204 protein-coding genes, 3 tRNA genes and 1 pseudogene (2 of these 208 running past the window's edge) are annotated in these 227628 nt (G+C 62.7%); 96 read left to right on the top strand and 112 right to left on the bottom strand.

The window, feature by feature from the left end; translation table 11 throughout:
• The 18 genes from QRN70_RS20310 to hutC all read right to left on the bottom strand — a co-directional run.
• On the bottom strand, positions 1-540 hold the 5' portion of the coding sequence (locus QRN70_RS20310; protein ID WP_065260936.1) for a transporter substrate-binding domain-containing protein. It extends 258 nt beyond the left edge of the window; 540 of the gene's 798 nt are visible here — the first part of the coding sequence; it begins with the start codon at positions 538-540; its stop codon lies beyond the left edge, outside the window.
• A 247-nt stretch (positions 541-787) separates the two neighbouring features.
• Positions 788-3358 carry a glucans biosynthesis glucosyltransferase MdoH gene (gene mdoH, locus QRN70_RS20305; protein ID WP_285419688.1) on the bottom strand — a complete coding sequence of 857 codons (2571 nt, stop codon included), beginning with the start codon at positions 3356-3358 and terminating at the stop codon, positions 788-790.
• The gene (locus tag QRN70_RS20300) at positions 3351-5165 is read right to left on the bottom strand and encodes a glucan biosynthesis protein G (protein ID WP_285419687.1); all 1815 of its coding nucleotides are present in this window, start codon (positions 5163-5165) and stop codon (positions 3351-3353) included. Before QRN70_RS20300 ends, mdoH begins: the two co-directional genes overlap by 8 nt.
• Positions 5166-5441: 276 nt before the next feature.
• On the bottom strand, positions 5442-5879 hold the full coding sequence (gene dtd / locus QRN70_RS20295; RefSeq protein ID WP_285419686.1) for a D-aminoacyl-tRNA deacylase: 438 nt from the start codon (positions 5877-5879) through the stop codon (positions 5442-5444).
• Positions 5876-6847, bottom strand: a complete 972-nt coding sequence (gene pip, locus QRN70_RS20290; RefSeq protein ID WP_285419685.1) for a prolyl aminopeptidase — start codon at positions 6845-6847, stop codon at positions 5876-5878. The genes dtd and pip overlap by 4 nt, the downstream gene beginning before the upstream one ends.
• A gap of 104 nt (positions 6848-6951) precedes the next feature.
• Positions 6952-7869, bottom strand: coding sequence for an alpha/beta hydrolase (locus QRN70_RS20285; protein WP_285419684.1), 918 nt, complete (start codon positions 7867-7869; stop codon positions 6952-6954).
• On the bottom strand, positions 7869-8816 hold the full coding sequence (locus tag QRN70_RS20280; protein WP_285419683.1) for a choline ABC transporter substrate-binding protein: 948 nt from the start codon (positions 8814-8816) through the stop codon (positions 7869-7871). The genes QRN70_RS20285 and QRN70_RS20280 overlap by 1 nt, the downstream gene beginning before the upstream one ends.
• A 246-nt stretch (positions 8817-9062) precedes the next feature.
• Positions 9063-9863 (bottom strand): N-formylglutamate deformylase, encoded by an 801-nt coding sequence (gene hutG, locus QRN70_RS20275; protein WP_285419682.1) that lies wholly within the window; start codon positions 9861-9863, stop codon positions 9063-9065.
• A 9-nt stretch (positions 9864-9872) separates the two neighbouring features.
• Positions 9873-11078, bottom strand: coding sequence for an imidazolonepropionase (gene hutI, locus QRN70_RS20270; protein WP_285419681.1), 1206 nt, complete (start codon positions 11076-11078; stop codon positions 9873-9875).
• Between the two features lie 102 nt (positions 11079-11180).
• Complete coding sequence (hutH, locus tag QRN70_RS20265; RefSeq protein WP_285419680.1) at positions 11181-12713, bottom strand: histidine ammonia-lyase; 1533 nt, start codon at positions 12711-12713, stop codon at positions 11181-11183.
• Between the two features lie 117 nt (positions 12714-12830).
• Positions 12831-14354 carry an HAL/PAL/TAL family ammonia-lyase gene (locus tag QRN70_RS20260; RefSeq protein ID WP_285419679.1) on the bottom strand — a complete coding sequence of 508 codons (1524 nt, stop codon included), beginning with the start codon at positions 14352-14354 and terminating at the stop codon, positions 12831-12833.
• Positions 14355-14494: 140 nt separating this feature from the next.
• The gene (locus QRN70_RS20255; protein WP_285419678.1) at positions 14495-15325 is read right to left on the bottom strand and encodes a quaternary amine ABC transporter ATP-binding protein; all 831 of its coding nucleotides are present in this window, start codon (positions 15323-15325) and stop codon (positions 14495-14497) included.
• The gene (locus QRN70_RS20250) at positions 15322-16173 is read right to left on the bottom strand and encodes an ABC transporter permease (RefSeq protein ID WP_285419677.1); all 852 of its coding nucleotides are present in this window, start codon (positions 16171-16173) and stop codon (positions 15322-15324) included. Before QRN70_RS20250 ends, QRN70_RS20255 begins: the two co-directional genes overlap by 4 nt.
• Positions 16174-16257: 84 nt before the next feature.
• Entirely contained in the window at positions 16258-17226 is a 969-nt protein-coding gene (locus QRN70_RS20245; RefSeq protein ID WP_285419676.1) for an ABC transporter substrate-binding protein, read from the bottom strand.
• Positions 17227-17295: 69 nt separating this feature from the next.
• On the bottom strand, positions 17296-18768 hold the full coding sequence (locus QRN70_RS20240; RefSeq protein WP_285419675.1) for a purine-cytosine permease family protein: 1473 nt from the start codon (positions 18766-18768) through the stop codon (positions 17296-17298).
• A gap of 153 nt (positions 18769-18921) precedes the next feature.
• Entirely contained in the window at positions 18922-20607 is a 1686-nt protein-coding gene (gene hutU, locus QRN70_RS20235) for a urocanate hydratase (protein WP_285419674.1), read from the bottom strand.
• A gap of 521 nt (positions 20608-21128) precedes the next feature.
• Positions 21129-21698 (bottom strand): HutD/Ves family protein, encoded by a 570-nt coding sequence (locus QRN70_RS20230; RefSeq protein ID WP_285419673.1) that lies wholly within the window; start codon positions 21696-21698, stop codon positions 21129-21131.
• Positions 21695-22405 (bottom strand): histidine utilization transcriptional repressor HutC, encoded by a 711-nt coding sequence (gene hutC / locus QRN70_RS20225; RefSeq protein WP_162803449.1) that lies wholly within the window; start codon positions 22403-22405, stop codon positions 21695-21697. Before hutC ends, QRN70_RS20230 begins: the two co-directional genes overlap by 4 nt.
• A 146-nt stretch (positions 22406-22551) precedes the next feature.
• On the opposite strand from hutC, the gene QRN70_RS20220 reads away from it, so the two are divergent.
• The gene (locus tag QRN70_RS20220) at positions 22552-23916 is read left to right on the top strand and encodes a formimidoylglutamate deiminase (RefSeq protein WP_285419672.1); all 1365 of its coding nucleotides are present in this window, start codon (positions 22552-22554) and stop codon (positions 23914-23916) included.
• A 120-nt stretch (positions 23917-24036) separates the two neighbouring features.
• On the opposite strand, the gene QRN70_RS20215 is transcribed toward QRN70_RS20220, so the two are convergent.
• Positions 24037-24606, bottom strand: coding sequence for a lipocalin family protein (locus QRN70_RS20215; RefSeq protein ID WP_285419671.1), 570 nt, complete (start codon positions 24604-24606; stop codon positions 24037-24039).
• Positions 24607-24637: 31 nt separating this feature from the next.
• Positions 24638-24892, bottom strand: a complete 255-nt coding sequence (locus QRN70_RS20210; protein ID WP_042557222.1) for a lipoprotein — start codon at positions 24890-24892, stop codon at positions 24638-24640.
• 281 nt (positions 24893-25173) lie between these two features.
• Between QRN70_RS20210 and QRN70_RS27840 the strand changes: the two are divergent.
• Positions 25174-26208 (top strand): annotated as a pseudogene (locus QRN70_RS27840) (HAMP domain-containing protein); the annotation flags it as partial.
• Between the two features lie 93 nt (positions 26209-26301).
• The gene (locus tag QRN70_RS27835) at positions 26302-27066 is read left to right on the top strand and encodes a methyl-accepting chemotaxis protein (protein ID WP_502941650.1); all 765 of its coding nucleotides are present in this window, start codon (positions 26302-26304) and stop codon (positions 27064-27066) included.
• 134 nt (positions 27067-27200) lie between these two features.
• Here QRN70_RS27835 and QRN70_RS20200 read toward each other — a convergent pair whose 3' ends face one another.
• The 5 genes from QRN70_RS20200 to QRN70_RS20180 all read right to left on the bottom strand — a co-directional run bounded on the left by QRN70_RS20200 (position 27201) and on the right by QRN70_RS20180 (position 36813).
• Positions 27201-27803, bottom strand: coding sequence for a DUF924 family protein (locus QRN70_RS20200; RefSeq protein WP_285419669.1), 603 nt, complete (start codon positions 27801-27803; stop codon positions 27201-27203).
• A gap of 3 nt (positions 27804-27806) precedes the next feature.
• Entirely contained in the window at positions 27807-28817 is a 1011-nt protein-coding gene (locus tag QRN70_RS20195; protein WP_003220797.1) for a class 1 fructose-bisphosphatase, read from the bottom strand.
• A 327-nt stretch (positions 28818-29144) separates the two neighbouring features.
• Complete coding sequence (locus tag QRN70_RS20190; RefSeq protein WP_285419668.1) at positions 29145-30509, bottom strand: DUF3999 domain-containing protein; 1365 nt, start codon at positions 30507-30509, stop codon at positions 29145-29147.
• Positions 30506-34108: a DUF2339 domain-containing protein gene (locus QRN70_RS20185; RefSeq protein ID WP_285419667.1), complete on the bottom strand. Its 3603-nt coding sequence runs from the start codon at positions 34106-34108 to the stop codon at positions 30506-30508. The genes QRN70_RS20190 and QRN70_RS20185 overlap by 4 nt, the downstream gene beginning before the upstream one ends.
• Before the next feature lie 254 nt (positions 34109-34362).
• A complete protein-coding gene (locus tag QRN70_RS20180) occupies positions 34363-36813 on the bottom strand; it encodes a glycogen/starch/alpha-glucan phosphorylase (protein WP_285419666.1) in 2451 nt (816 codons plus the stop codon).
• 260 nt (positions 36814-37073) lie between these two features.
• On the opposite strand from QRN70_RS20180, the gene QRN70_RS20175 reads away from it, so the two are divergent.
• Positions 37074-37511 carry a YkgJ family cysteine cluster protein gene (locus tag QRN70_RS20175; RefSeq protein ID WP_285419665.1) on the top strand — a complete coding sequence of 146 codons (438 nt, stop codon included), beginning with the start codon at positions 37074-37076 and terminating at the stop codon, positions 37509-37511.
• 215 nt (positions 37512-37726) lie between these two features.
• On the opposite strand, the gene typA is transcribed toward QRN70_RS20175, so the two are convergent.
• Complete coding sequence (gene typA / locus QRN70_RS20170) at positions 37727-39547, bottom strand: translational GTPase TypA (RefSeq protein ID WP_007952502.1); 1821 nt, start codon at positions 39545-39547, stop codon at positions 37727-37729.
• 139 nt (positions 39548-39686) lie between these two features.
• Positions 39687-41141, bottom strand: a complete 1455-nt coding sequence (gene thiI, locus QRN70_RS20165) for a tRNA uracil 4-sulfurtransferase ThiI (RefSeq protein WP_285419664.1) — start codon at positions 41139-41141, stop codon at positions 39687-39689.
• 328 nt (positions 41142-41469) lie between these two features.
• On the opposite strand from thiI, the gene glnA reads away from it, so the two are divergent.
• The 6 genes from glnA (at position 41470) to ntrC (ending at position 48333) form a co-directional block, all read left to right on the top strand.
• A complete protein-coding gene (gene glnA / locus QRN70_RS20160; RefSeq protein ID WP_085712782.1) occupies positions 41470-42876 on the top strand; it encodes a glutamate--ammonia ligase in 1407 nt (468 codons plus the stop codon).
• 127 nt (positions 42877-43003) lie between these two features.
• Positions 43004-44347 (top strand): toxin-antitoxin system YwqK family antitoxin, encoded by a 1344-nt coding sequence (locus tag QRN70_RS20155; protein WP_285419663.1) that lies wholly within the window; start codon positions 43004-43006, stop codon positions 44345-44347.
• A 100-nt stretch (positions 44348-44447) separates the two neighbouring features.
• Positions 44448-44960, top strand: coding sequence for a DUF4124 domain-containing protein (locus QRN70_RS20150; protein WP_285419662.1), 513 nt, complete (start codon positions 44448-44450; stop codon positions 44958-44960).
• Positions 44957-45583: a DUF4124 domain-containing protein gene (locus QRN70_RS20145; protein ID WP_285419661.1), complete on the top strand. Its 627-nt coding sequence runs from the start codon at positions 44957-44959 to the stop codon at positions 45581-45583. Before QRN70_RS20150 ends, QRN70_RS20145 begins: the two co-directional genes overlap by 4 nt.
• Before the next feature lie 231 nt (positions 45584-45814).
• Positions 45815-46900: a nitrogen regulation protein NR(II) gene (gene glnL / locus QRN70_RS20140; RefSeq protein WP_285419660.1), complete on the top strand. Its 1086-nt coding sequence runs from the start codon at positions 45815-45817 to the stop codon at positions 46898-46900.
• On the top strand, positions 46897-48333 hold the full coding sequence (gene ntrC, locus QRN70_RS20135; RefSeq protein WP_090280245.1) for a nitrogen regulation protein NR(I): 1437 nt from the start codon (positions 46897-46899) through the stop codon (positions 48331-48333). The genes glnL and ntrC overlap by 4 nt, the downstream gene beginning before the upstream one ends.
• Before the next feature lie 656 nt (positions 48334-48989).
• Here ntrC and QRN70_RS20130 read toward each other — a convergent pair.
• Positions 48990-49430, bottom strand: coding sequence for a hypothetical protein (locus QRN70_RS20130; RefSeq protein ID WP_285419659.1), 441 nt, complete (start codon positions 49428-49430; stop codon positions 48990-48992).
• Here QRN70_RS20130 and QRN70_RS20125 point away from each other — a divergent pair.
• Positions 49429-49884: a tRNA (cytidine(34)-2'-O)-methyltransferase gene (locus QRN70_RS20125; protein WP_285419658.1), complete on the top strand. Its 456-nt coding sequence runs from the start codon at positions 49429-49431 to the stop codon at positions 49882-49884. The two genes, QRN70_RS20130 and QRN70_RS20125, sit on opposite strands and share 2 nt — an antisense overlap.
• A 194-nt stretch (positions 49885-50078) precedes the next feature.
• On the opposite strand, the gene secB is transcribed toward QRN70_RS20125, so the two are convergent.
• The 3 genes from secB to QRN70_RS20110 all read right to left on the bottom strand — a co-directional run bounded on the left by secB (position 50079) and on the right by QRN70_RS20110 (position 51296).
• Entirely contained in the window at positions 50079-50564 is a 486-nt protein-coding gene (gene secB / locus QRN70_RS20120) for a protein-export chaperone SecB (protein ID WP_285419657.1), read from the bottom strand.
• Positions 50565-50626: 62 nt separating this feature from the next.
• Complete coding sequence (grxC, locus tag QRN70_RS20115) at positions 50627-50881, bottom strand: glutaredoxin 3 (RefSeq protein ID WP_285419656.1); 255 nt, start codon at positions 50879-50881, stop codon at positions 50627-50629.
• 1 nt (position 50882) lies between these two features.
• Positions 50883-51296, bottom strand: coding sequence for a rhodanese-like domain-containing protein (locus QRN70_RS20110; protein ID WP_285419655.1), 414 nt, complete (start codon positions 51294-51296; stop codon positions 50883-50885).
• A gap of 153 nt (positions 51297-51449) precedes the next feature.
• Here QRN70_RS20110 and gpmI point away from each other — a divergent pair, with 153 nt between their 5' ends.
• The 5 genes from gpmI (at position 51450) to QRN70_RS20085 (ending at position 58090) form a co-directional block, all read left to right on the top strand.
• Entirely contained in the window at positions 51450-52979 is a 1530-nt protein-coding gene (gpmI, locus tag QRN70_RS20105; RefSeq protein WP_285419654.1) for a 2,3-bisphosphoglycerate-independent phosphoglycerate mutase, read from the top strand.
• Positions 52980-53230: 251 nt separating this feature from the next.
• A complete protein-coding gene (locus QRN70_RS20100) occupies positions 53231-54517 on the top strand; it encodes a murein hydrolase activator EnvC family protein (RefSeq protein WP_285419653.1) in 1287 nt (428 codons plus the stop codon).
• Between the two features lie 31 nt (positions 54518-54548).
• Positions 54549-55868 (top strand): S41 family peptidase, encoded by a 1320-nt coding sequence (locus QRN70_RS20095; protein WP_285419652.1) that lies wholly within the window; start codon positions 54549-54551, stop codon positions 55866-55868.
• Between the two features lie 2 nt (positions 55869-55870).
• Positions 55871-56647, top strand: coding sequence for a divergent polysaccharide deacetylase family protein (locus tag QRN70_RS20090; RefSeq protein ID WP_285419651.1), 777 nt, complete (start codon positions 55871-55873; stop codon positions 56645-56647).
• Positions 56648-56761: 114 nt separating this feature from the next.
• A complete protein-coding gene (locus QRN70_RS20085) occupies positions 56762-58090 on the top strand; it encodes a Vps62-related protein (protein ID WP_285419650.1) in 1329 nt (442 codons plus the stop codon).
• On the opposite strand, the gene QRN70_RS20080 is transcribed toward QRN70_RS20085, so the two are convergent.
• Complete coding sequence (locus QRN70_RS20080; RefSeq protein ID WP_285419649.1) at positions 58071-58826, bottom strand: substrate-binding periplasmic protein; 756 nt, start codon at positions 58824-58826, stop codon at positions 58071-58073. The two genes, QRN70_RS20085 and QRN70_RS20080, sit on opposite strands and share 20 nt — an antisense overlap.
• Before the next feature lie 194 nt (positions 58827-59020).
• On the opposite strand from QRN70_RS20080, the gene QRN70_RS20075 reads away from it, so the two are divergent.
• The gene (locus QRN70_RS20075) at positions 59021-60286 is read left to right on the top strand and encodes a trypsin-like serine peptidase (RefSeq protein ID WP_285419648.1); all 1266 of its coding nucleotides are present in this window, start codon (positions 59021-59023) and stop codon (positions 60284-60286) included.
• A gap of 60 nt (positions 60287-60346) precedes the next feature.
• Here the strand turns inward: QRN70_RS20075 and hisF are convergent, their stop codons facing one another.
• The 6 genes from hisF to QRN70_RS20045 all read right to left on the bottom strand — a co-directional run bounded on the left by hisF (position 60347) and on the right by QRN70_RS20045 (position 65523).
• The gene (gene hisF / locus QRN70_RS20070; RefSeq protein ID WP_217831847.1) at positions 60347-61117 is read right to left on the bottom strand and encodes an imidazole glycerol phosphate synthase subunit HisF; all 771 of its coding nucleotides are present in this window, start codon (positions 61115-61117) and stop codon (positions 60347-60349) included.
• Positions 61118-61230: 113 nt separating this feature from the next.
• Positions 61231-61971 (bottom strand): 1-(5-phosphoribosyl)-5-[(5-phosphoribosylamino)methylideneamino]imidazole-4-carboxamide isomerase, encoded by a 741-nt coding sequence (gene hisA, locus QRN70_RS20065; RefSeq protein WP_285419647.1) that lies wholly within the window; start codon positions 61969-61971, stop codon positions 61231-61233.
• Between the two features lie 102 nt (positions 61972-62073).
• Entirely contained in the window at positions 62074-62334 is a 261-nt protein-coding gene (locus QRN70_RS20060) for a DUF2164 domain-containing protein (protein ID WP_137218353.1), read from the bottom strand.
• The gene (gene hisH, locus QRN70_RS20055; RefSeq protein ID WP_027611254.1) at positions 62335-62973 is read right to left on the bottom strand and encodes an imidazole glycerol phosphate synthase subunit HisH; all 639 of its coding nucleotides are present in this window, start codon (positions 62971-62973) and stop codon (positions 62335-62337) included.
• Positions 62973-63566, bottom strand: coding sequence for an imidazoleglycerol-phosphate dehydratase HisB (hisB, locus tag QRN70_RS20050; protein ID WP_285419646.1), 594 nt, complete (start codon positions 63564-63566; stop codon positions 62973-62975). The genes hisH and hisB overlap by 1 nt, the downstream gene beginning before the upstream one ends.
• Positions 63567-63858: 292 nt before the next feature.
• On the bottom strand, positions 63859-65523 hold the full coding sequence (locus QRN70_RS20045) for an OFA family MFS transporter (RefSeq protein ID WP_285419645.1): 1665 nt from the start codon (positions 65521-65523) through the stop codon (positions 63859-63861).
• Between the two features lie 351 nt (positions 65524-65874).
• Here QRN70_RS20045 and QRN70_RS20040 point away from each other — a divergent pair, with 351 nt between their 5' ends.
• From QRN70_RS20040 to QRN70_RS20020, 5 genes are all read left to right on the top strand, one after another.
• Positions 65875-68103 carry an AsmA family protein gene (locus QRN70_RS20040; protein WP_285419644.1) on the top strand — a complete coding sequence of 743 codons (2229 nt, stop codon included), beginning with the start codon at positions 65875-65877 and terminating at the stop codon, positions 68101-68103.
• Complete coding sequence (gene mutY / locus QRN70_RS20035) at positions 68100-69167, top strand: A/G-specific adenine glycosylase (protein ID WP_285419643.1); 1068 nt, start codon at positions 68100-68102, stop codon at positions 69165-69167. Before QRN70_RS20040 ends, mutY begins: the two co-directional genes overlap by 4 nt.
• The gene (locus QRN70_RS20030; RefSeq protein ID WP_003220737.1) at positions 69164-69436 is read left to right on the top strand and encodes an oxidative damage protection protein; all 273 of its coding nucleotides are present in this window, start codon (positions 69164-69166) and stop codon (positions 69434-69436) included. Before mutY ends, QRN70_RS20030 begins: the two co-directional genes overlap by 4 nt.
• Before the next feature lie 91 nt (positions 69437-69527).
• Positions 69528-69603: transfer RNA gene (locus QRN70_RS20025), tRNA-Phe, on the top strand.
• Positions 69604-69723: 120 nt separating this feature from the next.
• On the top strand, positions 69724-70068 hold the full coding sequence (locus QRN70_RS20020) for a hypothetical protein (protein ID WP_285419642.1): 345 nt from the start codon (positions 69724-69726) through the stop codon (positions 70066-70068).
• Here the strand turns inward: QRN70_RS20020 and QRN70_RS20015 are convergent.
• Positions 70065-70514: a carboxypeptidase regulatory-like domain-containing protein gene (locus QRN70_RS20015; protein ID WP_285419641.1), complete on the bottom strand. Its 450-nt coding sequence runs from the start codon at positions 70512-70514 to the stop codon at positions 70065-70067. The genes QRN70_RS20020 and QRN70_RS20015 overlap by 4 nt on opposite strands.
• A gap of 226 nt (positions 70515-70740) precedes the next feature.
• On the opposite strand from QRN70_RS20015, the gene QRN70_RS20010 reads away from it, so the two are divergent.
• The 3 genes from QRN70_RS20010 to QRN70_RS20000 are packed head-to-tail and all read left to right on the top strand — an operon-like array spanning position 70741 to position 72620.
• A complete protein-coding gene (locus QRN70_RS20010) occupies positions 70741-71724 on the top strand; it encodes an alpha/beta hydrolase family protein (RefSeq protein ID WP_285419640.1) in 984 nt (327 codons plus the stop codon).
• A 20-nt stretch (positions 71725-71744) separates the two neighbouring features.
• The gene (locus QRN70_RS20005; RefSeq protein ID WP_285419639.1) at positions 71745-72161 is read left to right on the top strand and encodes a hypothetical protein; all 417 of its coding nucleotides are present in this window, start codon (positions 71745-71747) and stop codon (positions 72159-72161) included.
• A gap of 6 nt (positions 72162-72167) precedes the next feature.
• Complete coding sequence (locus tag QRN70_RS20000) at positions 72168-72620, top strand: hypothetical protein (protein ID WP_285419638.1); 453 nt, start codon at positions 72168-72170, stop codon at positions 72618-72620.
• Positions 72621-72704: 84 nt separating this feature from the next.
• Here QRN70_RS20000 and QRN70_RS19995 read toward each other — a convergent pair whose 3' ends face one another.
• Both QRN70_RS19995 and gabP read right to left on the bottom strand, forming a co-directional pair.
• Positions 72705-73031 (bottom strand): hypothetical protein, encoded by a 327-nt coding sequence (locus QRN70_RS19995; RefSeq protein ID WP_285419637.1) that lies wholly within the window; start codon positions 73029-73031, stop codon positions 72705-72707.
• 368 nt (positions 73032-73399) lie between these two features.
• Positions 73400-74791, bottom strand: a complete 1392-nt coding sequence (gene gabP / locus QRN70_RS19990) for a GABA permease (RefSeq protein ID WP_285419636.1) — start codon at positions 74789-74791, stop codon at positions 73400-73402.
• 552 nt (positions 74792-75343) lie between these two features.
• On the opposite strand from gabP, the gene QRN70_RS19985 reads away from it, so the two are divergent.
• The 8 genes from QRN70_RS19985 (at position 75344) to QRN70_RS19950 (ending at position 81624) form a co-directional block, all read left to right on the top strand.
• Positions 75344-76117, top strand: coding sequence for an ABC transporter ATP-binding protein (locus QRN70_RS19985; RefSeq protein WP_285419635.1), 774 nt, complete (start codon positions 75344-75346; stop codon positions 76115-76117).
• 13 nt (positions 76118-76130) lie between these two features.
• Positions 76131-76880 carry an ABC transporter substrate-binding protein gene (locus QRN70_RS19980; protein ID WP_285419634.1) on the top strand — a complete coding sequence of 250 codons (750 nt, stop codon included), beginning with the start codon at positions 76131-76133 and terminating at the stop codon, positions 76878-76880.
• Between the two features lie 77 nt (positions 76881-76957).
• Entirely contained in the window at positions 76958-77650 is a 693-nt protein-coding gene (locus tag QRN70_RS19975) for an ABC transporter permease (protein WP_285419633.1), read from the top strand.
• Positions 77650-78339: an ABC transporter permease gene (locus QRN70_RS19970; protein WP_285419632.1), complete on the top strand. Its 690-nt coding sequence runs from the start codon at positions 77650-77652 to the stop codon at positions 78337-78339. Before QRN70_RS19975 ends, QRN70_RS19970 begins: the two co-directional genes overlap by 1 nt.
• Positions 78320-79555, top strand: coding sequence for a methyltransferase (locus QRN70_RS19965; protein ID WP_285419631.1), 1236 nt, complete (start codon positions 78320-78322; stop codon positions 79553-79555). The genes QRN70_RS19970 and QRN70_RS19965 overlap by 20 nt, the downstream gene beginning before the upstream one ends.
• A 344-nt stretch (positions 79556-79899) precedes the next feature.
• A complete protein-coding gene (locus QRN70_RS19960; protein WP_285419630.1) occupies positions 79900-80736 on the top strand; it encodes an FkbM family methyltransferase in 837 nt (278 codons plus the stop codon).
• Between the two features lie 75 nt (positions 80737-80811).
• Positions 80812-80887 (top strand) — tRNA-Thr (locus QRN70_RS19955).
• Between the two features lie 476 nt (positions 80888-81363).
• Positions 81364-81624 (top strand): hypothetical protein, encoded by a 261-nt coding sequence (locus QRN70_RS19950; protein WP_285419629.1) that lies wholly within the window; start codon positions 81364-81366, stop codon positions 81622-81624.
• Between the two features lie 154 nt (positions 81625-81778).
• On the opposite strand, the gene QRN70_RS19945 is transcribed toward QRN70_RS19950, so the two are convergent.
• The 4 genes from QRN70_RS19945 to QRN70_RS19930 form a co-directional block, all read right to left on the bottom strand.
• Positions 81779-82489 (bottom strand): SDR family NAD(P)-dependent oxidoreductase, encoded by a 711-nt coding sequence (locus QRN70_RS19945; protein ID WP_285419628.1) that lies wholly within the window; start codon positions 82487-82489, stop codon positions 81779-81781.
• A 44-nt stretch (positions 82490-82533) separates the two neighbouring features.
• Positions 82534-83178, bottom strand: coding sequence for a DsbA family oxidoreductase (locus QRN70_RS19940; protein ID WP_285419627.1), 645 nt, complete (start codon positions 83176-83178; stop codon positions 82534-82536).
• A complete protein-coding gene (locus QRN70_RS19935) occupies positions 83175-83393 on the bottom strand; it encodes a tautomerase family protein (protein ID WP_285419626.1) in 219 nt (72 codons plus the stop codon). Before QRN70_RS19935 ends, QRN70_RS19940 begins: the two co-directional genes overlap by 4 nt.
• Positions 83394-83816: 423 nt before the next feature.
• Positions 83817-84188: a PBECR2 nuclease fold domain-containing protein gene (locus tag QRN70_RS19930; protein WP_285419625.1), complete on the bottom strand. Its 372-nt coding sequence runs from the start codon at positions 84186-84188 to the stop codon at positions 83817-83819.
• Positions 84189-84710: 522 nt separating this feature from the next.
• Between QRN70_RS19930 and QRN70_RS19925 the strand changes: the two genes are divergently transcribed.
• Positions 84711-85637, top strand: coding sequence for a LysR family transcriptional regulator (locus tag QRN70_RS19925; RefSeq protein WP_285419624.1), 927 nt, complete (start codon positions 84711-84713; stop codon positions 85635-85637).
• Here QRN70_RS19925 and QRN70_RS19920 read toward each other — a convergent pair.
• The 6 genes from QRN70_RS19920 to QRN70_RS19895 all read right to left on the bottom strand — a co-directional run bounded on the left by QRN70_RS19920 (position 85554) and on the right by QRN70_RS19895 (position 90250).
• Complete coding sequence (locus QRN70_RS19920) at positions 85554-85871, bottom strand: AzlD domain-containing protein (protein ID WP_285419623.1); 318 nt, start codon at positions 85869-85871, stop codon at positions 85554-85556. The two genes, QRN70_RS19925 and QRN70_RS19920, sit on opposite strands and share 84 nt — an antisense overlap.
• Positions 85850-86566: an AzlC family ABC transporter permease gene (locus QRN70_RS19915; protein ID WP_285419622.1), complete on the bottom strand. Its 717-nt coding sequence runs from the start codon at positions 86564-86566 to the stop codon at positions 85850-85852. Before QRN70_RS19915 ends, QRN70_RS19920 begins: the two co-directional genes overlap by 22 nt.
• Positions 86563-86940, bottom strand: coding sequence for a GNAT family N-acetyltransferase (locus QRN70_RS19910; RefSeq protein ID WP_130887682.1), 378 nt, complete (start codon positions 86938-86940; stop codon positions 86563-86565). The genes QRN70_RS19915 and QRN70_RS19910 overlap by 4 nt, the downstream gene beginning before the upstream one ends.
• Positions 86941-87019: 79 nt before the next feature.
• Positions 87020-87766, bottom strand: coding sequence for a 2OG-Fe dioxygenase family protein (locus tag QRN70_RS19905; protein ID WP_285419621.1), 747 nt, complete (start codon positions 87764-87766; stop codon positions 87020-87022).
• Between the two features lie 230 nt (positions 87767-87996).
• Positions 87997-89283, bottom strand: a complete 1287-nt coding sequence (locus QRN70_RS19900; RefSeq protein ID WP_285419620.1) for an OprD family porin — start codon at positions 89281-89283, stop codon at positions 87997-87999.
• Between the two features lie 298 nt (positions 89284-89581).
• A complete protein-coding gene (locus tag QRN70_RS19895; protein ID WP_285419619.1) occupies positions 89582-90250 on the bottom strand; it encodes a DsbA family protein in 669 nt (222 codons plus the stop codon).
• Between the two features lie 254 nt (positions 90251-90504).
• On the opposite strand from QRN70_RS19895, the gene QRN70_RS19890 reads away from it, so the two are divergent.
• Positions 90505-92592 (top strand): TonB-dependent receptor, encoded by a 2088-nt coding sequence (locus QRN70_RS19890; protein WP_285419618.1) that lies wholly within the window; start codon positions 90505-90507, stop codon positions 92590-92592.
• 132 nt (positions 92593-92724) lie between these two features.
• Here the strand turns inward: QRN70_RS19890 and QRN70_RS19885 are convergent, their stop codons facing one another.
• The 3 genes from QRN70_RS19885 to QRN70_RS19875 all read right to left on the bottom strand — a co-directional run bounded on the left by QRN70_RS19885 (position 92725) and on the right by QRN70_RS19875 (position 97436).
• On the bottom strand, positions 92725-92937 hold the full coding sequence (locus QRN70_RS19885; protein WP_285419617.1) for a hypothetical protein: 213 nt from the start codon (positions 92935-92937) through the stop codon (positions 92725-92727).
• 246 nt (positions 92938-93183) lie between these two features.
• Entirely contained in the window at positions 93184-94290 is a 1107-nt protein-coding gene (gene aguA, locus QRN70_RS19880) for an agmatine deiminase (protein WP_285419616.1), read from the bottom strand.
• Positions 94291-94523: 233 nt separating this feature from the next.
• Positions 94524-97436 carry an aminotransferase gene (locus tag QRN70_RS19875; protein WP_285419615.1) on the bottom strand — a complete coding sequence of 971 codons (2913 nt, stop codon included), beginning with the start codon at positions 97434-97436 and terminating at the stop codon, positions 94524-94526.
• Positions 97437-97663: 227 nt separating this feature from the next.
• Between QRN70_RS19875 and rfbB the strand changes: the two genes are divergently transcribed.
• From rfbB to QRN70_RS19840, 7 genes are read left to right on the top strand one after another with little or no spacing between them, the layout of a single operon-like run.
• Positions 97664-98746, top strand: a complete 1083-nt coding sequence (gene rfbB, locus QRN70_RS19870; RefSeq protein ID WP_285419614.1) for a dTDP-glucose 4,6-dehydratase — start codon at positions 97664-97666, stop codon at positions 98744-98746.
• Entirely contained in the window at positions 98743-99618 is an 876-nt protein-coding gene (rfbA, locus tag QRN70_RS19865) for a glucose-1-phosphate thymidylyltransferase RfbA (protein ID WP_285419613.1), read from the top strand. Before rfbB ends, rfbA begins: the two co-directional genes overlap by 4 nt.
• On the top strand, positions 99615-100160 hold the full coding sequence (rfbC, locus tag QRN70_RS19860; protein WP_285419612.1) for a dTDP-4-dehydrorhamnose 3,5-epimerase: 546 nt from the start codon (positions 99615-99617) through the stop codon (positions 100158-100160). Before rfbA ends, rfbC begins: the two co-directional genes overlap by 4 nt.
• The gene (gene rfbD / locus QRN70_RS19855; protein WP_285419611.1) at positions 100157-101026 is read left to right on the top strand and encodes a dTDP-4-dehydrorhamnose reductase; all 870 of its coding nucleotides are present in this window, start codon (positions 100157-100159) and stop codon (positions 101024-101026) included. Before rfbC ends, rfbD begins: the two co-directional genes overlap by 4 nt.
• Positions 101027-101059: 33 nt before the next feature.
• Positions 101060-102868, top strand: a complete 1809-nt coding sequence (locus QRN70_RS19850; RefSeq protein WP_285419610.1) for a sensor histidine kinase — start codon at positions 101060-101062, stop codon at positions 102866-102868.
• The gene (locus QRN70_RS19845; protein ID WP_285419609.1) at positions 102865-104253 is read left to right on the top strand and encodes a sigma-54-dependent transcriptional regulator; all 1389 of its coding nucleotides are present in this window, start codon (positions 102865-102867) and stop codon (positions 104251-104253) included. The genes QRN70_RS19850 and QRN70_RS19845 overlap by 4 nt, the downstream gene beginning before the upstream one ends.
• A gap of 28 nt (positions 104254-104281) precedes the next feature.
• A complete protein-coding gene (locus QRN70_RS19840; RefSeq protein ID WP_285419608.1) occupies positions 104282-104737 on the top strand; it encodes a thioesterase domain-containing protein in 456 nt (151 codons plus the stop codon).
• Positions 104738-104823: 86 nt separating this feature from the next.
• On the opposite strand, the gene cysQ is transcribed toward QRN70_RS19840, so the two are convergent.
• Both cysQ and nudE read right to left on the bottom strand, forming a co-directional pair.
• A complete protein-coding gene (cysQ, locus tag QRN70_RS19835; RefSeq protein ID WP_285419607.1) occupies positions 104824-105651 on the bottom strand; it encodes a 3'(2'),5'-bisphosphate nucleotidase CysQ in 828 nt (275 codons plus the stop codon).
• Positions 105652-105662: 11 nt separating this feature from the next.
• Positions 105663-106229: an ADP compounds hydrolase NudE gene (gene nudE / locus QRN70_RS19830; RefSeq protein WP_285419606.1), complete on the bottom strand. Its 567-nt coding sequence runs from the start codon at positions 106227-106229 to the stop codon at positions 105663-105665.
• Between the two features lie 88 nt (positions 106230-106317).
• Between nudE and yrfG the strand changes: the two genes are divergently transcribed.
• Positions 106318-106980 carry a GMP/IMP nucleotidase gene (yrfG, locus tag QRN70_RS19825; protein WP_285419605.1) on the top strand — a complete coding sequence of 221 codons (663 nt, stop codon included), beginning with the start codon at positions 106318-106320 and terminating at the stop codon, positions 106978-106980.
• 85 nt (positions 106981-107065) lie between these two features.
• Here the strand turns inward: yrfG and lysM are convergent, their stop codons facing one another.
• On the bottom strand, positions 107066-107506 hold the full coding sequence (gene lysM, locus QRN70_RS19820) for a peptidoglycan-binding protein LysM (protein WP_027611221.1): 441 nt from the start codon (positions 107504-107506) through the stop codon (positions 107066-107068).
• Positions 107507-107643: 137 nt separating this feature from the next.
• Between lysM and QRN70_RS19815 the strand changes: the two genes are divergently transcribed.
• From QRN70_RS19815 to QRN70_RS19800, 4 genes are all read left to right on the top strand, one after another.
• The gene (locus QRN70_RS19815) at positions 107644-108531 is read left to right on the top strand and encodes a LysR family transcriptional regulator (protein WP_285419604.1); all 888 of its coding nucleotides are present in this window, start codon (positions 107644-107646) and stop codon (positions 108529-108531) included.
• 92 nt (positions 108532-108623) lie between these two features.
• Positions 108624-109463, top strand: coding sequence for a formate dehydrogenase accessory sulfurtransferase FdhD (fdhD, locus tag QRN70_RS19810; RefSeq protein ID WP_285419603.1), 840 nt, complete (start codon positions 108624-108626; stop codon positions 109461-109463).
• The gene (locus QRN70_RS19805; protein WP_285419602.1) at positions 109460-111808 is read left to right on the top strand and encodes an FdhF/YdeP family oxidoreductase; all 2349 of its coding nucleotides are present in this window, start codon (positions 109460-109462) and stop codon (positions 111806-111808) included. The genes fdhD and QRN70_RS19805 overlap by 4 nt, the downstream gene beginning before the upstream one ends.
• Positions 111809-112054: 246 nt before the next feature.
• The gene (locus QRN70_RS19800; RefSeq protein WP_285419601.1) at positions 112055-112531 is read left to right on the top strand and encodes a glycine zipper domain-containing protein; all 477 of its coding nucleotides are present in this window, start codon (positions 112055-112057) and stop codon (positions 112529-112531) included.
• Positions 112532-112598: 67 nt separating this feature from the next.
• On the opposite strand, the gene QRN70_RS19795 is transcribed toward QRN70_RS19800, so the two are convergent.
• The 3 genes from QRN70_RS19795 to QRN70_RS19785 form a co-directional block, all read right to left on the bottom strand.
• Entirely contained in the window at positions 112599-113018 is a 420-nt protein-coding gene (locus QRN70_RS19795; protein WP_285419600.1) for an acyl-CoA thioesterase, read from the bottom strand.
• A 97-nt stretch (positions 113019-113115) separates the two neighbouring features.
• The gene (locus QRN70_RS19790; RefSeq protein WP_285419599.1) at positions 113116-114342 is read right to left on the bottom strand and encodes a 3-hydroxyacyl-CoA dehydrogenase; all 1227 of its coding nucleotides are present in this window, start codon (positions 114340-114342) and stop codon (positions 113116-113118) included.
• Between the two features lie 118 nt (positions 114343-114460).
• The gene (locus QRN70_RS19785) at positions 114461-116389 is read right to left on the bottom strand and encodes a RecQ family ATP-dependent DNA helicase (protein ID WP_285419598.1); all 1929 of its coding nucleotides are present in this window, start codon (positions 116387-116389) and stop codon (positions 114461-114463) included.
• A gap of 246 nt (positions 116390-116635) precedes the next feature.
• Here QRN70_RS19785 and QRN70_RS19780 point away from each other — a divergent pair, with 246 nt between their 5' ends.
• Positions 116636-116764: a hypothetical protein gene (locus QRN70_RS19780; protein WP_285419597.1), complete on the top strand. Its 129-nt coding sequence runs from the start codon at positions 116636-116638 to the stop codon at positions 116762-116764.
• Between the two features lie 8 nt (positions 116765-116772).
• On the opposite strand, the gene QRN70_RS19775 is transcribed toward QRN70_RS19780, so the two are convergent.
• The 3 genes from QRN70_RS19775 to hslO all read right to left on the bottom strand — a co-directional run bounded on the left by QRN70_RS19775 (position 116773) and on the right by hslO (position 120187).
• Positions 116773-117276, bottom strand: coding sequence for a polysaccharide deacetylase (locus QRN70_RS19775; RefSeq protein ID WP_285419596.1), 504 nt, complete (start codon positions 117274-117276; stop codon positions 116773-116775).
• 285 nt (positions 117277-117561) lie between these two features.
• Positions 117562-119103 carry a phosphoenolpyruvate carboxykinase gene (locus QRN70_RS19770; RefSeq protein WP_285419595.1) on the bottom strand — a complete coding sequence of 514 codons (1542 nt, stop codon included), beginning with the start codon at positions 119101-119103 and terminating at the stop codon, positions 117562-117564.
• Between the two features lie 181 nt (positions 119104-119284).
• Complete coding sequence (gene hslO / locus QRN70_RS19765) at positions 119285-120187, bottom strand: Hsp33 family molecular chaperone HslO (protein ID WP_285419594.1); 903 nt, start codon at positions 120185-120187, stop codon at positions 119285-119287.
• Between the two features lie 104 nt (positions 120188-120291).
• Between hslO and QRN70_RS19760 the strand changes: the two genes are divergently transcribed.
• The gene (locus tag QRN70_RS19760; protein WP_285419593.1) at positions 120292-121095 is read left to right on the top strand and encodes a phosphatase PAP2 family protein; all 804 of its coding nucleotides are present in this window, start codon (positions 120292-120294) and stop codon (positions 121093-121095) included.
• Between the two features lie 153 nt (positions 121096-121248).
• On the opposite strand, the gene QRN70_RS19755 is transcribed toward QRN70_RS19760, so the two are convergent.
• Entirely contained in the window at positions 121249-121656 is a 408-nt protein-coding gene (locus tag QRN70_RS19755) for an RNA-binding S4 domain-containing protein (protein WP_285419592.1), read from the bottom strand.
• Positions 121657-121873: 217 nt separating this feature from the next.
• On the opposite strand from QRN70_RS19755, the gene rimB reads away from it, so the two are divergent.
• Positions 121874-122353, top strand: a complete 480-nt coding sequence (gene rimB / locus QRN70_RS19750; protein WP_065257793.1) for a retropepsin-like aspartic endopeptidase RimB — start codon at positions 121874-121876, stop codon at positions 122351-122353.
• On the top strand, positions 122350-123255 hold the full coding sequence (gene rimK, locus QRN70_RS19745) for a 30S ribosomal protein S6--L-glutamate ligase (RefSeq protein WP_007949201.1): 906 nt from the start codon (positions 122350-122352) through the stop codon (positions 123253-123255). Before rimB ends, rimK begins: the two co-directional genes overlap by 4 nt.
• Before the next feature lie 91 nt (positions 123256-123346).
• On the opposite strand, the gene QRN70_RS19740 is transcribed toward rimK, so the two are convergent.
• Together QRN70_RS19740 and ompR are read right to left on the bottom strand one after the other, a co-directional pair.
• Positions 123347-124660, bottom strand: coding sequence for an ATP-binding protein (locus tag QRN70_RS19740; protein WP_027922236.1), 1314 nt, complete (start codon positions 124658-124660; stop codon positions 123347-123349).
• Positions 124661-124774: 114 nt separating this feature from the next.
• A complete protein-coding gene (gene ompR / locus QRN70_RS19735) occupies positions 124775-125515 on the bottom strand; it encodes an osmolarity response regulator transcription factor OmpR (RefSeq protein ID WP_285419591.1) in 741 nt (246 codons plus the stop codon).
• 360 nt (positions 125516-125875) lie between these two features.
• On the opposite strand from ompR, the gene QRN70_RS19730 reads away from it, so the two are divergent.
• The 7 genes from QRN70_RS19730 (at position 125876) to tauD (ending at position 134383) form a co-directional block, all read left to right on the top strand.
• The gene (locus tag QRN70_RS19730) at positions 125876-128200 is read left to right on the top strand and encodes a Tex family protein (protein WP_285419590.1); all 2325 of its coding nucleotides are present in this window, start codon (positions 125876-125878) and stop codon (positions 128198-128200) included.
• Positions 128200-128583, top strand: a complete 384-nt coding sequence (locus QRN70_RS19725) for a PaaI family thioesterase (protein WP_052912698.1) — start codon at positions 128200-128202, stop codon at positions 128581-128583. Before QRN70_RS19730 ends, QRN70_RS19725 begins: the two co-directional genes overlap by 1 nt.
• A 316-nt stretch (positions 128584-128899) precedes the next feature.
• A complete protein-coding gene (gshA, locus tag QRN70_RS19720) occupies positions 128900-130483 on the top strand; it encodes a glutamate--cysteine ligase (protein ID WP_285419589.1) in 1584 nt (527 codons plus the stop codon).
• 296 nt (positions 130484-130779) lie between these two features.
• Entirely contained in the window at positions 130780-131757 is a 978-nt protein-coding gene (gene tauA / locus QRN70_RS19715) for a taurine ABC transporter substrate-binding protein (protein WP_285419588.1), read from the top strand.
• A gap of 16 nt (positions 131758-131773) precedes the next feature.
• Positions 131774-132568 carry a taurine ABC transporter ATP-binding subunit gene (gene tauB, locus QRN70_RS19710; protein WP_285419587.1) on the top strand — a complete coding sequence of 265 codons (795 nt, stop codon included), beginning with the start codon at positions 131774-131776 and terminating at the stop codon, positions 132566-132568.
• A complete protein-coding gene (gene tauC / locus QRN70_RS19705) occupies positions 132565-133398 on the top strand; it encodes a taurine ABC transporter permease TauC (RefSeq protein ID WP_285419586.1) in 834 nt (277 codons plus the stop codon). The genes tauB and tauC overlap by 4 nt, the downstream gene beginning before the upstream one ends.
• Before the next feature lie 142 nt (positions 133399-133540).
• Positions 133541-134383, top strand: coding sequence for a taurine dioxygenase (gene tauD, locus QRN70_RS19700; RefSeq protein ID WP_285419585.1), 843 nt, complete (start codon positions 133541-133543; stop codon positions 134381-134383).
• 162 nt (positions 134384-134545) lie between these two features.
• Here tauD and mgrA read toward each other — a convergent pair whose 3' ends face one another.
• The 3 genes from mgrA to QRN70_RS19685 all read right to left on the bottom strand — a co-directional run bounded on the left by mgrA (position 134546) and on the right by QRN70_RS19685 (position 139239).
• On the bottom strand, positions 134546-135583 hold the full coding sequence (gene mgrA / locus QRN70_RS19695; RefSeq protein WP_285419584.1) for an L-glyceraldehyde 3-phosphate reductase: 1038 nt from the start codon (positions 135581-135583) through the stop codon (positions 134546-134548).
• Between the two features lie 109 nt (positions 135584-135692).
• On the bottom strand, positions 135693-137012 hold the full coding sequence (locus tag QRN70_RS19690) for an LLM class flavin-dependent oxidoreductase (protein WP_285419583.1): 1320 nt from the start codon (positions 137010-137012) through the stop codon (positions 135693-135695).
• Between the two features lies 1 nt (position 137013).
• Positions 137014-139239: a TonB-dependent receptor gene (locus QRN70_RS19685; protein WP_285419582.1), complete on the bottom strand. Its 2226-nt coding sequence runs from the start codon at positions 139237-139239 to the stop codon at positions 137014-137016.
• Positions 139240-139444: 205 nt separating this feature from the next.
• On the opposite strand from QRN70_RS19685, the gene QRN70_RS19680 reads away from it, so the two are divergent.
• Positions 139445-140500 carry a LacI family DNA-binding transcriptional regulator gene (locus QRN70_RS19680; protein ID WP_285419581.1) on the top strand — a complete coding sequence of 352 codons (1056 nt, stop codon included), beginning with the start codon at positions 139445-139447 and terminating at the stop codon, positions 140498-140500.
• 79 nt (positions 140501-140579) lie between these two features.
• Here QRN70_RS19680 and QRN70_RS19675 read toward each other — a convergent pair whose 3' ends face one another.
• Positions 140580-141044 (bottom strand): type II toxin-antitoxin system HicB family antitoxin, encoded by a 465-nt coding sequence (locus tag QRN70_RS19675; RefSeq protein WP_502941631.1) that lies wholly within the window; start codon positions 141042-141044, stop codon positions 140580-140582.
• Positions 141041-141223 (bottom strand): type II toxin-antitoxin system HicA family toxin, encoded by a 183-nt coding sequence (locus QRN70_RS19670; RefSeq protein WP_285419982.1) that lies wholly within the window; start codon positions 141221-141223, stop codon positions 141041-141043. The genes QRN70_RS19675 and QRN70_RS19670 overlap by 4 nt, the downstream gene beginning before the upstream one ends.
• Positions 141224-141603: 380 nt before the next feature.
• On the opposite strand from QRN70_RS19670, the gene QRN70_RS19665 reads away from it, so the two are divergent.
• A complete protein-coding gene (locus QRN70_RS19665) occupies positions 141604-141864 on the top strand; it encodes a hypothetical protein (RefSeq protein ID WP_285419580.1) in 261 nt (86 codons plus the stop codon).
• A gap of 24 nt (positions 141865-141888) precedes the next feature.
• Here the strand turns inward: QRN70_RS19665 and betT are convergent, their stop codons facing one another.
• On the bottom strand, positions 141889-143850 hold the full coding sequence (gene betT / locus QRN70_RS19660) for a choline transporter BetT (RefSeq protein WP_285419981.1): 1962 nt from the start codon (positions 143848-143850) through the stop codon (positions 141889-141891).
• 338 nt (positions 143851-144188) lie between these two features.
• On the bottom strand, positions 144189-145115 hold the full coding sequence (epsC, locus tag QRN70_RS19655) for a serine O-acetyltransferase EpsC (RefSeq protein ID WP_285419579.1): 927 nt from the start codon (positions 145113-145115) through the stop codon (positions 144189-144191).
• Between the two features lie 190 nt (positions 145116-145305).
• Here epsC and QRN70_RS19650 point away from each other — a divergent pair, with 190 nt between their 5' ends.
• The 13 genes from QRN70_RS19650 (at position 145306) to QRN70_RS19590 (ending at position 158413) form a co-directional block, all read left to right on the top strand.
• The gene (locus tag QRN70_RS19650) at positions 145306-146298 is read left to right on the top strand and encodes a D-cysteine desulfhydrase (protein ID WP_285419578.1); all 993 of its coding nucleotides are present in this window, start codon (positions 145306-145308) and stop codon (positions 146296-146298) included.
• A 324-nt stretch (positions 146299-146622) separates the two neighbouring features.
• On the top strand, positions 146623-147423 hold the full coding sequence (gene tcyJ, locus QRN70_RS19645) for a cystine ABC transporter substrate-binding protein (RefSeq protein ID WP_285419577.1): 801 nt from the start codon (positions 146623-146625) through the stop codon (positions 147421-147423).
• Positions 147423-148088: a cystine ABC transporter permease gene (gene tcyL / locus QRN70_RS19640; RefSeq protein WP_093106265.1), complete on the top strand. Its 666-nt coding sequence runs from the start codon at positions 147423-147425 to the stop codon at positions 148086-148088. Before tcyJ ends, tcyL begins: the two co-directional genes overlap by 1 nt.
• Positions 148089-148092: 4 nt before the next feature.
• On the top strand, positions 148093-148842 hold the full coding sequence (tcyN, locus tag QRN70_RS19635) for an L-cystine ABC transporter ATP-binding protein TcyN (RefSeq protein WP_285419576.1): 750 nt from the start codon (positions 148093-148095) through the stop codon (positions 148840-148842).
• 474 nt (positions 148843-149316) lie between these two features.
• On the top strand, positions 149317-150081 hold the full coding sequence (locus tag QRN70_RS19630) for a hypothetical protein (protein WP_285419575.1): 765 nt from the start codon (positions 149317-149319) through the stop codon (positions 150079-150081).
• 288 nt (positions 150082-150369) lie between these two features.
• Positions 150370-151611 (top strand): SfnB family sulfur acquisition oxidoreductase, encoded by a 1242-nt coding sequence (locus tag QRN70_RS19625; protein WP_285419574.1) that lies wholly within the window; start codon positions 150370-150372, stop codon positions 151609-151611.
• A gap of 23 nt (positions 151612-151634) precedes the next feature.
• Entirely contained in the window at positions 151635-152828 is a 1194-nt protein-coding gene (locus QRN70_RS19620; RefSeq protein WP_285419573.1) for an SfnB family sulfur acquisition oxidoreductase, read from the top strand.
• On the top strand, positions 152828-154186 hold the full coding sequence (locus QRN70_RS19615; protein ID WP_285419572.1) for an LLM class flavin-dependent oxidoreductase: 1359 nt from the start codon (positions 152828-152830) through the stop codon (positions 154184-154186). Before QRN70_RS19620 ends, QRN70_RS19615 begins: the two co-directional genes overlap by 1 nt.
• A 125-nt stretch (positions 154187-154311) precedes the next feature.
• Complete coding sequence (locus tag QRN70_RS19610) at positions 154312-155121, top strand: MetQ/NlpA family ABC transporter substrate-binding protein (RefSeq protein ID WP_285419571.1); 810 nt, start codon at positions 154312-154314, stop codon at positions 155119-155121.
• A gap of 1 nt (position 155122) precedes the next feature.
• Positions 155123-156244 carry a methionine ABC transporter ATP-binding protein gene (locus tag QRN70_RS19605; RefSeq protein ID WP_285419570.1) on the top strand — a complete coding sequence of 374 codons (1122 nt, stop codon included), beginning with the start codon at positions 155123-155125 and terminating at the stop codon, positions 156242-156244.
• The gene (locus QRN70_RS19600) at positions 156234-156878 is read left to right on the top strand and encodes a methionine ABC transporter permease (RefSeq protein WP_285419569.1); all 645 of its coding nucleotides are present in this window, start codon (positions 156234-156236) and stop codon (positions 156876-156878) included. Before QRN70_RS19605 ends, QRN70_RS19600 begins: the two co-directional genes overlap by 11 nt.
• A gap of 413 nt (positions 156879-157291) precedes the next feature.
• Positions 157292-157648, top strand: a complete 357-nt coding sequence (locus QRN70_RS19595) for a DUF6124 family protein (protein ID WP_285419568.1) — start codon at positions 157292-157294, stop codon at positions 157646-157648.
• 135 nt (positions 157649-157783) lie between these two features.
• The gene (locus tag QRN70_RS19590) at positions 157784-158413 is read left to right on the top strand and encodes a class I SAM-dependent methyltransferase (protein WP_285419567.1); all 630 of its coding nucleotides are present in this window, start codon (positions 157784-157786) and stop codon (positions 158411-158413) included.
• 84 nt (positions 158414-158497) lie between these two features.
• Here QRN70_RS19590 and QRN70_RS19585 read toward each other — a convergent pair whose 3' ends face one another.
• The 3 genes from QRN70_RS19585 to QRN70_RS19575 are packed head-to-tail and all read right to left on the bottom strand — an operon-like array spanning position 158498 to position 163712.
• A complete protein-coding gene (locus QRN70_RS19585; protein ID WP_285419566.1) occupies positions 158498-161551 on the bottom strand; it encodes an efflux RND transporter permease subunit in 3054 nt (1017 codons plus the stop codon).
• Positions 161548-162612, bottom strand: a complete 1065-nt coding sequence (locus QRN70_RS19580) for an efflux RND transporter periplasmic adaptor subunit (protein ID WP_285419565.1) — start codon at positions 162610-162612, stop codon at positions 161548-161550. Before QRN70_RS19580 ends, QRN70_RS19585 begins: the two co-directional genes overlap by 4 nt.
• Positions 162609-163712: an efflux RND transporter periplasmic adaptor subunit gene (locus QRN70_RS19575; RefSeq protein WP_285419564.1), complete on the bottom strand. Its 1104-nt coding sequence runs from the start codon at positions 163710-163712 to the stop codon at positions 162609-162611. The genes QRN70_RS19580 and QRN70_RS19575 overlap by 4 nt, the downstream gene beginning before the upstream one ends.
• A gap of 157 nt (positions 163713-163869) precedes the next feature.
• On the opposite strand from QRN70_RS19575, the gene QRN70_RS19570 reads away from it, so the two are divergent.
• On the top strand, positions 163870-165030 hold the full coding sequence (locus QRN70_RS19570; protein WP_285419563.1) for an AAA family ATPase: 1161 nt from the start codon (positions 163870-163872) through the stop codon (positions 165028-165030).
• Positions 165031-165175: 145 nt separating this feature from the next.
• On the opposite strand, the gene QRN70_RS19565 is transcribed toward QRN70_RS19570, so the two are convergent.
• The 13 genes from QRN70_RS19565 to QRN70_RS19505 all read right to left on the bottom strand — a co-directional run bounded on the left by QRN70_RS19565 (position 165176) and on the right by QRN70_RS19505 (position 178074).
• Entirely contained in the window at positions 165176-166057 is an 882-nt protein-coding gene (locus QRN70_RS19565) for a transporter substrate-binding domain-containing protein (RefSeq protein ID WP_285419562.1), read from the bottom strand.
• Complete coding sequence (locus tag QRN70_RS19560; RefSeq protein ID WP_285419561.1) at positions 166054-166836, bottom strand: amino acid ABC transporter ATP-binding protein; 783 nt, start codon at positions 166834-166836, stop codon at positions 166054-166056. Before QRN70_RS19560 ends, QRN70_RS19565 begins: the two co-directional genes overlap by 4 nt.
• Positions 166833-167492, bottom strand: coding sequence for an amino acid ABC transporter permease (locus QRN70_RS19555; protein WP_285419560.1), 660 nt, complete (start codon positions 167490-167492; stop codon positions 166833-166835). Before QRN70_RS19555 ends, QRN70_RS19560 begins: the two co-directional genes overlap by 4 nt.
• Positions 167473-168138, bottom strand: a complete 666-nt coding sequence (locus QRN70_RS19550) for an amino acid ABC transporter permease (protein WP_285419559.1) — start codon at positions 168136-168138, stop codon at positions 167473-167475. Before QRN70_RS19550 ends, QRN70_RS19555 begins: the two co-directional genes overlap by 20 nt.
• A 504-nt stretch (positions 168139-168642) precedes the next feature.
• Positions 168643-169440 (bottom strand): MetQ/NlpA family ABC transporter substrate-binding protein, encoded by a 798-nt coding sequence (locus QRN70_RS19545; RefSeq protein WP_011331930.1) that lies wholly within the window; start codon positions 169438-169440, stop codon positions 168643-168645.
• A 165-nt stretch (positions 169441-169605) separates the two neighbouring features.
• Entirely contained in the window at positions 169606-170538 is a 933-nt protein-coding gene (locus tag QRN70_RS19540; RefSeq protein ID WP_285419558.1) for a sigma 54-interacting transcriptional regulator, read from the bottom strand.
• Positions 170539-170608: 70 nt separating this feature from the next.
• Positions 170609-171190, bottom strand: coding sequence for an alpha/beta hydrolase (locus tag QRN70_RS19535; RefSeq protein WP_285419557.1), 582 nt, complete (start codon positions 171188-171190; stop codon positions 170609-170611).
• 269 nt (positions 171191-171459) lie between these two features.
• On the bottom strand, positions 171460-171861 hold the full coding sequence (locus tag QRN70_RS19530; protein ID WP_003220570.1) for an ExbD/TolR family protein: 402 nt from the start codon (positions 171859-171861) through the stop codon (positions 171460-171462).
• Position 171862: 1 nt separating this feature from the next.
• Positions 171863-172588, bottom strand: a complete 726-nt coding sequence (locus tag QRN70_RS19525; RefSeq protein WP_285419556.1) for a MotA/TolQ/ExbB proton channel family protein — start codon at positions 172586-172588, stop codon at positions 171863-171865.
• Positions 172589-172633: 45 nt separating this feature from the next.
• On the bottom strand, positions 172634-173449 hold the full coding sequence (locus QRN70_RS19520; protein WP_285419555.1) for an energy transducer TonB: 816 nt from the start codon (positions 173447-173449) through the stop codon (positions 172634-172636).
• Between the two features lie 381 nt (positions 173450-173830).
• Positions 173831-174157, bottom strand: coding sequence for a hypothetical protein (locus tag QRN70_RS19515; protein WP_008081769.1), 327 nt, complete (start codon positions 174155-174157; stop codon positions 173831-173833).
• Between the two features lie 189 nt (positions 174158-174346).
• Positions 174347-175690, bottom strand: coding sequence for an aryl-sulfate sulfotransferase (locus QRN70_RS19510; RefSeq protein ID WP_285419554.1), 1344 nt, complete (start codon positions 175688-175690; stop codon positions 174347-174349).
• A gap of 23 nt (positions 175691-175713) precedes the next feature.
• Positions 175714-178074 (bottom strand): TonB-dependent receptor, encoded by a 2361-nt coding sequence (locus QRN70_RS19505; RefSeq protein ID WP_285419553.1) that lies wholly within the window; start codon positions 178072-178074, stop codon positions 175714-175716.
• 165 nt (positions 178075-178239) lie between these two features.
• On the opposite strand from QRN70_RS19505, the gene QRN70_RS19500 reads away from it, so the two are divergent.
• A complete protein-coding gene (locus tag QRN70_RS19500) occupies positions 178240-179184 on the top strand; it encodes a LysR family transcriptional regulator (protein ID WP_285419552.1) in 945 nt (314 codons plus the stop codon).
• Positions 179185-179399: 215 nt separating this feature from the next.
• The gene (locus QRN70_RS19495; RefSeq protein WP_285419551.1) at positions 179400-181010 is read left to right on the top strand and encodes an alkaline phosphatase family protein; all 1611 of its coding nucleotides are present in this window, start codon (positions 179400-179402) and stop codon (positions 181008-181010) included.
• Positions 181011-181103: 93 nt separating this feature from the next.
• Here QRN70_RS19495 and QRN70_RS19490 read toward each other — a convergent pair whose 3' ends face one another.
• Positions 181104-182024 (bottom strand): TauD/TfdA dioxygenase family protein, encoded by a 921-nt coding sequence (locus tag QRN70_RS19490; protein ID WP_285419550.1) that lies wholly within the window; start codon positions 182022-182024, stop codon positions 181104-181106.
• A 181-nt stretch (positions 182025-182205) separates the two neighbouring features.
• On the opposite strand from QRN70_RS19490, the gene QRN70_RS19485 reads away from it, so the two are divergent.
• Complete coding sequence (locus QRN70_RS19485; RefSeq protein ID WP_285419549.1) at positions 182206-183126, top strand: LysR family transcriptional regulator; 921 nt, start codon at positions 182206-182208, stop codon at positions 183124-183126.
• A gap of 51 nt (positions 183127-183177) precedes the next feature.
• Here QRN70_RS19485 and QRN70_RS19480 read toward each other — a convergent pair whose 3' ends face one another.
• On the bottom strand, positions 183178-184191 hold the full coding sequence (locus QRN70_RS19480; RefSeq protein WP_285419548.1) for an ABC transporter substrate-binding protein: 1014 nt from the start codon (positions 184189-184191) through the stop codon (positions 183178-183180).
• Positions 184192-184598: 407 nt separating this feature from the next.
• On the opposite strand from QRN70_RS19480, the gene QRN70_RS19475 reads away from it, so the two are divergent.
• From QRN70_RS19475 to QRN70_RS19465, 3 genes are read left to right on the top strand one after another with little or no spacing between them, the layout of a single operon-like run.
• Positions 184599-186197, top strand: coding sequence for an ABC transporter permease (locus tag QRN70_RS19475; protein WP_285419547.1), 1599 nt, complete (start codon positions 184599-184601; stop codon positions 186195-186197).
• Complete coding sequence (locus QRN70_RS19470; protein WP_285419546.1) at positions 186194-187009, top strand: ABC transporter ATP-binding protein; 816 nt, start codon at positions 186194-186196, stop codon at positions 187007-187009. Before QRN70_RS19475 ends, QRN70_RS19470 begins: the two co-directional genes overlap by 4 nt.
• A gap of 13 nt (positions 187010-187022) precedes the next feature.
• Positions 187023-188633: an arylsulfatase gene (locus QRN70_RS19465; protein ID WP_285419545.1), complete on the top strand. Its 1611-nt coding sequence runs from the start codon at positions 187023-187025 to the stop codon at positions 188631-188633.
• Positions 188634-188761: 128 nt separating this feature from the next.
• Here the strand turns inward: QRN70_RS19465 and QRN70_RS19460 are convergent, their stop codons facing one another.
• Positions 188762-189835, bottom strand: coding sequence for a fatty acid desaturase (locus QRN70_RS19460; protein ID WP_285419544.1), 1074 nt, complete (start codon positions 189833-189835; stop codon positions 188762-188764).
• A 100-nt stretch (positions 189836-189935) separates the two neighbouring features.
• On the opposite strand from QRN70_RS19460, the gene QRN70_RS19455 reads away from it, so the two are divergent.
• The gene (locus QRN70_RS19455) at positions 189936-190940 is read left to right on the top strand and encodes an AraC family transcriptional regulator (RefSeq protein WP_285419543.1); all 1005 of its coding nucleotides are present in this window, start codon (positions 189936-189938) and stop codon (positions 190938-190940) included.
• 414 nt (positions 190941-191354) lie between these two features.
• Here the strand turns inward: QRN70_RS19455 and QRN70_RS19450 are convergent, their stop codons facing one another.
• Both QRN70_RS19450 and QRN70_RS19445 read right to left on the bottom strand, forming a co-directional pair.
• Positions 191355-192740, bottom strand: a complete 1386-nt coding sequence (locus tag QRN70_RS19450) for a heavy metal sensor histidine kinase (RefSeq protein ID WP_285419542.1) — start codon at positions 192738-192740, stop codon at positions 191355-191357.
• The gene (locus tag QRN70_RS19445) at positions 192730-193410 is read right to left on the bottom strand and encodes a heavy metal response regulator transcription factor (RefSeq protein ID WP_285419541.1); all 681 of its coding nucleotides are present in this window, start codon (positions 193408-193410) and stop codon (positions 192730-192732) included. Before QRN70_RS19445 ends, QRN70_RS19450 begins: the two co-directional genes overlap by 11 nt.
• 136 nt (positions 193411-193546) lie before the next feature.
• Between QRN70_RS19445 and QRN70_RS19440 the strand changes: the two genes are divergently transcribed.
• Positions 193547-194032 carry a GlcG/HbpS family heme-binding protein gene (locus tag QRN70_RS19440; RefSeq protein WP_285419540.1) on the top strand — a complete coding sequence of 162 codons (486 nt, stop codon included), beginning with the start codon at positions 193547-193549 and terminating at the stop codon, positions 194030-194032.
• An 11-nt stretch (positions 194033-194043) separates the two neighbouring features.
• Positions 194044-194454 (top strand): hydroxyisourate hydrolase, encoded by a 411-nt coding sequence (gene uraH / locus QRN70_RS19435; protein WP_285419539.1) that lies wholly within the window; start codon positions 194044-194046, stop codon positions 194452-194454.
• Positions 194455-194580: 126 nt separating this feature from the next.
• On the opposite strand, the gene QRN70_RS19430 is transcribed toward uraH, so the two are convergent.
• On the bottom strand, positions 194581-195264 hold the full coding sequence (locus QRN70_RS19430) for a Crp/Fnr family transcriptional regulator (RefSeq protein ID WP_285419538.1): 684 nt from the start codon (positions 195262-195264) through the stop codon (positions 194581-194583).
• 85 nt (positions 195265-195349) lie between these two features.
• Here QRN70_RS19430 and QRN70_RS19425 point away from each other — a divergent pair, with 85 nt between their 5' ends.
• Positions 195350-195874, top strand: a complete 525-nt coding sequence (locus QRN70_RS19425) for an Mpo1 family 2-hydroxy fatty acid dioxygenase (RefSeq protein ID WP_285419537.1) — start codon at positions 195350-195352, stop codon at positions 195872-195874.
• A 117-nt stretch (positions 195875-195991) separates the two neighbouring features.
• Here the strand turns inward: QRN70_RS19425 and QRN70_RS19420 are convergent, their stop codons facing one another.
• From QRN70_RS19420 to dibA, 6 genes are all read right to left on the bottom strand, one after another.
• Complete coding sequence (locus QRN70_RS19420) at positions 195992-196981, bottom strand: sulfate/molybdate ABC transporter ATP-binding protein (protein ID WP_285419536.1); 990 nt, start codon at positions 196979-196981, stop codon at positions 195992-195994.
• A 3-nt stretch (positions 196982-196984) separates the two neighbouring features.
• Positions 196985-197857, bottom strand: coding sequence for a sulfate ABC transporter permease subunit CysW (gene cysW / locus QRN70_RS19415; RefSeq protein ID WP_003220512.1), 873 nt, complete (start codon positions 197855-197857; stop codon positions 196985-196987).
• A gap of 12 nt (positions 197858-197869) precedes the next feature.
• Positions 197870-198688, bottom strand: a complete 819-nt coding sequence (gene cysT, locus QRN70_RS19410; protein ID WP_007952818.1) for a sulfate ABC transporter permease subunit CysT — start codon at positions 198686-198688, stop codon at positions 197870-197872.
• 159 nt (positions 198689-198847) lie between these two features.
• Entirely contained in the window at positions 198848-199861 is a 1014-nt protein-coding gene (locus QRN70_RS19405) for a sulfate ABC transporter substrate-binding protein (protein WP_285419535.1), read from the bottom strand.
• A 147-nt stretch (positions 199862-200008) separates the two neighbouring features.
• On the bottom strand, positions 200009-200191 hold the full coding sequence (gene oscA, locus QRN70_RS19400) for a sulfur starvation response protein OscA (protein ID WP_039772974.1): 183 nt from the start codon (positions 200189-200191) through the stop codon (positions 200009-200011).
• Positions 200192-200441: 250 nt separating this feature from the next.
• On the bottom strand, positions 200442-202361 hold the full coding sequence (gene dibA, locus QRN70_RS19395; RefSeq protein WP_285419534.1) for a phosphodiesterase DibA: 1920 nt from the start codon (positions 202359-202361) through the stop codon (positions 200442-200444).
• A 147-nt stretch (positions 202362-202508) separates the two neighbouring features.
• On the opposite strand from dibA, the gene desA reads away from it, so the two are divergent.
• Both desA and QRN70_RS19385 read left to right on the top strand, forming a co-directional pair.
• Positions 202509-203693 carry a delta-9 fatty acid desaturase DesA gene (gene desA / locus QRN70_RS19390; protein WP_285419533.1) on the top strand — a complete coding sequence of 395 codons (1185 nt, stop codon included), beginning with the start codon at positions 202509-202511 and terminating at the stop codon, positions 203691-203693.
• Between the two features lie 230 nt (positions 203694-203923).
• Positions 203924-204913 carry a GGDEF domain-containing protein gene (locus QRN70_RS19385; protein ID WP_285419532.1) on the top strand — a complete coding sequence of 330 codons (990 nt, stop codon included), beginning with the start codon at positions 203924-203926 and terminating at the stop codon, positions 204911-204913.
• Between the two features lie 102 nt (positions 204914-205015).
• Here QRN70_RS19385 and QRN70_RS19380 read toward each other — a convergent pair whose 3' ends face one another.
• The 3 genes from QRN70_RS19380 to gabD form a co-directional block, all read right to left on the bottom strand.
• A complete protein-coding gene (locus QRN70_RS19380; RefSeq protein WP_285419531.1) occupies positions 205016-206227 on the bottom strand; it encodes a response regulator in 1212 nt (403 codons plus the stop codon).
• A gap of 139 nt (positions 206228-206366) precedes the next feature.
• Positions 206367-207644, bottom strand: a complete 1278-nt coding sequence (gabT, locus tag QRN70_RS19375; protein WP_285419530.1) for a 4-aminobutyrate--2-oxoglutarate transaminase — start codon at positions 207642-207644, stop codon at positions 206367-206369.
• Positions 207645-207829: 185 nt separating this feature from the next.
• Complete coding sequence (gene gabD / locus QRN70_RS19370) at positions 207830-209272, bottom strand: NADP-dependent succinate-semialdehyde dehydrogenase (protein ID WP_007963502.1); 1443 nt, start codon at positions 209270-209272, stop codon at positions 207830-207832.
• 491 nt (positions 209273-209763) lie between these two features.
• Here gabD and QRN70_RS19365 point away from each other — a divergent pair.
• Positions 209764-209840: transfer RNA gene (locus QRN70_RS19365), tRNA-Arg, on the top strand.
• Positions 209841-209914: 74 nt separating this feature from the next.
• On the opposite strand, the gene QRN70_RS19360 is transcribed toward QRN70_RS19365, so the two are convergent.
• From QRN70_RS19360 to QRN70_RS19330, 7 genes are all read right to left on the bottom strand, one after another.
• Positions 209915-210181, bottom strand: a complete 267-nt coding sequence (locus QRN70_RS19360; protein WP_285419529.1) for a hypothetical protein — start codon at positions 210179-210181, stop codon at positions 209915-209917.
• Between the two features lie 20 nt (positions 210182-210201).
• Complete coding sequence (locus tag QRN70_RS19355) at positions 210202-210792, bottom strand: hypothetical protein (protein ID WP_285419528.1); 591 nt, start codon at positions 210790-210792, stop codon at positions 210202-210204.
• A complete protein-coding gene (locus QRN70_RS19350) occupies positions 210789-211370 on the bottom strand; it encodes an RNA polymerase sigma factor (protein ID WP_285419980.1) in 582 nt (193 codons plus the stop codon). The genes QRN70_RS19355 and QRN70_RS19350 overlap by 4 nt, the downstream gene beginning before the upstream one ends.
• 29 nt (positions 211371-211399) lie before the next feature.
• Positions 211400-213085 carry a vWA domain-containing protein gene (locus QRN70_RS19345; RefSeq protein WP_285419527.1) on the bottom strand — a complete coding sequence of 562 codons (1686 nt, stop codon included), beginning with the start codon at positions 213083-213085 and terminating at the stop codon, positions 211400-211402.
• Between the two features lie 97 nt (positions 213086-213182).
• Positions 213183-214511, bottom strand: a complete 1329-nt coding sequence (locus QRN70_RS19340; protein ID WP_285419979.1) for an OprD family outer membrane porin — start codon at positions 214509-214511, stop codon at positions 213183-213185.
• A gap of 108 nt (positions 214512-214619) precedes the next feature.
• Positions 214620-216014, bottom strand: coding sequence for an amidase (locus QRN70_RS19335; RefSeq protein ID WP_285419526.1), 1395 nt, complete (start codon positions 216012-216014; stop codon positions 214620-214622).
• A 50-nt stretch (positions 216015-216064) separates the two neighbouring features.
• The gene (locus QRN70_RS19330) at positions 216065-217369 is read right to left on the bottom strand and encodes an MFS transporter (RefSeq protein WP_285419525.1); all 1305 of its coding nucleotides are present in this window, start codon (positions 217367-217369) and stop codon (positions 216065-216067) included.
• A gap of 236 nt (positions 217370-217605) precedes the next feature.
• Between QRN70_RS19330 and QRN70_RS19325 the strand changes: the two genes are divergently transcribed.
• The 9 genes from QRN70_RS19325 to panB all read left to right on the top strand — a co-directional run bounded on the left by QRN70_RS19325 (position 217606) and on the right by panB (position 227496).
• On the top strand, positions 217606-218535 hold the full coding sequence (locus tag QRN70_RS19325; protein ID WP_285419524.1) for an asparagine synthetase A: 930 nt from the start codon (positions 217606-217608) through the stop codon (positions 218533-218535).
• A gap of 66 nt (positions 218536-218601) precedes the next feature.
• A complete protein-coding gene (locus tag QRN70_RS19320; protein WP_285419523.1) occupies positions 218602-219675 on the top strand; it encodes an LLM class flavin-dependent oxidoreductase in 1074 nt (357 codons plus the stop codon).
• Positions 219668-220912, top strand: coding sequence for an MFS transporter (locus QRN70_RS19315; RefSeq protein WP_285419522.1), 1245 nt, complete (start codon positions 219668-219670; stop codon positions 220910-220912). Before QRN70_RS19320 ends, QRN70_RS19315 begins: the two co-directional genes overlap by 8 nt.
• Positions 220909-221364 (top strand): cobalamin B12-binding domain-containing protein, encoded by a 456-nt coding sequence (locus QRN70_RS19310; RefSeq protein WP_285419521.1) that lies wholly within the window; start codon positions 220909-220911, stop codon positions 221362-221364. Before QRN70_RS19315 ends, QRN70_RS19310 begins: the two co-directional genes overlap by 4 nt.
• A gap of 41 nt (positions 221365-221405) precedes the next feature.
• On the top strand, positions 221406-222644 hold the full coding sequence (locus QRN70_RS19305; RefSeq protein ID WP_285419520.1) for an ATP-grasp domain-containing protein: 1239 nt from the start codon (positions 221406-221408) through the stop codon (positions 222642-222644).
• Entirely contained in the window at positions 222641-224137 is a 1497-nt protein-coding gene (locus QRN70_RS19300) for a hypothetical protein (RefSeq protein ID WP_285419519.1), read from the top strand. Before QRN70_RS19305 ends, QRN70_RS19300 begins: the two co-directional genes overlap by 4 nt.
• A gap of 3 nt (positions 224138-224140) precedes the next feature.
• On the top strand, positions 224141-225400 hold the full coding sequence (locus QRN70_RS19295) for a methylaspartate mutase (protein ID WP_285419518.1): 1260 nt from the start codon (positions 224141-224143) through the stop codon (positions 225398-225400).
• Positions 225381-226634: an ATP-grasp domain-containing protein gene (locus tag QRN70_RS19290; RefSeq protein WP_285419517.1), complete on the top strand. Its 1254-nt coding sequence runs from the start codon at positions 225381-225383 to the stop codon at positions 226632-226634. Before QRN70_RS19295 ends, QRN70_RS19290 begins: the two co-directional genes overlap by 20 nt.
• A 43-nt stretch (positions 226635-226677) precedes the next feature.
• Positions 226678-227496 carry a 3-methyl-2-oxobutanoate hydroxymethyltransferase gene (panB, locus tag QRN70_RS19285; RefSeq protein ID WP_285419516.1) on the top strand — a complete coding sequence of 273 codons (819 nt, stop codon included), beginning with the start codon at positions 226678-226680 and terminating at the stop codon, positions 227494-227496.
• Positions 227497-227508: 12 nt separating this feature from the next.
• Here the strand turns inward: panB and QRN70_RS19280 are convergent, their stop codons facing one another.
• Positions 227509-227628, bottom strand: the 3' portion of a protein-coding gene (locus QRN70_RS19280; RefSeq protein WP_285419515.1) for an aminotransferase-like domain-containing protein. It continues 1275 nt past the right edge of the window; only the last 120 of its 1395 coding nucleotides appear in the window; its start codon lies off the right edge, out of view — the gene reads right to left on this strand; its stop codon occupies positions 227509-227511.

Here is a 227628-nt window from a genome sequence, read left to right as displayed (position 1 = left end):
CACGTCGAGCACGGCTTCCTGCTCGTTGTCGTAGCCGTGGTACTTGGCCTTGGCGATCAGTTTCTTGGCGACCATCTCGCCGGTGGTGCCGAGCTTGGACGTGATGCGGTAGTCGGCGGTGTTGAGGTCCTTGTAGGACTTGATGGTGCCTTCCAGCTCCTTGCGGATCAGCAGGGTCTGGCCGACAACGATGAACGGTTCGCTGAAGTTCAGGCGCAGGTTGCGCTCCTGGGTCAGGGTCATACCGCTGCCGATCATGTCGAACTTGTCGGTCATCAGGGCCGGGATGATGCCGTCGTAACCGGTGGACACCAGCTCCAGCTTGACGCCCATGGCCTTGGACATGGCCTTGAGGATATCGACTTCGAAACCGATGATCTCGCCGCGCTTGTTGGTCATCTCGAACGGCATGTAGGTCGGATCCATGCCGACTTTCAACGTGCCGCGCTTGACCGCGTCATCGATCGCACCGGCCTGCGCCGCATTGACTGCCACCAGTGCCGTGACGCCGACCAGCAGCATCGACAGATACTTCTTCATCTTCAAGTCCCCAAAACCATTGCGTTTGCGGCGCGAAAAACGACAGTGCTGGACAAAAAATGTCCGGGTGCGCCAATTCGGGGACGGATGCTAACGCACTCGTCCGTTTGCACAAGGTTTTTTGATCGGTTGGTGTCGGATGGGACGCGGAGCGTACCGGGCGGCATTCCCACGCAGAGCGTGGGACGAGTGACCCGCGCCGATAATCGGCAAACAAAAAAAACCCCGCTTTCGCGGGGTTTCTTCATCAGGCCGGTTGCGCCTGCAAGCTCACAGGCTTGAGCGGCAGCAACGGCGCATGCGGATCGGCTTTCACCGACGCCCGCCACGCCTCCAGCCACTCGGCGTGACCTTCGGCCCACACCGCCTCGTGCAGGCGCGCCAGGGCGACCGGGTCGCTCAGCAACTGCAGGCGATCATGGTTGCTCAACGCTGCCGGGCCGACCTTCAGCGCATGACGCACGCGTTCCTGGCGCAGCCACTCGATCGGCTCGGCCTGACCGTGACGGGAAGTCGCCAGCGAGCACGCCAGGGCGTTCTGCTGCGGATCGACTACCGCGCGGACGAAGCCGTCGTTCAGCGCATGCCAGCGGTTTTCGTGGGTGTACTGGTCGGTGGCCAGCAACGCCTGCGGCGGATTGTATTCCTCGGGGATGAGGAACAGGCTCTCGTCACGGGATTTCAGGCCCAGGCCGACGCGGCTGGAAATCACCGATACCGGGATCGACAGCATCAGCGAACCGACGATCGGCACCAGCCACCACAGGAAGCTCGGGTTCAGCCAGATCACCAGCAGCGCCCAGAAGAAGCCCAGCAGGGTCTGCGGGCCGTGGCGCTTGACCGCTTCGCTCCATGGCGTGGAGTCGTCGTCACGTTGCGGCGAGTTCCAGGTCGCGGCCCAGCCGAGGAACGCGGCGAGGACGAAACGGGTGTGGAAAATCATCCGCACCGGCGCCAGCAGCATGGAGAACAGCATCTCCAGCAGCATCGACAGGGTCACCTTGAACTTGCCACCGAACTCTTTCGCGCCCTTGGCCCAGATCAGGATGATGCTCAACAGTTTCGGCAGGAACAACAGCACGATGGTTGTCGAGAACAGCGCAATTGCCTTGTCCGGATGCCATTGCGGCCACAGTGGATAGAGCTGCCGTGGTTCGAGGAAGTACTGCGGCTCCATCAGTGTGTTTACCGCCAGCAGCGCGGTGGACAGCACCAGGAAGAAGAACCACAACGGCGCCGACAGGTACGACATCACGCCGGTGAGGAACACCGCGCGGTGCACCGGGTGCATGCCCTTGACCAGGAACAGGCGGAAGTTCATCAGGTTGCCGTGGCACCAGCGTCGGTCACGCTTGAGCTCGTCGAGCAGGTTCGGCGGCAGTTCTTCGTAGCTGCCCGGCAGGTCGTAGGCAATCCACACGCCCCAGCCCGCACGGCGCATCAGCGCGGCTTCGACGAAGTCGTGCGACAGGATCGCACCGGCAAACGCGCCTTTGCCCGGCAACGGCGCCAGGGCGCAGTGCTCGATGAACGGCTTCATGCGGATGATCGCGTTGTGCCCCCAGTAGTGCGATTCACCCAGCTGCCAGAAGTGCAGGCCGGCGGTGAACAACGGGCCGTAGACGCGGGTGGCGAACTGCTGCATGCGCGCATACAGCGTGTCCATGCCCGAGGCACGCGGGGCGGTCTGGATGATCCCGGCATCCGGGGTGGCTTCCATCAGGCGGACCAGGCTGGTCAGGCACTCGCCGCTCATCACCGAGTCGGCGTCGAGCACGACCATGTACTTGTAGTCACCGCCCCAGCGACGGCAGAAGTCGTCGAGGTTGCCGCTCTTGCGCTTCACACGACGGCGACGACGGCGGTAGAAAATCTTGCCGAAGCCCTTGGCTTCGCGGCAGACGTCCAGCCAGGCCTGTTGCTCGGCCACGCAGATATCGGTGTCGTTACTGTCGCTGAGCACGAAGAAGTCGAAGCGATCGAGGTCACCGGTGGCCGCGACCGACTCGAACGTCGCGCGCAGGCCGGCGAATACCCGGGGTACGTCTTCGTTGCAGATCGGCATCACCAGCGCGGTGCGGGCATCTTTCGGGATCGGCTCGTTGCCGGCACTTTTCCCGGAGATACGGTACTTGTCGTGACCGGTGAGCAACTCGAGGAAGCCCATCAGCGCGGTCCAGAAACCGGCCGAGACCCAGCAGAACAGAATCCCGAACAGAATCAGGATGCTGGTTTGCAGCGCATACGGCAGCACTTGCGTGGCGGTTTGCAGCAACGGCTGGTGCAGGACTTCTTCGAGATCGACGAACGACCAGCCCTGGTACGGCATGATGCCTTTCATGTACCAGCCGGCGACGATGGTCTGGCCAAGCATCAGCAGCAACAGAATGTAGCGACGGATCGAACCGACGGTGCGCCAGCGCGCGGCGGGCAACACCCGCTCATCCTTCGGCGGTGCCGGCGGATTGGTGCGCCCGGTCAGACGCCGCCAGGCGCGCACGAGGATATTGGTGCGCCATGGCTCCGGCACGACCTTGGTCCGGCGGATCGGCGGCGTCGCCTTGAGGCTGACCCGGCCACTGGCGTCGAGCACCAGCATTTCCGCGTCTTGCAGCTCTTCGGCGGTGCTCAGGCTCAGACGCTTGCCCACCGAAGCCTGGGCGGCTTCGGCAGGGGCGTCGAACGTCGACGACGACAGGCGTTGATGCAGTTCGCTGAAGGACTGGCAGCCCGCGAGTTCCGCGCGCTGCTCGTCGGTCATCGGCAGATGCGCCAGATACTCGGACAGAGTCTCTGGCTGTACTTGAGAGTTACTCATCGGCAGGCAACTGATAGCTCCAGGTCTCGGTCAGGACTTCTTCAGTCGGTGCCGATTCCGGTGTGGCTGGGGCCGCGTCCGCAGCGGCTGGCTGCTTGGCGTCTTTATTGGCCTGGTCCTTGGCATCGGTGGAAGGCTTGGCGTCGGCCTGCTTGGCTTCGGCGGCCTTGGCTTCCTTGTCGGCTTTCTCTTGTTGCTTGGCGGCGACCTTGTCGGCCTTGGCGACGGACGAGTTCGACGCTGGCAGCGAAACCTTGGCGAGGTCTTCCGGCACGACGTTCTGCACCAGGGCAGCACGCATTTCGGTGGACTTGCTCGGGTCCTTGATCTTCATCCGCAGGGTCAGGCGCCAGCCCTTGGTTTCGGGGTTGTAGCGCACGCTGTTTTCCACCAGTTCGGCGTTGTCGCCGACACTGACCTGGCTGCGCACGTCGGTTTCCGGTGGCAATGCCGCCAGCGACGGACCTTCGAAGTCGACCAGGTAGGCAACGCTGCCATCCGGCTGACGGATCAGGTTCGATTGCTTGACGTCACCGGTGGAACGCAGGGTCTGCTTGACCCAGGCGCTGTCCGGGGCGTGAATCGCCGCTTCGTCCATGGTCCAGTGCAGGCGATAGGCAACGTCCAGCGGCTGGCCTGGCTCCGGTTGTTTTTCCGGGTTCCAGAACGCGACGATGTTGTCGTTGGTTTCGTCGGCGGTCGGAATCTCGACCAGATCGACGGTGCCCTTGCCCCAGTCGCCCTTCGGCTCGATCCAGGCGCTTGGACGCTTGTCGTAGCGGTCGTCGAGGTCTTCGTAGTGGCTGAAGTCACGGCCACGCTGCAGCAGACCGAAACCACGCGGGTTCTCGACGCTGAAGTTGCTCACGGCCAGGTGTTTCGGGTTGTTCAGTGGGCGCCAGATCCACTCGCCGTTGCCGGCATGGATCGACAGACCGCTGGAGTCGTGCAGTTCACGACGGTAGTTGAGCACTTTCGACGGCTGGTTGGCGCCGAACAGGAACATGCTGGTCAGCGGCGCGATGCCGAGCTTGCCGACCTTGTCGCGCAGGAACATCTGCGCCTTGACGTCGACGATGGTGTCGCTGCCCGGGCGCAGGATCAGCCGGTAGGCACCGGTGGCACGTGGCGAATCGAGCAGGGCGAAGATCACCAGGTGCTTGTCGCCCGGCTTCGGTTGCTGAATCCAGAACTCGCGGAAACGCGGGAATTCCTCACCGGACGGCAGGGCGGTATCGATCGCCAGGCCACGGGCGGACAGACCGTAGGTGTGACCCTTGCCGACGACGCGGAAGTAGCTCGCGCCGAGCATGGTCATGATTTCGTCTTGCTTGTCGGCCTTGTTGATCGGGTACAGCACACGGAAGCCGGCGTAACCCAGCTGTTCGGTGGCCTTCGGATCGAACTTGAGGTCGCCGAAATCGAAACGGCTTGGATCGTATTTGATCTCTTCGACGGTGTTCGCCGTGATTTCGTTGATTTTCACCGGCGTATCGAAGTGCATGCCCTGGTGGTAGAAGGACAGCTTGAACGGATTCTTCTGATCCGCCCATTCGGCTTTTTCAGTGCGGAAGCGAATCTTCTGATAGTCCGCGAACTTCATGTCGCGAAATTCGTTCGGCAGGTTGCTGCGCGGGGCTTCGAATTTCTGCCCGGCCAGCTCTTTAGCCTTGGCCGATACATCGTCAAGATTGAATGCCCAAAGCTGACCGGCGCTGAGCAGGCACAGGACTGCCGAGCCGGCTACCAGAGCACTTCGCAAGCGTTTGGCAGACAATTTTGCTGCATTACAGGGACTAACAATCACGAGCAACCCTCGCCGAAAACAGATCAATAAACCAACGGCCAGCTATCTATATGCCAGGTTGGCGAGCATTGTTCCGACTCCGCTGGGGCAAAATGATTCCCCAATCGGATCCGGACAAGTCTCTACCTAAGTCAAAATGGACCAACGAACGCTGATCCCCGTAGCGCGCGATTATCTAGTAGCCCGCGTTACAACGCATCAGGGGTAACAAAGTATTTATCGCGAAAATTCCCTGTTTTCAGTCGAAAAACCCTTAAAAAGGTGTTTCAAGCGCTTTCACGTCTGTAACAGAAAGGTAACCGGGCCATCGTTGACCAGGTGCACCTGCATATCCGCGCCGAATCTACCTGATGCCACAGTGCCATGCACCTGTTTCGCTTTGCCTAACAGATAGTCGAACAGTTCCTCGCCCAGCGCCGGAGGGGCGGCGCTCGAGAAACTCGGGCGCAACCCGCTGCGGGTGTCGGCGGCCAGGGTGAACTGAGAGACCAGCAGCAACCCGCCGCCAACGTCGGCGAGGGACAGGTTCATCTTGCCCTCGGCGTCGCTGAATACCCGATAGTTAAGCAGCTTATGCAGAAGTTTGTCGGCACTCGCCCGGTTGTCGTCGGGTTCGACGGCCACCAGCACCAGCAAACCCTGATCGACGGCACCGACCACCTCCCCCGCCACTTCGACCCGCGCGCCTTTCACGCGCTGCAGAAGCCCCTTCATGCTTCTTCGGGCGGCAGGTCGAGCAGGCGCCGCGCCATTTTGCTGGCCGCGCGGACCAACGCATCGGTAATGCCCGGTTCGGACGCGGCATGCCCGGCGTCGCGGATCACCTGCAACTCGCTGTTGGGCCAGGCCTGGTGCAGTTCCCAGGCATTGTCGAGCGGGCAGATCACGTCATAGCGGCCGTGGATGATCACGCCCGGCAGGTGGGCGATCTTGCCCATGTCGCGAATCAGCTGATTCGGCTCGAGGAAGGCATTGTTGGTGAAGTAATGGCATTCAATCCGGGCGATCGACAGCGCGCGCTGCGGCTCGGAGAAACGATCGACCACCAGCGGATTCGGCCGCAGGGTCGCGGTGCGCCCTTCCCAGGTCGACCAGGCCTTGGCGGCGTGCATCTGGGCGATCTGGTCGTTGCCGGTCAGGCGTTTGTGGAAAGCGCCGAGCAGGTCGTCGCGTTCGTCCTGCGGGATCGGCGCGATGTAGTCCTGCCAGTAATCGGGAAACAGACGACTGGCACCGGCCTGATAGAACCATTCGATTTCCTGTGGGCGACAGAGAAAGATCCCGCGCAGGATCAGACCGTGGACCCGTTCCGGGTGGGTCTGCGCGTAAGCCAGCGCCAGGGTCGAACCCCAGGAGCCACCGAACAGGACCCACTTCTCGATGCCCAGGTGTTTGCGGATGCGCTCGAGGTCGGCGACCAGGTCCCAGGTGGTGTTGTTTTCCAGGCTGGCGTGTGGCGTCGAGCGGCCGCAACCACGCTGGTCGAAGGTGACAATGCGGTACAGGTTCGGATCGAAGTAGCGCCGGCTCTGCGCATCGCACCCGGCGCCAGGACCACCGTGGATGAACACCACCGGCAAACCTTCCGGTGAACCGCTTTCGTCGACGTACAGCGTATGGGTGTCATCGACGGCCAGATCGTGCCGGGCGTGGGGTTTGATCTGCGGAAACAAAGTCTGCATTGCGCGCTCCGTAAGGGGTCGAGGTCATCCCTGGGGGGACTTCTATTATTCTGCCGTCCGGCATCATAAACCCGATTTACGTCAATGAGCATGCCCGCTCGCTGTCACAATTTGTCAGCCATGAACGCCAGCAGGTTTTCGTAGAGACGGTCGACCTCGGCGACCTGGTGCCGCGCCCGCAGACAACCGTGTACCAGCCCTTCGCCGTAATACAGCGCCGCGTCGACGCCCGCCGCGTTCAACCGTTCGGCGTAGCACACGCCGTCGTCACGCAGCGGATCGAACTGCGCCACGGCAATCCAGGCCGGCGGCAGGCCGCGCAGATCCTCGGCCAGCAACGGCAGCGCATAAGCGTTCGGCCTGGCGGTGCCGCGCAGGTACAGGGCGTGATAACAATCGACATCGCTGCTGGCGAGCAACGGTGCATCGGCGCATTCGCGGCGCGACGCTGACTGTTCGTCGCCACCCAGCCCCGGATAGATCAATACCTGCGCACCCGGCAGCGGCTCGCCGGCATCGCGCAGCGCCAGGCACAGCGCCGCCGCCAGATTGCCCCCGGCGCTGTCACCCGCCACCAGCATCCGCGCGGGATCGAACCAGAACGGCCCGCTGCGCAACGCGCGCCAGACGCTCAGGCAATCCTCGAAACCGGCCGGGAACGGATGCTCTGGCGCCAGCCGATAGTCCACCGCCACCACCATCGCCCCGAGTGCCATGGCCAGTTCGCAGCAGATGAAGTCATGGGAATCCAGCCCGCCGACCACCCAACCGCCGCCGTGCAGGTACAACACGCACGGCCAGCCACTGGCCGATGGCCGGACAGGCGGGCGATACGAGCGCACCGCCACCCCGCTCAACTGGAAGTCCACCACCTCCAGACCCGTCGGCCGTTCAGGCGTGAAGGCACGACACATGTCATCGTAGGATGTGCGCAGTCCGCCGAGGCTGCTGTCAGCGCTGGCAAAGCCTTCGGTTCTGGCGACGAACGCCGCCATCGCCGGCGAGAGTGGATAAGTGCCCATCAGTTTTTCAGGCTGGCCTGAACCGTGGCCACGCCGTCCTTGCCGTCGACACTGCTGACACCGGCCAGCCAGCGCTGCAAGTCTTCGGGATGCTCGCGCAACCAGTTTTTCGCCACCTCCTGAGGGGTCTTGCGCGCCATGATCGGCACCATCAACTGGCTCTCCTGGGCGGCGGTGAAGGTCAGGTTTTCCAGCAGTCGATGGACGTTCGGGCAGCGCTCGGCGTAGTCCGGCGCGGTAACCGTGGAAACGGTCGCGGCGCCTTCGTTGGGGCCGTAGACGTCTTCACTGCCGGTCAGGTAGGTGATGTTCATGTTGATGTTCATCGGATGCGGGGTCCAGCCGACGAACACCACGAATTCCTTGCGGTTCACCGCCCGTTGCACGGCGGCGAGCATGCCGGCTTCACCGGATTCGACGATCTTGAAATCCTTCAGGCCGAAGTGGTTGGTTTCGATCATGGTCTTGATCGTGGTGTTGGCGCCGCTGCCAGGCTCGATGCCATAGATCTTGCCGCCCAGCTGCTCCTTGAATTTCGCGATGTCGGGGAAGGTCTTCAGCCCTGCCGCCGCGACGTAATCGGGCACCGCCAGGGTCGCCTGGGCGTCGGCCAGGCTGGGCTTGTCCATGACTTTGACCTGGTTGGCGGCGAGGAACGGCGCGATGTTCTGGTCCATCGCCGGCTTCCAGTAGCCGAGGAAGATGTCCAGGCGTTTGTCACGGATGCCGGCGAAGATGATTTGCTGCACCGCGCTGGTTTGCTTGCTTTCGTAACCGAGGCCGTTGAGCAGGACATCGGCCATGCCGCTGGTGGCGATCACGTCGGTCCAGTTGACCACGCCCATGCGCACGGTCTTGCAGGACGCATCGTCGGCAGCCATGGCGCCGGCGCTGAGCAGCGCACTGCCGGTGAGGATTAACGCACAACGAGTGAACAGTCTTTTCATGTGGGATCGTCTCGTGCGGCAGCGGGTTATTGTTCGGATCGGTGTCTTCTTGCACCGTGGCCGAAACATTACGCAGCAGACGAGACGCAAAAGCGACCTGTGGCGACCGGGATTTGCACGGTGGCGACTTCTCCCGATCGTTCCCACGCTCTGCGTGGGAATGCCTCAAGGGACGCTCCGCGTCCAGTGACGCGGAGCGTCACGGGCTGCATTCCCACGCGGAGCGTGGGAACGATCACAGCTGACTCAGTTGTAGTGGTTTTTGCCCCAGGCGAGCAGCCCTTGCAGCAGCTCCTTCAACACCACCCGCGTTGGCTCCGCCAAGTCGGCGCGGTAGCGGAACGGTGCGAACTCTTCCATGTAGGTGCACTGGCCCAACTCCAGTTGCACGGCATGGATGTGCTCGGCCGGGTTGCCGTAATGGCGGGTGATGTGACCGCCCTTGAAGCGTCCGTTGAGCACGTGGCTGTAATCGCCGTGGCGGGCGCAGATCGCTTCCAGTTGCGTGGCCAGCTGCGGATCGCAACTGGCGCCGTTGAAGGTGCCGAGGTTGAAGTCCGGCAGTTTGCCGTCGAACAGGTGCGGGATGATCGAACGGATCGAGTGGGCATCGAACAGCAACGCATAACCGAACTCGGCCTTCAGCCGTGCCAGCTCTTGCTGCAGGGTGCGGTGGTACGGCGTCCAGATCTGCTCCAGGTACGTGGCACGGTCTTCTTTCGACGGCGCCTGCCCTTCCTTGAACAACGGGATGCCATCGAACAGCGTCGCCGGGTACAGGCCGGTGGTGGCGCCCGCGTATAGCGGCTTGTCGTCGGACGGCCGGTTGAGGTCGATGACGAACCGCGAATATTCGGCCGCCAGGGTGCTGGCGCCCAGCTCGGCGGCAAAATCGTAGAGCTGCGGAATATGCCAGTCGGTGTCCGGCAGGCTTTTCGCGTCCGCAATCAGCCCGGCCTCGACCGCCGGGGTCAGGCGCACACCGGCATGGGGCATGCTGATCAGCAGCGGCACGCGACCTTGTTTGAAGTTCAGAACCTTATCCACAACGCTCTCCTACAGACTTGATTCGACGCCGTGACGCACGACGCGTTTGTCCAGCTCACCGCCCAGCCAGTACGCCAGATCCGCCGGCCGGTCGATCTGCCAGGCGACGAAATCGGCGACCTTGCCGACTTCCAACGAGCCGAGGGTTGCGGCCATGCCCAAGGCTTGCGCGGCATGGATGGTGGCGCCGGCCAGGGCTTCTTCCGGGGTCATGCGGAAACAGGTGCAGGCCATGTTCAGCATCAGGCGCAGCGACAGCGCCGGCGAGGTACCGGGGTTGAGGTCGCTGGCGATGGCGATCTTGACCTTGTGCTTGCGCAGGGCGTCCATCGGCGGCAACTGAGTTTCGCGCAGGAAGTAGAATGCGCCCGGCAACAGCACCGCGACCGTGTCGGACTCGGCCATGGCGATGGCGTCGGCTTCGTCCATGAATTCCAGGTGGTCGGCGGATAACGCCTTATAGCGCGCAGCGAGGCTGGAGCCATGCAGCGACGACAGTTGTTCGGCGTGCAGTTTCACCGGCAGGCCGAGCTTCTGCGCGGCGACGAACACCCGCTCGACCTGCTCCGGCGAGAACGCCAGGTATTCGCAGAAGGCATCCACGGCATCCACCAGCCCTTCGGCAGCGAGGGCCGGGAGCATCTCGGTGCAGATCAGATCGATGTAATCGTCGGCGCGATCCTGGTATTCCGGTGGCAACGCGTGGGCCGCCAGGCAGGTGCTGCGCACGCTGATCGGCAGCTCTTTCTGCAGACGACGGATCACCCGCAAGATCTTGCGCTCGTTGGCCAGATCGAGACCGTAGCCGGATTTCATCTCGACCGTGGTCACGCCGTCGCGCATCAGGCTTTTCAGGCGTTTGGCGGCGCTGGCGAACAGCTCGTCCTCAGTGGCTTGACGGGTCGCGCGCACGGTGCTGGCGATGCCGCCACCGGCCGCGGCGATCTCGGCGTAGCTGACACCTTGCAGGCGTTGTTCGAATTCGCCACTGCGGTTGCCACCGAATACGGTGTGGGTGTGGCAGTCGATCAGGCCGGGAGTGACCCAGGCGCCGTGCAGGTCATTGACCGCCGGGTATTCGCCGGACGGCAATTGACTGCGCGGGCCGATCCACTCGATGTGCGCACCCGAGGTCACGATGGCCGCATCCTCGATGATCGAGTAGACGCCCTGCGCCATGGTTGCGACGTGGCAGTGTTGCCAGAGGGTTTTCATCCCTTAGTCTCCACAGTATTCAAAATCGATTTCGCGAGCAGGCTCGCTCCCACAGTTGAAATGCATTGCCCTGTGGAAGCGAGCCTGCTCGCGAAGAGGCCATTACAGGCTAGGCAGCAGTTTCGCCGGAACCAGTTCCGTCAGAACCCGCGAAGCCAGCAGTTCGGTCGCCGCATTGATGTCCGGGGCAAAGAAGCGATCCTTCTCGTAGAACGGTACTTCGCGACGCAGAATCGCCCGCGCCTGCTCCAGCTTCGCCGAGGTCTTCAGACCGTTGCGCAGATCCAGGCCCTGCGCTGCTGCCAGCCATTCCACCGCGAGAATGCCGCGGGTGTTCTCGGCCATTTCCCACAGGCGCTTGCCGGCCGCCGGAGCCATCGACACGTGGTCTTCCTGGTTGGCGGAGGTGGGCAGGCTGTCGACCGAATGCGGGTGGGCCAGCGCCTTGTTCTCGCTGGCCAGTGCCGCAGCGGTTACCTGGGCGATCATGAAACCGGAGTTCACGCCGCCGTTGGCCACCAGAAACGGCGGCAGTTGCGACATGTGCTTGTCCATCATCAGCGAGATGCGTCGTTCGCTCAGCGAGCCGATTTCAGCGATGGCCAGGGCCAAGTTGTCGGCCGCCATGGCCACCGGCTCGGCGTGGAAGTTGCCGCCGGAAATCACATCGCCTTCAGCGGCGAACACCAACGGGTTGTCGGAGACAGCGTTGGCTTCGATGGCCAGCACTTCGGCGGCCTGGCGGAACTGGGTCAGGCAGGCGCCCATGACTTGCGGCTGGCAGCGCAGCGAGTACGGATCCTGGACCTTGTCGCAGTTCTGGTGCGAGGCAGACACTTCGCTGCGCTCACCGAGCAGATCGCGATAAGCAGCGGCGGCATCGATCTGGCCTTTCTGGCCACGGGCCGCGTGAATGCGCGCGTCGAACGGCGAGCGCGAGCCGAGCACCGCTTCCACCGTCAGGCCGCCCACTGCCAGGGCACCGGCGAACAGGTCTTCGCCCTCGAACAGGCCGCGCAGGGCAAATGCGGTGGACACCTGGGTGCCGTTTAGCAGCGCCAGGCCTTCTTTCGCCGCCAAAGTCAGCGGGGTCAGACCGGCAACCTTCAGCGCTTCGGTGGCTTCCAGCCACTCGCCCTTGTAGCGCGCCTTGCCCTCGCCGAGCAGCACCAGCGACATGTGCGCCAGCGGCGCGAGGTCACCCGAGGCACCGACCGAACCCTTGAGCGGAATGTGCGGATAGACTTCGGCATTGATCAGCGCAATCAGCGCATCGATCACCACGCGGCGGATGCCGGAGAAACCGCGGCTGAGGCTGTTGACCTTGAGCACCATGATCAGCCGCACCAGGTCATCGCTGATCGGCTGGCCGACGCCGGCAGCGTGCGACAGCACCAGCGAGCGCTGCAGGTTTTCCAGGTCTTCGCTGGCGATGCGCGTCGAGGCCAGCAGGCCGAAACCGGTGTTGATGCCGTAGGCGGTGCGATTCTCGGCGAGGATCTGCTCGACGCAGGCGACGCTGGCTTCGATCTGCGCCGCGGCGCTGTTGTCCAGGCTCAGTCTGACCGGGTGGTGGTAGACGTCACGCAGTTGGGCCAGGCTCAGTTGGCCGGGAATCAGGTTCAGCGCAGTCATTAAAATGCTCCTTTTGAGACATTGTTATTAACTACCAGTCGCTCCGGAGCATTCCGTTATCCGTCGTTTCTCGTCTTGTGGACGATCCGCGCCTTGGCACGCTGGTATGGGTCGTTGTCAGTGCAAATTCGGTAGAACGGCATGCGGCAGTTTCGGGTCTTTCAACACGCCCGCAGCGGCAGCGATATCCGGCGCCAGCCAGCGATCCTGATCGTAGGCCGGGACCTTTTCGCGCAGCAGTCGCCAGGCGGCATCGGTGCCGGCGCCGAAGCGCTGAGCCTTGAGGAATTCAAACGCCTGCGCCGCCAGCAGGTACTCGATGGCGAGGATCTGCGTGCAGTTTTCCAGGGCGCGGTGCAGCTTCAGCGCGGCGTTGGTGCCCAGGCTCAGGTGATCTTCCTGCAGGCCGGAGGTGACGTAATTGTCGAGCACCGCCGGTTGCGCCAACTGGCGGTTTTCCGCGCACAGCGAAGCGGCGACGTATTGCACGATCATCATCCCCGAGTTCACCCCGGGATTGGCCACCAGGAAGGCCGGCAGACCGCTGACGTGCGGGTTGATCAGGCGATCCAGGCGCCGTTCGGCGATCGAGCCGATCTCGGCCATGGCAATCGCCAGCAGGTCCGCCGCCAGCGCCACCGACTGGCCGTGCGGGTTGGCCTGGGACATCACCCGGAAGGCGTCCGGCGTGCCCAGCAGCAACGGGTTGTCGGTGCAGCCGTTGAGTTCGGTTTCGATCTGTCGGGTGGCGTGCGCCAGTTGATCGCGCGCCGCGCCGTGCACCTGCGGAATCGAGCGGATGCTCAGCGCGTCCTGCGTGCGAATACCCTTGCTCGCGGCAATCACTTCGCTGCCGTCGAGCAATGCGCGCAAGTTGATGCCAACCTGCTGCATGCCCGGGTGCGGCTTGAGCGCGATGATCTCGGCATCGAACGCGGCGATCTGCCCGCGCTGGGCCTCGAAGCTCATGGCGCCGATCACGTCGGCCCACTGCACCAGGCGTGTCGCGTCGGCAATCGCCAGGCAACCGAGACCGGTCATGCACGGCGTGCCGTTGACCAGGCACAAACCGTCCTTCGCGCCGAGCTGCACCGCTTGCAGGCCTTCCGCGGCCAGCGCCTGTTGCGCCGGCACGATCTGCCCGCGATAGCTGACATCACCGACGCCGAGCAGGGTAATGCCGATGTGCGCCATGTGCGTCAGGTAACCCACCGAACCCTGCGCCGGCACCTGCGGGGTGATGCCGCGATTGAGCAGTGCCAGCAGTGCTTCGACCACGCGGCGGTGAATACCGGATTTGCCGTGGCTGTAGTTGCGGATCGCCGCGCAGATGATGGCCCGGGTCTGTTCGTCGGGCAGCACCGGGCCGACGCCGCAGGCGTGGCTGAGCAGGGTGTTGCGCGACAGCTGGCTGAGCTGTTCGTCCTGCAGCGAGACGTTGCACAGCGCGCCGAGCCCGGTGTTCACGCCATAGGCGCGCTCGCCGCTGGCGACGATGCGCTGGACGATGCCCTGGGCGTTGTCGATACGCGCCCAGGTCTCGCTCGACAGCTCCAAAGTGGCGCCGTGACGGGCGACGGCGACCACGTCCTGCCAACGCATCGGGGCGTCGGCGATAACGATTTTTTCAGCCTGGGACATCTTCAACCTCATCCAAACATTGATGCAGCCTTTGCGGCCTCATCGCTGGCAAGCCAGCTCCCACAGGGAGCTTCAGCGTTCACAAAACTGTGGGAGCCGGCTTGCCGGCGAAGAGGCCAGTCCGGCCAACACAAATCTACCTAAACCACCGCCGCGCGCCGCTGCACGAAGCGGTCGACATACTCGTCCGCCGGCGAATGCAGGATCTCTCTCGGCGTGCCGACCTGGATCAGCCGGCCATCCTTGAGGATCGCGATGCGGTTGCCGATGCGCACGGCCTCGTCGAGGTCGTGAGTGATGAAGACGATGGTCTTGTGCAGGGTCTTTTGCAGCTCCAGCAACTGATCCTGCATCTCGGCGCGGATCAACGGATCGAGGGCACTGAACGCTTCGTCCATCAGGATGATGTCGGTGTCCGCCGCCAGGGCGCGGGCCAGGCCGACACGCTGGCGCATGCCGCCGGAGAGCTGGTGCGGGTATTTGTTTTCGTAGCCCTTGAGGCCCACGGTGTTGATCCAGTGCAGCGCGCGTTCGGCGCACAGCTGCTTGCTCTCGCCGCGCACCTTGAGGCCGTAGGCGACGTTGTCCAGCACGCTCTTGTGCGGCAGCAGGCCGAAGCTCTGGAACACCATGCTGATCTTGTGCCGGCGAAATTCGCGCAGGGCTTCCATGTCGTATTGCAGGATGTCCACGCCGTCGACCAGGATCGCGCCGCTGGTCGGGTCGATCAGGCGATTGAAGTGGCGTACCAGGGTCGATTTGCCGGAGCCGGACAGGCCCATGATCACGAAGATCTCACCGGTGCCGATGCTCAGCGACAGGTCGTTGACCCCGACCACGCAACCGGTTTCCGACAGCACCTGATCCTTGGTCTTGCCCTGGCCGACCATCGCCAGGGCATCCTTGGCGCGGTTGCCGAAAATCTTGAAGACGTTTTTCACTTCGATCTTGCTGACGTTTGCGTTGCTCATTTGCTCACCTCATGCCGTGGCCGACCATACGCCTGGGTAATGCGGTCGATGACCACTGCGAGAATCACGATCGCCAGACCGGCCTCCAGGCCACGTCCGACGTTGAGGGTCTGAATCCCCACCAGCACGTCTTCGCCCAGGCCACGGGCACCGATCATCGAGGCGATCACCACCATCGACAGGGCCATCATGGTGGTCTGGTTGATCCCGGCCATGATGCTCGGCAGGGCCAGCGGCAGTTGCACGCCGAACAGTTGCTGCCAGCGGTTGGCCCCGAAGGCGTTGATCGCTTCCATGACTTCGCCGTCGACCTGCCGGATGCCCAGGTCGGTCAGGCGGATCAGCGGTGGCGCGGCGTAGATCACCGTGGCGAAAATCGCCGGCACCTTGCCCAGGCCGAACAGCATCAGCACCGGGATCAGGTACACGAAGCTGGGCATGGTCTGCATGATGTCGAGCAGCGGCATCAGCACCGAGCGCAGGCGATTGCTGCGCGCCGAGAGAATCCCCAGCGGGATGCCGATCAGCACCGAGATCAGCGTCGCCACCAGCATCAGCGCCAGGGTCTGCATGAGTTTGTCCCACAGGCCGACGGCACCGACCAGGAACAGCAGGCCGACGATCACCGCCGTGGTGAGCACTTTGCGCGTCGCGTGCCAGGCGATCCCGGCGACGATCGCCAGCATCAGCCACCACGGCACGGCGCGCAGCAGGCCTTCAAGATTGACGATGGCCCACAACAGGGTGTCGGAGATGTGGCGGAACACATCGCCGTAGTTGGTGACCAGCGCATCGACCCAACCGTTGACCCAGTCGGCGATGGAAAAGGTAAAGCTTTCGGGAAACATAAGCGGCTCTCAATCAGGAAACTCAATCAAGCGATTGCGGCGAACACCCCGGCCAGCCTCTCGGTTGGCCGGGAGGAATTCGACCTACAGCGCCGCGTCGATTTTCTTGGCAGCGTCTGCACTGACCCACGCATGCCAGACCTCAGGATGTTCCTTGAGGAAGATTTTCGCCAGTTTTGGCGACTCGATACGTTCCTTGGCCATGCGACCGAGGTTCTGGTTCAGCAGGTCGATCGGCAGGTTGACCTTCTCCAGCACACTGACCAGTTCCGGCGCTTCGTCGTGGAAGGTCTTGGACAGGCCGACCTTGATGCTCACGCTCTTGTCGACGCCGGGTTTCTCTTCGAGTTTGACCGCGTCGATCTGGCCCATCAGCGGGGTGGGCGACCAGTAGTAGAACAGGATCGGCTCGCCACGCTTGTAGCTCGACAGCACGGCGGCATCCAGCGCCGGACCGGTGCCCGGACGGAAGTTGGTGTAGCTGTTTTCCAGGCCGTAGCTCTTGAGCATTTCGCTGTTGTCGAGCTCGCAGGTCCAGCCGGCCGGGCAGTTGTAGAAGCGCCCCTTGGAAGGCTCCTCGGCGTCCTTGAAGACCTGGGCATACTTGCCCAGGTCGGCGATGTTCTTCAGGTCCGGGGCTTTCGGCTCGAGCTTGCGCTTGGCGTCGCCTTCGATCACATAGCGCGGCACGTACCAGCCTTCCACCGCACCCACCACCGGGGCGCCGACGCCGACGACCTTGCCGGCCTTCTCGGCCTTGTTCCACACCTCGCTGCGGCCGACCCATTCTTCGGCGAACACCTGGATGTCATTGCTGCTCAGGGCGTTTTCCATGGTGATGGAGTTGCCCGGCAGGCTGTCGGTCTTGCAGTCGTAACCTTTTTCCAGGACCACTTGCAGGACATCGGTCAGCAGCATGCCGCTTTCCCAGTTGAGGCCGGCGAATTTCACCGGTTTGCCGGACTCGCACCAGCCGGCAGCCTGGGTGGCGCCAGCACTGGCCAACAGGCCCATGGACAGCAAAGTGGTCAGCAGGGTCTTGTTCGATTTCATTGTTGCGACGCTCCTAATCATGAATTGGCTTACGGCAGTCAAGAGGCATCCAGCCCTGTCCACGTCCAATCAGGCCCGCGCCGCAATGCGACCGGCCCCACTTGTTTCTGGTTGTACGGCGCTGCTCTGCTCGACCGGCAGAATCAGGCGATCGGGTACCGCGCTGTGCCATTTTTTCGCGCACAGGTAATACACGGCGGCGGGCAGCACCAGGCCGATGATCCAGGAGATATCCACATCACCGAGGGCCGCGACCAGCGGGCCGGTATAGAACTTGGTCGAGATGAACGGCAGCTGCACCAGCACGCCGAACACATAGACGCTGATGCCGAGCAGGTTCCAGCGGCCGTAGCGACCGTTCGGGTCGGCCAGCGCCGGCACGTCGTAGCGCTCGCGGGTGATGCAGTAGTAGTCCACCAGGTTGATCGCGCTCCACGGTGTGAAGAAGGCGAGCAGGAACAGGATGAAAGACTTGAACGCACCGAGGAACGAGTGCTGGCCGAGCAAGGCGATCAGGGTCGCCGCGCCGACGATCACCAGGACGAACACCAGGCGCTGCAGGCGCGATACCTGCAGGTGACCACGGAAGCCGCTGATGATGGTGGCGATGCACATGAAGCTGCCGTAGGAGTTCAGCGTCGAGATGGTCACCTTGCCGAACGCGATGCTGAAATACAGCAGCGCCGCGGTGGCACCGGTACCGCCCAGACCGACGATGTAGGCCACCTCGTGACCGGCGAACTGGCCGTTGGCCGACGCCGCGGCAAACACGCCGAGGATCATCGCCACCTGTGCACCGATCACCGACCCCGCGCCGGCGGCAAAAAAGGTCTTCAGTGCCGACGTTTTGCTCGGCAGGTAACGCGAGTAATCCGCCACATACGGGCCGAAGGCGATCTGCCAGGAGGCCGCAAGCGACACCGCGAGCAGGAAACTGCTCCAGCTGAAATGACGGATTTGCAGCAGAGCGCCGACATCAACCTGGCTCAGCAGACGGCTGAACAGATAAACGAAGGCAATCACGCCAATCACGCTGGCGACACGGCCGATCCAGTGGATCACCCGGTAACCCAGCACCGTGACCACCACAATGACGCTGGCAAACAGCAGAATGCCAACGGTGTCGCTGACACCGAACAACTGGCCCAGCGCCTGGCCGGACAGCACGGTGCCGGTGGCGGTGAAACCCAGGTACATCAGGCACACCAGCACGATCGGGATGGCCGCGCCGTACACACCGAACTGCACCCGGCTGGAAATCATCTGCGGCAGGCCGAGCTTCGGCCCCTGCGCCGCGTGCAGCGCCATCACGCCGCCGCCCAGCAGTTGCCCGATCAGCAGACCGATCAACGACCAGAACACATCGCCGCCCAGCACCACGGCCAGGGCCCCGGTGACAATCGCGGTGATTTGCAGGTTGGCACCCATCCACAAGGTGAACTGGCTAAACAGACGACCGTGTCTTTCCGCTTCCGGGATGTAGTCGATCGAACGCCTTTCGATCAACGGTTTGTTGCTTGCACGATCGGGGCTAACAGCCATGATTCAACCTCTGTGGATTGTTTTAATTGTTCTCTCGAGCTTTCTCGAACCCTTGTGGGAGCTGGCTTGCCAGCGATGACGTCGGCACCTTCAACATCAATTCCGGCAGTGCCACCGCTATCGCTGGCAAGCCAGCTCCCACAGGAATCTGTGTTACTTGCCGCCGGTAATCATCGGCAGGTTTAGACCCTGCTCCTTGGCGCAGTCGATGGCGATCTGGTAACCGGCATCGGCGTGACGCATGACGCCGGTACCCGGGTCGTTGTGCAGCACACGGGCAATACGCGCCGCGGCTTCGTCAGTACCGTCGCAGACAATCACCATGCCCGAATGCTGGGAGAAGCCCATGCCGACGCCGCCGCCGTGGTGCAGGGACACCCAGGTCGCGCCGCTCGCGGTGTTCAGCAGCGCGTTGAGCAGTGGCCAATCGGACACGGCGTCGGAGCCGTCCTGCATCGATTCGGTTTCGCGGTTCGGGCTCGATACCGAGCCGGAGTCGAGGTGGTCGCGGCCGATGACGATCGGCGCCGACAGCTCGCCGCTACGGACCATTTCGTTGAACGCCAGACCGAGTTTGGCGCGCAGGCCCAGGCCGACCCAGCAGATCCGCGCCGGCAGACCCTGGAAGCTGATGCGCTCGCGCGCCATGTCCAGCCAGTTGTGCAGGTGTGCGTCGTCCGGGATCAGTTCCTTGACCTTGGCGTCGGTCTTGTAGATGTCTTGCGGATCACCCGACAGCGCCGCCCAGCGGAACGGGCCGATGCCACGGCAGAACAGCGGGCGGATGTAGGCCGGGACGAAACCCGGGAAGTCGAAGGCGTTCTCGACGCCCTCTTCCTGGGCCATCTGACGGATGTTGTTGCCGTAGTCGAAGGTCGGGATGCCTTGCTTCTGGAAGTCGAGCATCGCTTTGACGTGCACGGCCATCGATTGCTTGGCGGCCTTGATCACGGCGGCCGGCTCGGTCTTGGCACGGGCGCGGTACTCTTCCCAGGTCCAGCCGGCCGGCAGGTAGCCGTTCAGTGGGTCGTGGGCGCTGGTCTGGTCGGTGACCATGTCCGGGCGTACGCCACGCTTGACCAGTTCCGGCAGGATTTCCGCGGCGTTACCCAGCAGGGCGATGGAGATCGCTTTGCCTTCGGCGGTGTATTTGGCGATACGGGCCAGCGCGTCGTCGAGGTCCTTGGCCTGCTCATCGACGTAGCGGCTTTTCAGACGGAAATCGATGCTGACCTGCTGGCATTCGATGTTCAGCGAGCAGGCACCGGCCAGAGTGGCCGCCAGTGGCTGGGCACCGCCCATGCCGCCGAGGCCGGCGGTCAGCACCCACTTGCCCTTGAGGTTGTCGTTGTAGTGTTGGCGCCCGGCTTCGACGAACGTTTCGTAAGTGCCCTGGACGATGCCCTGGCTGCCGATGTAGATCCAGCTGCCGGCGGTCATCTGGCCGTACATGGCCAGGCCCTTGGCGTCGAGTTCGTTGAAGTGTTCCCAGGTGGCCCAGTGCGGCACCAGGTTGGAGTTGGCGATCAGCACGCGCGGGGCATTGCTGTGGGTCTTGAACACGCCGACCGGTTTGCCGGATTGCACCAGCAGGGTTTCGTCTTCGTTGAGGTTGGTCAGGCTTTCGACGATCTTGTCGTAGCACTCCCAGTTACGTGCCGCGCGACCGATGCCACCGTAGACCACCAGCTCTTTCGGGTTTTCGGCCACTTCCGGGTCGAGGTTGTTCATCAGCATGCGCAGCGGTGCTTCGGTCAGCCAGCTCTTGGCGGTCAGCTGGTTGCCGCGGGCGGCACGGATTTCGACGTTGCGGTACTTGGTGGACTTATTGTCAGTCACGAAAAAGACTCCTCAGCAATCAATTCAAACCAACCCTGGCAGTGGGCAAGCAGCCTGTGCGCATCAATGCACGACAAGCGAATCAGTCGACGCTGCGGACTTATACGCATACGTCTTTACTTGTACATACAAGCATATGCAATCAAGCGGCCAACTTGTTGGTGGAGCGTTCAAGAAAAACGGCAGGAAGGGCTGCAGAGCGCCTGAGACAAGGGTTGCGGCGTAGATGAAAATTTTCCCGGGGCTGTCCGGGGCCAGTGTGCGGCTGTTACGCAAGCGCGGTTTTGCGCCACGCTGGGGCGTTCGGTAACAAGTTGGTGCGCATTTCGGGAACGTCGGGACGAAAAAAAACCGCTGCCTTTAAAGCAGCGGTTTTTGCATCGCTCTTTGATCGTTGCCACGCTTTGCGTGGGAATGCCGCCATGTACGCTCCGCGTCCGCTCTGTGACGCCGAGCGTCATGAGAGGCAGTGCCAAGCGGACGATTAGACGCCCCGACGTGGGAACGATCAGAAGGGAGGATCAGCGCGGGGACAGCTCGATCACGCAGCAACCGGCATTGACGGCGATCTCCGTCAGCGCGGTGTTACCGTCCAGCTGCAGGCAATCATGACGGCCGAGTTGCGATGCACTGTCACCGACCGTGACCTCCAGCAGTTCGCTGACGCTGAAGACCAGCACGGTGCTCGCCGAACTGAAAAACCGCTGCTCAGCGTCCAGCCACTGCAATCGCGCGCTGTAGCGCTGCGGTGCGTAGATCAGATTGAAATCGCGGATCGCCCCGCCGAGCAACGTGCAGGACACCTGGCTTTCACCGCTGAACGCAAACGGGTCCAGCGCTAACAGCGGCCGCGTCTCTTCACCGTCGACGCACAGGGTCATGCCATCGCCCTGCAGTACGGTGATCACTCGCTGATAACCGGCGAAGGTGGAGAAACCACCGGACTCGGCGATGTCGGCAATCGACAGGCGCCAGCCGAAGCCCTCGAGGCCGGCACCGCTGTCGCGGGTGATTTCCTCGGTGCTGCCGCCGCCGTTTTTCCACGGCATGCGCGGGTAACCCTCGGCGCGTAGAACTTTCAAACCATTCATTTGTGAAAGCGTCCTTCCAGACGATGACGGGAACCGGGGTGGATCAGACGCGCCGCCGTCACTGGCTGACGCCCCGACCACGTACGGCGACGGATCAGCAGGCACGGCTCGCCCTTTTCAATCTGCAGCAGCTTGCACTCGGACGGCTCGGCGAGGATCGCTTCGACCACGTGCTCGCCTTCGGTCAGCGGCGCGACCTGATTCAGGTAGGCGTACGGCGTTTGCAGGGTGAAATCCTGCTTGAGGTATTCCGGGGCGACCAGGGCGTTGACGAAACGGTCTTCGATTTGCACCGGAATGTCGTTTTCGTAATGCACGATCAGCGAGTGGAAAACCTTCTGCCCTTCGCGCATGTCCAGGGCCAGGGCGCGCTCGGAACCGGCGGCCTCTTCTTCGAGGGTGATCACCTGGCACGTGTGGCGATGGCCGCGGGAGGCGATTTCGTCGGCGATGTTGTGCACTTCGAACAGCGCGGACTGGCTTTTCGGCTCGGCGACGAACGTGCCGACGCCCTGCATACGCACCAGCAGACCGTCGGCGGTCATCTCGCGCAGCGCACGGTTGATGGTCATGCGGCTGAAACCGAGCTGGCTGACCAGCTCGCTCTCGGACGGCACGCGGTAGTGCGGCGGCCAGTTACCGCTGTCGATCTGCTGGGTGATCATCTGTTTGACGCGGGCGTACAAGGGCGCCGGACTGTCGCCCATGTTCGCGGCCAACGGGGAGACTGGAGGCGGAGTCGGCACGGTTGATCCCTGTTCGTTTGATGAAGGTTGCTAGCTTGCCGGAGTTTACCGGGCAGGCAAACGTCTGTATATGTATATACAAATAACACACGATGGGGTGCCGAACCATGTCCGCCTTCTTTGCCGAACGCGCACTGCTGCCTAACGGATGGGCCAACGATGTACGTATTGAGGTCAGCGCCGATGGCCTGCTGACCAGAATCCAGGCCGATTCCACCGCAGATGGCGCTGAACGGCTGAAGGGCCCGCTGTTGCCGGGGATGCCGAACCTGCACTCCCACGCCTTCCAGCGCGCGATGGCGGGACTGGCGGAAGTGGCCGGCAATCCCAACGACAGTTTCTGGACCTGGCGCGATCTGATGTATCGCCTGGTCGGCAAAATCAGCCCCGATCAACTCGGTGTAATCGCCCGTCAGCTGTACATCGAAATGCTCAAGGCCGGTTACACCTCGGTGGCCGAATTCCACTATGTGCACCACGACCAGAACGGCCAGCCGTATGCCGACCCCGCCGAACTGGCGCTGCGCATCAGCCAGGCGGCCGGTGAAAGCGGCATCGGCCTGACCCTGCTGCCGGTGCTCTACAGCCACTCGGGTTTTGGCGGCCAGACGCCCAATGACGGCCAGCGGCGGTTCATCAACAGCACGGAAAACTACCTGAACCTGCAATCGCGCCTGCAGCCTTTACTGGCGCAGCAACCGGCGCAATCGCTGGGCCTGTGCTTCCACTCGCTGCGCGCGGTGACGCCGCAGCAGATCAGCGACGTGCTGGCGGCCAGCGACCGGCAATGCCCGGTGCACATCCACATCGCCGAACAGCAGAAGGAAGTCGACGACTGCCTGAGCTGGAGCGGTCGGCGGCCGTTGCAGTGGCTGTACGAAAATGCCGAGGTCGATCAGCGCTGGTGCCTGGTTCACGCCACTCACGCCAACGCGGAAGAAGTCTCGCTGATGGCCAGGAGTCGAGCCATCGCCGGTCTGTGCCTGACCACCGAAGCCAACCTCGGCGACGGCATCTTCCCGGCGGTGGATTTCCTTGCCCAGGGCGGGCGCATGGGTATCGGTTCCGACAGCCACGTGTCGCTCAGCGTGGTCGAGGAATTGCGCTGGCTGGAATACGGCCAGCGCCTGCGCGATCAACGGCGTAACCGTCTGTACGGGACGGATCAGCCGATGGTCGGCCGCACCTTGTATGACGCGGCACTGGAGGGCGGCGCCCAGGCACTGGGGCAGCCGATCGGCGCCCTGGAAGTCGGCAAGCGCGCCGACTGGATCGTGCTCGATGGCAGCGATCCGTATCTGGCCACGGCCAGTGGCGACGGCATTCTCAATCGCTGGCTGTTCGCCGGCGGCGATCGCCAGGTGCGCGATGTGCTGGTCAACGGTCAGTGGGTGGTGCGTGATGGCCGGCATGCGGGTGAAGAAGCGAGTGCCCGGGCGTTCACCCAGGTACTGCGCGAACTTTTAGGCTGACACGAAACGAAATGTGGGAGCGGGCTTGCTCGCGAAAGCGGTGTATCAGTCGATATTTCAGTCAACTGACACGCCCTCTTCGCGGGCAAGCCCGCTCCCACATTTGATCTTTGCCGATGCTCAGTTCGAGGTCTTGGCCATCTGCCGGTCCGACGCACGCCAGATCAGTCGCGTGGTGTCGTAGCCCTGCTGGCGTGCCTTGCTCAGCAGCTCCTCGCGCACTACACCGTTGACGGTCGGCGTGCGCGACAGCAGCCACAGGTACTTGCGGCTCGGGTCGCCGACGATAGCGGTCTTGTAGTCGTCGCTGACATACAACACCCAGTATTGCCCCTTCGCCACGCCCGGAATCAGCCGCGAGAACCACGTATCGAACTCGACCCACAATTTGTCGGTCTTGCCCGGCACCTGTGGATAAGCCGTGCCCTTGGCCTCTTCCCATTGCCAGTCGGCAGTCAGGCAGCGGTTGAGCACATCGACGTTGCCGTCCGGCTTGAGCGAATAGTGGGCTTCGGATTGCGCGCAATTGCGCTGGAAATACATCGGCAGGCGCGCCAGCTCGTACCAGGTGCCCTGATAACGCTTGAGATTGACGCTGTTGACCGTCTTCGGCGCCAGCGGATCTTCACCGTGAGTGGCGCAGCCGGCCAGTACCAGGCCGGCAAAAAGGACAAGCAATAACCGCTTCATTGTTTTACTCCCGTGGGCGCGTAGCCCCGGTTTACTTCAGGCCTTGGCCGGAAAACATCAGCACTTTGTCACCGGCGTACTGCACGCTGATAAAGCTGTTCTTGTCGCCCCAGGTGCAACTGGACATGCCGAGCGCGCCCGAGCAATCGGTCGGTTTGCCGAGCAGCGTCTCAACCTCGGCCTTGGCCATGCCGGCGGACAGCTTGGCGTAGTTTTCCTGGTTGACCTTGCTGCATGCGGCCAGCAGCACGCAAAAGGACAGAAGGGCGATAGATCGCAGCGACATGGTGTAACTCCTGGAACGAGGGGGGATGGCATGGTGCCAACCAGAAGCTTAGAAGAGAAAAGTGTCATCTGGTTCCCTCGCCGGGCGGCTATTTCTCTGGCCGCTCGTCCGGCTTTTGCCGAGAAATCAGATACTTTGTGGGGCTATTGCGCATTTCGTCGCATTTCGTCACAGCCGCCTAATCTTTGGCGCCGCGCGGTCGAAATAAGAGCAGCGCAAAGCCCCCGGTTGTGGCAAATTGCCGCCCTTTCTTGACCAGCCCCTTCGCGGTAGCTCCCTTAATGACCAGAAACATGAAATTCAGCCACAAGATCCTGCTGGCCGCCGCCCTCGTGGTGGCCGTTGCGTTCGCCTGTTTTATTCTGTTCAACGACTATCGCCAGCGCGAAACCCTGCGCAGCAGCACCGATGCCTCGATGCAGGAACTCGGCAGCCTGACCACCAGCAACATCCAGACCTGGCTGGAGAGCCGCATCCAGCTGCTGCAATCGCTGGCACAGCAGGTCGCCGCCGACGGTAGCGCACCCGCCAGCCTCAAGCGCATCATCGACCTGCCGGCCTACACCGGCAATTTCCAGCTCAGCTATTTCGGCGGTGCCGACGGCGTGATGTTCTCCGTGCCGGCCGGCAACCGCGCGCCGGATTACGACCCGCGCGCCCGCGGCTGGTACAAGGCCGCCAACAGCGCCCAGCAGACCATCGTCACCGAACCGTACATCGCGGCGTCGTCGGGCAAACTGGTGATCACCGTCGCCACCCCGGTGCAGCGCCAGGGCCAGATGATCGGCGTCGCCGGTGCCGACATCGACCTGACCAGCGTCAGCGCGATCATCAACTCGCTGAACTTCGGCGGCCACGGTCACGCCTTCATCGTCAGCAGCGAAGGCAAGATCCTGATTCACCCGGACAGCAAACTGGTGCTCAAGACCCTCGCCGAGGCCTACCCGAACGGCGCGCCCAAGGTCAGCCCGGGCCTGAAGGAAGTCGAGTTCGACGGCAAGACCCAACTGATCTCCTTCACCCGCGTCAACGGCGTGCCGTCGGCCGACTGGTACGTCGCGCTGGTGCTGGACAAAGACACCGCGTTCTCGATGCTCAGCGAATTCCGTACCTCGGCGCTGATCGCCATGGTCATCGCCGTGGTCATCATCATCGCCCTGCTCGGCATGCTGATTCGCGTGCTGATGCAGCCGCTGCTGACCATGGGTCGCGCGATGCATGACATCGCCGAGGGCGAAGGCGACCTGACCAAGCGCCTGACCATCCACGGCCACGATGAATTCGGTGCGCTGGGCGTGTCGTTCAACCGATTCGTCGAGCGTATTCATACCTCGATCCGCGAAGTGTCCTCGGCCACCGGCCAGGTCAATGAAGTCGCCCTGCGCGTGGTCGCGGCGTCGAACTCGTCGATGTACAACTCCGACCAGCAGGCGAGCCGCACCAACAGCGTCGCGGCGGCCATCAATCAGCTCGGCGCCGCCGCCCAGGAAATCGCCCAGAACGCCGCCCTCGCCTCGCAGCATTCCAGCGACGCGCGCAGCCTGGCGGTCGACGGCCAGCAGGTTGTGGATAAAACCATTCACGCCATGCAGCAGCTGTCGGCAAAAATCAGCGACTCCTGCGGCAATATCGAAACCCTCAACAGCAACACGGTGAACATCGGGCAGATTCTCGAAGTGATCACCAGCATCTCCCAGCAGACCAACCTGCTGGCGCTCAACGCCGCCATCGAAGCAGCCCGCGCCGGTGAGGCCGGCCGTGGTTTCGCGGTGGTGGCTGATGAAGTACGCAACCTCGCCCACCGCACCCAGGATTCGGCGCAGCAAGTGCAGAAGATGATCGAAGAGCTGCAGGTCGGCGCACGCCAGGCGGTCAGCATCATGACCGAGAGCCAGCGCGAGAGTGAAACCAGCGTCGGCATCGCCAACCAGGCCGGCGAACGCCTGGGCAGCGTGACCCAGCGCATCGGCGAGATCGACGGCATGAACCAGTCAGTGGCCACCGCCACCGAAGAGCAGACCGCCGTGGTCGAGTCGATCAACGTCGACATCAACGAGATCAACACGCTGAACCAGGAAGGTGTGGAAAACCTGCAGGCGACCCTGCGGGCCTGCGCGGATCTGGAGCAGCAGGCGGCGCGGTTGAAGCATCTGGTGGGCAGCTTCAGGATCTAAGGCGCGACCACTGGCCTCTTCGCGAGCAAGCCCGCTCCCACAGGGATCTTCGGTGTTAACACAATATGTGTTCCACCATAAGGCACTGTGGGAGCGGGCTTGCTCGCGAAGGCGGCAGCAGCCTTAACGCAAGTTTAGAATCGCGAACCTGGCCCGGCGAGGAACTCAAGTTCTTCCGCCGTCGACTCCCGCCCCAACACCGCATTGCGATGCGGAAACCGGCCAAACCGGGCAATCACTTTGCGATGCCGTTCGGCATAGTCCAGATTGTCGGCAAACACCGCTCGCTCGCCTTCCGGCTGTTCTGCCACCAGATCGATAAACCGCGAAACGGCTTCGTTCTGCACCGCAAGGTTTTCGCAGTGTTCGAACACCAGATAAATGAACACCCGCTGGATCGGCTTCAATTGCCGGTCGAAGTCGGCGGCAATGCCTTGCGCGACGAGTTTCTGCGCGCGCAGATCACCGGAAAATGCTTTGGGGGAATCGCGAAAGATCATTCGCGGCAGTTGATCGAGCAACAGCACCAGTGCCAGCCAACCTTCGGGACGTTGCGTCCACTCGGTCAATCCGCCGGCCAGGGCCTGATCGACAAAGACCCCGAAACGCTCTCGCGCCTCGAGGTCTTGGCGGTCTTTCTTGCCGAACCACAACTTGCCCTTGTCAGCCGATATGTCGTCCGGTGATTCGGCGTGTCCGAACCACCAATCGAGCAACGGCTGCCAGGGCGCGTGCATGGCTTATTCCTTGTGGTAAGCCGTGGCGCGGGCGACTTCTTCCTTCGAACCGAGGAACACCGCAACACGCTGGTGCAGGCCTTCAGGCTGAATGTCGAGGATGCGCTGGTGACCGTCGGTGGACGCGCCGCCCGCCTGCTCCACCAGGAACGACATCGGGTTGGCTTCGTACATCAGGCGCAGCTTGCCCGGCTTGGACGGCTCGCGGCTGTCGCGCGGGTACATGAACAGACCGCCACGGGTCAGGATGCGGTGCACGTCGGCCACCATCGCCGCCACCCAGCGCATGTTGTAGTTCTTCTTCAACGGGCCTTCCTCGCCGGCCAGCAGTTCGCTGACGTAGCGTTGTACCGGGGCTTCCCAATGACGCTGGTTGGACATGTTGATGGCGAATTCCTGGGTGGTTTCAGGAATGGTGATGTCTTCGTGAGTGAGGACGAAGCTGCCCATCTCGCGGTCCAGGGTGAAGCCCTTGACGCCGTCGCCCAGGGTCAGCACCAGCATGGTCTGCGGGCCGTAGATGGCGTAGCCGGCGGCCACCTGCTGGGTGCCTGGCTGCAGGAAGGCCTTTTCGTTCAGGGCTTCGTTCTGGCTCAGGTATTCGTTCGGGCAACGCAGTACCGAGAAGATGGTGCCGACCGGGGCGTTGATATCGATGTTCGACGAACCGTCCAGCGGGTCGAATACCAGCAGGTACGCGCCTTTCGGGTATTTGCCCGGGATCTGGTAGGCGTTGTCCATTTCTTCGGACGCCATGCCGGCCAGGTGACCGCCCCATTCGTTGGCTTCGAGCAGGATCTCGTTGGATAGCACGTCGAGTTTCTTCTGCACTTCGCCTTGCACGTTCTCAGTGCCCATGCTGCCCAGAACACCACCGAGGGCGCCTTTGGACACGGCGTGGCTGATCTCCTTGCAGGCACGCGCCACCACTTCGATCAGGAAGCGCAGATCGGCAGGAGTGTTGTTGCTGCGGGTCTGCTCAATCAAATAGCGACTCAAGGTAACGCGGGACATGGACGGCTCCGGTGGAATGGGGGGCTAAAAACCCGCGCAGTTTACAGGGAGTCTGAAAACGTAGCGAGCGATGACGCCCGGTAACGTGCGTCGGGGCGCATTTGCCTGCATCAGACGTGATCGGCCGAAGAGAGTTCAGGCGCCGCAATCAGCGTAGTTGGAAACGGGACGGGTGGTGCATGGCGCATTCGTCCGCACGGAATTTTTATTGCCTGACCGGACGCCTTCGCGAGCAGGCTCGCTCCCACATTGACCGCGTGCATCGGGGCGACCCGGTCAAATGTGGGAGCCAGCCTGCTCGCGAATGGCGCGCAGCGCCCGCCGTTCTCAGGAATGGGTCGGTGGCTTGCGCAGCAGGCTCACCGCCATCGCCGCGAGGAACAGCACACTCACCAGCAGCACCGCCCACAGGCCGATCTTCTTCCAGTTGGTTTCGGCGACGGCGACCGTGGTGGCGGGCGCGGCGGCGCTGACGACGGCATCGCCCTGCACCGTGGCCTTGCCAAGGGTCGCCAGTTTCGCCGCGGTGAAATCCGGAATCAGCGTGGTCAGCGGCAGATTCGCCGCTCTGGCGCCGGGGTTGCCCAGGGCCAGGCTGTACGGCCCCTCGCCGCGAGCGAGGAAGATCACCTGCGTGGCGCGCACGGCGTACTTCAGGCCCGGTGCCTGTGCGCCGAGACCACCACCGCGCTCGTCGACCGTCAGCTTCAGTTGTTGCAGGGTCTGCCCGTCGAGCGGCAATTCGTTCTGCAGCACGTCCTGGCCATTCTGGGTCAGGCGATAGAGCAGGCCACTGCTGACGTTCTGCCACGGCAGGCTGCTGTCACGCCGGCCGCTTAGGCTCACTGGTGCGAGGCTGTTGGCCTGCTGCAACTCGACCTGGACCCGTTCGATGTTCAGGCCCATGGGCAATTGCCAGGTGTACTCGCCCGCCTTGGTGCTGCTGCCGGCCAGTGCCGGCGACCACACCAGCGGCAGCGGCAAGTGGCGCGGATCGCTGCTTTTCAGTTGCGCCGAGGTCAGGGTCGGTGCCGATGCCGGCGCCTGCCACAGCAGGCGCACGTAACGCGCGGTCTGCCCCGGCAGCGTCACTTCGTGCTGTTCGATGCGCTCGTCGGAGAACGTCAGGCGGGCGACCTGACCTTCGCCCCAGGACTGCCAGTGCTGCAAGTCGTCGCTGGCCTCGATGCTGAAACGCTGGAAGCCGTCGCGCTCGCTGGTCCAGTCGAGAATCAGCTGCTGCAACGGCGCCTTGATAGCGCTGGCGTCGAGCAGCCAGCCGCGCAGCATTTCCTCGCCCGCCTCCAGTTGGCTGGACGGTTGCACCTGCACCAGGGTGCCGCTGGTGGTGGACTGAATGCGCACGCTCGGCGCGTGCTCAGTGGCATCGGCGGCGTTGTACAGCGGGAACCATTTGACCTCGTGCAACTGGCCGTCGTCGCGAGTTTGCGCCGACTCGCGCGCCAGGGCGTAGGCCTGCGGCTCACCGGCGGCGTTGAAGACCCGCAGGTCGCTGAGATCGGTCTGGCGCGCCTGCAATTGCGCACTCAGCGGCAGCTCCAGGCGATACCACGGGCCGTTGCCGCTGATCGCCAACGGCACCTGCGTGGCGAAATCGGCCGGTTTGTCCTGAGCGCCTGCCGCCATCACCACGCCCAGCGCCAACCATCCCAGATTCAGCATGCGACTCAAGATGACACTCCTTCGGTTTGCGGTGCGGGTTTGTCCGCCGCCGGTTCGGCCTCGACGCGTTTGGGCGGCAGCGGCGCAAAGTAGCCCACCACCAGCAGCAACACGCCGACGCCGATAAACGAGACGATCCGCGCCAGACCACCGCGATTGCTCAATTCGACAAAGATCAGTTTGGCCACCACCAGGGCAATCAGCGCGGCGCCGATCAGCCACACCTCGCGGCGATGACGCAGATGGCCACCGATCATCAGCCCCAGCGCCATCAGGGTCCAGACGATCGACAACCCGGCCTGCACCAGCATCGAGTCGAGCAACAGGTCGAGCTCGAACGGGATCCCGGCCCAATGGTGCGCGGCGCGGGTGACCAACGCGGTGCAGAAGGCGAACAGCGAAAGCCCGGCGACCATCTGCGTGGCGTACTCGGCGTAATCCTTGCGCAGGGCAAACTGCGTCACCGCATAACGCGACCACAGGTAAACCCCGAACAGGGCGAACAGCAGACCCAATTCCAGCGGGTTGAGCAGCGGCACATAAGGCAGCGGTTCGGCGTTGCCATCGCTGACGCCGTTGGCCAGCCAGAACCACGCCAGCATCAGCACCGCCAACGGCGCAGCGGCGTACAAGCGGTATTCGCGAGCAAACGCCGCCACCGGCCACGGCCAGTTGCGCGGAGCCGCCGCCAGCAGCAGGTACAGGCTCGGCAGAATTGCCCAGCCCAGCCAGCGCCAGGCGTTGTATTGCTCGGACAACAGCAGCAGGCCGTAGCGCAACTCCAGCGCCAGCACGCCGATCAGCAGCCAGCAGCCGAGCACATGCGCCGCGCTCAAGGCTCGCGTCGGCAGCATTGGCGCCAACCGCCGCACGCTGAAGAAGTGCACGACAAACACCAGCGCCCACGCCAGCCAGCCGACATTCGCCGCCGGGTGATAACGCGAATGCCAGGCCGCCAGCAGCACCAGTCCTGCCGCCGGCATCAGCAAGGTGCAGAGCAGGCCCAGCGCCGGCCATTTCAGGCGCAGCGACAGCAATGTCCACAGCGCCACACTCAGCGCGGCAACCAGCAGCAACAACGTCGCCTGCAGATTCAGTGGCGCGAAACGCAGCACTTCGCTGACCCACGCCAGCGCCCACCAACCGGCGCCCCACACCAGCAGGACTTCGGATAGACGCTGCAAACTCAGCGCATCGAACGCCGAAGCATGATGACCCCGTTGCAGACGCCAGGCACCGACCAGCGCGGCCAGCCCCAACACCAGCGGCGTCCAGAAGCCGCCATGGGCCAGCGGCCGCAGACCTTCGCTGGACAGCGGCCCGAGTAGTTCGGGACCGGCCAGTAGAAACGCCGCACCACCGATCAACTGCAACAGCAGGCCAAAGACAAAACTCACGCGCTGCTTGAGGTACAGGCTGAGCCAGATGATCAACAGGCCGCTCGCCGCCCACACCGCACTCGCGGTCTGCCACGGCAGGACGAACAGCACCGCCAGATTGATCAGCACCAGCCCCGCCAGCAGCACCACCGACAGACCGCGCAGCAGCCGCACATCGCCGCGCACCATGTCATCGCGGGCGGCCAGGAGCATCCCGGCGATCAACGCCAGGCCGATCAGCGACGCACTGAGCAGGCCGCTCCAGCCGGCGCTGAACACCGCCGCCGACTCTTCACCCGCACCTTGCAGACGCAACAGGAACAACGCGCCACCGAGCAGCTGCACGGCGAACGCAGTGAACAGGAACGTGCGCGATTGCAGGCGCAGGCCGACGAACAGGGTCACCAGCCCGGCCAGTGCCCAACTGATCGCCGTGCCCTGTACGAAGAAAAACAGCGGTGCCAGCAAGTACAGGAAAGTCAGGCCCAACGCCGCCAGCACCGGCAAACCCTGACGCTCCCACGCTGACGCCTGTTCCGCCGAGGCTTTGCGCAATTGATGGAAACTGAACAGCAACGCGATGCCGAGCATCAACGCGCCGAGCGGTGCGCCGTCGAGCAGGCTGCTTTCGCCAAGCCGCAACTGACTGAGAAAGGCCAGCGCCGAACCCAGTTGCAGCAGCAGGGCAAACGCCCGGGCGAACGGCCGCTGCTGACGCAGGCCGAGCCAGAAAATCCCCGCGCCTTCCACCGCCCACGCCGCCGAAGTCCAGCGCGCATCCAGCCCCAGCGGAATCGCCAGACTGGCGAAAATCACCCCCAGCGCCAGGCAGGTTTCGCCGAGCAGCAGCGCCCGACCGCCCATCAGCACCCGGGCCAGTCCCATGTAGATCACGCCCAGCGCCAGAGCACTGAACGCCGCGGCGAATTCCACATGCTGGACCAGCGCGAACTGCAGGCCGAAGCCCACCAGCGGCGGGCCGAACAGCATCGTGCCGTCGACGTAATCGCCCTTGCGCGCCGACCAGTGCAGCAGCGCCGCACGATCGTCATCCGCCGGCGCATCGGCCATGTCGAGCAACTTGCGCCGGGCGAACAGCAGGCCGATGGCCAGGTACATCAGGAAGAACAGCAGCAGGAACGGCTCGGTGCTCCACAACAACTGCGGCGCATACGAACGCAGGCCCCAGGCAAAGCCGATGCCGAAGGTGCCGACGAAACCGATCAGGTTGAGCAGGCGCCAGGCCTTGAACCAGGCGATGGCAAGAATGCCGGCATTGAGCAGGGCGAAATAGCTGAACAGCGCGACATGGTTGCCCTCCCCGGTCGAGGTCAGGATCGGCGCGGCGAAGCCGCCCAGCGCGGCGGCAGCGGCCAGCCCCAGGGCATCCTGAGTAATGGCGAGAATCGCCGAAAATACCGTGACCGCCACCAGCAAACCCAGCGCCGCAGACGGCTCGAGCAATGGATGCAGGCGCATCGCCGCAAACACCGTCAGGTACAGCACCGCGATACCGGTGCCTTGCAGAATCAGCGCATAGCTGCTGTTGCGATGGCGCAACCACCAGCCCAGCGCGAGCAATCCGAGTGCCGCCGCCGCGACGCCGGCGTAGCGCAATTCGATCGGCACCACCATGCCTTCGGTGGCGTAGCGCAACAGGAAGGCCAGGCCGAAAAACAGCAGCACGACACCGACACGCAGCACGGTGTTGCCGCCAAACAGCCAGTTGCGCGCCGCGCTGATGCCGCGTTCGATCAGGTTCGGGCCGCGAGGTGCGGCAGGCTGTGCCGGTGACGCAGGCTCGGTCGTGACGGCGTCCAGCTGCCAGACATCGGCCGGCAGCGGTTGACGGGTTTCGCTGCCAACGGCGCTGACCGGTTCGAGCTCGGGCGGCAGTTCCCAGACCAGATCCGCCGTGGTGGCGGTGGGGCTGGAGGGCGCAGAAACGATGACCGGGTCGGCGACGGCGTCCGCAACCGGCACAACACTCGGCGGGCTGCTGCGCAAGCCGGCACCTTCCAGCAGAAACAGGCGCTGCTCGACGGTCTGCAAGGCGACTCTGGCCTGTTCAAGTTGCCGCTGCTGTTCGGCGGTCTGCGTGTCCAGGCGGGCGATGCGCAGCGTCTGGCCCGTCGCCAGTCCGAGCAGCGCGCCCAGCAGGGCGGCGCTGAACGACTCGTCGAGCAGCCAGCCGAGCACCAGCCCGATCAACATGAACATCCATTGCATGGTCGATATCCCTAAGCAGCCCCAAGACAGGGCGAGTCCGGCGATCACTTCAGTCTAGGCACAAACCCAGTGGCAGCGAGCCTGCTCGCGAAAGCGGTTTGTCAGCCAACATTTCTGTTCAACATGACAAGCGCTTCGCGAGCAGGCTCGCTCCCACATTGGATCGGTGGTGACTGGAGCATCCGGTAACCGGCGCTCAGTATATCGATCCGGCCCAACAAACGTTGGGCCTTGCGCACATTTGTAGTGGAAAGTTACTCCAGCGCTTTCCAGATATCGGTGGCGTATTCGCGGATCGTCCGGTCCGAGGAGAACCAGCCCATGCGTGCCGTATTGAGCACCGCCGAGCGCCACCAGTTGTTGCTGTCGTGCCAGTGCGCGTCGACACGCATCTGCGCTTCCCAGTACGAGTCGAAGTCGGCGCAGACCAGGAAGCGATCGTAGTCCACCAGCGAATCGATCAGCCCGGTGTAGCGCGAGGTGTCGTCCGGCGAGAACACGCCGCTGCGGATCGCCTGCAGCACATCGTTGAGACGATGGGACGCGGCAATGTCCGGCGCGGCGCTGAACTCGTGGTTCTGCTTGCGCGCTTCGACCTGCTGGGCGCTGAGGCCGAAGATGAACATGTGCTCGGCACCGATGCGCTCGCACATTTCCACGTTGGCTCCGTCGAGGGTGCCGATGGTCAGCGCGCCGTTGAGGCCGAACTTCATGTTGCTGGTGCCCGAGGCCTCGAAACCGGCGGTGGAGATCTGCTCCGACAGGTCCGCCGCCGGAATGATGCTTTCCGCCAGGCTGACGTTGTAGTTGGGCAGGAACACCACTTTCAGCAGGCCGCGCACGGTCGGGTCGTTGTTCACCACGCGGGCGATATCGTTGGTCAGCTTGATGATCAGCTTGGCCTGGTGATAACTGGCCGCCGCTTTACCGGCGAAGATTTTTACCCGCGGCACCCAGTCGATTTCCGGCTCGGCGCGGATCGCCTGGTACAGCGCCACGGTGTGCATCAGGTTGAGCAACTGGCGCTTGTATTCGTGGATCCGCTTGACCTGCACGTCGAACATCGCCGCCGGATTGACCGCAATCCCCAGCCGCTCGTGAATCAGATAGGCCAGGGCCTTCTTGCTGTGCAGGCGCTGCTCGGCGAAGGCTTTGCGGAACGGCGCTTGCTCGGCGAACGGTTCGAGGTCGAGCAGGCGCTCCTCGGGATGGTCGAGCACCTCCGGGCCGAGGGCATCGACCAGCATCGAGGTCAGCTCGGCGTTGGCCTGGAACAGCCAGCGGCGGAAGGTGATGCCGTTGGTCTTGTTGTTGATCCGCTCCGGGTAGAGCTTGTGCAGTTCGGCGAACACGGTCTTGCGCATCAGCTGCGTGTGCAGCCCGGACACACCGTTGACGCTGTGCGACCCGAGGAACGCGAGGTTGCCCATGCGCACCCGGCGCCCGTTGTCTTCCTCAATCAGCGACACCGCGCGCAACACGTCGAAATCGTGGATGCCCTTGGCCCGCAACGAATCGATGTGCTGGGCGTTGATCAGGTAAATGATCTGCATGTGCCGCGGCAGCATGCGTTCCATCAGGCCCACTGGCCAGGTTTCCAGGGCTTCCGGCAGCAGCGTGTGGTTGGTGTACGACAGTGTGTCGACGGTGACTTGCCATGCCGCGTCCCAGGCCACGTCGTAGACGTCGACCAGTTGCCGCATCAGCTCGGCCACGGCAATCGAGGGGTGGGTGTCGTTGAGCTGGATCGCCGCGTGATCGCCCAGGGTCAGCACCGAGGTGTGCATGTTGCGATGACGGCGCAGCAGGTCCTGCAAGGACGCGGCGACGAAGAAATACTCCTGGCGCAGGCGCAGTTCCTGGCCGGCCTCGGTGCTGTCCGCCGGGTACAGTACGCGGGAAATACTCTCGGCCCGCGCCACTTCGGCGACGGCGCCCAGGTGGTCACCGGCGTTGAAGCGCTCCAGGTGCAGGTCTTCCATCGCCCGCGCGCGCCACAGGCGCAAGGTGTTGACGCTCGCTCCGCGCCAGCCGACCACCGGCGTGTCGTAGGCAATCGCGCGCACGGTCTCTGCCGGCGACCAGACCTGCTTGGTCTTGCCGCTGGCATCGGTGACGGTTTCGACGCTGCCACCGAAACCGATGGCGTAGACCACTTCCGGACGCTCGAACTCCCATGGGTTGCCGAAATCCAGCCAGTGTTCGGTCTGCTCCTGCTGCCAGCCATCGACGATGGCCTGGCGGAACAGGCCGTGTTCATAACGAATGCCGTAGCCATGACCGGCGATGCCGAGGGTCGACATGCTTTCCATGAAGCACGCCGCCAGACGGCCGAGGCCGCCGTTGCCGAGCGCGGCATCCGGTTCCAGCAGACGGATGCGCTCCAGGTCGACACCGAGTTCGGTCAGTGCCTCGCGGGCCACGTCGAGCAGGCCGAGGTTGCTCAGGCTGTCGTAGAGCAGCCGACCGATGAGGAATTCCAGCGAGAGGTAATACACCCGCTTCTGGCCTTTGCGGTAGATCTGCCGGGTGTGGTCCATCCAGTGCTCGACCATGTGATCGCGCGCCGCCAGGGCAATGGCTTCGAACCAGTCATGGTCGAAGGCGTGATCCGGGTCTTTACCCACCGCGTAGGTGAGCTTGGTCAGGACGGCATCGCGAAATGCGGCCACCTCTGCTTCGCGAACTAGTGGTTCTTGAGTCATCGATAGGACCTCGAGCGAGCGGGGAATTGTCAGAGCCTAGACGGTCTGACCGACGGTCGGGGCTCTGGTTCGGCAGTTTTTCCTGAGAGTGCGAGATCGTCCGGCAATACCTTGGCGCATGGGCTAATGAATGCAGGGGCCGTGCCGAATTGTCCCCCCTGTATTCGATGCAAAGAAAAAATCTGGCGAAAGGTTGTTCAAAAATCCACCAGTCCCGGTATGATCGCGCGCCCTGATGCATACGCCTGGTAATTGCCGAGATGATGAAGCCCAACCTGATCGCCGCCGCCGAGATCGACCGTCTCGATACGTGGGCCAAATATACGGCACCGATGTGCGGTTCCTGTGTATCCAGCTGCTGCACGCTGCCGGTCGAGGTCAAGATCAAGGACCTGGTGCGCATCGGCGTGGTCGACGAGTTCGAACTGGGCGACCCGCCGAAGAACATCGCCAAGCGTCTGCAAAAGGAAGGGCTGGTCGAGCGTTTCAATCAGAAGTCGGGGATCTTCACCCTGCAGCGCATGAGCAACAACGATTGCTACTACCTGGATCGTAAGAGCCGCCTGTGCACCATTTATGACAAGCGCCCGGATACCTGCCGCAATCACCCGAAGATCGGTCCGCGGCCGGGCTATTGCGCGTACAAGCCGAAAGAAGTCGAGCGCGTGCAGAATTCACGCTCGATCGAGAAGTTCTGACCTTTCCTGAAATTCTCGGCGCCTGTCAGGCCGCCATCGCTGGCAAGCCAGCTCCCACATTGACTGGTCGTACACAAGATTCATCTGCGCCGCAAAACTCTGTGGGAGCGAGCCCGCTCGCGAAGGGGCCAGCACAAACACCGCACAAATCCCGGACAAACAAAAACGCCCCCGGTCTCGCGACCGGGGGCGTTTTTTTCAGCCTTGGCTAAATCTTATGCCTTGGCTTTCTTGGCAGCGCGGGTACGCTCGCTTTCGTCCAGGATCTTCTTGCGAAGACGGATGGACTTAGGCGTAACTTCGCACAGCTCGTCTTCCTGGATGTATTCCAGAGCCTGTTCCAGGGTGAAGCGAACAGGTGGGACCAGAGCGATGGTTTCGTCTTTACCCGAAGCACGCATGTTGTCGAGCTTCTTGCCTTTGGTTGGGTTCACACCCAGGTCGTTGTCGCGGCTGTTCTGACCAACGATCTGACCGTTGTAGATCTCCTGGCCGTGTTCTACGAACAGCTTGCCACGAGCCTGCAGGGTTTCCAGGGAGTAGGTCAGTGCCTTGCCGGTTTCAACCGAAACCAGAACGCCGTTCTGACGGCCGGACATGTGGCCCGACTTCACTGGAGCGTAACGGTCGAAGATCGAGGTCAGGATGCCAGCACCGTTGGTCAGGGTCAGGAACTGGTTACGGAAACCGATCAGACCGCGAGCAGGGATGTTGTATTCCAGACGAACACGGCCCTTGCCATCCGGCACCATGTTGCTCAGGTCGCCCTTACGCAGACCCATCTCTTCCATGACCTTGCCCTGCGATTCTTCAGGGATGTCGATGGTCACGTTTTCGAACGGTTCCTGCTTCACGCCGTCGACTTCACGGATGATCACTTCAGGACGGCCCAGGGCCAGCTCGAAGCCTTCGCGACGCATGGTTTCGATCAGTACCGAGAGGTGCAGCTCACCACGGCCGGACACCTTGAACTTGTCAGCTGAGTCGCCTTCTTCAACGCGCAGTGCAACGTTGTACAGCAGCTCTTTGTCCAGACGATCCTTGATGTTACGGGAGGTCACGAACTTGCCTTCTTTACCGCAGAATGGCGAGTCGTTGACCTGGAAGGTCATGGAAACGGTTGGCTCGTCAACGGTCAGTGGCTTCATCGCCTCGACATTGTTGATGTCGCACAGGGTGTCGGAAATGAACAGCTCGTCGAAACCGCTGATGCAGACGATGTCGCCGGCCGCTGCTTCTTCAACGTCAACGCGGTGCAGACCGTGGTGACCCATCAGCTTCAGGATACGACCGTTGCGGCGCTTGCCGTCGGCGCTGATAGCGACAACCGGGGTGTTCGGCTTGACGCGACCACGGGCGATACGGCCAACACCGATCACACCCAGGAAGCTGTTGTAGTCCAGAGCGGAGATCTGCATCTGGAACGGACCGTCACGGTCAACGGCCGGAGGCGGAACGTGGTCGACTACCGCTTGGTACAGCGCGGTCATGTCTTCGCCCATGGCGGTGTGGTCCAGACCGGCGATGCCGTTCAGGGCCGAGGCGTAAACCACCTGGAAGTCCAGTTGTTCTTCGGTTGCACCGAGGTTGTCGAACAGGTCGAAGATCTGGTCCAGAACCCAGTCCGGACGCGCGCCTGGACGGTCGACCTTGTTGATCACCACGATCGGACGCAGGCCGGCTTCGAACGCCTTCTTGGTCACGAAACGGGTTTGCGGCATAGGGCCGTCCTGAGCGTCGACCAGCAGCAGCACGGAGTCGACCATCGACATTACGCGCTCTACTTCACCGCCGAAGTCGGCGTGGCCCGGGGTGTCCACGATGTTGATGTGGTAGCCGTTCCAGTTGATGGCGGTGTTTTTCGCCAGAATGGTAATACCGCGCTCTTTTTCCTGGTCGTTGGAGTCCATCACGCGCTCGTCGTTGAGCTCGTTGCGCTCCAGGGTGCCGGATTGACGCAGGAGTTTGTCTACCAGGGTGGTCTTACCATGGTCAACGTGGGCAATGATGGCGATGTTGCGTAGATTTTCGATCACTTGTGTATCTCGATCAGAGGATTCGGTTTGCTGACAAGTCTTGGCAGCGATTGACAGTAGTGTCCGGCATGGCCGTTACAGCTTGACGGCGGTGTCGGGGGGCCGGTGACGCAGGCCACAGGCAAACAGCCCCGGGCACTTAGCTCGGTCGATAAACGCGCACATTGGCATGCCCCTCACTGAGCAAATGGTGGGCATGCAGGCGACTCATCACGCCTTTGTCGCAATACAGCAGGTACTGGCGAGTAGGGTCCAGTTCCTTGAAACGAGCGTTCACAGCGTAAAACGGCATCGTCTGTACCTCTACGCCGGCGATTTCCAGCGGGTCATCCTCGGCGGCATCCGGGTGGCGGATGTCGATAACGATCTGACCGGCCAGCGCTTCGCCGACTTCTTCGATCTGCAAGTCCTGGCCCAATTCGTCGATCACCCGATCGATCGGCACCAGTTTGGCGTTGGCGAGCGCACGCTCGAGCACCGCCATGTCGAATTCTTTCTCTTCGTGCTCGACCCGGTAGCGCTTGGCGGCGGTCTTCGGATTGACCGAGATGACCCCGCAGTACTCCGGCATGTGCCGGGCGAAATCGGCGGTGCCGATCGCGTTGGCCGTGTCGATGATGTCCTGCTTGTGGGCGACGATCAGCGGGCGCAGGACCAGTTTGTCGGTCACGCAGTCGATCACCGACAGGTTCGGCAGCGTCTGGCTCGAAACCTGGGAGATCGCTTCGCCGGTGACCAGCGCATCGATGTGCAGGCGGTCGGCGATGGCGGAGGACGCGCGCAACATCATACGCTTCAAAACCACGCCCATATGGCTGTTATCGACTTTGCCGAGAATTTCGCCCAGCACTTCCTCGAACGGCACACTGACAAATAGCACGCGTTGCGAGCTGCCGTACTTCTTCCAGATGAAGTGCGCGACTTCCATCACGCCCAATTCGTGGGCACGGCCGCCGAGATTGAAGAAGCAGAAGTGCGCCATCAGGCCGCGGCGCATGATCTGGTAGGCGGCAACCGTCGAGTCAAAGCCGCCGGACATCAATACCAGGGTCTGCTCCAGCGCGCCGAGCGGGTAGCCGCCGATGCCTTCGTGCTGGCTGTGGATAACGAACAACCGTTGGTCGCGAACTTCGATGCGCACTTCGATTTCGGGCGCCTTGAGGTCGATTCCGGCAGCACCGCACTCACGACGCAGCTTGCTGCCGACGTATTTTTCGACGTCCATCGAGCTGAACGGGTGCTTGCCCGCACGCTTGCAGCGCACCGAGAAAATCTTCCCGGCCAGCGCGTCGCCGTAGTGCTGTTTGCACTTCTCGGTGATGTCGTCGAAGTCGCCCAGCGGGTACTCGTCGATCTGCAGAAAGTGCGCGACGCCCGGCATGCAGCTCAGGCGCTCGCCCATCTCTTTCAAGGCCTTGGGCTCGGTGACGCGGGTTTCCAGCTCGAGATTGTCCCACACACCGTTCACCACCACGGCCGGGTCCAGGTCACGGAGCACGGTGCGGATGTTCTTGGCCAGCTGGCGGATGAATTTCGTCCGGACAGGTCGGCTTTTGATGGTGATCTCGGGGAAGACTTTTACGATTAGTTTCATGAAAACAGCGCGCGCAGGGCCTGCCGAAAAAGGGGGGCGCGGATTATAGCGGAAATTGCTCAAGGTTTAACCAGTTAATGTGCAGAAGGTTTTGCACGCACCAAAACGGGTCATTTTTCATTTCGCACGCTACATTAGGGGGCGATATTTTCGCCTATATGGCGCATTACGCCCCTGAAAGCGTGAATTTGGGGCAAAAAACCCATGCTGGGGCACTGGCATGCAATTTGCTCCCTTGTGAGGCAGGTTGCCTTGGCAGAGTATCTGCGCCGGCATCACCCTTATTAAGGGCATCCACTACCAAGCCCTAAGCCACCCGGAGGACACTATGTCGAAGTCGGTTCAACTCATCAAAGATCATGACGTCAAGTGGATTGATCTGCGCTTCACGGACACCAAAGGCACTCAGCACCACGTGACCATGCCGGCTCGCGATGCGCTGGAAGACGACTTCTTCGAAGTCGGCAAGATGTTCGACGGTTCCTCCATCGCTGGCTGGAAAGGCATCGAAGCCTCCGACATGATCCTGCTGCCGGACGACGAAACGGCGGTCCTCGACCCGTTCACCGAAGAGCCGACCCTGATCCTGGTCTGCGACATCATCGAACCTTCGACCATGCAAGGTTACGATCGCGACCCGCGCGCCATCGCCCACCGCGCCGAGGAATACCTCAAGACCACCGGTATCGGTGACACCGTATTCGCCGGTCCGGAGCCAGAGTTCTTCATCTTCGACGAAGTGAAGTTCAAGTCCGACATCTCCGGCTCGATGTTCAAGATCTACTCCGAGCAAGGCTCGTGGATGTCCGACCAGGACGTGGAAGGCGGCAACAAGGGCCACCGTCCAGGCGTCAAGGGCGGCTACTTCCCGGTTCCGCCGTTCGACCACGACCACGAAATCCGTACCGCCATGTGCAACGCACTGGAAGAAATGGGTCAGACCGTCGAAGTTCACCACCACGAAGTGGCGACTGCCGGCCAGAACGAAATCGGCGTCAAGTTCAACACCCTGGTGAAGAAGGCTGACGAAGTTCAGACCCTGAAGTACGTTGTGCACAACGTTGCCGACGCTTACGGCCGCACCGCGACCTTCATGCCGAAGCCACTGTACGGCGACAACGGTTCGGGCATGCACGTGCACATGTCCATCGCCAAAGACGGCAAGAACACCTTCGCTGGCGAAGGCTATGCAGGCCTGTCCGAAACCGCCCTGTACTTCATCGGCGGTATCATCAAGCACGGTAAGGCGCTGAACGGCTTCACCAACCCGGCCACCAACTCCTACAAGCGTCTGGTGCCAGGTTTCGAAGCGCCGGTCATGCTGGCCTACTCGGCACGCAACCGTTCCGCCTCGATCCGTATTCCTTACGTCAACAGCCCACGCGGCCGTCGTATCGAAGCGCGTTTCCCGGATCCGGCTGCCAACCCGTACCTGGCTTTCGCAGCACTGCTGATGGCCGGTCTGGACGGTATCCAGAACAAGATCCACCCAGGCGATGCAGCGGACAAAAACCTGTACGACCTGCCGCCTGAAGAGGCGAAAGAGATCCCGCAAGTGTGCGGCAGCCTGAAAGAAGCCCTGGAAGAGCTGGACAAGGGCCGTGCGTTCCTGACCAAGGGCGGCGTGTTCTCCGACGACTTCATCGACGCTTACATCGCGCTGAAATCCGAAGAAGAAATCAAGGTCCGCACCTTCGTGCACCCACTGGAATATGAGCTGTACTACAGCTGCTGATCCGGTAGCGCCGCGCTCCGTGGCGTGACACAGAGAGGCCTCCTTCGGGAGGCCTTTTTTGTGCCCGCGCATCCGTGGATAATCCGCCACCTCTGCGCCACGACGGCGCCTTGACGAAGGGATTCGCATGAAGTGGTTATGGGCCATCGCCCTGACGGCCGGCCTCGCCTGCCAAATGGCCGGCGCAGCAGCGTTCTATGAAGACAAACCGTTGGCCCACCCGCTGATCGAGGGCTTGCAGGAAAGCTCGGCCACGCTGGCATTCATCAAGGAAGCCAGCGGGGTGAAGGGTTACTACTGCGTTTGCAACACGCCCGAGGCAAACCCGCAACTGCTGGATGACTTCGGCCAGGCCTCCATCGAATCGGTCTTCCTCATGTCGCTCGACAGCGAAGACCCCACCCGCTTCGTGCTGTTCCGGGAAAACGACCGTTACCGGATCTACGCCTACAAATACGACGCCAACGACCACCTCTACAGCCGTGTCACCGCGCTGCAACCAGCGCTGGATCGCATCACTGCGGGCCAGAAACGCCTGGACGCGCTGACCATCAAGAAAGCCCTGGGCCTGATCACCCCGCTCAACTACCGCTTCTACTACGAAGCGTCCGGCGTACCAGAGTTTGACCAGCTCGACCTCACCCAAGGGAAACTGGTGGGTTATTACGGCCAATACTACGACCCGTTGAGCGATCCGACGCCCGAGGCCGAGCCATACTTCTTCAAGAAAACCTATGCGCAAAGGGACGGCCGCTTTCTCACCGTTACCTTCTGGCGCTGGCTCGACATCACTCGCGTCGAGGGCCATCGCACGCTCTACAACTATCGGGTCAGACGTATTGCCTGGGAAACCGACCCGGCCAAATTCACCGGCAGCGAAGATGGCCCATCGGTGTCTTATGATTCTGATGCGATTTCCGCTCAAGGTAGCTACAGCCACGGTGTACGCGTCGGTCCGTGGTCCTTTGACAAGGACGAGAAATATTCGGAGTCCGGCCAGTTCGCAGAGGGTAAACGGCAGGGACACTGGAGCATTTACCAGGACGGGCAAACGCTGGAGGGCGAGTACCACAATGATTTGCGCGAGGGCCGCTGGCAGCTGTTCAACTACGACGCGATGGAATGGGTCGCGAGCGGGTTTCAGACCTATGCCCACGGTGAACTCAATGGCCCGAGCGAGCTGACCACCGGCACCAGCACCGAGCGTGGCAATTACGTCGACGGCAAGCGCCAGGGTCCATGGCTGACAGCGGCAGGCAGCGGTAACTACACCGACGATCTGCAAAGTGGCTTGTGGACGCTCAAGGCCGACAACGGGCATACCCAGACGGTGAATTTCGTCGCCGGAAAAAAGCACGGCGAATTGCGCGACAGCGACGCCAATGGCGTGCTGGTGTTTATCGAGCACTACACCGCGGGTGTGCTGTCCGGTGCCCGGCAGACCATGGACGGGGCAGACGCTTCACGGTAGAGAACCCGCACCGATTGTGTCAGCGGATATTGAACCGATTGGGCTTACTGCCGCCCCTGGCCTATGCTGCACCCCATCGCTTTGGTTTCCGGTCAAGTCCATGGGGCGCACCTTTCTTTACCTACTGCTGCTGATCGCCTTGCCCGCCAGCGCGCAGATCTACAAGTACACCGATGCCGGCGGCAACACGGTCTACAGCGATCATGCGCCCGACGGCGTGCAGGCGCAGCCGGTCGAGCTGCCGCCGCTCAACAGCGTCGAGCCTCAGACGCCGAGCGCACCCGCTGCGCCGATCTCCGATAGCCGTGAGCCCGTGCGCAGCGCCTACGAGATTCTCGAACTGGGCGGCCTGCCCACCGAGGAGGCCCTGCGCGCCAACAACGGCACCTTCACCGTCAACGTACTGATCAAGCCACGCTTGCAAGCGCCGCATCAGTTGCGCCTGGTCATGGACGGCGAACCCTACGGGCAGCCGAGCAATGTGCCGATCATGCAACTGGTCAATGTCGATCGCGGCGAGCATCGCCTCGCCGTGCAGGTGATCGATGGCGCGTCGATCATCCAGCAGAGCCCGGTGGTGACGTTCACCGTGCAACGGGTGCACAAGCCGTGAGGCGCGCTCTGCTCGCCGGGTGCCTTGGCCTGATCGTGTTCAGCGCCTCGGCCGAGGTCTTCACCTACGTCGACGTCCAGGGCAATCGGGTGTTCACCGACCAGCCGCGCCCCGGAAATGCCAGGCGCGTACCGCTGACCACCAGCAACCGCATGCCGGCCAACCCGACCGGCGCCGCGCCGTTGACCGCTGCGCAGAAGCCGGTAGAACCTGCGTTGTTCCGCTACGACATGCTGCGCGTGCTCATCCCCGAACCGGACGCCACCATTCGCAGCAGTGCCGGCGAGCTGATCGTCAGCGTCACCAGCGAGCCGGGCCTGCAGAAGGGCCATCGCTACCGTCTGCTGCTGGACGGCCAGGCCACCGGCGAACCCGGCCTGAGCCCGGTGTTCCCGCTGAGCAACGTTGACCGCGGCAGCCACAACCTGGCGGTGGAAATCCTCGACGCCGAAGGCCGCATCGTCGAGCGCACGGCCAATCAACCGTTCCACATGCTGCGCATTTCGCTGGCGCAGAAACGCCAGGTCAAACCCTGCGTCAGCGAAGACTACGGCGTGCGTCCCGAATGTCCGCTCAAGGACAAACCCGCCGAAGAAAAAAATCCCTTCCTGCGGTTCTTCTAACGCCGTTCAGCTTTGCGCACTATATTGGTGCAATAGCCTGCACCGTACCCACATCGCAACCCATTTTGGTTCGAAACTACCCGACGAAGCTGGCCGACTGCCACGCAAACGAGCGTCAAACGCCCGTTTCAGGCAGCGAACGCTTCTTTTCGGAGCCTTGGTTTGGTTTTTGCATTTTCCGTTCAACGACGCTTGCTTCTTGCGCACGCTCCGCCCCCAAAAGAGGCTCTGATGACTATAAGTGACGCCATTCACCGTTTGCTGCTCGACAACCTGACCACCGCGACCATCCTGCTCGACGCCGAACTGCGCCTCGAGTACATGAATCCGGCGGCGGAGATGCTGCTGGCCATCAGCGGCCAGCGCAGCCATGGCCAGTTCATCAGCGAGCTGTTCACCGAGTCCGCCGAAGCGCTCAACTCGTTGCGCCAGGCCGTGGAACAGGCCCATCCGTTCACCAAGCGCGAAGCGATGCTCACCGCCCTCACCGGCCAGACCCTGACCGTCGACTATGCGGTGACGCCGATCCTCAGCAACGGCGCGACCATGCTCCTGCTGGAGGTGCACCCGCGTGACCGTCTGCTGCGGATCACCAAGGAAGAGGCGCAACTGTCCAAGCAGGAAACCAGCAAGATGCTGGTGCGCGGCCTCGCCCACGAGATCAAGAACCCGCTGGGCGGCATCCGTGGCGCCGCGCAATTGCTGGCCCGCGAACTGCCGGAAGACAGCCTGCGCGACTACACCAACGTGATCATTGAAGAGGCCGACCGCCTGCGCAATCTGGTCGACCGCATGCTCGGCTCGAACAAACTGCCGTCGCTGGCGCTGTGCAACGTTCACGAAGTACTGGAGCGCGTTTGCCATCTGGTCGAGGCGGAAAGCCAGGGCTGCATCACCCTGGTGCGCGACTACGACCCGAGCATCCCCGACGTACTGATCGACCGCGAGCAAATGATTCAGGCCGTGTTGAACATCGTGCGCAACGCCATGCAGGCCATCAGCAGCCAGAACGAGCTGCGCCTGGGCCGCATCAGCCTGCGTACCCGGGCGATGCGCCAGTTCACCATCGGCCACATCCGCCATCGCCTGGTGACCAAGATCGAAATCATCGACAACGGCCCGGGCATCCCCGCGGAACTCCAGGAAACCATTTTCTTTCCCATGGTCAGCGGCCGTCCGGACGGTACCGGGCTGGGCCTGGCCATCACCCAGAACATCATCAGCCAGCACCAGGGCCTGATCGAATGTGACAGCCATCCAGGCCACACCACGTTCTCGATCTTTCTGCCACTGGAACAAGGAGCCACATCGACATGAGCCGTAGTGAAACCGTGTGGATCGTCGATGACGACCGTTCAATCCGTTGGGTCCTGGAAAAAGCCCTGCAACAGGAAGGCATGACCACCCAGAGCTTCGACAGCGCCGACGGCGTGATGAGCCGCCTGGCCCGCCAGCAGCCGGACGTGATCATCTCCGACATCCGCATGCCGGGTGCCAGTGGCCTCGACCTGCTGGCGCGGATTCGCGAGCAGCACCCACGGTTGCCGGTGATCATCATGACCGCTCACTCCGACCTGGACAGCGCTGTCGCCTCCTATCAGGGCGGTGCGTTCGAGTACCTGCCCAAGCCGTTCGACGTCGACGAAGCCGTGTCGCTGGTCAAGCGCGCCAACCAGCACGCCCAGGAACAACAAGGCCTGGAAGTGGTGCCGGCGCTGACCCGCACGCCGGAAATCATCGGCGAAGCGCCGGCGATGCAGGAAGTGTTTCGCGCCATCGGCCGCTTGAGTCACTCCAACATCACCGTGCTGATCAACGGCGAGTCCGGCACCGGTAAAGAGCTGGTGGCCCACGCTCTGCACCGCCACAGTCCACGGGCGGCCTCGCCGTTCATTGCGCTGAACATGGCGGCGATTCCCAAGGACCTGATGGAGTCCGAGCTGTTCGGCCACGAGAAAGGCGCGTTCACCGGCGCGGCCAACCTGCGCCGCGGGCGCTTCGAGCAAGCGGACGGCGGTACGCTGTTCCTCGACGAAATCGGCGACATGCCGGCCGACACCCAGACTCGCCTGCTGCGCGTCTTGGCCGATGGCGAGTTCTATCGGGTCGGCGGTCATGTGCCGGTCAAGGTCGACGTACGGATCATCGCCGCGACGCACCAGAACCTGGAAACCCTGGTGCACGCCGGCAAATTCCGTGAGGACTTGTTCCACCGCCTCAACGTGATCCGCATCCATATTCCGCGCCTGTCGGACCGTCGCGAAGACATTCCGACCCTGGCCAAGCACTTCCTCAGCCGCGCCGCGCAGGAACTGGCGGTGGAGCCGAAGCTGCTCAAAAGCGAAACCGAGGAATACCTGAAGAACCTGCCGTGGCCAGGCAACGTGCGGCAACTGGAGAACACCTGCCGCTGGATCACCGTGATGGCCTCCGGGCGCGAGGTGCACATCAGCGACCTGCCGCCGGAGCTGCTGAACCTGCCGCAGGATTCGGCCCCCGTGACCAATTGGGAGCAGGCGCTGCGCCAGTGGGCTGACCAGGCCCTGGCGCGCGGCCAGTCGAGCCTGCTCGACAGCGCGGTGCCGGCGTTCGAGCGGATCATGATCGAGACGGCGCTGAAGCACACGGCCGGACGTCGGCGTGATGCGGCAGTGTTGCTGGGTTGGGGGCGCAATACCCTGACGCGCAAGATCAAGGAACTGGGGATGAAGGTTGATGGCGGGGATGACGATGAGGGGGATGAGGGCTGACGGTTCGTACGCTACCCCTCCCTTCAGCCCTCTCCCAATGGGAGAGGGCGCAGATCCTGGGTGTTTCGAAACCTGAGTTCGGCTCGATATTTCATCTCGGCGTATCTTGAACCGGCAACGCGGTCAGTCCCCTCTCCCTCTGGGAGAGGGTTAGGGTTAGCGGCCACCGTGCACCGCATCAATGCACAATGACCCGCGATCGCGCACAGCCGCATCGCCGCACTCCCCCCGAAAAACACTGGAAAACCCTTTTTTCACAATCACGAAAGCCCCGAATTACGGGGCTTTCGTGTTTCCGATCAGTTTTTTTGTTTCAACAGGTGAAAACCTGGCACGCCCCCTGCAATACCTCTCACAGGTGATTCGTTTCACCACCCGTTTCGGGGACCTTGGTACAGGCAGGCCGGGGAATCCCCTCTTTACACCAGGCTCGCAGCGCCAACGCGAAGAGCCGACCCTTTTGGGATCCTTGGTACAGGCAGGCCGGGGGTTCCCTCTTTACACCGGACGCGAGCGCCGCTGCGCCAGTCCACGCCGTTTTGGGGCCTCTGATACAGGCAGGTCAGGGGTTCCTTCTTTACACCGGCCCCGACGCCGACGCGTCGCGGCCGCCCCTTTCGGGAACCTTGGTACAGGCAGGCCGGGGATTCCCTCTTTTATTGCTCGCGCAGATGAATCTCCAGCCGCCAGCGGTCATCGACCGCCTGGCCGGCCCAGTCGCCCTGCAGCGGCCGCGCCGCCACCAGCGTCAGCAACAAGCCACCGTCACTCAAGCGCGTACGCCAGTTCACGTCCTTGCCGTTGAGCTTGAGCTGGCCTTTCTGTGCCTGGCCCGCGGCCTCGAACAACAACGCCACGCTGCCATCGACGATCTCGCCGTGCAGCGGCGGCGCGTTGTTGAACCACAGCGCCAAACCGTCGTCGAGTACCTCGACCTGCTGCAATACGCTTGGCTCGGGCGTGGTCAGGCGACCGATCATCAGCCCGACCATCAGCCCGAAAATCGCCAGCGAGGCCATCACCCGCGGGAATAGTTTCGAACGCGGATCCACGGGCGGCGTAGAATGCGCGTCATCTTTACCTTCGGAGCCGTGCATGTTTCACGTCATCCTTTTTCAACCGGAAATTCCGCCGAACACCGGCAACGTTATCAGGCTGTGCGCCAACAGTGGCTGCCACCTGCATTTGATCGAACCGCTGGGCTTCGAGATGGACGACAAACGCTTGCGCCGCGCCGGTCTCGACTACCACGAGTATGCCACCCTGCAACGCCATGCCGACCTCGCCAGTTGCCTGGAGAGCCTCGGCCAGCCGCGCGTGTTCGCCTTCACCACCAAGGGCTCGCGGCCGTTTCACGATGCCGCGTTCATCCCCGGCGACGCGTTCCTGTTCGGTCCGGAAAGCCGTGGCCTGCCGGCGGAGGTGCTCGATGCCCTGCCCGCCGAACAGCGCCTGCGCCTGCCGATGCGCGAAGGCTGTCGCAGCCTGAACCTGTCCAACACCGTGGCGGTAGCCGTGTACGAAGCGTGGCGGCAGAACGACTTCAAGTAACGCCCTTCGCTTGATCGTTCCCACGCTCGGCGTGGGAATGCAGCCGTGACGCTCCGCGTCACTGGACGCGGTGCGTCCCCAGAGGCATTCCCACGCCGAGCGGGGGAACAATCAACTCCCACGCAGAGCGTGGGAACGATCGGCCAAGAAAAAAGCGCCTGTAACGGCGCTTTTTTCGTTGTTGCAGCGACCGCTTACTGAACGGTCGGGGTCTCGCCGCTTTCCTGCATGCGCTGCAGCTCTTGCGCGTACAGGGCGTCGAAGTTCACCGGGGCCAGCATCAGGGCCGGGAACGAACCACGGGTCACCAGGCTGTCCAGGGTTTCACGCGCGTACGGGAACAGGATGTTCGGGCAGAACGCGCCGAGGGTGTGGCTCATCGAAGCCGCATCGAGGTTCTTGATCAGGAAGATACCGGCCTGCTGCACTTCGGCGATGAAGGCCACTTCCTCGCCGTTCTTCACGGTGACCGACAGGGTCAGCACCACTTCGAAGAAATCGCCTTCCAGCGCTTTCTGGCGGGTGTTCAGATCCAGACCGACGCTCGGCTCCCACTGCTGGCGGAAGATCGCCGGGCTTTTCGGGGCTTCGAAGGACAAGTCACGTACGTAGATGCGCTGCAAGGAGAATTGCGGTGCGGTTTCTTCTTCGCTGGCTGCAGTGTTCTGTTGGTCAGTCATCTCAGATCCTTTCTGATCTTGGGTCTTTTAGGGTTCTTGCTGTGCGATGCGTGTGCAGCAGTTCAGGCCTTGAGCAGCGCGTCGAGTTTGCCGGCGCGCTCCAGGGCATACAAATCGTCACATCCGCCGACGTGGGTGGCGCCGATCCAGATCTGCGGCACGGACGTGCGTCCGGCCTTCTGGGTCATGGCAGCACGAATCTGCGGCTTGCCATCGACCTTGATCTCTTCGAAGGCCACACCTTTGTTCGCGAGCAGTTGCTTGGCGCGCATGCAATAAGGGCAGTAATCGCTGGAGTAGACGACGACTTCAGTCATTTCACTTCACCAACGGCAGGTTGTCGCCTTTCCAGCTGGAGATCCCGCCGGACAGCTTGGCGGCGGTGAAGCCGGATTTCATCAGCTCGCGGGCATGGGTGCCGGCGGTCTGGCCCAGCGCGTCGACCAGAATGATGGTCTTGGCCTTGTATTTTTCCAGCTCGCCGATGCGTGCGGCCAGTTTGTCCTGGGGAATGTTCACCGCGCCGACAATGTGACCGGCGGCGAAATCCTTGCTCGGACGAATGTCCACCACCACGCCCGCTTCCTTGTTGACCAGTGCGGTCAGCTCGCCGGTGCTCAGGCTTTTGCCGCCACCCTGCAGGGTATGCGCCAGCAGCAGAGCCAGCAGAACGACGAAGATACCTACGAGAATGTAGTGGTTAGTGGCAAATTCAATCAGGTGAGCAACCATCGAAGGAGGTTCCAGGGCGTTAAAATGTCGGCCAGTATACACAGCCCCCAAGGTCGGCCAAACCCCGTCCGGCGGTGACGGCGCAGGAACTTCGCTTTAAACTGCCACTCCCTTTTCCATCGCCCTCTTCTTTATTAGCCACGAGTGGATTCCATGACTACCACGCCTAAACCTTTGGTCCTGATGATTCTCGACGGCTTCGGTCACAGCGACAGCCACGAATCGAACGCCGTCTATGCGGCCAGAAAGCCTGTGCTCGATCGCCTGTGGGCCACCGTGCCGAACGGCTTGATCTCGGGCAGCGGCATGGACGTCGGTCTGCCGGACGGTCAGATGGGCAACTCCGAGGTCGGCCACATGAACCTCGGCGCCGGCCGCGTGGTGTATCAGGACTTCACCCGGGTGACCAAGGCGATCCGCGACGGCGAATTCTTCGACAACCCGACCATCTGCGCCGCCGTGGATAAAGCCGTGGCCGCCGGCAAGGCCGTGCACTTCATGGGCCTGCTGTCGGACGGCGGCGTGCACAGCCACCAGGATCACCTGGTCGCCATGGCCGAACTGGCCTTCAAGCGCGGCGCCGAAAAAATCTACCTGCACGCCTTCCTCGACGGTCGCGACACGCCGCCGAAAAGTGCCACCTCGTCGATCGAACTGCTCGACGCGACCTTCCAGGCACTGGGCAAGGGCCGTATCGCCAGCATCGTCGGTCGCTACTACGCAATGGACCGCGACAACCGCTGGGACCGCGTCTCCCAGGCGTACAACCTGATCGTCGACGGCAACGCCGAGTTCAACGCCGCCACGGCCCAGGAAGGCCTGGAAGCGGCGTATGCGCGTGGCGAGAGCGATGAATTCGTCAAGGCCACCACCATCGGCGAGCCGGTCAAGGTGGAGGATGGCGACGCCGTGGTGTTCATGAACTTCCGCGCCGACCGTGCCCGCGAGCTGACCCGAGTGTTCGTCGAGGACGATTTCAAGGAATTCGAGCGCGCGCGCCAGCCGAAACTGGCCGGTTTCGTCATGCTCACCCAATACGCGGCGAGCATCCCCGCGCCGTCGGCCTTCGCCGCCGGCAGCCTGGAAAACGTGCTTGGCGACTACCTGGCGAAGAACGGCAAGACGCAGCTGCGCATTGCCGAAACCGAGAAGTACGCCCACGTGACCTTCTTCTTCTCCGGCGGCCGCGAAGAGCCGTTCCCGGGCGAAGAACGCATCCTGATCCCGTCGCCGAAAGTCGCCACCTATGACCTGCAGCCGGAAATGAGCGCGCCGGAGGTCACCGACCGCATCGTCGACGCCATCGAGCAGCAGCGTTACGACGTGATCGTGGTCAACTACGCCAACGGCGACATGGTCGGTCACAGCGGCGTGTTCGACGCGGCGGTGAAAGCCGTGGAATGCCTGGATACCTGCGTCGGACGCATCGTCGAGGCGCTGGAAAAGGTCGGCGGCGAAGCCCTGATCACCGCCGACCATGGCAACGTCGAGCAGATGGCTGACGAGTCCACCGGCCAGGCGCACACCGCGCACACCACCGAGCCGGTGCCGTTCATCTACGTCGGCAAGCGTGACCTCAAGGTCCGCGAGGGCGGCGTGCTGGCGGACGTGGCGCCGACCATGCTCAAGCTGCTGGGCCTGGAGAAACCGGCGGAAATGACCGGCACTTCGATTCTGGTGTAATCGCCCGTCAAAACACTGCAAAACCCTGTGGGAGCTGGCTTGCCAGCGATAGCAATCTGACAGCCAACAGCTCTGTTGAATGTGCAGACGCCATCGCTGGCAAGCCAGCTCCCACAGTGGTTTATGGGGTTTTCGAAATGGAAATGGACCTCTCTGCCACCCCAGTTATCACACAAGCCCAATTGGGCGTTTTTTTTGCAGCGGCGGGCGGGCATACTAGGCCGTCCCTTACCCTGGTGCCGCCCGCCTCTATGCTTCGCCTCCTGATCGCCCTCGCTCTGACCTGCCTGCTCCAACCGGCCTTCGCTGACGAGCGCGCGCAAACCCAACAACAGTTGGACGCCACGCGTCAGGACATCGCCGAGCTGAAGAAACTGCTGGGCAAGTTGCAGGAAGAAAAATCCGGCGTGCAAAAGGAGCTCAAGGGCACCGAAACCGAGATGGGCAAGCTCGAGAAGCAGGTCGAAGCCCTGCAGAAGGAGCTGAAGAAAAGCGAAGCCGAGCTGCAGCGACTCGATGCGGAGAAAAAAAAACTCCAGAGCGCGCGCACTGAACAGCAACGACTGATCGCCATCCAGGCGCGCGCGGCCTACCAGAACGGTCGGCAGGAATACCTCAAGCTGCTGCTCAACCAGCAGAATCCCGAGAAATTCGCCCGCACCCTCACCTATTACGACTACCTGAGCCAGGCCCGCCTGGAGCAGCTGAAGAATTTCAACGAGACCCTGCGCCAGCTGGCCAATGTCGAAAAAGACATCGCCATGCAGCAGGCGCAACTGCTGGTGCAGCAGAGCAGCCTCGACAGCCAGCGCGAAGCACTCGACAAAGTGCGCAAGGAGCGCCAGCAGGCCCTCGCCAAGCTCAACGACGATGTGAAGGCCCGCGATCAGAAACTCGCCGCCCGCGAGCAGGATCAGGCAGACCTGTCTAAAGTCCTTAAAACCATCGAGGAAACCCTGGCCCGCCAGGCCCGTGAGGCAGAAGAAGCGCGCCAGAAAGCGCTCATCGCCCAGCAGGAAGCCGAAAAAAAGCGCTTGCGTGAGGCCGAGGCGGAAAACAGCGACGCCCCACGCAAACCGGCCAGATCCACACCCGGCGCGCTGGTTTCCAGCAGCGGCGAGACCTTTGGCGGCCCTTTTGCTGCAACCCGGGGAAAACTTCCATGGCCGGTTGATGGTCGACTGCTGGCACGCTTCGGAGAATCCCGTGGCGACGACGCGCGGACCAAGTGGGACGGCGTGATGATCGGCGCCTCCGCCGGCAGCCAGGTGCATGCCGTCCACGGCGGGCGCGTGGTGTTCGCCGACTGGTTGCGCGGCGCCGGGTTGCTGGTGATCCTCGACCACGGCAACGGTTTTCTGAGTCTTTACGGTCACAACCAGACGCTGCTCAAGTCGGCCGGTGATGTGGTCAAGGCCGGTGAGTCCATCTCCACTGTCGGTAACAGTGGCGGGCAGGACACACCAGCGCTGTATTTCGCAATTCGTCAGCAGGGTCACCCGAGTGATCCGGCGCAATGGTGCCGCGCGCAAGGATAAGCGCGCCGCCTAATTCAGGAGTTCGTTCGACATGCTGCATTTGTCCCGCCTTACCTCGCTGGCCCTGACGATCGCCCTGGTGATCGGCGCGCCTCTGGCGTTTGCCGCGCAACCGGCCCCGGCCGTCGCTCCGGCAGGCACCGCCGCCACCAGCAAGGCCCCGCTGCCGCTGGAAGAGTTGCGCACCTTTGCCGAGGTCATGGACCGGATCAAGGCCGCCTATGTCGAGCCGGTGGACGACAAGACCCTGCTGGAAAACGCGATCAAGGGCATGCTCAGCAACCTCGATCCGCACTCCGCCTACCTCGGCCCCGAGGATTTCGCCGAGCTGCAGGAAAGCACCAGCGGCGAATTCGGCGGCCTGGGCATCGAAGTGGGCTCCGAGGACGGCTTCATCAAGGTCGTCTCGCCTATCGACGACACCCCAGCGTCGAAGGCCGGCATCCAGGCCGGTGACTTCATCGTCAAGATCAACGGCCAGCCGACCCGCGGCCAGAGCATGACCGAAGCCGTCGACAAGATGCGCGGCAAGATCGGCCAGAAAATCACCCTGACCCTGGTGCGCGACGGCGGCACGCCGTTCGACGTGACCCTGGCCCGCGCGGTCATCCAGGTCAAGAGCGTCAAGGCGCAACTGCTCGAATCCGGCTACGGCCTGATCCGCATCACCCAGTTCCAGGTCAAGACCGGCGACGAAGTCTCCAAGGCCCTGGCCAAGCTGCGCAAGGACAACGGCAAGAAGCTCAACGGCATCATCCTCGACCTGCGCAACAACCCCGGCGGCGTGTTGCAGGCGGCGGTGGAAGTGGTCGACCACTTCATCACCAAGGGCCTGATCGTCTACACCAAGGGCCGGATCGCCAACTCCGAGCTGCGCTTCTCCGCCACCGGCAAGGACGAAAGCGAAGCGGTGCCGATGGTGGTGCTGATCAACGGTGGCAGCGCCTCGGCTTCGGAAATCGTCGCCGGTGCCCTGCAGGACCAGAAGCGCGCCGTGGTCATGGGCACCACCAGTTTCGGCAAGGGCTCGGTGCAGACCGTGCTGCCGCTGAACAACGACCGTGCGCTGAAGATCACCACCGCGCTGTACTTCACGCCGAACGGCCGCTCGATCCAGGCCCAGGGCATCGTCCCGGACATCGAAGTGCGCAAGGCCAAGATCACCAGCGAGGCGGACGGCGACTACTTCAAGGAAGCCGACCTGCAGGGCCACCTGGGCAACGGCAACGGCGGCGCGGACAAACCGACCGGTTCCGGCGCCAAGGCCAAGGCCATGCCGCAGGATGACGACTACCAGTTGGCCCAGGCCCTGAGCCTGCTCAAAGGCCTGAGCATCACCTCCGGCCGTTGAGGATGGGACTGCGCTTCATCCTTGTCCTGTTGTGCTGCCTGGCGGGTGCTGCTCACGCAGAACCCGCCGGGTCGACGCCGCGCAAAGCCTACCTGAGCCTGATCATCGACGACCTGGGGCAGAACCTGCCCCGCGATCGCCGCGTGCTGGCGCTGCCCGGCCCGGTGACCACGGCGATCATGCCCGACACACCGCACGCCAGCGAATTCGCCCGCGAAGCTCATCGCGCCGGCAAGATCGTGATCCTGCACATGCCGATGGACCCGGCCACCGGGCCGTTCGCCTGGCACCCGGAACTGCCCATCGAGGAACTGCAGAAACGCCTCGACGCCGCGTTCAAACAGGTGCCCTACACCGCCGGGATCAACAACCATATGGGCAGCCGCATGACTGCGCAACCCGCGGCCATGGCCTGGCTGATGGGCGAGTTGCAGCGCCGCCACAAGTTCTTCGTCGACAGCCGTACCAGCGCCCAGACCGTGGCGGCGCAACAGGCGCAGAAGATTGCGCTGGCCAGTGTGTCACGCGACGTGTTTCTCGATGACGAGCGCACCGAAGCGGCGATCCTGACCCAGTTGCAAACGGCGATCAGCCTCGCGCACAAACAGGGTTCGGCGGTGATGATCGGCCACCCCTATCCACAGACACTGGCGGTGCTGGAGCGCGAGTTGCCGAAACTCAAGGCTCAGGGCATCGAGTGGATCGACATCCGGCAGATGATCAGCGTGCGCAGCAATCGCGCGACCGCCGCCCACGGCAAGGACGGGACGTACCGGTAACAGCCTGTCACAACCCTATAAATAGTTACCGCAAGCCACCCCCTGCATCCCCGGATATTGCGACCTGCAACAGGTCGCGGCGCCTTTGAGCCGCTTTCAATATCGGGATCAATCATGACCACCAACAACAACGTCGCCTCGCCCGCACGCCTCATGGCTGCCCTGCGCGTGGAAAACCTGCTGATCAATTTCACGGCGGAGTTTCACCGGATCTGGGACAACACCGGCTCCAGCTCGAAACCCGGCAGCTTCTGGCGCCCGACGCCGGCCCCGGATCTGCTGCCGGGCTACTTTCCCCTGGGCGACCTCGCCGTCGCCGGCCGGGACAACATCAATGAACAACGGCTGGTGGCGGTCGTCTGCGAGGGCGACCCAGGCGACAGCCCCGCCGGCCTCGGCAAGGCCCTGAGCAAGCCCGATGACTTTGAACTGGTGTGGCGCGACAAAGGCTCGCGGGCCAATGGCGACTGCTCGGTCTGGCGGCCGATCGCCCCTGAAGGCTATGTGGCGCTCGGACTGGTGTGCAGCAACGATCGCAGCAAGCCTTCGTTCAACGCGGTGCGCTGCGTGCGCGCCGACCTGGTCGTCGCCTGCGCGGTCGGCAGTCTGATCTGGAGCGACAAGGGCAGCGGCGCCGATCAGGACTTCAGTGCCTGGAGCGTGAATCCGCCGCCGGCGCCGGCCGGCGCGATCCATTTCGCCCCGGGCACCTTCGTCGGCGCCGGCAGCCACAGCCGGCCGACGACAGCGCTGGCTGCCTACGCGCTGCGCGTGCCGATTGCCTTGCAGATCGACACCCCGCCCGCGCTGCCCGCCCTCGGTGGCCACGCGCCCTCAACCGCACCGGAACCGGCCAAGGTCACGCAGATTGCCTGGCTGCCGTGGTTCGCGGTCAGGGACCCGGAGCTGCAGGCAGCCGCGCAATGGCGCACCTCACCGCTGTACCGCCTCGAACGCACCGATCAGTACGTGCTGGTCGGCCACGGGCATAACACGGGCACTGCCCGGCGTGCGTTCAAATGGAAGGCGAGCCGCATTCAGTCGGTGGTCGATCTGTGGAATTTCACCCGCAACACGTCGATCGATGTCGGCGTGACCTGGCAGAACAGCGCAGCGGCGCTGCAACCCTGGATCAGCTTCTCGGCGCGCCTGAGCGACGGTTTTGCCCACAGCGAATCCACGGCCAATGGCTGGACCAGCGGTACCGATGCCGACGTGATTGCCATGGTCGACAAGGGGTGTTTCGTGGCGCTGTATCAGCTGCAAAGCACCTACCGACTGCTGCGCGAGGACGGCTCGCAGGTGGCGAGCGAGCTCGGCTACACCGACATCGACAGCCTGCAACTGGTGGAATACCTGACCGCCGACGAGCCGCCCATGGCAGCTCAGGCAGCATCCGCGACGGCGGGCCAGGTAAACACGCTTACAGATAGCGCGCCATGATTTCGTCGACGGTGCCGTCCTTGCGCAGTTGATCGAGGGCGGCCTGGAGCTTGGCGACGGTTGCATCCGGCACATCTTTGTTCAGCGCCAGATACAGCTGGGCGCTGTTGAAGCGCAGCACGGTCTTCAGCCCCGTGACCCCGTCCTGGCGCGCCAGATAGCGCCCGGCGGGGTCGCCGGTGGCCCACAGGTCAATCTGACCGTTGACCAGTTTCTTCGCGTTGTCCTGATCGCGCAGAACCACCAGCGGCTTCAGGCCCTGCTTGGCCAGCGTCTCGGCAATCGCGTCGCCCTTGTAGGCGCCGATCCTGTACTTGCGCGCATCGTCCAGGGTTTGCAGGGTGATCTTGCTGTCCGCCTTGGCCAGCATGATCCAGTCATCCGGGCCGATCGGGCCGACCCACTTGAACAGCTTCTCGCGATCCGGCAGCCGCGCCATCACGAATACCCCGTAACCGGGATTTTCCAGGGCGAGTTTGTAGATGCGCTCCCAGGGGAAGCGCAGGGTCAGGCTGTAGGTGACTTCGGCGCGCTTGAACATCTCGCGGACAATGTCCGTGGCGATGCCATTGATGTTCTCGTCCTGGGCGAAATTCTTGCCGTTCCTGGCCATGTTGTACGGCGGGAAATTCTCGGTGAGCAGCACCAGGTCGGCATCGGGGTTATCCCCGGCATGGGCGCTGTTGATGCACAGCAAAGAGGCGCTGGCGAGCGCAAGAAGCAGGCGTTTGATCATGTCGGGCTACCGAAATCCATGGCGTGCCCAAGAGTGCCTTGCGGGTGTTGTGCTGTCTACTGGCCTTTTGATTTCAATGCCGTCACGACGTTTTCCGCCCTACATAGTTACCACCGCCCTCCCACCCGCAGCTGATTAATTGGGCCTGCCCGGCATGCGCCGGAACTCCACCCACTAATCAAAAGGCAACGCTGATGAAATCGCTTCCCCGCTTGCTGCTCAGTGCCATCGGCCTGATCGGCTCCACCTGCATCGCCGACACCCTCGACTACGGCGAAGGCCTGCAGAACCACGCACCGCCCATCACCCTCGACAACGCCGACCACAGCCGCGATCACTGGCAGGCGATCGGCCGCCTGCGTACCAACACCATCTGTACCGCGACCCTGATCGACAGCGGCCACACGCTTGAAGCGCGTACCCCGGCCTACATCCTGACCGCCGGCCACTGCATCGACCACTCCAACGGCCGGATCGCCACCGAACAGCCCATTCGCGGCAGCATCACGTTCAACTACTTTCTCGATGACGCAGCGCTCAAGACGTACCCGCTGAAGACCGTCAAATGGCGCAGCATGCAAGGCGTCGACATGGCCATCGTCGAACTGGACGTCAGCCTGCAGACCCTGGTCGAGCAAGGCATCAAACCGTTGAAACTGGCCACCGCCACGCCGGCCCCTGGCACCGAAGTACTGATCGTCGGCGCCGCGCTGAATGACACGCTGAAACTGGCCGCCTGCACCCTTGAGGCGGCACCCGATGTGATCGAAGACAAATGGGTCTGGCGCAGCAACTTCATGACCCGCTGCCAGGGCATGCGCGGCGGCAACTCCGGCAGTCCGCTGCTGGACCGTTATTCCAATGCCATCATCGGCGTGGTTGGCACCACCAACGAAGACCCGGGCTTGCCGCCGTGCGCGCTGAACGCGCCGTGCATACCGACGGGCAACGGCTATGTGGCGATCCAGGGCAATGTCTACGGCAACCCGGTCGCCCATCTGCACAGCTGCTTCTACCGCGGCATGCTGATCCAGCGAAATTGCCCGCTGTTTCCCACGTTCAATATCGAATCGGACCCGCCGACTCCGGTCAGCCACAAGGAAATCGAGAGGTCGGCGAATGGCCGGCCGGTCTTTCCCACATGGGCATATCGGTTCTCCATCGATACGGCCTTCTATCGCCACAAGACCGTTCGCCTGGCGAAACTGTGTGAGAACCCGCACAAATATTCCGCCGCCATCAGTGCGACCAATGCCGTAATCGACACGCGTATCGGTGCGCGTCCCGGACGTTATTTCCTGTGCATTGTCGGCGTGAATTCGGCGAGTAAGAAGCTTGAGGCAGGCGTGTTGAGAAATGCCTTGTCCGTGCCGATGGCGCTGACCGGCGCTGAGCCCTTCCCGCATCTCGATGCCCGGCTCGAAAGCCCTCAGGCCCACGCTGCACCGACGCAACAGTGACCGGCCATCCGAGCATGGGGAAAATCCCCCGGGGCCGTGGCTGCCCCGGGGGAGCGGCATTCAGCGCATGGTGATGCCGCGGTGAGCCATGTAGGCCTTGGCTTCCTGCACGGTGTATTCGCCGAAGTGGAAAATACTCGCCGCCAGCACTGCGCTGGCATGGCCTTCAAGGATGCCGTCGGCCAGATGCTGCAGGTTGCCGACGCCACCGGAAGCGATCACCGGAATGCCCAGGGCATCGCTGATGGCACGGGTCACGCCGAGGTCGAAGCCGTTTTTCATGCCGTCCTGGTCCATGCTGGTCAGCAGGATCTCGCCGGCGCCGAGGCCTTCCATTTTCTTCGCCCACTCGACGGCGTCGAGGCCGGTCGGCTTGCGCCCGCCGTGGGTGAAGATTTCCCAGCGCGGGGTTTCGCCCGGGCCGGAGACTTTCTTCGCATCAATCGCCACGACAATGCACTGCGAGCCGAAATGCTGCGCCGCTTCGCCGACGAATTCCGGATTGAACACCGCCGCGGTGTTGATCGAGACCTTGTCCGCGCCGGCATTGAGCAGGTTGCGGATGTCCTGCACGGTGCGTACGCCACCACCCACGGTCAGCGGGATGAACACCTGGCTGGCCATGCGCTCGACGGTATGCAACGTGGTGTCGCGGCCATCGACGCTGGCGGTGATGTCGAGAAAGGTAATCTCGTCGGCACCCTGCTCGTCGTAGCGACGGGCGATTTCCACCGGGTCGCCGGCGTCACGGATGTTCTCGAACTTCACACCTTTGACGACCCGGCCGTTGTCCACGTCCAGGCAAGGGATGATGCGCTTGGCTAACGCCATGGGCTTAATCTCCGATGTAAGAGTTGCAAGCTTCAAGCTACGAGCTGCAAGAGAGAGCCGATCACGGTCGAGCTTCTGACTTGCAGCTTGCAGCTTGCAACTTGGAGCTGCTTTTAACTGGTCGCGTAGCTATCGCAGAAGGCCTGCGCTTCTGCGACATCCAGCGTGCCCTCATAAATCGCGCGACCGGTGATTGCGCCGATGATGCCGGGCGCCTTGGCGTCGAGCAGCGACTTGATGTCGCCGAGGTTGTGGATGCCGCCGGACGCGATGACCGGAATCTTCGTCGCAGCAGCCAGCGCGGCGGTGAACGGGACGTTGCAGCCCTGCATCATGCCGTCCTTGGCGATGTCGGTATAAACGATCGCGGACACGCCGTCGGCTTCGAACTGCTTGGCCAGATCAATGACTTGCACGGTGCTGATTTCAGCCCAGCCATCGGTGGCGACGAAACCGTCCTTGGCATCCAGACCGACGATGATTTTGCCGGGAAACGCACGGCAGGCTTCGGCGACGAACGCCGGCTCTTTCACCGCTTTGGTGCCGATGATTACGTAGCTCACGCCAGCCTTGACGTAATGCTCGATGGTTTCCAGCGAGCGGATGCCGCCGCCGATCTGGATCGGCAGGTTCGGGTAGCGCCTGGCAATCGCGGTGACCACTTCGCCGTTGACCGGCTGACCTTCGAACGCACCGTTCAGATCGACCAGATGCAGACGACGGCAACCGCCCTCCACCCACTTGGCAGCCATGCTCACCGGGTCATCGGAGAACACTGTGGAATCTTCCATGCGGCCCTGGCGCAGACGTACGCAAGCGCCGTCCTTGAGATCGATTGCGGGAATAATCAGCATGCTTTTTCCTTCGTCAAAAGAGCGGCAAGCTGCAGCCATAAGCTGCAAGCGCGCACGCGCGTCTATCTGTTGCAGCTTGCAGCTTGACGCCTGCCGCTGCTCCTAATTTTTTTCGAGCGCCCACAGGTCGCTTTCGATGCTTTCAAACCGCTCCTTGAGGTGGGTCTGCACATCGAAAATCGCCCTGTTGTAATAGTGCGGAGCAATTTCGCGGGTAAACAGCTCAAGAATCTCCGCCGCTTCGAACGAACCCAGGTCCAGTTCGAAACGATCCTCCATGAACCGCTGGATCTTGCGGTTGGCCTCGCTTTCCTGTTCGGCAGTGAGGGTCAGGATCGGCGGCTTGGATTTCTTCGCGGCCATTTACCAGCGACCGTCCCACGCGGCGAAGTTCTGCAGCAGTTGCAGGCCATGGGTATGGCTTTTCTCCGGGTGGAACTGCACGGCGAAACGCGAGCCTTCGGCCAGCGCGGCAGCGAAATCGACCCCGTAATGACCGCTACCGACGACCTGCCGCGCATTGGCGGCAGCGATGTAGTAGCTGTGCACGAAGTAGAAACGCGCCATGTCCGGAATGTCATGCCACAGCGGGTGACTGACCTTCTGCTGCACTTCGTTCCAGCCCATGTGCGGGACTTTCAGGTGTTCGCCGTCTTCATGCAGGTCTTTGCCGAAGAACTTCACCGCGCCGGGGAACAGGCCGATGCAGTCGACGCCGTCGTTCTCTTCGCTGCTGTCGAGCAGGGCCTGCATGCCGACGCAGATGCCGAGGAACGGCCGATCCTGGCTGACTTCACGCACCAGCGCATCGAACCCCAGACGACGGATTTCCGCCATGCAATCGCGAATCGCACCGACGCCGGGGAACACCACCCGGTCGGCTTCGCGGATCACGTCCGCGTCACTGGTGATCAGCACCTTGCCGGCGCCGACGTGCTCGAGGGCCTTGGCCACCGAGTGCAGGTTGCCCATGCCGTAATCGATAACCGCGACCGTCTGCATTACAAAACGCCCTTGGTCGAAGGCATCTGCCCGGCCATGCGCTCATCCAGCTCGACGGCCATGCGCAGTGCGCGGCCGAACGCCTTGAACACGGTTTCGATCTGGTGGTGGGTGTTGCTGCCACGCAGGTTGTCGATGTGCAGGGTGACGTTGGCGTGGTTGACGAAGCCCTGGAAGAACTCCTGGAACAGGTCGACGTCGAAACCGCCGACGGTGGCACGGGTGTAGGGCACGTGCATCTGCAGGCCCGGACGACCGGAGAAGTCGATCACCACGCGCGACAGCGCTTCATCGAGCGGCACGTAGGCGTGGCCGTAGCGACGGATGCCTTTCTTGTCGCCAATGGCCTGGCTGAAGGCCTGTCCGAGGGTGATACCGACGTCTTCCACGGTGTGGTGGTCGTCGATATGCAGGTCGCCCTTGCTGACAATATCCAGGTCGATCAGCCCGTGCCGGGCGATCTGGTCCAGCATGTGCTCAAGAAAAGGAACACCGATATCGAATCGGGCCTTTCCGGTGCCATCAAGGTTGATCGAGGCTTTGATCTGGGTTTCCAGAGTGTCGCGCTCGACAGACGCCTTACGTTCGGCCATCACCAGCTCCGCAAAATCATTGGGCGAAAAAGGCAGCCATTATAGGCACGCGGGGCCGAAACAGAAACACGCGAGGTGATATGGCTGACGGACAGAAGCCCCGGCTGTCGCGGCTAGACATGTCCATACAAGCCATTACACACAGCCTGAAAACAAATGTGGGAGCGAGCTTGCTCGCGAAAGCGGTGGTTCAGCCGACAGCGATGTCGACCGATCTACCCTCTTCGCGAGCAGGCTCGCTCCCACAGGTGTTGGTGCCGGCCTGAGATATCGGGCCGGCAACTTCAGCGTCTTAGTGGAACAGTACCGCCGTCTTCTGCAGGGTCACCCACACACCCCACGCCAACGGAATACCCACCACCAGCCACGCCGCAATCGCCAGCGGCTTGCTGCCCGGCGCGGCTTTCCACTCCAGCACGGTGCTGCTGTCAGCACCCTTGTCGTGGCCCAGCGCCTGTTCGGCAGCCAGTTCGGCGTCGCTCATGAAGTACTTGTCGGCCACCGGACGTACCAGCAGGTTGCACAGGAAGCCCAGCACCAGCAGACCGGCGAGGATGTACAGGGTGATGTCATAAGCGGCGGCGCGTTCCACGCCGATGCTCAGCTGATACTCACGCAGGTAGTTCACCAGCACCGGACCCAGCACGCCAGCCGCGGCCCAGGCAGTCAGCAGGCGACCGTGGATCGCGCCGACCATCTGTGTCCCGAACAGGTCGGCCAGGTAGGCAGGCACCGTGGCAAAACCACCGCCGTACATCGACAGGATGATGCAGAACGCCGCCACGAACAGCGCAACGTTGCCCAGGTGCCCGAGGTTGGGGATCAGCGCGTACAGGGCAAAGCCCAGGGCGAAGAACACGAAATAGGTGTTCTTGCGGCCCAGGTAGTCGGAGAACGACGCCCAGAAGAACCGCCCGCCGATGTTGAACAGGCTCAGCAGACCGGTGAAGCCGGCAGCGATCGCGGCGATCGAGGCCAGTTGCCCGGCATCGAGCTGACCGAACGGCACGTCGACACCCAGCAATTTGCCACCGAAGACTTCCTGCAGCAGCGGCGAAGCCATGCCGAGGATGCCGATACCGGCAGACACGTTCAGGCACAGTACCAGCCACACCAGACGGAATTGCGGGGTTTTCCACGCCACATTCACGTGCACGTGACGGTGGGTGATCATCGCGTTCGCGGTTTTCTTCGCCGGCGCGGTCCAGCCCTCAGGCTTCCAGCCGGTTGGCGGCACGCGGTACGACAGGGCGCCACCGATCATGAACACGAAGTAGATCGCGGCCATCACCAGGAAGCTCTGCCACACGCCGACGCTGGTCGGCGAAGCGAAATGGCCCATCAGCGCCGCCGCCAGCGGTGCACCGACCATCGCGCCGCCACCGAAGCCCATGATCGCCATGCCGGTGGCCATGCCACGCTTGTCCGGGAACCACTTGATCAGGGTCGACACCGGCGAGATGTAGCCCAGGCCCAGACCGATACCGCCGATCACGCCGGAGCCGATCCACATCAGCCAGATCTGGTGGGTATACACCCCCAGCGCGGAAATCAGCAGACCGCCGCACCAGCACAATGCCGATACCACACCGGCCTTGCGTGGCCCGGCATGTTCCAGCCAGCCACCCCAGATCGCTGCCGAGCAGCCGAGGAAGATGAAGAACAGCGTGTAGATCCAGCCGAGCATGGAGATCGGCCAGTCGCACTGCGAAGAGAACACCTGTGCGATGAAGCTCATGTCCGGTGCGCAAGCCACTGGAGCCGTGATGCCCAGCGCCTTGGACAGCGGCAACCAGAACACCGAGAAGCCGTAGGCCATGCCGATGCACAGGTGGATGGCCAAGGCGGCCGGTGGAACCAGCCAGCGGTTGAAACCGGGCTTGGCGATGATGCGTTCCTTGGACAGGAACGCAGGCTGGTCGGCCTGCAGGCCGCCCGCCGTGATGCTCGTGCTCATTGTGTATCCCCCAATTATTAGTATGGTTCGCCAGCCACTGCTCACCCCCGGCCTTATGCACGCAGGCATGACCTTTTTTTGGGTGAAGCTCCTTGAAGGCGCGACGTTAAGTCGCAGAAGGACGGACGAACGGGCGAAGGTTACCATTTGCAGGTGACAGAAAAACCAAACTGATATCACCTTTTTCAGGTCATCTGATTCAGGTAGCGCCGCGCAACCTTGTCGACGAGCGTTGTCAAAGCGCTGCAACGCGCGCCGGCAGCGCATCGACGCACACTCGGCAGGGGGGCGCCCGGCAGCGCTATACTCCCCGGCTAAATTTCGAATTCGACTAACTACAAGGACTCGCCCATGAAAGCGTTCGGCAAAATCCTGGGTCTGGTACTTCTCGGGCTGTTGCTGATCATTGTGGCGCTGGGCTTTGCCCTGACCCACCTGTTTGATCCCAACGACTACAAAGACGAGATCCGCCAGATAGCCCGCGACAAGGCCCACATCGAGCTGACGCTCAATGGCGACATCGGCTGGAGCCTGTTCCCGTGGCTCGGCCTGGAACTGCACGAAGCCAGCGTCGCCACCCTGGCCAAGCCGGCCGAACCGTTTGCCGACCTGCAGATGCTCGGCCTGTCGGTGCGCGTGCTGCCGCTGCTGCGCCGTGAAGTGCAGATGAGCGACGTACGCGTCGAGGGCCTGAACCTGCGCCTGAACCGTGACAAGAACGGCCACGGCAACTGGGAGGACATCGGCAAGGTGCCGGCCGCGCCCCAGCCGGCCGGCAGCACACCGCCCGCGCCAGGCGAAACGGTGGCCGAAACGCCGGCCGCGGTGGAAAAACCGGCCCAGCCGATCCGCCTCGACATCGACAGCCTGACCGTCAACAACGCCCGCGTGGAATACAACGACGAGCTGACCGGCAAGCAGTTCAGCGCCGAAAGCATCCAGCTGAGCACCGGCGCGGTACACGATTCGACCAATATTCCAATCAAAGCCACGGCGTTCCTCGGCACCAATCAGCCTGTGCTGCGGGTGCGCACCGAACTCAACGGCGAGCTGCGCTTCGAACGCGCACTGCAACGCTACAAGCTCGAAGACCTGAAACTCAGCGGCGAAGTGGCCGGTGATCCGCTGCAGGGCAAGACCGTGACCTTCGCCGCCCAGGGGCAGTTGCTGCTGGATAAAGCGGCCAACGTCGCCGAATGGACGGGTATCAAGCTGTCAGTCAATCAGCTGCGCGCGCTCGGCGAACTGAAAGCCAACGACCTCGACAAGACTCCGCAGATCACGGGCGGCCTGTCGATCGCCCAGTTCGACCTGGCGAAATTCGTCGACAGCATCGGCCAGACCCTGCCGGCCATGGCCGAAGGCAGTCTGAGCAAAGTCGAACTGGTCAGCCGCGTGGCCGCCACGCCGACCAGCGTGGCGCTGGACAACATCAACCTGAAACTCGACGACAGCAGTTTCAGCGGGCGTATCGCCGTCGAGGACTTCGCCAGGCAATCGCTGCGCGCCGTCCTCAAGGCCGACACCTTCAACGTCGACCGCTACCTGCCGCCGAAATCCGCCCAGGCCAGCAGCGCCAGCCAGGTGCGCCAGGCCGAAGTCGCCAGCACCGAGGCCGACGCCATGGCCGGCGCCGGCAGCACGCCGCTGCCGGAGAAACCGAGCAAAAGCGCCTGGAGCACCGAGCGCCTGCTGCCGGTGGAACGCCTGAGCAAACTCGACGTCGACGCCGACCTGACCTTTGGCCAGTTGACCCTCGATAAACTGCCGATCCAGAACGCCGCGCTCAAGGCCACTGGCCAGGGCGGCCTGCTGACCCTGGAGAACCTGCGCGGCGAGCTGTACAACGGCGACTTCGAAGCCAAGGGCACCCTCGACGTGCGCCCGACCGCGCCCGTGCTGAAACTACAGACGCGGATCAACCGCGTGCCGGTGGAGAAGATCCTCGAAAGCCAGGGCAAGAACCCGCCGGTCAAGGGCCTGGTCAATCTCGACAGCACACTCACCGGCAGCGGCAACAGCCAGCAGGCGCTGATCGACAGCCTCAACGGCAACGCCAGTTTCGTCATCAACAACGGCGTGCTGCTCAACGCCAACCTCGAACAGCAACTGTGCAAAGGCATCGCCACCCTCAACCGCAAATCCCTCAGCGGTGAGCCGCGGGGCAAGGACACGCCGTTCCAGGAGCTCAAGGGCAACCTGACGCTGCGCAACGGCGTGGCGAGCAATCCGGACCTGAAAGTGCGTATCCCGGGGATGACCGTCAACGGTGACGGCGACATCGACCTGCGGGTGCTGGGCATGGACTACCGCGTCGGCATCATCGTCGAAGGCGACACCAGCGCCATGCCGGATCCGGCCTGCCAGGTCGGCGACAAATTCGTCGGCATCGAGTGGCCGCTGCGCTGCCGCGGTCCGCTGGAACTGGGCGCCAAGGCCTGCCGCGTGGACAACGAGCGCCTCGGCCAGGTCGCGACCCGACTGGCCGGCGACAAGCTCAGCGAAAAAATCGACGAGAAACTGGGCGATAAAGTCAGCCCGGAACTGAAAAACGCATTGAAGGGGCTGTTCAAGCGATGACAGCGGAGCAGTTTTCCACGGCGGTGCTGGAATGGTTCGACCGCCACGGCCGCCACGATCTGCCCTGGCAGCAGGACATCAACCCTTACCGGGTGTGGGTCTCGGAGATCATGTTGCAGCAGACCCAGGTCAGCACCGTGCTCAACTACTTCGACCGCTTCATGGCCGCGCTGCCGACGGTCGAAGCGCTGGCCGCGGCGCCCGAGGACGAGGTCCTGCACCTGTGGACCGGGCTGGGTTACTACACCCGCGCGCGCAATCTGCAGAAGACCGCGAAGATCGTCGTCAGCCAGTACGCTGGCGAGTTTCCCCGGGATGTGGAAAAGCTCACGGAGCTGCCGGGTATCGGCCTGTCCACCGCCGGCGCCATCGCCAGCATCAGCATGGGCCTGCGCGCGCCGATCCTCGATGGTAACGTCAAACGCGTGCTGGCGCGCTTTACCGCGCAGGAGGGCTACCCCGGCGAGCCGAAGGTCGCCAGACAGCTGTGGGCCAACGCCGAGCGCTTTACCCCGCATGATCGGGTCAACGCCTACACCCAGGCGATGATGGATCTTGGCGCGACGCTGTGCACCCGCAGCAAACCGAGTTGCCTGCTGTGCCCGCTGGAAAAGGGCTGCGAGGCGCACATGCTCGGCCTCGAGACGCGCTATCCGATCCCCAAGCCGCGCAAGGCCATCCCGCAGAAACGCACGCTGATGCCGCTGCTGGCCAATGGCGACGGCGCGATCCTGCTTTACCGGCGCCCGTCCAGTGGCCTGTGGGGCGGTTTGTGGAGCCTGCCGGAACTCGATGACCTCGACGACCTGCAACACCTTGCCGACCAGCACTCGCTGGCACTGGGCGAGCAGCAGGCGCTGCCGAGCCTGGTCCACACCTTCAGCCATTTCCAGCTGTCCATCGAACCGTGGCTGGTTCAGGTCCAGGAGGCCGGTCAGCACATGGCCGAGGCCGACTGGCTCTGGTATAACCTCGCCACCCCGCCGCGCCTGGGCCTCGCCGCTCCGGTCAAGACCTTGCTCGAACGCGCGGCCGCCGTATTGAACGCAGGAGAGTCGTCATGACCCGCACCATCATGTGCCGCAAGTACAAAGAAGAACTGCCCGCGCTGGAACGCGCTCCCTTCCCGGGCGCCAAAGGTCAGGATATTTTTGACCACGTCTCGGCCAAGGCCTGGGCTGACTGGCAAAAACACCAGACCCTGCTGATCAACGAAAAGCGCCTGAACATGATGAACGCCGAAGACCGCAAATATCTTCAGGGCGAAATGGACAAGTACTTCTCCGGCGAGGATTACGCCAAGGCCGAAGGCTACGTGCCGCCAGCCGAATAACCCGGGGATTTCGTAAGCGACGGAATTAATTTAAGAAATTTTCAAAAAGTCGTTGACGTAAATCTGAAAAACCCTTTTAATGCGCCCCGTTGCCCAGATAGCTCAGTCGGTAGAGCAGGGGATTGAAAATCCCCGTGTCGGCGGTTCGATTCCGTCTCTGGGCACCAAATACCGAAAACCCTGAATCGCAAGATTCAGGGTTTTTTTATGCCCGGGATTTGTGCAACGCTGGTTTTCAGCCTGGGCATTCGCACCAGCCCGCCCCTTACGGAAAAGGGTCATCCCCGATGAATCAGAAACGCACTCGCGTGCCCCTGCCCCATCCGCCGCCCTATCGACCGAGCCGGGCGTCCTTCTGGCTGACGGTTGTGGTCGGCCTGTTGCTTGCCTTTACCATCGGCGCTTCGATTTACCTGCTCGTCGACAGCCTGATCAATGGCGCGATCAGCACCCACAACCGCACCGGACCCCGCCACACCTATTCCCTGGCCCTGCAACCGCGGATGTTCTGGTTCGAAGTCGTCTGGCAAAGCCTCGTCACCCTGTTGCTGCTGAGCATCTCGGTGTTCGGGCTGTGGGCCTGTCGCAAGGCTCAGGAGCCGGCAGACAGGCGCGGACGCGCCAGGCACTAATTATCGCCATCCCAATGGAACACCAGATTGCGTGCATTGCCGCTGCCGACATCGGTGACGTCCTGGCGGGTGACGCCGTTGCGCGTAGCCTGCACCGAGTACTTGCCCGGCGGCAGTTGCACATACACCAGAGGCCCGGCCTGCTTCAGATTGAACACGCTCGGGCCCGGCGCCTTGGATATCACCAGGTCGACATCGGGGATGTATTTGTTATCCACACCGACGGCGAAGGTCATGTGCAGGTTGTAACCGCCGGCTTGCTGGATGGATCTGGCCTCATCCTCGCCGATCCCGCCGGACAGGTAGCGAATGCCGTTTTGTTGCTGCGGCTCGACCTGCACCCCGGCACTGTCGACAGGCCCGGGACTGGTAGCCTGCGCCATTAGCGGGAACAGCAGCACAGCGACGGCAGTGACCGGCAACAACAGGGAAAGAACGCGTTTCATGATGGACACTCCCGGGTTCTTGCAGAACCCAATCGTTACCTTCGTTAGATTTGCCGGCGCGGGAGCGGTTTTAGATTGATTGCGACTTGGGCCGTGCACGAAAAGCACTACAGTCAAACCCGCCAAAACGGCTTGAGCCGCGCATTGAGTCACCCGAGCAGCCCCCTCTGTTACGAGCGTCTGCTGCTGAGCTATCGTTGCCAGCTACCCGCAAAGGTCGAGCGCCATGAGTTTGCAGGACACGCCCGCACTGGAAGATATTCAACCTGGATCGTCCGCCAGCGCTGACTGGCAGGACGCGCCTTTCCAGGAAACGGCCGCCGACGGCTACCTGCTCGGCGGCTTCACCTGGCGCCATGCCCTGGCCGACGCGCAGCGCCCGGTGGTGATCATCAACGCTGCCACCTCGGTGCGCTGCCGGCATTACTCGCGCTTTGCGGCCTACCTGTTCGCCCATGGCTTCGACGTCATCACCTACGACTACCGGGGCATCGGCGAATCACGCCCGGCCATGCTGAAGACGCTGCAGGCATCGTGGACCGATTGGGGCGCACTGGATTTCGAGGCGATACTCAAGCGTGCCCAGCGGGAATTCCCGGGGCAGCCCATTGATGTCGTCGGTCACAGCTTTGGCGGCTGCGCGGCAGGGCTGGGCGCCAGCGGGCAGGTGATCCGACGGATGGTGACGGTCGGCGCGCAATTCGCCTACTGGCGCGACTACGCGCCGGCACAGCGCTGGCGGATGTTCGCCAAATGGCATGTAGTGATGCCGTTGCTGACGCGGTTCTGCGGCTATTTCCCCGGCAAGCGCCTCGGCTGGCTGGAGGACACCCCGGCCGGCGTGGTACGCGACTGGAGCACGCCGGCCGCACGTTATGAACAGCGCCCCAGTGGTCGCCTGCTGGTCGCGCGCGACGCCAGCCTGCCGTTCGCCAACGTCCGCGCCCAGGTCCTGGCGATCAGCATCGGCGACGATCCCTACGGTACGGTTGCCGCCACCGAACGCCTGCTCGATTACTTCACCCACGCGGCAAAAACCCACCTGCGCATCGAGCCGCAGGACATCGGCGAAGCACAAGTCGGACATTTCGCCTTTTTTCGCAGCGCATACCAAGCCACACTATGGCCCATCGCTCTGACCTGGCTGCAAAGCGGCGCACTGGCCCCTGCTACACCCGGGCGGCAAGTGCCACGCAGCCAAGCCCTTTAACGCACCACGGAACAACACCCATGGCCTCCGCCAACAAGCAGCAAAAACGCGCCTCCCGGGCCAAAGCCAAGGCCAAGCAAAATCGCACCAAACGTGCCGAGGCGCCGGTCGAGCTGGACCCGAACGACGACCGTATCGATTTCGAATCGGTGGACCTGACCGAGCTGTTCAAGAAAATGATCGACGCCGAGAAGCTCAGCCAGCAGGCCATGTGCCGCGCGTTCCTCGAAGACCCGCTGCTGGAACTGGTCTACGAGCAGGAAGGCGAAGAAGGCGCGATGGATTTCATCCTCGCCGCGCTGATCGAGTATCGCCAGTGGTCCAAGGAGACTGACGAAGCCGGCGCCCTGGCGTGGATCGAGTCCCCGGCCTTCCAGGCCGATTATGTAGCGGCATCCGATGCGATCGCCGCGCAAACCCAACAGCAAGCGAACTGAGTTCCCATGGCATCCCTGAACAAGCAACACAAACGCGCCAAACGCGCCAAGGCCAAGGCCAAGCAAATCCGTATGGTCGGGCGCAAGCCGCTGGCCCAGGACGATGACCTCGGCCATCTCGCCGAGCCGATCCCGGAATACACCCTGGCGATGTTCAGCAAAATGCGCGATGCCGAAGCCATCGGCCGCCAGGACATGCTGCTGACCCTGCTGTCCGAACTGGCCGGCATCATCAGCGATCACCCTGAACTGCTGGACATGGACAACGCCGAGAACGAAGCCATGGCCGCCACCCACCTGGCGGCGGACATGCTGATCGACTACCGCATGTGGGCCGACGGCATGGATCGCGACACGGCCCAGGCATGGCTGACCGAGCCGCAATTCATCAGCGACTTCGGCGATGCTCTGGACGTCTACCGCCAGTCGCTGGAAGCCAGCGCGCCGCAGGCCGAGTAACACCCACGGCCGATGTGCAAACGCAAAACGGGCGCAATCATCACTGATTGCGCCCGTTTTTTTGCCGCACAAGACTGTTCAGTCTCAGGCAGCGACGCCTTCCAGACGCGGGATTTCCATGCCGATCTTCGAGCTGGCGTAGCTCAGGTCGCCGCTGGCGATCGACTGGGCCTTGAAACCGGCGCCGATCAGGTCACGCACGAACAGCTTGTTGTAGATGAACATGAACACCAGGTTGCTCAGGCCGAACGTGAAGCAGGCCAGGACAAACATGATCGCCGCCCACTTGATGTCGCCACGGAACAGCGGCGGCAGGAAACCGAAGAAAAACACGGTCCACGAGAAGCCGATCGGCGCCTCTTTCATCGCACCGGTATTAGGGTTTTTGAATACAACCGATGTAAACGCCATGCTTGTCTCTCCTTGAGGCCCCGATAAGTTCACTCAATCGCCGGGCTAGCTCGATTCAGCTGTGATCGTTCGCCAGCCACAAATGGCAGGCAACACAAATGCATCGCGGCACAGGCACACGATGAGGAGGCAGGCGGGAAAGGGTCGACGATATGAGCCGCAAGGCTGGGGCGTGACGAACAATCCATGTCCTGAAACTCCTGGCACCCGGTAACACCGGGATACACATTCGCGGGAAGGCTACTATCTAGCCATCACCGTGTCCATCACGAGTGCCAGCAATTGAATCAGCGCAGGCCCAAAAGCGAACGACCGCGATCATCACTGATCGCGGTCGTTCGTTTTACAGCCAGAGGTTGCGCGCTGAATCAGCGGGCCACGGCGACGCTCAGTTTCTCCTGGCGACGACGGCGCGCCACCAGCAGACCGGCAGCCACCACCAGCAGGCTCAGCAGGCCGGTGGCGAGGATTTCCACGCGGTGTGCTTCCTGGAACAGCATGATGGTCAACGCGGCGATGATGAACACGATCACCGCATAGGTCAGGCCCGGGAACAGCCACATGCTGAAGACGATTTTCTCGCCGCGGGCCATGCGCTGCTTGCGCATGCGCAGCTGCGAGAACGCGATCACCAGGTACACCAGCAGCGCGATGGCGCCGGAGCTGGCCAGCAGGAATTCGAACACGGCGGCCGGGGCCACGTAGTTGGCGAACGTGCAGAGGAACGCCGCGCCGGTGGACAGCATCACCGCCCAGTAAGGCGTGCCGCTCTTGTTGGTACGGGTCGACATGGCCGGCGCATCGCCGCGCTTGCCCAGGGAGAAGAGCATGCGCGAAGAGGTGTAGAGCGCCGAGTTCAGGCAGCTGGTGACCGCGACCAGTACGACGATGTCGACGATCATCTTGGCGTTCGGGATACCCATGCGCTCAAGCACGGTCTGGTAGGAACCGAGGTTGGCCAGGGTCGGATCGTTCCATGGCACCAGGGCCACGACGATGAAGATCGATACCAGGTAGAACAGGCCGATCCGCCAGATCACCGAGTTGGTGGCCTTGGAGATCTGCTTGCCCGGGTTCTTCGATTCGGCGGCCGCGATGGTCACGATCTCGGTACCCATGAAGGAGAACATGGTGGTCAGGATCGCGCCCAACACAGCGCCCATGCCGTTGGGCAGGAAGCCACCGCTGTCGAACAGGTGCGAGACACCGCTGACCTGGCTGTTCGGCAGGAAGCCGAAGATGGCCGCGATGCCGAGGATGATGAAGCCGATGATCGCCACCACTTTGAGCAGGGCGAACCAGAATTCGAACTCACCGTAGTTCTTCACGCTGAACAGGTTGGTCACTGTCAGCAGCAGGGTGATGATCAAGGCGAAGGCCCAGATTTCGACACCGGGGAACCACGCGTGGAGGATGGTCGCGGCGGCGTTGGCCTCCAGCGGGATCACCAGGACCCAGAACCACCAGTACAGCCAGCCGATGGTGAAACCGGCCCAGTGCCCGATGGCACGGTCGGCATACGTCGAAAAGGAACCGGTGTCCGGCGAGGCGACCGCCATTTCGCCGAGCATGCGCATGACCAGCACCACCAGCGTACCGGCGGCAGCGTAGGCCAGCAGCACGGCAGGACCGGCAGCAGCGATGGCGTGGCCGGAGCCAACGAACAGACCGGCGCCGATCACACCGGCGATCGACAACATGGTCACATGACGCGGTTTGAGCCCCTGTTCGAGGCCATTGGAGCTTGGGGTACTGCTCATCGAAACTACCTTTGCGAGGAAAGCGATTGCGTCCGGCCCGTCTGGTTTTCCTTCTCGTAAAAAGAAACCAACGGGGCGTTCCAGATTCTGCACGCAATAAATGCGCCAAAATGTTTCAGAGTCTTCTGCCTCGCGGTTTTGCGCGCGACCGGACAGTCATCGCAAGCCATTGAGATTACTGGCAATTCGCCAGAACGTTACCCTGCGACTCACTTTTTAAACGAATCCGCGCACCAGAAACACACGGAAAAAGTGTGGGATGCACAATAAAAGGGCGAATCGGCTACGTTCGGCCGGATAGCGCTTCCAAGACCCCGCCAAAGGTGGCAACATCGCGCCTTTTTTTACGCGACACCCACGGGAATCAACGTTCAAACACCCGTTCGGTTGTTGATGGGGCGACAGTCTGCTGTGCCGATGCGACAACCTGTCACACGCCATCCGTTTACCGCCCGTAGCGCTGTTGGCTGCCATTGAAACGCTATGCTAGCTTGGCCGCCTCGCCAGGAAGGCCGACCAACAGCAGGAGCGCAACATATATGAGGAACGCACATGGCTGAGGCCACGCCCGCGCTTGAAATCCGCAACCTGCACAAACGCTACGGACAGCTTGAGGTGCTCAAAGGCATCTCGCTGACCGCCCGCGACGGCGATGTGATCTCGATCCTGGGTTCCTCCGGTTCCGGCAAGTCCACGTTCCTGCGTTGCATCAACCTGTTGGAAAACCCGCACCAGGGCCAGATTCTGGTGGCCGGGGAAGAACTCAAGCTCAAGGCCGCCAAGAACGGCGAGCTGGTTGCCGCCGATGGCAAGCAGATCAACCGCCTGCGCAGCGAGATTGGTTTTGTATTTCAAAACTTTAATCTGTGGCCGCACATGAGCATCCTCGACAACATCATCGAAGCCCCGCGCCGCGTACTCGGCCAGAGCAAGGCCGAGGCCATCGAATTCGCCGAAGCCCTGCTGGCCAAGGTCGGCATCGCCGACAAGCGGCATGCCTATCCGGCGCAGCTGTCCGGTGGCCAGCAGCAACGCGCGGCGATCGCCCGTACGCTGGCGATGCAGCCCAAGGTGATCCTGTTCGACGAACCCACCTCCGCGCTTGACCCGGAAATGGTCCAGGAAGTACTTAATGTCATCCGCGCACTGGCCGAAGAAGGCCGCACCATGCTGCTCGTGACCCACGAAATGGGCTTCGCCCGTCAGGTCTCCAGCGAAGTGGTGTTCCTCCACCAGGGGCTGGTGGAAGAGCAAGGATCGCCACAGCAGGTGTTCGACAACCCGCTTTCGGCGCGCTGCAAACAATTCATGTCCAGCAACCGCTAACGGAGCAACATGCATGCAGAATTTTAAAAAGGTCTTCCTGGCAGCCGCTGTCACCCTGGCGTTCAGCGCCGGTGCCATGGCCGAGACCCTGAAGATGGGCATCGAAGCGGCTTACCCGCCGTTCAACAATAAAGACGCGAGCGGCCAGGTGGTCGGTTTCGACAAAGACATCGGCGACGCCCTCTGCGCCAAGATGAAAGTCGAATGCACCGTGGTTACTTCCGACTGGGACGGCATCATCCCCGCGCTGAACGCCAAGAAGTTCGACTTCCTGATCTCCTCGCTGTCGATCACCGAAGAGCGCAAGGGTGCGGTGGACTTCACCGATCCGTACTACTCGAACAAGCTGCAATTCATCGCGCCGAAAAACGTCGACTTCAAAACCGACAAGGATGCGCTCAAAGGCAAGATCATCGGCACGCAGCGCGCCACGCTGGCCGGCACCTGGCTGGAAGACACCTACGGCAGCGATGTCGAGGTCAAACTCTATGACACCCAGGAAAACGCCTACCTGGACCTGACTTCCGGTCGTGTCGACGCGATTCTCGCGGACAAGTACGCCAACTACGACTGGCTGAAAACCGACGCCGGCAAGAACTACGAGTTCAAGGGTGACCCGGTCGTGGAAAGCGACAAGATCGGCATCGCCGTGCGCAAGGGTGACCCGCTGCGCGAGAAGCTGAACGCCGCGCTGAAGGAAATCGTCGCCGACGGTACCTACAAGAAGATCAACGACAAGTATTTCCCGTTCAGCATCTACTGATCTGACCTGCGGGACCGGCGCCAGCAACCGACGGCGCCGGCTCCCGGCCTTGCCTGCCGCGATTTGAAAAGAAATCCATGATTATCGACCTCCACGGATTCGGCCCGGTGCTCCTCGCCGGCGCGCTGATGACCGTCAAACTGGCACTCACGGCCCTGTGCGTCGGGCTGGTGCTCGGCCTGCTCGGCGCCTTGGCCAAGACCTCCCCGTACAAGCCGCTGCGGTGGCTTGGCGAAACCTACTCGACCCTCGTACGGGGTGTGCCGGAACTGCTTTGGGTTCTGCTGATCTACCTCGGCACCGTCAAGACGATGAATGCCATTGGCGAATACTTTGGCAATCCCGATCTGGCACTGAGCCCTTTCGTGGCCGGCGTGACCGCCCTCGGACTGTGCTTCGGCGCTTATGCAACGGAGGTCTTTCGTGGTGCGATCCTGGCCATTCCCAAAGGCCACCGTGAGGCCGGCCAGGCCCTGGGCCTGTCGAAATGGCGGATCTTCACCCGGCTGATCATGCCGCAGATGTGGCGTATCGCGCTGCCAGGCCTTGGCAACCTGTTCATGATTCTGATGAAGGACACCGCGCTGGTGTCGGTCATCGGTCTGGAAGAAATCATGCGCAATGCGCAGAACGCCGTGACCTTCGCCAAGCATCCATTCACCTTCTATCTGGTCGCAGCTTTCATGTATCTGGTCCTGACCATACTGGCGATGATCACCATGCATTTCCTGGAAAAACGCGCCGCTCGTGGCTTCGTGAGGACGACGTAATGGAATGGGAAGTCATCTACAAGTGGCTGCCGAAGTTCTTTCAGGGCGCCCTGCTGACACTCGAACTGGTGGGCATTGCCGTTATTCTCGGGTTGCTGCTGGCGATACCCCTGGGCATCGCTCGCTCCTCCAAGCTCTGGTTTGTCCGCGCTTTTCCTTACGCGTACATCTTTTTCTTCCGGGGCACGCCGTTGCTCGTGCAACTGTTCCTGGTCTACTACGGCCTGGCTCAGTTCGACGCCGTACGCGGCAGTTTCATGTGGCAGTATTTGCGGGACCCATTCTGGTGTGCCACCGCCACGATGACGCTGCATACAGCTGCCTACATCGCCGAGATCCTGCGTGGCGCCATTCAAGCGATCCCGCCGGGCGAGATCGAAGCCGCCCGCGCACTGGGCATGTCCAAGGCCAAGGCATTGTTCTTCATCGTCCTGCCCCGCGCCGCGCGCATCGCTCTGCCGGCCTACAGCAACGAAGTCATTCTGATGCTGAAGGCCAGTTCTCTGGCGAGCACGGTGACCTTGCTCGAACTCACGGGCATCACCCGCACCATCATTGCTCGCAACTACCTGACGGTGGATATGTTCTTCACCGCAGGCGTCATTTACCTGCTGATGTCGTTTTTGCTCGTTCAGGCGTTCAAGCAGCTGGAGCGATGGTTGCGCGTCGATGCCTGCCAAGGGCGCTGAGGCTTTCTGCGTGCTGACGGGCGAGCACTTACTCGCCCGCTTCACGGCACTGGATACATTTCTTACAGCGCATCAGGCGCTGTGGAAGCCTCGCCCGTTTACTCATCTGCAGCTTCCCTGGGAAGCGTCCTACCCGGAATTGTCCTCGAGGCTACGCGGGCGCTCACTGGAAGAGGCGGAAAACGCCCACAACCAACCTGCCGAACTCTTGGATGCGCCGGAGCCGTTTGCCGCATTGGCAGCGTCGTCGCTTGAACTGAGTGCGGTGGGTGAATTGCCCGCGCATGATCTGCAGATCGCCGACCGTCGCCTGAATGTCGATGTACCGGGACGCAAATGGCAGCAAATCGAGGCGTTCGCCAGCCGCTTGTCGTTCGTCTCACAACCGAAGCACTGGCTGGATTGGTGTTCGGGCAAAGGCCATTTGGGCCGCCGCCTGCTCGGTGCCGACCAGCAACTCACCTGCCTGGAATATGACCCGGCGCTCGTCGCCAGCGGCCAGGCACTGAGTCAGCGTCATCACTTGCAGGCGCTGCATGTCGAGCAGGATGTGCTCGCAGCGAACACCTCATTGTTGTTGCGCGCCGAGCACACGCCCGTCGCCCTGCATGCTTGCGGCGACTTGCATGTGCGCCTGATGCACCTGGCTAGCGCCGCTGGCTGCCAACAATTGGCGATCGCACCGTGCTGCTATAACCGGATCAGTCGCACGGAGTATCAGGCGTTATCTCGCGCCGCTTCGCGATCAGCCCTACAGCTTTCGCTGGAAGATCTGGCCCTGCCGATGAGCGAAACCGTCACCGCCGGTGCACGCGTCCGCCGTCAGCGCGACAGCTCCATGGCCCGCCGTCTGGCCTTCGACCTGCTGCAACGGCAAGTGCGCGGCGTCGACGACTACCTGCCGACGCCATCCCTGCCCAGCGCCTGGCTGGACAAACCCTTCGCCGAATACTGCCGCGACCTGGCCGCGCTGAAAGAGTTATCCACAATCGGCCAGCAAGACTGGCCGGCGCTGGAAGCGGCCGGATGGCAGCGGTTGGCCGAAGTTCGCAACCTGGAATTGTTGCGCGGATTATTCCGACGGCCGCTGGAGCTGTGGCTGAACCTTGATCGGGCACTTTTCCTCAGCGAACAAGGCTATGTGGTACGCCTGGGCACCTTCTGCAATGCCCACCTCACCCCGCGTAATTTTCTCCTGCTGGCAGAACGTCGCTAAAACCCGGCATCCTGTGGATAACTCTGTTGATGGAATTACCCTGGATCCAATATCCACGGCTGTTTGCACCCATTTCAACAGCTGGTCATTTTTTGTTCACATGAATAAAAAACCGCTAAAACAGGGGTTTGCAGGACAAATGCGAACTGCTCCACAAAACGGCGACCGTGGTCAGCAGCGCTAGAGTCCGTTGTGCATAAGCCCCAGATCAAAAGGACATAACCGCCGATTCACGGACCCGCGCAAGGGAAAATTGCGCCCGCCCATCACCCTTGCTATACAGGCTCACGCAGTGCCGGCAGCGCACACACGAACAAGAAGAACCTGATCGACAGGGAGCGACCGTGACGTTCATCTCATACGCGCAGAATTTCGAAGACGTCCGCCTGTGGCGCGCGCTCAAATACTTTGAAAACGGCTTCTACATCGACGTCGGCGCCAACGATCCGATTCACGATTCGGTGACCAAGGCCTTCTACGATCACGGCTGGAGCGGCATCAACGTCGAGCCGATGCAGAACTACCACGACGCTCTGCGCCAGCAACGCCCACGCGACATCACCCTGCAATGCATTGCCAGCGATGCGCCTGGCGAAGTGACGTTCTACGGTATCCCCGGCACTGGTCTGTCCACCGCCGACCCGGTGCTCGCCCAGGAGCGCAAAGCCCTCGGACTCGAGGTACAGAGCCTGACGGTCAAGGCGCGTACCCTGACTTCGATCTGTGCAGAACACGCCGCCGACCGGCCGATCCACTTCCTGAAAATCGACGTCGAAGGCCACGAGGAAACCGTGCTGCGCGGCATGGACTTCAAGCGCTTCCGCCCGTGGCTGATTCTCATCGAGACGCCGTTCGAGCGCGACCACACTTGGGAACATCTGGTGACCGACGCGGGCTACCAGAACGTCTGCTTCGACGGCCTCAACAGCTACTTCCTGGCCGACGAGCACGCCAACCTCAAACCGGCCTTCGACATGCCACCCTGCCAGCTCGACAACTTTCAGCTGTGCCTCGGCCACCCCTTCGCCCACCCCGTCAGCCCCGGCGAAGCCGAAGCCCTGGCACAAATCAGCGCCGCCACCCAACGCGCCGAACGCGCCGAAGCGCAACTGCACGCCATGCAGAACAACCGCGCCTGGCGCGCCATCGAAAAACTGCGCAACGTCCTGCGCCGGGCCTGATCCAGGCCCGCGCAAAAATAGTCTGAATTCAGGGGTTTACAGAACCCGCCCAATCGCTATAATCGTCGCCCACACGCCGGTATAGCTCAGTTGGTAGAGCAACTGACTTGTAATCAGTAGGTCCCGGGTTCGACTCCTGGTGCCGGCACCATATTCAAAGCCCCGCAAATGCGGGGCTTTGTGGTTTCTGGGGTTTGAACGCACCTCGCGTCAAAGCGCGAAAATGTCCACAAAGTGTCCACACTTCATTTTTCGCCCCCCTCCAGAAGCATCAGCACTTCCGTGCAACCCTATCCGCCATCAATGAGCGACCGATTTCCACCACCGCCTGCAAAGGGTCAGCTGTCTCTTGGAAATGATCAGAATTCGCAGCCCCCTGTGAAGACCCTATCAACCGGTAACTCGCGCTGAATACCGTCGCACGCCCTCAGGTGCGAGCAGGCGTGCCACCACGGCCTCAGTCCTGTGAGCGACACTGGCGTATGAAACCGCGCCCTGATAAAAGCTTCATGGACGTCCATCAGCGCTCGGGCGCTAAGATGGCTGGGCGTTGAAACTTCGTCGAAGGATCGAGAGCGGCTGCTTGCGGATGCTGCCGCTGCCAACAGTACAACCAAGGAATGGAACATGGAGTTCATCGGTGAAGCGGATCTCACCATTCGCTGCATTCAGCCCTTTTATCGCAGGATGACATTGAAGTCGGCGATTCATATCTCTCGGGACCTTCGCAAGGACCAGGTCGTCATCACCATCGATCTGTCGGAAAGCGGGCTTTCGATAGCGGAAATTGACGTGACGATTCTTGGAGTGCTCACCCGCTATTCGGTCTATTCGAGCACGAATACCGGCAGCCAATATCAACTCTATTGCTACGTGGTCCCCGACTGACCGGGCGGCCAACAGGCGATCGCATCGCGCTGCGCTTCAGCCAGCGCATCAGGTATTGCATCAGCGATAGCTGACCGTCAGCCAGATCACGCCAGGGCTGTTGCCCACAAAAAAGCCCTCGCACCGCGGCGAGGGCTTTGTGTTGCTACGACAATCAGTGCCCGGCGCTCTGCCCGCCATCCACATGCAGAATCTCACCGGTGACGAACCCGGCGTTGTCGAGGTAGACCACCGCCTGCGCGATGTCTTCGACCTCACCCATATGCCCAACCGGGTGCAGGGCGCCCAGTGCGGCGTGGCTTTCTTCGCCGTGCATCGGGGTCTTGATGATGCCGGGCGACACCGCGTTCACGCGGATGCCACGCTTGGCGTACTCGATGGCCAGGGATTTGGTCGCGGCGTTGAGGCCGCCCTTGGTCAGCGAGGCGAGCACCGAGGGCACGCCGTCGACGGCGTGGTCGACCAGGCTGGTGGTGATGTTGACCACGTGGCCCTTGCCCTGTTTTTCCATCTCGGCGATGGCCAGTTGGGTGATGTAGAAGAAGCCGTTGAGGTTGACCGACAGGACCGCCGCGTAATCGTCCGCGGTGTAGGCGGTGAACGGTTTGGCGACGAAGATGCCGGCGTTGTTGACCAGGGTGTCGATGCGGCCGAACCGCGCCAGGCCCTCGCTGATCACCCGTTGGGCGGTGGCCGGGTCGCCGATGTCGCCGGCGATGGTGAGGATCTGCGGGTCGTTCGACGGTTTGATCGAACGCGAAGTGGCGACAATGTTGTAGCCCAGTTCACGGAAGGCCTTGACCATGCCTTCGCCCAGACCTTGGGAAGCACCGGTGATGACGACGGTTTTCTTGAAGTTGCTCATGATGAAATCCTCGATAGACAAGTTGGGTTTGACGCTGTGATCGATCAGGCTGCCGCCAGTTGTTTCAGCACCTGTTCGTAGTACTCGACCGATTGCGAACCGGACACCAGGTGCGTGCCGTTGAAAATCAACGCCGGCACCGAGTTGATCCCGTGCTGGCGGTAGAAGGCCTGCGCCTGCCGCACGTCATGGGCGAATTGGTCGCTGGCCAGCACCTCGGTGGCCCGCGCCGTATCCAGTCCCGCTTCACGCGCCAGGCGCACCAGGGTCGGGTGGTCGTTCGGGTTGTCGCCGTCGCGGAAGTAGGCACGCAGCAAGATCTTCTTCAGCGCGACTTGCCGCCCCTCCTGCGCGGCCCACGTCAACAGGCGATGGGCGTCGAAGGTGTTGTAGAAGTGCGTGCGCTTCTCCAGGTCGAACGCGAAGCCGAGGGCCTGGCCGCGTTCGATCTGCATGCGCTTGCCGGCGGCGACATCAGCAGCGCTGCGGCCGTACTTGCGCATCAGGTGCTGCACCGCCGGTTCGCCTTCGGCCGGCATGTCCGGGTTGAGCTCGAAGGGCTTGTAGGTCAGCGCCACGGCAATCTCGCCGGCCAGATTGGCGATGGCCTGCTCCAGCGCCGTCGCGCCGAGTGCGCACCACGGGCACACCACGTCGGACACGAAGTCGATGGTCACGGTCGCGCTCATGACTGGCCCCGCTCCGCCAGTTGTCGGCGATATTCGGTGGTGGTCATTCCGGCGTAACCCCAGTTATCGGTGTCGACTTCCTCAATGACGATGTGGGTCAGGTCCGGGCGCTTGTTGAGCACGCGCTCGAGGGTTTCGGTGATTTCGGCGATCACCTGAGCTTTCTGCTCGGCGGTCACCCCGTCGCGGGTAATGCGTACGCTGACAAATGGCATGACGAGTTCTCCAGTGACCTGCCTTCGGGATGAGGGTCAGGTGTTGGAGCTCAATTTAGGCGTGCGGCGGGAGGGGAAAAAGTAGCGGCGGGGTACTTCATTTGTGATGCGATGTAATGAATCGACAAGCCTTTCGTTACCGCTTGCCTCCTGAAGGCTTAAGTTGACACAGCAAATTCAGTGGCAGAGAATCGGCCCCAAGAGCGCGAAACCGGCTGCCATCAGGTGGCGATAGCCGGCGTTAGGAACCCCGTTGATGACCTGAAAATCAGCGTTCGGGTGAGACCTCTTCTCCCCCGCTTGAGGGAGCACAATATCAAGTGACTTTTTCGTGAAGGGCAGCCTGGCAAGGCTGCCCTTTTTTGTTAGGGTCATCGGTAACGTTGAAACAGCAGCTCTCCATGCCGATGCTTGTTCAGTGCCTTATTTGTCGCAGTTCATGAAGTTCCAGAGTACGTTGCCGTGATCGATATGGATCACGACCAGCATCTGGTATTTCGCGTTGTAGGCACCGATAAATGACAGTCGGAAAGAGTCGTCATCGTAGGAAACCTTCCAGATCTCCAACGGTTTTTTCAGGGTGTCTTGCGCGAATTCTGTAAAGCGCTCCCTGGCATTCGGGCGCTTTTCCACAATGTGCAATAAGTGCTCGCGCCTCACTAAAACGGGGCAAATTGGTGTATCAATCACCGTTGCATTGAGGCCGTCATAAAGTCCGAAGCCTTTGGCAACTTGCTCCCATGCAGCTTCAAGACTCTCAGCACCTGGACGTTCTCTGATCGCCGAAGTCAGCAACTCGGGTTCAATATCACGTATGTCCGGTAAACCAAGATCCTTTGGTCAGGTAGAGCCCTGCTCCCTGGCAAACTCATTGGCATCTTCTCGCTAGCTTCGCGGACGCCGGCATTGCCTGGATATCCAATAGCCTCGGAGTGGAAAAGTCCCGAAGTAACTACCTGATATTTCAGCCACTTGTGCTGCGTTTATAAATCAGCTCGATCTTACTTTTGAATGGGATGCTTCCGATTCCAATGCAGAACAGCGCGAGAAAGCTGTGCGAAATTGTCCCAGCAGCGACCACCCAACCGCACAAAACACTGCCCGACGCCTTCGAGTCGGGCAGTTTTTTTGACCTCAATCACCCCCGCGTCAACAAAAACCCCGATCCTGTGTCAGTCTCCAGCCATCGGCGGGGACATCAATTCGCTACTAAATCCGCGACAACTATGCTCAGGTGCAGGAATATAGCCAGCAGATGGCGCCGGATCGGCACTCACGTACACAACAATACCCAGCCCACTTCAGAGGGCATTACCCATGGATAGCAGAACCTTACGCAACCTCATGCGCATCGTGCAGACCGGCTCGTTGTCGGCCGCAGCCGAGCATTCCTGTCTGACCGTGCAGGCGTTGGCCGCGCAGTTGAACAAGGTCGAAGAACAGTTCGGTTTCCGCTTGTTTCGCCGCTCGAACAAAGGCCTGACGCTGACGCCGCAAGGCACCGAGCTGACGCCTTATATGGATCGGGTGCTGATCGCCACGCGTCAGATGGAAGAGAAAGTCGAAGCACTCAAGGTGCCGGGCCAGCGCACGTTGAAAGTGGCGTTGAACACCACGCTCGCGCCTGACTTCAACCGGCGCCTGATCGGACGCCTGATCGAGGTGTTTCCCGATTACCAGATGGAATTCAGCTACGCCGAGTCGATGGAAAACCTCAGCAAGCTGAAGAACGAAGACTTCGACCTCGCGGTGCTGATCGGCCCGCAACGGCCGGGGCTGCCGAGCATTGTCCTGCCGGAAGTGCAGGTGCAGGTGGTCGGCGCGCATTGCGGTCAGGAAAACGATCCGCTGACCTTGCTCGGCAACAAGTTCCAGGTGCGTCCTGCAGAAGATTGTCCGTATTCCCACAGCTTTTTGCGTTTTCTCGACGCTGGCCTGGGCAATCACGAAAACAGTCAGCGGACGATTTATTCCTGCAGCGAAACGTTGACCCTGTCGCTCATCACGCAGATGGACGCGGTCGGCATGGTCTCGCGTGAGGCCGCGCAGAAAAATGGCCTGACGATTTTCCCCGGGTTCGAGGATTTCCTCGAAGTACGCCTGGCGGTGAACAACCCGGATCTGTCCGGCCAGGCGTTGAACGATGTGGTCGACCTGCCGCTACATGAACGAACCGAGCGCAATGTACGCAGCCGTGCCAACCGCCACACTGAGAAAGAGGTTTTTGCTGAAATACGCACATAGCAACGTCGGAATCGCAGCATAGAATTCCGGGCGATCGAGCTGTAGGTGCTGATCCTTGATTACCAAGGGTGTCAGGCTGATCGCAGCGACGATCGCCACCGGCAAGTACTCCAGCGCCCGCGCGACGAAGGGCGGCCAGTGCTCGGTGTTGACCTGCAGCGGCAGGGCCCGCGGCAGGAAGGTCACGGCCATCATCAGCGCGACCACCAGGATCAGGAACGTCTGGTCAGGCATACACCCACTCCGCAGCCCACAAACGTGGCGATGAATACATTGAACGGCGAGGTGCCGACCAGGCTCAGCGCGCCCATGCACAGCACAGCGGCCAGGGCGGCAATGAGTTTTTTGCGGGTGTTGCACAGCGAGACCAGCACATAGAGCATCATTGCGGTCAGCGCGTAGTCGAGCTGGTATTTGATCAGGTGCGCCGCGTACTGCGCGCACAGGGCGCCGAGCAAGCCACCGAGCACCCAAGAGGTGTGGCAGAACAGGTTGAAGCCGATCAGGTAGCGCACGTTCACCGGCGCACCGTTTCCGAGCTTGACGCTGTGGAAGGCGAACGATTCGTCGGTCAGGCCGCCGGCGTAGCACCAGCGCTCCATGCGGCTCAGGCCCAGCGCGCGCAGGGCCTTGGCCATGTACACCGACATCAGCATATGCCGCGCATTGATCAGGAACGTGGTCAGGACGATGGTGGTCAGCGACGCACCGCTGCTGATCAGCGCCAGCGCGGCGAACTGCGAAGCCCCGGCGTAGACGAACAGACACATCGCCACCGGCAGCCACAGCGGCAGCCCGGCGTTGACGGCCATCAGGCCGAACACGAACGACACCGTGAAGTAGCCGGCCACCACCGGGCTGGCTTCGGCAAACGTGCGCGACGGCTGAGGGTCAGCCATCAGCGGCGCACTGCCGGACGTTTCATTCATAGGTCCCTCTCAAATGTCCGTTCGCCGTGAGGCTCGCAAAAACCCTGGGCAGCCCAGAATCGCTTGCCCGCGAGGTTAGCATCGTCGACGAACAGAAACATCCGCAACACACCGACCCGCTTCATGTCGGACGACGCCGCTTCCACCAGGCGCTGACCGACACCCTGGCTGCGATAGCGCGGGCTGACCGCCAGGTGATTGATGGTGCCGCGACTGCCGAGCATGCCGCCGAGCACCGCCCCGACGATTTCGCCCTCCACGTCGAAGGCCAGGTAGGCGGTGGTGGTCTTCTGGATCAATACACCGCGCAGGCATTTGGCGTCCTGCCATTCGCAGAACGACACTTCGTCGAACTGGCGGAAGAAACGCTCCATGCGCTGCGCGTCCTTGGCGGTGGCGCGCCGCAGCACCACCGGCGTCGAGCACTCGACGCCGTCGACTGGGGTGATCTGATTAGCGAACAATGTCGAAAGCGGTCCCGGGCCGCGAGAAAGAAATCGCCAGAATCTGCCGGTACGCCATGGCATGGGTGTGGGTGTTGCGCGCCGGGGTCACGTAGTGGCGCATGTCGCGATCGAGGAAGTAGGTGGTGTCGAGAATCTCTTTGTACGTGGTCGACGCCAGCTGCTGCTCGTGAATGTCGTACAGACGGCTTTCGGCGCCCTCGACGTTGTTGCGCCCCCAGAAATGCACGCCGCTGAACGGATAGCCGTCGCAGTGAATGCCTTCCGGGGTGATTTCCAGTTGCTTGCCGGGCTTGATCTCGATGCGGATCTGGTGGATCTGGCACTGCCAGATCTCATCGTGCAGCTCTTCCGGCAGCACGCTTTTGTAGACCTCGAAATCGGTGTCGATCAGGCTGCGCATCACCGGCGACTCGATGACTTCATCGGAGAAGTCCTGGAAGTGCCGCACGACGCCGCCGACGTAGGCGTTGTTTTCCTTCGACTGCACGTACGCGCGATGTTCGAGCTGCTTCAGTTCGCGGGTCTTGGGGTTGTATTCGAAGTCGCTGTAGCGACGATAGCGCATACCTGCTTCAGCCTGACCGTAGTAGCTGTCGGGCTCCATGTTTTCCCAACTTCTGGTCAACCTGACGAAGTCCGAGAAATGACCGTAGAGATTGAAGTCGGCGGCCTGCACATTGGCATATTTGTCGCGCCGCAGCGATTCGCCCACTTCTTTGTTTAACACGATCATTACCAAATTCTCCGCTACGTTGAGCGACCTAATTTATTAGGTGGAGAATTTGCGTCCATGAGAAAGAATTTCAGGCATTTAAAGCCCTGGTTGAAGCGCTGCCTGAACCACTCGAAAAAGTGTTTTCAAGTGACAGAAACATGGGTTTTTTTGCCTTCCAATCAATAAAAACCGAAAAAAAACCCCGAGCCAGTCGGGGTTTTTTAATGGCTGTTACGCCGGGTCGAACATCAGAAGATGTTGATCGGGTAATCGACGAACACACGCACTTCGTTGCCACCGGCGTTGTAGTCGCTGGACTTCTGCGAGACGCGCAGGATCGAGCTGCGCAACTTCACGCTGAGGTCTTTGGCCGGGCCACTCTGCACGACGTATTTGACCTGGTTGAAGATCTCGCGCTCAGTGCCGCCGCTGCTGGTGTCGGTGGTGATGTTGTCGCCACGCACGTAAGCGAAGTTGTAGCTCAGGCCCGGAACGCCGAAGGCGCCGAAGTCCAGACCGTAGCCCAACTGCCAGCTGCGCTCGTCTTCAGCGTTGAAGTCCGACCAGTAGGAGTTGGCCAGGTAGATGGTGTTGCCGCCATCGCCCTGACGGAAACCCGCGTTCTGATAACCGCCGTACGGGTAACCCAGGTTGCTGTCGCCAGTGCTGCGCTGGTGCGCCACGGTGAAGGAGTGCGGGCCGGTCGCGAACGTTGCGGCCAGGCTCCAGATCTTGTTGTCCTGGCCGCCGGTGTTCTTGAACTCGGCATAGGACTTGTCGAGCTTGGTGCGGTAGCCGTTGAAGTCCAGGGTCAGCGACTGATCCTTGTCGATCGGGAACACGTAGTTGGCGTTCACGTACTGTTTCTTCATGACGTCTTCAACGTCGGAAGCGTACAGCGCCGCCTTGAACTGTTCGGTGAACTGGTAGCTGCCGCCCAATACGTTGATCGACTTCAGGCCACCGCTGTCACGGCCTTCAGCGCTCTTGCGCGATTCGGCGGTGAAACGACCGGCGTTCAGCTCCAGGCCCTTGATCTCTTTGGAAGTGATCAGGGTACCGGTGTAGCTTTCCGGCAGCAGACGCGAGTTGTCATAGCTCAGCACCGGCAGGGCCGGCATCTGGTCACCGTAGGTCAACACGGTGTTGGAGACACGGAACTTGACCGCTGCGCCGCCCTTGGACAGGTCATCCGCCGCGTTGCCGCTGTCACCCTGCTTGAAGAAGTCGATACCACCGGCGCCGCTGCGGCCCTTGCCGCCGTCCAGACGCAATGCATACAGACCGAAGGCATCGACACCGACACCCACGGTGCCCTGGGTGAAGCCGGACGAGAAGGTACCGATGGCCGCTTGGCCCCACTCGGATTTGTCCGGGTTGCCGTCTTTGAAGTCACGATTGATATAGGCATTGCGCAGCAGCACTTTGAGGCTGCTGTCTTCAACAAAACCCTTGGATTCGGCCTGGTCGTTAGCCATGGCCTGTGTGGCGCTCAACATCCCCAGAGCGATCAGGCTGATTCGCTTGTTCAACATTTTGTTTTCCTTATTACCGGTTGAAACGCGCTGTGTCGAACGGCTGAAACGGCGCTATTGCGCTCTTTTTTCACCCCGAAACAAAAAGGCCCGCCCACGACAAAGTCGTGGCGGGCCTTCTTATTATTTTTGGGTCATGGCGGTTGGCCACAGGCGTTGGGGCGAATCCTAGCCGTGTGCTGAACAATGTGTCAATTTCAAGAATCGTCTGTAAATAGGCAAAAATCGTCTAAGAAAAGACTTTATTGCGATAGGCGATTGCCCGAAAGCACGCAGAGGAAGTGACTTCCCATCACCGTCAGGCGCAACCGTCGATGCCGCAAACCGCTTTGCCAGCGGCAATCGGACTCACCGCACGCGCCGCGCGCAACCACTGGACGAACGCCTCGGGCTTGCCCAGCCACGGGCTGATATCGAGCAAGGTGAAATGGCCGTCACGCTCCAGCACGAAGGTGGGAAAGCCCTGACCGCCGACTCTGGCGAGCAGCTGACGGCTGTCACGGATGTGCTGCGCGGCATCGGCACGCTCGAAGGCCTCGAGAAATTCCGCCGCCGGGAAACCCTCGGCAACTGCCAGCTCCAGCAGCACTGCCCTGTCGGCGATGCGCCGCCCTTCGACGTAGTGCGCCGTCTGCAAGCGCCCGAGCAGGTCCAGGCCGCGCCCATCGATCTGCTCCGCGGCGAGCACGGCGGCAATCGGTGGTGCCGAATCGAACACCGCCGTGTGATCGCGCAACAGGCCCTGGAAATAGGCTTCGCCGAAGGGTTGTCCGGTGTACTCGGCGATGCGCCGGTCATGAGGCATGACGTAATCGCGCAGTTGCGGCGACACCTGCTGGCGGTTGGCCCCGGTCATCATCCCGCCGCCATGGGCGATCACCGGCAATGCTTGCCGGGCGGCCTGTACCAAGGGTTTGGCGCCGTAGCACCAGCCGCACAGCGGGTCGTAAATGTAATGAAGGATCATCGGCAGGCTCCGGCAAATGACTGGAAAAACAATGCCGGCAGCGTAGTCCTGCACCCGCCCCGGAAAAACCCCGGATCGACTTCCAGACTGTTTCGCGAATCGGGCGAATCTGCCGGAAAAGTGCTTTGTATCAGCGACGACATAAATTGAAACAATAGTTCCGGGGAACCTTTCAGGAATAATTAACGGGAGCAAATGCAAAGCATTACCATTCGCGCGCTCGAATTCTTTCACCCTTTCGGATGCGCTTTTCCATGCCTGCCCCGTTCCGTCTCACGCCCGTTACTCTTGGTCTGTCTGCCTTTCTGTCGAGCTGCGCCTACGCCACGACCGAGTTGCCCGCCACCTCCATCAGTGCCGAATCCCAGGCCGACGATCCACGCGTCAAAGTCAGCAGCACCGCCACCCGCACTTCGACACCCGTGCGCTACGTGCCGCAGGCCATCGACTCGATCAAGACCAGCAACGTGTCCAGCTACGGCATCAATGACATCGGCGACGCCCTGAGTGGCATCCCCAACGTCAGCAGTGCTGCCGACACCCGGTTCGACAGCCTGCGCATCCGCGGTTTCGATGCCAGCAACGATTTCTACCTGGATGGCATCCGCGACGACAGCCAGTACAAACGCGACATGCACAACATCGAGCGCGTGGAAGTGCTCAAGGGTCCGGCTGCCGTGCTGTACGGCCGTGGCAGTCAGGGCGGGATCGTCAACCGCGTCAGCAAGGCCCCGGAATCCGGCCGCCGCTCGACCCTCGAAGCCCAGGGCGGCAGCGACGACCTGCGCAGCCTCTACGCCGATCTCAGCACCGACCCGAGCGAAAACATCAGCCTGCGCCTGAACATGGGCAACATGGACCAGAACAGCTTCCGTGATGGCGTCAGCGGCAGCCGTCAGTTGTTCGCACCGTCGATGAGCTGGCAACTGACGCCGGACCTGAACTGGCTGGTGCAGTACGAATACAGCCGCTACAACCGCACGCCGGATCGCGGTGTGCCAGGGGTCAACGGGCGTCCGGCCGACGTCGGCCGCGATACCAGCTACGGCAACGATCACGATTTCATCGACGACAAGACCCAATCGCTGCGCTCGAAACTGACTTACGAGGTCAACGACAACTGGCAGCTGCGCCACACCCTCGGCGTGTTCAAGCTCGACAGCGATTTCGACAACACCTACCTCACCGGTTTCACCCCGGCGACCAACAAGGTCACGCGCCAGCACTGGCAGCAGGACCTGACCACCCGCAACGTTTACAACAACCTCGAACTGGAGGGCGGCTTCGACACCTTCGGCCTCGAGCATCGCCTGCTCACCGGCCTCGAAATCGGCAGCCAGCGCCGTGATCCGAAGCTGTACAACGCCGCCACCAGCGGCGCCGGCAGCTCGCCGGTGCCGGCACTTGATCTGTACACCCCCAATCGCGACCTCCGGCACAACGGGCGCATGCAACTCTCGAGCAGCAGCCACACCGAGGTCGAAAGCCGCGCGATCTACGTGCAGGACCAACTGCGCCTGAACGATCAGTGGCAGTTGCTGGCCGGCCTGCGCTACGACACCTTCGACATCGAGTCGACCAACAAGCTGAGGAACCTCTCCGAGGATCGCGACAGCCACAGCACCAGCCCACGGGTCGGCGTGGTCTGGACGCCGCTGCAGAGCCACTCGTTCTATGCCTCGTGGACCAAGACCTTCTCGCCCGTCGGTGGCGGCCTGATCGGCATCACCCCGGGCGCCGCCGGCAACAGCAATGACCTGAGCCCGGAGCTGACCAAACAGAAAGAAATCGGTGTGAAGAGCGACTGGCTCGACGATCGCCTGAGCACCACCCTGGCGCTGTATGACCTGGAGCTCTACAACCGCCGCACCAGCGATCCGAACGACCCGACCGTGACCGTGCTCACCGGCGTGCAGCGTTCGCGCGGCATCGAGCTGACCGGGACCGGCAAGATCGGCGGCAACTGGTACGTGCGCGGCGGCGTCGGTGTGCAGGACACCACCATCGAAAAGGACAACAACGGCCTGGAAGGCAAACGCGTGAACAACGTCGCCAAGCACAACGCCAGCCTGTTCCTGACCTGGAAACCGGAACTGGGCTGGTACGCCGAGACCGGCCTGACCCTGGTCGGCCAGCGCTACGCCGACAACCTCAACACCACCGTCCTGCCGGGCTATGGCCGCTGGGATGCGCTGGCCGGCTACCGGCACAAGGACTGGGATGTCAGCGCGGCGCTGAACAACATCACCGATCGTGAGTATTACGCCTCGGCCACCAGTGCCGCGCAGATCATGCCGGGGGCGCCGCGCAGCGTGGTGATGACGGGCAGCTACAGCTTCTAGAAAACCAGCGCAGCGCCTGCCATCGAACGTCACTTGCGCCAGTGACGCCGCCGCTGGCGCAAGTGACTTTCCAGCGCGCAAAAAAAAGCGCCGCCATCCCGGCAGCGCTTTCACTGATCCCTGTTGTTCTTCTTATCCTTCCATCACAGCCCACAAGGCATCCAGTTCGGCCTCGCTGAACAGGCCAGCGGGGTAACGCTCGATCATCATCCGGCGCGGATCAGGTTCCCTGATCTGACGCGTTCCATTGGACTTCAACCAGTGCGCGACGAGCTGGAGCGATTCACTATTAACAGCCATGGGATGCAACGTCCGCTCGCTGATTACGTTCACTTCGGCGTTCATTTCAGCGCTCTCTCCCCGTTCGTGAGCGGCTACGTTATCCAAGGTTTATGACAGAACTGTTGAAGTTCTCCCCCCTCCCTAGTGCCCCCAGACGAATACAAGAGCTATGCCAATCCTGGCCATTTGTCGACCAGCGGACATAAAGAAACCCGCAGTCCTTTCGGGCTGCGGGTTTCTCTGCAAGCGCTGGCTGACGCAGCCGGGCTCAAGCGATTTTTCAGTCAACTCAAGCTGTTACGTCGGCACTCACTCGTTGTGCGGCGCGGGTTGCTGTTGGGTAAGGCAGTGAATATTGCCGCCACCGAGTAACAGTTCGCGGCCCGGCACCATCACCACTTCGTGTTGCGGGAACAGCTTCTGCAGGATTTCCCTGGCCGGGCCGTCCTGTGGATCGTCGAAGCTTGGCGCGATGATGCCGCCGTTGACGATCAGGAAGTTCACGTAGGAACCGGCCAGGCGCACCGACGGATTGCGCTCCTGGGTGCCGTCCACCGGATCGACGCCGGCGCATTCCTCTTCGGTGGCATACAGCGGCCCCGGAATCGGCATCTTGTGCACCGTGAACGGGCGTCCCTTGGCGTCGGTGCTGCTTTGCAGCACTTTCATCGCTGCCTGGCAGCGCGGGTAGTTCGGATCCTGCGGATCGTCGGTCCACGCCAGCAACACCTCGCCCGGACGCACGTAGCAGCAGAAGTTATCCACATGGCCGTCGGTTTCATCGTTGAACAGGCCGTCCGGCAGCCAGATGATCTTGTCCACCGCCAGGTTGGCGCTGAGCACCGCTTCGATTTCTGCACGGTTCAGGTGCGGGTTGCGATTGCGGTTGAGCAGGCATTCCTCGGTGGTGATCAGCGTGCCTTCACCGTCGACGTGAATCGAACCGCCCTCGAGCACGAAACCTTCGGTGCGATAACGCGGGCTGCGCTCGATCTCGAGGATCTTGCCGCCGACCTGCGAATCACGGTTCCACGGCGAATACAGGCCGCCGTCAAACCCGCCCCAGGCGTTGAAATCCCAGTTCACGCCGCGCACTTCGCCGCTGTTGTTGATGACGAAGGTCGGGCCGCTGTCGCGCACCCAGGCGTCATCGCTGGACATCTCGACCACACGGATATTCGGCACATCGAGACGCGCGCGGGCGTTTTCATACTGGCCGGCGGACACCGCCACGGTGACCGGTTGAAAACGCGCAATGGCCTTGGCCACGGCAGCGTGCGCGGCCTGCGCCGGTTTGCCACCCAGGCGCCAGTTGTCCGGGCGCTCGGGCCAGATCATCCAGATCTGGGTTTGCGGTGCCCATTCGGCCGGCATGTAGAAGCCATCGGCGCGGGGGGTGCTTGTCAGTGTGGTCATCGGATCAGGACTCCAGGGAACCGTCGAGGATTTTGCAAACCAATGGCGACTTTATAGCCGATAAAAATCGACATTAAAAGCGATAAAGCGACTACCTAAATAAAAACACACAAAAATAGCCGATATAAATCTATATAAGCGCAGGAGGCGCCGCTGCGATCCTTTGAGCCTTTCCGTAGAAAAGCCAGTCAAAGGCTCGCCGCCTGCGCCAGCTGCCGCGCCGCAACCTAGGTTTACAGGCCCTCTGCGAGCACCCGCTCCAGCATGTCGACAAAGAAATCCACGCTCTGCCGCGAGGTGACCATCGGCGGCTTGATCTTCAGCACGTTGAGGAAATCGCCGGTCGGCTGCATGAAGATCCCCAGCTCGCGCAGGCGATCGCACAGCAGCGTGGTTTCTTCGCTGGCCGGTTCCAGCGTCTCGCGGTCGCGCACCAGTTCCACCCCCAGGTAGAACCCGGAACCATGCACCGCGCCCACCAGTGGATGTTTATCGATCAACGCTTGCAGGCGTGCCTTGAAGTGATCGCCGACCACCCGGGCATTTTCCCAAAGCTGCTCTTCTTCCATGACATCGAGCACCGCCATGCCGATCTGGCAGCTCACCGGACTGCCGCCGGCGGACGAAAAGAAGTAACCCTCGGCCTCCAGCGCCTCGGCGATTTCCCGGCGGGTGATCACCGCGCCAAGCGGCTGACCGTTGCCCATACCTTTGGCCATGGTGATGATGTCCGGTACCACGCCCTGGTCTTCGAAGCCCCAGAAGAACTTGCCCATACGCCCGTAGCCGACCTGCACTTCGTCGGCGATGCACACGCCGCCGCGCTCGCGGACCCTTGCATAGACCTCTTGCAGATACCCCGGCGGCAGCGAGATACCACCGGCATTGCCGTACACTGGCTCGCAGATGAAGCCGGCCAGTTGCCGGCCCTGTCGGTCGAGCCGGGCCAGGTGCTGTTCGACGCTGCGGACATAATCCGGCGCCGAATCCGGCCCACGGAACTCACCGCGATAGGTGTTCGGCGCGGTCACCGGATGCACCCAGTCCGGGCGGCTGCTGAGCGCCTGCGGGTTGTCGGCGATCGAGGTCGACACCGCATCGGCGCCCACCGTCCAGCCGTGATAGGCCTCAAGCACGCTGAGCATGTCGCGCCCTCCGCTGTAGGCCCACGCCAGGCGGATGGCCAGATCGTTGGCCTCGCTGCCGCTGTTGACCAGGAACACCCGGTCCATGCCTGGCGGCGCCAGCTTCAGCAGGCGCTCGGAAAACTCCGCCACCGCGGCATAGTTGAAGCGCGAGTTGGTATTGAGCAGCGACCACTGCCGCGCGGCGACCGCGGCCATGCGCGGGTGGCCGTGGCCCAGCACCGCGACGTTGTTGAGCATGTCGAGGTAGGAGCGGCCCTGCATGTCGATCAGGTGATTGCGCCAGCCGCGTTCGATGCGGGGCGGGTCGACGTAATAATGCTTTTGCGTGCGGGCGAAACTGGCGTCGCGGCGCTCCAGCAGGGTCTGAGCGTCGAGCTCCGGTTCGGCGTCGCAGGCAAGGCCGAGCAGGGCCGCCGGCGACGGACACAACGCTTGCCACGCCGCCGCCCGCGACGGCGTGCAGAACAGCGGCGCCGGCAAGTGCGCGCCGCGCAGCAGTTGCACCTGCAACGGGCCGTCGACTGCCCCCAGCACCTGGCCTTTGACCAGTGCCGCGCCACCGTGCAGCGTCGGCTTCACACCCGACAGGCGCAGGCTCACTTGCGCGCCATCGAGTTGCAGCACGCCGTTCGCCGACTGCTGCAGCACACCGGCAAACGGCGCTTCCACCGCAGTGCCGGCCGGGACGCGCAATTCGACATGCAAGGGGAACGTCGCCGGTTCTGCGGCACTGTCGGCGCGGGTCTGCGACAGACGGTATTGCCCATAACGGCTGGCGGCCAGGCCGTGGACGGTGGCGGCCTCGTCGAGCAAATGCTGATCGATGCCCGGCCGCTCCCAGTTGCCGGCCGCGAAATGTGCACTCAATACACCGAGGTCGATCAGGGCGAATTCGCGTCCGACTAGGCTCGGCAGCAACGGGGCGAAACCGGCCCCGTCGATGGCCGGCAGCGGCTGCCCGACGGCACTCAGAATCGCCGCTTCCATCAGCGCCAGCGGCACCGAGGTGGCGACGCGGAAGATCTCCCATTCGTGGCTGAGATTGGCGCGGCTGTAGTGGTTGTCGGGGTCGATGCTGACCTGCTGCTCGCCACTGAGCACCAGCACCGCGGCCCGGGCGACGATCAGCGGCCACAGCGCCAGCAGTTCTTCATGGGTCAGCGGGTTGACCGCGTGATAAGCCTGTACCGCCGGCAGGATGACGAACGGATCGCCGCCCGCATGGTGCAGCAACGCCGCGCAGGTCACCGACAGATCGGTGATGCGCCAGGTGCGGACCAGGTCGCCGAAATCGATCACGCCCTGCAATTGCCAGTGCCGCCGGGCGTCGCGCTGCCAGACCACGTTGTCGTCGGTGATGTCCATGTGGATCGCCTGCACCGGCAGTTTTTCCAGCAACGGCTGCAAGTGACGCTCGGCTTCGGCGGCGGCCGCGGCGATCGCTTCGCGCTGGCCTTGGTCGGCGATCACCGGCAGCAAATGGCAGATCAACGCGCTGGCGTGGCGCGCGTCCCACTGCAGGGTGCGCTCCAGGCCCGGATGGTCGAAGCCGGCGAGGGCCAGGTCCATTTCACCGCAGAGCCGGCCGAATCCGGCAACCACGGCGTGGCCGAGATGATCGAGGTGGGTCAGCGACTGGCCTTCGATGTAATCGAGCAGTCGCACATGCACCGCGGCGCCGCCGATGTCCAGCGACAGCAGGTCTGCGCCGTTGTTGGCCGCAATGACCCGCGGCACGTGGACGGTCGAATGCTCGGCGAGGTATTTGAGGCCGGCATGCTGGGCCTGCAGTTCGACCAGGGAATAGTCGCCACGGCAGATTTTCAGGACGAAGCGCCCGCGTTCGCTGTCGACCCGATAGTTGAGATCCTGCTGGCTGCCTAGGGCCTGCAACGTGCCGTCGATTGCGTAATACTCCGCCAGCAGTTGCCGGGCCTGCACCTCGGACACCTGAGGGCTGGGCAGACTGGCGCGATGGATCAACGTGGCGAACGACATGGAACGACCCCTGAGATTTTATTAGGCGCCTATATCGCCACTGCCCCGGAGGATAATCAACCCCCGGCCCCTCCTGACTGGCCGGAACGCGCCTCCGCACGTCGAATACCCGCCAGCAAAGCCCGGCGCGGACAAAATACCGCGGGCAACCCTCTTGCACCGTCCCTCACCTGCCGACAAGCTATGCTCCACTCGCTTTATCGTCTTACGGAAAAAGGCCAACCTGCATGCGTATTCTCATCACCGGTGGTGCCGGTTTCATTGGCTCCGCACTGGTTCGCCATCTGATTCGCAACACTGCCCACGAGGTGCTGAACCTCGACAAACTGACTTATGCGGGCAATCTCGAGTCGCTGACCAGCATCGCTGACAACAGCCGTTACGAATTCGTGCAGGCCGACATCGTCGACCAACCGACCGTGAGCGCCATCCTCCAGCGCTTCCAGCCTCAGGCGATCATGCACCTGGCCGCCGAGTCCCACGTCGACCGCTCCATTGACGGCCCGTCGGACTTCATCCAGACCAACATCGTCGGCACCTACAGCCTGCTGGAAGCGGCGCGCGCCTACTGGCACGGTCTGGCCGAGCCGGAAAAAAGCGCCTTTCGCTTTCACCATATTTCCACCGACGAGGTCTACGGCGACCTGCATGGCGTCGATGACCTGTTCACCGAAACCACCCCCTACGCACCCAGCTCGCCTTATTCGGCGAGCAAGGCCGCGTCCGATCACCTGGTCCGCGCCTGGCACCGCACCTATGGCCTGCCGGTCCTGTTGACCAACTGCTCGAACAACTACGGGCCGTTCCACTTCCCGGAAAAACTGATCCCGCTGGTGATCCTCAACGCCCTGGCGGGCAAGCCGCTGCCGGTATACGGCAACGGCCAGCAGGTGCGTGACTGGTTGTTCGTCGACGATCATGCGCGGGCCCTGCTCAAGGTCGTCAGCGAAGGCGCGGTTGGCGAAACCTACAATATCGGCGGGCACAACGAGCAGAAGAACCTCGACGTGGTGCACGGCATCTGCGCGCTGCTCGAAGAACTCGCCCCGCACAAACCGCAAGGCGTCGCGCGCTTCGCCGACCTGATCACGTTCGTCAAGGATCGCCCCGGCCACGACCTGCGCTACGCCATCGACGCCGGCAAGATCGAACGCGAGCTGGGCTGGGTTCCGGAAGAAACCTTCGAGACCGGGCTGCGCAAGACTGTCCAGTGGTACCTGGAAAACCTCGAATGGTGCCGTCGCGTCCAGGACGGCAGCTACCAGGGCGAACGCCTGGGCTCCACCGATATCAAGGATCTACTCGCATGATGAAGGGAATAGTTCTGGCCGGTGGTTCCGGTACACGCCTGCACCCGATCACCCTCGGGGTGTCGAAGCAGCTGCTGCCGGTCTACGACAAACCGATGATCTACTACCCGATCTCGGTCCTGATGCTGGCCGGCATCAAAGACATCCTGGTGATTTCCACCCCGCACGACCTGCCGCATTATCGCAACCTGCTGGGCGACGGCAGCCAGTTCGGCGTTTCGTTCAGCTACGCCGAGCAGCCTTCCCCGGACGGCCTGGCCCAGGCCTTCCTGATCGGCGAGGACTTCATCGGTGACGATCCGGTGTGCCTGATCCTCGGTGACAACATTTTCCACGGCCAGCATTTCGGCGAGCAGCTGAAAAAAGCCGCGCAGCAGACCACCGGCGCCACCGTGTTCGGCTATTGGGTCAAGGACCCGGAGCGCTTTGGCGTGATCGATTTCGACAGCGAAGGACGCGCCCTGTCGATCGAAGAAAAACCGGCGAAGCCAAAGTCCAGCTACGCCGTCACCGGGCTGTATTTCTACGACAACGACGTGGTCGCCATTGCGAAGGCGGTCAAGCCGTCGCCGCGTGGCGAGCTGGAAATCACCGACGTCAACAACGCCTACCTGCAGCGCGGCGACCTGCAGGTCGAGCGCTTCGGCCGTGGGTTTGCCTGGCTGGATACCGGCACCCACGACAGCCTGCTCGAGGCTTCCCAATACGTGCAGACCATCGAACACCGCCAGGGCCTGAAAGTCGCGTGCCTGGAAGAAATCGCCTATCAGAACGGCTGGATCAGCCGCGATTATCTGCTTGAGCGCGCGCAGTATTTCGGCAAGACCGGTTACGGCCAGTACCTGTTCTCGATCGCAGGAGAAAACCAATGAACGTGATTGAAACCGCTCTGCCCGGTGTGGTGATCATCGAGCCCAAGGTGTTTGGCGACGACCGCGGGTTCTTCTACGAAAGCTTCAACGCCAAGGCCTTCGCCGAGGCGACCGGAGTCAATGCGCAGTTCGTCCAGGACAACCATTCGCGCTCGCAGAAAGGCGTCCTGCGCGGCCTGCACTATCAGCTGGAAAACACCCAGGGCAAACTCGTGCGGGTGACCGTCGGTGAAGTGCTGGACGTGGCGGTGGATATCCGTCGCAGTTCCCCGCACTTCGGCCAATCCGTCGCGGTGCGCCTGTCGGCCGACAATCGCCGTCAGCTCTGGGTCCCGGAAGGTTTCGCCCATGGTTTCGTGGTGTTGAGCGACGTCGCCGAGTTTCTCTACAAGACCACCGATTACTACACGCCAGCAGCCGAACGCTGCATTCGCTGGGACGATCCGACGCTGGCCATCGACTGGCAACTGGACGAAGCGCCGCGCCTGTCGGCCAAGGATCAGGACGGCAAACGCCTGGGCGAGGCGGACCTGTTCCCATGAAGATTCTTATCTGTGGCCAGCAGGGGCAAGTCGCGCAGGCGTTGCAAGCCACCCTGTCCGGCGTCGGCACGCTGGTGGTACTGGGTCGCGACCGGCTCGATCTGGCCCGGCCCGAACACATCCGCCAGCAGGTCAGGCACATCGCCCCCGACCTGATCATCAACGCCGCCGCGCACACGGCGGTGGACCTGGCGGAAAGCGAGCCCGAGCTGGCGTTCGCCATCAACGCGAGCGGTCCCGGGGTCCTGGCCGAAGAGGCTGCGCTGCTGGGCGCGCCGCTGATTCATTACTCCACCGATTACGTCTTCGACGGCAGCAAGCCCGCGCCCTACAACGAAGCCGATACACCCAACCCGCTCGGCGTCTACGGCAAGAGCAAACTGGCCGGCGAGCAGGCCATTGCCGCCGCTCACGCCCAGCACCTGATCCTGCGCACCAGTTGGGTCTACTCCAGCCATGGGCGCAATTTCCTGCTGACCATGCAGCGCCTGCTCCAGGAAAAACCCGAGCTGCGCGTGGTTGCCGATCAGATCGGTGCACCGACCTGGGCCGGCAGCATCGCCCGCAGCACACTCGCGCTGATTGAACGCTGGCAGGCCGGACACGCGGGTGCCTGGGGCACCTATCACCTGACGAACCAGGGCGAAACCTCCTGGTTCGGCTTTGCCCAGGCCATCGGCAACGCGCTGCGCGAACAGGGCAAACCGTGCGCGGCACTGCTGCCGATCCCCTCCAGCGACTATCCGACGCCGGCCGCCCGGCCGTCGAACTCGCGCCTCGATTGCAGCCGCCTGCAACGTGAATGGGGCGTCAGTCAGCCTGACTGGCAAACCGCGCTGCGCGAGTGTCTTGCCGGACAAGCCTAGGCATAATGCGCCTGTACCCACAGGCGCACGCTCATGAAACCAACCCTCCCCCGTCGCCCCCGCTGGCGCAGCCTCGCCCTGCTGGCCCTGTGCCTGGCTCCGCTGCTGTGGCCGCTGGAGCATCTGGCCGAGCGCTACTACCGCAGCGAACTGATCGGGCAGAATCGGCAGACCCTCGACCTGTACGTCGCCAACCTGCTGGGCACCCTGCATCGCTATGAGGTGCTGCCGCAGATTCTCGGCGACCTGCCAGCACTGCGTGCGGTGCTGGGGGCTCCGGACGACGGCGTCAGCCAGGGCAATGCCAACCGCCTGCTGAAAAACATCGCGGCGCAGACCGGCGCCGAAGTCATGTACCTGATGGACACGTCCGGGCAGACCCTGGCAGCGTCGAACTGGGACAAGCACGACAGTTTCGTCGGACGCAATTTCGCCTTCCGACCGTATTTCAGCGAAGCCATGGCCGGCCGGCTCGGACGCTTTTTCGGCCTTGGCACCACGTCCGCCAAGCGCGGCTACTTTTTTGCCGCCGCCGTGCGCAACGGTGAAAAAGTCATCGGCGTGCTGGTGATCAAGGTCGACCTCGACCACACCGAGAGCCTGTGGGGCAAGACCCCGGAACAGTTATTGGTGACCGATCACAACGGCGTGGTGATCCTCACCTCGCGCCCGGAATGGCGCTTTCGCTCGACGCGCACGCTGAGCGACAGCGAACGCGCAGCGATCACGGCGATCCAGCCCTATCCGACCCGCGAGCCGCGCCCGCTGAACCTCAGCAGCAGCGCCTGGCTGACCCAGACCGTGAACATCGCCGAGACCGGCTGGAGCGTCAGCATCCTCGCCCCGCGCACGCTGATCGACCGGCCGGTGCGCACCGTGGTGGCCATCGGTGGCGCGACCTTGCTGGTGGTCATGCTGTTGCTCGGGCTGATGATGCAGCGCCGGCGGCATTACCTGGAGCGCATCGCTTTCGAGGCCAAGGCGCGGCGCGAACTGGAAGGCCGAGTCGCCGAACGTACCAGCGATCTCGAAGGCCTCAACCGCCGCCTGAAAGAAGAAGTGCTCGAGCGCGAACAGGCCCAGCAGGAACTGGTGCGCGCCCAGGACGACCTGGTACAGGCCGGCAAGCTGTCAGCGTTGGGCACCATGTCGGCGAGCATCAGCCACGAACTCAATCAGCCGCTGGCGGCCATCCGCAGCTACGCCGAGAACGCCGAAGTGCTGCTCGATCACCAGCGCACCGAGGACGCCCGCGGCAACCTCAAGCTGATCAGCGAACTGACCGGGCGCATGGCCTCGATCATCGCTCACCTGCGCGCCTTCGCCCGTCGCGACCGCCACGCCCCGGAAAGCGTCGCCCTGCAACCGGCGCTGGACGATGCCCTGGCGCTGCTGGCCAAGCGCCGGCGCAGCATGGACGTCGAACTGATCCGCGACCTGCCCGCCGCCACCCTGTGGGTCGAGGCCGGGGAAACCCGCCTGCGCCAGGTGCTCGGCAACCTGCTGGCCAACGCCCTCGATGCCCTGACCGAGAAAGGCCCGCCGCGCAAATTGTGGCTGAGTGCCGAATCCACCGCCGACGGCGTCAACCTGTACATTCGCGACAACGGCCCGGGGTTCTGCATGGAAGCCCTCGGCCGCGCCAGCGAGCCCTTCTACACCACCAAGACCCGCACCCAGGGCCTTGGCCTGGGCCTGGCGATCTGTGAAACCCTGATGCGCGCCTTCGGTGGCGAACTGTCGTTCGCCAACCACAAGCAAGGTGGCGCCCTGATTACCCTGCGGCTGCGCGCCGGCGCGCCCGGGGTCAGCCTGCAACCGTCCGAGGATCGAAGTGCATGACCATCGACAATCGCATTCAGGTGGTGCTGATCGACGACGACCCGCACCTGCGTCAGGCCCTCGGCCAGACCCTGGACCTGGCCGGCCTGAAGATCCTGTCGTTGTCCGCCGCCAACGGCCTGGCCGGGCAACTGGAGCGCGACTGGCCCGGTGTGGTGGTCAGCGATATCCGCATGCCGGGCATGGACGGCCTCGACCTGCTCGGCGAACTGCACGCCCTCGACCCGGAGCTGCCGGTGCTGCTGATCACCGGCCACGGCGACGTGCCGCTGGCGGTGCAGGCAATGCGCGCCGGGGCCTATGACTTCCTGGAAAAACCGTTCGCCAGTGACGCCTTGCTCGACAGCGTGCGCCGCGCACTGGCCCTGCGCCGGCTGGTGCTGGACAACCGCAGCCTGCGCATGGCGCTGAGCGATCGCAACGAACTGAGCGCGCGGCTAGTCGGGCAGTCGGCACCGATGCTGCGCCTGCGCGAGCAGATCGGCGCCCTCGCGGCGACCAAGGCCGACGTGCTGATCCTCGGTGAAACCGGCGCCGGCAAGGAAGTCGTGGCGCGCGCCCTGCACGACCTGTCGAGCCGGCGCAACGGCCCGTTCGTGGCGATCAACGCCGGCGCGCTGGCCGAGTCGGTGGTCGAAAGCGAGCTGTTCGGCCATGAACCGGGGGCCTTCACCGGCGCGCAGAAACGCCGCATCGGCAAGTTCGAATTCGCCAACGGCGGCACGCTGTTCCTCGACGAAATCGAAAGCATGAGCCTCGATGTGCAGGTGAAACTGCTGCGCATGTTGCAGGAACGCGTGGTCGAGCGGCTCGGCGGCAATCAACTGATCCCGCTGGACATCCGCATCATCGCCGCCACCAAGGAAGACCTGCGCCAGGCGGCCGATCAGGGCCGTTTCCGCGCCGACCTGTATTACCGCCTCAACGTCGCGCCGCTGCGCATCCCGCCGTTGCGCGAGCGTGGCGAGGACGCGCTGGTGCTGTTCCAGCACTTCGCCGACGAGGCCAGCGCCCGTCACGGTCTGCCGCCGCATCCGCTGCAACCGGCGCAACGTGCGCTGCTGTTGCGTCATCCATGGCCGGGCAATGTCCGCGAGTTGCAGAACGCCGCCGAACGCTTCGCCCTGGGCCTGGAACTGGCGCTGGACAACACGCCGCCGGACGGCGCGGGTGGCGCTGCGGTCGCGCTCACCGGTGGTGGCCTCAGCGAACAGGTCGAGCACTTCGAAAAGTCGCTGATCGCCGCCGAACTGGCGCGCTCGCACAGCTCGGTGCGCAGCCTCGCCGAAGCCCTCGGCATTCCGCGCAAGACCCTGCACGACAAATTGCGCAAGCACGGCCTGAACTTCGCCGACAGCGCCAGCCACGCAGACGAAGCCGAATGATCAGCACCCTTGCACACGAGGTCCGGGCATGAAAGACCACAGTCGCTATCTCGAAGAGGTGCTGCATCACGACATCCCCCTGACCCGCGACATGGGTCTCAAGGTGCTGGACTGGCAGGCACACCAGCTGCGCCTGCACTTGCCGCTCGAAGCCAACGTCAACCACAAGAGCACCATGTTCGGCGGCAGTCTCTACTGTGGCGCGGTGCTGGCGGGTTGGGGCTGGCTGCATTTGCGCCTCAGGGAAGCAGGCATCGTCGACGGGCACATCGTGATTCAGGAAGGCCAGATCAGCTACCCGTTACCGGTCACCGGCGACGCCACGGCAATCTGCGCGGCACCGGAGGCGGCGGTGTGGAAGAAGTTTCTGGCGATGTATCAGCGCTACGGGCGGGCGCGGTTGACGCTCAACACGCGGATCGTCAATGCCGGCAGTGATGAGGCTGCGGTGACGTTCAGCGGGCAGTACGTGCTGCACCGCTGAAGCAAAAGATCGCAGCCTGCGTCAGCGCCTGCCGGGACAGGCAAAATCCCCTGCAGGAGCTTACGCAGACTGCGATCTGTTTGAGCCTAGGCGCGGGACAGCTCCAGCAGCCTGGCGCGCCACGCCGCTTTCGCCGGCAGCGCCAGGAAGAACGCATTGCGCAACGACTCGCGCGCCGGGTAACAGAACGCTTCGCCCTGCAGATCGACCACTTCACCGCCTGCGCCTTCGAGCACGCCCTGCGCGGCGGCGGTGTCCCACTGCGACGTCGGGGCCAGTCGCGGATAACAATCCGCCGCTCCTTCGGCCAACAGGCAGAACTTCAGCGAGCTGCCGATGTTCGCCAGTTGCAGCTCGCCCAGGCTGGCACTCAGACCGGCGAGCAGACGCTCCTGCTCCGGGCTCGAATGCCGACGGCTGGCAACCACGGTGAACGTCTCACCGGGCTTGAGCGCCTCACGCACGTGAATCGCGACCGGCGAGCCGCCGGTGTCGCCACGCCACGCGCCGAGCCCGGCACCACCGACATAGAACCGGCCATTGGTCGGCATCGACACCACGCCAAACACCACCCGACCGTTTTCGATCAGGGCGATGTTGACGGTAAATTCTTCACTGCCGCTGATGAACTCCTTGGTGCCATCCAGCGGATCGACCAGCCACCAGCGCTGCCACCCGGCACGCACGCTCTGCGGGATGTCGGCGTCTTCTTCGGAGAGCACCGGAATGCTCGGATCCAGCGCCGTCAACCCGGCCACGATCACGTGGTGCGCGGCGAGGTCCGCGGCGGTCACCGGTGAGTCATCGGACTTGGCCGTGACTTCTACGCCGGCACGCCAGAACGGCAGGATCGCTTCGCCAGCCTGCAAGGCCAGTGCAACCACCGGCGCCATCAACGGATGGGGAAAATTCATCGACATCTCACTCATGACTGAAAGAACCCGCGCTGGCTCAGCAGATCGCGGGCCAGGTACAACGCCGCCAGGGCACGACCTTCGGAAAATTGCGGATTCTGCGCCAGCGCCGCGAGGTCGCGCAGGTTGACCCTGTCGACGCGCATCGGCTCCGGCTCGTCGCCCTCCAGGCGCTCTTCGTACAGATCGGTGGCCAGCACCACCTGGATCTTCTGGCTCATGTAGCCCGGGGACAGCGACAGTTCGGTGAGGTGTTCCAGTTGCCTGGCGCCGTAACCCGCCTCTTCCTTGAGTTCCCGCTCGGCCGCCGCCAGCACGTCTTCACCGGGCTCGATCAGGCCCTTGGGCAGCGACAGTTCGTACGCGTCGGTTCCGCCGCAATACTCCTCGACCAGCACCGCATGCTCGGCATCGAGCATCGCCACGATCATCACCGCGCCGTAGCCGGCACCCTTGCCGACCAGCCGCTCGTAGGTGCGCTCCACGCCATTGGAGAAGCGCAGTTTCAGCTCCTCGACGCAGAACAGACGACTGGTGGCGACGATTTCGCGGGCGAGTACGGTGGGTTTCTGGCGCATGCAAAGCTCCTTGGCGTTAACGCGCTACTATAACGCGGCTTTTCCGATTGTTTGCGTCGGATATCTTTCTACCGCTCGAGACGTTGCCATGCCTTCATTACCATGGTCCGCCATCGATACCGTTCTGCTGGACATGGACGGTACGCTGCTGGATCTGCACTTCGACAACCATTTCTGGCTGGAACACCTGCCCCAGCGCTACGCCGAACTGCACGGGGTCAGCCGGGCCATGGCCGACATGGAATTGCAGCCGCTGTTCGAGCGCAACGCCGGCCAGTTGCAGTGGTACTGCCTGGATTTCTGGAGCGCCGAACTGCAGCTTTCAGTGCGCGAACTGAAACTGGAAACCGCACACCTGATCGCCCTGCGCCCGGACGCCGATACCTTCCTGGAAGCGATAAGACGCGCCGGCAAGCGGGTGATCATGATCACCAATGCGCACCGCGATTCGCTGTCGCTGAAACTGGAGCGGGTGGAACTGGCGCCGTATTTCGAGCGGCTGATCAGCTCGCATGACTACGGTTTCCCCAAGGAAAATCCGCAGTTCTGGGACGCCTTGCAGGCCGATATCGGTTTCGACCCGGCCCGCAGCCTGTTCATCGATGACACCTTGCCGATCCTGCGCAGTGCGCGCGATTTCGGCGTGGCGCACCTGCTGGCGGTGAAGCAACCGGACAGCCGCAAGGGCCCGAAGGACACCGCGGAATTTGCCGCGGTCGAGGACTACCGCGAGCTGATTGTCGGACTCTGAGCCTGCAGGTGCCGACGCGTGCAACGCAGCTGCGATCCTGTCGCCAACGATCGCAGCCGCCGACAGCGCCTGTGCGGTTACCTGGTTACTCAGGAATACGCAGCGTCTGCCCCGGATAAATCTTGTTCACATCCTTGAGCATCGGCTTGTTCGCCTCGAAGATCTTGTTGTACTGGTTGGCATTGCCATACACCGCCAGGGAAATCGCGCTGAGGGTGTCGCCCTTTTTCACCACGACGAAGCGCGCGGCGGCCACTACCGGCCCGGTCACGGTGATCTGGTCGTCAACGCTGCCGACGCCTTCGATATTGCCCACGGCCAGCAGAATCTTCTCTTTCTCTTCCTGACTCGCCACCTCACCGGTGACTGTGACCTTGTCACCGTCCACGGTGGCCTGGACGTTCGGGTTACCCAGGCCGACCTTGCTGATGTGTTCCTTCAACTGCTCGCTGGCATTGGCGTTGCCGGGGGTCAGCAGATCGATCAGTTTTTCACCGGCCTCTTTCACAAAGCTCAAAAGACTCATAGCACACACTCCTTGATTTGGGTTCCAGACGTCCAAGCCTAGACCACCACAGGCCAACCCGGTTCCAGGCCGACCAATGACCCGGGCCCCGGGCAAGCGGTAGAATCGCCCACCCCTGCCAGCGCCCCGGAGCGAAGATGGACATCAAGCAGCTGAAATTCCTCATCGCCCTCGACGAAACCCGCCACTTCGGCCAGGCCGCCGCGCGCTGCCACATCACCCAGCCAACGCTGTCGATGCGCCTGCGCAGCCTCGAGGAAGAACTCGACCTGCCGCTGGTCAACCGCGGCCAGCGCTTCGAAGGCTTCACCGCGCCGGGCGAGCGCGTGCTGGCCTGGGCGCGCACGGTGCTGGCGGCCTACGACGGCTTGCAGGCCGAAGCGGCGGCGTGTCGCGGCAACCTGATCGGCACCTTGCGCCTGGGGGTGGTGCCGCTGTCGAGTTTCGATCCGTTGCCGCTGATGCAGCGCCTGCACGGCGCGCACCCGAACCTGCGTTTCGAAATGTCGGCACTGAGTTCCGAGCAGATTCTCGAGCACCTGGCGAACAACCGCATCGATCTTGGTGTGTCCTACCTCGATCGCCTCGACAACGAACGCTTCGAATCCCTGGCATTCAGCGAAACCCGCATGGGCCTGCTCTACGATCAGCGCACCTTCAACTTCGGCGAGGCGCCGCTGAGTTGGGCGTCGCTGATTGAACTGCCGCTGGGCATGCTCACCAGCGGCATGCACTTTCGTCAGTCGATCGACCACAACTTCCACAGTCGCGGCCTGACCCCGCAGCCGCTGTTGCAGACCGACGCCGTGCATCAATTGTTACAAGCCGTGCACGGCGGGTTCTGCTGCGCAATCATGCCGCTGGAGGGCGGGCTCGAACGCCTCACCGATCACTTGCGCCTGCAACCGATCGAAAACGCCCGGACCCTGGCGCCGCTGGGCCTGATCATGCGCCGTGGCGCCCCGCGCTCGGCCCTGGCCGAAGCCTGTTTCGCGCTGTACGAGAAATCACCAGCGGCCGCTTGATCGACGGCATCTATCGATAGATCGACACTAGCGATTAGACGCGACAACTTGCCGCGCCTAGTCTTAACGTTGATCAATCCGTCGGTGATGCCATGAACGCCAAGCGCCCAGCCTGCGCGGCGCCTGCACTCGAAACGCCCGCGCCCGCCGCCAGCCAGACCTACAGCTACAGCGACCTGCCCCGCGAGGAATCGGCCAGCACCGCGCTGGCCGAGGAAGTCGCGTTGGCGATCGCCTACAACGGCATCAGCCAGGCGGTGATGCTGGTTACGCCAACCGACCTTGAGGATTTCATCGTCGGCTTCAGCCTGGGCAGCGGCATCATCGCCGACGCCAGCGACATCTATGACCTGCAACTGAGCGGCACCGGCTCGGCGCAATACGCCCAGGTGACTATCGCCAACCGCGCCTTCTGGAATCTCAAGCAACAGCGGCGGCAACTGGCCGGCACCAGCGGATGCGGCCTGTGCGGCGTGGAAGCGGTGGAGCAGGCATTGCCCGACCTCAAGGTATTGCCCGGCGCCCCACTGCCGCCCGCCGCCTGGCTGGAGGGCCTGCGCCAGCGCATCGGCGCGTTCCAGCCACTCGGCCAGCACTGCGGCGCCGTCCACGCCGCGGTGTTCATGAACGCCCGCGGTGAATTGCTGCTCGGCCGCGAAGACATCGGCCGACACAACGCCCTCGACAAACTGATCGGCGGCCTGCTCCGACAAAACATTTCCACCACGGGTGGCCTGGCGATTGTCACCAGCCGTTGCAGCCTCGAACTGATCCAGAAAGTCCTGCGTGCCGGCATCCAGACCCTGGTCAGCCTGTCCGCGCCCACCGGCCTTGCCGTGCAATGGGCCCGTCGTCACAACCTCAATCTCATCCACCTGCCGCAGAAGAATGCGCCGCGGGTCTACAGCCCAGCGATGGAGAACCAAGCGTGAGCCAACATCATCAAGCCGACCAGAAACCTGTCCCGCGCTACAAGCCTTACAAGGGCCCTGCCGGCGGCTGGGGTGCCCTGATCAGTGTGGCCCAGGCCTGGTTGACCAGCGACAACGCGCTGAAAAACCTGCGCATGATGCTCAAGACCAACCAGAACGGCGGCTTCGACTGCCCGGGCTGCGCCTGGGGCGATTCGCCGGAAAGCGGCATGGTCAAGTTCTGCGAGAACGGCGCCAAAGCGGTGAACTGGGAAGCGACCAAGCGCCGCGTCGACGCCAGGTTCTTCGCCAAACACAGCGTCACCGCGCTGCTGGAACAGAGCGACTACTGGCTCGAATACCAGGGCCGCCTGACCGAGCCGGTGGTCTACGACGCCGAAACCGATCGCTACAAACCGATCAGCTGGGAAGACGCGTTCGCCCTGATCGGCCGGCACCTGCAGGGCCTGTCGAGCCCGGATCAGGCCGAGTTCTACACCTCCGGTCGCGCCAGCAACGAAGCGGCGTACCTCTATCAGCTGTTCGTGCGCGCCTACGGCACCAACAATTTCCCCGACTGCTCGAACATGTGCCACGAGGCCAGCGGTGTGGCGCTGGCGCAGAGTGTCGGCGTCGGCAAGGGCACCGTGACCTTCGACGACTTCGAACACGCCGATGCGATTTTCGTCTGGGGCCAGAACCCCGGCACCAACCACCCACGCATGCTCGAGCCGCTGCGCGAGGCAGTGAAACGCGGCGCCCAGGTGGTGTGCATCAACCCGCTGAAGGAACGTGGCCTGGAACGCTTCCAGCACCCGCAGCATCCGCTGGAAATGCTCACCAACGGCGACAAGCCGACCAACACCGCGTACTTCCGCCCGGCACTGGGTGGCGACATGGCGGTGCTGCGCGGCATGGCCAAGTTCCTCCTGCAATGGGAACGCGATGCGCAGAAGGCGGGCGCGCCAGCGGTGTTCGATCACGACTTCCTCAACGAACACAGCGTCAACGTCCTCGAGTACCTGGGCGTGGTCGATGACACCCCGTGGGAGCAGATCGTCGCCCAGTCCGGCCTGACCCTGGTGAAAATCGAACAGGCGGCGCGCATGTACGCCAAAGGCAAGAACGTCATCATGTGCTGGGCGATGGGCATCACCCAGCACCGCCATTCCGTGCCGACCATCCAGGAAATCGCCAACCTGATGCTGCTGCGCGGCAACATCGGCAAGCCTGGTGCCGGCCTGTGCCCGGTGCGTGGCCACAGTAACGTGCAGGGCGACCGCACCATGGGCATCAACGAACGTCCGCCGGCGGCGTTCCTCGACTCCCTGGAGCGGCGCTTCCAGTTCAAGGTGCCGCGCCACAACGGCCACAACGTGGTCGAGGCCATTCATGCCATGGCCGAAGGTCGCGCCAAGGTGTTCATCGGTCTGGGCGGCAATTTCGCCCAGGCCACCCCGGACAGCCCGCGTACCTTCGCGGCGCTGAGCAATTGCGACCTGACCGTGCAGATCAGCACCAAGCTCAACCGCAGTCACCTCGCCCACGGCAAGGATGCGCTGATCCTGCCGTGCCTGGGCCGTACCGACATCGACATCCAGACCGAAGGCCCGCAGGCCGTTACCGTCGAAGACTCGTTCAGCATGGTGCACGCCTCCAATGGCCAGTTGCAGCCGCTGTCGAACCAGATGCGCTCGGAACCGGCCATCATCGCCGGGATCGCCGCCGCGACACTGGGCAGCAAACCGGTGGACTGGAACTGGCTGGTGGCCGATTACGGGCGCATCCGCGAACTGATTGCCGACACCATTCCCAACTTCAAAGACTTCAATGAGAAGATCAAACACCCGGGTGGTTTCTACCTGGGCAACAGCGCCGGGGCACGCAAGTGGAACACCGCGTCGGGGCGCGCCAACTTCCGCGCCAACCTGCTGCCCAAGGATCTGGTGCACGAACGCACCCGCGCCACCGGGCAACTGCCGGACCTGATCCTGCAGTCGATGCGCTCCCACGATCAGTACAACACCACGATCTACGGCCTCGACGACCGTTATCGCGGGGTCAAGGGCCAGCGCGACGTGCTGTTTGTCAACGAAGCCGACATCATTCGCCTGGGCTTCCGCCCGGGGCAGAAGGCCGACATCGTGTCGCTGTGGGACGATGGCCGCGAGCGCCGGGTGAAGGGCTTCACCCTGCTGGCGTTTGACATTCCTGCCGGCCAGGCAGCGGCGTATTATCCGGAGGTGAATCCGCTGGTGCCGCTGGAAAGCACCGGCGATGGCAGCCATACGCCGACATCGAAGTTCATCGCGATTCGCCTTGAGGCGGCGAGTGAGACGGGGTTGATCATGGCCAAGTCGGCTTGATTGAAAATCAGAGGATCGCCGCCCTCGGCAGCGATCCCTGGGCTTTTCGAACGCCCACAAAAAAGGCCGCTTTTGCATAAAAGCGGCCTGTCCGAAGTAGCTAAAGACCGGCGAAAAAGCGTTAAGTTCCGTAGATAAAACAGTAACTTGCAGTTTTGTATACAAGTCGTGTTATTCGTCGGATTTCGATTGTCACGCCTATTCCAGAGCCTCAGGATCGCGCCGTCATCCCTTTGAGGCTCCTCTATGAAGTTCTCCTCGATTCTCTTGTTGTCCCTTGGCCTGGTCAGCGGCTTCGCTTCTGCCGGAGGCACCACCGAAGCAGGTGTGGGCGGCGCATTGGGCGGGGTTCTTGGCTCGGTCGTCGGTCAGTCTTTAGGCGGCAATACAGGTTCAACCATTGGCGCGGCCCTAGGCGGCGCGGGTGGTAGCGCGGTCGGCGCCAACAAGCACAGCCGTGGCGAAGCGGCCATTGGCGGTGCGTTGGGCGCAGCCGGCGGCAACGTGGTCGGCCGCAGCATGGGCGGCACCACCGGCAGCCTGATCGGCGCCGCAGCAGGTGGCGGCGCCGGTGGCGCGCTGGGCAACTACATGGGCAACAAGAGCAATGACGACGACCGTCATTACGACCGTGGCCGCGACCGTCGCTACTACCGCGATGGTCACCCTGGCCGTGGCCATGCCTACGGTCATCGCAAGCACCACCGCTACTATCGCGACTGAGGCCAGGCCTCAACGGCCGCCAGCGCAAAATCGCAGCTCCCCCGGGCTGCGATTTTTTTTGCCTGCGTCAAACCGCCAGGCGCTGTAGCGCTTCGCGTAATCGGCCCGGAATCGCCACGGGCTGATTCGACGCCCGATCGACAAACACATGGACGAAGCGCCCCGCCGCGCAGGCTTCGCTCTCCCCGACCTTGAATACCGCCAGCTCGTATTGCACCGAACTGTTGCCCAGCTTGCCGACCCGCAAGCCGATTTCGATCAGGTCGGGGAAAGCAATCGAGGCGAAGTAGTCGCACGCCGAACTGACCACAAAACCCACCACTTCTCCGCCATGGATATCCAGGCCACCGACCTGGATCAGGTAGGTGTTCACCGCCGTGTCGAAGAAGCTGTAGTAGGTGACGTTGTTGACGTGACCGTAGGCGTCATTGTCGTGCCAGCGCGTGGTGATGGGCTGGAAGTGCGGGTAGTCGCTGCGTTGGTTCATGGGTGATTCTCATCCTGATCGTCCTCACGCCTGCCGTGAGTACGTTCACTATACCTGCGGCAGCGGCCCGGCCCGTGACGGCGTCCGCTGCGCCGAATCAGCGCTCGGCAAAGCCCTTGCCCTGCGCCGCCAGCTCGCCAATCAAGCGCGCCGGCTGCCACTGGGCACCCTGGCGCGTTTCCAGGGCGAGCAAGCGCTGGTGGATGTCTGCCAGCCCCTGCTGATCCGCCCAGGCCATCGGCCCGCCCTTGTCCGCCGGGAATCCGTAGCCGTTCAGGTACACCAGATCGATGTCGTGCGCCGACTGGGCAATGCCTTCCTGCAGGATTTTCGCTCCCTCGTTGACCAGTGCCAGCAGGCAGCGCTCGAGAATCTCTTGCGCGCCGATCTCCCGGCGCTGGAAACCCAACTCTTCACTGACCTGCAGCACCAGCGCATCGACTTCGGGATCATGCTCGGCCTGACGACTGCCCGGCTCGTAGTGGTAGTAACCGTCGCCGGTTTTCTGGCCGAACCGGCCCTTCTCACACAAGCGGTTGTCCACCTGCACTTCCGGCGCATCCTGGCCTGCGCCCGCCAGTTCGCGGGCGCGCCACTCCAGATCGATGCCGACCACGTCGTACATGCGAAACGGCCCCATGGCGAAACCGAAGCCCTGCAACGCGGCATCGACCTGCTGCGGATAAGCGCCTTCGAGCAGCATCTTGCGCGCTTCGAGCACATACGGATGCAGCATGCGATTACCGATGAAACCGTGGCAGTTGCCCGACACCACGCTGACCTTGCCCATGCGTTTGCCCAGCGCCAGCGCCGCCGCCAGTACTGCTGGCGCAGTCTGCGCGCCGCGGACGATCTCCAGCAGTTTCATGATGTGCGCCGGGCTGAAGAAGTGCAGGCCCAGCACTTGCGCCGGGCGTGTGGTGACCGCCGCAATCGCGTCGATATCCAGCGCCGAGGTGTTGCTCGCCAGCAACGCTTGCGGCTTGAGCACGCCATCGAGCTCACGGAAGATTTTCTGCTTGAGCTCAAGGTTTTCGTACACTGCCTCGATCACCAGATCGACAGAGCGAATTGCCGCATAATCCGCCGCGGCAACGATCCGGGCGATCCGCGCATCGGCTTCGGCCTGATCGATCCGTCCCTGGCGCACGTTGTGTGCATAGGTCTGCGCCACGGCGCCGAGTGCCTGCTCGAGCATCTGCGGATTGTTGTCGACCCACTGCACGCTGACACCGGCATTGGCCAGGCACATGACAATGCCCCGGCCCATGGTGCCCGCACCGATCACCGCAGCCTGCTGAATATCGAACGCTGTCTGGCTCATCGTTGTTCTCTTATTGGCGATCCAAAGACTGCTCTCACCTTAGTCAGGCACTGGCGGTTTTTGAAGTTTATTACCGTGATGATCGACATTCAGCGGATGGATGCAGCCCTGCAGACACTCATAGATTAGCCTGGGCCCAGCTGCGGACCTGCGCGTAGGGGTACTCCTCCAGCGCGGCAAAACCGGCAATCGCCCGCGCCTTGAGTTTGGTGAACAGCGGTACGCTGATCCCGCACAGGAAGCGGGTGACACGCTCCGCCGAGGGCGCATCGCCGGTGTGTTGTTGATGCCTGTGGATAAATTCACCGCACAGGCTCGCGAAGTTTTTATCCACAAGCGCTGGTAATTGCGGTGGTGCCGGTAGCCGTGCGACCTGACCGTGGCACACCGAACAATGCCCGCAGCGCTCGGGCGCATTGTGATCGCCGAAATACTCCGCCAGGCGAAAGCCCAGGCAGCGCTCGGTGGCGAACAACTCGAGCATGGCGTGGATCCGCGCCACCTCTGTCTGCTCGTGGCGAGTGAAATAGTCGTGCAACTCCGCGCTCAGGGCCTGACTGTCGAAGTCGCTTTGCAGCAGGCTGTAGACCTCGGTCATCTGCTTGCTCTCGAGCTCGACCCAGCCCTTCTCCTGGAAGTAGTCCAGCGCCTTCACCACCCGGTTGCGCTCGGCCGAATACTGCTGGTACATCGCCTCGAAATTCACCGTGGCCCAGGTGCGCGCGCGGCTCGATGTCTGGATGATTGCGGCGACGAAATCCTTGCGCTCGCCTGCAAATTGCCCGAGCAGCGCCTCGGGTTCCAGCAGATATTTGAACCGATACTCGGCGTAGTAGGCGTAGCGCGGGGCGATCAGACCGCGCAGTTCCAGCTGCACCAGCAACGTTTTGAGCGGTAGCGCGCGGATGTTGCTGTGGTCCGCCAGCGGCCCGAGGAGGAATTCCCATTGCCCCTCGGGCGCGGCGGCCTGCAACTCGTCCAGCACGTAGCGGATGCCGTCGCGCTCCGGCGTGTCGCCATAGACAAAATTCTCCAGCACGTTGAGGCTGTCGCGATTGGCCAGCACCAGACAGTCCGACGGCTGCCCGTCACGCCCGGCGCGGCCGATTTCCTGGCTGTAGTTCTCGATGGATTTCGGCAGATCGAAATGCACCACGTTGCGGATGTCGCTCTTGTCGATGCCCATGCCGAAGGCGATGGTGGCAACGATGCACCCGGCCTGTCCGGCCATGAAGCGCTGCTGGATCGCCTCGCGCTGTTCGTGGGGCAGCCCGGCGTGATACGCCTCGGCCGGGATGCCGTTGCGCTGCAGGTGTTCGGCAATGTACTCGGCGGTTTTCTGCAGGGTGACGTAGACGATGCTCGACTGGCCCCGGCGCTCGCTCATCCACGCCACCAGACGCTGGCGCTTGTCCTGGCCACGCACCGGCTCGACCAGCAGATTGAGATTGGATCGATAGAAACCGGTGGTGATGACATCAGTCGCGGCAATGGCGAATTTCGCCTGCATGTCGGCGATGACTTTCGGTGTTGCCGTGGCCGTCAGCAGCAGCGCTTGCGGGATGTTGAACTGGCGCTGGTAGTCCGGCAGCTTGAGGTAGTCGGGGCGGAAGTTGTGGCCCCACTCCGAGATGCAGTGCGCCTCGTCCACCACCAGCAGGGAGATCGGCACCTGCTGCAGGAAATTGCGGAAGCGCTCGTTTTTCAGGCGCTCCACGGAAATCATCAGGATCTTCAATTCGCCCGAACGGGCGCGGGCCATCACGTCATTGGCCTCGTCTCGCCCCTGTGCCGAATCGATGCTGCCGGCCGAGATGCCATGGCGCTGCAGGAACGCCAGTTGATCCTGCATCAACGCCAGCAGCGGCGAAACCACCAGCGTCAGGTGCGGCAGCAACAGCGCCGGCAACTGATAGCAAAGGGACTTGCCGGAGCCGGTGGGAAAGATTGCCGCGGCCGAGCAGCCGGCCAGCACGGCACTGACCGCTGCTTCCTGACCGGGTCGAAATCGGGGATAACCGAAAACCTGTTCCAGGGTGTTGTGCATTCGCTGTCACTCCTTTGACCGCTGCCATGCCATCAGCCTAGCGGGCAAATGCAGCGCGTCGAGAAAGGTCTGGGGGCCAAAACGATACCGGATGATACCGCGCCAGAGCGGGTATCACCGGCTCAAACCAGGAAACACTTTGCCCCTCGCCACACCGCTGGCCCTGAAGGTAACTTGCTCGGCCAGCCACGAACCCGCTTCGCGCCAGGACGGCCGATGCCCGTAGCTCCCGACCCAGGAATGACCATGTCGAATCGATTGAAACTGCCCCTCGCCCTCATCCTCGCCACCCTGCTGCTGGGCGGTTGCATGCGCGTACCCGATGACCTGCCACCGCTGGCCAGCGTGACGACGGGCCCCGGGGCCAGCGCCTGAGCGGCGGACTAGGGCTGCAACACGGCCACCCGCAATTGCTCGTTCAACACCCGCTCATGCTCACCCAGGCGCTTGCTCGCCCACAGGGCATGGGCCGGGCTGATGTCACCGGTGAACCCCGCCGCCAGCTGCCGCAGGTCTGCGACGCTGCGCACCCGCGGGCAGAACGCCTGGCCATCGCAGTTGTGGCTGGCATCGCGGTAGGCGCTGAGCAGGTCATCCCACAAACCGTCACGCACCTGCCTGATCGACGTGAGCCTCAACTGAGGTACGCCCAGGCGTTGTTTGAGCTCTGGCTCCTGCAGCGCCTCGCTGGCCAGCAGGGCTTTGCCGAACATCAGCACTTCGGCGCGCGACACCGTGTCGAAATCCGCCTGACTGGTCAGTACGTCGGGCCATCGACTGCGATCCGGATCACCCGGCACCCGCGTGGTGCCGGCATCGGTGGCCAGCGTCACACGGCAACCACCGGCCCACAGCAAAACGATCGAGGCCATTCGTAGCCACTGCATACCTAATTCCCTTTAAGCGTGTGTCGGACGCACAGGAGCGACCGACGGATTTTGTGGCGCGCACCTTACAGCGGTTTGAGCAGAAACGCCTGGCAATCGCGCAGGAATTTGCCGGCCTAGGGGTTTTGCCGTGGGATCGCGGAGGCTGCATGTCAGGCAAACACTTGAGCGCCGGTAAAACCCTGAGCTGGATATCCGCCACGAAGACCGAGGGATGACCGCCCAACCAGCGCCCACAAAAAAGCCGCCCCGAAGGGCGGCTTTTTCATTCGCTGCAAACCGATCTTACAACTTCGGTCCGGCAGCCTTGATCGCCTCGCTCACTTCGAACTTCTTGAAGTTCTCGATGAACAGACCGGCCAGTGCCTTGGCCGCTTCGTCGTACGCAGCCTTGTCAGCCCAGGTGTTGCGTGGGTTGAGCAGGTTGGTTTCGACGCCCGGTACGGCCAGTGGCACGTCGAGGTTGATGGTGTCCAGGTGCTCGGTGGCAGCACCGATCAGCGCGCCGCTCTGGATCGCTGCGATCACCGCACGGGTGGTCGGGATGTTGAAGCGTTTGCCGACGCCGTAGCCACCGCCGGTCCAGCCGGTGTTGACCAGGTAGACCTTGGAGCCGAAGCCGCGGATGCGCTTGATCAGCAGCTCAGCGTATTCACCGGCAGGACGCGGGAAGAACGGTGCGCCGAAGCAGGTGGAGAAGGTCGACTTGATGCCGCTGCCCGAACCCATTTCAGTCGAGCCCACCAGCGCGGTGTAGCCGGACAGGAAGTGGTAGGCCGCCTGTTCTTCGTTGAGGATCGACACTGGCGGCAGCACGCCGGTCAGGTCGCAGGTCAGGAAGATCACCGCGTTCGGCTCGCCGCCGAGGTTCTTCTCGGAACGCTTGGCAACGTGCTCCAGCGGGTACGCGGCGCGGCTGTTCTGGGTCAGGCTGACATCGGCGTAGTCGGCGTGCTTGGCGTCGTCGATGACGACGTTTTCCAGCACGGCGCCGTGCTTGATGGCTTTCCAGATGACCGGCTCGTTCTTCTCGGACAGGTCGATGCACTTGGCATAGCAACCGCCTTCGATGTTGAACACCACACCTTCGCCCCAACCGTGTTCGTCGTCACCGATCAGGTAACGGCTTTCGTCGGCTGACAGGGTGGTTTTACCGGTGCCCGACAGACCGAAGAACAGGGTCACGTCGCCTTCTTCGCCGATGTTGGCAGCGCAGTGCATTGGCAGCACGTCAGCGGCCGGCAGCAGGAAGTTCTGCACGGAGAACATGGCTTTCTTCATTTCACCGGCGTAACGCATGCCGGCAATCAGCACTTTCTTCTGCGCGAAGTTGATGATCACGCAACCGTCGGAGTTGGTGCCGTCACGCTCGGGCACGCACTCGAAGTTGGCCACGTTGAGCACTTGCCACTCTTCACGACCAGCCGGGTTGTACTGGGCCGGGTTGATGAACAGGCAACGACCGAACAGGTTCTGCCAGGCAGTCTGGGTAGTCATTTTCACGGCCAGGTAGTGATCTTCGGCCGCGCCTACATGCACGTGGGAAACAAAATGCTCTTGCGCGTTGTTGAACGCCTCGACGCGAGCCCACAGCGCATCGAACTTGTCGGCCGGGAACTTGCGGTTGATCGGGCCCCAGGCGATAGCGGCCTGGGTGGAAGGCTCTTCAACGATGAAACGGTCGACTGGCGAACGGCCGGTGCGGTGACCGGTGCGAACAACCAGAGCGCCGGTATCGGCAAGCTCGCCTTCACCGCGGTTCAGGGCTTCTTTTACCAGATCATCAACACTCAGATCGGTGTACACGGCGTTATTGGCTTGCGTCATGAGGTTCCCCGTCGGCCAGTGGCCGAGTGTGCTCCAAACGTTTTGTAGTAGAAAGTCGTGCACTACTACCGCGAAAAAAGTGGGCCGGATTATGCCAGAAAAGCCCAAAAAGAGTAGGGCCCTCCCGTCGTAACGGCGTAATTCCGTCGTTGAGCAGTGAATTTACCTGCGCTGAACCGTTTTAGTGCCGGGTATCTGACGGCGTCTCGACACCCGCTCCGGCGAACAATTGAGCGATATCCGCCGCATCGAACAGGTAGCGCTCGTTGCAGAACTGGCAATCGATCTCGACCTGGCCACCCTGTTCGGCAACCAGTTGCTGCGCATCTTCCAGTCCGAGACTGACCAGCGCATTGCCCGAGCGTTCCCGCGAGCAGCTGCAGCGAAAGCGCATTTTCTGCACGTCGAACAGGCGCACCTGCTCTTCATGGTAGAGGCGATGGAGCACGGTTTCGTTGTCCAGGCTCAGCAGTTCATCGGCGGTCAGGGTGCTGGCCAATGCTGTGATGTGCTGCCAGCTGGCGGCGCGTTCTTCTTCGTCTTTCAGGCGATCGGCGGGCAATTGCTGCAACAGCAGGCCACGGGCGCGACGACCGTCGGCGTACAGCTTGAAGCGGGTGCCAACCTGCTGCGACATGACGAAGTAGTTGGTGAAGCAATCGGACAGGGTTTCACCGTCGAGGTCGACGATGCCCTGGTAACGCTGGCCAGCGGTCGGGTCGACGGTCAAGGCCAGCACGCCGTTCGGCATCAGGTCGCCGAGGGTGGCGTCCGCGCTGATCTGCTCGGCGTGATAACGGGCCAGGCCACGGATATCACGTGCGCTGGAGCACTCGATCATCAGCAACGGCACCGGACCTTCCGACCGCGCCTGGAGAATCAGCAGGCCATCGAACTTCAGGGTGCCCACCAGCAACGCGGCGGCGGCCATCAGCTCGCCCAGCAATTGCGCAACCGGCTCCGGGTACGGGTGCTTGGCGAGGACTTCGGCGTAGCTGCGTTCCAGCGCCACCAGTTCGCCGCGAGTGTCGCTGTCATCAAAGATGAAGCGTTGGGTGTAATCGGTATCCGGTAGGTCGGTCATAGGTCTGGGTATCTGAATGTGATGACAAAATGGTTACAAAGCATGAAAATTTGCCTTTGCTGGCACCCTTTTTGGTGCCGCTGCTTAGCCATGGGAGGCATTTTATGAACAATCCGGGTTTGTTCCAATCAAGGTGGAACCTCGGCCGGCTGGTTCTGTGTAACGTGGTGCCCCTGGCACTGCTGGCTTTCTGGTTATGGCCTACGGGCAACATGCTGTGCACGATTTTCGACGAGTGGCTGTTCCGCTCGCTCAATGCACCGCTGGCCAGCAACCCGATATGGCTCCACATCTGGGCAATTGCAAGTCTGCGCCCGTTCGACATCGTTGTCGGGCTGATTCTGCTGACGCTACTGATCAAGGGCGACTGGGTATTCAAGGCGATCGATGTACGCCGCGCCTTTTTCGGTTTCCTCTCGATCCTGCTGCTGATGGTGGTGATCCGCGCGCTGTTTTCCAAGTTCGCCGACTACATGGACTGGCAGCACAGCAGTCCGTCGATGGTGCTCGAAGGCGCCGTACACATCAGCGACTACTTTCCGCACCTGGAAAAAACCTGGGAACTGAAAGACCGTTCGAGCCAGAGCTTCCCGGGTGACCACGCCTCGGTGCTGCTGATCTGGGCGCTGTTCATGGGCGTTTTCAGTCGTAGCGCCGGACAGTTCCTGGTGGTTTGGGGCCTGGCGCTGCTGTTCATGCTGCCGCGTCTGGTGGCCGGCGCCCATTGGGGCCAGGACGACTACATCGGCGGCCTGCTGCTGGCGGTGTGGGCGCTGGGTTGGGGCTACTACACGCCGTTTGCCTGTCACGCCGCGAATTTCTGGCTGAAGGTGACCGCGCCGATTTTCGCGTTGCTGGGCAAGCTGCCGCTGATTTCGCGAATGAGTGTGGTGGCGCCTACGCGCTGACGGTGGGTACACCCCCTGTGGCGAGGGAGCTGGTCGGTGGCTGCAGCTGTTGATCGGGTCGCATTTTGCAATACATGATCGACTGACCACGGAGGCCTTCCGGCCTCCAGCGCAAATGCGCACCCTCGCTACAATCCGACGCCCCGCGCACAACTATTCGCCGTTGCTGTTCCCACGAAATTTAAACAGATCCCGCCGCTGCTTCTTGCTCGGTTTGCCATCGGTGCTCACGCCCAGAGCACCGGCCTTGCGCATCGCGGCGGCGGCCTCGCGCCGGGCAATGCTGGCCTCGGTTTCGGCATACAGGGTCTGCGCTTCCGGCGCGCCACGGCGCACGATCGACAAGGCCTGCACCACCACCGTACGCTCTTCGAAACCGGCACGAATCTGCAATTCATCGCCAATGCGTGGCTCTTTGCCAGGCTTGCAGCGCTCGCCTCGACAATGCACCTTGCCACTCTCGATTGCCGCTTTGGCCAACGCGCGGGTTTTATAAAAACGCGCGGCCCACAGCCACTTATCGAGACGGACCTTGTCGTCCTCTTCGCTTTTTTGTGCCATGGAATTTCCTCATTCTGAAATATTGGTGAACTGTACTACCGTTTCTGTCGTGCCATGAATCACGCCGTCGCGGATTACACTGCGCGCATTCCGGCCGCTGCTTCAGCGGCGGGTAATCCGGGCTGTAGATATCTGTCGCCTTTTAACCATTATTCTGCGTGAATACCGCGCATCCGGCCCCGTGCGGGTCGAGCGGTTGTCACGGTTGAGCATTTTTTTGAAGACATTTGACCATTTGACCGTTGTCGGTCTGCGCGAGTGGGTGGCGCTTCCGGATCTGGGAGTCGCCGGCCTGCGGGCAAAAATCGACACCGGCGCCAGTACCTCGAGCCTGCACGCCACCGACATCGAGCCGTTCGAGCGCGATGGCGAGAAGTGGGTGCGTTTCACCGCGCACCTGGGCACGGTGGTGCAGTTGCGCCATCGGCGTTGCGAAGCACCGCTGGTCACGCGCAAGACCATCAAGAGTTCCAACGGCCAGGCCCAGGTGCGCTACGTCATCAGCACCACCCTGGCCCTCGGTGATCGGGTCTGGCCGGTGGAGTTCACCCTCGCCTGCCGCAAGTCCATGCGCTATCGCCTGCTGCTCGGCTCCAAAGCCCTGATCGATGGCCAGCTGGTGGTCAATCCGGGTATCAAATATGTACAAGACAAGCCGGTGTTCCCGGTATCTACCTCCTCCACAGGTGTTGCATGAAGATCGCTGTGCTGTCGCGAAATCCGCGTCTGTATTCCACCCGTCGCCTGGTCGAAGCCGGTACCGAACGCGGGCATGAAATGGTAGTGATCGACACCTTGCGCGCCTACATGAACATTGCCAGCCACAAACCGCAGATCCACTACCGGGGCAAACCGCTGGAAGGTTTCGATGCGGTGATTCCGCGGATCGGCGCGTCGGTGACGTTTTATGGCTGCGCGGTGTTGCGCCAGTTCGAAATGATGGGGGTGTTCCCGCTCAATGAATCGGTGGCGATCGCCCGCTCGCGGGACAAACTGCGCTCGCTGCAACTGCTGTCCCGTCGCGGCATTGGCCTGCCGGTGACCGGCTTCGCGCACTCACCCGACGACATTCCCGACCTGATCGACATGGTCAACGGCGCGCCGCTGGTGATCAAGGTGCTGGAGGGCACCCAGGGCATCGGCGTGGTGCTGTGCGAAACGGCAACGGCGGCGGAGTCGGTGATCGAAGCGTTCATGGGCCTGAAGCAGAACATCATGGTTCAGGAGTACATCAAGGAGGCCGGCGGCGCCGACATCCGCTGCTTCGTGGTCGGCGACAAGGTGATCGCGGCGATGAAGCGTCAGGCCAAGCCCGGAGAGTTCCGCTCCAACCTGCACCGTGGCGGCAGCGCCAGCCTGATCAAGATCACCCCGGAAGAACGCATGACCGCGTTGCGCGCCGCCAAGGTCATGGGCCTGGCCGTGGCAGGTGTGGACATCCTGCGTTCCAATCATGGGCCGCTGGTGATGGAAGTGAATTCGTCACCGGGCCTGGAAGGGATCGAAACCACCACCGGCAAGAACGTGGCGGGGATCATCATCGAACACCTGGAAAAGAACGGCGGGCCGAACATGACCCGCACCAAGGGCAAGGGCTGAAAAGCCAGCTTCGAGCGGCAGGCTCAAGCGACAAGTAAAAAACGCTTTTGCTTTCCGCTTGCAGCTTGAGGCTTGAGGCTTGCCGCTGCCCCTATACCGCATCCCGCGGCAACATCAACCCCAGCGGCAAGCGCACCCGCGCTTCCAACCCGCCTCCGGAGCGGTTGCGCAGTTCAACATTGCCGCCATGCATCGAAGCAATCCGCTTCACGATTGCCAGACCCAATCCCGTCCCCTTGCCGCCCCGGGCCCGGTCACCACGGGTAAACGGGTTGAAGATCGCCTCCAGCTCCGACGGATCGATGCCTGCGCCCCGATCCATCACGCTCAGCACCACATACGGCGCGCTGGTGTCACCGGACACATAGGCCGCGACTTCCACACCACTGCCAGCGTGATGCAGGGCGTTGCCAATGAGGTTGTTGAGCAGGCGCTTCATCGACACCCGCCGCAGCGGAAACGGCTGGATCGGCTCCAGACGCAGGCGCACCTTTTCCTCACTCTGGTTGTACGGCGCGGCCACTTCGCGCACCAGATCGCTGAGATCCACCTCCTCCACCGACTCGTCGCGACCGTCGCGAATGAACGCGAGGAACTGGTCGAGAATCGCGTCCATGTCTTCGATGTCGCGCACCATGTCGTCGGTCAGGTCGGTGCGATCGCCCATCAGTTCCAGCGACAGGCGCAGCCGCGTCAGCGGCGTGCGCAGATCATGGGAGACCCCGGCAAGCATCAGTTCGCGCTCGCGCCCGGCCTGTTCGACGTCTTCGGCCATCTGGTTGAACGCGCGGTAAACCTCGGTCATTTCGCTCGGCGTGTCGCTGATCGGCAGGCGCACGCTGCGCCCCTGGCCGAGCTGACGCGCAGCGTAGACCAGGCGCTTCAACGGCTGGTTGAGCTGGCTGACGAAGATCCACGCCGACGCGGTGGACAACAGGCCGATGGCGAGGAACCAGCCGAGCACGTTCCAGATTTTCTGGCCGCGCAACGGATGCGGGTACAGCGGTACTTTCAGCCAGCCATCGCCCAGGCTCGGCGCGCGCACCCACAGCGCCGGCGGCGAGTGCATGCGCAAGCGCACTTCGGTGTCGGCGCCCAGCTCCGCCTGCATCTGCCGCTGATAGATTTCGCTGTACGGCCAGTGCTGCTCGCCTTCCGGCACGCCGGCGCCGACCACCCGGATCAGGGTCGCGGCATCGGCGATCTTTGCGCGGTTTTCTTCATCGGCGGCCCAGTAGGCGCGCAGCGTCAGGGCGACACCGTGGCTGTATTGGCGATCCACCAGCACGTCCTCGTTCATCAACAGATAAACCAGGGTCAGCGCCTTGGAGAACAGCACAACGATGAGCACCAGCCACAGGGTGCGAGAGAAAAAACTTTGAGGGAACCAGACGGGGGTTTTCATGGATAACCGCTACACACTTGCAGGAGCGAGCAATGCTCGCATATTGCGGATTGCGAGTCTGCGGACGCGGTCATTGCACCACGGCCAGCCAGACCCGCTCCTACAAATCACCGATCACTTGGTGGCGGTGCCATCCGGTACGAACACGTAGCCCACGCCCCAGACGGTCTGGATGTAGCGCGGTTTCGACGGATCGGGCTCGATCATCCGGCGCAGACGGGAAATCTGCACATCGATGGAACGCTCCAGGGCATCCCACTCGCGGCCACGGGCCAGGTTCATCAGTTTGTCGCGGGTCAGCGGCTGACGGGCGTTCATCACCAGCGCCTTGAGCACCGCGAACTCACCGGTGGTGAGCATGTGCACTTCGTCGCCGCGTTTCAGTTCGCGGGTGGCCAGCGACAGCACGTAATCACCGAAGGTGACATTTTCGTCTTCGCTGCCCGGCGCGCCCGGCACCGGTGCGGCCTGACGGCGCAGGACCGCTTTGACCCGGGCCATCAGTTCGTCCGGATTGAACGGCTTGGCCAGGTAATCGTCGGCGCCCAGTTCCAGGCCCTTGATGCGGCTCAGCTCGTCGCCCTTGGCGGTGAGCATGATGATCGGAATCTGATTGTTCGCGCCGCGCAAACGCCGGCATGCGGTCAGGCCGTCTTCGCCTGGCAGCATGAGGTCGAGGACCACCAGGTTGAACACTTCACGCGACAGCAGACGATCCATCTGCTCGGTATTCGGTACGGCACGGGCACGGTAGCCCTTGCTGACGAAGAAGCGTTCCAGCAGGCTGCTCAGCCCCGGATCGTCGTCAACGATGAGAATTTTTTCGCCTTCAGCAGTTTGTGCAGTGCTGCTCATTGGATGCTCCTTTTAGCTCGGCGCGCATTATGGCGTAGCTGCCGTTATACGCACCGTGTGCATTGTTAGCAGATTTTTCCTTCAGTGCCAGGAAACCGGGGCTTGTGCCTACAGAGCGCGTCGCCCCCGAATGACAGAACGCTGGTTATAATGCGCGGCCTTTTGTGTCAGGCAACGTCTGAATCGTTACCGCAGGTGGCCGCTTTTTATTTTCCTGGCCAGGGCAGTAATTGTTCGATTTCACGGGTCAATGGGGTGCCTTTTGACCCAGGCAGCGGCACGCATCTAGCCGCTCAACCAGGCTCCGGGCCTTTGTTTTCGTGCCTGCGAGCCTGCTTTCACAATTTGTCAGGTGGTTATATGGACAGCATCAACAGCCGCATCGCCGAGGAACTCGGCGTACGCCCACAACAGGTCGAAGCGGCCGTCGCGCTACTCGATGAAGGCTCTACCGTGCCCTTCATCGCCCGTTACCGGAAAGAAGTGACCGGCAGCCTCGATGACACCCAGCTGCGTCATCTGGAAGAGCGTCTGCGCTACCTGCGAGAACTCGACGAACGGCGTATCAGCATCCTCGCCAGCATTCAGGAACAGGGCAAACTCACGCCCGCACTCGAGCGCGACATCAAGCTCGCCGACACCAAGACCCGCCTCGAAGACTTGTACCTGCCGTACAAGCAGAAGCGCCGCACCAAGGGCCAGATCGCCCTCGAAGCCGGCCTCGGCGAGTTGGCCGACGGTCTGTTCAACGACCCGTCCCTGTCGCCGGAAACTGAAGCGGCACGCTTCATCGACGCGGAAAAAGGCGTGGCCGACGTCAAGGCCGCCCTCGAAGGCGCCAAATACATCCTCATGGAACGCTTCGCCGAAGACGCCAGCCTGCTCGACAAGCTGCGCAACTTCCTCAAGCAGGAGGCCACTCTCAGTGCCCGCGTGATCGCCGGCAAGGAAGAGGAAGGCGCCAAGTTCCGCGATTACTTCGAACACGACGAGCCGCTGAAAAGCATGCCGTCGCACCGTGCCCTGGCGATTTTCCGCGGGCGCAACGAAGGCATCCTCAGTTCCGCCCTGAAAGTCGGCGACGAACTGCCGGGCACCCTGCACCCGTGCGAGGGCATGATCGGCCAGCACGTCGGCATCCAGAACCAGAACCGTCCGGCCGACAAGTGGCTCGGTGAAGTGGTGCGCTGGACCTGGAAGGTCAAGCTCTACACCCACCTGGAAACCGACCTGCTCGGCGAGCTGCGCGACAGCGCTGAAACCGAGGCGATCAACGTCTTCGCCCACAACCTGCACGACCTGCTGCTGGCCGCGCCGGCCGGTCCGCGCGCGACCCTGGGCCTCGACCCGGGCCTGCGCACCGGTTGCAAGGTGGCGGTGGTCGATGCCACTGGCAAGTTGCTCGATCACACTACCGTGTACCCGCATGTGCCGCACAACAAGTGGGACCAGACCATCGCCGTGCTCGCCGCCCTGTGCGCCAAGCACTCGGTCGACCTGATCGCCATCGGCAACGGCACGGCCAGCCGGGAAACCGACAAACTGGCCATCGAGCTGATCAAAAAATATCCAGCGATGAAGATGACCAAGGTCATGGTCTCCGAGGCCGGTGCATCGGTGTACTCGGCGTCGGAACTGGCGGCCAAGGAATTCCCGGACCTCGACGTGTCGATCCGTGGCGCCGTGTCGATTGCCCGACGCCTGCAGGATCCGCTCGCCGAACTGGTGAAGATCGATCCGAAATCCATCGGTGTCGGCCAGTACCAGCACGACGTCTCGCAGTTGAAACTGGCGCGCGGCCTGGATGCCGTGGTCGAGGACTGCGTGAACGCCGTCGGCGTCGATGTGAACACCGCGTCCGTGGCACTGCTGGCGCGGATCTCCGGCCTCAACGCGACCCTGGCGCAGAACATCGTGGCCCACCGTGACGAGCACGGTGCGTTCAAGACCCGTGCGGCACTGAAAAAAGTCGCGCGCCTGGGCGAGAAAACCTTCGAACAGGCCGCCGGCTTCCTGCGCGTGATGAACGGCGACAACCCGCTGGACTCGTCGGCAGTGCACCCGGAAGCCTATCCGCTGGTGCAGCGCATCGCCGCGCAAACCGACCGCGACATCCGCTCGCTGATCGGCGATGCCGCGTTCCTCAAGCGTCTGGATCCGAAGAAGTTCACCGACGAAACCTTCGGCCTGCCGACCGTCACCGACATCCTCCAAGAGCTGGAAAAACCTGGCCGCGACCCGCGTCCGGAGTTCAAGACCGCGGAGTTCCAGGAAGGCGTCGAAGACTTGAAGGACCTGCAACTGGGGATGATCCTCGAAGGCGTGGTGACCAACGTCACGGCGTTCGGGGCGTTCGTCGACATCGGCGTGCACCAGGACGGTCTGGTGCACATCTCGGCGCTGTCGGAGAAGTTCATCAAGGACCCGCGCGAAGCGGTGAAGGCCGGTGACGTGGTGAAAGTGAAGGTCATGGAAGTCGACATCCCGCGCAAACGCGTTGGCCTGTCGATGCGCATGAGCGACACCCCGGGCGAGAAGATCGACGGTGCCCGCGGCTCGCGTCCGGGCTCGGCGCCGCGCCAGTCGTCAAACAACGCGCCACGCAAGGAAACGGCGACGGCGGCTCCGGTGAACAACGCCATGGCCTCGCTGTTCGCCAACGCCAAGCAGCTGAAGAAACGCTGATGGAGATTCCGGCCGGGCTCGTCGAGAGCGCGTTTTTCCAGCTGTTGGGCTGCCGCCTGCACAGCCTGGAAACCGGGGTGGCGCAAGTCGCCCTGGTGCTGGAGCCGCAACTGCGCAATCGCGGCGGCAAGTTGCACGGTGGCGCGCTGTTCAGTCTGGTGGACATTGCCATGGGGCTGGCCTGTTCCAGCACCCACGGCTTCGACCAGCAAAGTGCGACCATCGAATGCAAGATCAACTACATCCGCGCCGTATCCGACGGCGAGGTGCTGTGCACGGCGCGGGTAATCCACCCGGGCCGACGCACGCTGGTGGTCGAAGCCGACGTGATGCAGGGCGACAAACTGGTCGCAAAAGCGCAAGGCACGTTCGCTGTCCTGTAGATGTTGTTCATCATTTTGAGTTAATTTCGGCGCTGTGATCGCAGCGTCGGAGTTTCCTGTGGGAGCGGGCTTGCCCGCGAACGGGGCGTATCAGCCAGTATCACTTGTCTGGCACACCGCTTTCGCGGGCAAGCCCGCTCCCACAGGGATCTCATTTTCTTCGCGTGTATCAGCCAGATTCAAGGATTGAAGTCGGCGTTTCCAACATGGGTTTGACTACCCGAAAACCAGGCGAAAACGCCAGTTTCAACTTCACCCTTGTAGACCGTCCTGCCCACCCCCATATTGGGGCGACTGACGCGTGAAGGAATCCAAATTGAGCGAACTTCTCAACCGCCGCCTGGCTCTGCTCGGTGAGCGCGCCAACCTCTCTCTGCTTGAGCAGTGCCTGCACGGTATCGAACGTGAATGCCTGCGCGTGACGGACGAGGGTCGTCTGGCGCAAACGCCGCATCCAGAAAGCCTGGGTTCCGCGCTGACCAATGAACAGATCACCACCGACTATTCCGAGTCGCTGCTGGAATTCATCACGCCCGCCCTGCCCGACCCGGCCGACACCCTGGCCAGCCTGGACAAGATTCATCGCTTTGCCTACAGCAAGCTCGGCAACGAGTACCTGTGGAGTCCATCGATGCCGTGCCCGTTGCCGGCCGAGGAAGACATCCCGATCGCCTACTACGGCACCTCCAACATCGGTCAGCTCAAGTACGTCTACCGCAAGGGCCTGGCCCTGCGCTACGGCAAGACCATGCAGTGCATCGCCGGGATTCACTACAACTTCTCGCTGCCGGAAAAACTCTGGCCGTTGCTGCGCGAAGCCGAAGGCTTCGTCGGCACCGACCGTGATTTCCAGTCGTCGTCGTATATCGCGCTGATCCGCAATTTCCGTCGCTACAGCTGGCTGCTGATGTACCTGTTCGGTGCCTCGCCGGCGCTGGACGCAGGCTTCCTGCGCGGCCGTTCGCACCAGTTGGAACAACTGGACCCGGACACCCTGTACCTGCCCTACGCCACCAGCCTGCGCATGAGCGACCTCGGTTACCAGAGCAACGCCCAGGCCGGGCTGACGCCGTGCTACAACGATCTGGCCAGCTACACCGACAGCCTGCGCAAGGCCGTCGCCACGCCGTACGCGCCGTACGTTGAGATCGGCACGCACCAGGATGGCGAGTGGGTGCAGCTCAACACCAACATCCTGCAGATCGAAAACGAGTATTACTCCAACATCCGCCCGAAACGCGTGACCTACACCGGCGAGCGGCCGATCCAGGCCTTGATGGCCCGTGGCATCCAGTACGTCGAAGTGCGTTGCCTGGACATCAACCCGTTCCTGCCGATGGGCATCGATCTCACCGAGTCGCGCTTCCTCGACGCGTTCCTGCTGTACTGCGCGCTGAACGACAGTCCGCTGCTGACCAACACCTCGTGCGGCAATGCCACCTCGAACTTCCTCAGCGTGGTCAAGGAAGGTCGGCGTCCGGGCCTGCAGTTGCAGCGTGACGGTCAACCGGTCGAGATGAAAGCGTGGGCCACCGAACTGCTGGAGAACATCGCACCACTGGCGGCATTGCTCGATCAGAGCCACGGCGGTGATGCGCACAGCAAGGCGATGGATGCACAACTGGCCAAGGTTGCCGATCCGTCCCTGACCCCTTCGGCCCAGGTGCTGGCGGCGATGGCCGAGCACCAGGAAAGCTTTGCCCGGTTCTCCCTGCGGCAGAGTCAGGCGCATGCCGAGTTCTTCCGCAGCGAGCCGTTGGCGGCGGATGAGCAGGCGAAGTTTGAGGAACTGGCGCGCTCGTCGCTGGCGCAGCAGGCCGAGCTCGAGCAGAACGAGGTCGGCGATTTCGACGTGTTTGTCGGCTCGTACCAGGCGAGCATTCTGGCGATCAGCAACTGATCGATCGGCTTTAGATGATCGTGCTCACGTCGCGGCGTCGAGCCGTCTGCGTGATAACGCCTCACGCTGATGATCGGTCCCACGCTATGCGTGGGAATGCCTCAAGGGACGCTCTGCGTCCCAGCGGCGCGGAGCGTCACGCGCTGAATTCCCCGCAAAACGTGGGAACGTCCCATTCTCTCCCTTAGATTTTTCCGCTCATAAGCTCATTCTAAAAAGTTATTTATTTTTAGATTCTTAGATCATTTAGTCTCCTTTCACGCCGACCGTCGGTTGCCTGATCTGGAGCACTCCCCATGAAACTGAATTTCCCGCTTCGCCTGCTGGCCGTGGCCTCCCTGGCTGCCGCGAGCTTTCTGGCGCAGGCCGCCGACCTCACCGTCGCCTACCAGACCACCGTTGACCCGGCGAAAGTCGCCCAGGCCGACGGCGCTTATGAAAAAGCCACCAAGGCCGACATCAGCTGGCGCAAGTTCGATAACGGCGCCGACGTCATCAGCGCCATCGCATCGGGCGACGTGCAGATCGGTTACCTCGGCTCCAGCCCGCTGACCGCGGCGATCACCCGCAAGGTCCCGGTGGAAACCTTCCTCATCGCCACCCAGATCGGCGCCGCCGAAGCCCTGGTCGCCCGCGACGGTTCCGGGATCAAGACCCCGCAGGATCTGGTCGGCAAGAAAATCGCCGTGCCATTCGTATCGACCGGTCACTACAGCCTGCTCGCGGCCCTCAAGCACTGGAACATTGATCCGGCGAAAGTCACCGTGCTCAACCTCGCCCCGCCGGCCATCATCGCCGCGTGGAAACGCGGTGACATCGACGCCACCTACGTGTGGGATCCGGCCCTCGGTGTAGCCAAGGAAAACGGCAAGGTGCTGATCACTTCCGGTGAACTGGCCAAGTTCGGCGCGCCGACCTTCGACGCCTGGATCGTGCGCAAGGACTTCGCCGAGAAGCACCCGGAAATCGTCACCGCATTCGCTAAGGTCACCCTCGACGCCTACGCCGACTACCGCAAGGACCCGCAAGCCTGGCTCGCCAACCAGAGCAACGTCGACAAACTGGTGAAGCTCTCCGGGGCCAAGGCCAGCGATATTCCGCTGCTGCTGCAAGGCAACGTCTACCCGCTGGCCGCCGATCAGGTGAGCAGTCTCGGCGCACCGACCACCAAAGCCATCACCGACACCGCCGCGTTCCTCAAGGAGCAGGGCAAGGTCGACGCGGTACTGCCGGACTACGCGCCGTACGTCAGCGCCAAATACATCACCAATTGATCGGGAGTTGATCGCGATGGCCTTGCTACAGCTGGAGCGCATCAGCGCACAGTACCCCGGCAGCCCTGCACCGGTGCTGGCGGACATTTCCCTGACCCTCGGGCCCCAGCAGTTGCTGGTTGCCCTCGGCCCGTCCGGCAGTGGCAAGACCTCGCTGTTGAACCTGATCGCCGGTTTCGTCGAACCCAGCGCCGGGCGCATCACCCTCGACGGCGTGCCGGTCAAAGGGCCGAGCGCCGAACGCGGCGTGGTCTTTCAGGACGACGCCTTGCTGCCCTGGCAGGACGTGCTGGCCAACGTTGCCTTCGGCCTCGAACTGGCCGGTGTCGGTAAAGACAAACGCGAACAGCGCGCCCGCGAGATGCTCGCGCTGGTCGATCTGTCCGGTTTCGAAAAGCGCCGTATCTGGCAGCTCTCCGGCGGTCAGAAACAGCGCGTCGGCCTCGCCCGTGCGCTCGCCGCCGACCCGCGCGTGCTGCTGATGGACGAACCCTTCGGCGCCCTTGACGCCTTCACCCGCGAACAGATGCAGGAGCTGTTGCTGCAAGTCTGGCAACGCACCGCCAAACCGGTATTCCTGATTACCCACGACATCGAAGAAGCGGTGTTCCTCGCCACCGACCTGATTCTGCTCGCGCCGAATCCGGGGCAGATCGTCGAGCGCCTGCACCTGGACTTCGGCCAGCGCTACGCCGCCGGTGAATCGGCGCGGTCGATCAAGTCCGACCCGCGCTTTATCGAAACCCGCGAACACGTGCTCGGCAAAGTGTTCTCGCAACGCAGCGCCGTTCAACGGCAGGAGCGCGCATGAGCAGTTACGACGTTTCCGCGGCGGCGGTGAAAACCCCTTCGGTGGTGATTCCAGTGCGCCGCAGTCTCAGCACGCGCTGGATCAGCCTGCTGACGTTGTTCGCCCTGGTGGCGATCTGGTGGGCGGTGACCGCCAGCGGTTTGATCGAGCCGCTGTTCCTGCCGCCGCCGTCCGCCGTGCTGCAGAAAGGCTGGTTGCTGGCGACCAGCGGCTACATGGACTCGACCCTCTGGCAGCACTTGGGCGCAAGCCTGAGCCGCATCGGTCTGGGCCTCGGTTTTGCCATTCTCACCGCCGTACCGGTGGGCATTGCCATCGGCGCCAACCGCATCGCCCGTGGTGTGCTCGACCCACTGATCGAGTTCTACCGGCCGATTCCACCGCTGGCCTACCTGCCGCTGATCGTGATCTGGTGCGGCATCGGCGAATTGTCGAAAGTGCTGCTGATCTACCTGGCGATTTTCGCCCCGATCGCGATTGCCACCGCCACCGGCGTGCGCACCGTCGACCCGGCCAAATTGCGCGCCGCGCAGTCGCTGGGCGCCACCCGCGCGCAGTTGATTCGCCATGTGATTCTGCCGAGCGCCCTGCCGGACATTCTCACCGGCGTGCGCATCGGCCTGGGTGTCGGCTGGTCGACGCTGGTGGCCGCCGAACTGATTGCCGCCACCAGCGGTTTGGGCTTCATGGTGCAGTCGGCCGCGCAGTTTCTGGTCACCGATGTGGTGGTGCTGGGCATCCTCGTGATCGCACTGATCGCCTTCGCCATGGAAATGGGCCTGCGCGCCCTGCAACGCAAACTGGTGCCGTGGCACGGCCAGGCCCATTAGTCGCCATGTGAAATTCCCCTGTGGGAGCGAGCCTGCTCGCGAAAGCGTCGGATCAGTCAGCGCATTGTCGCCTGACACTCAGCATTCGCGAGCAGGCTCGCTCCCACAAAAGCATGACACCCCGAATTCGAAGAGAACCATCATGAGCAGCCTGACCATCACCCCTCTAAGCTCGGCCCTCGGCGCGCAGATCAGCGGCGTCGACATCAGCCAGCCACTGAACCTGGAGCAACGCGACGCCATCGAGCAGGCGCTGCTCAAGTATCAGGTGCTGTTCTTTCGCAACCAGCCGATCGAGCCGCCGCAGCAGGCGCGCTTCGCGGCCTATTTCGGCGACCTGCACATTCACCCGATCTACCCAAACGTGCCGGAACAACCGGAAGTGCTGATCCTCGACACCGCCGTCACCGACGTGCGCGACAACGCGATCTGGCACACCGACGTGACCTTCCTGCCGACCCCGGCGCTGGGTGCGGTGCTCAGCGCCAAGCTGCTGCCGGAGTTCGGTGGCGACACGTTGTGGGCCAGCGGAATCGCTGCGTATGAGGCGCTGTCGGCGCCGATGAAGGCGTTGCTCGAAGGCCTGACCGCCACTCACGATTTCACCCGTTCGTTTCCGCTGGAGCGCTATGGCAATACACCCGAAGCGCTGGCGCAGTGGGAAGAGGCGCGACGCAAGAATCCGCCGCTGTCACACCCGGTGATTCGCACCCACCCGGTGAGCGGACGCCGTTCGTTGTTCGTCAACGAAGGCTTCACCTCGAAGATCAACGAGCTGTCGGAAACCGAGAGCGAGGCCATTCTGAAGTTGCTGTTCGCCCATGCCACGCGTCCGGAATTCACCATTCGCTGGCGCTGGCAGAAAGACGACATCGCGTTCTGGGACAACCGCGTGACCCAGCATTACGCGGTGGATGACTACCGGCCGGCACGGCGGGTGATGCAGCGCGCGACGGTGCTGGGGGATGTGCCGTTCTTCAAATAAGGCCTGTGTGCTGCGCTGTTTGCAAAGGCCCCTTCGCGAGCAAGCCCGCTCCCACAGTGATCTCGGTTGCACACAGAATCTGTGAGCGACCGAGATCACTGTGCGAGCGGGCTTGTCCGCGAAGGCGTCAATGCAGGCGCCAGATCAACCAGCGCCTGACCATTATTCAGCCGTCGAAGGCTTCTCCCACAGATTGATCCCGCCCTCCTGGGCAAACCGGTCGATCTCCGCCAGCTCTTCAGCACTGAAGTTCAGGTTCTTCAACGCCCCGACGTTTTCGATGATCTGCTCCGGGCGGCTCGCGCCGATCAGTGCCGAAGTCACCCGCGGATCACGCAGCGTCCAGGCCAGCGCCAGTTGCGCGAGGCTCTGGCCGCGCCGCTTGGCGATCTCGTTCAACGCACGCACGTGGGCGATGTTGGCCTCGGACAAGTGCGCAGCCTGCAACGAGCCACCGCCCGGACGATTGACCCGCGCATCCGCTGGCACGCCGTTGAGGTATTTATCGGTCAGCAGACCCTGCGCCAATGGCGTGAACGCGATGACGCCGGTGCCGAGTTCCTCGGTGGTGTCGAGCAGATCCTTTTCCACCCAGCGGTTGAGCAAGTTGTAGGCCGGCTGATGAATCAGCAGCGGCACTTTCCACTCCTTGAGCAGCGCGGCGATTTCGCGGGTTTTCACCCCGGAGTACGACGAGATGCCGATGTACAACGCCTTGCCCTGCTGTACCGCCGTGGCAAGGGCGCTGGCGGTTTCTTCCAGCGGGGTGTCCGGGTCGAAGCGGTGCGAATAGAAGATATCCACATAGTCCAGACCGAGGCGCTGCAGGCTCTGGTCGAGGCTGGCCAGCACGTATTTGCGCGACCCACCGCCCTGGCCGTAAGGGCCGGGCCACATGTCCCAACCGGCCTTGCTCGAAATGATCAGCTCATCGCGGTATGACTTGAAGTCTTCGCGCAGCAACCGACCGAAATTGATCTCGGCGCTGCCGTACGGCGGGCCATAGTTGTTGGCCAGGTCGAAGTGGTTGATACCCAGGTCGAACGCGGTGCGCAGCAAGGCGCGCTGGGTGTCGATCGGCGTGCTGTCGCCGAAGTTGTGCCACAGGCCCAGGGACAGTGCCGGCAACACCAGACCGCTGCGGCCGACGCGGCGGTAAGGAATGGAGTCGTAGCGGTTTTCGGCAGCGGTGTAAGTCATCGAATCCTCTCTTGTCTGTCTTGAATGGGTGTCGACTTCTTCGCGAGCAGGCTCGCTCCCACATTTGGAATGCACTCCCCTGTGGGAGCGAGCCTGCTCGCGAAGGGTGTTACACAAATCTGTTTTGCGGTCGGGCCAGGCCCAGGTTGTCGCGCAAGGTCCGGCCCTCATACTCGGTTCTGAACAGCCCACGCCGCTGCAGTTCCGGGACCACGCCATTAGCGAAGTCTTCGAGTCCGCCCGGCAGATGTGGCACCAACACGTTGAAACCATCCGCCGCGCCCTGCTCGAACCACTCCTGCAAGCGGTCAGCGATCTGCGCAGGCGTGCCCACCAGGCTGTAATGCCCGCGCCCACCGGCAATCCTGCGGCCCAATTCGGCGAGGGTCAGATTCTCCTGCCCTGCCAGTTCCGTCAGCAATGTCTGCCGGCTCTGCTGGCCGCTGTCGGTCAGCGGCAGCTCGGGCAACGGCCCGTCCAACGGGTACTTCGACAAATCGAAGTTGCCCAGCATACGCCCCAGGAGCGCCACGCCAACCCCTGGCTCGACCAATTGCTGAAACGTTTCATATTTGGCCTGCGCTTCGGCTTCGCTCTGGCCGACGACCACGAACACGCCCGGCATGATTTTCAACGAATCGGCGCTGCGCTCGTACTTGCGCAAACGGCCCTTGAGATCGGCGTAGAACGCCTGAGCGGCGGCCAGCGAAGTCTGCGCGGTGAACACTACTTCGGCCGTTTGCGCGGCCAGTTCACGGCCGGTTTCCGAGGAGCCGGCCTGGACAATCACTGGCTGCCCCTGCGGCGAACGCGCGACGTTGAGCGGGCCTTTGACGCGAAAATGCTCACCGTGGTGATCGAGCACGTGCAGCTTCGCCGGGTCGTAATAGGCGCCACTGGCCTTGTCGCGGACAAACGCGTCGTCCTCCCAGCTGTCCCAGAGCCCGGTGACCACCTGATGGAACTCGCGCGCACGGCTGTAGCGTTCGGCGTGGCCGATGTGCTCCTCGCGACCGAAATTCAAAGCCTCGGCGGCGTTGTCCGAGGTCACCAGATTCCACCCGGCGCGGCCGCCGGACAGATGATCGAGTGAGGCGAACTTGCGCGCCACGTGATACGGCTCGTTGTAGCTGGTGGTCGCCGTGGCGATCAGGCCAATGTGCTCGGTGACCGCGCTCAGCGCCGAGAGCAGGGTCAGCGGCTCGAAGTGATCGGAGCGCGCCATGCGGCTGGCGATGTCCTGGGTGGGCGCGGCGACGCTGTCGGCGACGAACAGCGTGTCGAATTTGGCTGCCTCGGCGATCTGCGCCAGGCGTTTGTAGTGAGCGAAATCCAGGCCGGCGTTGGCCGGCACATCCGGGTGGCGCCACGCCGCGACGTGGTGCCCGGTGGCCATGAGGAACGCGCCGAGTTTCAGCTGTCTGCTCATCTCAGAAGTCCTTGCGCAGTTGCACGCCGAAGTAGCGTTCGTCATCGCGAGGCACGGCGCGGTAGATGTAGTTGCCGCCGCTGGCGAGCAGTGGCGAGTACGACTTGTCGGCGAGGTTCTTGCCCAGCAGCGCCACGCGCCAGCCGTTGCTGTAGTCGGCCAGTGCCACGCTGGCGTTCCAGATGCCGTAGGCACCCTGTTTGGTATCGGCGTTCTGGCTGATGTCGTACTGCACTTCGCTCTGCCAGCTGTAGTCGGTGCCCAGTTCGATATCCAGGCCGTTATCCAGCGGGATGCTGTAGTCGGCGCGCACGTAGCTTTTCCAGTCCGGGCTGAACGGCAGGGGTTTGCCGTTGACGTTGCACGAGGCCGCCGCGCCCGCCGGGCAGGCGAATTCGTCGATGCGCGCGCGGGTGTAGGCCAGGGCGCCGGAGAACTTCAGTTGCTGGGTCGCCTGCAGGGCGTAATCGAGTTCGACCCCTTCGGTGCTGACCGAGCCGGCGTTGATCAGGCGCGTCACCACTTGGCCGGCGACGGTGTCGAAAAAGTTCGCCTGATAGTTGTCGTAGTCGCTGTGGAACACGGCGAGGTTGGTGGTCAGCCGGTTGTTCCAGCTGGTCGCCTTGATCCCCGCCTCCCAGGTGTTGGAGGTTTCCGGTTTCAGTGCTTCGGTGTCGCGCGGCTGCATGTTGAAGAACACGTTGTAGGCCGGGCCTTTGTAGCCACGCGAGTAGGTCAGGTACGTGGTGACGCTGTCGCTGAGGTCGTACTGCACGCCGAGGCGGCCCGACCAGCCGTCCTCGTCCACCGAGCCGGAGCTGCTGGTGGCAGGCTGAATGCCGCTGACCGTGGTCGCCGACGTCGAGACGCGGCGGTGATCGTATTCCAGCTCATCGTGGGTGTAGCGCAGGCCGGCGATGCCACGCAAGTCCGAGGTGAAGTTCAGCGTGGCTTCGCCGAACGCGGCATAGCTGTCGCTGGTGGTGCTGTAATCGGCGACGCCGCGGTCGGTGCGCGTGGGGGTGGTCAGCGTGCGCTGGTAGGTCTCGTCGTCCTTGCCGTGCATGTAGAACAGGCCGCCGACGTATTCGAGGAACTCACCTTTCGGCGAAGCCAGGCGCAGCTCCTGCGAGTACTGGTCGAAGGCCAGATCGCCCTTGTCGGCGGTGCCGGGGAATGCCGCAGTGATCGTGCTCAGCCGATCGCCATCCTGATACTGGGTGTTGTCCCAGCCGCGCCACGCGGTGATCGAGGTCAGGGTGTAGTCGCCCAGTTGCCAGTCGAGCTGGCCGGACAGGCCTTTGTTGGTGTCCTCGACATGGCTGCGGGTGTCGGTGTTGATGTCGCGGTTGTGGCTGCTGGCATTCACCGGGCTCAGTGCGTTGGCGAAGGCCGGGGTCAGCGACTTGCTGACGACACCGTTGGGGCCGTCGTCGTGAGACTGCATGTAATCGGCGATCAGGGTGAAGGTGACGTCGTCGTTCGGGGTGAATTCGAGTTTGCCGCGCACGCCGCGATGGTTGTAGCCGTTGACTTCCTGGCCGTTGTTTTTGTTGTCGACGTTGCCGTCGTAGCTGCTGACCAATGTGCTGATCGAGCCCTTGAGCGTGTCCGGAATCAGGCTGCCGCCAATGCCGAAGCGGGTACGGCTTTCGTTGCCGCTGTAGTACGACTGATCGATGTAACCGTGGGTCTCGGCGGTCGGTGCCTTGCTGGTGATGTTGAGTACACCGGCCGAAGCGTTCTTGCCGAACAGCGTGCCTTGCGGACCGCGCAGGACTTCGACGCGCTCCAGATCGAGCAGGTCGAGCGTCGATTGACCCGGGCGGGCATACACCACGCCGTCGATCACCGTGGCCACGGTCGGCTCGACGCCGGGCGAGGTGGAAATCGTGCCGACGCCGCGCACGAACAACGAGGTGTCCTTGTTCGATGCGCCGGTGCGGAAATTCAATGAAGGCACTTGCTGGACGATGCTCGCCACGCCGTTGCGGTTGTCGCGTTCCAGTTGTTCGCCGTCGATCACCGACACCGCTACCGGCACCTTTTGCAGCGACTCTTCGCGGCGGGTGGCGGTGACCGTCACGGACTTGAGTGTCGGCTCCTGATCGCTGCTGTCGGCGGCGACGGCATCGGCCAGCGGCAAGGCCGCCAGTCCGGTGAACAGCCAGCCCGCAGCGCGAATCGATTGCGCCAGTTTATGTGTCGCCCGAGGAATGTTGTGCATGCTTGCCCGCTCGAAAATGGCCCTGAACCGCTGCCGTTCTGCGACGACAGCGCCTGTATCGATGTCTTGGGCATTCGCTCGAGCGAGTAGCAGACAACGCGCTTTGTTAGCGCTAACATCGGCAGTATCGACAAGCCGGGCATAGACCGTCCAATACTGAAAAATTACTTTTATATGCGTTTTGGTTTTTAACAAGGATCGAGTCGTGAGCGAAGAAAAAACGCGCAAACGCCGTGGTGCCGGGCGTGTGACCCTCAATGCGGTGGCGCGCGAGGCGGGCGTATCGGCGATTACCGTGTCGCGTTATTTCAATCAGCCGGAAAGCGTCTCGCCCGAGCGCCGCGAGCGCATTGCGGCGGTGGTTGCCGAGTTGGGCTACGTGCCGAACCTGGTGGCCGGGGGACTGGCATCGGCGCGCGGGAAAATCGTCGGCATGGTGATTCCGAACATCTCCGGGCCGATCTTCGCCAACACCATTCAGGGCTTCAGCGACACCCTCAGCCGCCACGGTTATCAGTTGCTGCTGGCGTCGAGTTACTTCAGCACCGAGCAGGAAGAAAACGCCGTGCGCGCGTTTCTCGGCTGGTCGCCGGCGGCGCTGGTGCTGACCAGTCACTTCCACAGCGCAGGCACGGAAAAAATGATCGCCGAAGCGGACATTCCGGTGATCGAAACCTGGGATTACCAGCCGGATCGCGAGCCGATGCAGATCGGTTTTTCGCACTTCGAAGTCGGCGTGACCGCTGCCCGTTACCTGCACGACAAAGGCTATCGCCGCATCGCCTTCGTGCAGAACAGCGCCCCCGGCGACCTCAGTGCCCTGGAACGCCGCGACGGTTACGCCGCCACCGTGCGCGAGTTCGGCCTGCAGCCGTGGGTGTTCGCCCCCGACGCCGACCGCGCCCCGTTCGAGGCCGGCAAGCAAGCGATGGAAGCGCTGATGCACGCCTCGCCGCGCCCCGACGCGATCATCTTCGCCAACGACAACCTCGCCGCCGGCGGCCTGCTCGCCGGGCAACGCGCAGGCCTCAGGATCCCCGACGACTGCGCCGTGCTCGGCTTCGGCGATTACCCGTTCGCCGAGATGCTGCTGCCGAGCCTGAGCACCATCAAGCCGCCGGCACTGGAGATCGGCGTGCTGGCAGCGACGCGGGTGCTGGAGAGCCTCGGGGTGTTGCCGAGCGATGATGTGCAACGGCTGAATCTATTGCAGTGCAACGTGATCGAGCGCGAGAGCACCTGCCCCGCAAAGGATCTGTAGGAGCCTCCGCCGGCGGCGATCTTCCGCTTTAGCCAGTATCAGGAGATCGCCGCTTGCGGCAACTCTTGCAGGATCTTCGTTATGCCGATAATTCGCGCAACGCAGCAGCAGCCAGAAACCCGGAACGGGAACTGTAGCGCTGATCACGCCGGACAGTCTGATCGATACGCTCGAGCAGTTGTTCGGGCAGCGTAGCGTTGAAACGCACGGATCTGCCGAAATAAGGCGTGATGTCAAAATCGACGACTCCCCAGATTCCACCCGCGTAATCCGGGTTGCCGAGATGCGCATCAATATCCTGGACTCGAGGCAGCGCTGCACCGTCGGCTACCAGCCCCTCGTAGTGCAGGGCCAGAGCTTCCTGAGCATTCTCGAAAGCTTCGGCTACCGTGGTACCTGCGGAGAAGCACCCCGGTACATCCGGGATAATCACTCCGTAGTCAGAATCGGCATCCTTGTGCAGAACGACCGGAAATTTCATGTGAGTGAATCCTTCCTCTGACATGTCCGTAAAAGGACTTTCGTTTTCAATGACCGGCTTCATTTCAAGCCCGCCTGTTTCAAAATGCTGTTGATCGTCCCCTTGGGAAGATCTGCATCCGGATGCTTGATCGTCACCCTTCCCGACTTGCGCGGATGCTTGTACTGGTGATGACTACCCCTCACTGCGACCAGATACCAGCCATCCTCCTCAATCATCCTGATCATTTCCCGACTACGCATGTCCATCGCCCTGTTCGACAGCAAGAGCGGGTCACTTTAAGACGTGAGCAAGCGGTTTATACACACGATACACACTTAGATAAATATAAGCTGAGTGACAAACACTCGGTGATTGGTTCGACCAACGGCAGGCGCAGGCCAGCGAGAAAGGGCATTGCCGTGCGTCGCGAAATTTGTCGGATCGAGAGTGGTTGGCTTGTATTGATGTGGGCTGACTTGGCTATGCTCTAAAGGACACCGAGGTGGCCCCTTCGCGGGCAAGCCCGCTCCCACAGGGTTTCGCGTCGTTAACAGAATCTGTATTCAATACAAAAACCTGTGGGAGCGGGCTTGCCCGCGAAGGCGTCCGATCAAGCTCCACACAACCCACAGGCACCTCCATGCACACCGCCATCATCATCTTCTTCGGCCTGGTCCTGCTCGCGCTGATGCTCTATATCGGCGAGCGCGTGGGTTTCAGCCGGCAGACTTTGGCCTACAGCTTCGCCGCGCTGTGGCTGGCGTTGACGGTGATCAACGGTGCGGTGGGAGTGGTGCATGCCGGGCAGCCGCTGGGCTCGGAGATTGCCGTGGGCAGCGCGGTATTCGGGGTGCCGGTGGCAGCGATGGTGTTGTTCATGGTGCTGAGCGCCGAGTCGTGAATCGTCCCGGCGCTCAGCGCTCGATCAACGCACCAGATGCAGGAACTGCATATGGCGTTCGTACTGGTCGAGGATGTCGTTGATGATCTGCTCCTTGGTGTAACCGACCAGATCGTAGTCCTGACTGCCCTCGCTCAGGTGCACCTCGGCGCGATAGTAACGGCGATTGTTGAGCTGCTTGGAGCCCATGCCACCGCGGGCGAACGACGGCGTGAAGTAGCCGCGCATCTGCACCTGATAGATGAACGGATGCTGCTCGCCGTGGCCGATTTCCAGGCTGACGCTGTCGTGCGCCGGGTCTGGCTGGGTGACCACGTTCAGGCCTTTCTCGGCGAACACCGCGGTCACTTCTTCGATGGCCGGCCGCACCGTGCTGTCCATGAAGCGGTACACCTCGTCGCGTGACGGGAAATGCACGGCCTGGCTCAGGCGCTGGCGCCAGCCGCCCTTGCCGCGCCGCGAGCCGGACACTGGCGCCAGCGAGTGCAGTTGCGCGATCTGCTTCTGCGATTCCAGGTAGAACGCCTTGTGCAGACCCCACATCATCAGCAGCAGGATCATCGAGAACGGCAGCGAGGTCAGCACCACCGCCGACTTCAGCGCATCGATGCTGCCGGAAAACAACAGCGCGCTGGTGATCAGTGCAGTCATCGCGCCCCAGAACACCCGCAGCCATTTCGGCCCGTCTTCATCCGGGTTGCCGCCCTTGGCCGACAAGGTCGACAGCACCACGGTGCCGGAGTCGGCGGAGGTGACGAAGAACACGAAACTGATGAACACCGTCACGGCGATAACGGTCTTGCTCCACGGATAGGTTTCCAGCAGCAGGTAGAGAGTCATCGACGGGTTGTCGAGGGCCGACATGCCCAGCGCCGACATGCCGTGGTTGAGCACCTGGTCGATGGCGCTGTTGCCGAAGATCGACATCCACGCCAGGGTGAAACCGAGCGGAATCAACAGCACGCCGAAGACGAATTCGCGGATGGTCCGGCCGCGGGAAATCCGCGCGATGAACAGGCCCACGAACGGCGACCAGGCGATCCACCAGGCCCAGTAGAACACCGTCCAGCCACCCAGCCAGTCGCTCGGCTTGTCGTAGGCGTAGAGGTCGAAGCTCTTCATCGGCAAGGCGCCGAGGTAGTCGCCGAGGTTCTGGATCAGGGTGTTGAGCAGGTGCTGCGTGGGCCCGGCAAACAGCACGAACAACAGCAGCGCACAGGCCAGCAGCATGTTGATGTCGGACATCACCCGCACGCCCTTGTCCACGCCCGAGACCGCGACGATGATCGCCGCGCCCATCATCAGGGTGATCAGGCCAACCTGAATCCAGTGGGTGTGGGCAATGCCGAACAGGTAGTCCAGGCCCGAGTTGAGATGGAGCACGCCGAAGCCCATGTCGGCACCCAGGCCGAACACTGTGGCGATGATGCCGAAGCCATCCACCGCGTAACCGATGGGGCCGTTGATGCGCTTGCCGATCAGCGGGTACAGCGCCGAACGCAAGGCCAGCGGCAGGTTATGTCGGTAGGCGAAATACGCCAGGGCCATGCCGACGAAGGCGAACACGCCCCAGCCATGCAGGCCCCAGTGCAGAAACAGAATCTGCATCGCCTGGCGCGCCGCTTCCGCAGTGCCGGCCGTGCCTTGCGGCGGTTGCAGCAGATGGGTCAACGGCTCCGACACGCAGAAGAAAAACAGCGTGATGCTGATCCCGGCGGCGAACAGCATGCCGGCCCAGGACAGGTAACTGAATTCGGGTTCGTCGTGGTCGGCACCGAGTTTGATCTTGCCGTAGCCCGATAACGCGGTGACCACCACGAAGACCAGATACAGGGTCATCGCGAGCATGTAGTACCAGCCGACCGTGTTGGCCGCCCAGTTTTGCGCTTGCAGCAGCCAGGCGCCGGCCTGCTCCGGCATGGCGATGACCACGAGGCCAAACAGCAGGATCACCGTCGCGGCGAAGTAGAACACCGGCGGATTCATCCGCACCAGACCGCTGGCGGGGGTAGACGAGGCACTCATGAGCGGTGCACCTCGAGGGGTTGAAACGTGGCTGAAATGATCGGACTCAGCAAAGGCAAGCCTCCTGTTGTGAGCGGGCAGCGAACCGCCGGTTTAACTTGAATGAACGTTCAAGTTAAACATGGATAGGCCGCTGAGGACTAATCGCAGAGCTGGGCGGTAGCTTTCGTACGCTAGCTCAAGGAGGGGTATGACGCGGGTTGGAGCGGATTCGTTCAGTGCAAAATAAAAGTCGAAAGCGCCCTCAGCCTCCGGGCGTTCCGACGCTTCGGGAGGGCTGAGGGTCGCCTCTGCGTGCCTTACTTCTGCGCGCCGTCATCATGCTGCAGGTTGGCCTGGGTCAGGTTGCACCCGGCCGGCACGCTGCGGGTCAGCCAGACGTTGCCGCCGATGGTCGAGCCCTTGCCGATGGTGATCCGCCCGAGGATCGTCGCCCCGGCATAGATCACCACGTCGTCCTCGACGATCGGGTGGCGCGGATGGCCCTTCTGCAACTGGCCGTCCTCGTCCGCCGGGAAGCGCTTGGCACCCAGGGTAACGGCCTGATAGATGCGCACCCGCTCACCGATGATCGCGGTTTCGCCGATCACCACACCGGTGCCGTGGTCGATGAAGAAACTGCGGCCGATCTGCGCGCCCGGGTGAATGTCGATGCCCGTGGCCGAGTGGGCGATTTCCGCGCTGATGCGGGCCAGCAGCGGCAGGCCCGCGCGGTACAAATGGTGGGCCAGGCGATGGTGGATCACCGCGAGGATCCCCGGATAGCAGAGCAACACCTCGTCGACGCTGCGTGCCGCCGGATCGCCGTGATAGGCCGCCAGCACATCGCTGTCGAGCAGGCTGCGCAGCCCCGGCAGCGCCAGGGCGAAATCCTGGATGATGCGTATCGCCCGGGCCTCGACCTCGGTGTCGGCCTGGGCGTTGTGCCGGGCGACGTAGCGCAGTTCCAGGCGCGCCTGCGCGAGCAAGGCGTTCAACGCCACATCGAGGGTGTGCCCGACGTAGAAGTCTTCACTTTCTTCACGCAGATCAACCGGCCCCAGGCGCATCGGAAACAACGCGCCGCACAAGGCTTCGAGAATCTCCGCCATCGCCGCCCGGGACGGCAATTCCCGCCCGCCCTGCTCGCCGCTGGCGCGGCCATTTTGCGTACGCCACTGATCCCGCGCGGTACGCAGTTGGCTGACGATGGTCTGCAATTGCCAATGGCTGGAACGCTCGCTCACGGTAAAGACTCCTCACGGGCGGCCGGACGGTCTGGCCGCGTCAACGGCGACTACTTTACGGCAAGCCCGGCAGGGCGAATTAAGAACCGATAGTGCTGGCCTAAGCACTTTTGGCTATAAGCGATTGGCGGTTGCCGCGCTAAATCGGCGTGCCTATAGTCCTGTGATCTTCCTCCGCCAGTACGGACTCATGATCAAACAACCGCTGGATCGCTTCAATCGCCTCGACCTGCTAGGCCAACCCACGCCACTGGAAAAACTCGAACGCCTGTCCACCTGGCTCGGCCGCGATATCTACCTCAAGCGCGACGACCTGACGCCGCTGGCGATGGGCGGCAACAAGCTGCGCAAACTCGAATACCTCGCTGCCGATGCCCTCGCCCAGGGCGCCGACACGCTGATCACCGCCGGCGCGCTGCAATCGAACCACGTGCGCCAGACGGCTGCGCTGGCGGCCAGACTCGGCCTCGGCTGCGTCGCGCTGCTGGAAAATCCGCTCGGCACCGACGACAGCAATTACACCGGCAACGGCAACCGCCTGCTGCTGGATCTGTTCGACACCAAGGTCGAATTGGTCGACAACCTCGACAACGCCGACGAACAGCTCGCCGCCCTCGCCGTGCGCCTGCGCAGCAATGGCAAGAAGCCGTATCTGGTGCCGATCGGTGGCTCGAATGCGCTCGGTGCATTGGGCTACGTACGTGCCGGCCTGGAACTGGCCGAGCAGATCAAGGACACCGGTCTGCAATTTGCCGCCGTCGTGCTGGCCTCGGGCAGCGCCGGTACGCACAGCGGCCTGGCGTTGGCGCTGAGCGAAGTCCTGCCGCAACTGCCAGTGATCGGCGTGACCGTCTCGCGCAGCGAAGAGGATCAGCGCCCGAAAGTGCAGGGGCTGGCCGAGCGCACGGCGGACCTGCTGGGGGTGAAACTGCCGGAGAACTTCAAGGTCCAGTTGTGGGACGAATACTTCGGCCCGCGTTACGGCGAGCCGAATGCCGGGACCCTGGCAGCAGTGAAATTGCTGGCCAGCCAGGAAGGCGTGTTGCTCGATCCGGTGTATACCGGCAAGGCCATGGCCGGGTTGCTCGACGGCATCGGTCGCCAACGTTTCGACGATGGCCCGATCATTTTCCTGCACACGGGCGGAGCACCGGCGTTGTTTGCCTACAAGGATTTTCTCTGACGCGCGCGTTGCCACGCGCGGCGTGGGAATGCAGGCCGGGACACTCCGCGTCACTCGCGAAAGCGGGAACGCGGAGCGTCCCCTGAAGCGTTCCCACGCAGAGCGCGGGAACGATCGGAATACGAAAAACACATATTCTATTAAAGAATAAGAAAAATAAAATTCATTATTTTCTATTCTAAAAGAACCGTCTTATAGTCTCGCCGCAGGCGAATTTCGCGAGAGACGCTTAAGCTGCTTTAAGGCAGGATAGCGCTGTCGTCCAATTCCCGAATTCGCCAACTTTCCTTAAGCGTCTTCCATAAGAAAACACAGGGGCTTGTCATGAATTTTTCCGCACTACGTCGAAATCTGCTGGTAGGTTCGCTGGGCCTGGCGCTGGGCGCCGGTCTGCTGGGCAATGCGGTTGCCGGTGAGCAACTGCAACAGATCAAGGACAAAGGCGTCATCAACGTCGGCCTGGAAGGCACTTATCCACCGTTCAGCTTCGTCGATGAAAACGGCAAGCTGTCCGGTTTCGAAGTCGAACTCTCCGAAGCCCTGGCGCAAAAGCTGGGCGTCAAAGCCAAGATTCAGCCGACCAAGTGGGACGGTATCCTCGCGGCGCTGGAATCCAAGCGCCTGGACGTCGTGGTCAATCAGGTGACCATCTCCGACGAGCGCAAGAAGAAGTATGACTTCTCCGAGCCGTACACCATCTCCGGGATTCAGGCGCTGGTGCTGAAGGACAAGGAAGCCAAGTTGAACATCAAGACTGCCGCCGACCTGGCCGGCAAGAAAGTCGGTGTCGGCCTGGGCACCAACTACGAACAGTGGGTCCGCGCCAACGTGCCGGGTGCTGACGTGCGTACCTACGACGATGATCCGACCAAGTTCGCCGACCTCAACAACGGCCGCACCGACGCCATCCTGATCGACCGTCTGGCCGCGCTGGAGTACGCCAAGAAAGCCCCGAAAACCGTGGCCGCCGGGCAGGCGTTCTCCCGTCAGGAATCCGGTATCGCCCTGCGCAAAGGCGAGCCTGAACTGCTGGCAGCGGTGAACAAGGCCCTCGACGAGCTGCGTGCCGACGGCACCCTGGCCAAGATCTCGGAAAAATACTTCCAAGCTGACGTCACTAAATAATGGAAGAAGCTTTCCAACTCGCACTGGATTCCGCGCCCTTTCTGCTCAAGGGCGCGTACTACACGGTCGTCCTCAGCCTCGGCGGCATGTTCTTCGGCTTGCTGCTGGGCTTCGGCCTGGCGTTGATGCGCCTGTCGCGCTTCAAATCGGTGAGCTGGCTGGCCCGCATCTACGTGTCGTTCTTTCGCGGCACGCCGTTGCTGGTGCAGCTGTTCGTGATTTATTACGGCTTGCCGCAACTGGGCCTGGAACTCGATCCGCTGCCGGCAGCCCTGATCGGCTTCTCGCTGAACATGGCCGCTTATGCCTGTGAAATCCTCCGCGCCGCGATCGGTTCGATCGAACGTGGCCAGTGGGAAGCCGCTGCGAGCATCGGCATGACCCGCGCGCAGACCCTGCGCCGGGCCATCCTGCCGCAGGCCATGCGCACGGCGCTGCCGCCGCTGGGCAACAGCTTCATTTCGCTGGTCAAGGACACGGCACTGGCCGCCACCATTCAGGTGCCGGAGCTGTTCCGTCAGGCGCAACTGATTACCGCCCGGACTTTCGAAGTCTTCACCATGTATCTTGCCGCCGCGCTGATCTACTGGATTCTGGCCACGGTGCTGTCGCACCTGCAGAACAAGTTGGAAGAGCGGGTCAATCGGCACGACCAGGAGTCCTGACCCGATGATTGTCGTGGAAAAACTGACCAAGCAGTTCAAGGGTCAAGTGGTGCTCAACGGCATCGATCTTGAGGTGAAGGAAGGCGAGGTCGTGGCGATCATCGGCCCCAGCGGCTCGGGCAAGACCACGTTCCTGCGTTGCCTGAACTTCCTCGAGGCCCCCACCAGCGGCCGGATCAAGGTCGGCGATATCGAGATCGATACCAGCCGTCCGCTGAACCAGCAGCAGAGCCTGGTGCGCAACCTGCGCCAGCACGTGGGCTTCGTGTTCCAGAACTTCAACCTGTTCCCGCACCGCACCGCCCTGGAAAACGTCATCGAAGGCCCGATCGTGGTCAAGAAGATGCCGCGCGAGCAAGCCGTTGCCCTGGGCAGAAAGCTGCTGGCCAAGGTCGGCCTGGCCGGCAAGGAAGACGCCTATCCACGGCGCCTGTCGGGTGGCCAGCAACAGCGCGTGGCGATTGCCCGAGCGCTGGCGATGGAGCCGGAAGTGATCCTGTTCGATGAGCCGACGTCGGCGCTCGATCCGGAACTGGTGGGTGAAGTGCTGGCGACCATCCGCGGCCTCGCCGAGGAGAAACGCACCATGGTCATCGTCACTCACGAAATGGCTTTCGCCCGTGACGTGGCCAACCGCGTGGTGTTTTTCGACAAGGGCGTGATCGTCGAGCAAGGCGAAGCCAAGGCACTGTTTGCCAACCCGCAAGAAGAGCGCACCCGCCAGTTTCTCAGCAAGTTTCGCAACCACGCCTGAGTACGCCTGAGGTGTTATCAGCAACTTCCACGGATGGAAGTTGTACTTATCTCGATCTGCAACTTTTCCTCTTTCCTATAACAGAACTGCCAACCCGCCTGCGGTACATATATATGTCCTGCAACATCTTCGTCGCGGCTAAAATATGCCGCCGCTGAATGCCCAGCGTCTTGCAGACACACAGCGAAACAGGCGTAAAACCGGGCAAATTCGTGGCCCTTTTCCCCGCTCGGCCTAGGCTGACTGCCTGCACAACGTAGGAAGCTTCTGATTCATTATTAATCTTCCGATTAACTCAGCCACTTGCTTGACACCCTTTCCGACGAACTCTTATCTAGTCCTCAGCCGCCGCCCGTTACTTAACTCGGCCTCCGTCAAAGTTGAATAACGGCACGGGTTTTTATTGCCAGGTAATTCACGCCATTCGCTGTTTCCGAAACGGACTTCGCTGCAAGGCTTCAAGGAGAGAAACCCATGACCTGCATTTCCAACATCGCGCCCCTGGCGCCGCCGACCCTGGAGCCCGCCCATGCGGGCGGTATCAACCTGTGGGCCGCCGCCAACCTGACGGTGGCAGTGGCGCCCTATTCCGGCATGGACCGAGGTGACCTGGTCGAACTGTTCTGGGACGGCTGCTACGTGGCCGCTTGCGTAGTGGCCGAGGCGGATATCGGCAAGCCGCTGAAGTTGAAAGTGCCGGAGAGTTTCATCGTCAGTGGCTGGCCACGGCTGCACTACCGGGTGATGCAGGTCGGGCGCAAACCGGCGCTGTCGGCCAGCGCCCGGGTCGAGGTCAAACTCGACTGCCCCGGCGGCCCGGTACTGCCGGGCTGCGCGGAAGAAAACCAGTATCTGCGCCCGGTCATTCTGCCCACGGTCATTTGTCGGCGCGGGGTCAATCCAAGCCAGATCAGGCGCGGCGTGCCGCTGACCATCGCGCCTTACCTGAACATGGCCGAGGGTGATGAAATCACCCTGCGCTGGGGTGATGCGCGCATGGATCTGCCGCGTCTCACGCGGGCCGATGTCGGCCAGGCGATCCAGGTCTGGGTGCCGCCGGCAGTCATTGTCGAGGCTGGCGAGGACCTGCGGCTCGACGTGACCTATTGCGTCCTCGACCGGGTCGGCAACAACTCGCGCTGGGCCCCACCGCGCACGCTGAAAATCGGCTGTGTGCAGCCTTGCCTGAACGTCACCCTGCGGCCTGCACCCCGAGCCGTCGAGACGCGCGGCAAATAAGCGCAATGCTCTGTGGCGAGGTACGTTGCGCCGCGCCGCAGCACTGCAGCCGACCCATGAATAGGGTTAACCAAACGGGCCACACGCCCTTCTATGCATATTCCTAAAAGTTAGTTTATTTAATATTTATACGCGCTTAGGGTATATGAACCGGACCACCGGACATTCTTTCGTTCGCCGCACTTTTGCGGCGTTTTTCATGAGATGTGAGGTAGGTAGTATGGTCCGGAACACAATCACCCCAGTGCAGATCGCCAGGGCATTGCGTGCAGCCAAGGAGCGGCACTGATGTCCAGTCTGGCAGACGCAAACGTCCAGTCTGACCTGGACATCGCCCCGTTGTTGTTGCCCGCGCAGGTCTTGCGCAACGACGCCCAAGCCATCAAGGCCGCCCACGAGCTGGCGCAGGTCGCCCGCGTGCAGGCCGCCAAGCGCGACCGTCAGCGCAAGCTGCCGTGGTCGGAAATCGAACAGTTCACCCGCAGCGGCCTGGGCAGTATCGCCATCCCGCGCGAGTACGGCGGCCCGCAGGTTTCCTTCGTCACCCTGGCCGACGTGTTCGCGATCATCTCCGCCGCCGACCCGGCCCTGGGGCAGATTCCGCAAAACCAGTTCGGCATCATCAACCTGGTGCTCGGCAGCGCGACCGAGGAACAGAAAAAGCAGCTGTTCCAGAGCGTGCTGGAAGGCTGGCGCATCGGCAATGCCGGTCCTGAGCGCGGCACCAGAAACACCCTGGAATTGAAAGCGCGGATCACCGCCGATGGCGACGACTACGTGATCAACGGCCAGAAGTTCTATTCCACCGGCGCGCTGTTCGCGCACTGGGTGGCGGTCAAGGCGCTCAATGACGACGGCAAGCAGGTGCTGGCGTTCGTCCGCCGTGGCACCCCGGGCCTACGCATTGTTGATGACTGGTCCGGCTTCGGTCAGCGCACCACCGCCAGCGGCACAATTCTGCTGAACAACGTGCGGGTCGAGTCGAGCCTGGTGGTCGACAACTGGAAGATCAACGATAAGCCAAACACTCAAGGCGCCGTGTCGCAGCTGATTCAAGCGGCCATCGACGCCGGCATCGCCCGCGGCGCCATCGACGACGCCATCGAATTCGTCAAGACCCGTGCGCGGCCCTGGATCGACGCCAAGGTCGAACGCGCCAGCGATGACCTCTACGTGATCGCCGATATCGGCAAGCTGAAAATCGAACTGCACGCCGCCGAGGCATTGCTGCGCAAGGCCGGCAAAGTGCTCGACCAGGTGCATGCAGCGCCGCTCACCGCCGAGTCCGCCGCCCGAGCCTCGATTGCCGTGGCCGAAGCCAAAGTGCTGACCACCGAAATCGCCCTGCAGGCCAGCGAGAAGCTCTTCGAACTGGCCGGCAGCCGCGCCACCCTCGCCGAATTCAACCTCGACCGGCACTGGCGCAACGCCCGGGTGCACACCCTGCACGACCCGGTGCGCTGGAAGTATCACGCCGTCGGCGCCTATCGCCTCAACGGCACCTTGCCGGCTCGTCACTCCTGGATTTAACGACCAGACCTCTGGAGAAACACATGACTCTTTCTCACCCCGTCGCGGTCATCACCAGCGACGAGCAAGCCCTGATCGTCGCCAGCGACCTGGCCGAAGATTTCCAGCGCGACAGCAATCTGCGCGACCGCGAACGCCGCCTGCCGCTGCCGGAACTGGACGTGTTCTCGCGCTCCGGCCTGTGGGGCATCAGCGTGCCCAGGGAATACGGCGGTGCCGGCGTGTCCAACGTGACCCTGGCCAGCGTCATCGCCCTGATCGCCAAGGCCGACGGCTCCCTCGGACAGATTCCACAGAACCATTTCTATGCCCTCGAAGTGCTCCGCGTGAACGGCAGCCACGAGCAGAAACAACGCCTCTACGCCGAAGTCCTGGCCGGCCAGCGCTTCGGTAACGCCCTGGCGGAACTGGGCACCAAAACCGCCCACGACCGCGTCACCCGCCTCACGCGTGACGGCGACGGCTATCGCATCAATGGCCGCAAGTTCTATGCGACCGGGGCGATTTACGCCCAGCGCATCCCGACCTCGGTGGTCGACGAAAACGGCGTGCAGCAACTGGCCTTCGTCCCGCGCGACAGCCAGGGCCTGAGCGTGATCGATGACTGGAGCGGCTTCGGCCAGCGCACCACCGGCAGCGGTTCGGTGGTGTTCGAAGACGTCTATGTCGCCGCCGAAGACGTGATCCCGTTCCAGAGTGCCTTCGAGCGCCCGACCACGGTCGGCCCGCTGGCGCAGATCCTCCACGCCGCCATCGACACCGGCATCGCCCGCGCCGCATATGAAGATGCCCTGCACTTCGTGCGCAGCAAGACCCGGCCGTGGATCGACTCGGGCAACGACAAGGCCACCGAAGACCCGCTGACCCTGAAAAGCTTCGGCCACTTGAGCATTCGCCTGCATGCCACCGAAGCCTTGCTCGAACGCGCCGGGCAAGTGCTCGACGCAGCGCAGGCGCAGACCAACGCCGAAACCGTCGCGGCAGCGTCGATTGCCGTGGCCGAAGCGCGGGCGATCAGCACCGAGATTTCCCTTGCCGCCGGCAGCACCCTGTTCGAGCTGGCCGGCAGCCAGGCCACCCTCAGCGAACACGGCCTCGACCGCCACTGGCGCAACGCCCGGGTGCACACCCTGCACGACCCGGTGCGCTGGAAATACCACGCGGTGGGCAACTACTACCTCAACAATGAAAACCCTCCGCTGCGAGGGACGATCTGATGAGCGCGGCGAAAAAGAAAATCCTCCTCAATGCGTTCAACATGAACTGCATCGGCCACATCAACCACGGGTTGTGGACGCATCCGCGCGACACCTCGACCCAGTACAAGACCCTCGAGTACTGGACCGAACTGGCGCAACTGCTCGAGCGTGGCCTCTTCGACGGGCTGTTCATCGCCGATATCGTCGGCGTGTACGACGTCTACCAGAACGCGGTGGATGTCACCCTGAAAGAATCGATCCAGTTGCCGGTCAACGACCCGCTGCTGCTGGTTTCGGCCATGGCTGCGGTGACGAAAAATCTCGGTTTCGGCCTCACCGCCAACCTCACCTACGAGCCGCCGTATCTGTTCGCCCGGCGCATGTCGACCCTCGATCATCTGAGCCGCGGCCGGGTGGGCTGGAACATCGTCACCGGTTACCTCGACAGCGCCGCCAAGGCCATGGGCCTCAGTGCGCAGGTCGAGCACGACCGGCGTTACGACCAGGCCGACGAGTACCTCGAAGTGCTCTACAAACTCTGGGAAGGCAGCTGGGAAAATGATGCGGTGCTCAATGACCCTGCGCAAAGGATCTACGCGCAACCGGAGAAAGTGCACAAGGTCGAGCACCAGGGCGAGTTCTATCAGGTCGACGGTTATCACTTGTGCGAGCCGTCGCCGCAACGCACGCCGGTGCTGTTCCAGGCCGGCAGTTCCGATCGCGGCCTGCTGTTCGCCGGACGCCACGCCGAGTGCGTGTTCATCAGCGGCCAGAACAAACCGTCGACCCGAGTCCAGGTCGACAAGGTTCGCGCCAGCGCCGTCGAAGCCGGGCGCAACCCCGAGGACATCAAGGTGTTCATGGGCCTCAACGTGATCGTCGGCGAGAGCGAAGAAGCAGCCTGGGTCAAGCACGCCGAGTACCTGAGCTACGCCAGCGCCGAGGCCGGTGTGGCGCATTTTTCGGCGTCCACCGGCATTGATTTTTCCCAGTACGCCATCGATGAACCGATCCAGTACGTCAAGAGCAACGCGATCCAGTCCGCCACCAAAAACCTGCAGAACAACGACTGGACCCGGCGCAAATTGCTCGAGCAGCACGCCCTCGGCGGCCGCTACATCACCGTGGTCGGCTCGCCCGAACAGGTGGCGGACGAACTGGAATCGTGGATCGCCGAAACCGGCCTGGACGGCTTCAACCTGACTCGCATTGTCACGCCGGAAAGCTATGTCGATTTCATCGACCTGGTGATCCCGGAGCTGCAACGGCGTGGCTCGTACAAGACCGCGTATGAGAGTGGCAGCCTGCGCGAAAAACTGTTTCACGCAGGGGCGCAGTTACCTGAGCAACACACCGGGTCTTCATACCGACATTAAAAGCTTTGCTGGCAAGCCAGCTCCCACAAGGGTCTGTGGCGTTCACAAAACCTGTGGGAGCTGGCTTGCCAGCGAAGAGGCCCGAACAGACACCACAAACTTTATGCACTGACTGGAAAACCACCATGACCAAGAAACGCCTGACCCACCCAGTCAAAGCACTGGCCCTGGCCTTCGGCCTGTTCAGCTCGGCAGTTTTTGCCGCCGATGCGCCCCTGAAAATCGGCACCACCGCCGCTTTCGCCATTCCGCTGGAAGCCGCCGTGGAAGAGGCGTCCAAGCAAGGCCTGAAGGTCGAGCTGGTAGAGTTCACCGACTGGATCGCACCCAACGTCAGCCTCGCCGCCGGCGACATCGACGTGAACTACTTCCAGCACATCCCGTTCCTGGAAAACGCCAAGGCAGCCTCCGGGTTCGACCTGGTGCCGTTCGCCCCGGGGATCATCAACAACGTCGGCCTGTACTCGAAGAAATACAAAAGCTTCGACGAGCTGCCCGAAGGCGCCAGCGTCGCCATCGCCAACGACCCGATCAACAGCGGGCGCGGCCTGCAACTGCTGGCCAAGGCCGGCCTGATCACCCTGAAGCCGGGCGTCGGCTACAAGGCCACCGAAGACGACATCGTCGCCAACCCGAAGAAGATCAAGATCCTGCAAGTCGAAGCCGTGCAACTGGTGCGCGCCTACGACGACGCCGATCTGGTCCAGGGCTACCCGGCCTACATCCGTCTGGCCAAGACCTTCGACGCCGGCTCGGCGCTGCTGTTCGACGGCCTCGATCACAAGGAATACGTGATTCAGTTCGTGATCCAGCCCAAGAGCAAGACCGACCCGCGGCTGATCAAATTCGTCGACATCTACCAGCACTCGCCGGCCGTGCGTGCCGCGCTGGACAAGGCCCACGGCAAGCTGTACCAGGCCGGTTGGGAGAGCTGAGGTGACGGCCGCCATCCAACGGCGACTGGATATTCCAGAGCCCCGAAATGCTGAAAAAACCGAACTGCATCCCGAGCTGAATCGCGCCCACGTGCGCTTCATCGGCCTGGGTAAAACCTACGAGGGTCGGCAAGGCCCGGTCGCGGCCCTGCAAGGCATCGACCTGGCGATCCAGCGCGGCGAAGTGTTCGGCATCATCGGCCGCAGCGGTGCGGGCAAGTCCTCGCTGATCCGCACCATCAATCGCCTCGAACAACCGACGGCTGGCCGGGTGCTGATCGATCAGGTCGACATCGGCGAGTTCGACGAGGATCGCCTCGTCGCCCTGCGCCGGCGCATCGGCATGATCTTCCAGCACTTCAACCTGATGTCGGCCAAGACCGTCTGGCAGAACGTCGAACTGCCATTGAAAGTCGCTGGCGTCGGCAAACAACAACGGCAACGAAAAGTCCGCGAACTGCTGGAACTGGTCGGCCTGCAAGCCAAGCACCAGGCCTACCCGGCGCAGCTTTCCGGTGGCCAGAAGCAGCGTGTCGGCATCGCCCGGGCGCTGGTGCACGACCCGGACATTCTGCTCTGCGACGAAGCCACCTCGGCGCTGGACCCGGAAACCACCCAGTCGATCCTCGGCCTGCTGCGCGAGATCAACCGGCGCCTGGGCCTGACCATCGTGCTGATTACCCACGAGATGGCGGTGATCCGCGAGATCTGCGACCGCGTGGTGGTACTGGAGCACGGGCGCATCGTCGAACACGGGCCGGTCTGGGAGGTGTTCGGCAATCCGCAGCATGAGGTCAGCCAGACCCTGCTGGCGCCGCTGCAACACGCCTTGCCGGAAGAACTGCAGCGTCGTCTGCAGGCGCAACCGTCGTCGACCGAGGCGGAGCTGGTGCTGCGTCTGCAGTTCACTGGCAGCGCCACTGACGAACCGGATCTGGCGGCGTTGTTCAGCGCCCTCGGTGGGCGAGTGAAACTGCTCCAGGGCGGCGTCGAACGGATTCAGGGCCATGCCCTCGGACAACTGCTGCTGGCCGTCGCCGGTTCGCCGTTGAACGCCGAGCAATTGCGCCAGCGCGCCAGTCAGTGGGCACAACGGGTGGAGGTGCTGGGTTATGTGGTTTGAGCGTTTGCTGCAAGGGTTCATCGACACCTTCCTGATGGTCGGCGTGTCCTCGCTGATCGCCTTGCTGGTGGGGATTCCGATGGCGGTGATTCTGGTCACCAGCGACAAGGGCGGCATTTATGCCGCGCCCGTGCTGAACCGAGCGCTCGGGGCGTTCGTCAATCTGTTCCGCTCGATTCCGTTCCTGATCCTGATGGTGGCGCTGATTCCGTTCACCCGGCTGATCGTCGGCACCACCTACGGTGTGTGGGCGGCGGTGGTGCCGCTGACCATCGCGGCGACGCCGTTCTTCGCGCGGATCGCCGAGGTGAGTCTGCGCGAGGTCGATCATGGCCTGATCGAAGCCGCGCAGGCCATGGGCTGCCGGCGCTGGCACATCGTCTGGCACGTGCTGCTGCCCGAAGCGCTGCCGGGCATCGTCGGCGGGTTCACCATCACCCTGGTGACGATGATCAACTCGTCGGCCATGGCCGGGGCGATCGGTGCCGGCGGGCTCGGCGACATCGCCTACCGCTACGGCTACCAGCGTTTCGACAGCCAGATCATGCTCACCGTGATCGTGTTGCTGGTGGCGCTGGTGGCCGTGATTCAGCTCGGCGGCGATCGCCTGGCGCGAGGGTTGAACAAGCGCTGAAACGCTGTGTTCACGGCCACGCTGAACGCCGATTTCAGCGTGGCCGGCACACGGCGTGAATCTGCGCTTATTTGCGGCAATATCCTTGGCAAAAATCGGATTTTTCCCACAGGAAACTGCTCGATTCGCGAGGCGGCTTCACATTCATTTGCAGGACGATTCCTAGATGATTTCGTGCGCTTGTGCCTGAAAAATGCGCTGGCTAATCTCCGATTATCACTGTCCCGCAGTGATCGGGTTTAGTCGCTCGGATTTCGCTGGGCGCACAGCTCCACCGGTTCAATGGTGGTTGTGCGCAGGGCACTCTCGGGTGCACCGGTTTCCTGGCGGCCGGCGACTAACCTGCGTGCAGCCGCCGCCCTGATCGTTTAGTCGCGAAATGGTTGGCTCCCACTAACGCCAGGAGTTTACCCATGGACAAAAGCATTCCCGATCCGCCGCTCAGTCTCGCTTCCAACAAGAGTTTCACCGAGGATCTGCTCAAGGATCGCTCCGCACTCTGCCGTGCGGTCGATTCTCACCTGACCGGTAACCAGACCACCGCTGCCGGGCCGCTGCGCGTGTACAACATCAGCGAAGACGTCAGCCTCGAGGACGCGCAGCTGTACGTCGCCGACCTGCTGCGCTGCGCCTCGGTCACTGCGCACCAGTGCGGCGATCACCTCGACGGCGCGGACCGCGCCATGGTGTTCTCGGTCTGGCATCTGCTGGAAATCGCCAAGGCGATGGTCGATCGCTCGATCGATTGCCTGGGCATGAAACAGCGCTGAGCCCGGCGCCTCGCTCCCAGCGTTGAGGTTCAGCGAGCACCGCGGCGGTGCGGGAGCGAGCCAGGTTGCGATGCACTGCGCGGCGCGGCGTCATGGCGTATATTCGGCCCACCTCCATTGCCCGCGCCCCCGACCATGAAACATACCCCCGACGACCTCGAACAGATCACCGCCACCACCCTGGGCAACTACAACGCCGTGGCCGAGAGCTTTCGCCAAGGCACCCGCGATCACGATGTCAGCCAGAACATCGCGGCGCTGCTGCGCCATATCCAAGCTGAAGCGCCGTTGCAGATTCTCGATTTCGGCTGCGGGCCGGGGCGGGACCTGCAGACCTTCACGCGCCTGGGCCACACCGCGGTTGGCCTCGACGGTTCGCAGGAATTTGCGCGGATGGCGCGCCAGGACAGTGGCTGCGAGGTCTGGCAGCAGGACTTCCTCAAACTCGATTTACCGGCCGGGCGCTTCGACGGGATCTTTGCCAACGCCGTGCTGTTTCACGTGCCATTGCAGGAATTGCCGCGGGTACTCCGCCAGCTGCACGCGACATTGAAGCCGGGCGGCGTGCTGTTCAGTTCCAATCCGCGTGGCGACAACCAGGAAGGCTGGAACGGCCAGCGCTTTGGCGCCTATCACGATCTCGCGGCGTGGCAACAGTTGCTGACGGCGGCCGGGTTTGTCGAGCTGGAGCATTACTACCGGCCGGCAGGGCTGCCACGCGAGCAGCAGCCGTGGCTGGCCAGTGTCTGGCGGCGGCTGGGCTAAAGCGCCGAAGACCGCCGCCAGCGCATGCTCCTTGAGCAAATCCCCTGCCGGAGCGGGCGCCAGCGGCGAGCTGTGGTTTTATCCTCAGGCAGACGTTTTCTGCGGCTCGCGAATCTTGTACCAGGCCACATACAGCGCCGGCAGAAACAGCAGCGTCAGCAGTGTCGCGACGACAATCCCGCCGATCATCGCGTACGCCATCGGTCCCCAGAACACTTCGCGGGCGATCGGGATCATGCCCATGCTCGCCGCGGCGGCCGTCAACAGAATCGGTCGGCGGCGGTGCTCGGTGGCTTCCACCACGGCATCCCACGGCGCATAGCCCTTCTGCTCGTATTCATCGATCTGCGTCACCAGAATCACCGAGTTGCGGATGATGATGCCGATCAGCGCCAGAATCCCGAGGATCGCCACGAAGCCCATCGGCGTGCCAGTCGGTACCAACGCCAGCACCACGCCGATCAGCCCCAGCGGCGCGACACTGGCCACCAGGAACATCTTCTGCACGCTGTGCAACTGGATCATCAGGAAGGTCGCCATGAGGAACAGCATCAACGGCAGCACCTTGGCAATCGGCCCCTGCGCCTTGCCGCTCTCCTCGACCGTGCCGCCCGTGGCGACCTTGTAGCCCACCGGCAATTTGGCGGCGAAGGCATCGATTGACGGCTTGAGGACTTTCACCAGATCGGTCGGCTGGATCTCGTCGCGCACCGAGGCCTTGATGGTGATGGTCGGCAAGCGGTCGCGGCGCCACACCAGAGGCTGCTCGAGTTCATAGCGCACCGTGGCGAACGCCAGCAGCGGAATCGAGGTGCCGCCCGGTGTAACGATCTGCAGGTTCTGCAGGGTTTCCGGCGTGCCGCGTTCGGAATCGACGGCGCGGCCGACGACGTTGATCAGGTAGATATCGTCATCGACCTGGGTCAACGGCGAGCCGCTGACGATGCTGTTCATCAGGTTGGCCACGTCCTCCGACGACAGGCCGAGCTGGCGCGCCTTGTCCTGGGCGATGTCGATGCGCAGGACTTTGCCCGGCTCGTTCCAGTCGTAGATGATCTCGCCGATGTGCGGGTTCTTGTCCAGCTCGGTGGCCAGGTCGATGGCGTGGCGGCGCACCTGATCGATGTCCTTGCCGCTGACCCGGTACTGGATCGGCCGGCCGACCGGCGGGCCCATTTCCAGCGCCTGCACGTAGCTGCCGATGCCGACGAAGTCCTTGCGCAGGCGCTCCCGCAGGCGTTGGCTGAGGGCCTCGCGGGACTCGAAGTTTTTGCTGACGATCACCAGTTGCGCGTAGTACGGGTTCTGCAGTTGCTGGTCCAGCGGCAGGTAGAAACGGATTGCTCCCTGACCGATGTAGGTGCTCCAGCGCACGATGTCCGGGTCGCCCTTGAGTGTCGCTTCCAGCTTGTCGACGGCCTTGCGGGTTTCGTCGATGGACGCATTTTGCGGCAGGTTGAGATCGACGAGGATTTCCGGCCGGTCGGACGACGGGAAGAACTGGTTCTGCACGAACCGCATGCAGAACACCGCGAGGACAAAGCACAGCACGGTGATGCCGATCGCCCACCAGCGGTTGCGCATCGACCACAGCAAGCCATGGTTGAACGCGCGCCCGATGCGCCCGGGCTCGCCCTCATGGGCTTTGACGTTGGCGCTGAGGATGTGCACGCCGATCACCGGGGCGAACAGCACGGCGACGATCCACGACACCAGCATGGCCACCGCGATCACCGCGAACAGGGTGAAGGTGTACTCGCCGGCGGAGCTGGCGTTGAGGCCGATCGGCACAAAACCGGCGACCGTCACCAGCGTACCGGTGAGCATCGGGAACGCTGTCGAGGTGTAGGCGAACGTGGCGGCCTGCTCCTTGGTCTCGCCCATTTCCAGGCGCGTGACCATCATCTCCACGGTAATCATTGCGTCGTCCACCAGCAGGCCGAGGGCGATGATCAGCGCACCGAGGGAAATCCGCTGCATGGTGATGCCGCTGTATTCCATGAACACGAACACCATCGCCAGCACCAGCGGAATCGAACACGCCACCACCAGCCCGGCGCGCACGCCGAGGCTGATGAAGCTCACCACCAGCACGATTATCACCGCTTCGAACAGCGCGCTGGTAAAGCCGCCGACGGCCTCTTCCACCACGACGGCCTGATCGGACACCGTGTGCACGCCGACGCCGACCGGCAAGTCCGCGGTCAGTTGGTCGATGCGCTCATGCAGGGCCTTGCCGAACTCCTGGACGTTGCCACCCTTCTGCATGGCAATCGCCAGGCCGATGGCCGGTTTGCCGTCGAAACGGAATTGCGGTGTGGCCGGGTCGACGTAGCCGCGGCTGATGTCGGCAATGTCGGCCAGGCGATAGAAGCGGTCATTGAGCTTGAGATTGACCTCGGCCAGATCCTTCTCCGAGGCGAACTGGCCCGAGGTGCGCACGGAAATCCGCTCCGGACCGGCCTCGATCACACCCGCCGGGGTCACGGCGTTCTGCGATTGCAGGCTCTGCACCACCTGGCGCTGATCGATGCCCAGCGCCGCCAGTTTGCGCGTGGAGAAGTTCAGGTAGATCACTTCATCCTGCTGGCCGACCATCTCGATCTTGCCCAGCCCCGGCACATTGCGGATCTCGGCGCGCGCCTGTTCGACGTAGTCGCGCAACTGGCGCATGGTCAGGCCGTCAGCGGTGAAGGCGTAGACCGAGCCATAGACGTCACCGAACTCGTCATTGAAGCCCGGCCCTTGAATGCCCTGGGGAAACTGGCCGCGGATGTCGTCGATCTTCTTGCGCACCTGGTACCAGATTTCCGGGATGTCCTTGGCACTGGTGGTGTCGCGCAGGTACACGTAGACCGTGGATTCACCGGGGCGCGTATAGCTTTTCACGTAGTCGAGGGAGTCGAGTTCCTCGAGTTTTTTCTCGATGCGGTCGGTGACCTGCTTGAGGGTTTCCTCCTGGGTCGCGCCAGGCCATTTGGTCTGGATCACCATGGTCTTGATGGTGAACGACGGGTCTTCCTCGCGCCCCAGGTTGAAGTACGAGAACACGCCCATCAGCAGGGCGACGAACATCAGGTACCAGACGAACGACTGATGCTTGAGGGCCCATTCGGAGAGGTTGAAAGAGCCTTTCATTGACTGTCCTCGTCGAGTTTCACGGCTTGGCCGGGTTTGAGACTGTTGACGCCGGCGCTGACCACGCGCTCACCGCTCTTGACCCCGCCGGCGAGGACGATGGTGCTGGCGGTGCGGCTGACCAGGCTGACATCGCGCGGGGCAACGGTTTTGCTTTGCGGGTCGATCACCCAGATCCGCGTCTTGCCGTCGACTTCCTGCAAGGCGGTCGCCGGCAGTTCGATCCGTGGCTTGATCGCCGAGCTGAGGGTCACGCTGATCGCCGTGCCGAGGCGGAATCCCGGCGGTGTGTCGGCCAGGGTCAGGCGCGCCCGGCGGGTGCGAGTGGCGCTTTGCGCCTGGGGTTCGATCTCGCGGATGGTCGCCGTGGTATTGATGCTCGGGTCCAGTTGCGCGGCCACCAGGAACACCACGTCAGCGGGGATCTGATCGACCAGGGTGTCGGGCAGATCGATCACCGCTTCCTTGATGTCCGGTTGCGCCAGGGTCACCACTTGCTGGCCGGCGGTCACCACCTGCCCGGCCTCGGCGTTCCACGCGGTGACAACGGCCTTGTGGTCGGAGCGCAGCTCGGTGTAGGCGAGCTGATCCTTGCTCTGGCTGACCGCCGCGCGAGCCTGGTCGAGCGACGCCTGGGTGGTTTTCAGATCGGTCTGGGCGACGTCCAGTTGCGCCTGCGCACCGACCCCACGATCGAACAGCGCCTGCTGCCGCCGCGCGTTGGCCTGGGCGTTGATCAACTGCGCCTCGACCTTGGCCAGGTCGCCCTGGGCCGAACGCAGCTGGTTCTGCTGGTCGGACGGGTCGAGCGTGGCGAGCAGCGTGCCCTTGTCCACTTCGGCACCGACATCGACGTTGCGGCTGGCGATACGCCCGCCGACGCGAAAGCCCGTGTTGCTCTCGTAGCGTGCCTGAATACTGCCGGCGAAGCGGCCGAGGGTTTCCTCGTTCAACGCCTGGACCTTGATCGACAGCACCGGCCGCACCGGCTCCGGCGGCGCTTCGCTCTTGGAGCAGGCGCCCAGCAGCAGGCCGATGGACAACACCCACAACGGCTTCATGGCTGTGCTCCCGGTTGCAGATCCTGGTAAGTGTTCTCGGCGATTTCCACTTTCATGCCGGGGTGCAGCAGTTGCCCGCCGGCGACGATGACTTTCTCACCGCCGTCGAGCCCTGCGCTGATGATGACTTTGCCGGTCAGGTAACGGCCGACGGTGACGTTGTGCAGTTGCGCCTCGCCCTTGTCGTCGACCAGCCACACCGCCGGCTCGCTGATGTTCTTGGTCAGGGCCGACCACGGCAGTTCCACCGCCGTCTTGCCGGTGCCCTTGGCGGTCGCGCTGACCACCGAGCCGAGCTGCATGCCCTGGGGCAGGCTGTCGAGGGTGACCTTGACCTGCACCGTGCCGGATTGCGCCGACACCGAAGGAGTGATTTCGCGCACGGTGCCGGTGGTTTTGATGTCGGGGTTGTCGAGCAGGCTGACCACGATCGAACGATCCGCCGGGCGCTCGGCCAGCAGCGATTCATAGACGTTGAACACGGCGTCGCGATCGCCGTCGCGGGCCAGTTTGAACATCGGCGCGGTCGCCTGGACCACCTGGCCGACCTCGGCCTGACGTTCGGTGATGATCCCCGGCGCGTCGGCGACCAGCGCGGTGTAGCTGAGCTGGTCCCTGGCGTTGGCCAGTTGCGCCTGCGCCGCACTCAGCGCGCTCTGGCTGCTGCGCAAGGCCGCCTGGGCGGAGTCGTATTCACTCTGGCTGGTGTAACCCTTGGGCAACAGTTTCTGCTGGCGCACGAACGCCGCGGCGCTCTGCTTGACCCGCGCCTGCTCGGCCAGCACCTGGGCCTGGGCCGAATCGACGTTGGTCTGCAAATCCTTGGGATCGAGTCTGGCCAGCACCTGTTTGGCGCTGACCCGGTCACCGACATCGACCATGCGCTGGATGATCTTGCCGCCGACGCGGAACGACAGTTCGGTCTGCACCCGCGCCTGGACGTCACCGGTCAGCGTCACCGCGGCCGCGTAATCCGCCGGCTTGACCTCTTGCACGAAAACCCGCGGCAGGTACTCCTGCGGGGCTTCTTTCTTGCCGCAGGCAGCGAGCAATGTGAGCAGGCTCAGCATGATCGCTGTTTTCAATCCGGGACTCGCCATGCAGACTCCTTCCTGTGTACGAACGTGCAAGTGACGATACGACTGTGAGCTTAGAACAGGGTTCAACGTTCGCCTGCCCGATCTCTATATTCCCCCTGCAGGAGCCGCCCGAACCGTCGGCAGCCCCGGCAATGGACGCCTCAGGAGATGGATTTTCATGCTCAAGACCCTCGCGGTGGCCAATTACCGCTCGATCAATAAATTGGTGATTCCGCTGGGCCGGCTGAACCTGATCACCGGGCCCAACGGCAGCGGCAAGTCCAACCTCTACCGTGCACTGCGCCTGCTGGCGGAAACCGCCCAGGGCGGCGTGGTCAATGCGCTGGCCCGCGAGGGTGGGCTCGACTCGACGTTCTGGGCCGGCCCGGAAACCATCAGTCGGCGCATGCGCAATGGCGAGGTGCCCATCCAGTCGACCGTACGCCACAGCGTCAAACGCCTGCGCCTGGGCTTTGCCGGGGAAGACTTCAGCTACTCGATCGCCCTGGGTTTGCCGGAGCCGAGCCTCTCGTATTTCTCCCTCGACCCGCAAATCAAAAAGGAATGCATCTGGGCCGGGCCGCTTTATCGTCCGGCCAGCCTGCTGGTGGATCGTGACGGTCCGATGATCCGCGCTCGCGAAGGCCGCAGCTGGGACGTGCTGGCGCAGCACACACCGACCTTCGACAGTCTGTTCGATCAGGTCGGCAGCCTGCGCAGTTCGCCGGAAGTGTTCCAGATGCGCGAGTTCATCCGCCGCTGGCGCTTCTACGATCACTTTCGCAGCGACCCCGACGCACCGGTGCGCCAGCCGCAACTGGGCACGCGCACGCCGGTGCTGCATCACGACGGCCGTGATCTGGCGGCCGCGTTGCAGACCATCCGCGAAATCGGCGACCCCGAGGCGTTGCAGGCAGCGATCAGCGATGCGTTTCCCGGAGCGCGGCTGGATATTGCGCCATTGGCTGGCGGACGGTTTGCCATCGAGTTCTATCAGGAAGGCTTGCTGCGACCGCTGTCGGCGGCGGAGCTGTCGGACGGCACGTTGCGTTATCTGCTGCTGATCGCCGCGCTGCTGACGCCGAGGCCACCGTCATTGATGGTGCTCAACGAGCCGGAAACCAGTCTGCATCCGGACCTTTTGCCGGCACTGGCGCGCTTGATCATTCGCGCATCGGAGCAGTGTCAGGTGTGGGTGGTGTCCCATGCGCGGCGGTTGATTTCGGCGTTGCAGGAAGACCCCGAATGCAATTGCATCGTGCTGGAGAAGCAACTGGGGCAGACCGGGGTTGTCGGGCAGCGGGTGCTGGATGAGCCGGCGTGGAACTGGCCGGATTAGCCTCACACTCTCGCTCCCACACGGTGCCTGAGCGTTCCCACGCTCCACGTGGGAATGCAGCACCGTGACGCTCCGCGTCACTGGACGCGGAGCGTCCCCAGAAGCATTCCCACGCAGAGCGTGGGAACGATCATCGACCCGGCAATCAGCCCTGCCACTTCCCGCCTTCAACAATCACGCTCTCAGGCTGGGTGTCATCGCTCAGCTCTTTGCGCACATATTGATCGTAGAGCTTGAGCAGGTACTTCTCTTCACCCAACCTGGCCAGCTCGGCATTCACCCAGTCGCGCAGCTCGATGTTGCCCTTCTTCACCGCCGGGGCAATCGGTGCTTCGGCGCCGAGTTTTTCCTCCAGCACGCGGTAGCCCGGGTTCTGCTTGGCCCAGCTGAACAGCACCAGATTGTCCTGCGCGTAGGCATCGCCGCGGCCGTTGGCCAGCGCTTGCAGGGATTCGGAGTTTTTCTCGAACTTGAGCAGTTTCCAGTCCGGGTGGTTTTTGGTCAGCCAGATATCGGCGGTCGTGCCGGTGGTGACGATGGTGGTGCGGGTCGCCAGGTCATCGAGGTTTTTCACCGCGCTGCTTTGCGGAACCAGCGCCTGTACCGCCACCTTGAGGTTCGGGTTGGTGAATTCCACCGCTTCCTTGCGCTCCGGGGTCACGGTCATGTTGGCGAGGATCAGGTCGACCTTGTCGCTTTGCAGGAACGGAATCCGGCTCGCCGGCTCCACCGCGACGAATTCGACCTTGTTCTCGTCGCCGAGCAGGTCCTTGGCGAACTGGCGGCCGATGTCGGTATCGAAGCCGACGTAGCGCCCGGCCTCATTGACGAAGCCGAAGGGCGGCTTGTCGGTGAAGACGCCGACGATCAGTTTGTCGCGGGCCTTGATCCTGTCCAGGTAACCGGCCGGCGCGGTGCTGGCGCTGGCGACTTTCGGCTTGGCCGGCTCTTCGGATTTGTTGCAGCCGGCCAGCAGGGCGAGCCCCAGCAGCGGCAGTAAAAACAGGGATGACTTGGCAGTTTTCATAGCGGTTCCAGTTCCTTTGTCGGATTCGTTTTTGGCAGTGTTGCAACGAAGGAGAACTTCTCCAGGAACTGCTGCGCGCGTGCGGTTTGCGGGTTCGTAAAGAAAATCTCGGGCGGGTTCTGTTCAAGGATGCGCCCGGCATCCATGAACACGATGCGGTCGGCCACCGCGCGGGCGAAGGCCATTTCGTGGGTGACGATCAACAGGGTCATGCCTTCGCGGGCGAGGCCCTGGATCACTTGCAGCACCTCCTTGACCATCTCCGGATCAAGGGCGGCGGTGACCTCGTCGAAGAGCATGACGCGCGGGTTCATGCACAACGAACGGACGATAGCGATGCGTTGCTGCTGCCCGCCGGAGAGCTGGCGCGGGAAAGCATCGCGCTTGTCCGCCAGCCCTACGCGGGCGAGCAACGCTTCGGCCTGCTGCTGCGCTTCGCGGCGTTGGCGCTTCTGCACCTTCACCGGGCCGAGCAGCAGATTGTCGAGCACGCTCATGTGCGGGAACAGGTGATAGCTCTGGAACACCATGCCGATCTGCTGACGGATCTCGCGCCAGTCGGTGGCCTTGTCCAGCAGCTCGCGGCCGGCGAACCTGAGGCTGCCGCCGTGCGCGCTTTCCAGACCGTTGAGGCAGCGCAGCAAGGTGCTTTTGCCACAACCGCTGGGGCCGAGGATGACGATGACTTCGCCGGCCTGCACCTGCAGGTCGATGCCGTTGAGCACCTGCTGTGCGCCGAAGTATTTGTTGAATCCGTGAAACTCGATCAATGCACTCATGCTTGCGTCCAGCGCCGCTCCAGCACGCGCGAAGCGGCCGACAACGGGTAGCAGATGAAAAAGAAAAACAGGAACAGCGCGCCGTAGATCAACACCGACTCGTAGGTGCGCTCGATGATCTGCTGGCCGACCTTGATCACGTCGACGACGCCGATCAGCACTGCCAGCGAACTGGTCTTGATGATCCGCGTGTAGACATTGATGGTCGGCGGCGTCATGCGTTTGAGTGCCTGCGGCAACAGCACGTAGCCGTAGAGCTGCGCCGCGTTCAGACCGATCGACAGCCCCGCCTCACGCTGCCCGCGCGGCAACGAATGCAGCGCGCCCCGCGCCACTTCGCCGACCTCGCTGGCGCCCCACAGCGACAGCACCAGTACCGCGCAGTAGAAACTCGGCAGGCTCAGGCCGAAGAAAATCGGCAGGCCGAAAAACAGCAGATACAGCCAGACCAGCACCGGGATCGCCCGGAACAGCTCCAGGTAGATCCGCAGGAGCGCGTTCAGCCAGGCCACATTGAGCGTGCGCAACACGCCGTAGAGCACGCCGCCGACGGTGCTGATGGCGATGCTCAGGAACGAGATCGACAGGGTCTGCCCGGCGCCCCTGGCCAATTGCGGCAACGACACCCAAAGCAGCTCAAGACCCGAACTGGCCATGCTGGAGCCTCCTTTCCAGACGGCTGAGCAGCAGTGACAGCGGCAGGAACAGCAGCACGCAAATCAGCGTCAGCACGGCGAGCATTTCGTAGGTTTTGTAATACAGCGCGATGTAGCTCTTGGTGGTGTAGAGAATTTCCGGCACCGCCACTGCCGAGACCACGGTGGTCTCCTTGAGCAGGAAGATGAAATTGGCGAACAGCGACGGCAGGCTGAGGATGCCCGCCTGCGGCAGGATCACGTAACGCAGCAACTGGCCGTGGGACAGACCGATGGCGCGCCCGGATTCCAGTTGCGCCTGCGGCACCGCATCGACACCCGCGCGCAACACTTCGGTGAGGTAGGCGCCGCCGAGGAAAGTCATGGTGATGATCGCCGCGCTGAACCCGGACACCTTGAGGCCCAGCGCCGGCAGCGCGAAGTAGACGAAAAACAGCTGGATCAGCAGCGGCGTGTTACGCGCCAGTTCAACGTACAGCCCCACCAGTTTTCGCAGGTAGGGTGTGCGTAACACCAGAATCGTCGCGTTGAGCAGCGCCACCAGCATCGAGGTGCCGATGGCGATCAGACCGACCTGCAGCGTCACGCCGACGGCCTTGAGAAACGCCGGCAGGGTGCTGAGGATGAAGGCGTAATCGAAGTTCATGAAACATCCTGACGCCACTCGGTAAGCGGCGGTGGTGCAAGTCCATGGACAGCGGATGGCTGTCCGGCAGGCACCGACTTTAAAGGTATAAAAAGCAGAATTTAAATACCGTTAAAGCATATTGATATCACGCAAAAAACTATCTGCCCGGTTTGCCGCGAAGGGATAACAAGGCTATTTTTCCTTGCGCTGTAGGAAGGATCTTTTTTTCCGCAAAGCCCTCCAAGGATGCAGTGCTTTTGGCCAGACTCCCCCGGCCAGACCCTAACAAGGAAGACAACATGGACGTAAAAGTGCCGCAGCAACTGGATCCGCAGGACATCGTGAAACTGCTCATGGCGTTGCGCCGAGCGTTGAAGGCTCAAGTGGCCTGAGCTCGATCGTTTCCACGCAGTGCGGGGCAACGATCACCGCACGCCCTTAATCGCAGCCAAACAAAAACGCCGATGACCTTCACTGGCCATCGGCGTTTTCATACCTTGAAGGGGTGGTTCAAGCGTCGGATCAGAACGCCGGCAGCACCGCGCCGTTGTACTTCTTCTCGATGAACGCTTTGACTTCCGGGCTGGTCAGGGCGGCGGCCAGTTTCTTGATCGCGTCGCTGTTCTTGTTGTCCTCACGGGCAACGAGGAAGTTCACGTAAGGCGAATCAGCGCCTTCGATCACCAGCGCATCCTTGGTCGGATTCAACTTGGCTTCCAGCGCGTAGTTGGTGTTGATCATGTCCAGGTCAACTTCCTTCAGGACACGCGGCAGCAGCGCCGATTCCAGTTCCTTGAACTTGAAGTTGTGCGGGTTCTTGGCGATGTCTTTCGGCGTGGCCAGGGCGTTCTTCGGATCCTTGAGCTCGATCAGGCCGGCCTTCTGCAGCAGGATCAGCGCACGGCCGCTGTTGCTGCCTTCGTTCGGGATGGCGATGGTCGCGCCGTCAGGCAGTTCGGCCAGGGTCTTGTACTTGCTCGAGTAACCACCGAACGGTTCCACGTGCACGCCCTGCACGGTCACCAGGTACTTGGCCTTGTCGTCCTTGTACTTGCCGGCGTTGAAGCTGTCCAGGTACGGCTTGGTCTGGAAGTAGTTGGCATCCAGGCGCTTCTCGCCAACCTGAACGTTCGGCTGTACGTAGTCGGTGAAGACTTTGATTTCCAGATCCACGCCTTCTTTGGCCAGGGTCGGCTTGATCAGCTCGAGAATCTCGGCGTGCGGCACCGGCGTCGCGGCAACCACCAGTTTTTCCCCGGCCTGGGCCAGCGAAGCAGTCAGAGCAGCCGCCAATGCGGTAAACAACAGAACCTTTTTCATGCAGTGTCCTTATCGAAAATCACGGTCGTCATCGACGACGGCTAAATACGTGTGCCAGTGAAGTGCTATCGCTGGCGTGAAGCGGACAATACCGGGATTTTTTATTCCCGGACAATAACGTTTATTCAGCTTCATATTCCATTTTGTTCATGTTGAACAAATGCGTCACAACTCCTGACTCAGCTGAATCAGCAATTCTTTCAACGTCTTACGCTCATCCGGCGTGCCTTCGGCGTTCAACCGCGCAATCTGCCGTTGCAGCTGAAACAGCGGGCCAGACGCTTCGGGCAGGTTCAGGTGCTCCGGCAGAATCTCGTCGCCGGTGCTCACCAACAAGGCAAAGTGAATGACGTTTTCCAGTTCGCGGGTGTTGCCCGGCCAGCTGTGCTGTTCCAGCACTTGCTGGGCCGCTTCGCTGATCAGCGGCACCGGCAGGTCGAGGCGCTGGCTGTAGATGCCGAGGAAATATTCGGCCAGGGACAGAATGTCGCCGACCCGTTCACGCAGCGCCGGCAACTCCAGATGGCCTTCACTGAGGTAGTGATACAGCCGCTCATGGAATTTGCCGGCGGCCACTGCCTGGGCCAGGTCGATGCTGGTCGCGGCCACCAGGCGCACGTCCACCGGGCTCGGCTGATGGGCTCCGACGCGCGTCACTTCGTGGTTTTCCAGGGCGGCGAGCAACTTGATCTGAATCGGCAGCGGCAGGTCGCCGATTTCGTCGAGGTACAAGGTGCCGCCATTGGCCGAACCGAACCACCCGGCGCGACTGCTGGCCGAACCGCTGTAGCTGCCGGCGGCGTAGCCGAACAGCTCGGCGTCGGCGTAGGTCGGACTGATCGCTCCGCAGTTGACCGAGACAAACAGGCCGCCGCGGTCACTGGCGCGGTGAATGTGGCGGGCGAGCAGTTCCTTGCCGGTGCCGGTTTCGCCACGGATCAACACCGAGATCGAGCGCGGCGCCAGTTGGCTCATTTCCTCGCGCAGTTGGCGCGAGCGTGGATCGACGAACACCAGCGCCTTGGCGCGAATGCTCAGCGGGCTTTTTTCCGCGTCGGGAAAGGTCAGCAACGGCTGACCGAAGGTTTCGAAACTCATGGCAGACTCCGGCCCAAAACCGCCGGGAGACGGGGGCTGATGCGAAAAGAAAAAGCACAAACGAACCGCTTCAGGCACGACGCAGGGCGTGGTGCTCCAGGCGGTTCTGCAGGCGGTACAGATAGGCGAAACCCTGCTCCCAGCGCTGATGCCCGGACTTCACATTGATGTGCCCGGCGCCGGCGAGAATCCCCGCCTCGGCCCCCCAGTTGCGTGCCAGCTCCAGGGCCCGCGGCGCGCTGACGGCAGCGTCGTTGTCGGAGCTGACCACCTGGCTGGGGAACGGCAACAGATCGCGCGGGATCGGCGCAAAGTTGCGCAGCGCCGGTGCACAGGCCGGGCGCTCGACATCCGCCGGGGCGACCAGCAGCGCGCCACGCACCTGGCGCAGATACTGCAGCGGCGCGGTGGCCGCCCAGTGGGCCACCGTGATGCAGCCGAGGCTGTGGGCAATCAGAATCACCGGCGTGCTGTCGGCGGCAATCGCTTCGGCCAGCGCCGCGACCCAGTCTTCACGGCGCGGCGTCAGCCAGTCGGCCTGCTCCACCCGGGCGCTGTTGGGCAGGCTGTTCTGCCAGTGGGTTTGCCAATGATCTTCTGGCGATCCTTGCCAGCCCGGCACAATCAGATAGCGGATTGATTCGTTGCGCATGGGGAGCTCTCCTGCGTCGTGTCTGTTCCTGAGCGAGTATAGGGATGGGATTTATATTCGTTAAGGAATAAGAAGCTATTTATTAAGACCCTAAAAGAATATTAGATACAGACTGGTGGGAGCGAGCCTGCTCGCGAATCCGTTGTGTGCAGCTGACGCTTTTGCGAGCGATCGCGCTGCCACCATGGGTCGGTCATGAGGCTGGTCTTGCGGGATAAAAAAAGGGCCGCACCCTGCCAAGGAGACGGCCCCGGAAAAACGACAATCCGTTATCGCGCGGTGATCACCGACAGCTTGGTGATCCCCGCCCGCTCGATCGAAGCCATGGCTCGCGCCACTTCCCCATAGTTCACCCCGTCATCGGCCTGCAATTGCACGCGCACTTCCGGGTCCTTGGCCTTCGCCGACTTGAGATTGAACTCCAGCAGATCCGGCTGGATTTCATCCTTGTTGATAAACAGTTTTCCGGCACCGTCGATGCTCACCACCAACGGGTCTTTCTGCTCGACTGGCGCCACCGCCTCGGTCTTCGGCAGGTTGATCGGGATCGCGTTGGTCAGCAGCGGCGCCGTGACGATAAACACCACCAGCAGCACCAGCATCACATCCACCAGCGGCGTCACGTTGATCTCGCTGAGCACCTCATCACTGTCTTGCGTGGAGAAGGCCATATCAGGAGGCCTCCTTCACTTTCGCCGCGCTGCCCGGGGCTGCTGTCTTGTGCGCGGCCGGGTGGATCAGCACACGAAACGCACTCTTCTGCGCCAGGCTGTAGAAGTCGTGGGCGAAATCATCCAGATCCGCCGCCGTCAGCTTCAGGCGCCGCAGAAAGTAGTTGTAAACCAGCACCGCCGGCACCGCGACCGCGATCCCCACACCGGTGGCGACCAGTGCCGCACCGATGGGACCGGCAACCGTTTCCAGGCTCGCCGAGCCCGCCGCACTGATGCCTTTCAACGCTTCCATGATTCCCCACACCGTGCCGAACAGACCAATGAACGGCGAGGTACTGCCAATACTGGCAACCACGGCCAGACCGGTTTCCAGCGAACGGCGCTCGCGCACGATCTGCTGGCGCAAGGCCCGTTCGAGGCGATCCTGATGATTGATCGCCTGGCTCAGGTCGTTGGCCTGTGGCGCCTCGCCCACCTGAATCGCCGCGTAACCGGCCTGCGCCACCCGCGCGGCGGCGCCGGGCTGGGTTTCACTCAACTCGGCGGCGGCGTCCAGACTCGACGCCGCCCAGAAGCGTTTGTGAAACTTGCGATCCTGCGCCTTCAGGCGCCCGAACTGCACAGCCTTGAGCAACGCCAGGCCCCAGGTGGCGACGGAGAAAACCACCAGCAGCCAGATCACCGCGCTTTCGATGGATTCCAGTGGAGATGCCAGTAACGTCATGATGTGTTCCCTCGTGTAAACGTTTAGCGCGAAATAGGTTTCGGTTTAATGAATCTTGAAATCGATGGGCACGCTGACCCAGCCATCCTGGGCGACATCCCCCTGCTTGGCCGGGACGAAGCTCCAGCGCTTCACCGCTGCCAGCGCCGCATCGTCGAGCTGTTGCCGACCACTGCTCTTCTGAATCTGGATCTCGCCCGGCTTGCCGCTGGCCAACACATGCACCCTTAGCAACACGCTGCCTTCCCAGCCTCGACGCTGGGCCAGCGACGGATACTCCGGGGCCGGGTTCTTCAGGTACGCGGCGTTGGCCGAGGCCGGTGTCACCGGGGCCGGCGCCGGTGGCGCGGGCGGTGCTGGGGCGGCGACCGGGGCCGCCGGCTGAGGCACTGCCGGTGGTTGCTCGAGCACTTTCGGGGCCGGTTTCGGCAGCGGTTTGGCGACCGGTTTCGGTTTCGGCTTGGGAATCGGTTTGGGGGGCGGCGGCTTCACGGCCAGTTCGTCTTCCACCGGCGGCGGTGGCTCCACCACAGGTGCCGGTGGCGGCGGTTCGACCACCGGTGGCGCGGGCGGCGCCGGACGCGAAAACTCGATGGTCATCGGCGGAATTTCCGGCGGCACGATCGGCAGCGGCGGCGTCGAATGCTGGTTGATCCAGTAGATCACCGCACCATGCACCAGCAGCGCCAATACGCCGAGCAGAAGGGTTTCGCGCGGGCTCAAAATGCCCGTGGGCGCACGCTGCAGACGCAGCTGCCCCAACGGCACGCGATGGGGCCGGCCGAGATCGACCAATTCGCCACTCGGCGCCTGGCGCCACAGCAACGGCTGCGCGCTGGCGGCGGTCTGGACATTGCCCATTGATTTACTCCCTGCGGTCTTTTTTGCGTTTTCTTTCAGCAAACCGATGGCGCCGCTTGTTGAATCCCCCACGGCTGATCGATAAGGCAATCATTGGCCTGGACGCTTATCTCCGAAAGTAATCTTTAATGTTATGTATAGAGCTTTAGGGAATATCAAAAACAGTCATTTCCGCCAAAGCCACGCCAGACAAGGGCTGCAGCGATTCGCTCGAAAACACATGCTTTGCCGGCATAAAAAGTATTCACGCAAGGCATGGCGCTGCCGCTCCGGTGTTACGCAGCGATAACTAACAATATGTAAAAGTTGCTGGGTCTTGTGCCGGACAAATAAAAAGGCCGATACACTTTCGCGTATCGGCCTTTGTTCTTCGGCACCAGGTTACTGTTTCACGAATTCTCCAGCCAGACCCACCACGTCACCATCAAAGTTGGTGCGCGAGCCCACGGCGCGAACTTTCGAATAGTTGTGATCCGGCGAGAACAATGTCCAGGACTGATAACCCGTGCCTTCATTCAGCGCCGCGAAGGTGATAATCGTAGGCTGCCCGGTGCTGTTCTGGAAATGATAGTGGCCGTACGCGATGTCGTAGTTCACGCCGTTCTGGCTGAACTTTCCGCTGAAGGTGCCGTTGGAATCGTTGCCATCGGTAATCGTCAGTTTGGCGCCAGCGTTAGCGTTTACATAATTGCCATTAATGCTCGACATAATACGATTTCCTTTATCGTTGGATAAGTGTCTTCCGATGAGAGCAAGTTTCCTCCTGGAAACTCACGACACTGAGAATGGTTGGACATTCAATTATTGTCCACGCGACTTATCAATGAAATTGCAATAAGCACTGTTCAACTTGCTCATAAGTTATTGCCAATCGGTGGAGGATTAATTCCATTTCAACTAACGACTGGCGTTGGCCTGCTGAATACCGACTGCCGGTGCGCGGACCGCGCTCTGCGAACGCGGTGTCCCCGCCGGCACCCAGTCATAACTCACAGGCAGCGCCCGATAGACCCAATTGCTGATGGCATCACTGCCCGGTGCCTTGCCCAGGTACGGGCTGACGTACTCCCAGACGTTCTCGCCGCTGGCGGTGACCTGGAAAAACCGCCCGTTCATGCCTTCATCGATCAGCGTATTGCCGTTGGGCAAGCGCCGCGCGCTGCTGATGAACGAACTGTAGAAGGCCCACCCCGGCTGCTGCGAATTGGCAGCGCTGTATTGCCAGACGATTTGCTGGTTTACCGGGTCGATTTCCAGCACCCGCGAGCCGGAAATCAGCCCCAGTGTGACGTTCGGATAACCCGCCGAACCCTGGTTGTCGAACACCAGCAGATGACCGGCACCGGGCAGTCCGGCCGGGATGATATGCGCATCATGCTGACCGACGAACTGATCGACCGGACGCGGCAGTTGTTGTGCGGTTTTCGGATTGCTCAGCGGCAGGTTCGGGCCGAGACGCCAGACCACTTTGCCGCTGGCTTTATCGATGATCGCGATGAAATTGGCGTTGCGCGAATCGAACAGCAGGTTGTCCGGCGCGAAGCGTTTGTCACCGCCATCGAACCACTTGTTCGGCCCGACCAGGCTGAGGTTGTTGATGTGCAAGTAATCGGGATTGTCGCTGGCGCGCACCAGTTTCAATTGCTCCGGGGTGAAGCCGAATTCGTTCAGGTGCTCTGAGGCCAGCCACTGCCATTTCACCTGGCCATCGGGGCTGACTTCATAGATCGCGTCGTCGATTACTTGCGGTGCCTTGAAGCCTTTGACCTTGTGCACCTTGTTGGCCAGCACCACGGTGTTGCCGTTGCTCAGCCGACGCTGGTCGTGATGCTGCTGCGCCGCGCCGCCGGGCGCCTTGTCGCCCCACTGCCAGACGACATTGCCATTCCAGTCGAGCTCGCCGACGCTCTGGTTGCCCAGGCCATTGCCGGCAGAGCCGAGCTTGCCCGGATCCTTGTCGCTCAGTTGCAGCAGCACGTGCCCGCGCTCGCCGCCGACCAGTTGCGGGTCGATGATCGCCGAGGGAAAACCGGCCTGCGGCCAGTTCTTCACTTCGTTGCCGTTCATGTCGATCAGGTGCGTGTGCTTGTCGGCACCGCTGAAAATCACGTACTGGTTGAACGCCTTGTCCGGGTCGTAGCGGGTGACGCCGGTGGGGTAGACGCTGGGCGCGGCGAGCGCGCCGGCACTGAGCAGCGCGCTGGACAGCAGCAGCGTCAAAGCGGTTTTGTCGGGCAACATGGTGCAGCTCCTTGAAGAGTCCATCAGAAGTCGTAGCGACCGGTGACACCGAGGGTGCGCGGGGTGCCGAGCAGGCCTTCATAGCCGCCGTTGCCGCCTGTCCAGAGGGTCGTGTAATAGGTTTTGTCGAAGGCGTTTTTCAGCCACAGCGAGACATCCCACTGGCCCTGGTTGAAATCGCCCCGCAGGCCGGTGGAGAGGTTGACCACCGCATAGCTCGGGATCTGGCCGTAATCGGAGTCCTCCACCGTGCCCACCGCTTTCGAACGGAATGCGTAGCTGGCGGTGACATAGGGTTCGAAGCCGTTGGCCAGGTTCCACTTGTATTCGCCGTTGGCGTTGCCGATCCATTTCGAGGCGCCCACCACCTGATGCCCGCTGAGATCGCACGAGGCCGGCGCGCCCGGCGCCTGGCTGACTTCCGGCGGGCACGGCGCATCCTTGTAGGAGAGATAACTGACGTCGTTGAACGAACCGTTGAAGTTCAGCGTCAGGCCGCGCAGCGGGATCAGCGTGCTTTCGAACTCGACCCCGCGCGAACGCACCGAGCCGGCATTGGTCAGGTATTGCACGCGGTTGACGTCGTCGTAGGCGTTGGTCTGATAGGCATTGACCTGGGTCCAGAACACGTTGGCGTTGAGCTGCAGGCGGCGATCCCACAGGGTGCTCTTGAACCCGAGCTCGGCGTTGTTGGCGCGCTCGGTGCCGATCAGCAGTGAATCGGCACCCGCCGTCGGTGCCGAGCCGACCACCAGGTTGACCCCGCCGGATTTCTCGCCGTGGGACAGCGTGGCGTAGCCGAGCACGTCATCGGTGATGCGGTAGCTGAGGTTGAGCAGGCCCGACGGGCTCGAGCTGTACTGGTTCAGGTCGCCGGAATCATAGGCGCCGGCACGGCCACGGCGTGCGGTAGCCGCCGCCCCGGTGACCGCCGCGCCACCCTGCGGTGCATCGCGGTTGACCCAGGCGTTTTTCTCTTCATAGGTGCCGCGGACCCCGGCAGTGAAATCCAGGCGCTCGGTGAGGTGCCAGGTGCCTTGGGCGAACAGCGCGAAGCTGTCGGTCTTGATGTGCCCGCGACCGACGCTGTCGACGTTGGCCAGCGCCCCGCTCGGCGTGCCGTTCCAGATGTCGGCCTTCGGCCCGTAATAAGCGAAGGATTTGTTGTCCAGATCCGAGCCGAAGTAATAGGCGCCGAGCACGTAGTCGAAGAACTCGCCCTTGGGCGACGCCAGGCGAAATTCCTGCGAGTACTGTTTGTCTTCCACCGAGACCCCGGCGTTGTAGGTCGCCGCGACGTTGAGTCCGTCGTCGTTCTTCGGGGTGAAATTCCAGAAGCGGTAGGAGCTGATCGAGGTCAGGGTGAAATCGCTCGGCAGCGTCCAGTTGGCCTCCAGCGAAGTACCGCCCTGATGCACGGTGACGTGCTGGTCGTTGTCCAGGTTGACCTTGCGGTGCGAGCCGTTGACCAGGGTCGCGCCGGCGGCAGCGGCCCGCGCCGAATACAGATTGACGCCGTTGATGGTCGGCCCGGTGTTGTACAGCACGCGGGTGCCGGCGCTGGAATCCTCTTCGTTGTAGTCGCCGATCCAGCGCAGGTTGAAGTCTTCGTTGGGCTTGAACAGCAGCTGCGCGCGGAAGCCGTCACGGGAGCCACCGTTCAGATCATGGCCGTTGTATTCGTTCTTGATGTCGCCGTCGCTGCGCGTGCGATAGGCCGAAATGCGCCCGGCCAGTTGCTCGTTGAGCGGCCCGGAAATCGTGCCCTTGGTCTGGAAATAACCGTCCTCGCCGACCGAGGTTTCGATGCTGCGTTCCGGGGTGAAACTCGGCGCGCGCGTACTGATGTTGATCACCCCAGCAGTGGTGTTCTTGCCGAACAGCGTACCCTGCGGCCCGCGCAGGACTTCCAGTTGCTCGATGTCCATCAGATCGAACACCGCCATCCCCGGCCGCCCCAGATAGACGTTGTCGATGTACAGGCCGACGCTGCCCTCCAGGCCATCGCTGGCCGGGTTGTTGCCCAAACCCCGTATCGACACGCTGGACTGGCGCGCGTGCATGTAGGCGACGTTGACGCTGGGCACCAGTTGCTGCAAATCCTGAATGCGGTAGACCCGCTGCGTCTCCAGATTCTGCCCGCTGACGACGCTCATCGGCGTTGGCACATCCTGCGAACTCTCCTCGCGGCGGCGGGTGGTGACCGTCACCGTTTCCAGTTGCGCACTGCTGGCTGCAGGCTTGCCGGCAGGCGCCGGCGCCGGGGTTTCAGCGTCCGCGGCGTAGCCGTGCGTCCAACTGGCACTCCCCGCCAGCAACAGCGCCAGAGGCAGGCGCTTGAGCCGTCGTGGCGTTAAGGGTGACGCGGGGTTCAACGGACTCATGGCGCGGCTCCTGGTCAAAAAACACACAGACATCTTCAACGCTGCATATTCTTTTAAGTTATTTATTTATGTTTTTACAAAGATTTACTGCATAAGAGATTGCCTTTATAAGGAGTCGACCTAATGCATATCCAATGCATTTCCCGGATATTTTTTATGTGAAAAATGCATATCGATCTGCGTCAGCTCCGCCACTTCATCGCCCTTGCCGAACAACGCAGCTTCGTCGCCGGCGCGCAGGCGGTGAACCTGTCGCAGTCGGCGTTCAGCCGCAGCATTCAGGCGCTGGAACATAGCGTCGGCTGCCAGTTGGTCGATCGCGCACGCAAGGATCTGCCGCCGACCAAACAGGGCCAGGTGCTGCTCGAACATGCGCGGCGGCTGGTCAGCGGCGCGCAGCAAATGGCCAACGAGATCAGCCAGTTCAACGGGCTGGAGGCGGGGGAGCTGCGCTTCGGCTGCGGCCCGGCACCGGCCGCCGGATTGATCCCGCGCGCCATCGGCAGCTTCATCGGCCGCTACCCGAAAGCACGGGTGCATTTCCAGGTCGATGACTGGCAGAGCCTGAGCAAACGCCTGCTCAGCGAGGAGTTCGAATTTTTCGTCGCCGATACCCGCCACTTCGAGGCCGATCCGGATTACCTGACCTATCGACTACGTCCGCGCAAATGGCATTTCTGTTGCCGTGCCGGGCATCCGCTGGCCGCTTTTGAGCGGATCACAGCCGAGCAACTGATGAGCTATCCGCTGGCCGTGAGCATCCGCCCACCGAACCTGCGCAAGGTCATTGTCGACCTCAGCGGGCGCCCGGACTTCGTGCCCAACGTCGAGTGCGAAAACAGCGCCAGCCTGCTCGGTGTGGTGTTGCGCTCCGATGCCATCGGCATCGTCGGCGCCTATTCGGATGCCCTGCACCACGCCCGCGGCGACCTCGTGCGGTTGAAGATCGAAGGGCTGGCCGATGATCTCGAAGAGTTGTACACGCGCTATGGGATTGTCAGTCGGGCGGGGTATCGGTTGTCGCCGCTGGCCGAGGCCATGATCGAGCAGATCAAGGTGATTGATGCGGCGGATGAGGAAGTCTGTTCACTCGATGGACTTGCGGTCTGATCCACCGCTATCGCTGGCAAGCCAGCTCCCACAGGTGGCGGGGTGTGCAGCGCATTCGGGCCGGGCGCACGTTCTGTGGGAGCTGGCTCGCCAGCGATGGCGTCAGCCCAGCCCCCCCATGCAACCACTGCATAAAACCCATTCCCCAAATGCACTTGCCGAACACCCCCGCCGAAAGCGACAACCCTCGCCTGTCTCTCTGACCGGTGAACCCCATGTCCAACCCGCAAAACCCCGTGCGCAACGTGCTGTACATCATGTGCGACCAACTGCGCCGCGATTACCTGTCGTGCTACGGCCATCCGCACCTGCACACGCCCAACATCGATCGCCTGGCAGCGGCCGGCGTGCGCTTCAGCCGCGCCTATACCCAGGGCACGATTTGCGGCCCGTCGCGGATGTCGGCCTACACCGGGCGCTATGTCAGCAGCCATCAGGTGGCGTGGAATGCCGTGCCGCTGCCCCTGGAAGAACTGACGCTGGGCGATTACCTGCGCCCCCACGGCATCCGCACTGCGCTGGTCGGCAAGACCCACGCCACGGCCAACGTCGATGCCCTGCAGCGCCTGGCGATCAATCCGCACAGCGCGCAAGCCGAAGTGCTCAATGAAGTCGGGTTCGAGGCGTACCTGCGTCACGACGGAATTTTCCCCGACGACCCGCTGTTCGATGACAAGCGCGAGTCAGCGCCCTACACCCATTACCTTCGCGAACAGGGATTTGGGGGGCGCAACCCCTGGCACGACTGGGCCAACGCCGCCGAAGGCGAGAACGGCGAAATCCTCAGCGGCTGGAAAATGCGCCACGCCCACCTGCCGGCGCGGATTCCCGAGCAACATTCGGAGACCGTCTACACTACTAATCGCGCCATCGACTTCATCGCCGAGCAAGGCGAAAAACCCTGGTGTTTGCACCTCTCGTACATCAAACCGCACTGGCCCTACATCGTACCGGCGCCGTACCACACCTTGTACAGTACGAAATCGATTCTCGCCCCGGTACGTAATGCCTCGCCAAGCGACCATCCGGTCTATAAGGCCTTTCGCCAGCATGAAGAAAGCCTGAATTTCTCCCGCGATAGCGTTCGCAACCATGTCATTCCCACTTACATGGGCCTGGTCAAACAGGTCGACGATCAGTTGGGGCGGCTGTTCGACTTCCTGCAAAGCAACGGCCGCTGGGACGACACGCTGATCGTGTTCACCAGCGATCACGGTGACTTCCTCGGCGATCACTGGCTGGGCGAAAAAGAGTTTCTGCTGGAACAAGCGGTAGGCGTGCCATTGATCGTCCGCGACCCGCGAGCGGTGGCAGATATCACCCGCGGCACGGTGGATGAACGCCTGGCGGAAACCATCGATGCCGTGCCGACCTTTCTTCAGGCCCTGGGCCTGCCGAGCGCCGATCATCGCCTGGAAGGTCGCTCGCTGATCCCGCTGTTGCACGGCGAAAATCCTGCCTGGCGCCAGTACGCCATCAGCGAATACGACTACGCCTTCCAGGCGCCGGCGCGGGAGCGACTCGGGCAGCCGATCGACCGCTGCCGCATGACCATGGTGCGCAGCGAACGCTGGAAATACCTGGCCTACGACGGCTTCCGGCCGCAGCTTTTCGATCTGTTGAATGATCCGCAGGAGTTGACGGATCTGGGCGCGGATCCGACGTATGCGGCGGTGCGCGAGGAACATGCGGGGTATCTGTTCGAGTGGGTGCGCGGGTTGAAGCGGCGCACCACGATCAGTCATCAGGAGATTGATTTACGCGGCCAGCGGTTTCGCTATGGCGAGCCGGAGAGCGAGAAAGTGGTGCAGATCGGCGTGTGGTAGTGAAAAGCTTCGCGAGCAGGCTCGCCCCCACAGATTGCGTGTCGTTCGACACAACTACATTGTGGGAGCGAGCCTGCTCGCGAAGAGGCCCGATCAGACGCCGACGAGCTCGGCGCCTTTGATGGTCTGGCTACGCTGCCCCGAAGCCCCTACCGGCACTTCGCCCTTGAGGGTGACGCGACGCACGATGCGGTCCTGGGTGCCGTAGTCATCGATCGCGTAATGCTGGGTCGAACGGTTATCCCAGATCGCCACGTCACCGGCCTTCCAGCGCCAGCGCACGGTGTTTTCCTGGCGTGTCACATGGCTTTGCAGCAGCGCGAACAAATGCGCCGAATCTGCTTGCGAGTAGCCCTTGATGCGCTTGACGAAATGCCCCAGCAACAAACTTTTCTCACCACTGATCGGGTGCACGCGCACCACCGGGTGTTCGGTCTCGTAGACGGTCGAGGTAAAGATCTTGCGATAGCGCTCGAGCTTCTCCGCCGAGACGTCCGGCTTCACGGCGGCGTAGTCGTATTCGTTGCTGTGCACCGCGACCAGTTTGTCCGCCAGCTCCCGCAGCTCGCCGGGCAGTTCGTTGTAGGCGCTGGCGGTGTTGGCCCACAGGGTATCGCCACCGAAAGCCGGGGCCACTACCGAGCGCAGGATCGAGGCTTTCGGGTAGGCATCGACGAAAGTCACGTCGGTGTGCCACGAGTTGGCGCGCTGCCCTTCGGCACCGTCCAGCTCGAGCAGATAACGGGTGCCCTCGCGGGACGGCACGGTCGGGTGCGCCACCGGCTCGCCGAGCAGGTGAGCGAAAGCTTCCTGGCGCTGGTCGTCGAGTTGAGTCTGCTCCCGGAAGAACACGACTTTGTACTGGATCAGCGCCTGCTGAATGGCTTCGACCGTGGCGGCGTCGAGTTCACCGGACAGCTGCACACCACGGATTTCAGCGCCGATACGACCGGCCACCGGATGGATTTCCAGCGCGTGGACAGCGGGTTTTACAGCGAGTGCGGCATTGCTCATGGATAGACCCTCATCGACAGCTTGCGGTTGGACGGCAGCGAAACAACGCTCTATCTATATTCCATTTACATCTAATAGATATTCACATGCTTCGTTGACGGAATAAGAGCTTGCATTTAAAACCTCAAGCAACCCTCGTCGCAAATGCCTTCGAGCTATTTTTAGGATGCCGGAAAAGCATATGGATCTTCGCCAGTTGCGCTACTTCATCGCCCTCAACGAGCACCGCAGTTTCGTCCGTGCAGCGGACGCCATGGGCATCACCCAACCGGCGTTCAGCCGCAGTATCCAGGGCCTGGAGCAGGAGTTCGGCTGTGTGCTGGTGGATCGCGGCAACAAAGACCTGCGCCCCACGCCGGAAGGCCAGGTGGTGCTGCAACACGCCCTGAGCCTGGTGCAGGGTGCCGCGTTGCTCAGCGCCGAAGTGACGCAGATGACCAAGCTCGACGCCGGTGAACTGCACTTCGGTTGCGGGCCGGCGCCGGCGGTGAAACTGGTGCCGGATGCGGTGGCGCAGTTCATCAACGCCCACCCGAAAGTGCGCACCTGCTTTCAAGTGGACAACTGGGAAAAACTCAGCCGCGCGCTGAGCCGCGAAGAGATCGAATTCTTCATCGCCGACATCCGCCATTTCGAGTCCGATCCGAACTTCCAGACCCAGCCACTGACGCCCAAGCGCGGGGTATTTTTCTGCCGTCCGGGGCATCCGCTGCTGGCCAAGGAAAGCCTGTCGACCAACGACATGTTCGACTATCCGCTGGCGACCACGCTGATCCCGCCGGGGATCCGCAAACTGCTGGCCAATCTCAGCGGGCGCATCGATTTTTCCCCGACCATCGAGACCGAACATTTTCCGGCGCTGGTGAAAGTGGTGCTGCAATCCAATGCGATTGGCGTCGGCACCGAAGAAGCGTTCGTCGAAGACATCGCCCAGGGTTCGCTGGCGCTGCTGCACTGGCGCAACCTGCCGCAGAATCTGGAGAGCATGAATGCCCGTTGCGGGATCGTCAGTCGCACCGGTTTCCGCCTGTCGCCGGCGGCACGGGCGATGATCGAGACGCTGGTGGCGGTGGATAGACAGGAAGTCAGCGTCGCTGTCTGAGGAAACCTTCGCGAGCAGGCTCGCGAAGAGGCCCGTCCAGGCGCTAAAAAATCAGAGCTTGGCCGCCGCTAGTTCAGGGGCGACCCAATCGCTGACCTTGAACGGCTTGCGAATCAGCCGCTCCTTCGCCGCCAGGTCCACCGAATCCTGCAACTTGCCGAGGAACACCGGATCGAGAGTCGAGGGGAACACCTCGCTGAGTTTCTGATCCGCCAGATCCTGGGTGAGGATCACCGGTGGATAGCTCGCCAGCCCCGACACCAGTTTCACGTAGGCGTCCTTGTTGCTGTCCTGGGTCAGCCATTCCACCGCTTGCTGCTGCGCCTTGAGCAACTTGGCCACCGCCTGCGGATGCGCGTCGACGAATTTGCCGGTGCCGACCAATACCGACTGCACGCTGCCGGCGCCACCGAGGTCCTTGGTGTTGAGCGGCAACTCGGCCAGGCCCTTGGCCTGCAGCGCTGTCAGCCCGGAACTGCCCCATGACGCATCGATCTGTTTTGCCGCCAGAGCCGCGACGGCGGCGCTGAAATCGAGGTTGATGACTTTCAGGTCCTTCTCGCTCAGGCCCTGGCTGGCCAGGGCGGCGTCAAACGACAGCTGGGTCGCCGTGCCCTTGAACACCGCCACGCGCTTGCCCTTGAGATCCTGCAGGGTCTTGATCCCGGAGCCCGGCACCACGCCCAGATACTGTTTCACCCCGCGCGCGCTGGCACTGAGCAGGCGTGTGTCGAGGCCATTGGACTTGCCGATGATTGCCGCCAGGTCGCCGAGGTACGCCAGATCGACCTGGCCATTGGCGAAAGCCTCGTTGATCACCGGCCCCGCGCCCTTGAAGAAGCTCCACTGAATCTTGATGCCCTGGTCGGCGAAGGCTTTCTCGAAGATCTGCTGATCGCGCAGCACATCCACCACGCCACCGCCGCTGTTCTGGGTGCCGGCGCTGAGGTCAGGCACAGCGATCCTGATTTCCTTGAGCTCGTCGGCGTGGGCGCTGAACGCCAGAAGCCCTGCCAGCGCCGGCGCAGCCAACAGTGTGATAACACGTTTGAAGGGGATGTTCATGGGTGCAGCTCCTGATCACAACGGGCATTGAGGAGCCGAAAGTAGGCCGAAGCACGACCTGCGCTTAAATACTATAAATTCACATTTTTATAGCTTTTCAAGCTAAGCAAGCAATTACGGGGCTTGCAGCGGCGTATGCATAAACAGCATGGAAAATATTCTTCGAATGCATTGGATGCGCATCGAGCTGCAGGCCTTAAATGGTCTGGCTTATCTCTCAATAGAATTGATTTGAATTTTTATAGATCGATTTTGCATACACCGCTAGCCAATTGTGGGAGCGGGCTTGCTCGCGAAGAGGCCGTGTCATTCACCATCACCTGTGCCTGACACTCCTTCTTCGTGAGCAAGCCCACTCCCACATCGGCACAGCGGTTCGCCATGCAACCCGACAACGGAGGTCACCCATGGCCCGTGATTCCCTGCTCAGCCTGCCGCTGCCGGCGCCGCCCCTGAAAAGTCGGCGCGCGTGGCCGAGCCTCAACCAGCGTTTGTTGCCATGGCTGTTGCCGATCAGCCTGTTTGCCTTGTGGTGGCTGGCCGCGCGCAATCAATGGATGAGCGAGCAGATCCTGCCCGCGCCATCGCTGGTCTGGAACAGTGCCGTCGAATTGGCCCAGGGCGAGTTGTGGAGCCATTTGTGGATCAGCCTGCAACGGTTGTTCTGGGGCCTGCTCGCCGGGATTGCGAGCGGTGCCGTACTGGGTGCGACGCTGGGTTTCAGTCAGCGCCTGGAACGTTTGGTGTTCCCGACCTTCGCCGGTCTGTCACAGGTGCCGACGCTGGCGTGGATTCCGCTGTTCATGGTGTTTTTCGGCATCGGCGAAGTGCTGAAACTGGTGGTGCTGATCAAGGCCATCGTGGTCCCGGTGACCCTGCATACCCTGGTCGGCGTGCGTGATGCGCAGCCGAAACTGCGTGAAGCCGCCGCCGTACTGCGCCTGCCGCCACGCCTGTTGATTCGCCGCCTGGTCCTGCCCGCCGCCCTGCCCGCCTTCATGGCCGGAGTACGCCTGGCACTGGCCGCCGGTTGGACCTCGCTGCTGGCGGTGGAGCTGCTGGCCTCCAGCGAAGGCATCGGTTACCTGATGGTCTGGGCACGGCAACTGTTCATGCTCGACATCGTGTTCGTGTGCATCGTGGTCATCGGCGTGCTCGGCGTGGCGATGGATCGCGGCATCGGCCTGCTGGATCGCAGACTGGTGCACTGGCCGCACCCGGCGACCGCGGAAATCCGCCGTGGCCCGCGCTATGAAGGTTGGCAGCGGCTGCAACCGTGGCTGTTGCCGCTGAGCCTGATCGGCGTCTGGCAAGTGGCGAGCGATCTGCAGTGGGTCGATGCGAACATTCTGGTCAGCCCGCTGGCGGTGCTGGAGACGGCAAGAAACGGTCTGCTCGATGGCACGCTGATCAGCGGCATGGCGCTGAGCCTCGCTCGTACCCTTGGCGGGTTGCTGCTCGGCGGCGGACTCGGTTTTGCCCTCGGCTTGCTGTTGGGGCTTTCACGTATCAGCGAGCGCCTGCTCGGCCCGACTCTCGCCGCCATTCGCCAGATCGCGATTTTCGCCTGGGTGCCGCTGCTCACGGCGTGGTTCGGCCTCGGTGAACTGGCGAAGTGGGTGTTCGTCGCCCTTGCCGCGTTCTTCCCGCTGTTCATCGCCACCCAGCGCAGCGTCGCCAATCTCTCGCCACAACTCGACGAAGCCGCGCAGGTCCTGCGCCTGAGCCTCGGCCAGCGCCTGCGCCGCCTGGTCCTGCCAGGCGCCGCGCCGGGGATTTTCGCCGGGCTGCGGCTGAGCCTGATCTACGCCTGGCTCGGCACCATCGGCGCCGAATACTTCATGCCGTCCAACGGCGGCATCGGCAGCCAGATGATCGGCGCGCAACAACTGCTGCGCATGGACCTGATCATGGCCGGCATGCTGCTGGTCGGCCTTACCGGCGCCCTGCTCAACCTCATTGGCCAACGCCTGGAAATCCGCGCCACTCGCTGGAGACACGCATGAACGCACCGATTGTCAGCTTCACCCATGTCGGCAAATCCTTCGACGTCGACGGTTTCGAACTGGAAGCCATCCGCGAATTCAACCTCGACATCGCCGAGGGCGAATTCGTCGCCATCGTCGGTTCCAGCGGCTGCGGTAAATCCACCCTGCTGCGCCTGCTGGTGGGCCTCGATACGCAGTTTCGCGGGCAGATCAGCGTCGACGGCAAGGCCGTCAGCGGCATCGGTGGCGAGCGCGGTATCGTCTTCCAGGAACACCGTCTGTTCCCGTGGCTGACAGTGGCCGACAACATCGGCCTGGGCCTGGTCAACGAGCCGCTGAGCGCCGCTCAAAAGCAGCAGCGCATCCACGACTTCATCGAGCTGGTCGGCCTGCGCGACTTTGCCCGCGCCTATCCGCACCAGTTGTCCGGCGGCATGGCGCAGCGCGTGGCGATTGCTCGCGGCCTGGTCGCCAGCCCGCGCATCCTGCTGCTCGACGAACCCTTCGGCGCCCTCGACGCCCTGACCCGCCAGCAGATGCAGGACGAGCTGCTGGCGATTCGTGACCGGGCGAAAATCACCACGATCCTGGTCACCCACGATGTCGAGGAGGCGATTTTTCTCGCCGACCGCGTGGTGGTGATGGAGCCGCGTCCGGGGCGGATCAAGCAAGTGGTCGACATCGCCCTGCCCCATCCGCGCCAGCGCAGCGGTTTCGACTTCCACCAGTTGCGCGAGCAACTGCTGCACGAGTTGACCAGCGACGACCATTACCAACCGAGCCTGCCGGCGCAGATCCGCGATCTGCCGCTGTCGTTCATTGCCTGCTGAACAGGAGTTTTCGATGCCGCAACGTCCCAATTTTCTGGTCATCCTCGCTGACGACCTGGGCTTCTCCGACATCGGCGCGTTCGGTGGTGAAATCGCCACGCCGAACCTCGATGCCCTGGCCGGCAACGGCCTGCGCCTGACCGATTTCCACACCGCGCCGACCTGTTCGCCGACCCGTTCGATGCTGCTCACCGGCACCGATCACCACATCGCCGGCATCGGCACCATGGCCGAGGCGTTGACCCCGGAACTGATCGGCAAACCGGGTTACGAGGGTTACCTCAACGACCGCGTGGTGGCCCTGCCCGAGCTGCTGCGCGAGGCCGGTTACCAGACGTTGATGAGCGGCAAGTGGCACCTCGGCCTGACCGCCGAACTGGCGCCGCAGGCGCGCGGTTTCGAGCGTTCGTTCGCGCTGTTGCCGGGTGCCGCCAACCATTACGGTTTCGAGCCAACCTACGACGAACACACCCCCGGCCTGCTGAAATCGACGCCGGCGCTGTACATCGAAGACGCTACCTTCGTCGACGAACTGCCGCAGGATTTCTATTCCTCCGATGCTTTCGGCGACAAGCTGCTGCAGTACCTCAAGGCGCGCGACCAGAGCCGGCCGTTCTTCGCCTACCTGCCGTTTTCCGCACCGCACTGGCCCCTCCAGGCACCGGCAGACATTGTCGAAAAATACCGTGGCCGGTATGACGCGGGCCCGGAAGTGTTGCGCCGCGAACGCCTGGAAAGACTCAAGGCGCTGGGCCTGATCGAGGCAGACGTCGAGCCGCATCCGCTGATCCAGTTGAGCGCGCAGTGGGATGCACTCAGCGTCGAGCAACGCCAGCTCTCGGCGCGGGCCATGGAGGTCTACGCGGCGATGGTCGAGCGCATGGACTGGAACATCGGTCGGGTGGTCGACTACCTGCGCCAGCAGGGCCAGCTCGACAACACCTTCATTGTGTTCATGTCCGACAACGGCGCCGAGGGTGCGCTGCTCGAAGCCTTCCCCAAGTTCGGCCCGGAACTGCTGACCTATCTCAACCAGCATTACGACAACAGCCTCGACAACATCGGTCGCGGCAATTCCTATGTCTGGTACGGGCCGAGCTGGGCGCAGGTGGCAACCGCACCGTCGCGGCTGTTCAAGGCCTTTACCACCGAGGGCGGAATTCGCGTGCCGGCGTTGCTGCACTATCCGCAACTGCCGATCAAAGGGCAGATCAGCCATGGTTTCGGCACGGTGATGGACATTACCCCGACCATCCTCGACCTGGCCGGCGTGCGCCATCCGGGCAGGCAATGGCACGGCAAACCGGTGGCGCCGCTGCGCGGTAAATCGTGGCTGGGCTTTCTCTCCGGCGAGACGGCGCAGGTGCACGACGAACACACCGTCACGGGCTGGGAGTTGTTCGGGCGGCGGGCGATTCGCCAAGGGTCGTGGAAAGCGGTGTGGATCCCCGGGCCGGTAGGGCCGGCGACGTGGCAGCTGTATGATCTGGCCAGCGATCCGGGGGAGATTCATGATCTGGCGGCGAGCCAGCCGGACAAGCTCAGCACCCTGATCGGGCATTGGCAGAAGTATGTGGAAGAAACAGGGGTGATTTTGAGTGCTTCGCCGTTTCAGCCTGATTGAGGGTGTCTGATCTACCGCTATCGCTGGCAAGCCAGCTCCCACAAGACTCAATGTCGTTCACAAATTCTTTGAATGACGCAGAACCTGTGGGAGCTGGCTTGCCAGCGAAGAGGCCCTCAACCCTCCCCTCAAGCCCGGGCAGTGCGTACCTCTTCCTGCACCACCTGATCCTTGCGCACAAACCGGTTCGCCCGCCCGAACGTACCGAAATCGTTGAAGCGCACGCCCATCTCGCGCATGACTTTATGCGCCACCGGCACGGTCAGCTGGCGGATGTAGAACGGCTCCTTCACCACGAAGTGATGGATGCCATGGCTGCTGCCGAAGTTGAAGCAGAACGCCTGCAACGGCCACAGCCACCACGGGTTCAGCACCTGGCACTGCTGCAGCACGTTGCCCGGCTCGACATCGCCGTAGTAATGCATGTTCGAGCTGATGAAGTGCAGGCAGAACGTGCGCAACACGTTCGGGCCGATGATGACCACCGCCGCGATGTCGATCACCTGCATCACCGCCAGCGTGGTCGCCGACCATTCAATCGGCGAGCCCATGAGGTAAGCCACGCCATTCGCCGCGTGGAAGCCGAGAAACACGTACCACGCGCCCCAATGCACCAGCGCCAGCGGTGCGTAGACCTTCAGCGAGCGCTTGATGATGCTGAACTTGTGCGCCCAGGTCTTGGCCCGCAGCATGCGGATGAACGCCGACATGACGTTGTCGCCGACCATCAGCAGCCGGGCAAACCCCCACGGCTCGCCATTGGTGATCGCGCGTTCTTCCATGTCGGTTTCGGTGCCGGAGACCTTGTGGTGATTGAGGTGCAGGTGGCGGCGAATCCACGGATTGATCGTGCTCGGCCGTGCCAGCCACACCAGGCCCATCATCAGGTTGTGCGGCACGCGCTGCTTGCGGAAGTACATGCTGTGAATCAGGTCGTGCTCGAGCTCATGGGTCAGCGAGGCGAAAAACGCGTTGAGCAGCAGGCACACCCACCAGGCCAGGTGTCCCGTGATGTACAGCGCCGCCGAAGCGATCATCCCGGCCAAGGCGAAGGCCAGAATCCCCGCGCCCAAAGCGTCCTGATGCCGCAGAATCGGGTAGCGCTCACGCAGTTCGACGCCTTTGGCCAGCACCACTTCGCGAATGTGCGCTGATCGCTGGGCAGCATTGTGTCGCTGGGGACTTGCAGAAGTACGGTCCATGCTTCCATCCTCTGGTTATCGATGTTCGCATCCTGCCCTGCGCAGGGGCGGAACACGGTAGCCGAGAACGCCAACCTGTTGACCGGAAGCGCCAATCAGCATGAAGGAACCGACCTCCCTCGCCAGCTGGACCCGTGCCCTGCGCAAGCAACTCGATGCGCTGGGGCTGGACAGCACTGCCCTGTGCCAGCAGGCCGGGCTCGATCCGCAGCTGATGGACGACCCGAACGCCCGCTATCCGCTGTCGGGCACCACCCGGTTGTGGCAGATCGCGGTGCAGGTCAGCGGGGATCCGGCGATTGGCCTGCGCGTGTCGCGCTTCGTCAGCCCGACCACGTTTCACGCGCTCGGTTATGCCCTGGTGGCCAGCGGCAGTCTGCGCGAAGTGTTCGAGCGCATCGTGCGTTATCACCCGGTGGTCAGCGATGCGCTGGAGCTGCAGTTGCAGCGCGGTGACGACCGTTACCTGTTCCGCCTGAACATTCCGGCCGGCAATCCGGCGCCGGCCTTCGAGGCCATCGATGCGTTCGCCGCCATCTACGTGCGCACCTGCCGCAATCGCCTGGGTCGCGATTACGCACCGCTGGCGGTGTACCTGCGTCGCCCGGAACCCGCCGACGCACAGCCCTGGCACAAAGTGTTTCGCGCGCCGGTGCACTTCGCGTCCGACGAAGATCGCCTGGAATTCGCCCTGATCGACTTCGACAGCCACCTCGACGACGCCAACCCGGAACTGGCCGAACACAACGAAGCCGTGCTCAAGCGCACCCTCGCGCAGCTGCAACCGCTGACCTGGGAGCGCAAGGTCCGCGACGCCATCGAAGAACAGCTGCCCGAAGGTGAGCCCAGCGCCGAACGCATCGCCCAGGCCTTGCACCTGAGCCTGCGCAGCCTGCAACGCCATTTGGCCGACGAAGGTTGCCGCTTCGATACCCTGCTCAACGAAAGCCGCGAGAACCTCGCGCTGCTGCACCTGCGCGACCCGCAATGCTCGCTGAGCGAAATCAGCTACCTGCTCGGCTTCGCCGACACCAGCAGCTTCAGCCGCGCTTTCAAGCGCTGGACGGGCATGACCCCGGGGCAGTTTCGCGATCAGTTGCGCTGATTGATCCGGAAGGTGTGCTGAATCTCATGGCCTCTTCGCGGGCAAGCCCGCTCCCACAGTGTCCGCGCCGTACCCGAAACTCATGTACGCCCGATAAACCTGTGGGAGCAGGCTTGCCGACGAAGGCGTCAGTCAGATCGCCTCGAAACCCAGTTCAAACACAGTTCGACTGGCATCACTGCTCACCCGCACCCGCCCGCCATGCAGCTGCATGATCGACTGCACGATCGCCAGGCCCAGTCCGCCCATCGCCCGGTTCAGCGCGGGACGGGGTTGCGCTGATTGATCCGGAATGTGTGCTGAACCTCATAGCCTGTTCGCGGGCGAGCCCGCTCCCACAGTGCCCGCGCCGTACCCGAAACTCATGTACACCCAAAAAACCTGTGGGAGCGGGCTTGCCCGCGAAGGCGTCAGTCAGATCGCCTCGAAACCCAGTTCAAACACAGTGCCACTGGCATCACTGCTCACTCGCACCTGCCCGCCATGCAGCTGCATGATCGACTGCACGATCGCCAGGCCCAGTCCGCCGGAATCTCCCGGTTCAGCGCGGGACGGGTCGACGCGGTAGAAGCGGTCGAACAGTTTGCCCAGGTATTCGGCGGCGATGGCCGGGCCGTGGTTGTGCACCTGCAACCAGCAGACGCGCGCTTCATCGCAGCGGCGCAGGCTGATCGTGGTGCCGGGGTCGGCGTGGCGCACGGCGTTGGCCAGCAGGTTGCCGAGGGCTCGCTGCAGCAATTGCTGGTCGGCGTGCAAGGCGCCGTGCAGGGCGTTGTCCAGGCGGATGTCGCGGTCGTCGGCCAGCGCTTCGAAGTAATCGCACAGCTCGCTGCCGACGCTGTGCAGATCCAGCGTTTGCAAGTCGAGCGCCCGCTCCGCCTGTTCGGCGCGAGCAAGGAACATCAGGTTCTCGGCCATGCGCTTGAGGCGTTCGAACTCTTCCATGTTCGACGCCAGGAGCTCCTGATACTCCGCCGTGCTGCGCGGGTGATTGAGTGCCTGGCCGTTGCTGGCGAGCAAGGTGTGCAACGGCGTGCGGATCTCGTGGGCCAGATCGGCAGAGAACTGCGACAACCGCTGCACGCTGTCGTCCAGCCGCGCGAGCATGCCGTTGAGCGCCTGCACCGGTTCGAGCAACTCTGCCGGCGTACCGCTCGCCGACAAACGTTGATCAAGGCTGCGCAGATCAATACCGCGAACCGCCTCGCTCAATTGCCGCAGCGGTTGCAGGCCACGGCGCAGCAGGACCAGCCCCAGCGCGAACGCCAGCAGCGCGCCAAGCCCGACGGCCAGGTACAGGCGCAAGCGATAACTGGCGAGCATCTGCTCACGTTCGGTCAGCACCTTGCCGGCAACCACCGTCAGCGGCTCGCCGTTCGGCCCTTGGGCTGCACCGGACAACAGCGCCAGTTCGGCACCGTCCGGCGCCTGCCAGGTCAGCACGTCGTGACGCTGCGGCGTTTTCTCGCGCGCGATGGCGTGCAATGGCGGCAGCTCGCGCTGGCGCGGGTTGATCGCGATCACGTTCGAGCCATCGGCACGCCGCACCAGCAACAGGCTGTCGAGGTTGCCGAGCATGTTCTGGTACAGCCGTGGGCGCGCCTGCAAGGCGCCGAGGCTGTCGCTGTCGGCGAGCAGGGCGCGCACCTGTTCCAGTCGACCGAGCAGCGCCAGATCATCCCGGTAGGCGATCTCGGACGCGAGCGAGCGGTAGAGAAACACGCCAATCGCACTGAGCACCAACGCGCAGACCACGGCGAACGCCAGCGCCAGGCGCCAGGCGATCGACCTAGAGCGCATCGTCGGGCGCTTCCAGTTGATAACCGACACCGCGCACCGTGTGGATAAGCTTCGGCATGTACGGGTCATCGACCTTGGAGCGCAGGCGCCGCACCGCGACTTCGACCATGTTGGTGTCGCTGTCGAAATTCAGGTTCCACACCTGCGAGGCGATCAACGTCCGCGACAGCACTTCGCCCTGACGGCTGGCGAGCAGGTGCAGCAGGGCGAATTCCTTGTTGGTCAGGGCAATGCGCTGGCCACCGCGGCTGACCCGGCGGCGCAGCACATCGATCTCCAGGTCAGCGATGCTGTACGACTCCGCCTCGCGCAGCGGCCCACGCCGCAACAACGTGCGCACCCGCGCGAGCAACTCGGCGAACGCGAAGGGTTTGAGCAGGTAATCGTCGGCACCCAGTTCGAGACCGCGCACGCGGTCTTCGATGGCATCCTTGGCGGTAAGGAACAACACCGGCGTGGCGCCGCGCTGGCGGATCAACTGCAGCAGCTGCCAGCCATTGAGGCCCGGCAACATCACGTCGAGGATGATCAGGTCGTACTCCTGCTGCTCAATGAAATAGCGCCCGTCCAGGCCATTGAGCGCCACGTCCACGGCGAATCCCGACTCGCCCAGGCCCTTGGCGAGAAAATTCGCCGTTTTCGCTTCATCTTCCACGACCAGCAAACGCATGGCACACCTCGATTGTTCAGGCACACAGGCTAGGCGCCTTGGGCTGTATTGCCCATTACAAACTTGTAATCCGTTTGACGGGGTTCTGACGAGGACCGCCGGCTAAGGTGACGACCTTCGCTTACGGAGCCTGTCCATGACCCTCAAATACCTCGTTGCGAGCCTGGCCATCGGTCTCGGCGGTGTCGCTGTCGCCAGCCCGGAACTGCCGCGCCACGCGGATCTCGACCTGAAGACCGCACGCCTGCTGGCCGACACGGCATTGGCCAACTGCACCGCCACGGTGTCGGTGCTCGACCGCGGCGGCAACCTGCTGGTGACGCTGCGCGGCGATGGCATCGGCCCGCACAACACCGTCGCCAGCCAGCGCAAGGCCTACACCGCGCTGTCGACCAAGACCGCGACCCGGCTGTTCGCCGAACGCGCCCGCAGCAACCCGGAAACCGCCAACCTCAACACCCTCGACGAATTGCTTCTGCTCGGCGGCGGTATCCCGTTGTTCGCCGGTTCCGAACTGGTCGGCGCCATGGGCGTGGCCGGTTCCGGCGGCGGCGAGCAGGACGAAAACTGTGCCGGTAAAGCCGCCGCGAAGGCTGGCCTGACCCTCACCCGTAACCCTTAAGGAGTTCCACCATGACGACTCTGCGCATGACGTTCGCCGCACTCGGCCTGAGCGCGTTTTCCAGCCTGGCCCTGGCGGCCGGCAACCCCCTGAGCGTGCACGTGCTCAACCTGGAAAACGGCCTGCCATCCCCGGGTGTCAACGTGACCCTGGAAAAACACGTCGGCAGCGCCTGGCAATCACTGGCCCAGGGCACCACCAATGAACAGGGACGCATCGCCGAACTGTTCCCGGCGAAACAGACTTTCGAGGCCGGCGAATACCGCGTGGTGTTCAAGACCGGCGAATACTTCGAGAAGACCGGCCACGAGACGTTCTTCCCGGAAATCCCGGTGATTTTCCAGGTCAAGCAGACCGATCAGCACTACCACATTCCGTTGCTGCTCAGCCCTTACGGTTTCTCGACCTATCGCGGTTCCTGAATCAACACAGATCAAAAATGTGGGAGCGAGCCTGCTCGTGAAGGCGTCGGTTAAGTCGACATCACCGTTGAATGACCTACCGCATTCGCGAGCAGGCTCGCTCCCACAGGGGATCTCAGGTGCCCGTCAAATTATGGCGAGAGCCCGCAAACGCTCGGCGTCGAGGATTTCGATTTCGCCGTAGCCGAGGCCGATAATCCCCTGCCCCTGCAGATCCTTGAGGATCTGGTTGGTGGTCTGGCGCGACAGCGACAGCATCGACGCCAGCTGCTCCTGGGGCAGGTGCAACACCCGCCGCGGCGAATCGAGTTCGCCGTAGCCCTCGGCGATCATCAGCAGGCGATGGGCCAGGCGCGCCGGCGCGGGCAGCAGGCTCAGCTGTTCGAGGTTGATGAAAGCCAGGCGCAGTTTGTGGCTCATCAACAACGCCAGATGCCGCCAGTACTGCGGCTGTTCGTCGAGCACCCTGAGCAAGGTCGCCTGCGGGATGTTGAGCAAGGTACACGGCCCGACGGCATAGGCGTCGTGGGTGCGTGGCTGGCCGTCGAACAGGCAGATCTCGCCGAACCAGTGCGGCGCTTCCACCAGGCTCAGCAACGCTTCCTTGCCTTGCTCGCTCACCGCGCTGATGCGGATCGCGCCGTCGAGCACCGCGTACAACCCACACGGCGCATCGCCGCGCTGGAACAACCGCTGCCCCGCCAGCAGCCGCCGCTCACGGGCCGCCGCCAGCAGACTATCCTGAAAGGACAGCGGCAAATGGCTGAACCACTGGCCGCTCAGCAGGCGTTCCCGCCAGACCTTTTCCATGCACTCTCCTGAAGATTGTCGTCTGCCTGACAGCGCCAAGCGTAGTCCCGGGGCATGATGCGATCACCCTACAGGAGGAACAACAATGAAAAGCCTCGTCGATCATTTGAGTCAATACGCCGCGTATCACCGTGACCCACGCAATATCGCCAGCCACTTTATCGGCATCCCGCTGATCGTGGTGGCGGTGGCCGTGCTGCTGTCGCGGCCCGAGTGGGCGCTGGGCGGACTGTGGCTTTCGCCGGCGGTGCTGCTGGCGCTGGCTTCGGCGTGGTTCTACCTGCGCCTGGAAGTGAAACTCGGCGTGCTGATGACGGTGCTGATGGCGCTGTCGGTGTGGGCCGGGCATGTCTTGGCGCAACAGAGCACGATGGTCTGGCTCAGCAGCGGCCTGGCCATGTTTGTGATCGGCTGGGTGATCCAGTTCGTCGGCCACCACTATGAAGGACGCAAACCGGCGTTTGTCGACGATGTCAGCGGGTTGATTGTCGGGCCGTTGTTTGTCGTGGCCGAGGTAGCGTTCCTGCTCGGCATGCGCCATGAGCTGAAAGAGCAGATCGAGGCGCGCGCAGGCGCGGTGCGGGTCAATCCGAATCGCGCGGCAATCTAGACTTCAACCCCGCGCGTTCCCACGCTCGGCGTGGGAACGCCGCCATGCACGCTGCGCGGCCACTGTGACGCGAAGCGTCACGGGATGCATTCCCACGCCGAGCGTGGGAACGATCGGTCAAAGGCTGGCGACTTTCTGCCAGACCTTCGGTTTGAAGAACAGCGTCTCGCCCTTGGCCAGACCGGTCAGGCTGTCGTGATCCTTGACCACTTCGGCCTCGATCAGGTCCGTCTGGCCTTCCACCTTCAACGTCACCCGGGTGGTCGCGCCCAGCGGCCGGATATCGCGGACTTCGGCGGCGTGGTGATCCTCCAGCTCATGCCGCGACAGCGACACTTCGTGCGGACGGAACAGCACATGGTGGTCATCGCCCAGGTGCAGGCGGTTGGAATCGCCGAGGAAGTGATAGACGAAATCACTGGCCGGATTTTCATAGACGTCGCCCGGTGAGCCGATCTGTTCGATCACGCCTTTGTTCATCACCACGATGCGGTCGGCGACTTCCATCGCCTCTTCCTGGTCGTGGGTGACGAACACCGAAGTCAGGTTGATGTCTTCGTGCAGGCGCGCCAGCCAGCGGCGCAGCTCTTTACGCACCTTGGCGTCGAGGGCGCCGAACGGCTCGTCGAGCAGCAACACCTTGGGCTCCACCGCCAGAGCGCGAGCCAGGGCGATACGCTGACGCTGGCCACCGGACAACTGTTCCGGATAACGATCCGACAGCCAGTCCAGCTGCACCATGTTCAGCAGCTCATGCACCTTGGTCGCGATCTGGCTTTCGCTCGGCCGCTGGTTTTTCGGCTTCATGCGCAGGCCGAACGCGACGTTGTCGAACACCGTCATGTGGCGGAACAGGGCGTAGTGCTGGAACACGAAACCGACATTGCGATCACGCACGTCGTGGCCGGAGACGTCTTCGCCGTGGAAGACGATATTGCCGTTATCCGGGGTTTCCAGACCGGCAATGATGCGCAGCAGGGTGGTCTTGCCGCAGCCCGACGGGCCGAGCAGCGCCACCAGCTCGCCGCTGTGGATGTCCAGGCTGATGTTGTCCAGCGCCTTGAACGCGTTGAAATTCTTGCTGACGTTACGCACTTCGATCGACATGACTTATTCCTCCGCGGCGCTGGCGCGCAGGCGGTTGATACGGTTTTCGCTCCACTGCTTGAGCAGCAGGATGAAGAGCGCCAGGATCAGCAACAGACTCGCCACGGCGAACGCGGCCACGTGGTTGTATTCGTTGTAGAGGATCTCGACGTGCAGCGGCAAGGTGTTGGTCACCCCGCGAATGTGCCCGGAAACCACCGATACCGCACCGAATTCCCCCATGGCCCGCGCGGTACACAGCACCACGCCGTAGATCAGGCCCCATTTGATGTTGGGCACGGTGACGTGCCAGAACATCTGCCAGCCGTTGGCGCCGAGCAGGCGGGCGGCTTCCTCTTCCTGGGTGCCCTGTTCCTGCATCAGCGGGATCAGCTCGCGCGCAACGAACGGCACGGTGACGAAAATCGTCGCCAGGACAATGCCCGGCAGGGCGAAGACGATCTGGATATCGTGATCCTGCAGCCACGGCCCGAACAGGCCCTGGGCGCCGAACATCAGCACGTAGACCAGACCGGCGATTACCGGCGACACCGAGAACGGCAGGTCGATCAGCGTCACCAGCATGCTCTTGCCACGGAACGAATATTTGCTCACGCACCACGCGGCGCTGACACCGAACACCAGGTTCAGCGGCACGGAAATCAGCACGGCGATCACCGTGAGTTTCAGTGCCGAGAGGGCGTCCGGTTCAAAGATCGCGGTGAAGAATGCACCGAGGCCGTTCTTCAAGCCTTGCGACACCACGATGAACAGCGGCAACACCAGAAACAGGAAAAAAATCAGCCAGCCGAGGCCGATCAGCACGCGCCGTGACGTAGCACTGCCACGCCGTGCAGCGTTGGCCGAGGACGCGGCCGCAATAGACGATTGGGACATGTTCGCGCCTCCTTATGGGGTTTCGATGCGCCGCTGCAGCAGGTTGATCAGCAGCAACAGGACAAAGGAAACCACCAGCATCAGTACGCCGATGGACGTGGCGCCGGTGTAGTCGTACTGGTCGAGCTTGACCATGATCAGCAGCGGCAGGATCTCGGTTTTCATCGGCATGTTGCCGGCGATGAAAATCACCGAGCCGTACTCGCCGACACCCCGGGCAAACGCCAGGGCGAAACCGGTCAGCCAGGCGGGCAGCAATGCTGGCAGGAGAATATGGCGGAACACCTGCAGCGGTTTCGCACCCAGGCAGGCGGCCGCTTCTTCGACTTCACGCGGGATGTCGGCCAGCACCGGCTGCACCGTGCGCACCACGAAGGGCAGGGTCACGAAAGTCAGCGCCAGAGTGATGCCCAGCGGCGTATAGGCGATCTTGAAACCGAGGTCGGCAGCGAACTGGCCGACCAGCCCGGTCGGCGTGTACAGCGCCGTCAGGGCGATACCGGCCACCGCCGTCGGCAGGGCGAACGGCAGGTCGATCATCGCGTCGATCACCTTGCGCCCCGGGAATGTGTAGCGCACCAGCACCCAGGCCAGCAGCGTACCGATGATGCCGTTGATGATCGCCGCACACAGCGCGGTGCCGAAGCTCAGTTTCAACGCCGCCAGCACACGTGGTGCGGAAATGATCGTCCAGAACTGATCCCAGGTGAGCTGGGCGGCGTGGACGAACATCGCTGCCAGCGGGATGAGCACAATCAGGCTGAGGTACACCAAGGTGTAGCCCAGCGTCAGCCCGAAGCCGGGTATGACGGGGGAGATACGACGCGACATAAAAGTCCCTGGTTGAAAACGCATCAATGTGGGAGCGAGCCTGCTCGCGAAGCGCGAGGATCAGTCAGTCAACATCCCTGTCGCCTGAAATACCGCCTTCGCGAGCAGGCTCGCTCCCACATGTTTGGTGCCTGAACTTCAGGCTCGTTTCGAGTGAGATTACTGCGCCTGATAGATCTGGTCGAACACGCCACCGTCGTTGAAGAATTTCGGCTGCGCGGTTTTCCAGCCGCCGAAGTCCTTGTCGATGGTCACCAGTTCCAGTTTCGGGAACTGCTGGGCGTACTTGGCGGCCACCTCCTTGTCACGCGGACGGTAGAAGTTCTTCGCCGCGATTTCCTGGCCGGCCGGGCTGTACAGGTGTTTCAGATAGGCTTCGGCGATCTGCTCGTTGCCCTTTTTCTCGGCGTTCTTGTCGACCACCGCCACCGGTGGTTCGGCGAGGATCGACAGCGACGGTACGACGATGTCGAACTTGTCGGCGCCGCCATCTTCCTTCAGCGCCAGGAAGGCTTCGTTTTCCCAGGCCAGCAACACGTCACCCTGACCGTTGTTGACGAAGGTGATGGTCGAGCCACGGGCGCCGGTGTCCAGCACGGGCACGTGCTTGAACAGGGTCTGCACGTATTCCTTGGCTTTTTCTTCGCTGCCGCCATTGGCTTTCAGGCCATAGGCCCAGGCCGCGAGGAAGTTCCAGCGCGCACCGCCGGAGGTTTTCGGGTTCGGGGTGATCACCGAAACGTCATTCTTGACCAGGTCGCCCCAGTCCTTGATGCCTTTCGGGTTGCCCTTGCGCACCAGGAACACGATGGTCGAGGTGTACGGGGTGCTGGCGTCCGGCAGGCGTTTCTGCCAGTCAGCCGGCAGGGTCTTGCCGAGCTTGGCGATTTCGTCGATGTCGCCGGCCAGGGCCAGGGTCACGACGTCGGCGCGCAGACCGTCGATCACTGCCCGGCCCTGCTTGCCCGAACCACCGTGGGACTGCTGGATCTTCACGGTGTCGCCGGCATGCTCTGCCTGCCAGTACTTCACGAATTCGGCGTTGTAATCCTGATACAGCTCGCGAGTCGGGTCATACGACACGTTGAGCAGTTCGTAGTCCTTGGCAACCGCGGAACCGGCAAACACAGCGCTGGCCAGGGCGGCCAAAGCGTAACGGCGAATCGACGACATGGTGAAAGCTCCTGGAATTCTTGGTGGTGGCTTTTTCTTATGTATTGCTGGAATCGGGTTGCTCATTCAAAGATCGCCGTCGGCGGCAGCTCCTGCACACAGCCCCCTGCAGGAGCTGTCGCCGGCGGCGATCCTTTGATCTTCAGCTCAGCTCGGCTTGTTGCCCGGTTGCTGCAGACGGAATTTCTCTTTGCGTTCGATCTGCACGACTTGCGCGTTGTGCACAGTGATCTCCACCGCGCCGAACCGCAGATCGCGCAAGGCGCTCTGGATTTCACGCAAGATGGTGCTTTCGTCCTGACCGTCAACGCTGCGAAGGGATGCGCTCATGGTGCTGCTCCTTTGAATGGGATATGCCTGGCAGTGGGCGGCACTGCGTTCGGCGTGGGAGCAATATAAGAGAGGCGCAGATATTCTTAAAAAGACTATTTAAGAATGTTTATATAACTGGAAAACTTATCGCGCCTACGCCTTGCGCGCGGACGCCGCGTATGGCGCTTTGCGGTGCGGTTCTGGCGTCGTTCCAGAGCGCTCCACGCGGTATCCCACGCCGAACGTGGGAACAGGATTGGCGCCTGGTTCAGCCGATAACGGGCGCATTGCTCCAATCAATATCCTGCGCCGGCACCGGCCGGCCGAACCAGTAACCCTGGCCCAGATCACACTCCTGCGCCAGCAGGAACGCCGCCTGCTCGACCTGCTCGATGCCCTCGGCGTGCACCTGCATGCCCATGCTGCGGGCCAGGGCGACGATCACCCGGACAATCGCCGCATCGTCCTCGTCCCACGGCAGGCCGGCGACAAAGCCCTGATCAATCTTCAGCTTCTGTACCGGCAGGCGCTTGAGCCGCAGCAGCGACGAATAGCCGGTGCCGAAATCATCGATCGCCAGGCGAATGCCCAGTTCACGCAAATGATGCATCTGCTCCAGCGCCACTTCCGGGTCGTCCATCACCGCGCTTTCGGTGACTTCCAGTTCGAGGTATGCCGGATCCAGTCCGGTGTCGTGCAGCACCTGGGCCACCTGCTGATACAGCTCGCGGCGGGCAAACAGCCGCGACGACACATTCACCGCGACAAACGACAGCACCACACCGCTCTGCTGCCACAGGCACATCTGCCGGCAGGCCTGCTGCATGACCCAGGCGTCGATCTCGGCAATCAGCCCGGTGCGTTCGGCAATCGGGATGAATTCCGCCGGCGAAACCAGCCCGCGCTGCGGGTGCTGCCAACGCACCAGCGCCTCGACGCCGATCAGGCGGCTGCTCTTGAGGTCGTGCACCGGTTGGTAGAAAACGCGCAACTCCTGCTGCTCCAGGGCGCGCCGCAGTTCGAAGGCGATCTCGACCCGCTGCTGGGCGTGGGCGGTGAGTTCTTCGGTGTACAGCGCGTAGCCATTGCGCCCGCTGCTCTTGGCCTTGAACAGCGCCGCATCGGCGTTGCGCAGCAGTTGTTCGGCGCTCAGGGCATCGCTGGGAAACAGGCTGATGCCAATGCTGGCGTTGATGAACAATTGATGACCGTCAAGCCGGAACGGCTCCTTGAGGGCATCGAGAATGCGCTGCGCCAGTGCCGCCGCCTGCACCAGCTGTGGACAACTTTCCGCCAGCACCGCGAATTCGTCACCGCCGAGCCGCGCCAGGGTGATGCCCGGGCCGAACAGTGCCTGCAACCGCGCAGCCACGGCCTTGAGCAAGCGGTCGCCGACATTGTGGCCGAGGCTGTCATTGATCAGCTTGAAGTGATCGAGGTCGATCATCAGCAACGCACAGCCGCGCTTGTGGATCTGCGCCGAGGCCAGCGCCTGCTCGGCGCGGTCACTGAACAGCAGGCGATTGGGCAGGTCGGTGAGGGGATCGTGGTGGGCGAGGTGCTTGAGTTCGTGCTCGGAATCCTTGATCGCGCTGATGTCGGAAAACACCGCGACGTAATGGCTGAGCCGGCCTTCATCGTCGTGGATGACGCGGATCGTCTGCCATTGCGGATAGATCTCGCCGCTTTTGCGCCGGTTCCAGATCTCGCCGCTCCATTCGCCCGTCGCTTCGAGGGCGGCGAACATGGCCTGATAAAACCCTGGCGGATGATGGCCGGATTTGAACAGGTTCGGCTGCTGGCCGAGGACTTCCTCGACCTGATAGCCGGTGATTTCCATGAAGGCGCGATTGACGTGGACGATCAGCCCCTGGCGATCGGTGACCAGCACGCCCTCGCGGGTGCAGTCGAAAACCGCCGCCGCCTGGCGCAGGCGTTCACGGTCGGCGTGGCGCTCACGCAGGCGCGCGCCGATGCCCAGGCATTCGAACAAACGCGCCCGGGCGAGGAAGATCAATCCGGCGCTGAGCAGCACGAAGACGTAACCGTTGATCAGTTGCCAACGCAGCAATTGCGCCGAGTTATCGAAGAAACTGTTCAATAAGTAACCAGTGCCCTGCAACCAGACAATGGCCAGGACCAGGTAGAGCAGCGCTGCACGCAAGGCATCGCGGTAAGTGGCAGACATTCGGCCGTCCATGTCCCTACAAAAAAGTTGGGATTATAGGTCAAGAAACATCCGGCCAACTCTTATCTGAAAGGCCGACTGGTTTTATCTGTGGGCTTGGTGATAATGCAACGGCTGTTTTTTTCTTTATCGAGGGCCCTATAGCCTATGTGGTACGAAGGTTTTCTTGGCTTGTCGGCCTGGTCACTGGTGGCAATCACCCTGCTGATGTCCCACGTGACGATTGTCAGCGTCACGGTCTACTTGCACCGCTACTCGGCCCATCGCTCGCTGGAGCTGAATGCCGGGCTGAAACATTTTTTCCGCTTCTGGCTGTGGCTGACCACGGCGCAGAACACCCGCGAGTGGACCGCCATCCACCGCAAGCACCACGCCAAGTGCGAAACCGAGGATGACCCGCACAGTCCGGTCATCAAGGGCCTGTCCACGGTCCTGCGCACCGGCGCCGAGCTCTATCGCGCCGAAGCGCAGAACCCGGAGACCCTGCGCATCTACGGCAAGAACTGCCCCGAAGACTGGATCGAGCGCAATGTCTACAGCCGTTACCCGCTGCTGGGCGTCGCGATCATGGCAGTGATCGACCTGCTGCTGTTCGGCACCATCGGCATCACGATCTGGGCGATCCAGATGATGTGGATCCCGGTCTGGGCCGCGGGCGTGATCAACGGCCTCGGCCACGCCGTCGGCTACCGCAACTTCGAATGCCGCGATGCCGCCACCAACCTGGTGCCTTGGGGCATCCTGATCGGCGGCGAAGAACTGCACAACAACCATCACACCTACCCCAACTCGGCCAAGCTGTCGGTCAAGAAGTGGGAGTTCGACCTCGGCTGGGCCTGGATCAAGGTCTTCAGCTTCCTGCGCCTGGCCAAGGTGCAACGGGTCGCGCCGATTGCCCATCGCGTCGAAGGCAAGGGCAGCCTGGACATGGACACCGCCATGGCGATCCTCAACAACCGCTTCCAGATCATGGCCCAGTACCGCAAGCTGGTGATCGGCCCGCTGGTCAAGCAGGAGCTGGCCAAGGTCGATCACTCGGTGCGCCACCAGTTCCACCGGGCCAAACGCCTGCTCTCGCGGGAAACCAGCCTGCTGGAAGACCGGCATCACGCACGCATCCAGAACATGCTCGAACACAGCCAGGCGCTGAAGGTAATCTACGAAAAACGCCTGGCCCTGCAGCAGATCTGGGTCAAGACCAGCGCAAATGGTCACGACATGCTCGCCGCCATCAAGGAATGGGTGCACGAGGCCGAAGCCAGCGGCATCCAGTCCCTGCGCGATTTTGCCGATCAGCTGAAAACCTATTCGCTGCGCCCCGCCGCTGCCTGACCGGGCAAAGGAGCCTGCTGCCCCGCCACGGCGCAGCAGGTGAAAATCAGGCGACGCGTTCTGGCAGACAAAACGCGTCGTCACTACCGCCGGGCGGGAGCACGCTGGCTCACCGCAAACGCGCGGAACTTAGCAACGAAACCCCTATCTCAAAGACACTTCGCCACCCCCGGCGGGCTGTAATGTGGCCGCTGTCGAACGCGCGGCACGCCCTTTGAGATATGTGCCCGATGGTCAATAACAACCAAAACGACTCATCTTCCCCCAAGTGGCCAGAGGCCGCGCAAACCCTGATGGCGCTGATGCACGCCCAGGGTGAAGTCGCGCGCCTGAGCGAGCGCGAACAGCTGTTCAGTTCGCTGCTGGTCAGCGTCAACGCGGTCCTCTGGGCCTTCAACTGGGAAACCCGGCAGGTGCTGTACGTCAGCCCCGCCTACGAGCGGATTTTCGGCCGCTCCGCCGGCCTGCTGCTGGCCGACTACAACCAGTGGCGCGACAGCATCTACCCCGACGACCTCGACTACGCCGAACGCAGCCTTGCCGAGGTGCTCGACAAGGGCGCGGTGGAAGATCGCGAGTACCGCATCATCGCCGCCGACGGCCAGGTGCGCTGGCTCAGCGACAAATGCTTCATCAACCGCCAGGAAGAACCGGGACAACCGGTCATCATCGTCGGCATCGCCGAAGACATCACCGACAAGAAGCAGATGGAAACCGAGCTGCAACGGCTGGCCACCACCGATGTGCTGACCCAGAGCAGCAATCGCCGGCACTTTTTCGAATGTGCTCACCGCGAGTTCGAACAGGCCCGCCTGCAAGGCGCGCCGATGGCGTTCCTGCTGCTCGATATCGACGATTTCAAGATGATCAACGACAGCTACGGCCATCAGCAGGGCGACAACGTGCTGCAACGTATTGCCGAATCCGGTCGGGCGTCATTGCGCCGTGGCGATCTGTTCGGGCGCATTGGTGGCGAAGAGTTCGCCGCGGTGTTTCCGGGTTGCGCGCCAGATATGGCGATGCAAGTCGCCGAGCGCCTGCAACGGGAGATCAAGCGTTTGAGCTTCAGCCATGACGGGCAGACGTTCGGCGTCACCGTCAGCCAGGGCCTGACCAGCCTGACGGCAGATGACGACAACCTCGACAGCCTGTTCGCCCGCGCCGACGCCGCCATGTACGAAGCCAAGCGCCAGGGCAAGAACCGGATCATCTCCGGCTGAACCCTGCGCTACACGCTCCCGGCAGGAACGGGCTTGCCAGCGCCCGGGGCGGTCGACGGATCTGCCGGACAAACCCGTCATTGTCCACTGAGTGCAACCGGGTTATTTGCGCATCCGCATCAATTCCGGCAAACCGATCTTCAGCAAGCGCGCCGTACGGCTTTTCGCCAGCGCCTCGACGCCCTCGTGTTCGGTCAGGCGCGCCATCTGCGCCGCCATGTTCATCACCAGCGCCTCACGCGAGTACACGCCGCCACCGAGCTGGTAGGCCGACGCAATCAGCTCCCGCAGCTCCAGCGGCAAGCGCCAGCGGGTACGCAGCGCCGAACCGTAGGCCGCACCGAACTCCGCCAGGGCATCGCCAACCTCCTCCAGCTCGTCGAGCTCGCCGCCTGCCTGCTTCCACTCCTGCAAACAGCGCAGCAACGCCAGATCGCCCAGACGATGCAGCATGCCTGCGCAGTAGCAGCGCTCCTGATCCAGATCGAGCAGCCGCGCCAGCGTGCGCGCGTACTCGGCGGTGTGCAGCGACAGGCCCCAGTAACGCTCGGCGTAATCGGCCAGGCACGGGTCGCTGAGTTTCGCGCTGCGCTTGAGCGCCAGGCCGAGGATCAGGTTCATGCTTTGCCCGGTGCCCAGGCGATGCAGAGCCTGCGCCAGGGTCTGTACCGCCGCCCCATGGTGCTGCGCAGCGCTGTTGGCGGCGGCAATCAACACGGCGGTGATCTGCGGATCGGTGCGGATTTCCTCTTCCAGCAGCTTCAGATCGAGGCCGTTGGGATTGAGGCTGCGCTTGACCGCCACTTGCACATCGGTCATCAGCGGTGCGCCGTCGGCCTGTTCGCGGCGGCGTTCGAGGAACACCGCCAGGGTCATGCCCGGCGCCAGCGCCGGCACTTCGCAGAACACCTCCTCGCCGGCGTTGAGCAGCAGATCCTGCAGGCGCTGGGTCAGGCTTTCCATGTTCAGCGGTTTGGCCAGGTACGCCGTCGGCGCCAGCGGCAGGGCTTCGCGCACACTGGCGCTGTCATTGCGACTGCTCATCAGAATGAACGGCAACGGCGGATTGCGTTTGCGCTGGCGCACGTTGCGCAACACGTTCAGGCCATCGACGCCAGGCAACTCCCAGTCGACGATCGCCAGGTCATAAGGCACTTCCCCGAGCAGCGCAATCGCTTGCTGGCCGTCGGAGCACAAATCCACCCGCGCATCGCAGCGCACATTCAACAACACTTGTTTGAGCAGATCCCGCGACCACGGGTCGGCCTCGGCAATCAACACGCGGGGTACGGCAGGTAATTCAACGGCAGTCATGCGCGCTCTCCTTGCAATGCCTGAACCTTAGCCAATGCTGGCCAATCGATACAGCGCAAAAGCGCTCGAAGTGTTTCACCGCCATGAAAAAACCCGCCGAAGCGGGTTTTTTGTCTATCCGATCACACAGTGCCGGGCCTTACAGCTCGGCGAAGCACTCTTCGATGATCGCCAGGCCTTTGTCCAGTTGCTCGTCCGGCGAGGTCAGCGGTACCAGGACGCGCAGCACGTTGCCGTAAGTGCCGCAGGACAGCAGGATCAGGCCCTTGTCACGCGCCTTGGCCACCACCGCCGCAACGGCAGTCGGGTTTGGCTTGTGGCTGTCGCCGTTTTCGAACAGCTCGACTGCGATCATCGCACCCAGGGCACGCACTTCGCCGATCACCGGGTACTTGGCCTGGATGGCCTTCAGGCCGGTGACCAGACGCTCGCCGACAGCCTTGCAGCGATCCAGCAGTTTTTCTTCTTCGAACACTTCCATCACGGCCAGGGCCGCGGCGCAAGCGATCGGGCTACCGGCGTAGGTGCCGCCCAGGCCGCCTGGAGCGATGGCGTCCATGTACTCGGCCTTGCCGCAGACACCGGCCAGCGGGAAGCCGCCGGCGATGGATTTGGCGAAGGTGGTCAGGTCGGCAGCAACGCCCATCTGCTCCATGGCGAAGAAGGTGCCGGTACGGCCAGCACCGGTCTGCACTTCGTCGGCGATCAGCAGGATGCCGTGCTGGTCGCACAGGGCGCGCAGGCGCTTCATGAATTCCTTCGGCGCGACGTAGAAACCACCCTCGCCCTGCACCGGCTCGATGATGATCGCGGCGATGTCTTTCGGCTCGGCGTCGTTCTTGAAGATGCGCTCGATGGAAGCGATCGAGTCGTCGATGCTCACGCCATGCAGTTCGTTCGGGTACAGCGCGCGGAAGATACCGCCTGGCATCAGGCCCATGCCGGCCGAGTAAGGCACGACTTTACCGGTCAGGCCCAGGGTCATCATGGTGCGACCGTGGTAGGCGCCGGTGAAGGCGATCACGCCGGCACGGCCAGTGGCGGCACGGGCGATTTTCACGGCGTTTTCCACGGCTTCGGAACCGGTGGTCACCAGCAGGGTTTTCTTGGCGAAATCACCTGGCACCTTGGCGTTGATCTTTTCGCACAGCTCAACGTACGGCTCGTAGGCCAGCACCTGGAAGCAGGTGTGGGTCAGCTTGTTCAGCTGCTCGGTCACCGCGGCGATGATTTTCGGGTGCACGTGGCCGGTGTTCAGTACCGCGATACCGCCAGCGAAGTCGATGAACTCGCGACCTTCAACGTCGGTCACGGTAGCGTTCTTCGCGGATTCGGCGAAGATCGGGTGAATCTGGCCAACACCACGTGGAACAGCTGCGGTACGGCGGGCCATCAGATCAGCGTTAGTCTTGCTCATTACATTCCTCATTCGCCGCTCATCGGGCGGCGTGGTTCAAGGATTACGCGGGAGGAATCGGCGGTGGCAGCATGCGATGATCGACTGCCACGGCGTTCCCGGCCGCAGAGAAAATTCCGGTTTGAAACGACGCAAAGGGACAGCGCTCTCGTGCCCTTTGCGTTTGCAGCGAGCTCTTGCCGGGCTTAGATGCCCAGGCAGAGGTATTTGATTTCCAGGTAATCCTCGATGCCGTACTTGGAGCCTTCACGGCCCAGGCCCGAGGCCTTGATGCCGCCGAACGGCGCGACTTCGTTGGAGATCAGCCCGGTGTTGACGCCAACCATGCCGTATTCCAGCGCTTCAGCGACACGGAACACGCGGCCGAGGTCACGCGCATAGAAGTACGAGGCCAGGCCGAATTCGGTGTCGTTGGACATCGCGATCACTTCGGCTTCGTCTTTGAAGCGGAACAGCGGCGCCAGCGGGCCGAAGGTTTCTTCCTTGGCGACAGCGGCATCTTTCGGCACGTTGGTGAGGATGGTCGGCTCGAAGAAGTTGCCTTCCATCGGTTTGCCACCGGCCAGCACGGTAGCGCCTTTGGCTACAGCGTCAGCAATGTGCTCTTGCACCTTGGCCACGGCCTTTTCGTCGATCAGCGGACCGGTGGTGGTGCCTTCTTCCAGACCGTTGCCGATCTTCAGCTTGGCCACGGCCACTTTCAGCTTCTCGGCGAAGGCGTCATAGACCGAATCCTGGATGTACAGGCGGTTGGCGCAGACGCAGGTCTGGCCGTTGTTGCGGTACTTGGAAATGATCGCGCCTTCGACGGCCTTATCCAGGTCGGCGTCGTCGAACACGATGAACGGTGCGTTGCCGCCCAGTTCCAGCGAGACTTTCTTGATGTCCTTGGCGCATTCCGACATCAGCTGACGGCCGATTTCGGTGGAACCGGTGAAGGACAGTTTGCGCACGATCGGGTTGCTGGTCAGCTCGCTGCCGATGTCGCCGGCGCTGCCGGAAACCACGCTGAACACGCCTTTAGGGATGCCGGCGCGCTGAGCCAGCTCAGCCAGAGCAAAGGCGGAGAATGGGGTTTGCGAAGCCGGCTTGAGCACCATGGTGCAACCGGCGGCCAGCGCAGGGCCGGCTTTACGGGTGATCATCGCCGCCGGGAAGTTCCACGGGGTGATCGCTGCGGTCACGCCGATCGGCTGCTTGATCACGATCAGGCGCTTGTCCGGCTGGTGGCCCGGGATCACGTCACCGTAGATGCGCTTGGCTTCTTCGGCGAACCACTCGATGAACGAAGCGGCGTAGACGATTTCGCCCTTGGCTTCGGCCAGCGGCTTGCCCTGCTCGAGGGTCATCAGGCGCGCCAGGTCGTCCTGGTTTTCGATCATCAGTTCGAACCAGCGACGCAATTTGCCCGCGCGTTCCTTGGCGGTCAGTGCACGCCAGGCCGGCAGCGCCTTGTCGGCGGCTTCGATGGCACGGCGAGTTTCGGCAGCACCCATCTTCGGCACGGTACCGAGAATTTCGCCCGTTGCCGGGTTGTTGACCTTGATCGTCTGACCGTTGTCCGCGTCGACCCAAGCGCCATCGATGAAGGCTTGCTGGCGGAACAACTGGGTGTCTTTAAGCTGCATGTCGGCTTTCCTTAACAGCACCGCTGAGTGAAGCGGAGCAAATTATGATTGTAGAAAGGCGCCTCGCGAGGCTGCCGTCAGGGAAATCATTCACCGGGCTGAAGCACATAAATAGCGCACGACTCGAAACGCGTGCGGTTCAGCACCCAGACAAGGAGCGTTTGAAATCTCAAACGAATCCTAGGTTCAAAGGGGTTAAAGGACAATAGGCCGTTCGAAAAAAAGAACAAAAACCCAGCGTTTGCGACGTTTTTCAGATCAACGCGCAAACCGGCTCCATGCCCTGCCCGACCTGGGCGTGAAGACCTCGAGTCGCCAACAACCCGACGCAGGGAAACCATAGATCACCCCCGCCGAAGCGCCAAAAGATCGTTTTTCAGGACGTTACCGCCTTATGGAATGCAGGCATGCAGCTGACATGCTCACTGACAATTACCCGGGAAAAACCAGCATGGACGCCCCGAGCCGACCTAGGTATGATGTCGCCCGCTGCACCAGTAGCTCAGCTGGATAGAGTACTGCCCTCCGAAGGCAGGGGTCGTGGGTTCGAATCCCGCCTGGTGCGCCATGAACAGTAATGAAAAAGCCCCTGGCCGCAAGGTCAGGGGCTTTTTTGTGGCTCGCGGGCAGCCTGTCGGCGGATCACTCCGTGGTCCAGTCAAACTCGTCGTAGTCGTCATCTTCTTCCTCCTCGACCTCCTCCTCAAAGATGTCGTCTTCCTCAAGCACATCTTCTTCCGGCTGGTTGAGCAGAAACTCCTTACGCGTTTCGGTAATCGCACGCCGCATCTCTTCGCCCTTTTCCGGGCAGTTGAGGAGTTGGGCGATGCGGTCGATTTTTGGTGCCACGGTGTTCTCCAGCGCATCGGCAATGCCCCGATAGTGCGCGTTTTTGCCGGGCAATGCCAAATGGCGGGAGGTTCAGCCGGTCAGTTCTGGCGTATTTTTTCCAGGCGCCGGTCGAGATCCACGTTCGGGTAGCGCTTGTGCAGGTTGTTGAACAGGCTGTCGGCGGCTTGCCCCTGGCCCGACTCCCGCAGGCGCAGGACTTCGCGCAGCTGCTCGTCGAGACCATTGGGTGCAGCAGGCGCGCGTTTGCTCGCTTTGGCCTGCTCGGCTACGTCTGCACCCAGCGCTTCGCTTTGCAGCGGCGCGGCCATTTCCGCCATCGGCGCGGGCGCCGGGGCGGCAAGCGAGCGCGCCTGGGTCGCGGGCTGTCTGGCCAGCGGCGCGGCGGGTCTGGCGGCCGGGGCGAAGTCGAACGGCGCAGGCGGCTCAGGTGGGCGTTGCACCAGCGCCAGCATCAACGCGACACCGACCAGGCTGGCAAACGCGACCTGCCAGCGCGGTTTCTGCCAGGCCTGGAGCCAGCGTTGCCAGCGCCCGGGTTGCGCAAGCGGGGCCTGACGGCGTGCGGCATCCAGAATGAACGCGTCGAGATGCGCCGGCGGCTCGCCCTGCTGTTGCTGACGATAATGCGTGAGCAGTTGCTCTTCGGGTGTCTGGCGGGCGTCAGTCATGTCAGTACCTCCTCGGCCAGCAGCCGCCGCAGTTTTTGCTGGGCATAGCGCAGACGGCTCTTCACGGTTTCCAGCGGTGTGTCAGTAAGGCTGGCGATTTGCGCCAGGTCGAGATCGCCATGGGCACGCAGCAGGAACACTTCGCGCTGGTCGGCGGGCAAGGTTTGCAGGGCGCTGTCCAGACGCAGGCTGTCGCGACTGAGGCTGAGCAACTGCTCGGGGTCGCTCGCATCGTCACTGACGGCGTGAAGCTGTTCATCATAATGCTCGTACAGCGGCTGGCGGACGCCATGTTTACGCCAGTGATCGATCAGGCGATTGCGGGCAATCTGGAACAGCCACGTGCGAAATGTCGCCCGACCTTGTGGCTGACTGCCGCTGCGGATCAAGCTCAACCAGGTGTCCTGAAAGACTTCATCGGCCAGCTCCGCCTGGCCGCTCAATCCGAGCAGAAACCGGTACAGCCCATGCCGATGGCGGGCGTAGAGGATTTCGAACGCCGTTCGGTCACCGGTTCGATAACGGCCCAGCAGCGATTCGTCGCTGCTGGCCTCAAGCTTGTCGGTGGCGGTAAACAGCTGGCTGATAAAGCCTTGCAAGCGGCTCACTATTCAACCCGTCGTTCAGTGGCAGGTGTGTTGGCGGCGCTGCTACTACGCAGGCTCTCGGTCAGTTGTACCAGTTGCACGAATTCGTTGCGCAGGCCAAAGCGATCATCGCCACGGGCGCCACGGGCCAGGGCCGCCGTATCCTCGAGGCTGAAATCAGCGGTGTAGCGCGCGTCCTTGAGTTGCTGGGCGAACGCGGCAACGGCAGCAGCGAACCGCAGGTCCTCGCTGGGCGGCGTGACCCGAGCACTGATCGGCCGCTCGATCAACAGACTTTTCCCACCTGCGGGCTGTTGATAACGCACACGCAGCATCGCCAATTCTCCGCTCTTCGCCGCAACAGCCGCCGCCGATCTGGCGTAGCGCAGCGGTTCCAGCCAGCCTTTCTCGCCGGCAGGGACAATTTCATACAGGGCGGTCACGGTATGCCCCGCGCCGATTTCGCCGGCATCGACCTTGTCATTGCTGAAATCATCACGCTTGAGCGCGCGGTTTTCGTAGCCGAGCAGACGATATTCACTGACCTGCGCCGGATTGAATTCCACCTGCAACTTGACGTTTTTCGCCACCACCGCGAGGGTCGAGCCGAGTTGGTCGACCAGCACCTTGCGCGCCTCGCGCAGATTGTCGATGTAGGCGTAGTTGCCATCGCCGGCGTCGGCGAGCTGCTCCATCAGGCGCTCATTATAGTTATCCACACCGAAACCGAGGGTGGTCAAGGAAATGCCGCTCTTGCGTTTATCCACAGCCAGTTGCTTGAGGCTGTCGAAGTCGCTGATGCCGACATTGAAGTCACCGTCAGTGGCCAGCAGGATGCGATTGATGCCATTGTGGATAAACGCCTGCTGCGCCATTTGATAGGCCAGTTCGATGCCTGAAGCGCCAGCAGTCGAGCCGCCTGCCGTCAATTGCTCGATGGCCGTGCGAATTTTCGCCTTTTCCCGTCCGGAAGTCGGCTCAAGCACCACCCGCGATTCCCCGGCATACACCACCAGCGAAACCCGAACCTGCTCGCGCAATTGGTCGACCAGCAGCTTCAGCGTGCTTTTGACCAGCGGCAGGCCTTCGCGGCGATCCATCGAGCCGGACACATCCACCAGGAACACCAGATTGGCCGGCGCCAGCTCCATCACCGCGCGGTCGGAAGCCTTGATGCCGATGCGCAACAGGCGGGTATGCGGGTTCCACGGTGACGCGGCCAGTTCGCTGGTCACGCCAAACGGCGAGCCGTCAGTGGGCAGCGCGTAGTCGTAGGGGAAGTAATTGACCATTTCCTCGAGGCGGACCGCGCCTTGTGGTGGCAGCCGGCCCTGATTCAGCAAACGCCGGACGTTGGCGTAAGCGCCCGTGTCGACGTCGGCGCTGAACGTCGAGACCGGGGCTTCGGCAACGCTGTGGATCGGGTTGTCGGCAAGGTCGGCGTACTGTTCGCGCGGTTCGTCGCGATAGCCCTGTGGATAACTTTCCGGGGCCGGCGGCGCAGCAAAACCGGCGATGGCTGGCGGACGCGCACTGCGCTTGGCCATCGCGCCGTCGGCTACCCGCGATTCCTGCTGGATCGAGGCTTGGGGTTGAACCGGCACCGGCACGGCTGCCGGTTCCGGCTTGGAAGACACACCGCAACCGGCGACAACCAGCAACACACCGACAGCAACGGGGCGCAGTACAGACAGGGGACGGGACATGGGGGCTGACCTCGGGATGAAAATGATCCATTCATCCTTTGAGACGGAGCGCCCCCTCAGTCCGGGTTAACCGGCGCAAAAAAAACTCGCCGCCGATTCAAAACGCGTTGAACGGCACGTTCGCCACCAGGCGGAATTCATCGTAGCTGCCGTCGATCTGCCCGCCACTCGCCCGGTGGTTATAGACGATGCTGCGCAACACCGTGTTTTTCAGCGTCCCGGACTGCACGACATAAGCGACCATCAAGCCGTTTTCGTTGTGTTTGGCGCCGTCCAGGCCGCGCACGTTGTAGCCGGTGTTGTGCCCGTCGCGATCGCCGCTGTAGTGCGTGCCGTCGATGCCCCAGCCTTTGGCGTGCCAGAGGCTGGCGGTCAGGCCCGGGACGCCGTAGGGCGCCAGGTCGAGGTCGTAGCGCAGCTGCCAGGACTTTTCGTTAGGGCCGTTGTAGTCCGAGTACAGCGAGTTGGCCATGTAGTTGCCGGTGGACTCCCACACATAGTCGAAGTATTCATCGCCGAACACCTGCTGCCACGCCGCTGTCAGGCCATGGGCACCGTGGGCGGCGGTCACCGCCAGACTGTAGGCGTCGTTGTCGATGAACCCCAGGCGCTGTTCGCCCTGATCGCGGGTGCGGTAGTAGTTGAGACTGGTTTTCAGCGCCACGTCCGCGCGATCGCCGACCTGGTGGGTCGCGCCCAGATAATACTGTTGCCACATGTCTTCGAAGCGCGAGCCATAGGCGCTGAGCGTCAGCCCCGCCGGCGCCTTGGCAGTGCCACCGGCATAGCTGATGCGCGAGCCGCTGTAGGCGCGATTGCCAAACGTCGTGGTCAGACGCTCGCTGCCGCTGCCGGTACGCGGGATCGCGCGCTCGAAGCTGCCCGCCTGCAGCGCCAGCCAGTCGAGTTCGTTGCTGTTGATCGCCACGCCCTGGAACGTCGACGGCAAGGCGCGGTTGTCCTTGTAGCGCAGGATCGGGTTTTCCGTGAGCATGCGCCCGGCCTTGAGTTCGCTGCTCGATACCCGCAGCTTGATATCGCCCACGCCCAGACGACTCCAGGTCGGCAGGGCGTCGCCATCGCTGTCGACCAGCACACGATCGCCACCGTTGGCGACCGCGCCGTGACCGCGCTCGAGCATGACAGCGCTGAACAACGAGGCATCGACACCCACCCCCAGCCAGCCCTGGGTGAAGCCGGAGGTGTAGTTGAGCATGCCGGTCTGCGCCCAGGTGATCCGCTCGCGGGTCGGCTGGGCAACAGCGTTTTTCTTGATCACCAGATGCGTGCTGCGCTGGGTGTGCTGATTGGAATAGTAGTGGCGCAGATTCAGGTTCAGGTGGCTGCCTTCCAGCAATCCGCTGGCCTGATCCTGCGGCGCCACCGCATCGGCGGCCCAGGTCGGATGGGCGACGACGGCCAGCATCGCGACTGTCGCGCGACGTACATGTGATTTCATCGGAGTGTGCCTGCAAAGATAAGGTGCACCGCTGCCGCGCCTGACGCCTGCGCGGTACACCACAACCATCGGGAATCAGCGCGGGGGCGCAGACGGCCAGTGTTTGATCGGACCGCGCCAGTTTTCGTAAGCCTTGGCGCACTTCAACAACCACTGATCGCCGAAGCGAGGCGCAATCATCTGCAGGCCGATCGGCATGCCCTGCGTGGTGAAACCGCAGTTGATCGACAAGGCCGGTTGCTCGCCCATGTTCCACGGCACCGTAAACACAATGTGTTCGAAAGGCTGGCGCGGATCGTTGCCCGGTGACGGCCACTCGGCGGGAAAGCTGCTGACCTGATTGGTCGGTGACAGCACCAGGTCGAGGTCGTTGAATACGGCCGCGCAGCGGCGACGAATCTCGAAGGTCTGGTTGAAACCCTCGACCGCTTGCACCGCACTCATCTTTGCCGCCGGCGCGGCCCATTGCTCGATGTACGGCAAGACCCCGGCGCGCTGCTCCGGACTCAGGGCCTGCAACTGCGACAGCTGCCGGGCCCGCCAGAAATCGTCGAGACCATCGAGCAGACGCCGATCCATCACCGGCCCGATCAAGGACACCTGCGCGCCGTTGGCCTCGAACAGCCGCGCAGCCTGGCGCACCGCGTCACACACTTCATTGTCGGGCTGGAAACCGCAGCCGGGGTCGAGCATCAGGCCGATTTTCACCCCCTGCATCGACGGTGGCTGCAGGTTCCAGTCCAGCGGTTGGGCCGCCAGACTGGTCGCATCACGGGCATCCGGTTGCGCCAGGTACCCCATCATCAAGGCGCAATCGTCCACCGTGCGGGTCATCGGCCCGGCACAGCGGCCGGTGTAGTACGGATCAATGGGGATGCGTCCGAGGGTGGGCTTGAAACCTACCAGCCCGCACCAGCCCGCCGGCAGCCGCACCGATCCGCCGATGTCGGTACCGACATGCAGCGGGCCATACCCGGCTGCCGCGGCGGCCGCCGCACCGGAACTCGAGCCGCCCGGGTTGCAGGTCACGTCCCACGGGTTGCGCGTGATGCCATGGAAACTCGACAGCCCCGACGACAGCATGCCGAAGTCCGGTACCGTGGTTTTGCCCAGGATGATTGCGCCACTCTCGCGCATTCGCGCGGCGGGAGGGGCGTCTTCGGTCGCGGCAATCAGGTGGGTGGCGCGCGAGCCCTGAGGAATGCAGTCGCCCTGGGTGGCGATCAGTTCCTTGAGCGTCACGGGCACGCCGTCGAGCCAGCCGTGCGGCGCGCCTTTGCTCCAGCGTTCGCTGGAGGCACGCGCCTGCTCGCGCACGCGCTGGGGATCGAACGCGTAAAGCGCACCGATGCTCGGCTCCCAGCGTTCGATGTGGGCCAACAGGTGGTCGTAATACTCCAGCGGTGACAACTCGCGACTGGCGAACAAGGCCAGCAGTTGTGTCGCCGGTAATTCGTGTAATTCCATCATCCAGTAGCCATCCGTGCCAAATCCATGGTGCGCACTCTGCATCGTTTACCTCAACGCTCCGGGACCAGGGCCTGTGCTGCCCGGGCAGGCTCGCGCCCGCCAAACCAGCTGGCACAGCCGACCCCCACAGCGCCCATGACCACGCAGTACGCCACGCACACCCAGGGGCTCCACGGCATCAGCGCGATCAGCAAGAGCGGCGTGGTGCTTGCCCACAGGGCATAGGCAATGTTGTAGGTAAAGGAAATGCCGGAGACGCGGATGTGTGCCGGAAACAGGCTGACCATCACCGAAGGCACTGCGCCAACCACGCCGCAGCTCAGGCCCGCCAGTGCGTAGGCCAGCCCCAGCCAGTTGCCGCCGCTGATCAGGCAGCCATACAACAGGGCGATGCCGACCGGCAGCAAGACGCTGTACAGCTTGACCGTGCGCCAGGCCCCGATGCGGTCGACGACCAACCCGGCGATCACGCAGCCGATGTTGAGGAAGACGATGCCCAGGCTGCTCAAGCCAAAGGTATGGCTGGGGGTCATGCCGAAGCTCTTTTGCATGACGGTCGGCGTGATCACCACCAGTACCACCACAGCCGACGTCAGCACGCAGGTCATGATGAACGCCGGCAGCAGCATCCGCCGATGCTCACGCAGCACGGTGCGCAACGGCAATTCGGCATCGGCCTCGCGGCGCGCCTGCAGGGCCATGAACACCGGCGTTTCGCTCAGCCAGCGCCGCAGCCAGACGCCGATCACGCCGAACACACCGCCGAGCAAAAACGGCAGGCGCCACGCGTAGGCGAGAATTTCCGCCGGCGTAAACACCTGCGCCAGCAAGGTGGCCGTCAGCGCGCCCAGCAAATAGCCGAAGGTCAGCCCGGCCTGGAGAAACCCCAGGGCATAGCCGCGATGCCCCGCGGGGGCGTGCTCGGCCACGAACACCCAGGCGCTCGGCACCTCGCCGCCGACGGCGGCACCTTGCAGCACCCGCAGAACCAGCAGCAGCAACGGCGCGAAATAACCGATCTGTTCGTAGGTCGGCATGATGCCGATCAGCAGACAAGGCAATGCCATCATCAGGATGCTCAGGCTGAATACCCGCTTGCGCCCCAACTGATCGGCGAAATGCGCCATCAGGATCCCGCCCAGCGGCCGCGCCAGATAACCGGTGACGAAAATGCCGAAGCTCTGCAACAGCCGCAGCCATTCCGGCATTTCTGGCGGAAAGAACAGCTGGCTGAGGGTCAGCGCAAAAAACACGAAGATGATGAAGTCGTAGATTTCCAGGGCGCCGCCAAGGGCGGCAAGGCCCAGCGTCTTGTAGTCAGACCTGGAAAACTGATGGGGTCGCGAGCTAGTCATGGGCGAACTCTGAATAGACGAATTGGAGAATGGCGCGGCTGACGCGGTCGGTACGACCCTGCCCACTGGCGCGCCACCTGATCAATTTCAGCAGCGCGATATCGTCTATGCAAAAGCGTCGTCGGACAACCAAACCGCGGCTCTGTGCTGCTTTTTAGCGGAAATCTGTACATTGAGTTTTCCATCGATTAAACAATAATCAGGGCCTCCCTAACTCCCTGAATATTTGGCCAATCATGGAAGAAATTACCCGTAACTTCGCCGATTTTGCTAATCCGGACATAGAGTCCATTGCCATCATCCGCGGCCGCGTCCTTCAGGCATTGCAACAATATCTGCTGGAACGCGACTTCAAACAGCTGATGCCGATCCTGATGTCGCCGATCACCGATCCACTGAATCACGCGGTGTATCCGGCCGAGATCCAGTACGAAGAACGACGCCTGAAACTGACGGCGAGCATGATCTTCCACAAACAGCTGGCATTGACCGCCAAGGGCCACGAGAAGATTTTCATCGTTGCGCCGAACATTCGCCTGGAGAAGCCGGAGATCAAGGATTCCGAGAACCACCTGCTGGAGTTCTCGCAGTTCGACTTCGAAATCCGCGACGGTGACATGCACCAGGTCATGACCCTGATCGAAGGCCTGATCAAGCATGTGTTCAGTGAAGTCAGCCAGCATTGCGCCGCTGAGCTGGCACAACTGGGCCGCCAGCTGCCGCACTTCGCCACGGCATTCCCGATCTACAGCTCCGACGAGCTGCGCGCCGAACATGGCGACGACTTCGAGAAGATCATGTCGGCCAAGGCCCACACGCCGTTCTTCGTCACCAACTACCGCCGCGAGTTCTACGACCGCGAAACCCCGGGCAAGCGCGGTGCCTACAACAACTATGACCTGATCTATCCCGATGGCTACGGCGAGGCCCTGTCGGGCGCAGAGCGCGAGTTCGAATACGAGCAGATCGTCTACCGCATGAACGAACTGTCGATGGACCTGCAACCGTTCGCCAACTACCTGGAAGTCGCCCGCCGTGGCCTGCTGCACCCGAGCGCCGGCGGCGGCCTGGGCATCGAGCGTCTGCTCAAGTTCATCTGCGGCAAGCGGCGTATCCGTGACGTCGCGCTGTTCGACCGCACCGTCGGTACCAGCTTCCTGTTCTGATCCGGACTTGATTCACCACGCCTGCCCCCGCTCCGGCGGCGGCAGGCTGTGCCATGGAGAAACACAATGTCTGCACCACTGCGCATTCACTGGTGCTCACCGCTGGACAGCGGTCAGCAAAAGGCCTCGGAAAAATACAACACCGGCGCGCTCGACTTTGCCGGCATCGTAGACTTTGCCCAGGAAGCCGATGAGCTGGGCATCGACTCGCTGCTGATGGGCATCAGCTATCACATGCCCGATCCGTTGCCGATGATCGGTGCGCTGGTGCGTGAAACCGAGCGGGTCAAATTCATCCTCGCCTACCGTCCCGGCCTGGTGCCGCCGACGCTGTTCACGCAGATCGTCAACACCGTGTCGTGGATGTCCGACAAGCGCATTTCGCTCAACCTGGTGGCCGGTATTTCGCCGGACGAGCAAGCCTACTATGGCGATTTCGTCGCCCATGACGGGCGCTACGAGCGCACTGGCGAGTTCCTCGACATTCTGCACCGGTTCTGGAACGGCGAATCACCGCTGACCTATCACGGCGCCCACTACCGCATCGAAAAAGCCCAGTTGGGCCTGCCCTTCAAAGACGCCGAGCGGCCGCGCATTTATCTCAGCGGTGCCTCGGACATCGCCCAGCAGATCGCCATCCAGCACAGTGATTGCTGGCTACGTTATGGCGATACCCCCGAAGGCATTGCCGAAGCCAGCCGCACGGTACTGGAGTCGGGCTGCGCGGTAGGGATCCGCATGCACATCCTCGCTCGCGAAACCCGCGAAGAAGCGCTGGCGGCGGTCGAGAGCATGATGGAGAACCCCGACGAACAGCATCGTGAATGGGTGCGCGAATTTGTCGGGCGCTGCGATTCGGAGGCGGTCAAGACGTCGTTCCGCCTGGCGGAGAAGGCACAGCACGACTGGCTGTCGCCGATGCTCTGGTCGGGCGCGGTGGCTTATCGCGGCGGCCCGGCATTGTGCGTGGTCGGCAGTTATCAGGAAGTGGCCGAATACCTCTTCGAGTACAAGAAAGTCGGTGTCAGCGAATTCATTTTCTCCGGCTGGCCAACACGCGACGAAATGCGCCGTTTCTGCAAGTACGTGCTGCCTTATCTGCGCGAACTGGAAATGGTCTGGGATCGCGATCATGCCTGAGGCCACCGTCGATGCCCGTCGCAGCGCCATCCGCTGGTTCGCTGGCGGACTGCTGTGTGCCTTGCTGGCAGAGCAGACCGTGCTGTTCGCCGTGCCGTTGATGATTTATCAGCTGACTGGCAACGTGCGCTATTCCGGTGTCGCGTTTGCCCTGGAATGGTTGCCGGCACTGATTGCCTATCCGTTCGCCGGGTTGCTGGCCGACCGCTTTGGCGGCCGCCTGCTGTTTCGCGCAGCCAATACGGCGCGCGGGCTGAGCCTGGGCATCACCGTGTGGATCTGCTGGTATCAACCGCAGTGGATGATCTGGGCGTTGATCGGCAACGGCATCGTGCTTTCGGTGCTGATGGCGCCGGTGCGCATGGCGGTGGAAAAAAGTGTCCCGCTGATCGCCGGCCCGGAGCGCCTCGCGCACTGTCAGTCGCTGGTGCAGAACATGGAGCTGCTGGCCATGGCGCTCGGCCCGGCGCTCGCTGCCGGCCTGGCGATGTACGCCGACAAACGCTGGCTGCTGGGCCTGGCGGCCATGGCGCTGTTTGCCGCGGCGCTGTTCTGGCGCGGTCTGCCCACCGCACGAACGCCCGCCAGCGGCCCGGGCAGCGTGTTGCACGATCTGGCCCTCGGCTGGCGCCTGCTGCTGGGTAATCCGCCGGTGCTGTCGCTGGCCGCGCTGAATTTCACCATCAACCTGGCCTTTGCCGCGGTGCTGAGCGCCAACGCCTTCGTCATCAGCGGGGTGTTCAGTGCCGCCGATGGCGTGTTCGGCCTGATGAATGCCGGGGCCGGCGCCCTCGGTCTGCTGAATTTCATTCTGGTACCGCGGCTGTTGGCGCGCATGTCGATCTATCGCCTCGGTGCGCTGGGCTTCGCCCTGCTGTGTCTGGGCCTGATCTGCATGGGCGTGGCCAACGGCGTGTTGCTGTATGCCCTGAGCTTCCTGCTGGCGATGGCCGGTTGCGCGTTGTTCAACGTGTTCAACCGTACCCAGCGCATCAAAGCGATCGACAGAGCCCACCTGGGCAAGGTCATGGGGCCGTTTTACCTGGTCAACCTGCTGTCCTATCCGCTGGGCGGCTTGCTGACCGCCAGCGTCGGTCACGTGTACGGCGCGCAGGTACTGATTCTGGTACTGGCCGTGGTGCTGACCGTGCCCGGCACTCTGCTGTTCATCCTGACCACCCGGCGCTTTCAGCTGGCCCTCGGTGGTCCGTCGCTCGCCATGGAGGCGTCTCAATGAAAGCCCTGCCGCACTGCTTGCTCGCCACTGTCGAATCCGACTCGCACATGTGGAACCTGGTGTATCTGCAACTGTGGCTCGCCGAGCATGGTTTCAACGTGAAAAACCTCGGCAGCTGCACCCCGATCGACGCCGTGCTCAGCGCGCTGGAACAGCGCCGCAGCCAATTGCTGGTGGTCAGCAGCGTCAATGGCCACGGGTATTCCCAAGGCCTCGAGCTGATTCGCCAGGTGCGTCAGAAACACCCGCACCTGCCCTGCGTGATCGGCGGCAAGCTGACCACCTCCGAGGATGACACCCTCGCCGCTCACCAGCCGTTGATCGCGGCTGGCTACAACCAGGTGTTCGTCGGCCCCGACGCGATCGAATCCTTCAGCGGTTATCTGCGCACCTTCCACGCGCCAGTCGACGCTGAGCCCGCACCTGCCGTCAGCGTGCCGTCCTGGGGTTGATCCCCGGCACGGCTGTCTTCGCTCAATCAAGGATCACTCCGATGCACATCGTTATCGTCAACCGCTGGCCGCGCTTTCGTGATGAGCGCCGCTGGGACAACGAACTGACTCGCTACGAAGACTTCTTCGATCATCAACGGCATCGCATCAGCTACGTGGTCGATGGCCCCGGTGCCGAGGGTGTGCTCGCTCCGGCGCAGCACATTGCCCATCAGGTGCAGGTCGGCGACGTCAATCAATATGAACAGCTTCTGGGCGCGGTTCAAAAAGTCATTGCCCGGGTGGGGCCGGTCGACCAGTTGATCGCGCTGTCGGAGTTCACCCTGGAAATCGCCGCGCGGGTGCGCCAGGCACTGAACATCCCCGGCGACGGTCCGGACGAAGTGGCGGTGTATCGCGACAAGGCACGCATGAAGGAAATCCTGCAGGCCCAGGGCTTGCCCGTGCCGGCATTCGCCCGCTGCCAATCGGTCGAACAGGCCCTGGCCTTCGCCCGCCAGATCGGGTTTCCGCTGATCGTCAAACCGCTGGACGGTGCCGCCAGCATGGGCGTGGAGAAAGTCGAAAACGAGGCCGACCTGCGCGTCCTGCTCAATACCATCGACCTCTCGCGTTATGAGCTCGAAGCCTTCATGCACGGCCAGACCTACCACATCGACGGCTTCGCCGATGTCGATGGCAGCGTGCCGTTCCAGGTGGTATCGCGCTACATCAACAGTTGCCTGGATTTTGCCAAGGCCCAGCCGCTGGGTTCGGTGATTGTCCAGGCGTCACCGCTGCGCACGCGCATCGAAGCGTTCAGCCAACAGATCCTGCGCGCGCTGAATCTGCGCTGCACCGCGTTCCACCTGGAAATTTTCGTCGAGCCGGACGAGTCGCTGGTGTTCCTCGAAATCGGCGCGCGGGTCGGCGGCAGCGAAGTCCCGCACCTGATCAACAAGGTGTTCGGGGTCAACCTGTACGAGCACTGGCTGCGCCGCCTCGCCGGCGAGCAGGTGCCCTTGCCCGCCCTCGACGCCGATCCGAGCGGCGGCTGGCTGGTCATCCCGAAACCGGCGCAGCTGCCCTGCCGCGTCGTCCAGGCGCAGTCGCTGCGCGCCGACCTGCCCAACCTGTGGCGCGAATTGTTGCCCGAGCCCGGGCAGATCCTCGAGGCCGGCGGCAGTTACGACGCACTGCACAGCGGCCGCTTCATTTTTGTCGGTGGCAGCGAAGACGCCACTGAGCGCGATATCCACCAGACCACCCAGACCTTCCAATTTCAGGCCGAACCGCTATGAACGCCAGTCCCTCTCAAGCCTTGAACGACGAGCCGTTGCTGGGTGAACTGAACCATTACCTGCGCGCCGACGAACGACGCGCCGTGGCGACCATCGGCGAACGCCTGATCGACGCCGCGGGCGGCCTCGACAGGCTGCCCGACTACAGGCTGATGGTCGCCTACGGCGGTGGCAAGGACAGCTCCTACACCGTGGCCATGCTGCGCGCCACGCAGTTGCACCTGTCGGTGCTGCATGGCCGTACGTTCCAGTTGCGCATCGCCAACATGCGCCACGCCGGTGTGCCGGATGCGGTGATGGCGAACATCGACCGGGTCTACCGTGCCTTGCACCTGTTCGACGATCCGCGCGTGGAAATGCTGGTGGTCGATCACCAGCAGATCCGCCCGTTCGAACGCCACTTGCCGTTCCCGGCCGATGTCCAGGCGATGAACCGTTTCGACGTCTTGATGAACGGCCATCGCACCGCCGGCGACGGGCGCCCGACCTTCTGCAACAGCTGCAACCTGGCCGTCGCCGACTTCTATGGACGCGCGGCATGGTGGCAGGGCGGGGTCGATGCGGTGGTCACCGGCGACTCGCGCAAGGAACAGAAGCACTATTTCACCTGGATCATGCGCCTGGCGCAGCGTCTGGGGCTGAACGTCGACGAATGCCGCCGCCAGGGTTTCCGCGGCTTGCTGCAGGCGCTGGATGGCGTGGCGCAGAGCTATTTCGTCGAGCTGTTCGGTGAAGGTTTCGATCAGCAGCGCGAGGAGCGCCGCGTCGCCTGCGGCGACGAACACGCCGATCCGGCCTTTGTCAGCATCTACGATCTGGTCAGCTACAAGGTCGAGGATCACTGGGAACTGATCACCGAGTTTCTCGATTTCCGCTTCGAAGAACTGGCGTTCAGTTTCACCGAGTCGGACTGCGCCAATCCGCTGTTGATGGCGCATTTCCGCGGCCTCAAGGCCGAGTACGTGCAGGGTCGCCGGTACAACCAGGGCATCGCCGAATACCTCGAGCTGGCGCAGGCGCTGATGCGCAAGAAAGAAATGCCCCAGCGCCTGATCGACCTGGCCATGGCCGCGTATGCCGACGAACAGGGCATGCTCGCCCGCCGCACCCTCGCCACGCGTTTCGCCGAGCAGGCCTTCGGGCTGGATGAGGCGCAACTGGTGTGCATGCAGTTTGCCCCGTTCGTCGACCGTGGCCGTGAGCTTTCCAGTTTTGTCGGGCTGTGCCATGCGCAGCATCTGGGCAACCTCGACGACCTGCACCGGATCCTTGCCGGCGTCCACAACGACCCGAGTCTCAGCCAGTGGCTGACCCAGGTCAGTGGCCTGCCGCTGCCGGCGCTGCGCAGCCTGTACGCGCACCAGCGCATCGATTTCGACAGCGACGCCACGCTGATCGCCCGTGTGCGTGCGGGCGACCCGCACAAGGGCCGAATCAGTCGCTACGACCCGGCCACCGGCGAAACCGTGGTCGAACTGGTTTCGGGACGCTGAGGCATGACAGCGTTCAGCGGCGGATTTTTTCAACAGTTCATCGAGCGTGCCCGCGCTCGCGACGAGCTGGTGGTGCAACCGCGCATGGGCTTCGGCGCCCTAAGCCAGATGCGCGCCGGGCTGGCCAGTGTCGCCGCCCTGCCCTGCGCGGCCATTGGCACCATCACGCTCGACAGCTACACCCGAGTCGGCGATTACCAGAGTGCGTTGCAGTGCCTCAACAGCTCGGCGCCGATGAACGGGTTCCCGATCATCAGTCACCCGATCGAAGCCGTGCGCACCATGCTTGCAGGGCTTTACGGGGCCGACTTTCCGATCCAGATCCGGCACGGCACTGCCAAGCCGCAGAATGTCTTCCAGCGCCTGGCCGCCCTGGGTCTGGACGCCACGGAAGGCGGGCCGGTGTCGTATTGCATGCCCTACAGCCGCCTGCCCCTGGCCGAGGCTGTCAGCGCCTGGGCCGAGAGTTGCCAGTTACTGGCCAGCGCGACCCGGCATGCGCATATCGAGAGTTTTGGCGGCTGTCTGCTGGGGCAGTTGTGCCCGCCTTCGCTGCTGATCGCCATGACCCTGCTCGAAGCGCTGTTTTTCCGCCAGCACGGGGTGCGCAGTGTTTCCCTCAGCTACGCCCAGGGCACCTCGATGGAACAGGATTTCGGGGCGTTGCAGGCACTGCGCGAGCTGGCCGCCGAGTATCTGCACGGCGACCACTGGCACGTCGTGGTGTACTCCTACATGGGCGTATTCCCGACCTCGAACCACGGCGCGCGGCGCTTGATATGCGACAGCGCACGCCTGACCAAGGCCGCCGGTTGCGAGCGGCTGATCGTCAAGACCGTCGCCGAATCGCGGCAGATTCCTTCCGTCGACGACAACCTCGATGCCCTGCGCATGGCCGCCGAGGTGGCTGCGGGCGAGCTGCCGCCCATCGACGCGAGCAGCGCCGGCTATTACCAGGAAACCCTGTTCGAGGCCCGGCGCCTGGTGGAAAGCGTGCTCGACCTGCATGCCGACATTGGCCTGGCGTTGATCCAGGCGTTCGCTCGCGGCCTGCTCGACATCCCTTACTGCCTGCACCCGGACAACCCCGGTCGCGCCACCACGCGGATCGACGACAAGGGTGCGCTGCGCTGGGCCAACACCGGCGGCCTGCCATTGCCCCGCGCCAGCGGCCGGGTGCTGAGTGGCTCCGGCGTCAGCTCCGGCGAACTGTTTCAGATGTTGCATTACACGGTAAATCGTTATGACCAACCCTTGCATTGATTCGAGCCTGGCGCCGTTGATTCTGGTCGACGCCTATTCCACCGGCGCCCTGCTGGCGCGTTCGCTCGCCGGCGAGCGGCGCCTGTTGCACGTGCGCTCGCGCGCGAACATGCCAGCCGCGTTTGCCGCGAGCTGCCCCAAAGAGCTGTTTGCCGAGGATTACAGCGTCGCCGACGTCGGCCTCGACGCATTGGTCGCCACACTCGCCGCGCAACAACCGGCGGCGGTGCTGACCGGCAGTGAATTCGGCGTCGAACTGGCGGATCTGCTGGCCGCCCGCCTGGGCCTGCCGGGCAATGACCCGGCCACCTCCGCCGCCCGCCGTGACAAATCGTTGATGGCCGAGCAGGTGGCCCAGGCCGGCCTGCCGGTGGCGGCACAACTGCGCACGAACTCGATGGCCAGCGCCCTCGCCTGGTTCCAGGCCCGGGGCGGCACCAGCGTGGTCGCCAAGCCGCTGGACAGCGCCGGCTCGGACAACGTGTTCATCTGCCACGATGCCGGGCAATTGCAGGCTGCCGTCGAGGCGATCCTCGGTGCGACCAACTTGATGATGCTCAGCAACGAAGCGCTGCTGTTGCAGGAATACCTGAGCGGCGACGAGTACGTGATCAACAGTGTCAGCCATCAGGGCGAGCACTGGATCAGCGACGTCTGGAAATCCTCGAAAACCTTCGCCGCCGATGGCCGGAAAATCTACGACAGCGAGGACCTGGTACCCGCCGACGCACCGGAACTGCCGCAGCTGATCGAGTATGTGCAAGGTGTGCTCGATGCATTGGGCATCGTGCATGGCCCGGCGCACACCGAACTGATTCTGACCGCCGCCGGCCCGCGCCTGCTGGAAACCGGCGCGCGGCTCTCGGGGCTGGCCTGTCCACCGGCGCTGCAAGCGGCCACCGGCAACGATCAGGTGGCCCTGACCTGCCTCAGCTATCTGCAGCCTGCGCGCCTGGCGCAATGGCCCAAGCGTTACCGGCTGCAGCAACACGCCAAGTGCCTGAACCTGATTGCCCATCGCCCGGGCCTGTTCGCGCAGAGCCAGGCGCGCCAGCGCCTGGAAAGCCTGCCGAGCTTTCACAACGTCAGATTCCGCTTCGCTGAAGGCGCCAGGATCGTCCCCACCATTGACCTCAACAGTTCACCGGGCGCGGTGTTTCTGCTGCACCCGCAGCTGCAACGGATCAATGCCGATTACGCCGCATGGCGTGGTTGGGAAAGGGATTGGTTGTAACGAAAAACAACCCCGCCAACGGGGTTCACCAAGGAAAAGAGCCATGAGCCTGCATACCCGAACCAAACGACTGAGCGTGCCTCAATTGGTCGCGATGAAGGGACAACAGAAAATTGTCTCTTTGACCGCGTACACCAGCCATATCGCCAGGTTGATGGACCCCATCGTCGACTTCATCCTGGTCGGTGACTCCACTGCCATGGTCGGTTACGGCCGCGCCTCGACCCTCGACATGAGCCTGGACGAAACCATCGCGCATACCCGCGCGGTCGTCAGCAGCACGCGCCTGGCCTGCGTGATCGCCGACATGCCGTTCGGCAGCTATCAGGAATCGCCGCAACAGGCCTACCGCAATTGTGCGCAGGTACTGGCGCGCACCGGTTGCGACGCCATCAAGCTCGAAGGCGGCGCGGTGCTTGCCGAGACGGTGGAATTCCTGGTCCGGCGCGGCATCCCGGTGATGGCGCATATCGGCCTGATGCCGCAATACGTTCACGCCATGGGCGGCTTCAAGGCCCAGGGCATGAACGAGGCTGCCGCGCTGGCCATCGAAGCCGACGCCCGTGCGCACCTTGAAGCGGGCGCCTTCAGCCTGTTGCTCGAAGGCGTGGCCGAAGGAGTCGCACGCCGAGTCACCGATTTCTCGCCCATGCCGACCATCGGGATCGGCGCGTCACCGGCGTGCGACGGTCAGGTGCTGGTGACCGAGGACATGCTCGGCCTGGGTGGCGACCATGTACCACGCTTCGTCAAACAGTACGCCGACGTCGGCGCGCTGATCAGCCAGGCTTGCGCAGACTTTGCCGCAGAGGTGCGTGACGGCACGTTCCCCGAGCCCCGGCATTGCTATGGCATCAACTGAACGCCGGGGGCGTCAGCTTTCGTCCTGAATAGCCTGAGTCAGCATCTTCAGTGCGTGGGTGATGTCCTTGCTCCAGTCGATGGTGTAGCTCAGGCGCAGGTGATGCTGCCACGCCCCCTGCTGGCTGAAGAT

This window comes from Pseudomonas sp. efr-133-TYG-5 (assembly GCF_030209175.1).
GTDB lineage: Bacteria > Pseudomonadota > Gammaproteobacteria > Pseudomonadales > Pseudomonadaceae > Aquipseudomonas.
Note: the sequence above shows the minus strand (reverse complement) of the source record. Positions and strands in the feature narration are given on the sequence as shown.

What these genes read in the sequence shown, in the direction of transcription:
- mdoH (WP_285419688.1), bottom strand. Translation starts at nt 3,358, where the DNA reads ATGAGTAACTCTCAAGTACAGCCAGAGACTCTGTCCGAGTATCTGGCG.
- dtd (WP_285419686.1), bottom strand. Translation starts at nt 5,879, where the DNA reads ATGAAGGGGCTTCTGCAGCGCGTGAAAGGCGCGCGGGTCGAAGTGGCG.
- pip (WP_285419685.1), bottom strand. Translation starts at nt 6,847, where the DNA reads ATGCAGACTTTGTTTCCGCAGATCAAACCCCACGCCCGGCACGATCTG.
- QRN70_RS20285 (WP_285419684.1), bottom strand. Translation starts at nt 7,869, where the DNA reads ATGGGCACTTATCCACTCTCGCCGGCGATGGCGGCGTTCGTCGCCAGA.
- QRN70_RS20280 (WP_285419683.1), bottom strand. Translation starts at nt 8,816, where the DNA reads ATGAAAAGACTGTTCACTCGTTGTGCGTTAATCCTCACCGGCAGTGCG.
- hutI (WP_285419681.1), bottom strand. Translation starts at nt 11,078, where the DNA reads ATGAAAACCCTCTGGCAACACTGCCACGTCGCAACCATGGCGCAGGGC.
- hutH (WP_285419680.1), bottom strand. Translation starts at nt 12,713, where the DNA reads ATGACTGCGCTGAACCTGATTCCCGGCCAACTGAGCCTGGCCCAACTG.
- QRN70_RS20260 (WP_285419679.1), bottom strand. Translation starts at nt 14,354, where the DNA reads ATGTCCCAGGCTGAAAAAATCGTTATCGCCGACGCCCCGATGCGTTGG.
- QRN70_RS20255 (WP_285419678.1), bottom strand. Translation starts at nt 15,325, where the DNA reads ATGAGCAACGCAAACGTCAGCAAGATCGAAGTGAAAAACGTCTTCAAG.
- QRN70_RS20250 (WP_285419677.1), bottom strand. Translation starts at nt 16,173, where the DNA reads ATGTTTCCCGAAAGCTTTACCTTTTCCATCGCCGACTGGGTCAACGGT.
- QRN70_RS20245 (WP_285419676.1), bottom strand. Translation starts at nt 17,226, where the DNA reads ATGAAATCGAACAAGACCCTGCTGACCACTTTGCTGTCCATGGGCCTG.
- QRN70_RS20240 (WP_285419675.1), bottom strand. Translation starts at nt 18,768, where the DNA reads ATGGCTGTTAGCCCCGATCGTGCAAGCAACAAACCGTTGATCGAAAGG.
- QRN70_RS20230 (WP_285419673.1), bottom strand. Translation starts at nt 21,698, where the DNA reads ATGAATGGTTTGAAAGTTCTACGCGCCGAGGGTTACCCGCGCATGCCG.
- hutC (WP_162803449.1), bottom strand. Translation starts at nt 22,405, where the DNA reads ATGGGCGACAGTCCGGCGCCCTTGTACGCCCGCGTCAAACAGATGATC.
- QRN70_RS20220 (WP_285419672.1), top strand. Translation starts at nt 22,552, where the DNA reads ATGTCCGCCTTCTTTGCCGAACGCGCACTGCTGCCTAACGGATGGGCC.
- QRN70_RS20215 (WP_285419671.1), bottom strand. Translation starts at nt 24,606, where the DNA reads ATGAAGCGGTTATTGCTTGTCCTTTTTGCCGGCCTGGTACTGGCCGGC.
- QRN70_RS20210 (WP_042557222.1), bottom strand. Translation starts at nt 24,892, where the DNA reads ATGTCGCTGCGATCTATCGCCCTTCTGTCCTTTTGCGTGCTGCTGGCC.
- QRN70_RS27835 (WP_502941650.1), top strand. Translation starts at nt 26,302, where the DNA reads ATGTACAACTCCGACCAGCAGGCGAGCCGCACCAACAGCGTCGCGGCG.
- QRN70_RS20200 (WP_285419669.1), bottom strand. Translation starts at nt 27,803, where the DNA reads ATGCACGCGCCCTGGCAGCCGTTGCTCGATTGGTGGTTCGGACACGCC.
- QRN70_RS20195 (WP_003220797.1), bottom strand. Translation starts at nt 28,817, where the DNA reads ATGTCCCGCGTTACCTTGAGTCGCTATTTGATTGAGCAGACCCGCAGC.
- QRN70_RS20185 (WP_285419667.1), bottom strand. Translation starts at nt 34,108, where the DNA reads ATGCAATGGATGTTCATGTTGATCGGGCTGGTGCTCGGCTGGCTGCTC.
- QRN70_RS20180 (WP_285419666.1), bottom strand. Translation starts at nt 36,813, where the DNA reads ATGACTCAAGAACCACTAGTTCGCGAAGCAGAGGTGGCCGCATTTCGC.
- QRN70_RS20175 (WP_285419665.1), top strand. Translation starts at nt 37,074, where the DNA reads ATGATGAAGCCCAACCTGATCGCCGCCGCCGAGATCGACCGTCTCGAT.
- thiI (WP_285419664.1), bottom strand. Translation starts at nt 41,141, where the DNA reads ATGAAACTAATCGTAAAAGTCTTCCCCGAGATCACCATCAAAAGCCGA.
- glnA (WP_085712782.1), top strand. Translation starts at nt 41,470, where the DNA reads ATGTCGAAGTCGGTTCAACTCATCAAAGATCATGACGTCAAGTGGATT.
- QRN70_RS20155 (WP_285419663.1), top strand. Translation starts at nt 43,004, where the DNA reads ATGAAGTGGTTATGGGCCATCGCCCTGACGGCCGGCCTCGCCTGCCAA.
- QRN70_RS20150 (WP_285419662.1), top strand. Translation starts at nt 44,448, where the DNA reads ATGGGGCGCACCTTTCTTTACCTACTGCTGCTGATCGCCTTGCCCGCC.
- glnL (WP_285419660.1), top strand. Translation starts at nt 45,815, where the DNA reads ATGACTATAAGTGACGCCATTCACCGTTTGCTGCTCGACAACCTGACC.
- ntrC (WP_090280245.1), top strand. Translation starts at nt 46,897, where the DNA reads ATGAGCCGTAGTGAAACCGTGTGGATCGTCGATGACGACCGTTCAATC.
- QRN70_RS20125 (WP_285419658.1), top strand. Translation starts at nt 49,429, where the DNA reads ATGTTTCACGTCATCCTTTTTCAACCGGAAATTCCGCCGAACACCGGC.
- QRN70_RS20130 (WP_285419659.1), bottom strand. Translation starts at nt 49,430, where the DNA reads ATGCACGGCTCCGAAGGTAAAGATGACGCGCATTCTACGCCGCCCGTG.
- secB (WP_285419657.1), bottom strand. Translation starts at nt 50,564, where the DNA reads ATGACTGACCAACAGAACACTGCAGCCAGCGAAGAAGAAACCGCACCG.
- grxC (WP_285419656.1), bottom strand. Translation starts at nt 50,881, where the DNA reads ATGACTGAAGTCGTCGTCTACTCCAGCGATTACTGCCCTTATTGCATG.
- QRN70_RS20110 (WP_285419655.1), bottom strand. Translation starts at nt 51,296, where the DNA reads ATGGTTGCTCACCTGATTGAATTTGCCACTAACCACTACATTCTCGTA.
- gpmI (WP_285419654.1), top strand. Translation starts at nt 51,450, where the DNA reads ATGACTACCACGCCTAAACCTTTGGTCCTGATGATTCTCGACGGCTTC.
- QRN70_RS20100 (WP_285419653.1), top strand. Translation starts at nt 53,231, where the DNA reads ATGCTTCGCCTCCTGATCGCCCTCGCTCTGACCTGCCTGCTCCAACCG.
- QRN70_RS20095 (WP_285419652.1), top strand. Translation starts at nt 54,549, where the DNA reads ATGCTGCATTTGTCCCGCCTTACCTCGCTGGCCCTGACGATCGCCCTG.
- QRN70_RS20090 (WP_285419651.1), top strand. Translation starts at nt 55,871, where the DNA reads ATGGGACTGCGCTTCATCCTTGTCCTGTTGTGCTGCCTGGCGGGTGCT.
- QRN70_RS20085 (WP_285419650.1), top strand. Translation starts at nt 56,762, where the DNA reads ATGACCACCAACAACAACGTCGCCTCGCCCGCACGCCTCATGGCTGCC.
- QRN70_RS20080 (WP_285419649.1), bottom strand. Translation starts at nt 58,826, where the DNA reads ATGATCAAACGCCTGCTTCTTGCGCTCGCCAGCGCCTCTTTGCTGTGC.
- QRN70_RS20075 (WP_285419648.1), top strand. Translation starts at nt 59,021, where the DNA reads ATGAAATCGCTTCCCCGCTTGCTGCTCAGTGCCATCGGCCTGATCGGC.
- hisF (WP_217831847.1), bottom strand. Translation starts at nt 61,117, where the DNA reads ATGGCGTTAGCCAAGCGCATCATCCCTTGCCTGGACGTGGACAACGGC.
- hisA (WP_285419647.1), bottom strand. Translation starts at nt 61,971, where the DNA reads ATGCTGATTATTCCCGCAATCGATCTCAAGGACGGCGCTTGCGTACGT.
- QRN70_RS20060 (WP_137218353.1), bottom strand. Translation starts at nt 62,334, where the DNA reads ATGGCCGCGAAGAAATCCAAGCCGCCGATCCTGACCCTCACTGCCGAA.
- hisH (WP_027611254.1), bottom strand. Translation starts at nt 62,973, where the DNA reads ATGCAGACGGTCGCGGTTATCGATTACGGCATGGGCAACCTGCACTCG.
- hisB (WP_285419646.1), bottom strand. Translation starts at nt 63,566, where the DNA reads ATGGCCGAACGTAAGGCGTCTGTCGAGCGCGACACTCTGGAAACCCAG.
- QRN70_RS20045 (WP_285419645.1), bottom strand. Translation starts at nt 65,523, where the DNA reads ATGAGCACGAGCATCACGGCGGGCGGCCTGCAGGCCGACCAGCCTGCG.
- QRN70_RS20040 (WP_285419644.1), top strand. Translation starts at nt 65,875, where the DNA reads ATGAAAGCGTTCGGCAAAATCCTGGGTCTGGTACTTCTCGGGCTGTTG.
- mutY (WP_285419643.1), top strand. Translation starts at nt 68,100, where the DNA reads ATGACAGCGGAGCAGTTTTCCACGGCGGTGCTGGAATGGTTCGACCGC.
- QRN70_RS20030 (WP_003220737.1), top strand. Translation starts at nt 69,164, where the DNA reads ATGACCCGCACCATCATGTGCCGCAAGTACAAAGAAGAACTGCCCGCG.
- QRN70_RS20020 (WP_285419642.1), top strand. Translation starts at nt 69,724, where the DNA reads ATGAATCAGAAACGCACTCGCGTGCCCCTGCCCCATCCGCCGCCCTAT.
- QRN70_RS20015 (WP_285419641.1), bottom strand. Translation starts at nt 70,514, where the DNA reads ATGAAACGCGTTCTTTCCCTGTTGTTGCCGGTCACTGCCGTCGCTGTG.
- QRN70_RS20010 (WP_285419640.1), top strand. Translation starts at nt 70,741, where the DNA reads ATGAGTTTGCAGGACACGCCCGCACTGGAAGATATTCAACCTGGATCG.
- QRN70_RS20005 (WP_285419639.1), top strand. Translation starts at nt 71,745, where the DNA reads ATGGCCTCCGCCAACAAGCAGCAAAAACGCGCCTCCCGGGCCAAAGCC.
- QRN70_RS20000 (WP_285419638.1), top strand. Translation starts at nt 72,168, where the DNA reads ATGGCATCCCTGAACAAGCAACACAAACGCGCCAAACGCGCCAAGGCC.
- QRN70_RS19995 (WP_285419637.1), bottom strand. Translation starts at nt 73,031, where the DNA reads ATGGCGTTTACATCGGTTGTATTCAAAAACCCTAATACCGGTGCGATG.
- gabP (WP_285419636.1), bottom strand. Translation starts at nt 74,791, where the DNA reads ATGAGCAGTACCCCAAGCTCCAATGGCCTCGAACAGGGGCTCAAACCG.
- QRN70_RS19985 (WP_285419635.1), top strand. Translation starts at nt 75,344, where the DNA reads ATGGCTGAGGCCACGCCCGCGCTTGAAATCCGCAACCTGCACAAACGC.
- QRN70_RS19980 (WP_285419634.1), top strand. Translation starts at nt 76,131, where the DNA reads ATGCAGAATTTTAAAAAGGTCTTCCTGGCAGCCGCTGTCACCCTGGCG.
- QRN70_RS19975 (WP_285419633.1), top strand. Translation starts at nt 76,958, where the DNA reads ATGATTATCGACCTCCACGGATTCGGCCCGGTGCTCCTCGCCGGCGCG.
- QRN70_RS19970 (WP_285419632.1), top strand. Translation starts at nt 77,650, where the DNA reads ATGGAATGGGAAGTCATCTACAAGTGGCTGCCGAAGTTCTTTCAGGGC.
- QRN70_RS19965 (WP_285419631.1), top strand. Translation starts at nt 78,320, where the DNA reads ATGCCTGCCAAGGGCGCTGAGGCTTTCTGCGTGCTGACGGGCGAGCAC.
- QRN70_RS19950 (WP_285419629.1), top strand. Translation starts at nt 81,364, where the DNA reads ATGGAGTTCATCGGTGAAGCGGATCTCACCATTCGCTGCATTCAGCCC.
- QRN70_RS19945 (WP_285419628.1), bottom strand. Translation starts at nt 82,489, where the DNA reads ATGAGCAACTTCAAGAAAACCGTCGTCATCACCGGTGCTTCCCAAGGT.
- QRN70_RS19940 (WP_285419627.1), bottom strand. Translation starts at nt 83,178, where the DNA reads ATGAGCGCGACCGTGACCATCGACTTCGTGTCCGACGTGGTGTGCCCG.
- QRN70_RS19935 (WP_285419626.1), bottom strand. Translation starts at nt 83,393, where the DNA reads ATGCCATTTGTCAGCGTACGCATTACCCGCGACGGGGTGACCGCCGAG.
- QRN70_RS19925 (WP_285419624.1), top strand. Translation starts at nt 84,711, where the DNA reads ATGGATAGCAGAACCTTACGCAACCTCATGCGCATCGTGCAGACCGGC.
- QRN70_RS19920 (WP_285419623.1), bottom strand. Translation starts at nt 85,871, where the DNA reads ATGCCTGACCAGACGTTCCTGATCCTGGTGGTCGCGCTGATGATGGCC.
- QRN70_RS19915 (WP_285419622.1), bottom strand. Translation starts at nt 86,566, where the DNA reads ATGAATGAAACGTCCGGCAGTGCGCCGCTGATGGCTGACCCTCAGCCG.
- QRN70_RS19910 (WP_130887682.1), bottom strand. Translation starts at nt 86,940, where the DNA reads ATGGAGCGTTTCTTCCGCCAGTTCGACGAAGTGTCGTTCTGCGAATGG.
- QRN70_RS19905 (WP_285419621.1), bottom strand. Translation starts at nt 87,766, where the DNA reads ATGATCGTGTTAAACAAAGAAGTGGGCGAATCGCTGCGGCGCGACAAA.
- QRN70_RS19900 (WP_285419620.1), bottom strand. Translation starts at nt 89,283, where the DNA reads ATGTTGAACAAGCGAATCAGCCTGATCGCTCTGGGGATGTTGAGCGCC.
- QRN70_RS19895 (WP_285419619.1), bottom strand. Translation starts at nt 90,250, where the DNA reads ATGATCCTTCATTACATTTACGACCCGCTGTGCGGCTGGTGCTACGGC.
- QRN70_RS19890 (WP_285419618.1), top strand. Translation starts at nt 90,505, where the DNA reads ATGCCTGCCCCGTTCCGTCTCACGCCCGTTACTCTTGGTCTGTCTGCC.
- QRN70_RS19885 (WP_285419617.1), bottom strand. Translation starts at nt 92,937, where the DNA reads ATGAACGCCGAAGTGAACGTAATCAGCGAGCGGACGTTGCATCCCATG.
- aguA (WP_285419616.1), bottom strand. Translation starts at nt 94,290, where the DNA reads ATGACCACACTGACAAGCACCCCCCGCGCCGATGGCTTCTACATGCCG.
- QRN70_RS19875 (WP_285419615.1), bottom strand. Translation starts at nt 97,436, where the DNA reads ATGTCGTTCGCCACGTTGATCCATCGCGCCAGTCTGCCCAGCCCTCAG.
- rfbB (WP_285419614.1), top strand. Translation starts at nt 97,664, where the DNA reads ATGCGTATTCTCATCACCGGTGGTGCCGGTTTCATTGGCTCCGCACTG.
- rfbA (WP_285419613.1), top strand. Translation starts at nt 98,743, where the DNA reads ATGATGAAGGGAATAGTTCTGGCCGGTGGTTCCGGTACACGCCTGCAC.
- rfbC (WP_285419612.1), top strand. Translation starts at nt 99,615, where the DNA reads ATGAACGTGATTGAAACCGCTCTGCCCGGTGTGGTGATCATCGAGCCC.
- rfbD (WP_285419611.1), top strand. Translation starts at nt 100,157, where the DNA reads ATGAAGATTCTTATCTGTGGCCAGCAGGGGCAAGTCGCGCAGGCGTTG.
- QRN70_RS19850 (WP_285419610.1), top strand. Translation starts at nt 101,060, where the DNA reads ATGAAACCAACCCTCCCCCGTCGCCCCCGCTGGCGCAGCCTCGCCCTG.
- QRN70_RS19845 (WP_285419609.1), top strand. Translation starts at nt 102,865, where the DNA reads ATGACCATCGACAATCGCATTCAGGTGGTGCTGATCGACGACGACCCG.
- QRN70_RS19840 (WP_285419608.1), top strand. Translation starts at nt 104,282, where the DNA reads ATGAAAGACCACAGTCGCTATCTCGAAGAGGTGCTGCATCACGACATC.
- cysQ (WP_285419607.1), bottom strand. Translation starts at nt 105,651, where the DNA reads ATGAATTTTCCCCATCCGTTGATGGCGCCGGTGGTTGCACTGGCCTTG.
- nudE (WP_285419606.1), bottom strand. Translation starts at nt 106,229, where the DNA reads ATGCGCCAGAAACCCACCGTACTCGCCCGCGAAATCGTCGCCACCAGT.
- yrfG (WP_285419605.1), top strand. Translation starts at nt 106,318, where the DNA reads ATGCCTTCATTACCATGGTCCGCCATCGATACCGTTCTGCTGGACATG.
- lysM (WP_027611221.1), bottom strand. Translation starts at nt 107,506, where the DNA reads ATGAGTCTTTTGAGCTTTGTGAAAGAGGCCGGTGAAAAACTGATCGAT.
- QRN70_RS19815 (WP_285419604.1), top strand. Translation starts at nt 107,644, where the DNA reads ATGGACATCAAGCAGCTGAAATTCCTCATCGCCCTCGACGAAACCCGC.
- fdhD (WP_285419603.1), top strand. Translation starts at nt 108,624, where the DNA reads ATGAACGCCAAGCGCCCAGCCTGCGCGGCGCCTGCACTCGAAACGCCC.
- QRN70_RS19800 (WP_285419601.1), top strand. Translation starts at nt 112,055, where the DNA reads ATGAAGTTCTCCTCGATTCTCTTGTTGTCCCTTGGCCTGGTCAGCGGC.
- QRN70_RS19795 (WP_285419600.1), bottom strand. Translation starts at nt 113,018, where the DNA reads ATGAACCAACGCAGCGACTACCCGCACTTCCAGCCCATCACCACGCGC.
- QRN70_RS19790 (WP_285419599.1), bottom strand. Translation starts at nt 114,342, where the DNA reads ATGAGCCAGACAGCGTTCGATATTCAGCAGGCTGCGGTGATCGGTGCG.
- QRN70_RS19785 (WP_285419598.1), bottom strand. Translation starts at nt 116,389, where the DNA reads ATGCACAACACCCTGGAACAGGTTTTCGGTTATCCCCGATTTCGACCC.
- QRN70_RS19780 (WP_285419597.1), top strand. Translation starts at nt 116,636, where the DNA reads ATGTCGAATCGATTGAAACTGCCCCTCGCCCTCATCCTCGCCACCCTG.
- QRN70_RS19775 (WP_285419596.1), bottom strand. Translation starts at nt 117,276, where the DNA reads ATGCAGTGGCTACGAATGGCCTCGATCGTTTTGCTGTGGGCCGGTGGT.
- QRN70_RS19770 (WP_285419595.1), bottom strand. Translation starts at nt 119,103, where the DNA reads ATGACGCAAGCCAATAACGCCGTGTACACCGATCTGAGTGTTGATGAT.
- hslO (WP_285419594.1), bottom strand. Translation starts at nt 120,187, where the DNA reads ATGACCGACCTACCGGATACCGATTACACCCAACGCTTCATCTTTGAT.
- QRN70_RS19760 (WP_285419593.1), top strand. Translation starts at nt 120,292, where the DNA reads ATGAACAATCCGGGTTTGTTCCAATCAAGGTGGAACCTCGGCCGGCTG.
- QRN70_RS19755 (WP_285419592.1), bottom strand. Translation starts at nt 121,656, where the DNA reads ATGGCACAAAAAAGCGAAGAGGACGACAAGGTCCGTCTCGATAAGTGG.
- rimK (WP_007949201.1), top strand. Translation starts at nt 122,350, where the DNA reads ATGAAGATCGCTGTGCTGTCGCGAAATCCGCGTCTGTATTCCACCCGT.
- QRN70_RS19740 (WP_027922236.1), bottom strand. Translation starts at nt 124,660, where the DNA reads ATGAAAACCCCCGTCTGGTTCCCTCAAAGTTTTTTCTCTCGCACCCTG.
- ompR (WP_285419591.1), bottom strand. Translation starts at nt 125,515, where the DNA reads ATGAGCAGCACTGCACAAACTGCTGAAGGCGAAAAAATTCTCATCGTT.
- QRN70_RS19730 (WP_285419590.1), top strand. Translation starts at nt 125,876, where the DNA reads ATGGACAGCATCAACAGCCGCATCGCCGAGGAACTCGGCGTACGCCCA.
- QRN70_RS19725 (WP_052912698.1), top strand. Translation starts at nt 128,200, where the DNA reads ATGGAGATTCCGGCCGGGCTCGTCGAGAGCGCGTTTTTCCAGCTGTTG.
- tauA (WP_285419588.1), top strand. Translation starts at nt 130,780, where the DNA reads ATGAAACTGAATTTCCCGCTTCGCCTGCTGGCCGTGGCCTCCCTGGCT.
- tauB (WP_285419587.1), top strand. Translation starts at nt 131,774, where the DNA reads ATGGCCTTGCTACAGCTGGAGCGCATCAGCGCACAGTACCCCGGCAGC.
- tauC (WP_285419586.1), top strand. Translation starts at nt 132,565, where the DNA reads ATGAGCAGTTACGACGTTTCCGCGGCGGCGGTGAAAACCCCTTCGGTG.
- tauD (WP_285419585.1), top strand. Translation starts at nt 133,541, where the DNA reads ATGAGCAGCCTGACCATCACCCCTCTAAGCTCGGCCCTCGGCGCGCAG.
- mgrA (WP_285419584.1), bottom strand. Translation starts at nt 135,583, where the DNA reads ATGACTTACACCGCTGCCGAAAACCGCTACGACTCCATTCCTTACCGC.
- QRN70_RS19690 (WP_285419583.1), bottom strand. Translation starts at nt 137,012, where the DNA reads ATGAGCAGACAGCTGAAACTCGGCGCGTTCCTCATGGCCACCGGGCAC.
- QRN70_RS19685 (WP_285419582.1), bottom strand. Translation starts at nt 139,239, where the DNA reads ATGCACAACATTCCTCGGGCGACACATAAACTGGCGCAATCGATTCGC.
- QRN70_RS19675 (WP_502941631.1), bottom strand. Translation starts at nt 141,044, where the DNA reads ATGAAGCCGGTCATTGAAAACGAAAGTCCTTTTACGGACATGTCAGAG.
- QRN70_RS19670 (WP_285419982.1), bottom strand. Translation starts at nt 141,223, where the DNA reads ATGCGTAGTCGGGAAATGATCAGGATGATTGAGGAGGATGGCTGGTAT.
- QRN70_RS19665 (WP_285419580.1), top strand. Translation starts at nt 141,604, where the DNA reads ATGCACACCGCCATCATCATCTTCTTCGGCCTGGTCCTGCTCGCGCTG.
- betT (WP_285419981.1), bottom strand. Translation starts at nt 143,850, where the DNA reads ATGAATCCGCCGGTGTTCTACTTCGCCGCGACGGTGATCCTGCTGTTT.
- QRN70_RS19650 (WP_285419578.1), top strand. Translation starts at nt 145,306, where the DNA reads ATGATCAAACAACCGCTGGATCGCTTCAATCGCCTCGACCTGCTAGGC.
- tcyJ (WP_285419577.1), top strand. Translation starts at nt 146,623, where the DNA reads ATGAATTTTTCCGCACTACGTCGAAATCTGCTGGTAGGTTCGCTGGGC.
- tcyL (WP_093106265.1), top strand. Translation starts at nt 147,423, where the DNA reads ATGGAAGAAGCTTTCCAACTCGCACTGGATTCCGCGCCCTTTCTGCTC.
- tcyN (WP_285419576.1), top strand. Translation starts at nt 148,093, where the DNA reads ATGATTGTCGTGGAAAAACTGACCAAGCAGTTCAAGGGTCAAGTGGTG.
- QRN70_RS19630 (WP_285419575.1), top strand. Translation starts at nt 149,317, where the DNA reads ATGACCTGCATTTCCAACATCGCGCCCCTGGCGCCGCCGACCCTGGAG.
- QRN70_RS19625 (WP_285419574.1), top strand. Translation starts at nt 150,370, where the DNA reads ATGTCCAGTCTGGCAGACGCAAACGTCCAGTCTGACCTGGACATCGCC.
- QRN70_RS19620 (WP_285419573.1), top strand. Translation starts at nt 151,635, where the DNA reads ATGACTCTTTCTCACCCCGTCGCGGTCATCACCAGCGACGAGCAAGCC.
- QRN70_RS19615 (WP_285419572.1), top strand. Translation starts at nt 152,828, where the DNA reads ATGAGCGCGGCGAAAAAGAAAATCCTCCTCAATGCGTTCAACATGAAC.
- QRN70_RS19610 (WP_285419571.1), top strand. Translation starts at nt 154,312, where the DNA reads ATGACCAAGAAACGCCTGACCCACCCAGTCAAAGCACTGGCCCTGGCC.
- QRN70_RS19600 (WP_285419569.1), top strand. Translation starts at nt 156,234, where the DNA reads ATGTGGTTTGAGCGTTTGCTGCAAGGGTTCATCGACACCTTCCTGATG.
- QRN70_RS19595 (WP_285419568.1), top strand. Translation starts at nt 157,292, where the DNA reads ATGGACAAAAGCATTCCCGATCCGCCGCTCAGTCTCGCTTCCAACAAG.
- QRN70_RS19590 (WP_285419567.1), top strand. Translation starts at nt 157,784, where the DNA reads ATGAAACATACCCCCGACGACCTCGAACAGATCACCGCCACCACCCTG.
- QRN70_RS19585 (WP_285419566.1), bottom strand. Translation starts at nt 161,551, where the DNA reads ATGAAAGGCTCTTTCAACCTCTCCGAATGGGCCCTCAAGCATCAGTCG.
- QRN70_RS19580 (WP_285419565.1), bottom strand. Translation starts at nt 162,612, where the DNA reads ATGAAGCCGTTGTGGGTGTTGTCCATCGGCCTGCTGCTGGGCGCCTGC.
- QRN70_RS19575 (WP_285419564.1), bottom strand. Translation starts at nt 163,712, where the DNA reads ATGGCGAGTCCCGGATTGAAAACAGCGATCATGCTGAGCCTGCTCACA.
- QRN70_RS19570 (WP_285419563.1), top strand. Translation starts at nt 163,870, where the DNA reads ATGCTCAAGACCCTCGCGGTGGCCAATTACCGCTCGATCAATAAATTG.
- QRN70_RS19565 (WP_285419562.1), bottom strand. Translation starts at nt 166,057, where the DNA reads ATGAAAACTGCCAAGTCATCCCTGTTTTTACTGCCGCTGCTGGGGCTC.
- QRN70_RS19560 (WP_285419561.1), bottom strand. Translation starts at nt 166,836, where the DNA reads ATGAGTGCATTGATCGAGTTTCACGGATTCAACAAATACTTCGGCGCA.
- QRN70_RS19555 (WP_285419560.1), bottom strand. Translation starts at nt 167,492, where the DNA reads ATGGCCAGTTCGGGTCTTGAGCTGCTTTGGGTGTCGTTGCCGCAATTG.
- QRN70_RS19550 (WP_285419559.1), bottom strand. Translation starts at nt 168,138, where the DNA reads ATGAACTTCGATTACGCCTTCATCCTCAGCACCCTGCCGGCGTTTCTC.
- QRN70_RS19545 (WP_011331930.1), bottom strand. Translation starts at nt 169,440, where the DNA reads ATGAAAAAGGTTCTGTTGTTTACCGCATTGGCGGCTGCTCTGACTGCT.
- QRN70_RS19540 (WP_285419558.1), bottom strand. Translation starts at nt 170,538, where the DNA reads ATGAGTTTCGAAACCTTCGGTCAGCCGTTGCTGACCTTTCCCGACGCG.
- QRN70_RS19535 (WP_285419557.1), bottom strand. Translation starts at nt 171,190, where the DNA reads ATGCGCAACGAATCAATCCGCTATCTGATTGTGCCGGGCTGGCAAGGA.
- QRN70_RS19530 (WP_003220570.1), bottom strand. Translation starts at nt 171,861, where the DNA reads ATGGCCTTCTCCACGCAAGACAGTGATGAGGTGCTCAGCGAGATCAAC.
- QRN70_RS19525 (WP_285419556.1), bottom strand. Translation starts at nt 172,588, where the DNA reads ATGACGTTACTGGCATCTCCACTGGAATCCATCGAAAGCGCGGTGATC.
- QRN70_RS19520 (WP_285419555.1), bottom strand. Translation starts at nt 173,449, where the DNA reads ATGGGCAATGTCCAGACCGCCGCCAGCGCGCAGCCGTTGCTGTGGCGC.
- QRN70_RS19515 (WP_008081769.1), bottom strand. Translation starts at nt 174,157, where the DNA reads ATGTCGAGCATTAATGGCAATTATGTAAACGCTAACGCTGGCGCCAAA.
- QRN70_RS19510 (WP_285419554.1), bottom strand. Translation starts at nt 175,690, where the DNA reads ATGTTGCCCGACAAAACCGCTTTGACGCTGCTGCTGTCCAGCGCGCTG.
- QRN70_RS19505 (WP_285419553.1), bottom strand. Translation starts at nt 178,074, where the DNA reads ATGAGTCCGTTGAACCCCGCGTCACCCTTAACGCCACGACGGCTCAAG.
- QRN70_RS19500 (WP_285419552.1), top strand. Translation starts at nt 178,240, where the DNA reads ATGCATATCGATCTGCGTCAGCTCCGCCACTTCATCGCCCTTGCCGAA.
- QRN70_RS19495 (WP_285419551.1), top strand. Translation starts at nt 179,400, where the DNA reads ATGTCCAACCCGCAAAACCCCGTGCGCAACGTGCTGTACATCATGTGC.
- QRN70_RS19490 (WP_285419550.1), bottom strand. Translation starts at nt 182,024, where the DNA reads ATGAGCAATGCCGCACTCGCTGTAAAACCCGCTGTCCACGCGCTGGAA.
- QRN70_RS19485 (WP_285419549.1), top strand. Translation starts at nt 182,206, where the DNA reads ATGGATCTTCGCCAGTTGCGCTACTTCATCGCCCTCAACGAGCACCGC.
- QRN70_RS19480 (WP_285419548.1), bottom strand. Translation starts at nt 184,191, where the DNA reads ATGAACATCCCCTTCAAACGTGTTATCACACTGTTGGCTGCGCCGGCG.
- QRN70_RS19475 (WP_285419547.1), top strand. Translation starts at nt 184,599, where the DNA reads ATGGCCCGTGATTCCCTGCTCAGCCTGCCGCTGCCGGCGCCGCCCCTG.
- QRN70_RS19470 (WP_285419546.1), top strand. Translation starts at nt 186,194, where the DNA reads ATGAACGCACCGATTGTCAGCTTCACCCATGTCGGCAAATCCTTCGAC.
- QRN70_RS19465 (WP_285419545.1), top strand. Translation starts at nt 187,023, where the DNA reads ATGCCGCAACGTCCCAATTTTCTGGTCATCCTCGCTGACGACCTGGGC.
- QRN70_RS19460 (WP_285419544.1), bottom strand. Translation starts at nt 189,835, where the DNA reads ATGGACCGTACTTCTGCAAGTCCCCAGCGACACAATGCTGCCCAGCGA.
- QRN70_RS19455 (WP_285419543.1), top strand. Translation starts at nt 189,936, where the DNA reads ATGAAGGAACCGACCTCCCTCGCCAGCTGGACCCGTGCCCTGCGCAAG.
- QRN70_RS19450 (WP_285419542.1), bottom strand. Translation starts at nt 192,740, where the DNA reads ATGCGCTCTAGGTCGATCGCCTGGCGCCTGGCGCTGGCGTTCGCCGTG.
- QRN70_RS19445 (WP_285419541.1), bottom strand. Translation starts at nt 193,410, where the DNA reads ATGCGTTTGCTGGTCGTGGAAGATGAAGCGAAAACGGCGAATTTTCTC.
- QRN70_RS19440 (WP_285419540.1), top strand. Translation starts at nt 193,547, where the DNA reads ATGACCCTCAAATACCTCGTTGCGAGCCTGGCCATCGGTCTCGGCGGT.
- uraH (WP_285419539.1), top strand. Translation starts at nt 194,044, where the DNA reads ATGACGACTCTGCGCATGACGTTCGCCGCACTCGGCCTGAGCGCGTTT.
- QRN70_RS19430 (WP_285419538.1), bottom strand. Translation starts at nt 195,264, where the DNA reads ATGGAAAAGGTCTGGCGGGAACGCCTGCTGAGCGGCCAGTGGTTCAGC.
- QRN70_RS19425 (WP_285419537.1), top strand. Translation starts at nt 195,350, where the DNA reads ATGAAAAGCCTCGTCGATCATTTGAGTCAATACGCCGCGTATCACCGT.
- QRN70_RS19420 (WP_285419536.1), bottom strand. Translation starts at nt 196,981, where the DNA reads ATGTCGATCGAAGTGCGTAACGTCAGCAAGAATTTCAACGCGTTCAAG.
- cysW (WP_003220512.1), bottom strand. Translation starts at nt 197,857, where the DNA reads ATGTCCCAATCGTCTATTGCGGCCGCGTCCTCGGCCAACGCTGCACGG.
- cysT (WP_007952818.1), bottom strand. Translation starts at nt 198,688, where the DNA reads ATGTCGCGTCGTATCTCCCCCGTCATACCCGGCTTCGGGCTGACGCTG.
- QRN70_RS19405 (WP_285419535.1), bottom strand. Translation starts at nt 199,861, where the DNA reads ATGTCGTCGATTCGCCGTTACGCTTTGGCCGCCCTGGCCAGCGCTGTG.
- oscA (WP_039772974.1), bottom strand. Translation starts at nt 200,191, where the DNA reads ATGAGCGCATCCCTTCGCAGCGTTGACGGTCAGGACGAAAGCACCATC.
- dibA (WP_285419534.1), bottom strand. Translation starts at nt 202,361, where the DNA reads ATGTCTGCCACTTACCGCGATGCCTTGCGTGCAGCGCTGCTCTACCTG.
- desA (WP_285419533.1), top strand. Translation starts at nt 202,509, where the DNA reads ATGTGGTACGAAGGTTTTCTTGGCTTGTCGGCCTGGTCACTGGTGGCA.
- QRN70_RS19385 (WP_285419532.1), top strand. Translation starts at nt 203,924, where the DNA reads ATGGTCAATAACAACCAAAACGACTCATCTTCCCCCAAGTGGCCAGAG.
- QRN70_RS19380 (WP_285419531.1), bottom strand. Translation starts at nt 206,227, where the DNA reads ATGACTGCCGTTGAATTACCTGCCGTACCCCGCGTGTTGATTGCCGAG.
- gabT (WP_285419530.1), bottom strand. Translation starts at nt 207,644, where the DNA reads ATGAGCAAGACTAACGCTGATCTGATGGCCCGCCGTACCGCAGCTGTT.
- gabD (WP_007963502.1), bottom strand. Translation starts at nt 209,272, where the DNA reads ATGCAGCTTAAAGACACCCAGTTGTTCCGCCAGCAAGCCTTCATCGAT.
- QRN70_RS19355 (WP_285419528.1), bottom strand. Translation starts at nt 210,792, where the DNA reads ATGACTGACGCCCGCCAGACACCCGAAGAGCAACTGCTCACGCATTAT.
- QRN70_RS19345 (WP_285419527.1), bottom strand. Translation starts at nt 213,085, where the DNA reads ATGTCCCGTCCCCTGTCTGTACTGCGCCCCGTTGCTGTCGGTGTGTTG.
- QRN70_RS19340 (WP_285419979.1), bottom strand. Translation starts at nt 214,511, where the DNA reads ATGCTGGCCGTCGTCGCCCATCCGACCTGGGCCGCCGATGCGGTGGCG.
- QRN70_RS19335 (WP_285419526.1), bottom strand. Translation starts at nt 216,014, where the DNA reads ATGATGGAATTACACGAATTACCGGCGACACAACTGCTGGCCTTGTTC.
- QRN70_RS19330 (WP_285419525.1), bottom strand. Translation starts at nt 217,369, where the DNA reads ATGACTAGCTCGCGACCCCATCAGTTTTCCAGGTCTGACTACAAGACG.
- QRN70_RS19325 (WP_285419524.1), top strand. Translation starts at nt 217,606, where the DNA reads ATGGAAGAAATTACCCGTAACTTCGCCGATTTTGCTAATCCGGACATA.
- QRN70_RS19320 (WP_285419523.1), top strand. Translation starts at nt 218,602, where the DNA reads ATGTCTGCACCACTGCGCATTCACTGGTGCTCACCGCTGGACAGCGGT.
- QRN70_RS19315 (WP_285419522.1), top strand. Translation starts at nt 219,668, where the DNA reads ATGCCTGAGGCCACCGTCGATGCCCGTCGCAGCGCCATCCGCTGGTTC.
- QRN70_RS19310 (WP_285419521.1), top strand. Translation starts at nt 220,909, where the DNA reads ATGAAAGCCCTGCCGCACTGCTTGCTCGCCACTGTCGAATCCGACTCG.
- QRN70_RS19305 (WP_285419520.1), top strand. Translation starts at nt 221,406, where the DNA reads ATGCACATCGTTATCGTCAACCGCTGGCCGCGCTTTCGTGATGAGCGC.
- QRN70_RS19300 (WP_285419519.1), top strand. Translation starts at nt 222,641, where the DNA reads ATGAACGCCAGTCCCTCTCAAGCCTTGAACGACGAGCCGTTGCTGGGT.
- QRN70_RS19295 (WP_285419518.1), top strand. Translation starts at nt 224,141, where the DNA reads ATGACAGCGTTCAGCGGCGGATTTTTTCAACAGTTCATCGAGCGTGCC.
- QRN70_RS19290 (WP_285419517.1), top strand. Translation starts at nt 225,381, where the DNA reads ATGACCAACCCTTGCATTGATTCGAGCCTGGCGCCGTTGATTCTGGTC.
- panB (WP_285419516.1), top strand. Translation starts at nt 226,678, where the DNA reads ATGAGCCTGCATACCCGAACCAAACGACTGAGCGTGCCTCAATTGGTC.